We start from the raw sequence: 218,311 nt of genomic DNA on the forward strand, positions 1-218,311 counted from the left end.
CGCGGCAGCGCAAGCTCGGCTTCCTTTTCCTGCATCCACTGCAGGCGCTGCTCGATCGACTCGTTGTTGAAGAACTTCTGGATGCGGCGGCCGATCACGCCGGCGATGGTGGCCGGCGTCAGCTCACCGGTGGACGGCAGGATCCACTCACCGCTCTCGTCGTACTTGCCGACAATGGACGGGCGCTGGCCCCAGCTGGCCGGCCAGTTGAAGAACTGCTCCTTCATCTGGCGCTCGATGAAGGCACGCTTCTCCTCCACCACGATGATGTCTTCCAGGCCCTGCGCGAAGCGCGCGATGCCCTCCGGCTCCAGCGGCCAGGTCATGCCGACCTTGTACACGCGGATGCCGATGTCGGCGCAGGCGGCTTCATCCAGGCCCAGGTACTCCAGCGCCTGCAGCACGTCCAGGTAGCTCTTGCCGGTGGTGACGATGCCCAGCCGCGCGCGCGGCGCGTCCATCACCACCTTGTCGATGCCGTTGGCACGGGCGAACGCTTGTGCAGCCTTCACCGCATAGCGGTGCAGGCGCATCTCCTGGTCCAGCGGCGGGTCCGGCCAGCGGATGTTGAGGCCAGCCGACGGCATCTCGAAATCTTCCGGCAGCACGATGCGGCGCGCCATCGGATCGACCTCCACCGAGGCCGACGATTCCACCGTCTCGGCGATCGTCTTGAAGCCGACCCAGCGCCCGGTATAGCGGCTCATTGCCCAGCCGAGCAGGCCCATGTCGAGGATGTCCTGCACGCCGGCCGGGTTCAGCACCGGCATCATCGCGCTGACGAACTCGTCTTCGCTGCCGTGCGGCAGGGTCGAGCTGCGGCAGGCATGGTCGTCGGCCGCCAGTGCCAGCACGCCACCATAACGCGAGGTGCCGGCTGCATTGGCGTGCTTGAACACGTCGCCGCAACGGTCCACACCCGGGCCCTTGCCGTACCACATGCCGAACACGCCCTGCACGTTGGCACCGGGGAACAGGTTGGTCTGCTGCGTGCCCCACACCATGGTCGCGCCCAGGTCCTCGTTGAGGCCGGGGGTGAACTTCACCTTGGCTGCGTCCAGATGCTTGCGCGCGCGCCACAGTTCCAGGTCGAAACCACCCAGTGGGCTGCCGCGGTAGCCGCTGACGAAACCGGCGCTGTCGATGCCTTCGGCGGCGTCGCGCAGGCGCTGCATCAACGGCAGCCGTACCAGCGCCTGCACGCCACTCAGGTAGATCCGCCCCTCGTTGCGTGTGTACTTGTGGTCGAGCGTGTAATCACGGTCGAGCAGGTCGGCGGAAGAGGGCGAAGTGAGTTGCGCGGTACTGGTCATGGCTGGCCCGGTGAGGATCGGCTGGCACCGGCCGCGTGCAGGCACGCGGCGGGAAAGGCGCGAATTGTAGCAGCGGGGCCGCGAGGCCCCGGCACTCGCGCCAGTGGCGGCGCCGGGGTTAGGATCGGGGGGAGAGAGGGAGGCTGCGCTTGCGGCCTGGGGAGAAGGGATGTCAGTTTCAGGAAAGATCCTGGCCAGCGTGCTGCTGGCTTCGGGAGCGGCCACTGCGTGGGCCGCGCCGGCCCTGCCGGCACCACAGGAGTTCTACTTCGACAGCGACCTGGCCGCCACGCCGATGGTGGCGATACAGGGCGAGGGCGATGAGCTGGTCACCCAGCTGGTCAAGCTGCGTGAACGCGGCCGGCGCGCGGTTGAGGCGACGGTGCAGCTGGCGTCAGTGGCTGGCGCCCAGGGCCGCAGCGAGCTGGCCGAGCAGCTGTATGGCGAAGCCTTGAAGGAGGCATCGGCACAGAGCAGCAGTGGCCGCAGCGTGCGCTGGAACTACGGATGGGATCTGTTGCGCCAGGGCAGGGTGGAGGCGGCACTGGAACAGTGGCTTTCATCGGCCGGCAACGCCCGTACCAAGCCCAGCTGGGTGCCACCGACCTACGCGCTGGCGCTGTGGCGGCTGGGGCAGAAGCAGGAGGCAGTGCAGTGGTACGCCGCTGCGGTGCGTACCGAGCCGTCGCAGTGGAATACCACGGCCAACTATGGGCAGCTGCTGCCGCAGTGGCGTGAGGATGAGCGCGCGACGCTGGCTGAGGTGCAGCAGGCCTGGGCGGCCGCACCACCTGTCTGGCCCTGAGGGAAGGGGTTCGGCCGGGTTGCACCCGGCACCCGCAGAGGCAAGGGCTGAAGCAACAGCAACAGCCGAAGCAACAGCGGGCTTCCTGCGGGATGGCGGGGCACTGTGGGTTTGCGGGGCCGCCGTGAACCCGTCCATGGGGGCTTGGTCGCCGCATCCATGCGGCTCACACCCCGCAAACCCACAGTGCCCCGCCTTCGACAGATTCCGGCAGCTGTTGGTAGGTGCCGACCTTGGTCGACACGGTAGATCCACGCCATGCGTGGACGAATCTGTATCGGAATCGATTTTTCGATATCTGATCGAAGAGCAGCCGAGCGTGGGCTCGGCTCTACAGAAGGCGGCCAACCAACTGGCTTTTGCTTTTGATTCTGCTTTTCTTTTTTCTTTTCCGTGGCGGACGCACTCGGAAATTGTCAGAGGCCGGGCGGGGTGGGTTCACGGCGTCCCCCGCGAATCCATCCCGCCCGGCCAAGCGCGGCTTTTGATGTTCACAGTCAACCAGCCGCCACGAGGGGCTGCGCCGTTCGCTGGAAACTCAGTCGTCCGCGGAAACCGTCCGCCCCGACGCCCACGCCCGCAGTGCTTCCACCTGCTCGGCCATCAGCACCGACAGCGGGCGCGTGGCGCGGATCTCGTTCATCAGCAGCTCGGTGTCCAGCGGCCGGCCCTCGGCATGTGCCGCATACAGGCCGGCCACGATCGCCTGCTCGATCTCGGCGCCGGAAAAACCATTGGCGGCCGCCGCCAGCGCGGGCAGTGCGAAATCATCGGCGTTGAGCTGGCGCCGGCCCAGGTGCAGCCGCAGCAGTTCCACGCGGACCTCCGGCGAGGGCAGGTCGACGAAGAAGATCTCGTCGAAGCGCCCCTTGCGCAGCAGCTCGGCCGGCAGTTCGTGTACCTGGTTGGCGGTGGCGACGATGAACACCGGCGCTTTGCGTTCGGCCATCCAGGTCAGCAGGTAACCGAGCACGCGGCGTGACACGCCGCCGTCCTCGCCTCCGCTGGCCAGGCCCTTTTCGATCTCGTCCATCCACAGCACGCAGGGCGCCAGCTGCTCGGCCGAGGCCAGTGCCTGACGCAGGTTGGCTTCGGTCTCGCCGTGGTACTTGTTGTACAGCGCGCCTACGTCCAGGCGCAGCAGCGGCACGCCGAAGCCGGCGGCGGTTGCCTTGGCCAGCATCGACTTGCCGCAGCCCTGCACGCCCAGCAACAGCATGCCGCGCGGCGGGTCCAGCCCGGCCGGCGCCGAGCCGGCGATGAATGCGACCCGGCGCTGGTTGATCCAGCGCTTGAGCCGGTTCGCTCCGGCCACGTCGCCGAAGCGCGCGCTGTCATGTTCGAAGAACAGGTGGCCGCTGCGGTTGAGCAGCTCGAACTTCAGCCGCGCCAGCTGCGGCAGGTCGTCGTCGCGCAGTGCGCCGTCGGCGTAGATCAGCTGGCGCGCGATGCGCCGGGCATCGACCAGGCTCAGGCCCTGCAGGTTCTTCAGGATCTTTTTGACCGCTTCGCTGTCGACTTCAACCCGACGACCACCATGCTCGCGTGCATAGGCATCGGCCTCCTCGCGCAGCATCTTCAACAGGGCGTTGGCATCGGGCAGGCGCGGGTTGAAGCGCACCGCCAGCGCTTCCAGCTCGGCCGGCAGCTCAACCTTGGCGCCGATCAGCACCAGCACGTGCGGCTCGCTGTGGCGGCGCTGGATCAGGTCGCGCAGGGCGCGCTGGTGGCTGGCATAGCCCAGGTAGGGATGGAAATCGAGCAGCAGGTAGACCCCGCGCTGGTCGGCCTGGCGGATCATCTGCAGGGCCGCGCTGGCATCGGGCGGCCCGACCGCCGGGTCCTCGCTGTCCAGGTCGATGCGGCGCAGGCCCTCGGTGATCGACCAGCGGTGCAGGGCCCGCCAGACGTGCATCAGCGTCTGCCGGAACAGTTCGACGATGCGACCCTCATCCTGGGTCTCGATCACGATCAGGGGGGTATTGGCGCGGATCAGTGCGCTCAGGTCCTGCAGTTCGCTCATGCCGGTTCGATCCTTCGGGGGCGCCACGATAGCAAAGGCGATGGCCGCAGGTTCAGCGCGGTGCTACCTCCCGTCACCACCGCCGGTGTACGCTCGGGGCACGTACCCGGAAGCGAGGCTGGCATGAAGACGATCCTGGTGGCCGGTTCCAAGGGCGGGGTGGGCAAGACCACCGTCGCCACCCACCTGGCCGCGTACGCGGCATTGCAGGGCAAGGCCACGGTGATCGCCGATGCCGACCCGCAGGGCTCCAGCACCCGCTGGGCGCAACGGCGTGCCGGGCTGGAAAGCGCGGTGCTCCCCATCGACGTGTATCGGAAGAAGCAGTGGGCGCAGAAACTGCCCGACGGCACCGAAACCGTCATCATCGATGCCCCGGCCGGGGCGTTGGCCGACGATATCCCCCATTTCCTTGACGCTGCCGACGCGGTGGTGGTGCCGGTGCTGCCCTCGGCGCTGGACATCGAAGCCATCGTCGGCTTCCTCAACAGCCTGGCCCAGAACCCGCGCGTGCACAGCCGCAAGCTGCCGGTGGGGCTGGTGCTGAACCGCACCAAGCCCTGGACCCAGACCTCGCAGCAGGCGCTGCAGATGCTGTCCGAATGGCCGTACCCGGTGGTCGCGCAGCTGCGCGACAGCCAGAGCTACGTGGTCATGACCGGCCTGGGCCGCAGTCTGTTCGATTACCGCTCCGCCCAGGTGCGCGAGCACCAGGCCGACTGGGAACCCCTGTTGTCCTGGTTGAAGCTGTAAGAGTCGTAGGTACCCACCCCTTTATTGGAATCCCGCAATGCGCGAACTGATCCTGCTCCGTCACGCCCATGCCGAACCGGCCGTTTCCGGCCAGGCTGATCTCGACCGGCCGTTGTCGCCGGTGGGGCTCGCCGAAGCCGAAGCCGCCGGCAAGTGGCTGAAGGAGAACAAGCTGCTGCCGGACTGCGTGCTGTGTTCCCCTTCGCGACGGACCCGCGAGACCCTGGAAGCGGTGATGGCGGCCATCGGCTATGTCGAAAAGCGCCTGGAAGACCGTATCTACGAAGCGACCCCGGGCACCCTGGCCGCGCTGGTGGATGAGCGGCGTGACCTGGACAGGGTGCTGATCGTCGGCCACAACCCGGGCCTGGAGCAGCTGGTGGCGCTGATGACCGACGGCACCAGCAGTGACTACCGTGGCATGCCGCCGGGTGGCGTGGCTGTGCTCGGTTTCCCACGCGAGGCCTCGATCGAGCCGGGCGTGGCCAGCCTGAATGCGTTCTGGTGGCCGTGATCCGATGAGCCTGGCGCGGCGCAGCCGCTTCCTGCTGCCCGTGCTGCTGGTATCCGGCCCGGCCTGGGCTGCCGCACCACCGCCCACGACATTGCCACCGGTGGTCGCCGAGGCGCACCGCGTGTTGCGCCTGGATACGCAGCGTTCGCAGATCGGTTTCGAGGTGCGCACCCGCTTCGGGCAGCGCATCGAGGGCGTGTTTCCGCACTTCGAGGGACGCATCGAGATCCTCTCCGACGGCCGCCACCAGGTGCACCTGAAGATGTTCACGCGCTCGGTCGAGATTCCCGGCAAGCCGCGCTACACCGGTTGGATGCGCGGTGAGGAGTTCTTCGATGCCGGCCGCCATCCGGTGGTCGAGTTCGACTCCCTGCCGTACTGGCCGGAGACCGTGGAGGACGGGGGCGACATCAACGGCAGGTTGACCCTGCGTGGGATCAGCCACCCGGAGTCGCTCAAGGTCGAGAAGGCGGACTGCGCCCGACCCGGCTATGATTGCGACGTCGTCAGCCGCGGTACCGTGCAACGAGGCCGGTATGGCATGGAAAGCTGGCAGCTTGCCTTGAGTGACCGAGTGACTTTCGTATTGCGTGCGCGCCTGAGCGAGGCGCCTAAACCGTGAACCACCTGCTGCGTGTACTGGCGCTGGCAACCGTGTTGCTGGGCAGTGGTTGTGCATCGCTGTCGCATGCCGAGCGCGACCGGGCCGAGGCCATCGCCGTGCAGGCGCGCTCGACCCAGGTCGATTGCCAGCGTGCCGACCGTTGTGCGCTGGATTCGCCACTGCGGGCCCTGGCCGGCCGGGCGTTCACCGAATCCACCCCGGAACGGCCGCAGCATTACGCCACCCTGCTGGATGAGGGCGAGGGCGCCCTGGTCGCGCGGCTCAACCTGCTGCGCAGCGCCACCCGCAGCATCGACCTGCAGACCTACATCTTCGACAAGGACGACAGCGCCCGCCTGGTCATCGACGAGCTGCTGGCCGCATCCCGGCGCGGGGTCAAGGTGCGGGTGCTGATCGACCAGCTCTCGGCGATCTCCGACCTGGAGATCCTCGGCGCGCTGTCCGGTGCCCACCAGAATTTCCAGCTGAGGGTCTACAACCCGACCTTCGGCAAGGCGCGCCTGAACTATTTCGACTACGCCGGCAGCGTGCTGTGCTGCTTCCGTCGCTTCAACCAGCGCATGCACAACAAGCTGCTGGTGATCGACGATGCGATCGGCGTGGTCGGTGGCCGCAACTACCAGGACGACTATTACGACTGGGACCGCGAGTACAACTTCCGCGACCGCGATGTGCTGATCGCCGGGCCGGAAGCGCGGGCGATGGCGGCCAACTTCGATGCGTTCTGGCGCGCGCAGCGCAGCGTGCCGGCCGAACGCCTGAACGACGTGGGCCGTACCCTGCTGCGCCAGGGGGTGCCCACATTGCCCCCGGCCACCTTCCGCCGTCCCGAGCGGGTGCAGCGGGTCAGCGCCGAAGCCAATGACATGGACTTCGTCACCCGTTCCTTCGTGGATACCGCGCTGCCGGTGGCCTCGGTGCGCTACGTCGCCGACCTGCCGCGCAAGCACCGCCGGGAGAAGGCCGATGCCCCGCTGGCGGGCCAGCACGTGACCGAGCCGCAGCTGGACGCACTCATTGCCGGTGCGCAGAAGGAAGTGATCCTGCAGACGCCGTACCTGGTGCTGTCCAAGCCGGCGCAGAAGCTGTTCCGTGAGCTGCGCAAGCGCCCGCAGCCGCCGCGCGTGGTGGTGTCCAGCAACAGCCTGGCCGCCACTGACAATCCGATCGTTTATGCGCTGTCGTACAAGTACAAGCGGCGCAACATGCGCGAACTGGGCTTCAACATCTTCGAATACAAGCCGTTCCCGCTGGACGCACCGGTCGACTACCGCAATCTGCTGCCCGACCCGATCGCCGCGCCTGATGGCGTGGATGACAGTGGTCGCAATCCGTTGATCGGTGGCAGCGCGGCGGGCAGCAATGCGGGTGGTGGCCGCGATGGCGGCTCCAGCGGGACCGGCAAGCAGGGTCCGGTGAACCACCGCCACAGCGACGGTGCCTATGACAACGCGCGCGCGCGCCGCCGTGCCGCGGGCAGCGAGGTCGAAACGCGGCTGTTGCGCACCGAGACCCGGCCGTCGTTCCTTGGCAGCAAGGCAGTCAACAAGCCACTGCCGGTCACCCGCAAGGGCGCGCGCATGGGGTTGCACGCCAAGTCGCTGGTGGTCGATCGCCGCATCGGCGTGGTCGGCACCCACAACTTCGATCCGCGCAGCGAGAACTACAACACCGAAGGCGCGGTGATCATCGACGACCCGGCCTTTGCCGAGGAACTCGCCCAGAGCATCCTGCGCGACATCCACCCGCAGAACTCGTGGACGGTGGCGCCGCGGGCGAAGCCGCCAGTGCTGTCGGGGCTGAACTACAGCGTCGGCAAGGCCTCCGAAGCGCTGCCGATCCTCGACTTCTGGCCGTGGCGCTACGCCACCGACTATGAATTCAAGCCCGGCCCGGACTGCCCACGGCCGCTGCCGAGGCAGGACCCGGATTTCCATCGCTGCTACAGCGCCGTCGGTGACTTCCCCGAAGTCAACGTGGGGCCGAAGTGGCTGCTGGTGCGCATGCTGACCGCATTCGGTGCCGGCCTCGTTCCCATTCTTTGAAGGTGCCGCATGACCCAGGTATTCCGCGAAGCCGTTTCCATCGAGCAGCTCAACGCGCTCAGTCGCAACACGGCCATTGAATCGCTGGGCATCATCTTCAGTGCGGTCGGCGACGACTGGCTGCAGGCCACCATGCCGGTGGACGAGCGCACCCGCCAGCCCTACGGCATCCTGCATGGCGGTGCCTCGGTGGTGCTGGCCGAAACCCTGGGCAGCAGCGCCGGCAACCTGTGCGTGGATACCGCAAAGCAGATCTGCGTGGGCCTGGAGATCAATGCCAACCACGTGCGTGCCGTGCGTTCGGGTACGGTCACCGGCACCGCCCGCGCGCTGCACGTGGGCCGCAGCACCCAGCTGTGGGAGATCCGCATCGAGGATGAGCAGGGGCGGCTGGTGTGCATCTCGCGGTTGACCCTGGCAGTGGTGGCCGCCGGTCACGGTTGAGCCCCCGGAGGGCGCGTTGACGGCAGCGGAACCCAGCGTTCCCCGCCGATTGCCCCGGTCAATGGCGGTTATGGCCTAAATCGGCTGGCAGCTGCTGCGGCGCTCCGGTATCGTGCGCGGATGACTTCCCCCACTCCGGCCCCCCGTGGCGGCGTGGCGCGTGTGTGCCGTTACCTGTACCGCGTACCGCTGCTGTTGGTCCACATCACCGTGTTCCTGCCGCTGATCCTGATCGGCATGCTGCCGCCGTGGGGCGAGCTACGCGTGGGCGAGGATACGTTCGGGGCCAAAGTGGTGAACTGGTGGCAGGGCGGGTTGATGTGGATCTTCGGCTTCCGCCTGTCGCAGGTCGGCAGGCCGCTGCCGGGCGCGGTGCTGTTCGTCGCCAACCACGTCAGCTGGGTCGACATCTCCATCCTGCACAGCCAGCGCATGATGGGCTTCGTTGCCAAGCGCGAGATCGCCAGCTGGCCGCTGGTCGGTTGGCTGGCCGCGCGCGGGCAGACCATCTTCCACCAGCGGGGCAACACCGAATCGCTCGGTGGGGTGATGCAGGTGATGGCCGACCGGTTGCGTGCCGGCAAGGCGGTGGGCGTGTTCCCGGAAGGGCGCACCCGTGGCGGCCACGAAGTGGGTCCGTTCCATGCCCGCATCTTCCAGGCCGCGGTTGAAACCGGCGTGCCGGTGCAGCCGGTTGCGCTGGTGTACGGGGCGAAGGGCGACGCACAGACCATCGTCGCGTTTGGTCCAGGCGAGAGTTTCGCCGCCAATTTCCTGCGCCTGCTCGGTGAGCCGGCGCGGCATACCGAAGTGCATTTCCTGGAGCCGATCGGTACCCAGGACCTGGAAGGCCGTCGGCGCATCGCGGAAACCTCGCGCGCGCGCATCGTGGCGGCCATGAGCACGCAGTGAGGATGCGGTGGCCCTGATCCCGCCACCCGTCCTGGACGCCGGTACGCCGACGCTGCATGCGTCCGACTACCAGCCGCCACGCTGGCTGCGCAATCCGCACCTGCAGTCGATGCTCAGCTCCAGCCGCATGCGCCTGCAGCGCGGCCTGCTGCTGCTGGCGGCCACCGGCGCGGTCAGCGAAGAGCTGATCCTGGATGGCGGCGACGGCGTGCGCCTGCAGGGCTGGCACAGCCATGTCGAAGGTCGCGAGCCCAAGGGCATCGCCCTGCTGCTGCACGGCTGGGAGGGCAGTGCCGAATCCAGCTACATGCGCATGGCGGCCGCGCGCATGATCGAACAGGGCTTCGATGTGGTGCGCCTGAACTTCCGCGACCACGGCAACACCCATCATCTGAACCCCGGCATCTTCCACTCCAACCTGATCGACGAAGTGGTACATGCCGCGGGTGACATCGCCCAGCGCTGGCCGCAGCTGCCGCTGGTGGCCGCCGGGTACTCGCTGGGTGGCAACTTCGTGCTGCGCCTGGCCCTGCGTGCGCCGGCGGCCGGCGTGCCGCTGCTGCGCGTGGCCTCGGTGTGCCCGGTGCTGGACCCGGCGCTGACCATGGACAGCATCGAGAACGGCCCGGCAATGTACGACTGGTACTTCCGGCGCAAATGGGCCGGTTCGCTGCGGCGCAAGCGTGACCTGTTCCCCGAGCTGAGCGACTGCGACGACCGCGTGCTGAAGCTGGACATCCGCGCGCTGACCGCATGGCTGGTCGAACGGCACACCAGCTTCGGCTCGCTGCAGGCCTATTTCGACGGCTACTCGATTGCCGGTGACCGCTTGTCCACCCTGCAGGTGCCGGCCGACATCCTGATGGCCCAGGATGACCCGGTGATCCCGTATGTGACCTTCAGCGACTGGCAGCTGCCGCACCAGGCACACCTGGAAACGGCCTGCTGGGGAGGCCACTGCGGCTTCCTCGAAAACTGGCGGGGTGATGGCTTCTCCGAGCGCTGGGTGGCACAGCGCCTGCAGCGGGTGCTGCAGGGCTGAACCGGCACCGGCGTGCGGGCCGCTACAATGCGGGTTTGCACTTGAAGCGGACTGCCATGCAAGACCAGATCATCCAAGCGCTGCGCCAGAACCAGGCCGACCAGGCCGTGCAGCTGGCCCAGGCGTGGACCCGTGATGAACCCGGCCTGGCCGAAGCCCACCGCTGGCTGGCGCTTGCGCTGCAGCAGCAGGGCAACGCCGAGCACGCGATGGACGCCCTGCAGGAGGCGCTGCGCCTGGCCCCGGACGATGCCCAGCTGCACCTGCAGCAGGCCGGCCTGCTGCTGGCCCTGCGCCAGTTCGAAGGTGCTGACGAGGCGTTGGCGCGCACCACCGGCCTCGATCCGAATTCCTTCTCCGCCTACCTGATGCAGGCGCACCTGGCGATCGGCCGCAACGACTTCGACGAAGCGGCGCGCGTGTCGACGCTGGCGTCGCGCGTCGAGCCGGATCACCCGGAGCTGCTGACCATCGACGGCATGGTTGCCCTGCGCCGCGGCGATGCGGATCGCGCGCTGTCGCTGCTGTCGGCCGCCAGCAAGGCGTTGCCGGACGATCCCCGCGTGTTGTATGCACTGGGTTTTGCCTATCTGGGCAAGGACATGCTGGCGTTCGCCGAGCAGTCGTTCCGTCGCGTGCTGGAACTGAACCCGTCGCTTTCCTCGTTGCACGGCCTGGTGGTGCAGCTGGCGCTGCGCCAGGGCAATGTGCCGGCTGCGGCCGAAGCGATGCAGGTGGCCCTGCAGCAGCCGCAGATGGACGTGCCGGCGATGCGTCGCCTGGCCGGCGAGCTGTCGCTGCGCAGCGGCCAGCCGCTGCAGGCGCTGGAGTACCTGCTGCCGCTGCTGGAAACGCAGCCGGATGACCGCCAGATGCTGCAGCTGCTGCTGATGTCATGGCAGCGCCTGGGGCGTGAGGATGAAGCACGTGCTCGACTGGACGCGGTGCTGGAAAACAATGACCAGCTGCACGACGTGTGGCTGGCGCGGCTGGCGATCGAGCAGGTGGGCAGCGAAAGTGCGGTGACCGCTGTCGAGCGCTGGATGGCAGCGATGCCCGAGCATCTGCCGGCACTTGAGGCACGCCTGCGCCTGCACGACATGGCCGGTGAACATGCGCAGGCCGAAGCGATTGCCGAGCGTATCGTCAGCCAGGAGCCGGGTCGTGTCAGTGGCGAAACCCGCCTGGTTGAAGGCCTGCTGCAACGGGATCCGGCCGCTGCCGTGGCTCGCGTGCAGGCACTGATCGACCTGGCGCCGGAAGGCCATCGCGCCGATCTGCGGACGTGGATGGGCGAGATCCAGGACCGTGCCGCGCAGCCGCAGGAAGCGCTGCGTACGTGGATGGCGCTGCAGGCCGACCAGGCGCCGCAGCGCCTGCCGCTGCCGCCGCAGGCCAAGGCCCCGCCGAGCTGGCCGGACAAGGGCGATATCGACGGTGATGCCACCTCCGCGCCGATCTTCCTGTGGGGCGCACCGGGTTCGGGCGTGGAGCGCGTGGCGACCGGCCTGGCCGCCGCCAGCCCGGTGCTGCGCAGTGACCGCTACACCAACACGCCGCCCGATGATGCGTTCCAGAACTACCACACGCTGCAGGATCTGGCCTCGGGCGTGCTGACCCCGGAGCGGCTGGTGGAACGCTGGCGCGAACAGCTGCCGGCACGTGGCCTGCAGAACGACACCGTGATCGACTGGTTGCTGTGGTGGGACAACGCCCTGCTGTGGGCGCTGCGCCCGCAGCTGCCGCAGGGCCGCCTGCTGCTGGTGCTGCGTGACCCGCGCGACATGCTGCTGGACTGGGTGGCCTACGGCGCCGCCGCGCCGCTGGCGATGACCTCGCTGGCCGAAGCCGGTGAGTGGCTGGCGCGTGCGTTGACCCAGGTCGCCACGTTGCATGAGGAAGACCTGTACCCACATGTACTGCTGCGCATCGACCATATCGGCAACGATCCGCAGGCAATGGCTGAACTGCTCGGCCGCCTGTTCGAGCGGCCGATGCCGCCGGCGGCGCAGCTGGGTGCACCGCGCCTGCCGCCTGGCCATTGGCGCAACTACCGCGACGTGATGAGCGCCGCTTTCGCCCTGCTCACCCCGATTGCGGTGCGCCTGGGTTACCCGGAAGAGTGAGGAGCGTCCGATGCAATTGAGCAGTCACAGCCTGACCAACGGTGCACCGATCGACCGCGAGTTCGCCGCCGGCGATGCCGCCGGCTTCGCCCCGGACCGCAATCCGCACCTGGCCTGGAACGGCGCGCCGGAAGGCACGCGTTCGTTCCTGCTGGTGTGCGTGGACCCGGACGTGCCGACCGTGCCTGAAACGGTCGGCCGTACGGACATGACCGTGCCGCGCGATCAGCCGCGCTGCGATTTCGTGCATTGGGTGATGGCTGATATCCCGGCCTCGGTGCAGGAGATCGCAGCAGGCAGCTGCAGCGACGGCTTCGTGGTCAAGGGCAGGACCGCACCGGCTGGCCCGGCGGGCAGCCGCCAGGGCCTGAACGACTTCACCGGCTGGTTCGCCGGCAACCCGGACATGGCCGGCGATTACCTGGGCTATGACGGCCCGTATCCGCCGTTCAACGACGAACGCGTGCACCGCTATTTCTTCCGCGTATTTGCGCTGGACGTGGCCTCGCTCGATCTGCCGGCGCGCTTCACCGCCGCCGATGCCTACCGCGCCATGCATGGCCACGTGCTGGCCGAAGCCGCACTGCATGGCACCTACACGTTGAACCCGGCGCTGGGCTGAGGCTGTATATCGGGTAGTGCCGGCCGCTGGCCGGCATGTCCCATGTCCGCCGGAGGTGCCTGTGGCAGCCGGCCAGCGGCCGGCTCTACCGCCAACGAAGAAGGGCGGCCTTTCGGCCGCCCTTCCATCGTTTTATTTCTTCTCGATGGCCGACTCGACCACCATGTCCAGCACGTACGCCTGCGACGGCGCATCGGCCGGCGGGTTCTTCACGTCGTAGCGCTTCACGCGCACCACGTTGCGCACGCCGTCTTCGTGGGTGTAGCCCTCGATGCTGCCGTAGAAGTTCTCGAACTTGCCCGGCTCGCCCTGCTTCAGGCCCTTGTCGTCGAACTTGACCTCACGCACCTGCAGGCACTGGTAGTCCGGGATCAGCGGGTGCGAGCACTTCTGGGTCTTGGCGGCCACTTCCAGGAACACGGTTTCGCCGGCGCCGCCGTAGCGGGTTTCAGCGGTCGGCTCCGGGTTGAACACCAGCACATCGCCCTTGGCGGTGGTCAGGGTCAGCTTGCCGTCGGCGTCCTGTTCGGCCTTCAGCTCGCCCTGCAGGCGGCTCGACACGGCCTCGTCCAGCGCCATCAGCGCCTTGTCGGTGCAGGCCATCAGGGTCGAGGCCATCGCGCTGACGCTCAGCTTGCCGTCGGCCAGGGTGTAGCCGCCACCCATGTGGTTGCAGGCGTTGCTGACCGACAGGCGGCCATCAGCGAAGTCCAGGGTGACCGGCTTGTCTTCGCGTGCGAACAGCGCGTCGATGCGCTTGCCGTCGGCTGCGGTGGCCTGCTGCAGCAGCCAGTGCTGGCTCTGCAGGCGCTGCGCGTCCAGGTGCGCCAGCGTCTGCTGGTCTGCTGCCTTGGCGGCGGCCGGGGCAACGTCGTCGCCGCCGGTGCCGGCCGGGGCCGGGGTCTGGCTGCAGGCGGCCAGCAGGGCCAGCGGGAGGAGCAGGGTGAGCTTGCGGTTCATGGTGATTCTCCTTGGGGAACCGTGGGGGAAACGGGGTGGGGTCGGCAACGGGGTTACCGCGCCCCGGCGCTGTTCAGCTGCCGGAGGGCAACCACAGCAGCAGCGCGGCGCCCAGCGCGATGCGGTAGAGCGCGAACGCGGTGAACGTGTGCGACTTGATGTAACCCATCAGCCACTTCACTACGACGAAGCCGGTGATGGCCGCGGCAACGAAGGCCACACCCACCTCGGTCCAGTTCTCGCTGGCCAGGTTTCCTTCCTTGGCCAGTTCCAGGAAGGTGTACGCACTGGCGGCGAACATGGTGGGAATGCCGACCAGGAACACGAACTCGGCGGCGGCGGCGCGGCGGCTCAGCCCCAGCAGCATGGCCAGGAAGATGGCCGAGGCCGAACGCGAAGTGCCGGGAAACACACCGGCCACCACCTGTGCCAGGCCAACACCAATGGCCACCGTCCAGGTCACCTGGTCGCGGTCGGGCAGGCGTGCGGTGTAGGCCTCCACCAGCAGCATCCAGATGCCGCCGATGATCAGCGCCCAGGCCACCGGGCTGACCGTTTCCGGCAGCGACCAGCCGGCCTTGCGCACCACCAGGCCGACCACCGCGGTTACCAGGAAGGCGGCACCGAGCTTGAACACGTAGTCGCGGTTCTCACGCTGCCCGAAGCCCGTGGCCAGCTGCAGCAGGCGCTGGCGGAACACCAGCACCACCGCCAGGATCGCGCCGGCCTGGATGATGATGTTGAAGAAGTCCGATCGCGCGCCCAGCCAGTGCTGGGCGATCAGCAGGTGGCCCGTGCTGGAGATCGGCAGGAATTCGGTCAAGCCTTCGAGGATGCCCAGCAGCAGGGCAGAGAGCAGATCGGACATGGACAGGGCGGGTGCGGGCGGCGATAGAAGGTCGAAAGAATAGACGATCCATGCCGCACCAAACGGGTGCGTCTGGTCCTTGGTGCACCCGTTTGGTGCGCGCTGTTCTGCACCGATCCGGGGCGGCCTTTTTGAAATCAATGACTTGCAGGTGACCAAAAGTTGGCACGGTCGTTGCTGTACCTCAGCAGGCATTCATCCCCATCCGAGGTCGTACCGATGTCCGTGGAAAACGTAGAAAAGCTGATCAAGGACAACCAGATCGAGTTCGTCGACCTGCGTTTTGTCGACATGCGCGGTGTCGAGCAGCACGTGACCTTCCCGGTCAGCATCGTCGAGCCGTCGCTGTTTGAAGAAGGCAAGATGTTCGATGGCAGCTCGATCGCCGGCTGGAAGGGCATCGCCGAATCGGACATGGTGCTGCTGCCGGATACCGCCAGCGCCTACGTCGACCCGTTCTACGCCGATCCGACCATCGTGATCAGCTGCGACATCCTCGATCCGGCCACCATGCAGCCGTATGGCCGTTGCCCGCGCGGCATCGCCAAGCGCGCAGAGTCGTACCTGAAGTCCTCGGGCATCGCCGAAACCGCGTTCTTCGGCCCGGAGCCGGAATTCTTCATCTTCGATTCGGTCCGCTTCGCCAATGAAATGGGCCACACCTTCTTCCAGGTCGATTCGGAAGAAGCGGCATGGAACAGCGGCGCCAAGTACGACGGCGCCAACAGCGGTTACCGTCCGGGCGTGAAGGGCGGCTACTTCCCCGTTCCGCCGACCGACACCCTGCACGACCTTCGCGCTGAAATGTGCAAGACCCTGGAACAGGTCGGCATCGAAGTGGAAGTGCAGCACCACGAAGTGGCCACCGCCGGCCAGTGCGAGATCGGCACCAAGTTCAGCACCCTGGTGCAGAAGGCCGACGAACTGCTGCGCATGAAGTACGTCATCAAGAACGTGGCGCACCGCAACGGCAAGACCGTCACCTTCATGCCCAAGCCGATCGTCGGCGACAACGGCAGCGGCATGCACGTGCACCAGTCGCTGTCCAAGGGCGGCACCAACCTGTTCTCCGGTGACGGCTACGGCGGCCTGAGCCAGATGGCGCTATGGTACATCGGCGGCATCTTCAAGCACGCCAAGGCCATCAACGCCTTCGCCAACTCGGGCACCAACAGCTACAAGCGCCTGGTGCCGGGCTACGAAGCACCGGTGATGCTGGCCTACTCGGCCCGCAACCGTTCGGCTTCGTGCCGCATCCCGTGGGTGTCCAACCCGAAGGCACGCCGCATCGAAATGCGCTTCCCGGATCCGATCCAGTCCGGCTACCTGACCTTCACCGCGCTGATGATGGCCGGCCTGGACGGCATCAAGAACCAGATCGACCCGGGCGCACCGAGCGACAAGGACCTGTACGACCTGCCGCCGGAAGAAGAGAAGCTGATTCCGCAGGTCTGCTCCTCGCTGGACCAGGCGCTGGAAGCGCTGGACAAGGACCGCGAGTTCCTGAAGGCCGGCGGCGTGATGAGCGATGACTTCATCGACGGCTACATCGCGCTGAAGATGCAGGAAGTGACCAAGTTCCGCGCGGCCACCCACCCGCTGGAATACCAGCTGTACTACGCCAGCTGATCGGGCGGCTGGGGAGCCGTCGTTGCACGGGGTCGGATCCTTTTCGCACCGCGAAAGGGTTCTGACCCCAACCCAGGGGCAAGAGAGAGACCGGATACGCGACCAGGGCCGCCCTCCCTCCCGCGTCGGTCGTGCAAGGAGAGAGGCACGGCCGTCCCGGCCCAGTACGTGTCCGGTGCAACAGCCACGGCCATCGCCACGATGGCCCGTGGTTGCCTGATGCCATCGCGCGCTGGCGCGCTGGCCCCATCCACCATCGGGACATGCGCATGAAACTGATCTCCGCCATCATCCGACCGTTCAAGCTCGACGAGGTCCGCGAGGCCTTGTCCGATGCCGGCGTGTCGGGCATCACCGTGACCGAAGTGAAAGGCTTCGGTCGCCAGAAGGGCCACACCGAGCTGTATCGCGGTGCCGAGTACGTGGTCGATTTCCTGCCCAAGATCAAGATCGAAACCGTGGTCACCGACGAGCGTGCCGATGCGGTGATCGAAGCGATCCAGTCGTCGGCAGGCACCGGCAAGATCGGTGACGGCAAGATCTTCGTCACCGCCGTCGAACAGGTCATCCGCATCCGCACCGGCGAAATCGGTGCCGACGCGCTGTAACCCCCTTCCGGAGACTCCCCCATGAAGATGCGCCTTCTCACCGGGTGGCAAGCCCGGTTCCATCTGGTGTGCCTGTTGATGCTGCTCAGTGCGCTGGCTGCCGGCGCCTGGCCGGGAACTGCCCATGCGCAGGCCCAGGTGTCGCCGCTGCCCAGCGAAACCGTAGCGGTCGAACCGCTGCAGGATCCGGTCGCCGCGGCGGCCGCACCTGCCGTCGCCGAAGCCGCCGCTGCCTACGACCATGGCGACGTGGCCTGGATGCTGACCTCTACCCTGCTGGTACTGCTGATGGTGGTGCCGGGCCTGGCGTTGTTCTATGGCGGCCTGGTGCGTTCGAAGAACGTGCTGTCGGTGCTCAGCCAGATCCTGGTGGTGTTCTCGCTGGTACTGCTGCTGTGGGTGGCCTATGGCTACAGCGCGGTGTTCAGCGCCGGCAATCCGTTCTTCGGCTCGTTCACCGAATTCGCCTTCCTCAAGGGCTTCACCCCCGACTCGGTCGGCAACACGCCGATCAAGGGCCTGCCGGACTACCTGTTCGTCGCCTTCCAGTCGACCTTCGCCGGCATCACCACCGCGCTGATCGTCGGCGCCTTTGCCGAACGCATCAAGTTCCGCGCGGTGCTGCTGTTCTCGGCGCTGTGGTTCACCCTCAGCTACATCCCGATGGCGCACATCGTGTGGGGTGGCGGTTACCTCGGTGAAATGGGCGCGATCGACTTCGCCGGCGGCACCGTGGTCCACATCAATGCCGGTGTTGCCGGCCTGGTCGCCGCGTGGTTCGTCGGCAAGCGGCTGGGCTACGGGCAGACCGCGCTGAAGCCGCACAACGTGCCGTTCACCTACATCGGCGCGATGCTGCTGTGGGTCGGCTGGTTCGGCTTCAATGCCGGCTCCGCTGCTGCGGCCGATACCGTCGCCTCGCTGGCGTTCCTCAACACCGTGCTGGCCACCGCCGCTGCGGTGCTTGGCTGGACGCTGGTGGAAGCGATCAGCAAGGGCAAGCCGTCGGCACTGGGCGCCGCCTCGGGTGCGGTGGCCGGTCTGGTCGGCATCACCCCGGCCTGCGGCACCGTCGGCCCGCTCGGCGCGATCATCATCGGCTTCGTCGCCGGCGTGGTCTGCGTGTGGGGCGTGACCGGTTTGAAGCGCCTGCTGAAGGTGGACGACACCGCCGACGTGTTCGGTGTGCATGGTGTCGGCGGCATCGTCGGCGCGATTCTCACCGGCGTGTTCAGTGCACAGTCGCTGGGCGGCACCAAGGCCGATCTGGATATCGCGCATCAGGTGTGGGTGCAGGTGGTCAGTGTTGGCCTGACGGTGGTCTGGTCGGCAGTGGTGACCACGCTGATCCTGCTGGTGGTGCGCAGCGTGGTCGGCCTGCGCGTGACCGAGGAAGCCGAGCGCACCGGCCTGGATGTGACTTCGCACGGCGAGTCGGCCTACGAGGCCTGATCGGGTTCACGGTTTCGCGGACGTCCCGCCACTGCTGCGCCGCACGCAGTGGCGGGCGGCCACCACCGGCGGCCCCAGTGCTGCCAGCGTTGGCCGGCACGCTGGCAGACCCGGGACAGATTCCGGGCGCTGCCAGCCAGCGGAAGGCTCTCCGTCGGACATCACACTTTGCCTGGGAAGCCCGGGCCCGCGCGGCGTGCCGGCCCTGTCGCCTGCCCTGCGATTCCCTTAAAGTGCTGCCTCTTCCAGCCGAATATTGGTCGGACTGGCAGCCATCCGCAGGGAAGAAAGCATCGTGGAACAGGGACGTAATGTACGCAGCCGCGCGTTGCAGTGGCGGTTGTCCGTGGCTGTGGCACTGGCCATGACCGGTTTCCAGGCACCGGCCTGGGCGCAGGTGGTGTCACCGGAGCAGGAGTTGCTGCGGCAGCAGGAGCGCGAGCGCGCGCTGCGGGAACAACAGGAATCCACGCCGGATGTCCGGCTGCAGCCGGCCACCGAAGACCTCGGCCATCTGCCGGCTGACGAATCACCCTGCTTCACCATCAACAGCATCGTGCTGCAGGGCGATCTGGCCGAACGCTTCCGTTGGGCACTGGCGGCAGCCGATCCGCGCAGCGACCCCGCAACCGGGCGCTGTCTGGGTACTGCCGGCGTGGACATCGTGATGAAGCGCGTGCAGAACGCGATCATCGAACGCGGTTACGTCACCACGCGCATTCTCGCCGCGCCGCAGGACCTGAAGACCGGCATCCTGACGCTCACGGTCGTGCCGGGACGCGTCAATGCCATCCGTTTCGCCGACGGCGAAGGCCGTACCCCCGCCCTCTGGAACGCGGTGCGGGTGGCACGCGGCGAAGTACTGAACCTGCGTGACATCGAGCAGGCGCTGGAAAACCTGCAGCGCGTGCCGACCGCGACAGTGGACATCCAGATCGCGCCCCCGGCCGACGGCGCGGCGGCCAAGCCGGGCGAGAGCGACCTGGTGATCAGCTGGCAGCAGGCGCGCCTGGTACGGGTCAACCTGACACTGGACGATGCCGGGAGCCAGTCCACCGGCAAGATGCAGGCGGGTACCACAGTGTCGGTGGACAACGCGGCCGGTCTCAGCGATCTGTTCTACATCAACGTGGGCAAATCGGTACTCAACGGCAGTGAGCGTGGCACCGACAGCTGGGCGGTGCATTACAGCGTGCCGCTGGGCGGATGGTTGCTGGGCGCCAACGCCAGCAACTTCGACTATGAGCAGACCGTTGCCGGCGCATTCGAGAACTACGTCTACAGTGGCTCCAGCCGCAACGCCGAGCTGCGCCTGACGCGCATGTTGTTCCGCAACGCGCGCGCCAAAACCAGCATGTACGCGCGCGGCTGGTACCGCGAATCGGACAACTTCATCAACGATACCGAGATCGAAGTGCAGCGCCGCCGCATGGCGGGCTGGGAGCTGGGCCTGGGCCACCGTCACTTCATCGGCAAGGCGACCCTGGATGTGAACCTGGCGTACCGCAAGGGTACCGGCGCCTTCAACGCGCTGCGTGCGCCGGAAGAGGCCTTTGGCGAAGGTACGGCGCATGGCCGCATCTATACCGCGGATGCACAGTTGGTGCTGCCCTTGCAGTGGGGCAAGCAGAGCCTGCGCTACGTCGGCAGCTGGCGCGCGCAGTGGAACCGCTCTCCGCTGGTGCCGCAGGATCGGTTCTCGATTGGTGGCCGCTACACCGTGCGGGGCTTTGATGGCGAAATGTCGCTGACCGGTGAACGTGGCTGGTTGCTGCGCAATGAAGTGGGCGTGCCCCTGGGCAGTGGCGTGGAAGCCTACGTCGCCGTTGATCACGGGCGTGTCGCCGGCCCGTCCACGGCCCGGCTGCTGGGTGACCGGCTTACTGGTACCGCACTCGGACTTCGCGGCGGCACCCGCCATGTCAACTGGGACGCCTTTGTCGGCAGCCCGTTGTCCAGGCCGCGCGGTTTCCAGACCGCCTACACCACGTTTGGAATGAACCTGGGCATCTCGTTCTGACGCCTGCATACAGCTGGCCCGCGCTGTTCCCGGCGCGGCCAGCACGATGCGGTAACGCGCAGACCGCTGCGCGCACAACCCAACAGCACCGAAAGGAATCAGCGCCGTGAACAAAGTCTACCGTCTGGTCTTCAACCGTACGCTCGGGGTCATGCAGGTGGCGTCCGAGCTGGTCAACGCCGCCCGCGGTGGTGCCGACAGTCGAGAGGGCCATGCGGTCGGCACCCTGCGTCCGATCAGTTTCGCGCTGTGGCTGGTGCTGGGATGGGTGGGGCTGGTGCAGCCGTTGTCGGCGCAGCAGGCGCCGGCCGACCCGGGCCGTATTGCCGCCGATCCCGGCGCACCGGCAAACCAGCGCCCGACGGTGATCACCTCGGCCAATGGCACGCCGCAGGTGAATATCACCACGCCCAGCGCTGGCGGCGTGTCGCGCAATTCCTACCAGCAGTTCGATGTCGGCCAGCAGGGCGTCATCCTCAACAACTCGCGCGGCGACGTGCAGACCCAGCTGGGCGGCTGGGTACAGGGCAATCCGTGGCTGGCCACCGGCACCGCCCGCGTCATCCTCAACGAGGTCAACAGCAGCAATCCCAGCCATCTCAATGGCTACGTGGAAGTTGCCGGTACCCGCGCGCAGGTGGTCATCGCCAACCCGGCCGGGATCCAGGTCAATGGCGCGGGCTTCCTCAACGCCAGCCGGGTGACCCTGACCACCGGCACGCCGATCGTCAGCAATGGCGTGCTGGAAGGCTATCGCGTGGAAGGCGGCAGCATCGGCGTCGGTGGCACGGGCCTGGATACCAGCCGCGCCGACTACACCGACATCATCACCCGCTCGCTGCAGGTCAATGCCGGCATCTGGGCCAACCAGCTGCAGGCCAGCCTGGGCAGCAACGTGGTCAGTGCCGACCACAGCAGCGTGCAGCAGCAGAAGCCCACGTCCGCCGCGCCCACCTTCGCGCTGGATGTGGGCGCGCTGGGCGGCATGTATGCCAACCGCATCTGGCTGGTCGGCAACGAACATGGCGTGGGCGTAAGCAATGCCGGCAAGATCGGTGCCCAGGCCGGCGAGCTGGTGGTCACCGCCGACGGCCGGCTGCAGAACACCGGCGCGATGCATGCGCAGCAGGACCTGCGTATCGACGCCAGCGCGGGCATCGCCAATGCCGGCACGCTCAGTGCCGAGCGCGAGCTGCGCGTGCAGACCCCGGCAGATGTCGACAATAGTGGCGGCACGCTCAATGCGCGACGCATCGAAGTGAATGCCGATGCGCTGCGCAACCGCGGCGGCAGCATCGAACAGCTTGGAACGCAAGCGCTGCAGCTGCAGGCCGCCGACCTCAGCAACCTGCAGGGCCGTATCGGCACCGTGTCCAGTGTTTCGCCAGGCACCGGCACCGGCGGCACCGGCACCCCGCCGGGTACGGGTACGCCAGGCACGGGTACGCCAGGTACCGGCACTCCGGGCACGGGTACCCCGGGCACTGGCACTCCCGGCACCGGCGGCGGCACCCTGCCGGTCACACCACTTCCGCCGCTGGCGGCCGGCGTGCTCAACATCGCAGGAACGCTGGGCAACGATGGCGGCCGCATCGAAGCCAGTGGCGACCTGCAGCTCAGCGCCCGCAACAGCCTGGACAACAGCGACGGCACGCTGGGGGTAAGCACCCTGCTGGTGCAGGGACAGGCGCTGCGCAACATGCGCGGCACCTTGCAGGTCCAGGGCGCGGCCAGCGCACAGGTGCAGCAGCTGGACAACAGTGGCGGCCGCATGACCTTCGCCCGTGGCTTCGAGCTGCAGGCGCAATCGGCAATCAATCGTGGCGGCAGCCTCGCCCACGGTGGCAGTGCCGGCACGATCTGGACGATCGGCCAGCTCGACAACAGCGAGGGCAGCATCTCCAGCAATGCCACGCGGCTCGGCCTCGACATCGGCACCCTGGTCAACACCCGGGGCAGCATCAACCACGCCGGCAGCGAGGGCCTGCTGCTGCGTGCGGAGGTACTGGATGGCGTGCAGGGCAGCATTGCCACCGCCGGCGCGGCAGACCTGCTGCTGGGCCGCGCCGACCACCGCGGTGCGCAGCTGATCGCCCGCCAGCTCGGCCTGAGCGCACAGGACTTCGACAACCGCGGCGGCCGCGTGCTGTCCACGGGGCTGCAGGCCAGCACGCTCAACGTCCGCAATCACCTGGACAACAGCGACGGTGGCCTGCTGGCCAGCAATGCCGACCTGCAGATCGATGCAGCGTCCTTCGGCAATGCCGGCGGCACCGTGCAGCAGGCGGGCACCGGCAACCTGCGCGTCACCACCGCCAACCTGCAGGGCCAGGGCGGCACCGTTCTCAGCAACGGCACGCTGCAGCTGCACGGCGACACCCTGAATCTGCGCAATGGCACCACCGCCGCGCAGCGCATCGATGTGCGCGCCGGAGACCTGACCACCGCCGGCGGCACGCTGACCTCGACCGGCGGCGATGCGCTGCAGCTGCAGGTATCGCGCACCCTGGACAACAGCGGCGGCACCGTGGGCGCCAATGGTGCGCTGGACATCAACAGCGGCATCCTCATCAACGACGGCGGCAAGCTGATCGCCGCAGGCACCGGCACCAGCCGCATCCACGCCAGCCAGCGGCTGCAGAACCAGCGCGGCCTGCTGTCCGGCAATGGCGATCTGGATATCAAGACCGATGGCCTGCTGAACGAGAGCGGCAGCATCGACCATGCCGGCACCGGCACGCTGCAGATCGACGCGACCACCGTGCAGGGAGCTGCTGGCAGCATCGCCAGCAATGGCCTGCTGCAGTTGAGCGGGCAGCAGCTGGACCTGCAGAAGGGCACCACCCGCGCCCGCGAGGTGCAGATCACGGCCACCGGCCTGGACACCAGCGGCGGCAGCCTGTTGTCACTGGGCAACAACGCGATGCAGCTGCAGGTGCAGGGCCTGCTGCGCAACGACGGCGGCAGCATCAGCGCCAATGGCGCGCAGCAGATCCAGGCGGGTGCGCTGTCCAACCGCGGCGGTGCGCTCAATTCGGCGGGAACGGCGGCTTCGCAGATCCGGGTCGACGGCACGCTCGACAACAGTGGCGGCAGCATCGCCAGCAATGCCGCCCACCTGCAGCTGAAGAGCGGCGCGCTGGTCAATGCCGGCGGTACGCTCAGCCATGCGGGCAGCGACGGCCTGATCATCGACAGCGGGCGTCTGGACGGAGCAAAGGGGCAGATCGCCACTGCCGGCGCCCTGCAGCTCACTGCGGCCGAGGTCGATCACCAGGGAGCGTCGCTGGCTGCCGCGCAGCTGGACATCACGGCGACCGGGTTCGACAACCGCGGCGGGCGCATCATCGCCACCGGTACCGGCGGCAATACGCTGCGCGTGCAGGGCACGCTGGACAACGGCAATGGCGGCACCCTCGCCAGCAATGGCAACCTGGATATCCACGCGCGTACCTTCGGCAATGCCGGCGGAACCGTGCAGCAGGCCGGGTCCGGCAGCCTGGTCATCACCACGCAGGACCTGACCGGCGCCGGTGGAACCCTGCTCAGCAACGGTTCGCTGGAGCTGCAGGGCGACACCCTCGATCTGCGCAACGGCACCACCACCGCGCAGCGCATCAGCATCGACGGCGACACCGTGATCACCGCCGGTGGCCAGCTGAGTGCGCTTGGCACCCAGGCGCTCCAGCTGCAGGCCCGCAGCCTGCTCGACAATACCGGCGGAACGCTGGGCAGCAATGGGGCCATCGATGTGCACGCAGGCCGCTTCGTCAACGACCATGGCAAGTTGATTGCCGCCGGTGATGCTGCATCCGCAATCCGCGCCGCGCAGCTGGAGAACCGCAGCGGCTCGATCTCCGCCAACGGCAACCTGCGCATCGAGGCGCAAACGCTGTCGGGCCAGGGCGGCAGCATCGGTGCCGCCCGCGCGCTGTCACTGCAGGGCGGGTCATTGGATCTCCGCGGCGGCAGCGTGGCGGCCGAGCAGCTCGATATCGTGGCCGACAGCCTGGACAACAGCGCAGGCGCGCTGCGCGCAACCGGCAGCGGGACGCTGGCACTGCAGGTGAGCGGCCGCTTGGCCAATGACGCGGGCACCATCGCCAGCAACGGTGCGCAGCGCATCGAAGCCGGCGAACTCTCCAACCGTGGTGGCACGCTCAGTTCGGCGGGCAGCGCCACGACCGAGCTGCACGTAGCGGGCCTGTTCGACAACAGCAACGGCGTGCTCGCCAGCAACGGCACCGCGCTGAAGATCGATGCCGGTCACATGGCCAACGTGAAGGGCACGCTCAGCCACGCCGGCACCCAGGGCCTGCTGCTGCGCACCGGGCAACTGGACGGCCAGGGCGGCAGCATCGCCAGCGCAGGCGGCATCACCCTGCAGGCGGGCAGCGTGGACCATCGCGGTGCCACCCTGCAGGCCGAGCGCATCGCGCTGGACGCACAGTCCTTCGACAACCGCGCCGGCAAGGTCATCGCGACCGGTGCCGAGGGCAGCACGATCAACGTGGTCGGCACGCTGGACAACGGCGAGGGCGGCCTGCTGGCCAGCAATGGCGACCTCAGCATCCAGGCGGCGGTGTTCGGCAATGCCGGCGGCACCGTGCAGCACGCCGGTGAAGGCGTGCTGTCGATCGACGCCGGAACGCTCAACGGCACCGGCGGCACGCTGGTCAGCAATGGCAGCCTGTTGCTCAAGGGCACCACCACCGACCTGCGCGCGGGTATCACCTCCGCCAAGCGGATCGAGATAGACACCGGCTCCCTGATCACCGCCGGCGGCACGCTCACCGCCACCGGCAATGACATGCTGCGGCTGAGCGCGCGCGAACGGATCGACAACAGTGGCGGTACCGTGTCCAGCAATGGCGCGCTGGACCTGCGCAGTGCCGCGCTGGTCAACGCGGGCGGCACGCTGCAGTCGGCGGGTACAGCGGCGAGCCAGCTGATCATCGGCCAGGACATCAACAACCGCGGCGGCCGCATCCTGGCCAACGGCGGGCTTGGCATCAGCTCCGGCAGCATCGACAACCAGGGCGGCACGCTGCACAGCGCTGCCCGGCTGGTGGTCAAGGCCGATGGCCTGCTCGACAACAGCAACAAGGGCGTCATCGCCAGCGGCGCGGGCATGCAGGTGGCGGCAACTTCGCTGGACAACCGCAGCGGCAGCATCGAGCAGGCCGGTGACGGCCTGCTGCAGATCGATGCCACCACGCTGCAGGGCCACGCCGGTCGCATCGTCAGCAACGGCGAGCTGCAGCTGAAGGGCGAGACCCTGGATCTCAGCGCAGGCACCACTGCCGCGCAGCAGGTCAGCATCGAGGCCGGCCAGCTGGACAACACGGCCGGTACGCTGAACGCCACCGGCAGCCAGGCGATGTCGCTGCAGGTGCGTGGTGCGCTCGGCAATGACGGCGGCACCATCGCCGCCAACGGCGCACAGCAGATCAACGCCGGTTCGCTGTCGAACGCAGGCGGCACCTTGAGTTCGGCAGGGACCTCCGACAGCCGGATCACGGTCACGGGCTGCTTCAACAACGGCGGTGGCACCCTCGCCAGCAATGCCGGCAACCTGCGCCTGGACGCCGGGCAGCTGGTCAATGCCGCAGGCAGCATCGTCCATGCCGGGAAGGGCATGCTGACCGTGAAGGCCACCCAGCTGGACGGGGCCGGCGGCAGCATCGCCACGGCAGGCGCACTGCAGCTGGATGCGGTGAGCGTGGACCACCGCGGTGCCACGCTCAATGCCGATCACTTCACCGTCAACGCCGACCGCTTCGACAATCAGAACGGCAAGCTGCTGGCGACGGGCACGCAGGCCAGCACCGTGCAGGCCACCACCTCGCTGGACAACGGCGGCAACGGCCTGATCGCCAGCAATGGCGACCTGACCCTGACCAGCGCATTGTTCGGCAATGCCGGCGGTACCGTGCAGCAGGCCGGTACCGGCACGCTGGCGATCAACGCGCACACCTTGAATGGCCAGGGCGGCAAGCTGCTCAGCAATGGCGCCCTGCAGTTGACCGGTGAAACCACCGACCTGCGTGATGGCACGCTGTCCGCTGCCCGCATCGCTGTGGATACCGGCACGCTGCTCAACGCGGGCGGTTCGATCATCGCCTCCGGCACTGATGCGTTGAAGGTGTCTGCGCGCGACCGGCTGGACAACAGCGGTGGCACGCTTGCCGGCAATGGCGCGCTGGATCTGCGCAGCGCGCAACTGCTCAACAACCTGGGTACGATCCAGGCCGCCGGCAGCGGCAGCAGCACCTTGGCGATCACCCATGCGCTGGAGAATCGCGGTGGTCGCATCCTGACCACGGGCGATGCAGGCATCAGCGCGGGCACGCTCGACAATCGCGGCGGCACCGTGCACAGCGATGGCAACAGCGCGCTGACCGTGCGCGTTGACGGCCTGCTCGACAACAGCGACAAGGGCACCCTGTCTGCGGGGGGCGCGTTGCTGGCCGAGGCACAGGCCATCAACAACAGCAGCGGTACCGTGGCGGCAGGGCAGAACCTGCAGCTGACCAGTGCCGATCTGCTGCGCAACGAAGGCGGCCTGGTCCAGGCCGGCAAGCACCTGCAGGTCTCGGCCAGCGGCGTGAACAACAACAGTGGCCGGATCATCGCCAACGACCTGCAGCTGGATACCCGCGGCCAGGCGCTGGACAACCGCAGCGGCATCATTGCCAGCCTTTCCGGAAATGCAGCGCTGCGCAGTGGTGCGCTGGACAACACCGGTGGCCTGCTGCAGTCGGCGGCAGCGCTCAGCATCGACACCTCCGAACAGCGGCTGACCAATGCCGCTTCCAATGGCAACGGCATCGTCAGCAGTGGCACGCTGCAGATCCGCAGTGGCGATCTGGACAATCGAGGCGGCTCGGTGTTCGCCAAGGCCGGCGTCGACGTGCAGGCCGTCAACATCGACAACAGTGGCGGCGGCTCGCTGGTGAGTGCAGCCGACCTGCTGCTGCGCGCGCAGCAGCTGGCCAACAGCGGTGGCAGCGTGACCGCCGGTGGCAATGCCGACATCGGTTTGCAGGGCGCCCTGCTCAACAGTGGCGGGCTGGTGGCGGCGACCGGCCGCCTCGACCTGCAGGCCGGTTACATCGACAACCGCAATACGCTCAGCCAGGCCAATGGCCCTGCGCTGGGCTTGCAGGGCAAGAACCTGCAGGTGACCACCGGCAACCTGGACAACCAGAACGGCCAGGTGATTGCCGACAACCTGCTGCTGCAGGTGAACCAGCGCCTGGACAACAGCGGTGGCCAGGTGTCGGCGGCGCTGACCTCCGATGTCCGCGCCGATACCCTGGTCAACAGCGGCGGCACCCTGGTGGCCGGCAGGCAGCAGACCCTCCGCACCCGCGAAATCATCGGTGATGGCCGGCTGATGTCGCAGGGTGACATGACCCTGGAGCTGGGCCAGAGCCACACCAACCGTGGCGAAATGGTGGCCAACGGCACGCTGAGCCTGTCCATCCAGGGCAATCTGGACAACAGCGGCAAGCTGGCGGGTGCCAACGTCAACATCAATGCCGGCAACATCACCAACGCCTCCACCGGCGAGATCAGCAGCATCGGCCTGACCCGCCTGGCAGCGGGTGGCGCACTCGTCAACTACGGCCTGCTGGACGGCAACGTCACCCACATCACCGCCGCGAGCGTCGACAACATCGGCAGCGGCCGCATCTACGGTGACCGTGTCGCCATCCAGGCGGGCTCGCTCAACAACCTCGCCGCCAACATCGGCGGCGTGGACCGTGCAGGCACCATCGCCGCGCGCCAGCGCCTGGACCTGGGCGTCGGCACGCTGACCAACAGCGGCAAGAGCCTGATCTTCAGTGATGGCGACGCCGCGATCGGCGGCGCCCTGAACGGCCTGGGCGCGGTAGGCAGTGCCCAGAAGGTGGACAACATCGGTTCCACCATCGAGGTCAGCGGCAATCTGGACCTGTCCGCGCTGGCGGTGAACAACATCCGCGAGAACGTGGTCGTGGAGAAGGTCACCACCGTGCATGCACCGGTCCGGCTGGAGCAGCCCGGCTGGTTCAAGAACGCCACCAACAACAACCGTGATTTCCGCGCGACGTCGAACTACCAGCCGTACGAGATCTACTACCTCGATCCGTCGGACATCCTTGAAGACACCCCCTATGTCACCCCGGATGGCCAGCAGATCCGCAAGGCGGTTATCCGGCTGACCAGCAACACCAGTGCCTACGCCTTCGCCCGCGGTGGCGCGTACGGTGCGCGCGCGTCGCGCGAGCGCCTGAACGTGCAGGACGGCACCGTCACGGTCTACTACGTCGGCCGTGCAGACAACCGCAGCAACCCCGATCAGCTCGGCGCTGGTGCGGAAGATCCCTTCCGCGACCTGTCCACCCGCGGTCCCGGTTCGCCGCCGATCGAGTACGTGACCGATACCCTCAGGTACAACAACGCCTACGGTACCTGCACCACCACCTGCGTGCAGATCATCACCTATCCGGACTATGACAATCCGGAATCGATGCTGATCAACATGCAGCGTCATACCCAGGACACCAGCGGCAACGAGAAGACCCGCGTTGCCACCCGCACCACCGTGGAAGATGTGGTGGTTTCGGCAGGCAACAACGCGGTGATCAATGCAGGCGGCAACATGCGGATCAGCACCGATCGGCTGGAGAACCGGTTCGCCAACATCGCCGCGGGTCGCGACCTGGCCATTGTCGGCCTGAACCGTGACCAGTCCGAGGTGATCAACGCAGCCGAGCAGCTGACCCGCACCAGCACGTTCGACAACGTGTCCATCACCTACGGTGGCTCCTCCAGCCGCTGGAAGGCGGCCCCCATCACCGAGAAGACCGGTGCGCTGGGTTCGTCGATAACGGCGGGCGGCAAGCTCACCATTGATGTCGGCAACCTGCGCAACGACAACACCGGTGGCAGCAACCCCAACGCCGGTGGTGGCAAGGGCACGGCACAGCTGGATACCGGCGGCCGCGGTGCGGGTGCGGTCGGTCCGGGCGCGGGCAGCGTGCAGGGGCCTGGCCAGAGCACCGGCCAGGGTGCGGGCAGCGTGGACGCGCAGGGGCCGGGCACGGCCGGCGCGGCGCAGGGCGCCAATGGCGGCCACCAGCAGGCGGTAGCCCAGGCCGACGGTGTCCGCGCGGATGCAGCCGGTGCACAGGGCCCCGGCCAGGCCGGCAATGCCGGCAGCGGTGCCGGCACGGCGCAGGACATCAGTGCGGCACAGGCCGGGCAGGCCAATGCCAATGGCCCGGCGGCGGTCCGCGCCGGGGAGCATGCCGGCAGTGGTGGCAACACCGCCGTGGAGGGCAAGCAGGCTACAACGACAACCGGGACCGACCCGCGCGTGGTGGTGACCACCAGCCCGAATGCCAGTGCACCCACCGCCAGCCTGTTCAACGTGGACGCCAACCGTGGCAATCACATCGTGGAAACCGATCCGCGCTTTGCCAGCTACCGTGATTGGCTCAGCTCGGATTACCTGCTGCAGCGCGCAGGCTTTGATCCCGCGCAGACGCAGAAGCGCCTGGGTGACGGCTTTTATGAGCAGAAGCTGGTACGCGAGCAGATCGGCGAGCTCACCGGCCGCCGCTTCCTTACCGGCCACGGCAGCGACGAAGAGCAGTACCGCGCGTTGCTGGAGGCAGGTGCCACTGTCGCGAGCGAATGGGGCCTGCGACCCGGCGTGGCGCTCACGGCCGAGCAGATGGCACGCCTGACCAGCGACATCGTCTGGCTGGTGGAGAAGGACGTCACCCTGGCTGATGGCTCGGTGGTCCGCGCGCTGGTCCCGCAGGTCTACCTGCGGGTGATGCCGGGCGACCTTGGCAACGACGGCGCACTGCTGGCCGGTGCCGAAGTGGACATCAAGCTGCGCGGCGACCTGGTCAACAGCGGCACGATTGCCGGCCGCCAGCTGGTCAGCATCGATGCCGGCAACATCCGCAACCTGTCCGGTGGCCAGATCAGCGGTGCCCAGGTGGGCCTGTCGGCGCGGCAGGACATCGACATCATCGGCAGTACCGTCAAGGCCACCGATGCCCTCGCATTGAAGGCCGGCGGCAACATCACCGTGGCCTCGACCACTACGGAATGGAAGGACCAGGGCGATCGCCTGTCGCAGCAGAAGACCACGCTCGATCGGGTGGCTGGCCTGTATGTCACCAATCCCGGTGGCGATGGCGTGCTGTCGGTGGTGGCTGGCGGCGACATCGGCCTCAAGGCAGCGGAGATCCGCAATGCCGGCACCCATGGCATCACCCAGCTGGCTGCCGGTGGCAATCTGGACCTGGGCGCGCAGACGCTGGGCCAGAGCAGCGCGCTGAACCACGACAGCCGCAACTACACCAGCAACAGCCAGACCACGCACGCGGTGTCTTCGATTGAAGGCGCTGGCGATGTGCTGCTGGTCGCAGGCAAGGACATCAACCTGGCCGCAACCCGTATCAAGACCGGCGGTGGCATGGCTCTGCAGGCTGGCGGCGACATCAACAGCCAGGTACTGGTGGACAGCAGCAGCAGCGATTTCAATGCCGGTGGCAAGCGCAGTTCACTGCAGATCAGCCAGAGTGATGAGATCGTACGTGGCAGCCAGTTGTCTGCTGGTGACAATGTTGTGCTGAAAGCGACTCGCGATATCAATCTGACCGCGACCCAGGTCGCCAGTTCGGATGGCACGCTGAGCGTGGTGGCCGGTCGCGACGTCAACCTGCTCTCGGCCAGCGAGACGCATGACTTCAGCCTGGACAGCTACGACAAGAAAAAGAAGACCCTGTCGAGTACCACCACCACCCGCCACGCCGAGAGCAGCGACAGCTACGCCATTGGCACCGCTTTGCAGGGCAAGGCGGTCAATGTCAACGCGGGCCATGACCTGACCGCAGTCGGCACGGTGATCGACGCCACCGGCAACGTCACCCTGGGTGCTGGCAACAACGTGCTGATCGCCTCCGCGGAAGACCATCACAGCAGCGAGTCCAGCCAGAGCAAGAAGAAGTCCGGCTTCACCGGTGGCTTCGCCAATGGCACTGCATCGATCGGCTATGGCAGCTCGAAGAACAGCAGCAGCACCGCCGAACAGTCGACCACCCAGGTTGGTTCGGCCATCGCCTCGCGCGAAGGCAACGTGCTGATCAATGCGGGCAACCAGCTGACGATCGCGGCGTCCGACGTGGCCGCCGGCAGGGACCTGACTCTGGTTGGCAGGGACATCAACCTGATTGCCCGCCAGGACACGGTGGATACCCAGGCCAGCCAGTCGAGCAAGTCCAGCGGGTTCTCGGTGGGCGTCACCTACGACCCGGCCAAGGCGTACCGCACCGCACGCGACAACGCTACCGAAGGCATGGCCGACAGCGGCACGATGATGGGCCGGATTACGCGTACCGCCGAAGGCGTGGCGGCCGGCGTGTCGGCGGCCGTGCTACCGGCGATCACGGCCGGCAGCCAGAGGTCCAACAGCAACCAGAGCCACTCCAGCAGTGATGCACGGGTCAGTAACCTCAACGCGGGAGGCAATCTCACATTGATCGCCAATGGCGGCTCGATCACCAGCCAGGGCGCGCAGATGTCGGCCGAGGGTGATGCCGCGCTGCTGGCCACCAAGGACATCGTGTTCGACGTGGCGCACAACACGGAGCGCAGCAGCAGTGACAGCCGTGGCAAGGGCTGGGGTATTTCCACCAACTCGGCCGGCCTGCCATTTGGCACCAACAACTCGCGCAGCGATGGTGCCGGACAGAGCGACACCATCACCGGTACCCAGCTGTCGGTGGGCGGTGGCGTGCGCATGGCCACCACCGAGGGTGATATCCGCCTGACCGCCGCCAACATCGCGGCCGAGAAGGACGTCAACATCCGTGCCGCAGGCGATCTCACGATCCGTAGTGGCCAGGATACGGTCGGCAATGCCAACCGTTCGGATAGCAAGGCGATCGGCACTGTCCAGATTTCCGACACCGAGAAATTCTCCGGTTGGCATCGCGAGCAGCACCGTGACGACAGCGCGCAAGTCTCGCAGGTGGCCAGCACCGTCGGCAGCCTCGGCGGCAGCGTCAACCTTACCGCGGGCGGAAAATACACGCAGACAGCGAGCAATGTGGTCGCGGCCCAGGACGTGAACATCACCGCCGCCCAGATCGAACTGCTGACCGCCGATGAAAGCGGGCACTACTCGCAGAGCGACAAGGACCTGAAGATCGGTGCGTTCGCACGAGTGAAATCGCCGTTGATCGATCTGCTCAACAACGTCGATGCCGCACGCAAATCCGACGGTCGCCTGCAGGCGATGCAGGGCCTGGCGGCTAGCGCAAACGCCTACCAGTCGGCGAGTGCGATCGCAGACATGGCCAAGGGCGCTGGCGGCGGCTCCCTGCTCAGTGCGGAAGCGGGAGTGGGCTTCAAGACCTCAAGCCGCAGCGCTGATGGCAGCAGCCAGGTCTCGCGCGGTTCGACCATCCAGGGCGGCGGCAACGTCAACCTGACCAGCACCCAAGGCGACATCCACGTGGTGCAGGGCAGCCTGAGCGCGGGCAGTACGCTGGCGCTGGACTCGGCGCGCGACATCCTTCTTGAAGCGGGGCAGGCCAACCTGCAGAGCAAGAGCAAAGGCAGCAACGCCGGGGCCGAAGTGGGTGTCGGCGTGTCGGTCGGCGCGCAGACCGGCGTCTATGTCTACGCCGAGGCCAGCGTGGGCAGCAGCAAGTCGAATGCGGAAAGCAGCACCTGGCAGAACACCACGCTGGCCGGTAGCACCATCTCGCTGAAGGCGGAAGGAGATACCACCCTGCGTGGTGCCACCGCCACCGCGGACCGCATCGACGTCAAGACCGGTGGCACGCTGACCATCGAATCGCTGCAGGACATCGCCGAAAGCATGTCCAAGGACAACCAGGTAGGGGGCCGCGTGCAGGTATCTTTCGGCACTGCCTGGAACGTGAACGGCTATGCCAGTGCCGGCAAAGCCAACGGCAGCTACCAGGGCGTCGGTCAGCAGAGTGGCCTGTTTGCCGGTGATGGTGGCTACCACGTGGATGCCGGCCATGTGAATCTGATTGGCGGCGCCATTGCCAGCACCCAGACGGGCAACAGTGAGTTGACTGCACAGACGTTGACTTTCACCGATCTGAAGAACGAGATGGATTACCGCGCAAGTTCGGTTGGCATCAGCGGAGGTTTCGGGTCGACCGGCAAGGTGGCCACCGATGCGGACGGCAATCCGATAGCGGCACCGAATGCCGCAGGCCAGTTGAAGGACATCGGCAACACCATCACCACCGGCGGGTACGGCAAAGCCAACACGACGACCTTCAGCCCGGGCATCCCGATGACCGAGAGCGGCCATGACAGTTCCACCACTTACGCCACCCTGACCGGCGGCAACATCACCATCGGTGGCAAGAAGGTCGATGCGGCCGATCTTGGGATCAACACCGACGCCAGTACCGCACACAAAGCGCTCGATACGCTGCCGGACCTGCAGCAGATGCTGCAGCAGCAGCGCGCGATGGCTCAGGCGACCGGCACCGTGGTGAGTGTAGGGATGCAGATCCGCTCCGATATCAATGCGTCGATCGACGCAGCAACGGACCGCCGGGAAGCCGTCAAGGCCATTCTGAACGACCCGGAACAGCGCGCCGCATTGACGCCGGAACGCGAGGCCCAGCTAATTGCAGTTGGCGTGGCGGCCAGCGGTGAGATTGATCGCCTGCAGAGGGCCGGTGTGCTGGTTGGGGCGATCACCGGGGGTCTCGCGGCTTCGTCGGGCAGTGCGGGAAGCATTGTGGCGGGCACGTTGGCACCTGCGATTTCCTATCAGATCGGTCAGTACTTCAAAGAGAACGCCGACAGGAACATGGCTGATGGAGGAAGCCGCAGTGAAGAGGGAAGCGCCACGCATCTGCTGGCCCACGCCTTGCTCGGTGCTGCGGTGGCGTCAGCCGGCGGAGACAATGCGCTGATAGGTGCGTTGGCGGCCGGGAGTGCCGAAGCGGCAGCCCCTTCCATCGCCAGGTTCATGTTCGGCAAGGACAGCAAGGACCTGACCGCCAGCGAGAAAGAAGCGGTCAGCACCGTTGCCGGAATCGGCGGGGCAATGCTTGGCACGTTCCAGGACGGCATGCTGGGCGCTGCTGCCGGCAACAACGCCGCAAAGAACGCGGTCGAAAACAACTGGGGAGAGGTGGGGCACTACTCCACAACGGCGACGATTCTTTACCTGAGTGGTTTCACGGAAAGCGACGCAAAGGGCATTGCGGCTGCAACGTGGGCGCCTGACACGGATCGACGAAACGCCATCACGCCTTTCAACGTTGCCTGGGCAAAATTCAAGGGCACGCCACAGCAACACAACCATGCCTTGGGTGGCGAAATGGACCCGGAAGCAGTCAGGGCCATCCAGGCGGAACTGGGGGAAAAGGTTGCTGTGATCCTGGCCGATATCAAGAGGAACGAGAACAATCCCGAGGCCAAGAGGGCCATTCTCGACAATGTTGAGACGCAACGGGTGTTGCACCTCTTTGGCGATTCGTTTGCCCACGTTCAACGCGATGGCACGCAGTTCAAGCCGGTCCTGGGGCATGCCAAAGCATCGACACAGGATGAAGGCATCAACGATCCGGACAACCCGTACACGCATCGGGATGCCTATCTGGCCTATAGTCTCGCCCTTTACAAGGCAGCGACGGGAGCGTCCAAGGGCAAGGCGCTGGGCGATGCCAACTACATCGCCGACCTGGCTTCCCGGGTTTCTGCAGTCAATGGGGAGGCGGCGCAGAAGGGTGTGCTGGATGCTGCGGCGTCGTTCTTCATGCCAACCAGGACATCAGGGTTGGTCGATGCTCCGATGTCAGATTGCGGGTGGTACTGCACATACGTGCCTGCAGGGTGGATGGCGAGGCCAGAGCTTGAAAAAATCTATCGAAAGCCAGTCGAGGTTCCGCAGACTCCGGTGATCGACTGGACGAAGTTCTCCCAAGGGCGATGGTGAGCGTGATGATGAGAACATGGGGGAGCCGATTGTTGCGTGTGGTCGCCAAGGCCGGCGACTGGCTGCACCTGCTTCTGTGGGCCGCTTCAATCACCTATCTAATGCTTTCGTTCCTGAGTTGGACGGTGTTCCACGACTACACTTTTATGGGGCTGACCGCCAACAGCTTCTATGTACGCTATCGCGATTTCATCTTCTGGTATTCGTATGCTGCGGTGCCTGTGCTCACCGCTGTGGTGATAGCCCTGATCTGGATCAGGCGCCGGGTGGCCCCAGCGGAGATGCTGATAGCCTTCGTTGGCTGGGGCCTGCTACTTTTCCATCTGTCTCTCGTACGCTCCTAGCGGACGGCGGCTGAAGGCCGCTGCGTTGACCTGCAGGTGTGCCTTCAGGCCCTGATGAAGGCGGGACAGCAGTCCACAGGCTGGACGTGCCTGTAGCCTGGTGCCTGAAGCAGGCGAGTGCGGAATGGCGCACAATCACCGCATGGGCCCATTTCGCATTCCGCTCCTGCTGCTTGCCGCCGTCCTGTTTGCCGGCTGCGCGAGCACCGATGTGCACAACCCGCTCGCCACTTGGGTGCCGTCACCCAACCAGAACGCGCGCACGCCGGTCATCATCGTCATCCACCACACCGAGCAGAAGTCGGTGCAGCAGAGCCTGCATACGCTGCGCACCGCCAACAGCGGTGGACCGGTCAGCGCGCACTACCTGATCGGCGCCGATGGCCATCGCTACCAGCTGGTGGCCGATGAGCGCCGTGCCTGGCATGCCGGTGCCGGACGCTGGGGCACCATCACCGATCTCAACTCGGCCTCGATCGGCATCGAGCTCGACAACGACGGCCGCAGCCCCTTCAGCCCGGTGCAGATCGAGTCATTGATCGTGCTGCTGCGCGATCTCACTGAACGCCTGAACATCCCGCCGCGTCAGGTGATCGGCCATGCCGACCTCGCGCCGACGCGTAAGCAGGATCCGAGCCGCTTCTTCCCCTGGCAGCAGCTGGCCGAGGCCGGTTTCGGCGTCTGGCCGCGCGCGGCCGACGGTGCTGCACCAGAAGGCTTCGACGCGTGGAATGCGCTGGCGCGCTTCGGCTATCCGCTGGACAACCGCGAAGCCACCATCGCCGCCTTCCACCGCCGCTTCCGTGGCCGCGACGACCTGCCGAAGACGCTGGATGCCGAAGACGCCCGTATCCTGCATTCTTTGCTGCTGCAGACCCCGTAGACGCTCGCGTGGGGCTGAAGACCCCACCGAAGCGGGTAGCGCCGGGCCATGCCCGGCGAGCGTGCAGCGCGGCCACCCCGCGTGGTTCCCGCCCCCAGCAGTGCCAGGTCATGCCGGGTAACCCCGGCAATCACCCCGATCCCAGCGCATCGCGCAGTGCCGCCACATGCGCGCGGCCCACGGCCAGCTCGCTGCCATCGCTTAACACCAGCCAGTAACGGCTGCCCGATCCTGCATGCAGCATGCGCACATGCTGCAGATTGACCAGATAGGAACGATGGCAGCGCACGAAGTCGCCAGGCAGTACGCTGCCCAACCCGGCCAGGGACTTGTCGTGCAGCTCGCTACGGCCATCGCGCATGCGCACCTGGCTGTAGTCGCCGTCGGCGCGGATCCAGAGCACGTCAGCAAGTTCTACGGTCGCCGTGCCCTGCGCCCGCCAGACACCCAGATAACGCGCGCGGCCAGGGCGGGAACCGCTGGTGTCGAGCAGGCGTTCCAGTGCCTGGCCAAGGCGCTCACGCGAGAACGGCTTGGGTACGAAGTCGAGCACGCCATGCTCGAATGCCTGCAGCGCGCGGTCGCGATGGGCCGACACCACCACGCACTGGTAGCGGCCAGCTACCGCACGCCGAAGCAGCTCGAAACCATCGTCGCCGCCCAGGTTGAGGTCCAGCAGCAGGCCATCGTAGACGCTGCATTGCAGTCGATCTCCGGCCGACTCCAGATCAGCAACGGCGTCGAAGCGCGCGCGCGTGCCTGCCTGTTCACTGCACAGGCGCAGCAAGCGCTGGCGTACCAGCGGCTCGTCTTCGACGATCAGGATGCGCATGTCAGTTCGATCCGGCTGCGCCAGTGGTCGCCTTCGGCGCCCTGCACGAAGGTCCATCCGCCAGGACAGGCGGCGGCCAGGCTGGCCTCGATATAGCGCGTGCCGGTGCCGCGACCACGGTGTGGGGCGGAACCCCGTGCACTGCGCAGCTCCAGAATCCAGCGCGCGTTGGTGCGTTGCACGCGCAGGTGGAACGGATGCTTTGCGCAGGCCAGCGCACCTGCGTGGGTCAATGCATTCTCCACCTGGGCATGCAGGATGCCGGGTGGCAACGACAGCATCGCGTCTTCGCCATCGACCTCCAGCCGCATGCGCTGGTCCAGTGCCATGCCAACGATATCCAGATGGCTGCGACAGAGCGCCAGTTCGTCCTGCAGGGAAACGCTGCGCCGGTCGCTGCTGTCGCGCAGGCGATCGAACTGGTCGGCCAGTGATTCCACCAGGCGGCTGGCACGCGCTGGTGCCTGTTCGATCAGTTCCTGCAGGCAGGTCAGGGTATTCATCAGCCAATGTGGCTGGATGCCTCGCTGCAGCAGCTGCAGCGAAAGCCGCGCGCGTTCTTCGCTCAGCCAGGCGTTGTGCCGGTCCAATGCCTGCAACTGGGCAGCGTGGCGCAGCAGCAGGAACACCATCAGCACCGCCAGCAGCAGGAAATAGGGCCCATCGAGGAAGGCGCCGCCTGCGACCAGCAGCGCCAGCAGCCCGGCCAACAGCAAGGCCAGGATCGGCCAGCGGTCCTCGGACTCGCAATGCGCGCGTAACAGTGCCCCCGCCGAGGCGAGCAGGCTCGACAGCAGCACTGCCGCTGATCGTGTATCGAAGCCGGGCAGCGCGACAGCGGCGGCAATGATCACGGCCAGATAGCCAAGGTAAACGGCCCGCGGCATGGCTACCGCGAAGCGGCGCGCAAGATAGGCCGGCAGCAACGCCGCTGCCGCCACATGCAGGCACAACAGTGCCACCAGGCGTGGGCCATGCCATGGATAGGGATACCCAAGCAGGGAGCGCCACGCCTCGACCACCGGCAGTGCCAGCCCCACTGCGCCCAGTGCCAGCAGCAGGCGGGCCCCGGGTGCCTGCGTCTGGCCGCGCAGTACGGTGAGGAAGTACAGGCAGGCCGCCGCCAGTGCACCGGTGGCGAAGGCGGCGATCAACCACGGCAGGATGATCTGGCCGTACAGCACGGTCGCGGGTGCGATCAGCACCATCGCATCGGCACCATGCAGATGGAAGTGCTGCCGCTGGCTCGACGCAAGCACGATCAGTTCGTCGCTGCGGTTGCCCGAAGCAGGAGGCAGCACACGCACAAGGTCGATGCGTCCTGGACGCTCTTCTGCAGCGCTGCGGCCGACCACGCCATTGCTGACCCACGGGTTGCCGTTCCAGTACAGCTGGCTGGCGGCACGCAGCGACAGCCGCATCGTGCGGCCATGCACGTCCGCGGTGGTCGGCGCCGGCACCTGCCAGCGCAGCCAGTAGGGGCCGCGCCAAGCTGCCAGCTCGCGCTGGTCCAGTGGCTGCCAGTCCAGATCCTGCGGCGGTCGCGCGGGCACGGCGCCGGCGGCCCCGATATTCGCAAGCGCCATCTGCGCGCCCGGCACCTGCACCAGCCCGGGTGGTGGCGTCGACACGAGCAGCCAGACGGCCACCGCCGCAAGCAGCACAGCAAGAACAGCCAGGGTACGTGGGATCTGCATGGCGGCCATCGTATCGGTTGCGTGGAGCCATTGGACCGCCTTTTGGAGACGTTCGGCAGGCGCGCACGCCCCGTGAGCTGCGGAAGGGCAGACGCTGGTGGCGCACGTCCTTCCATCGGAGCCCGACATGACCCGCAGCGCCCGCACGCTTTCCTGCAGTTCCCATCGTTGCCGCACCACCATCGCCACCGCGCTGGCTGCAATCGGTCTGGCGCTGGCCGTGGCCGCCCCCGCACAGGCCAGCCCGGCCGCACTGGCGTTCGAGCCCTACACGCTGCAGACCAAAGCACATGGCAGCATCCCTGCCGAAATCGCCGTGCTTGCGGTGCCACGCCGGCACAGCGAGCCGGATGGGCCACGGATGCAGTTGAAAGTGGTACGCCTGCGTGCAACCGGCGGTAATGGCCGCAGCGCTCCCGTGGTCTACCTGGCCGGTGGCCCGGGTGGCTCCGGCATCGACACCGCGCGCGGCCCACGCTGGCCGGTGTTCGACCAGGTCCGCCGCGAGGCGGATGTGCTGCTGCTCGACCAGCGTGGCGCCGGCCTGTCCGAACCACCACCGGAATGCCCGCACCAGACCCGATTCGATGATGCGCAGCCACTGCAGCGCGATACGGCGCTGGTCGCGCTGCAGGCAACGGCAGCGAAGTGCGTGGCGTTCTGGCGGCAGGCTGGCGTCGACCTGGGCGCCTACACCACGGCCGAGAGCGCTGCCGATCTCGATGACCTGCGCCGCGCGCTGGGCGTGCCGAAGATCAGCCTGTGGGGCATGAGCTACGGCACGCATCTGGCCCTGGCTGCGGTGCGCCTGCACGGTGAAGGTCTCGAGCGCGTGGTGTTGATGGGCACCGAAGGTCCGGATGACACACTGAAGCTGCCATTGAGCAGCGATGCCGTGCTGCAGGCGCTGGCACAACTGGCGCGCAAGGATGGCTTTGACGATCTCGCAGGATCGGCCACCCGCGTGCTGCAGGCGCTGCGCGAGCAGCCCCGGCAGGGCCGCAGCGGCATGCATGAGAGCCGCCAGGTGACCATCGGCCTGTACGACGCACAGATCGTCATCGCCAACATGCTGGGGCAACGCATCACCCAGCAATGGCTGCCGCTGGTGCTGCGCGAGGCCGAGCGCGGCAACTACGATCCGCTGGCCGACCTGGTGCTGATCGGGCGGGCCCGGTTCGCGCAGTTCCCGGCGATGGGGCTGGCAATGGACATCGCCTCAGGACAGAGCCCGCAGCGCCGGGTGCTGGCCGAAGCACAGGCGCGCGAGAGTCTGTTCGGTGATGGATTGAACTTCCCGTTCCCCGCCATCGGCAACGGCCTGGGCCTGGCCGATCTGGGCGACTCCTTCCGTGGCCCGTTGCGCAGCGAGGTGCCTGTGCTGTTCATCAGCGGCACGCTGGATGGACGCACGCCACCAGCCAACGCCGATGCACTTCGTCCAGGCTTCCGCAACGGCCGCTCGCTGCTGGTACGCAACGCCAGCCATCACCACGAGCTGTGGACCGGCAATCCTGCCATCGCCCGCAGCATCGTCGCGTTCCTGGCCGGTCGCACCGTGAGCGATGCCGTGCTGGACGTGCCGCCGCCGGTGTTCGCCACCAGCAACAGTGACCTGCTGGGTAGCGGCGGACGCTGAAGGGAGAGCGCGGCGCCGGGCACCCGACGGGTCCGGTGCCGTGCTATTTCCTCTACATTGGGGCAATGAAAGACATCATCGCCCCCCTGAGCCGCACGAGCTTGAGCCTTCTTGCGCTGGCCGTGCTCGCTGGCTGCAGCACCACCGGCACCCGTCCCGAAGCACCGCCAGCACCAATCAAGCCTGCCGCCACCTACGCCAAGGTTGAATGGAGTGCGCTGCCGCCGGTTTCCGATACCGATCTGCAGGCCGGCTTCGTCGCCTGGCGCAGCAGCTGCACCCGCCTGAAGAACGACGCGGTCTGGGCCAAGCCGTGCACCACGGCTGCAGCAGTAAACGACAAGGACCCTGCCGCGATCCGCCAGTTTCTGCAGCGCGACCTCGATGTCTACGCGCTGCGTGCCGGGGGGCACCAGGCTGATGGGCTGATCACCGGCTACTACGAGCCGATCTACCCCGGCAGCCTGACCCGCACCGACAAGGCCACCGTGCCGGTGTACGGCACGCCAGATGACCTGATCGTGGTGCAGCTGGACAGCGTCTACCCGGAACTGAAGGGCAAGCGCCTGCGCGGCCGCGTCGATGGCAAGGTGCTCAAGCCCTATGACGATGCAGGCACCATCGCGGCCAACGGCGCCAAGGCCCCGGTGCTGGCCTGGCTGACCGATCCGATGGACCTGCAGCTGCTGCAGATCCAGGGCTCGGGCCGGGTTCGCCTGGCCGATGGCACGCAGGTACGCCTGGCCTATGCCGAACAGAACGGCCATCCCTATCGCGCGATCGGCCGTTGGCTGGTGGACCAGGGCCAGCTGAAGAAAGAAGAAGTCACCATGGACGCGATCCGCGCCTGGGCCAGGGCCAACCCTTCCCGTGTGCCGGAACTGCTGCGAAGCAACCCCAGCTACGTGTTCTTCGTGCGCAGCGCGGACAGCCCGGAAGGCCCGCGCGGTTCGCTGAACGTGCCGCTCACCGCCGGCTACAGCGTGGCGGTGGACCGAACCGTGGTGCCGCTGGGCAGCCTGCTGTGGCTGTCCACCACGCGCCCGGATGGCAGCCCGGTGATACGCCCGGTGGCCGCACAGGACACCGGCGGCGCCATCGCCGGCGAAGTGCGCGCCGATCTGTACTGGGGCAGCGGCGATGCCGCCGGCAAGCTAGCCGGCGACATGAAGCAGCAGGGCAATATCTGGATGCTGTGGCCGAAGGGCGTTGCGTTGCCGGTGCCGGCCGCAGCCAACTGAGCGGTGGCCACAGGCGGCCGCTTCGGCGACCGCCGTGCTGGGCGATAATGGCGCCATTCCGAACTCTCCGGTCGCACCTGCGGCCAGGACCAATGCAATGAAATACGCAAAACCCAACGCAAAGACCAACAGCAAGAAGTACTACAAGCACTGGGCCGAATCGAGCCTGGGCAAGGGCAACGTGCTGATGGAAGCCCGTGGTGAAAAGATCGTGCGCCAGGTGGAGATCTACGGGGCCAAGGTGGTCTGGGCCGATGAAACCGGGCAGAGCGATGACCGCTTCGTGCTGGCGGACCAGCCGGTGTCGTTCATGGATTTTGATGAAGACGACGAAATCAGCGCGCGCGAGTTCGAAATCGCCTGGAAGAAGGCCCGCGAGGCGACCGGCTACCCGGTGTAACGAAGGGCGGGTCCCGCTGGATGGCTGGCAGATTTGAAATGTTATAAAGTTTCATTTTCTGCCTCCTGCCGTCCTCCCCATGAAGACCTCCACGCTGGTGGCCGCCCTCGCGACCGCCCCGTTCGCCCCTGAAGCCTTCGCACAGTCGGCCGATGCCGCGCTCACCCTCGGCAAGGTGCAGGTGCACCAGCATGGCGAAGGCCAGTTGAGCGCACACCAGGTCCTCACCTCGGTGGACGTGCTGGGCGCAGACCAGATCGAAGACAGCAACGTCTCCCACAGCTGGGAGCTGCTGGGGCAGATGCCGGGCATCCAGCTGACCGAAACCCGGCAGGGTGCCGAATCGGGCAAGGTCAGCTTCCGGGCTTTCAACGGCGAGGGCTACCTCAATGCCATCAAGACGCTGATCGATGGCATCCCCAGCAACGTCAACAGCGGCAACCAGCGCTACATCGACATGCTGTTCCCGCTGGAAATCAGCTACATCGAAGTGGTACGTGGTACCAACGACCCGCGCTACGGCCTGCACAACATTGGCGGCAACGTGAACTTCGGTACGCGCCAGGGTGGCAACTACACCGATGCACGGCTGGCCTACGGCAGCTACAACACCCGTGATGCGCAGCTGGCGGTGGGCCGCGAAGCCAATGGCTTCGCGCAGAACTACTTCGTTGGTACCCAGGCCAGCGATGGCTATCGCGACCATGACACCTCCAGGAAGTACTCGCTGGGCGGCAAATGGTTCCTCGGCACGCTGGACGATGGGCTGCGCGTGGGCCTGACCGCGCGCGCCTACCACCACGAAGCCGACGAGCCCGGCTTCATGACCGTCGAGGAAATGCGTACGCATCGACGTGGCAGCGACCTGCGCAACGGCAACGATGGTGATGACCGCGACATGCGCCAGATTGCCGCGCACCTGGATATGAAACTGTCCGAGAGGCTCACCTTCGGCACGCGGCTCTATTACAACCGCTACGAAGACGACCGCCGCGTGACCTTCAGCGACCTGCCCACCGGCAACCTGCCGCGCCAGCGCCGCGTGTGGGATGAGCGGCAGAATGGCCTGCTCAGCACGCTCACCTGGCAGGCCAGCCCCGCGCTTACTGTCGAGGGCGGCCTGAACTACGAGCAGCAGGACAACAGCTACATCCGCGAGCGCTACGCGTACGCCGAACCCACCGACTTCAGCCGTGCCCCGGCACGGGTGCAGAACAACGACCGCCACAGCTTCGACAATTGGGGCGCCTACGTGCAGGCCATCTACCAGCCCGTCGAGGCGTGGAAGATCGTGCCGGCCTACCGTGTGGACCGCTTCAGTGGCCGTACCCACCTGATGAACGGCCTTAGCGCTCGGCTGCAGGATTACGGCAGCATCGGCCAGCCCAAACTGAGCGTCATCCACAGCCTGGGCGAGAACACCCACGTCTACGCAAACTGGGGCCGCACCTTCCAGGTGCTCACTGGATCCACCGCGCCGGCTTACCTCGCCCCGGGCCAGGCGCGGATGCGTCCGTCCACCAACACCGGCATGGAGCTGGGCCTGAAGTTCCAGCCGTTCGCGGGCAGCCAGGCGCGCCTGGCGGTGTGGCAGCAGGACGCGGAAAACGAGGTATCCAACATGCCGGCCACCGGTACGACGGTCACCTTGGGCAAGACCCGTCGACGCGGCGTGGATGCGCAGTTGAGCCTGCAGCTGGGCGACGACTGGACGGTCTGGGCGTCGCACGCCTACCAAGAAGCGAAGATCACCCGCGACGACCGCGATGCCAGCATGTCCCTGCGGGGCCGCGAAGTGGCCGCCACCCCGCGCCACATCAGCAACCTGGGTGTGGACTACCACGCCAACGATGCCTTGCGCCTGGGCCTGCAGGCGCGTGCACAGGGCGATTACTACCTGGAAGAGCGCAACGTGGCCGGCAAGTTCGGTGGTTTCGCCGTGCTCGACCTGAGCGCCGCGTACCAGATCAACCCACGCTGGAGCGTGGACCTGCAGCTGAAGAACGTTACCGGACGCCAGTACGCCTACGCCTGGTACGACAGCTTCTTCTGGGACAGCGCCCGCCCGATGTTCTCGCCGGCCCCGGGCCGTAGCGTGTTCGTCGGCCTCAACATGAAGCTGTGACCCGCCCACGTATCTGGTAGTGGGCGAACTTGCTCGCCCCGCGGCAGGGGTCAGGCCCCTTTCCTGATAGAAAGAGCCGCGACCCCAAACCCCCTTTTTGCACTACATTGGTGCAATGTCCGACCCCGCACCGCCGCCATCCCTCGATGCCCTGGGCACGCCGCTGGCCTGGGCCGGGGCTGATGGCCGCATCATCGGCTGCAACCCGGCCTTCGCGCGTTGGCTGGGTGTCAGCATCCGCCGCCTGCTCGGCCAGCCGCTGGCCGCGCTGGAAGTGCAGGGCGAGGCGCTGGCCCATTTCCTGGCTCGCGATGAACGCGACAGCCTGCGCCTGAACCGGCTGGCACTGGCGGTGCCCGGCGAGGCACCGCGCTTCGCCGAGGGCTGGATGAGCCGCCGCGACGATGGTGGCTGGCTGCTGGAGGCGCATCCGGTGGATGAGTTCCCCGGGCTCGACCCGACCCAGGCCCTGCCCAGCGCGCTCAGCGCGGCGCTGAAGGGACTGGCCCATGAACTGCGCAATCCGTTGGCTGGCTTGAAGGGCGCGGCCCAGCTGCTGGCCCGCCGCGCGGCCCAGCGCGATGCCAGCGAACGTGAGCTGATCGAATTGATCGGGTCCGAGATCGAGCGCCTCAACGGCCTGCTTGACCAGCTGCTGTCGCCGGCCCCGGCCGCGCCGCATGCCGAACTGAACATCCATGCCGCGCTGGAGCGCGTGTTGCGCCTGGCCGAAAACGAGGCCGGCTGGGCGGTACGCCTGCAGCGCGACTACGACCCCAGCATTCCTGAATTCCACGGCGACGCCGACCGCCTCACCCAGGCGGTGTGGAACCTGGTGCGCAACGCGATCCAGGCCGGCGCCGGCAGCATTACCCTGCGCACCCGCGTGGAGCATGGCGTGCGCATCGCCGAGCAGCTGCACACGCTGGCGCTGCGCCTGGAAATCGCCGACGACGGCCGTGGCGTGCCCGAGGAGCTGGCCGAGCACCTGTTCCTGCCCCTGGTCAGTGGCCGCGCCGAAGGCACTGGCCTGGGCCTGGCGCTGGCGCAGCAGGTCGCGCGCGAACACCGCGGTACGCTGACCTACCGCTCGCGCCCGGGCCATACCGTGTTCACCCTGCTGCTGCCGATCGGCAACGGCGCCGCCCCGGCCGAGGAGGCCCCGCGCGATGTCTGAGTCTTTTTCGTCCCCGCAGCGCATCTGGGTGGTCGATGACGATCGGGCCGTGCGTTTCGTGCTGTGCACCGCGCTGCGCGAGGCGGGCTACCAGGTCGTCGATTTCGACAGCGCCGCCCCCGCCCTGCAGGCCCTGAGCGAGGGCCCGCCGCCGGCGCTGCTGTTCACCGATGTGCGCATGCCCGGCGACGATGGCCTGGTGCTGCTGGACAAGCTCAAGGCCGCGCTGCCGCAGCTGCCGGTGGTGGTGATGTCGGCCTACACCGACGTGGCCAGCACGGCCGGTGCGTTCCGCGGTGGCGCGCATGAATTCCTGTCCAAGCCGTTCGATCTGGACGACGCCGTGGCGCTGGCGCAGCGTGTGCTGCCGGCCGTTGCACCGGCACTGGCGGCGCCCACACCTGCGGCGGAAGCGCATGGCGACCAGCCGCCGCAACTGGTGGGTGATACACCGCCGATGCGCGCGCTGTTCCGCGCCATCGGCCGCCTGGCGCAGGCACCACTGGCGGTGCTGATCACCGGCGAGACCGGCACCGGCAAGGAGCTGGTGGCGCATGCCCTGCACCGCGAATCGCCGCGCGCACAGGCGCCCTTCGTCGCGCTCAATACCGCCGCCATCCCGGCCGAGCTGCTGGAGAGCGAACTGTTCGGCCACGAAGCCGGCGCATTCACCGGTGCGCAGCGCCGCCATATCGGTCGCTTCGAGCAGGCCAACGGCGGCACCCTGTTCCTGGATGAGATCGGCGACATGCCGTTGCCGCTGCAGACCCGGCTGCTGCGCGTGCTGGCACAAGGTGAGTTCTTCCGTGTCGGGGGACGCGAGTTGATCCGCGTCGATGTGCGTGTGGTGGCCGCCACCCACCAGGATCTGGAAGGCCTGGTCGCGCAGGGGAAGTTCCGCGCCGATCTGCTGCACCGGCTGGACGTGGTGCGCCTGCAGCTGCCGCCGCTGCGCGAGCGTCGCGAGGACATCGCACAACTGGCCAACACCTTCCTGGCCGCCGCCGCACGCAAGCTGGACACGCCACCGAAGCGCCTCACCGCCGCGGCGCTGCAGGCGCTGCGCGAGCACGACTGGCCGGGCAACGTGCGCGAGCTGGAGAACGTGTGCTGGCGGATGGCGGCGCTGGCCGCTGCCGACACCATCGGTGTAGCCGACGTCGATACCGCGCTCAACCGTACGCGGGGCCGTCGCGGCAGCGTCAGCGGTGCCGATCCAGGCCAGTGGGAAGCGCTGCTGGCCGAATGGGCGCGCCGTCAGCTGGCCGAAGGCGTGGAAGGGCTGCACGCGCAGGTGCGCGAGCGGGTCGACCATGCCCTGCTGGAGGCCGCGCTGCAGATCACCCATGGCCGCCGTGCCGAAGCCGCGGCCCGCCTGGGCCTTGGCCGCAATACCCTTACCCGCAAGCTGGGCGCCGGGCGCCGCCGCGGGGGCCATTGAACGGTTCCTGCACGCGATCCTCGCGCCCGCTTGCCGAACCGTTGATCGTTCATGGACGATGCCGTCCGTAGTGTCACCTGCAAGGAGTCTTCGATGCGTCTGTCCTTTGCCATCCTGCCGTTGTCCGCCGCCGTGCTGCTGTCTGCCTGTGGCAGTGCGCCGAAGAAGCCGCAGCCCACACCGCCGCCGCCGACCGTAGTCAGCACCGCCAAACAGGCCGAGGCCAATCTCTCGCCGGCCTCGGCCAGCATCGTCAGTGGCCGCATCGCGCTGATGGTGGAGCCCGGTGGCATCCACATCACCGGGCTGATCGGTGGCCTGCAGCCGATGCAGCAGGCCGGCTTCCACATCCACGAGCGCGGCGACTGCAGCGCGGTGGATGCCAGCAGTGCCGGCAACCATTTCAACCCCGGTGGCACCGCGCATGGCCGCGCAGGCACCGGCAAGCACCACCTGGGCGACATGGACAATCTGCGTGCCGACACCCAGGGCCGCGCCAACGTCGATATCCACCTCAAGGGCGTTACCCTTGGCGGAGGCGCCGCCACCGATATCGCCGGACGTGCACTGGTCGTGCATGCCAACGCCGACGACTATCGCAGCCAGCCCGCCGGCAATGCCGGCGTCCGCATCGCCTGTGGCGTGATCCGGGTTGTCCGCTGATCACTGCAGGCATCATCCAGGGAGAGATTCCATGCGTTTGATCCACACTTCGCTGTTCGTGGCCATTGCCGCACTGGGCCTGGCGGCCTGCAACCAGCAGCCCGCCGCGCCGCAGACTGAAACCGCGCCGGCCGCTCCGGCCGACGGCGCCACCGCCGAACCGGCCGCCGCACCTGCACCTGCACCGGCTGCCGATGCCTCGGCCACGGCCGAGCTGGCTCCGACCCAGGGCAACGAGACCAAGGGCAGCGTCACCTTCAAGGTGGTCGACGGCAAGGTCCACGTGACCGGCCAGATCAGCGGCCTGAAGCCGGGCAGCGAGCACGGCTTCCACATCCACGAGAAGGGCGACTGCAGCGCCCCGGACGGCATGAGCGCCGGTGGCCACTTCAACCCGGGCAAGCAGGATCACGGCAGCGTGTCCGCCGATCCGCACCACGGCGGCGACATGCCCAACATCAAGGCCGACGACAAGGGCGTGGCCACCATCGACGGCCCGGTGTCGAGCAACGTCAACATCGGCAAGGGTGATGACTTCGACATCATTGGACGTGGCCTGATCGTCCATGCCGATGCGGATGACTACAAGACCCAGCCGACCGGCAATGCCGGCGCGCGCCTGGCCTGTGCGGTGATCCAGAAGGCCCCGTAAGGACGGCCCTGCCGGGAATGGAAAACGCCGGCGAAAGCCGGCGTTTTTCTTGATCGGTAGTGCCGGCCGCTGGCCGGCAATCGCAGATCCGGAGGTTGCCGGCCAGCGGCCGGCACTACCTGCTCTTCGGAGGACCTGAGCCGAGCATGGGCTCGGCTCTACAACACGCGGCGGTCGCTGTTTCCGATCAGCGCGCCAGCAGCTCGCGCGCATCCTGCCCGGCTTCGCAGTGCACGAACAGCACCGGCACGCCGTGCGCTTCCAGCACCGCCGCCATCTGCCGCTGGCGCATCAGGAACTGCTCGTAGATGCCCTTCAGGCGGTCGCAGTCGTTGTTGCCGTGGTCGTAATGCGCACACCAGCCGGCCGGATCGAACAGCGCCATGCGTGCCTCGCCATGGGTGTAGCGCAGCAGCGGCTCGGGTGCGGCGTTGAGCCACTCGTCTTCGCCGGGCGCCATGATCGCGGTCTCGATCAGCGGCCACAGTGCGGCCAGGCCCTGATTGTCGTACTGCATCGACATCATCGCGGCCAGGTCGTTCACGGTGAAGTAGCGCGCGTGCTCGATGCGCGCACCAAAAGTGTTCTGCGCCATCAGCGCGGTGTCGGCATGGGCCATGCCATTGGCCAGCAGCGTGTCTTCCAGCGCTTCGGCCACCGCATTGGTGGTGGCCACGTCGCTGCCGGTCAGCAGGAACGGCACCACGCGCAGGCCACCGCCCACCAGGCTGGCATCGGCCTGGAACGGCAGCGGCACATCACCAGTGGCGTCGGTACCGAAGGCCAGCAGGCGCGGCCCCTGGTTGCGGCCCGGTGCGCGCATCTGCAATTCTTCCAGGCGGCGGTGGATCGGCCAGCCCGGGCGCAGCACTTCGGCCGGGTCGAAATGGGCGGCGGCGAACACCAGGTCCAGCTCGGCCACCTGCGGCACTTGCTTGGCCAGGTCACGGCCGACGCGTTCGGCCAGTTCACCGGCCTGTTCGGCGCTGAGCACCGCCTGGCGGGGGATTTCGCCGCCGGCCAGTTCCAGGGCCAGCACGCCAAGGGCATTCATCGCGGGGTCGGGTTTGCTCATGGTTCCACGGTTGGCCCATCACAGGGCGGCAGCTACACTTGGCTCCATTATGCCTGCTCCGTCGTGCAGGCCATGTTGCAGACACCCTCATCCATGCCAGGTATCTCCATGCCCAACGCTCGTCCCGTCGCCATCCTCGGTGGCGTCCGCATTCCGTTCTGCCGCCAGAACACCGCGTATTCGGATGTCGGCAACCTCGGCATGTCGGTCCGTACGCTGGGCGCGCTGGTCGAACGTTTCGGCCTGCATGGCCAGCAGCTGGGCGAAGTGGCGATGGGTGCGGTGATCAAGCACTCCAGCGACTGGAACCTCGGCCGCGAAGCCACGCTTTCCTCCGGCCTGTCGCCCTTGACCCCCGGCATCACCCTGCAGCGTGCCTGCGGCACCTCGCTGGACAGCATCATCACGGTCGCCAACAAGATCGCGCTGGGCCAGATTGAATCGGGCATCGGCGGCGGCTCGGACACCACCTCCGACGTGCCGATCGTCTACGGCAAGAAGCTGCGCGCGCGCCTGCTGGCCGCCAACCGTGCCAAGAGCACTGGCGACAAGATCCGCGCGCTGACCGCTGGCTTCAAGTTCTCCGAGCTCAAGCCCGAGTTCCCGGGCGTGGCCGAGCCGCGCACCGGCAAGAGCATGGGCGACCACTGCGAGGACATGGCCAAGGAATGGAACATCTCGCGTGACTCGCAGGACGAGTGGGCGGTGTCGTCGCACAAGAAGCTGGCTGCCGCCTATGAGCGCGGTTTCTTCAACGACCTGATCGCACCGTTCCGCGGCGTCGAGCGCGACAACATCCTGCGCGCCGACACCTCGCTGGAAAAGCTGGCGACGTTGAAGCCAGCCTTCGACAAGGTTTCCGGCCGTGGCACGCTGACCGCCGCCAATTCCACTCCGCTCACCGATGGTGCCGCCGCGGTGCTGCTGGCCAGCGAGGAATGGGCCCGCGCCCACGGCCACGAACCGCAGGCCTACCTGCGTGATGCCCACGTGTCGGCGGTGGATTTCGTGCACGGCGAAGGCCTGCTGATGGCACCGACCGTGGCCGTGCCGGAGATGCTCAAGCGCAACGGCCTGACCCTGCAGGACTTCGACATCTACGAGATCCACGAGGCCTTCGCTGCACAGGTGCTGTGCACCCTGCGTGCGTGGGAGAGCGAGGATTACTGCCGCAACCGCCTGGGCCTGGATGCACCGATGGGCCGCATCGACCCGGACAAGATCAACCTGCTGGGCTCGTCGCTGGCCACCGGCCACCCGTTCGCCGCTACCGGCGCACGCGTGATCGCCACGGCCGCCAAGCAGCTGGCCGAACGCGGCGGTGGCCGCGCGCTGGTGTCGATCTGCACCGCCGGCGGCATGGGCGTGGTCGCGATCGTCGAGCGCTGATTGCTGCGACCGCGCGCCAACCAAGGTTGGCGACTACCGGGTTCCACAGATGAAAACGCCGCCCGATGGGCGGCGTTTTCTCTTGCTCCGGTGGGTGCCGACCGTTGGTCGGCACACTTCAGCAGGGATCACGGCAACCGCGGGTTGCCGAATTCGTCGCGCTCTTCGTTGGCGTCATACACCGGCGGCTGCACCGTAACCGGCTGCTCCTCCACCGTGGCACGCAGCGGCGCCTCGGTGCCGCGCACCAGTTCCACGCTGTCTTCGCCACGCTGCAGGCGCAGCGCATTGGCCAGGCACTGCGCGGCCAGCGCGTGGTCGCCACGCTGTGCGAACAGTTCACCCAGTGCTTCCCAGGCCGGGGCACCGGCACCGGCGGCGATCGCCTCGTGCAGGAACGCATCAGCGGCATCCCACTGCTGCTGGCCCAGCGCCACGCGACCCTGCGCCAGGCGCAGCGCGGCCGAGCTGTCATGCACGTTGCGCCAGCGCGCCAGATTGGCCTGGCGGGTGGCCAGGCGCTCGGCCGGCAGGCGGCCGTACAGCGCCACCAGCTCATCGTCCCAGCGCTGGTCCAGGGCGTGTTCCAACGCCAGCAGCGCCGGTTCGTCCCAGCTCAACGCAACCGCACGGCTGGCATACGCTCCGACCACGTCCGGGGTCGGTCGCAGGGCCTTCGGCGTGGCTTCCCACTGCGCGGCCAATGCATTGACGTCGGCCGCTTCCAGCAGCGCTTGTGCGGCCAGGCGTGCTTCCAGTTCGCTGTTCGCGTCGGCCGGCAGCACCTTGCTCTGGCGCAGTGCACCCAGCTGGCCATATGCCTCGTGCGCGCGACCGGCCTGTGCCAGCGCTTCGGTACGCAGCCACAGACCACGCGGCGGCAGCGGCTGGATCGCCGCCACATCCAACGCGTTGATCGCATCCACCGGCAGGTCGCGCGCCAGCAGCTGCTCGGCGCGCAGCAGCGCCTGCAGGGTGGCATCGCTTTCGCCCAGGCGCTGCAGCAGCGCTTCACCGGCAGCACCATCGGCACGCGCCTGCGCACTGCGCACGGCATTGGCCAGCGCCACCGCGCTCACTTCCGGATCCTTCGCCGCGCCATCCAGCAGCTTCTCCGCGCGCTGCCACTGGCCATGCTCATAGGCCTGCAGGCCGTCGATCAGGCGCACCCGGCCCTGCTTGCGGCGGTAGCGGCCCCAGGCACGGAACGGTGCGGCGATCAGGCTCCACAGCAGCCACAGCACCAGCACGGCGACCACGGACAGCAGGGCCACCTTCGGCAGGTTGCTGTGATAGTCGTAGCCGCCATAGCGCAGGGTCACTTCGCCGAAGCGGTTGAGGTCATCGGCGCCGAGCCATTGCGCGGCGACCACGCCGATGGCCACGGCCAGCAACAGCACGACCAGGGATTGCAGGGGTTTCATGCGGGATTACCTCCGGTCGGTCTGGGTGCGCAGTTGCTGCAGGGTGCTGCCAAGAACGGTGTTGCTGGCCTGCAGTGGAAGCTCGCGCAAGGCCTTCAGTTCAGCACGTTGCGCGCGCAGGGCCGGTGAATCCGGCCAACGCCGCTGTGCCCAGTGCTCCACGCGCTGCAGCGCGGTATCGCGTCCGCTGCGGTCGCCACGTTCAATGGCTGCACGCGCCAGGGTCAGTTCCAGCTGCAGCGCATCGTCGGCGTTGTGGCGCTCGGCGGCGGTCAGGGGGCCGTTCTGGCGGCTCGGGGTGATATCCACGAACGGCGCCAGCGTGGCCTGCCACCAGGGCCTGGCGTTAGCGGTGGCGCTGCCCGTCACCTGCGAAGGCAGGCCCTGCAATGCCTTGGCCAATGCATCCAGGCGCTGCAGCGACTGCACGCGCGGGCCAGCACCGAGCGCGTCCAGCGCCTCGCGCTCCTGCACCAGTGCCTGGCGCAGGTTCAGGCCATCACTGTCGGGCAGATCGGCCAGCGCGGTGGCAGCCTGCGCGTACAGACGACGCGCACCTTCCACATCGTCAGAGTAGTTCAGGCGCTGCGCAGCCTGGGTCAGCAGCAGCTCGGCCTCGTCGCGCTGCACTGCCTGCCGGCCCTGGTTGGCGCTGTCGGCCAGCTTGGCCAGGTTTTCTTCCAGCAGCGCACTACGCTGCGAAAGGCCCAGCATCTCGTCGCGCAGCACGCGGTTGGTGGCGGCGGCATCCTGCAGGCGTTGGCTGGTCGCGCGCTGGTCGCGGCGCAGGGCATCCAGTGTGGCTTCCAGGCCCTGCAGCTGCACGGCGGTGGTCTGTGCCTGTGCGTCCTGTGCGTCCTGTTGCTCATGCCAGAAGCGCCAGCCGGCATAGCCACCCACGCCAAGCACGACCACGCCGGCCAGCGGCAGCAGCCAGCGCACCGGTCGGCGGGGCGGGGAAACGGGCGGGGTCTCGTTCATCGGGCTTCCTTGTCGGCAAGTCGCCGGTGGGGTTCCGGCAGGCCGCGTTGTGCACAGCATCACTGTTGCCGACGACAGCGGCAAGCGTGACCCACGTCCCTGTTCAGGTCGCTGCCGGGACGGTGAGCGTGGCGTGTGCAGCGCTCACCAGCTGTGCACCGGCAGGGCCGGCGCTACGGCTGATGCGCTGCAGGCCCAGTGCCTGCGCCTGCTCGCGAAGCCGATCACTGGCGACCACCACGCTGGCATGCGCCTGCAGGCGTTGTTGCAAGGCATGTGGAAGCTGGCGCCAGAAATGCTGCAGCGCTTCGCCACTGCTGACTGCCAGCACCCACGGATACGCTGAATGCGCCAATCGAGCCAGCGTGCGTGGCGACAGGCGCAGCGGGCGACGCTGGTAGACGTCGGCACGTTCGATGCTGGCGCCGGCCGCCTGCAACTGCGCAGCGATCAGGCCGCGCCCGCCGGGGGCCGTCACCAGCCCGATGCGCCGGCCGCGTACGTCCGCCAGCACCGGCAGTGCCAGCAGGCCCTCGCTGTCCATCCGCTGCGGCGCATGTACCTCGTGGACCCCCTGTGCCCGCAGCGCGCGCGCGGTGCCTTCGCCCACGGTCAGCCACGGGCTGCGCTGCGCGTCGGCCAGCGGCAGCAGGGACGCGGCCGCTGCTACAGCGGCCGGGCTGGTGAACACCACCCGATCGCAGTTCAGCGCGCGTTGCAGCTGGCGCACCACTGGCGTGCCATGCAGGCGCTGCAGCCGCCAGGGCGACAGCGCCAGCAGATGCCCGTCCAGCCCAGCAACGGCGCGGCGCAGCGCCGCATGCTGGCCCTGCGGCCGCAGCGAAATGAAGGTCCAGTCCGCGTCGGAACCGGCGGCGCCAGTGGGTATCGTATGGTCGGCCATTGCCTGCATTATGCGGGCCCTTCGTTGTCGTGGTCTCTGCTCCGATGTCCGTTGATGCTCTGACTTCCTCGTTGGCTGCCCTGCAGGACGTGCTGGACTGCATGCCGGCGGTCCGCGCCATGCAGATCCAGCTCGACGGCTATGCCGATGGCGTGCTGCGCATCACCGCACCGCTGGCCGCCAACGTCAACGACAAGGGCAATGCCTTCGGCGGCAGCCTGGCCTCGGTGCTGACCCTGTCCGGCTGGGCGCTGGTCAGCTTGCGCCTGCGCCTGGCCGGCCACGACGCCGAGGTCTACGTGGCCGACAGCAACCTGCGCTACCTGGCGCCGGTCTACGAAGACCTGCACGCCCATGCCGAAGCGGCCGAGGCCACCGGCTGGGACGCCTTCCTGAACACCTTCCGCCAGCGCCGCAAGGCCCGTATCAGCATCGTCGCCACCCAGCCCGGTGCTGATGGCAAGCCCGCCGCCGAGTTCAGCGGCCGCTTCGTGGCCTTCGCCAAAGGGTAGGATGGCAGGCTGACGTTCTGGGGAAACCACCGATGCGCCGCCTCATCCAGTTCCTGATGTTCTCCCTGCTGCTGGTCAGCGCCGTGGCCTCGGCCGATGACCTGACCCGCAAGCAGCGCAAGCTGCTGGAAGAGACCCAGATCGCCTACGGTGCGACCATCCGCTGGGGCAGCATGGACGATGCCATCGGCTATCTGGACCCCAAGCTGCGCAAGGAAAAGCCGCCCACCGAGTTCGAGCTCAACCGCTACGCGCAGCTGCGCGTGTCGTCCTACCGCGAGCGCAGCAGCGCCGCGCTGGAAGGGGGCCTGGTCGAGCGCCGGGTCGAAATCGGGGTGATCAACCAGAACACCCAGGCCGAGCGCACCGTGGTGGTGGTCGAACGCTGGCGCTGGGACGCCGAGGCCAAGCGCTGGTGGCAGACCGCCGGCCTGCCGGACCTGTGGAAGGGGCAGTGACGGGCCGCGTCCGGCTTGTGCGACAATCGGCGCCCGCTTAATCGACCCGTGACCTGAGTGAATTACGAAGAGTTGCTGGCCTTTGCAGGCCGAAACCCGATGCTGTCCGCGGCCCTGGTCGGCCTGACCGTGGCCATCATCGTCACCGAGATCCGCCGCCTGTTCCGGGGCTTCAAGGGCATCAAGCCCGCCGAACTGACCCAGCTGATCAATGCAGGTGGCACGGTGGTGGTCGACCTGTCGGCCAGCGGTGACTTCGAGAAGGGCCACATCGCCGGCAGCCGCAATGCCCAGGCCAGTGCCTTCGGCCCGGACAACAAGCTGGTGGCCAACGCCAAGCAGTCGCCGGTGGTGCTGGTGTGCCGCAGTGGCAACGCCTCGGAAACCGCCGCCAAGGCGCTGAAGAAGGCCGGCTTCGAGAAGGTCTACGTGCTCGACGGCGGCATTCCTGCCTGGCAGCAGGCCGAGCTGCCGCTGGTCAAGGGCCGCAACTGATTGTCGCAGGCGGCGGATCCGGCCTTGTATGGGCCTGGAACCGCCCCCATCGCAGTAGTTCGACCATCGTTTTCATTGCATTCACCTGGAGTTACTGGAAATGTCCGAAGAGACCACCAACGGCGCGGTTGCGCCGGCCGATGCCGCCACCGGCCCCGCTTTCACCGTCGAGAAGATCTACGTCAAGGACGTTTCCTTCGAGTCGCCGAATGCTCCGACCATCTTCAATGACCAGGTGCAGCCGGAACTGCAGCTCAACCTGAACCAGCAGGTGCAGCGCCTGGGCGAGAACGCCTTCGAAGTGGTGCTGGCCGTGACCCTGACCTGCCAGGCCGGTGAGCGCACCGCCTACGTGGCTGAAGTGAAGCAGGCCGGCGTGTTCGGCCTGGTCGGCTTGGACCCGCAGTCGATCGACGTGCTGCTCGGGACCCAGTGCCCGAACATCCTGTTCCCGTACGTGCGCCAGCTGATCAGCGACCTGATCCAGGCCGGTGGCTTCCCGCCGTTCTTCCTGCAGCCGATCAACTTCGAAGGCCTGTACGCAGAAACCCTGCGCCAGCGCCAGGAGCAGGGCGACGCACCGTCGCTGGCTGACTCCGAGCCGGCTGGCAACGCCTGATTCCTGCCGCGACGTCACGGATGAGCACTACCGCTGACAAGATCGCCGTGCTGGGCGCCGGTTCCTGGGGAACCGCGCTGGCCAGCCTGCTCGCACGGCACGGTCACCCGACCGTGCTGTGGGGGCGCGACGCTGCCATGGTCGAGGCCATCGACCAGCGCCACGAGAACCCGCGCTACCTGCCGGGCATCCCGCTGCCGGACAGTCTGCGTGCCACCACCGACCTGGCGTCGGCGGTGGAAGGCGCGGCCTGGATCCTGGTGGTGACCCCTTCGCACGCGTTCGGCGAAACCGTGCGTGCGCTGGCGCCGCTGCGTCCGGCCGGTGCCGGCGTGGCCTGGGCCACCAAGGGCTTCGAACCCGGTTCGGGCCGCTTCCTGCATGAAGTGGCGCGCGAAGTGCTGGGCGAGGACGTGCCGCTGGCCGTCGTCACCGGCCCGTCGTTCGCCAAGGAAGTGACCCAGGGCCTGCCGACTGCGATCACCGTGCATGGCGACGTGCCCGAGTTTGCGCAGACGGTGGCTGAGGCGATGCACGGCCCTGCGTTCCGCGCTTACACCGGCGACGACATGGTCGGTGCCGAGCTGGGTGGCGCGATGAAGAACGTACTGGCCGTGGCCACCGGCGTGGCCGATGGCATGCAGCTGGGCCTCAACGCCCGTGCCGGCCTGATCACGCGCGGCCTCAACGAGATGCTGCGCTTGGCCGCTGCGATCGGCGCCAAGCCGGAAACGCTGATGGGCCTGGCCGGCCTCGGCGATCTGGTGCTGACCTGCACCGGCGACCTGTCGCGCAACCGTCGCCTGGGCCTGGCCCTGGGCCGTGGCCAGACGCTGCAGGATGCCGTGCGCGAAATCGGCCAGGTGGTCGAGTCGGTGCAGACCGCCGACGAAGTGATGCGACAGGCACGCCGTCATGGCATCGACCTGCCGATCTCCGACCGCGTGCGTGCCGTGCTGCACGGCGAGCAGACGCCTGAGGAAGGCCTGCGCGCGCTGCTGGCGCGGGAACAGAAACCGGAATATCCGGACACGCTGTTCAAGTGAATCGAAAAATCCCGGCCACGCGCCGGGTTTTTTTTTCGCGCCGTCCAGGCATGGCGTAGATCTACTCCGGAACCCGCTTCCGGTAGCCGCCAACCTTGGTTGGCGCCCGGTAGCGCCGGGCCATGCCCGGCGGAATCCATCACCGCGCCCGTGGCGGCGCGTTGCCGTTGTCCATGTCCGAGAATATCAACCACGGTCCATCGCCCACGCGCTTCAGCGTCAGCGTGAATTTGCCGGTGTCCCCCATGTTGTTGCCGTAGCGGTAGGCACCAATGATGTAGCCCGTGTTCCCGTCCACCGAGTACGCCAACGCACGCAGCCGCAACGGGCTGCCACCCTGGCCGGAATACGCGGCTTCGATTGCACTGCGCCCACGCACGGGTAGCTGGCTGCTCTGCAGCACAAAGCCATCCTCGGCGAACAGCGCAGCCAGTGCCTTGGCATCACCGCTGCGCCAGGCCTGCTCGTAGTCGCGCAGTACGCGATCCAGTGTCGCGGGCAAGGCCGCATCGGGAAGCGGCTGTGCCGCCTTCGTGCTTTCGGCATCGTGGGCGATTGCCGGAATTGCCAGCAGCAGGGCACTGCAGAAAATCACGGCGAGTCGTGTGCGGCGCATGCGTCCAGGCCCTTGGGATGATAGGAAGTCGACGAACGCATCCTAGCGCGCTGCTGGTTAGAATCACGCAGGCGCCCGCGCGGCGGCATGCACCGCAGATCAGACAAGGACACGGAATGAAGATTCGAATCACAGGGATGGCACTGACGGTCGCACTGCTGGCCGCCTGCGGACAGGCACCAGCGCCGGATGCAGCACCGACCGCACCGGCACCGGCCACCGAAGCACCGGCCGCCACGGCAACGGTGGTCGAGAAGGAACCGTCCATCGAAGACGGCGTGGACCCCTCGGTGTGGGACAACGAAGGCGAACCGGAAGACCCGGGTGCTGGCGGCGAACTCACCTGCGCGGACAATCCGCTGGCGACCCACTTCTTCACCCTGGTCGGCGGCAACACCGTGGACGACTGCGGCCGCAAGGACCCGAAGGTGCTGGCCGCGTTCAACGCCCTGATGAAGAACACGGCGGCGGCCGAATCCGCCGACAAGGACATCCCATCGCTGCGCGAACGCCTGCTGAGCGGGCCCAGCGGGCCCGGCGAGCTGGTGGTGCTGCAGGGCGAGCCATGGTGGTTCTACACCGCCTGCCAGGCCCACGACTGCCCCGGCACCGCATTGGCGATGCTGTACTCGCCCGATCAGTCGAAGATGGTCGGCCGCCTTACCGCGCGCTGCAGAATCTGGTGGCTGGGTGAACCCAGCGACGAGCAGCGCGCGCTGATCGAGCGCGAGCAGCCGGTGGACAAAGCGATGCTGAAGGAAGAAGGCGAGTCCTGCGAGTAATCGGTGGTGACGCCGGATGATGTTCCGGCGGCCGCATCATGCCGGTGAAAGCTGCCTCACCATGTCGGCGATGATCACGTGGACCAGTGTTCTCAGGAAATGCACTTCGCCTTCCAGGGTTGGGCCGATGTCGAAACGGGTCGACCATTGCTGGTTTTCCTGCAGCACCAGCGCGTAAAGCGCCTGGGCTTCGCTCGTGATGCGGTCGATCTGATGGCGCAGCTGCCGGGTGGCAGCCGGCCTTCCCAGGCCCAGCGCTTCACCGGCAGAAACCAGATGCTCGAAACGAAGGTCGTGGAAGCGCGCGACACCGAGAATGGGCCACGACAGTTCCGAGCGTTCTGGCCAACGTGCGCCCTCGTCGGCATACGCGCGGGTCTCGTAACATGCGGTGGACAGCAGGTCGTAGTGGGGGGCCAGTTCGATGCCCCTGCTGTCGACCAGGAAGCTCAGGTTCTTCAGGTGCGCATCGTTGTTGCCGGTGAGTACATTGAAGATCATCCAGTCGAACAGGCGGACGCGCGTCTTGAGCTTGCTTCTGCATTGCTCGACGATGACCTTCAGGGTGTCGATGCTGCCGAGCGTGTACTTGAACTGCCGGTCGAGGTTGAGCAGCTGGCAGGCGTCGATGGCATGACGGCGATGGATGGCATCGGCGGTGATTTCGCGATCAAAGCGCTCGATGATGAAGACCGGCTCCGGTACGTAGCGGCGCTCGATCTTCGGCACCTGCAGCCCCATGCGCTGTGCAAGGCGCATCACGAACCACTCGTTGGCCACGCTGTGGGGATAACTGCTGCTGGTGCTGTCAGGCTTGAGGATGTGGGTCGAGGGCTCGGCGCCCAGAGGTTGGTAGAGTTCTCCCCCTGTCTCGATGATTGCCAGCTTGTGCTGGGCACCTGCCAGTGACATGCGCTTGGCGGCACCCGCCGCAAGCGACGTGCGTGGCAGGCCTTGGATACGCGTGGAGAGTTCCGCATCGGGCAGTGGTTTTCTGCCGCCGGGTGGCAGGCGCTGGCCTGGAGGCAGCAGCGTCAACGAGCCAGCCGATTCCGCGCCATAGGCGGCCAGCAATGCGAACGCGTCCGCGCCATCCACCCTGGCATCGGTTGCCATCAGCGTGCGTTGCTGCTCTTCCGGCAGCAGATTGTCGAAGTACCACTGCACGGGGCGTTGGCTGGAGCCATCGAGGATGGCGGTGTCTTGCAGTGGCAACGCAGGCGCCAGTGGAAACCGATGTGCGCTGCCGAGCCACTCCGGCGCATAGGTGAAGCGCCACAGGTTCGCTGCTTCGGTCAGGCGGCCCACCGGCGCTTCGTCGATGCTGACCTGCAGTTCGCGTGGTGGAAGCGGATAGTGCAGTCCAGACAGGACGGTCGTTGTAATGACGTCCTTGAGATCGATACGGGGGGCGCTCATGGCACCTTCCCGTTGGCACGTTTGGCCAGCAGGGCCATCGCTTCGTCCGGCACGTCGATTTCGACATGCAGCCCCAGCTCGTCAAGCACGGTGAACAACTTGCCCCATTGCACCGTGGTACCGCCGCGTTCGACCTTGGCCAGGAAATTTTCGCTGACCCCGATGCCTTCGGCGGTTGCATCCTGGCGCAGTCCCTGATGCTTGCGGGCGGCTCTCACCAGTGGTCCCAAGGCCTCAGCCTTCTCAAGCCTGATCTTCAATGGGAACTCCCCCAGCAGAGCCTGACGCTCTGGATTCGACCCATCGTCTATACCATATAATCCTCACTGCAGTGAGGATTATTCGCGCAAAACCCAGGATTCCTTAGAATCCTTTCGATCTTAAGGATTTCTTGGCAAAAGAGCTGGATGCAAGAAAATCCTCATTGAAATAAGGATTTATTTGCAAAGGTGTCCAGCCCCCCCAAAATCCTCATGAACTCAAGGATTCTTTGACGTCGTGGGAGCGCGATGCCTCATCCGGTCCATATGGGCAGCGCCACGGGGGTGGGACGTCCGCGATGAGTGGGGTCCAGGTGGGGCCTGCCAGGAGCGTGCCCGGGAACCTCTGCCTGCAGCGCAGGCTCGCAACCTCAACAGGCCTGGCCGCACCCCGGCCACAACCAGCGATGGCCGCAGGCAAAGCGTCTGTTACTTGCTCGCGCGCCGCGCGCCCTTCTCGTCTTCGTCCTTTGCATCGCCCCGGCTGTGCGCGAACTCCGGGAACGTCTTCGCGATCGAATCCTTGTCCGGAAGGATGTAGAACACACCGCCCTTCTCGAACGTGGATTGCACGATCTGCTCGTAGAACGCAGGCGTGACGTTGATGCAGCCGTGCGTAACGCGGTTGTCGTCCGGCGAAGGTGATGCCAGCCGTTGGGCGCGCTTCTCTTTCGGGGTGCCTGGCGGCAGCGGGTGCATCGAAACGGCGGAATCGTAGTCCACCCACAGCACGCGACCGGCATCGTCGGAGGGGCCATAGCCACCAATGAAACGGCCCGCCGGGGTAGTGCGGTCATGGCCTGGAATCGCACTCAGCGCGAGCTTGGCAACGCCGGGTGCGGAGTGATCGCCGATGGCCGAACCGAACAGCGCCGGTGCGGCACCGCGCAGCTTGCCGTCGCCGCTGAAGACCAGCACCTGCGCCGCGGCCTTGTCCATGATCGCGAACGGATAGCCCTGGTTGTCCTTGCTGGCGACCACCCAGCCGGCCAGTTCGATCACCGTCTCGGAGACGCTCTGGTCAGCGGGAAGTTCATCGACTGTGGCCACCGGGGGTGCAGGTGCGTCCTTGTCCCTGGCGTTGGCTACGCCGCTGCACGCAACGGCCAGTGCCATGGCCAATGCGGCATGGAGGGCGCGGCGTGCAGGGGAGGAGGAGGTACGAATGGGACGGCTCCTTGCAATGAAATCTTGGTGGAAGGATGCCAGTGGCCGGCGAAGGCCACTGGTTCCCAATACAGAGGTGGATCAATTCAAACGGTGAGGGAGCGATCAGCCGCGCGGCTTGCGGCCGGCAGGTGCCCTTTCAAGCTGCTGCACGCGACCTTCGATCTGGTCCAGACGCTGGTTGGCCTGCTGCGCCGACTGGTTGGCGGACTCGGCACTCTGGGCGGCGCCCTGCACCTTTACATCGAGCTGGTCGAGACGCGAGTTGATCGTTGCAAACTCGTTCTTGTAAGAGGCGCAAGCGCCAAGGCTCACGGTGGCGATGAGCGCCACGCTGAGTGCACGGGCCATCTTCATGTGTTGCGGGTTGAGCTTCATTCCACTCCCTCCTTCGTCTGGGGAAGCTGGAATATAGCGGCGTTTGTTCCCGGCGCTACCAAGCGCTTTCAGCTGGAATTTGAGTACGTGGATGGGCTGTGAAGGCCTGTAAATCAACGAACCTTAACAAGCGGGATCAAGCGAGCTGATCTGCACCGGCGTATCGCCTTGTGCCTGTTCAATATCACCCATTCACCTGCATGAAGCCTGCATCACAGCATGTGCGTCTGCGTGCTTTCGCCTGCTCCGCACGCAGGTTGCCATCCACTTGCTTCCAGCAGCGCTGCAGCGTTTCCAGGCTGGACAGCCAGCAGTTCGGCGATGGCGTTGGGCGTGTCGGGCGCGCGCGCAACATAGGCATGGGCGATGCGGTAGCCGATCCAGTAGCCCAGATCTCCGCGGCGCGTATCGTCGCCGGGGCCGTTGTACAGCCACCTCGAAAGATCGGTACCCATGCTGTCCTGCAGGAACGCGCGCTCCAGCGCACACTCGCGACCCTGCGCCCAATGCTGCAGATGCGCGTTGGCCGGTTGCCCGGAGATCCGTTCGGCCACGTATTCGGCGCCGCCTTCCAGCAGCGTCTGATAGAGCAGGGTGGGCTGCTCGACATCAACGCGCGCGCCGGGCTGTTGCACGTGCACGTACTCATGGGCGATCAGGTGCACGAAGCGGTCGCTTGCATCGGCCTGCATCCAGTCAGCGTTGCACAGCGCTTCCAGTCCAATGACCACACCTGCTTCGGTGGTAACGCCACCACTGTTGCCGCGGCCCACCAGTACGGTGACCGGGGGAAAGCGCGCAGATGGCAACAAGGCGCCGAGCTGATCGACGGCAGCGGCGACGCGCGTGCGGATCGATGGCAATGCGGTCGCGCAGGCTCTCGCTTTCGCAAACAATGCCGGCTTGTCCTGGATGGCCCTGGCCAGCCGCTCCATCGAGCCGATACGGCTGTCGGTGAAGCTGCGCAGGGCATCCGTACCCGCATCCAGATAGCCGTGCTGCAGATCATCGGCGCTTGGGCGCCCATGGTTGGCGTCCAGCACCTTGAAGAAGCGCGTGACATCGTCTGTCTGTACGACGATGTGCCCGGCAGGACCGACATGCTCAGCCGCCTGTGCCTGCAGCAGCGCGATCGGTGAGGCGATCAGGATCAGTGCCCGCATCAAGCATCGAGCGTGATGCGCGTAAGAAGCCGACAGCAATGCCATGCGGAGTTCCCTGAACGCCAGCCTTATTTATACACCAGTCAGTTCAATATTCAGGGTTGATTAGACCCCCTAACGGATAATTCACACCTGTCGACCGCCTCCTCTCTCTCCCCCTCCCGGGAGGCGGTCGACGAAACCAAAATAATTAAAGGTGTGTCCCGATGAACAAGAATTCGCTGCTTGCCCTGGGTCTTCTGGCTGCTCTGCCGTTCGCTGCATCGGCAACCGATGGCCTGTCGTACAACTACGTTGAAGGCGGCTACGTGAACACCGATGCCAAGGGCGGCGACGCCGATGGCTGGAAGGTGAAGGGTTCCGTTGCGGTGCACCCGAACTTCCACGTCTTTGGCGACTACAGCGCCCAGGAGACCGACAAGTTCAAGAATGACGTCGACCAGTGGCGCCTGGGTGTCGGCTACAACTACGGCATCGCACCGAACACCGACCTGGTGGCTCGCGTTGCCTACCAGAAGTACGACGAGAAGCGCGGCCTGGACTTCAACGGCTACTCCACCGAAGTGGGCGTGCGCACCGCGTTCAACCCGTACGTGGAAGGCTACGTGATGGCCGGCTACGAAGATTTCAGCAAGAAGCACGGCTACAACCCGGACGGCGAGTTCTACGGCCGCGTCGGCGCCACCGCCAAGTTCAACCAGAACTGGGGCCTGAGTGGCGAAGTGAAGCTGGCCAAGGCCGGCGACCGCGAGTGGTTCGTGGGCCCGCGCTTCACCTGGTAACAAACGCCTGTCGTTAGTGCGTGTTGTGCTGGCGTGTGACTCTCTCTCTCTCCCACACGCCAACCGAAGCCCGGCCTCGCGCCGGGCTTCACTTTTATGGGCCCTGTGGCGCCACAATGCGGCATGGGCGACCCTTCCTCCCTCGAAGGTACTGGCACGGCCTACCAGGAGCATCTGGCGCCTGCGCCGCTGCGTGGCCACTTCGGCCAGCTGTGGCAGAGCCAGCTTCCTGCCGGTGCCGATCGGCACATCACCGTATTGCCCGATGGCTGCGTGGACATTCTCTGGCGCGACGGCGCGCTGTTCGTGGTCGGCCCAGATCGTGTGGCCGCACACCCGGCGCTTGCACCCGGTGCGCAGGTGCTGGGGGCACGCTTCCGACCTGGCCAGGCATTGGCCGCGCTTGGCCTGCCCTTGGCCGAGATCATCGGCCAGGCGGTGCCACTGGCCGATCTGAAGGGCGCGTGGGCGAAGAAGGCTGCAGCCTCCATCGGCGATACCGCGCCAGCGCAGCGCCTGCAGCGGATGGCGTCCTGCCTGCAGCGGCATATGGGCGCTGCCGCACTCGACACCCCGGCGCAGCGTGCACATGTCCTGTTCCAGGCGCTCGCCGCGGGTCACGCCACGCTGGATACGCTGGCGGCGCACTTGAGTCTGAGCCCGCGCAGCCTGCGGCGTTTCAGCCAGTCGCAGTTCGGCTACGGCGCCAAGACGCTGGAGCGGATCCTGCGCCTGCAACGCTTTCTTCGCCATAGCCGCGCGCTGCCGCAGCACTCGTTGGCGATGCTGGCCGCTGATGCCGGCTATGCCGACCAGGCCCACCTCAGCCGCGAGGCGCGCGAGCTTGCCAGCATGACCGCACGGCAGCTGCGCCTGGAATGGGGCCGATGATGGCCGTTTTCTTCAAGACCGCCGTGCCGCGCTGACCGAAGCTGGGGCTCCCACCCAGGAGTCACGCCATGAGCCACGCCGCCCCCCCCGATGCCGAACGCCGCATCGACAACATCGAATTCAACGTCGCCGACATCGCCCGCAGCAAACGCTTCTACGGCGAGGTGTTCGGCTGGAATTTCACGGACTACGGCCCGGCCTACACCGAGTTCGACGACGGCCGCCTGAAAGGCGGCTTGGTGTCCGACACACCGGTACGTACGCAGGGCGGCCCACTGGTGATTCTCTACTGCGCGGACCTTGCCGACGCCCAGCAGCGCGTGATCGCCGCCGGTGGCGAGGTGGTGCAGGCGGTGTTCGCCTTCCCCGGTGGCCGTCGCTTCCACTTCCGCGATCTGGATGGCTACGAGCTGGCGGTCTGGAGTGATGTGGATTGAGGTCTTCGTGCCTTCGCCAGTGGACGGAACGAGAACCGCTCCGTCCCCGGTCAGGCGGTTCCGCTATGATCGCCCGCACATCGCTACATGCGATGCGCCCGCCTCAAGCCAGCAGGAACCGCCGTGAACTCCCAGCCCGCACCGATCACCGCCCTCAACCACACGCTCGAAAACGAGCCGCAGCAGATCACCGCGCCGCTCACCCATTCGGCGGCGTTCCTGGTGCTGAAGGTGAAGGATGACGAGGCGTCGATCGCCAAGGCACGCGAGGTGCTGGCCAGCACCGATGACCTGATCAAGAACACCGCCATCCGCGAGATCGAGCGCACCTTCACCTGCAACGTGGCCATTGGTCACCGCGTGTGGCAGCCGCTGGTGGGCGCCACGCCGCCGCGTGAGCTGCAGCCGTTCCGCGAGATCAAAGGCGCTACCCACACGGCAGTGTCCACACCCGGAGACCTGCTGTATCACATCCGCGCACGCACCATGGATCTGATCGTGGCGTTCGAGCGCAACCTGTTGATGGCGTTCGGTGATGCGGTGGAAACGGTCGATGACGTGGCCGGTTTCCGCTACTTCGATGGCCGCGACCTGCTCGACTTCGTCGATGGCACCGCCAACCCGGAAGGGCTGTCGCTTCCGGAAGCCACCATCGTGGGCGATGAAGACCCGGCGCATGCCGGTGGCAGCTATGTGGTGGTGCAGAAGTACCTGCACAACCTCGATGCCTGGCGCGCGCAGAAGACCGAGGCGCAGGAAGCGATCATCGGCCGCACCAAGCACGACAACATCGAACTGGACGATGCGCCGGCCGATGCGCAGAAATCGCACAAGACCCTGTGCACCATCGAAGACGCCGACGGCGAGCATGAGATCCTGCGCGACAACATGCCGTTCGCCAACCCGGGCCGTGGCGAGTACGGCACCTACTTCATCGGCTACACGCGCCGCCTGTGGGTGATCGAGAAGATGCTCGAGCGCATGTTCATCGGCAATCCCGCGCCGCTGCACGACCGCATCCTCGACTTCTCCACCGCCACCACCGGCGTGACCTTCTTCGCGCCCTCGCGCAAGGTGCTGGCCGACCTGGGCGACTGATCGCGCCGGGCAGTGCCGCCCGCCATCTGCCTGTCATCTACCGCGCCGACCATCAGACGTTGGATGGAAGTGCAGGAGGCTGGCGATGACCATGGCAGGAAACAGGACCGGCGTACGCCGCTGGTGGCGGCCGTTGGCCGCACTGTTCGGTGCGCTCGCACTTGGAAGTGCCAGCGTTTCCGCGCAGGAGGCTCCCGCACACTGGATGGCCTATGCCGCCGCCGTGGGCGGCCAGTTGCAGCAGCGGCTGCAGCAGGAGCAGGACCCACAGGCGCAGCGCGTACTGGAATGGCTGCAGGCACATCCGGACGCACCGACGCCGCTGCCGGTGAGCGTGTGGATCGCGGCGGATGGCCGCATCTCGAAACTCGAATTCGATAGCCTGGGTGACGCCCAGGTCGACGCCGACCTGCGCGCGACCCTGCAGGCCGCGCCCTTGCAGGCAGCCCCACCGGCCGACATGCGTCAGCCGCTGCGGCTGGGCCTGCTGCTTACCCAGTAGATTCACGCCATGCGTGGATGCGCCTGGTAGATGTCGACCCTGGTCGGCAGGCGTGCGCCAACCAAGGTTGGCGACTACCGGTAGGCCCCGGCCACGCATGGCGTGGCTCTACTGGGTTGCCACCTGCGGTTCACGCGCGGCCGCGCTCCATGCGCGCAGCCCGAACACGGCCAGGCCGAGGAAGAACACGTACAGCGCGGCGGTCACGTGCAGCGACTTGAACAGGTACGCGCCCACGTAGACCACGTCCACCGCGATCCATATCCACCAGCAGGCCACGTGGCGGCGTGCCTGCCACCACTGGCCGACCAGGCTCAGCGCGGTCAGCATCGCGTCCAGCCACGGCAGCGCGGCATCGGTGAAGGTGTGCATGGCCGCACCCAGCGCCACGCCGCCGCAGAGGCCGATGGCCAGGTCGCGCAGCAGCTTGCCGCGCGCCAGTGGCACGATGCGGACGCTGCCCTCGTCGGCGGCGTGCTGCCGCCAGTTGAGCCAGCCATAGACCAGGAAACCACCGAAGGCGACCTGCAGCAGGGTATCCGAGTACAGCTTGGCCTCGGCGAACACCAGCCCGTACAGCGCCACCGACAGCAGGCCCACCGGCCACGCTACCAGCCGGCGCCGGGCCATCAGCCAGACGCCGAGGATGCTGCACAGCGCGGCGGTCCACTCGAGCATCACGCCGCTCACAGCGCGAACGTCACCGACAGGCGGGCCTGTCGCGGTGCGCCGGGGAACAGGTAGTAGTCACCGCCACTGCTGCCGGTATCGCGCCAGTAGAAGCGGTTGAACACGTTGTCCACCGACAGGTTCCAGGTCACCGCACGCTCGTGCAGGCGATGCTGGAAGCGCAGACCGGCATCGAACACCGAGTAGTCCGGTGCGCGTACACCACCGTCGGCGCGTGCCACGTTGGCACCGGCATAGCGCCAGCCGCCGGTCACATCCAGGCCCTGCACGAACGGGAGCGCATAGGCCACGTGCACGCTGGCGCGCACCTTTGGCACATTCACCAACTGATGGCCTTCATAGGCCGGGGTGCCGGTGTCGCGCGCGCGCGCCTGCAGCACGCTGGCGCTGGCCACGATCTGCAGCGCGCCTGTCAGCTGCCCGTTGGCAGTCAGCTCCAGGCCGGTGTGGGTCTGCGTGCCTTCCTCGACGAAGGTGTAGCCGACGTCGCTGCTGTCCGGCTTGGCGTACTGGTACGGCTGCGAGATGCGGAACACGGCTGCGCCCAGCGTCAGCGCCTCGACCGGCACGTACTTCACGCCCACTTCCAGCTGGCGCGACTGCACCGATGGCAGGAAGGTGTCGGCATTGCTGGTCCAGAACGGCGCTTCCTGGCCCAGCGAGATGCCGCGCACATAGCTGGCATAGGCATTGAGCTGATCGGTGGCCTTCCACACCACGGCGGTCTGCGGCAGGAAACGCGACAGGCGGCTGTGCCGCTGCGGGGTACCACGCTTGTCGTAGGCACGCTCGTCCAGGCGCACGAAGCGGCCGCCGGCCAGCCACTGCCAGTCATCACCGAAGCTCATCCGGTCCAGCGCGAAGAACGCGGTCTGGCGGCTGTCCAGGCGTCGTGCGGAGGGGCCGGGCATCTTCGGCGACGGTTCGAACACCGGCACCTGCGCATCGTGGATGTTGCTGGTGCCGACGTACTCGTTGACGCTCGGGCGCTTGTCCACGGTGCGGCGGAAGTAATCGGCACCGAGGGTCAGCTGGTGGCCGACGCTGCCGGTCTCGAAGCGGCCACGCAGCTCGGCACGGGCCTGCTGGTTGCGGCGGGTGTCGTCCGGGCTGCGGTAGTCGTAGACGTCGTAGTCGCCATTGGGCGCGAAGTAGTTGCCCGGCACGCTGCCATCGGCGCACTGCGTGGCGTAGTAGCAGCCATAGGCGAAGGCGACGTTGTCATCGATCACCGAGCGGCTGTGGCCGACCGAGACGCGCGACTGCCAGGCATCGTTGAAGTCGTAGGTGTGCAACGCGGTGATGTTGGTGCTGGCGATATCCACCGGGCGCTGCCAGGGCTGGTAGCCGAGCAGGAATTCGCGATCCACGCCGTGCGGCAGCTCGCGCGCGCCCAGCAGCTGGTAGCCCGACACCGAGCGCTGCGAACTGGTCTGGTAGTTGGCATCCACTTCCAGCTTGCCGCGTTCGCCGATCAGCCAGTCGGCGGCCAGTGAATAGAAGTTGCGACGGCCATCGGCGTGCTCGACATAGGAATTGCTGGCATCCCATGCGGCATTCAGGCGCAGGCCGAAACGCGGGGTGATCCAGTGGCCGACATCGACGGCGGCGTAGCGCGAGCCTTCCGAATCGGTGCCGAGGGTGACCGTGCGCACTTCGGCCGGTCGCTTGCCGATGTAGTTGATGATGCCGCCGGGTGCCATCACGCCTGCAGCCAGGCCAGCTTCACCCTTGAGGATCTCAACCGACTGCACGTTCTCCAGCGCCAGGCGCTGTTCGCCGGCGATGGACAGGCCGTTGAAGCGGTAGCCGGTGGCGGCGTCCAGCGCGAAGCCACGGATGGCGATGTTCTGGTAGTAGCCGACCGGCGCGTACGCATCGCCCAGCGAGGCATCGTTGCTGGCCAGCTCGGACAGCGAACGCACCTGGCGGCGGTCGAGGTAGTCGCGCTCAAGCACGTTCACCGACGCCGGCGTCTCCTTCCAGGAACCACCACCGAAGGCGTTCACGCGCGAGGCATCGGCCTTCGGCTTGCCGGCCTGCACGCGCACTACCGCCAGTTCGGTCGGCGAGCGTTCGGCACCAGTGGCAGCCGCATCGGGAGATGCATCGGCCTCGCTGGCATGCAGCGGCAGCGCGGCGCAGAGGGCGAGGGAGAGCAGGGTGGGGCGCAGGCAGCGGTTCATTCGGTTCGTCTTCGGACAACAAGGGAGACGAAGCGACGGCGCGCAGGTGCACCGGCCCATGACGGGGGTGTGGCTGCGGCTCAAAGCTCCCTACGCCGGTGCAAACCGGATCAGGTTCCAAGGGACTCTCTCAGCCTGGCAGATCCAGGCACCCCCGCTTCAGGTGACCATTTCACTACAAATGGTACGGATTTGCGAGTGGGTGCTCTTCAGGCTGCGGGGGCAGATCCCTGTCCGCAGGAAAGGGATCTGACCCCGACGGTGACCCGGACGGTGCGCCAACCGGGTCACGCGACTGCGCGCAACGCCTGCAGCAGTGCCTGTCCCGGCGCGCTGTGGAACCACGCCGGGTGCCCCAGCATGAACGGCTGCCAGGCCACATCCGCGTTTGCGGTGGAGCCGGTGATGCCTTCGAAATACTCCACTTCGGATAGTGCGAAGTCGAAATGCACCATCGGCAGCAGGTCGGCCAGCAGCTGCACGCGTGCCGCCGACAGCGGCAGCACCTTGCGGTAGCCGTCGATCAGGGCCAGCGCGATATCGATGCGCACCGCCTCCATGCCGCGCTCCAGTTCCAGCCACGCCACTGCGTTGCGCTCGATCGCGGTGGCGAGGTCGAACAGGGCGCTGGTGGGCGAGGCCAGGCCGAAATCCAGCACGGTGCTGACCTGTCCATCGCGCCACAGCAGGTTGGAGACATGCCAGTCGTTGTGCGCCCATAGTCGCGGTTCGTCGCGCAGGCGCTCGGCCAGGCCGGCATGCCACGGCAGCACGTCGCGCTGCAGCTGCGCTTCCCAGGGAATGCGCGCGAGATAGCGGGCCAGCCCGGGGCGCTCGTGCAGCCCCGCCTTGATGGCCGCGATCGGATCGTCGGCGCGGATGAGATCGTCGCGCGCGACCAGCACATGGGTACTGCGCTGCGCTGCGTGGTAGCTGGCCGCAGCGCGGTGCAGCTGTGCGAGTGCACGCCCGGCTTCGCGGGCCTGCGCGACATCGGTCAGCAGCGACCACGACACGGCATCGCGGTACAGATCTTCGCCGACGCCAACCGCATGCAGCTCGAAGGTCCATTCGCCATGCTCGACGGCGCTGTGGCCATCAGCGGCCGGCAGCACCTGCACCACCGGCACGCCGGCCGCGGCGAGATGGGCGATGAAGCGGTGTTCTTCTTCCAGGCAGGCCGCACTGCGCACACTGTGGTGGTGGCGCTTGATGAACACCGGTCCGCGCGTGCCATTGACGATGGCAGCGGCCGACAGTGGCCGAGGACTGTGCCAGTGCGGGTGGCTGTCCGCATCCAGCTGCGGAAAGCGCTGGCGCAGCCACGCGAGGTCTGCGGCGCTGATCGGCGGCCAGTCGGCAGCAACCTCGTCGTTGTTGAGGCCCTGCACCCGGTGGGAAGAAGAAGTCATGCCGCAGCCCCAGTGGGGAAAGTCACATCCAAGGCTGCGCATTCAACGCCATGGCCGCCCGCAACGCAAACGGGCGGGTCATGGACCCGCCCGTCGTGGCATCGTCATCGGCGGTACCGCCGCGCCGGGTTACCAGCCGCGATGGCGACCGCGGTCGTGGTAATAGCGATTGTCGTAGTTGCGCTCGCGCTGCCAGCGACGGTCGTCGCCACGGTCGTAGTAGCCGCTGCGGTAGTAGCCGCGATCGTAACGGCGATCGTAGCGGTCGTCGTAACGGCGATTGTCGTAGTAACGACGGTCGCGGCGGTCGGAGGTGGTCAGGTTGCCGATCGCGCCGCCGGCCACGGCACCGCCGACAGTGGCAGCGGGATCACCGTTGGAGAGCAGGTTGCCGGCCACGCCACCGACCACGGCGCCGACCAGGGTGCGCTTGTCCTTCCTCGACATCGCGCTGGCATCGCTGACCACGGCGACACCGGCCACCAGTGCCAGGGCCATCGCCAGACCACGGAAGCTGAGTGCGGAAGTACTGAGCATGTTCGGTTCTCCTGTGAGGTGCATGCCACGCTGGGCAGGGAGGGCGCGGGGCGCCCCGGCTGCCGTGGAGACCACGCTGGCGTTCCAACATTGCCGGAACATTGCCTGGTCCACCGTGCGGCTTGCGCATTCATCTAGCGGCAGGCGGCATGAAGCAAGGCTGAAAGCGGCCCCGGCCGCTCAGCTGGCAGATAAGAAAAGGGCCACGCATGGCGTGGCCCTTTCCCGGTCTGCAAGGCGCCGCGGGCCTAGACGCCCATCGCCTTCTGCGCCTGCCGGGCCTGCTCCTGCTGCGTCTCCTGCTGCTGATGCAGCACGTTCGGCGCGCCCTGCACGGCACCGCTGCTGAGCGCCAGGCTCTGCTCGCTGGCGGCACGGGTCTCCACCGCCACGCGGCTGGCGGCGGGGTCGCCGATGGTGCCCTGCACGGCGAACAGGCGCTCACCGTTCGGGCTGGGCACCACCGAGTCGATGCGCTGCAGGCCGGCGGCATGCGCCTCCTTGGTCAAAGCCGCAGCAGCGCTTTCCAGCGTGTGGCGGTCCTTGAAGGTCCCGGCCGGCAGCAGTTCCAGACCCTTGCTGGCCTGGATGAACAACGGATTGCGCGGGTGCCGCTCGTCGTTCAGCAACGGCCGTTCGCGTGCGTCCTTGATTGCCTCCAGGGTCTTCGCTCCGACAATGCCGTCGACCACCAGGCCGTTGTCCTTCTGCAGCTGGCGCACTGCCGCGTCGGTGTTGCGGCCGAAGCGGCCATCTTCGACCAGCGGCTTGCCGTCGGCGCCGACGTAGCCCAGGTGGCCCAGCTGCTCCTGCACCTTGCGCACGCCCTCGCTGTGCGCGCCCTGCTTGTACAGTTCGGCGTGCGGCGTGGCAGCGGCCTTGTGCTCGGCCGCAGGCTTGCCCTGGGTCTGCTCGTGCGACGGGGTGCGGTTTTCCAGCAGGTCGCGGGCCTTGGACAGCGGATCGGAGGCGTACAGCTTCCAGTTCGGGTGGTCCTTCACCTGCTTGAGGTAGTCCTCGACCGGCATGGTGTGCACGCCCTTGCTGCCGGTGGACTGGCTGATCAGCAGCTTGTCGGTGTTGGGGTCGCGCACCACCATCACGATGTGGTCGATGCCGTTCCAGTGCTCATGGCGGGTCCTGGCCGTATCCAGGCCGATGATCATGCCTTCCTTCAGCGCATCGGGCTTCAGGATCGCGTCGCGGTCCAGCAGCACGCCGGACTGGTCGAACGCCTTGCGCACGATCCCACCGGAACCGAGGTTGCCCAGGTCGATGCGATCAGCCTTGCTGAACACCGCGTGCCCGGCCTTCTGGTTGATCTCGTCCATGGTCCGGTTCTGCAGCGTGCCGACCCAGCCGGAACAGTCGATGTAACCCTGCTCCACGTTCTTGCCGGTCTTGCCCGGTACGTACAGCGCGTGGCCCGGGATGTTGATGGCGTACTTGACGTCGTCGTACTTCACGCCGGCCTCGTAGGCGGCCTGCAGTTCAATGCCTGGCTTCGGTGTGGCAGCTGCCGTTGCGGTTGCCGCCAGCGTGGCTGCACCCGCCGCCACGGCTGCGCTGGCCTGTGCAGGCGCTGCCGGGGTCTGGGTCTGGCCCTGGCCCTGCGCCACCGCCTGCGGTTCGATGTTCTTTTCCGGAATGCTGATCGCCGCGTACTTGTGGATGTAGTAGCTGGAGAATGTCCGCGCCAGGTCGCCATCGTTCATGCCGCGCATCTCGGCCAGGGTGTGGCCGGTCAGCGCCTTGGCATCCGAGCCGATCTGGTTCAGTACGTTGCGGCGCATGTTGATTTCTTCGCCATCGCCGTTGCGCACCACGCCGAAGGTGCCGGTGGCGATCGCAGTCTGCACCGAGCCATAGCCGGCGCTGCCCTGCTGGTGGGCCAGGTACAGGTCCAGGCCGGTGGGCGTGTTGCCCCCGGACAGGTACGGATTGCCGGTGCGCTCGTTGCGGCGCGCCATCGACTCCAGGTTGTCCTGGTACATCTGCGCGGCTGCTTCGGTGTTGCGGGTCGGATCGAACTCGTGGCCGGTCAGGTGGTACTGGCGCGCGGAACCGGGCACGAACTGGAACAGGCCCTTGGCACCGGACGAGGTGTTGTGCGCGCGCTCGTTGAAGCTGCCGCCGGTCTCGATGTGCGCGAAGCGCATGAAGTCATCCACGGGGATGCCCTTCTGCCTGGCGACCTGCTCGACGATGTCCAGGACTTCCTTTCTGCTGTAGTCATGCTGTGCCATGACGTTTTCCTCGGGGTTGATGGAGCGGCGGATGCCGCGAATCGCCAACCGGACTCATCCGTGAGTCAAGAACATGTCGGTCAACAGGTAACCCGCGTGTGCGGGTGGGAATCAGCGCGCGAGGTACTGCTGCGTCGCGCTGTCGAAGCGGTAGTGCACGGCGTCGCCGGCACCCAGCGCACGGGTCTTGCCCGGACCTTCGATGGTGGTGCCCTTGAAGCTCACGGTCAGCTGCGGCAGGTCGTTGCCGTCGGCAATGAAGGCCAGCTCACCATCGCTGTCGGTGCACGGCATCACGTTGCCGTCGTCGCAGGCGGCGCTGTTGTCTTCGCCGGTGCGCACCGAACCCACATAGCGCCAGACCTTGCTGTCCACGTCGTCTTCGCTGCGCTTCGGGTTGAACAGCAGCAGGGCGTAGCCGCTGCCGCTGATGCCGCGGTCGAAGCTGCTGGTCGGCACTGCCAGCAGCAGGCGGCCATCGGCCGTGCGATGTTCGAGCGGCTTGCGCCGGGTATCGATGTCGTCGGCCTTGTCGTAGGCGCCGAGCGCGCCGATGGTCCATTCCTGGCCACGGAACTTCCACGGCTTCTTCGCATCGCCGCCGGCCAGCACGAAGGTGGCCTCGGCGAGGTTGGCGCGGTCATCCGGGCCGGCCGGCTGCTGCTCGCCGGGCTTGCCGTAGTGCTCGCGGGTATCCCAGGAGAACCCGGTGTAGTAGGTGGTGCCGTCGAGCGTGAACTGATGGCCGAACCAGAAGGTCGCCACGCTGCCGTTCTGGACCTCATAGGAGGTCGCGCCATCGCCGTCCTGCTGGTAGGTGAAATACATCACGGTCGGCGCGTCGGGCGGGGTGACGGCGGTATCGGGGGAAGTGTTCTGCATCGGGGCAACATCCTGTCGGGGCGCATTGGCAGCCTGCGCGTGCGCGCCGGGCTGGGAGGACGAGGGAGCCGGGTCGGCGGCGCTGCAGGCGGCAGCGGAAAGAGAGACGAGCAGGCACGCCGCGAATGCGCGCAGGGGCGGCAACGGCAGGGTCCAACGTAGTTTTGGGGGGTGATGCATGCGCCTCTCCATGGTCAGCGTTGCCGGGCCAGACGGCCGGCAGGAAACCGCACCCCATCCACCGGGGGACAGGAGCGAGGACATGAGCCGGTCGATTCCTTCGACCTCGCATTGAGAACTCATGCCAGACCATCTTGGCACAGATCGGCGGCCGGTCAAAGAGGGCGGTGGCAGATGCCCTTCTTGTGTGATCTGGCTCTCAGATCTTGCCGTCGCGCAGGTAATCGAACAGCTCGGCGTCGCCCTTCAGGCCCAGTTTGAGCATGGCGTCACCCTTCTGCCGGCTGATGGTGCTGACGCTCTTGTGCAGCTGCAGCGAGATCTCCTTCACCGTCATGCCGGTGCCCAGCAGCCGCAGCACCTCCACCTCGCGCGGCGACAGTGGCTTGCCGTCGCCCTCGCGCATGCGCCAGCTGCCGGCGGCCTCGACCCGCTCGCGCAGGCTGCGGCTGATATAGGGCTGGCCGCGATAGACCGCCTGGATGGCCTGCGGCAGTTCGTCCATCGACGAGCTCTTGTCGACCAGGCCGAGCACGCCGCTGTCGAGCACCATGCGCAGGATCGCCAGGTTGTTGGAGACGCTGAGCATGAGTACCGGCAGGTCGGGATGGCGGCGGCGGATCATGCCGATCATGGCGAAGCCGTCGGCCTGGGGACTGCCCGGCATCGAGTAGTCGGTGACCAGCAGGTCGCAGGGTTGGCTGCCGAGCAGGGTCATCAGCGCCTGCGCGCTGTCGGCTTCGCCGACCACGCGGCCCACCCCGCTCGATTCGATGACGGCACGAGTACCGATACGGACCACCGGGTGGTCGTCTGCGATGATGATGCGCAAGCTCATGCTCTAGTATGGCCACCGGGCACGCCGGACCGCGACCATCGCGGTTCCTGGCAGGATTCTAGGAGATCGACGCCGATGCGTAGCTGGGCTGTTCGCGGGCTGGTCCTGCTGCTGGCCGTGCTGGTGCTGCCTGCCGCACCGGTACAGGCCGTGCCAGGACTGCTGCCGCTCACTCCCCTGCAGCGCGAGTACCTGGCCGCGCATCCAAGCATCGTCGTGGGCCAGTATGACAGCGGCTGGCCGCCGTTCGAGTCCCTCCGTGATGGCCAGCAGGTCGGCCTGGGGCCGGATTATCTGTCGCTTCTCGCCCGTCAGCTGGGCGTGAAGGTCGAGGCACGGCGCTATCCAGACTGGACATCCGTGCTGGATGCGGCATGTCGTGGCGAGATCGATGTAGTGATGAATGTCGGTCTCAGTGCCGACCGCACCCGCTGCATGGTCTACACCGCCGCCTATGGCGAGGCACCGCTGGCCCTGGTGGGACGCCCGGATGACCTGCGTGCCTCCGACATCCCCGACCTGGATGGGCTGCGGGTGGTGATCGAGCAGGACTTCCTGACCGGCCCGCAGGTGCGGGCGCGCTTTCCCCGGGCACGACAGCTTGTCGCAAACAGCTCGCTTACGGCGCTGCAGATGGTCAGAGACGACAAAGCTGACGTTTACATCGGCAATGCCTATGTCGCCACCGAGCTGATCGCCAGCCAGCGCCTGCAGGGCGTGGTGCTGCTGCGCCCCAGTGACCTGCCGCCCGAGCAACTGCACTTCGGCATACCCAACAGCAAGCAGCCACTGGCCGAAGCACTGGATCTGGCTCTGGCTGCGACCAGCCAGGCGCAGCGTGATGCGCTGGTGCAACGCTGGCTGCCGTTGCCACAGTGGTCGGCATCGGCACGGCTGGCGCTGAGTCAGGCCGAGAAGCGGGTGCTGGAGCAGCCGCTGAAGATCGGCTTCGCGCCGAACGCGGCGCCGTTGTCGTTCGCCGACAAGGAAGGCAAGCCCAGTGGCCTGGCCAGCGAGTATCTGCGACGGCTGCTGCAGGCCGGTGCCAATCTTCAGCCGGAGAACAGCCACGACTGGTATGAGGTGCGCGAGAAGGCGCGCCGCGGCGAGCTGCAGGCGGTGATGGGCATTCCTGCCGATTCGCGCTATCTGGGGCCGGACTGGGTGTTCAGCCAGCCCTTCATCAGCGTGCCGAACGTGATCGTCAGCCGCGTCGACAGCCCGGCGCTGCTGGGCCTGTCGGACCTGCAGGGCAAGCGCGTGCTGCTGTCCGATCCCGAGCGCATACGCGGCTACGTGCTGCAGCAGGCCCCCAGCGCACGGATCATCGCCGCGCGCAGTGCCGAGCAGGCGCTGCAGCGTCTTGCCGCTGGTGAAGCCGATGCCTACGTGGGCAACCTGGCACTGGTCGATCACCTGCTGCGCAGCAGCTTCCCGGGGCGCCTGCAGGTGGCCGCCCCGGCCGGCTTCAACGACCAGCTGGTGCTGGCCGTGGAACGCCGCCATGCGGCCCTGGCCACCACCTTCGACCGCCTGCTGCTGCAGATGACGCCGCGCAAGCGTGAAGCGTTGCGTGGCGACTGGCTGGCGGTGGAGTACCGCAATGGCATCGACTGGAGGCACGCGCTGCGCTGGGGCCTGCCACTACTGCTGGTATTGCTGACTGCCCTGCTGGTGCACGGCATCGGGTACTGGCGCCTGCGTCGCGAGGTGGCCGGGCGGCGTCATCTTGAGCAGCGCCTGGCCGAGGTCACCGACAACCTTCCCGCCGTGGTCTACCAGGCACGGCGCGATGCCGATGGCACTCTCGGTTTTCCGTTCATTGCCGGCGACCTGCAGGCGCTGTTCGGCATCACCCGGCAGCAGGCCGAGCAGGACGCGAAACTGCTGCTGGAACGCATCGAGGAGGAGGATCGCGAACGCATCCTGCAGGCGGTCGAGCAGGCCGCACGCCAGTTCGCGCCGCTGATCCTCGAGTTCCGACTGCGTGCCGATGCGGGCGGTGCGCGCTGGGTGCGCAGCCAGGCCCAACCCTATGCGGCAGAGGCAGGGGCGGTGACCTGGAGTGGCTACTGGGTGGACGTCAGCGAGGCACGTGCGCAGGCCGAGGCCCTGACCGCGGCCAAAGCCGAGGCCGAGCAGGCGGCGGAAGCGAAGTCACGCTTCCTGGCCACGATGAGCCATGAGATCCGTACACCGATGAGTGGCGTGCTGGGCATGCTGGAAGTACTGGCGCATTCGCCGCTGGATGCCGAGCAGCAGCGCATCCTCGGCGTGATCGAGGATTCGGCGCAGATGCTGCGGCAGATCCTGGATGACATTCTTGATTACTCGCGGTTGGAGGCCGGTGCGCTGCGCCTGGAGCCGGTACCGCAACCGCTGCGGCCGCTGCTGGAAAGCGTATGCCGGTTGTTGTCGGCGCAGGCCAGTGCACGCGGGCTGGCGTTGCTGGTGGAGATCGATCCACAGCTGGCACCGGCACACGAAGTGGATGGCGTGCGCCTGCGCCAGATCGTGTTCAACCTGCTCAGCAACGCCATCAAGTTCACGGCGCGCGGCGAAGTGCGGCTGCAGCTGGAGGTGCTGGGGCCTACCGCCGAGGATGGCAGCCAGCCGCTGTGCCTGAGCGTGACCGACACCGGCATGGGCATCGCACCGGAGCAGCTGCAGCATCTGTTCGCGCCGTTCACCCAGGCCGGTGCCTACATCCAGCGCGACCATGGTGGCACCGGCCTTGGCCTGAGCATCAGCCAGCGCCTGGTGCAGATGATGGACGGCGAACTGGCCCTGCACAGCACGCTGGGCGAAGGCACCCGCGCCGAAGTGCGGTTGTCGCTGGTGGAGGCCGGCAGCGGTGATGTTGAAGCGCTGGTGGCCGAGCAGGAACAGGCCTCGCTGCTGCCCCCGGCGCTGCGCCAGGCGCGGGTGCTGGTGATCGAGGACCACCCGACCAACCAGGCGATGATGGCCTGGCGCCTGCAGCAGCTGGGCGTGCCGCACGTGATGGTCGGTGATGGCCAGCAGGGGCTGGATCGGCTGTTGTCGGAAAGCTTCGACCTGGTGATCACCGATTGCCGGATGCCGGTGCTCGATGGCTTCGGCTTCACCCGGCTGCTGCGCGAGCGCGAGGGCCGCAATGGCCAGCCGCGCCTGACCGTGCTGGCGCTGACCGCCAGCGTGCTGGACGACGATGCGCGCCGTTGCCGCGAGGCCGGCATGGACGAGGTACTGGCCAAGCCGCTGTCACTGGCCACGTTGCGCGCGGCGCTGCTGCGTTGGTTGCCGCAGGCACAGGGCCAGTCGTTCGAGGCGCCGTTGCCGGAGGCGGTGGCTGGCGCAGGCGATGCGCTGCCGGATCTGTCCACGTTGCAGCAGCGCTTCGGCTCAAGCGCGGTGGCAATCCAGCTGCGCGACAGCCTGCTGCAGGCCAGCGAAGGCGATCTTGCCGCCGTGCAGCGCGCGCTGCAGGCCGGAGATCGAGAGGCGGCCGCGCTGCACCTGCACCGGCAGGCCGGTGGCCTGGGTGCAATAGGCGCGACGGTGCTGGCCGGGCAGGCCAATGCGCTGGTGGAGCGCCTGCAGGATGCGGCCGAGACCGATCCGGCGCCGGTGTTCGCAAGCGTGGCCGAATTCGTGGCGCGGCTGCAGCAGGAACTGCAGCGCCTTGCTCACTGAGGCGACTGCTGCTGCAGGTAGGCGATCACCAGCGCACGGCGTTCGGCACTGGGGAAGGCGTTGTACATGCGCGTACCCGGCACCACGTGGGTGGGCGACTGCAGGAAGGCATCCAGGGTCTGCGCGCTCCAGGTGATGTCGGCGCGGCGCATGCCGTCGGAGTAGCCGTAATCGGGCAGGCTGCCGGCACGGCGACCGATCACTCCATGCAGGTTCGGCCCGAAGCGATGGATGCCGCCGGGTTGTACGGTGTGGCAGCCCGCACACAGTTCAAACGCGCGCTGCATGGCCTGCTGGCGCGCCTGTTCGGGCGTGGCGGGTGCTGACGGCGGGTGCTGACGGCGGGCGCTGACAGGCCGTGGCCGCAAGGGCCACGACGACGGCGATGAGCAGGCAGGCAGCGCGCATGGGCGGGCAGGATAGCGATGCAACGGGGCAGGTGGGCTGCGACACGCAGTCGCAGCCCGTGGCGATCACATGCCTGAGTAGTTCGGGCCGCCGCCCCCCTGCGGGGTCACCCAGACGATGTTCTGGGTGGGGTCCTTGATGTCGCAGGTCTTGCAGTGCACGCAGTTCTGCGCGTTGATCTGCAGGCGCGCGTCGTTGCCCTCGCCGACGAACTCATACACGCCTGCCGGGCAGTAACGCGCTTCCGGGCCGGCGTACTCGGCCAGGTTCACCTTCACCGGGATGCTCGCATCCTTCAGTGTCAGGTGGCTGGGCTGGTCTTCGGCATGGTTGGTGCTGCTCAGGAACACCGAGCTGAGGCGATCGAAGGTCAGCACGCCATCCGGCTTCGGGTAGGCGATGCGGGTGTGCCTGGATGCCGGCTCCAGGCAGGCGTGGTCCGGGATGCTGTGGCGCAGGGTCCACGGCGGGTTGCGCACGCCCAACTTCGGCAGCAGCCACTGCTCGATGCCGGTCATCAGCGTGGCCACGGTCTGGCCCTTCTTGAACCACTGCTTGAAGTTCTTCGACAGCTTCAGCTCGTCATGCAGCCAGCTGGCTTCGAAGGCCTGTGGGTAGGCGCTCAGTTCGTCGTGCTGGCGATCGGCGGCCAGCGCGTCGAAGGCGGCATCGGCGCACAGCATGCCGGTCTTGATCGCGGCGTGGCTGCCCTTGATGCGGCTGACGTTGAGGAAGCCTGCCTCGCAGCCGACCAGCGCGCCACCCGGGAACACCGTCTTCGGCAGCGACATCAGGCCGCCGGCGGTGATCGCGCGCGCGCCGTAGCCGATGCGGGTGCCGCCTTCCAGATGCTTGCGGATGGACGGGTGGGTCTTGAAGCGCTGGAACTCTTCGAACGGGCTCAGCCACGGGTTCTTGTAGTCCAGGCCGACCACGTAGCCGATGGCGACCTTGCCGCCGTCGGCGTGGTACAGGAAGGCACCGCCGTAGGTGTCGCTGTCCAGTGGCCAGCCGGCGGCGTGCACGACCAGGCCCGGCTCATGCTTGGCTGGGTCGATCTGCCACAGCTCCTTGATGCCGATGCCGTAGGCCTGCGGGTCCTTGCCGTCATCCAGCTTGAAACGGCTGATCAGCTGGCGGCCGAGATGACCGCGCGCGCCTTCGGCGAACACGGTGTACTTCGCTTGCAGGGCCATGCCGCGTTCGAAGGCGGGGCCGCGCGTGCCGTCCTTCTCGATGCCCATGTCGCCGGTGGCCACGCCGATGACTGCGCCGTCGTCGCCGTACAGTACCTCGGCGGCAGCGAAGCCGGGGAAGATCGCTACTTCCAGCGCCTCGGCCTGCTGCGCCAGCCAGCGGGTCACTTCACCCAGGCTGATGATGTAGTTGCCTTCGTTGTGGAAGCACTCCGGCAGCAGCGCATTGGGCGTGCTGCGTGCGCCGGTTTCGCTGAGGAACAGGAATTCGTCGCGGGTGACCTTCTGCTTCAGGGGTGCGCCGCGCTCGGCCCAGTCCGGGAACAGTTCGGTCAGCGCGCGCGGGTCCATCACCGCGCCGGACAGCACGTGAGCACCCGGCTCGGAGCCCTTTTCCAGTACGCACACCGACAGCTCGCGACCGGCTTCGATCGCGCGCTGGCGCAGGCGGATCGCGGTGGCCAGGCCGGCGGGGCCGGCGCCGACGATCACCACGTCGAACTCCATTACTTCACGCGGGGGCAGGGCGTTGGCTTCAGCGCTCATCGATTGCATGACTCGTGGGTAGTGCCGGCATCGGGGCCACCGGCGGTTGCCTGGGAATCGCGCGTGCAGCCACGAGCGAAACGGTTGTTTGAATGTGTCAGGGTACCGGGCCGCGCGTGATCGAGCTAGATCGCCGATGTTCACGCCATGATTGTTGCAGTGCAGCGTAATGCGCGTGTCCGGGTAGGTGCCAACCTTGGTTGGCACAGTGTTTCACCGCCCGGACCCGCTTCCGTGTGGACCAAGGTCCACACCTGCCAGACGTGATGCTTGCGGATGACCGACAATGTCCGGGTCCCGACTGCGTGTGAGTGCCATGGCTTTGGATCCGTACGACCTGTTCGATGTCCGTTCCCTGCTCAGCGAGGAAGAGCGCGCGGTGCAGGAGAGCGTGGCCCGCTTCACCGACGAGCGCGTGCTGCCGATCATCGGCGATGCCTTCGACCAGGCGCGCTTCCCGTCGGAACTGGTGCCTGAGATCGCCTCCTTGGGTCTGCTCGGTGCGACCCTGCCCGGCGAATACGGCGGTGGCGACCTCGGCGCGGTCAGTTACGGCCTGATCTGCCAGGAGCTGGAACGCGGCGACTCAGGCCTGCGTAGTTTCGTGTCGGTGCAGAGCTCACTGTGCATGTACCCGATCTACGCCTACGGCAGTGAAGAACAGCGCCGGCAGTGGCTGCCGGCGATGGCGCGCGGTGAGCTGATCGGCTGCTTCGGCCTGACCGAGGCGCATGGCGGTTCCGATCCGGCCAGCATGAAGACCCGCGCGGTGCGCGATGGCGACGACTGGCGCATCAACGGCAGCAAGATGTGGATCACCAGCGGCCCGGTGGCCGACCTGGCCATCGTCTGGGCGCAGACCGAGGACGGCATCCAGGGCTTCGTGCTGGAAAAGGGCATGCCGGGGTTCACCACGCAGGAGATCAAGCACAAGATGAGCCTGCGTGCGTCGCTGACCGGTGCGCTGTTCTTCGACGACGTGCGCGTGCCCGACAGCCATCGCCTGCCCAACGTGAAGGGCCTGAAGGGACCGCTGGGTTGCCTGACCCAGGCGCGTTTCGGCATCAGCTGGGGGCCGATCGGTTCGGCCATTGCCTGCCTGGACGAAGCGCTGGGCTATGCCAAGGAGCGCGTGTTGTTCGGCCGCCCGCTGGCCGCCACGCAGAGCGCACAGATCAAGCTGGCCGAGATGGCACGCCGCATCACCATGGCGCAGCTGCTGGCGTTGCAGCTCGGACGCCTGAAGGAAGCCGGCCAGCTGCAGCCACAGCAGGTGAGCCTGGCCAAGTGGAACAACTGCCGCATGGCGATCGACATCGCCCGCGAATGTCGCGATCTGCTGGGCGGCGCCGGCATCACCACCGAGCATGTAGCGATCCGGCATGCGCTGAACCTGGAATCGGTGATCACCTATGAAGGCACCGAGACCGTGCACCAGCTGGTGATCGGCCGCGAGCTGACCGGCATCAACGCGTTCTGACAGCTATCCACGCATGGCGGTAGTCGCCAACCCTGGTTGGCGCTCCCGTGCCGACCAAGGTCGGCATCTGCCAGGCGATCATCGACGCGTGGCGTGGATCCACGGGCACAGGGTGCGTAGATCCACCTGTGGTCAGGCGGATCGAGCCATCCCCGGCACCGAGGTGTGCACGGCGTTTTCGATGATCGCGGCCAGCTGCTGCACGGCGGTGCCGGGGCGTGCCTGGTTCCAGCACAGCAACAGATTGATCGCCGGCAATGTCGGCAGGTCATGGCGGATCCGCAGGTGGTCCGGCATTCCGGCAGCGGTGCGTACCGTGACCCCAAGCCCGGCAGCCACCGCTGCCCAGATCGCCGCCAGGCTGCTGCTCGAGAAGCTTTCCCGCCATTCCAGACCGGCATGGTCGAGGGCGTCGCAGGCGCGTTGGCGCATCAGGCACGGGGCTTCAAGCGTGGCCAGGCACACCGGCCCGCCAGCGGGGGCCGGGTCGGCGCTGCCGATCCAGTGCAGCGGCAGGCGGCACAGATGCTGGGAATAGGGCCAGTCATGGTCATCGCCCCAGACCAGTGCCAGATCCAGCGTGTCGCGGGCCAATGCCTCCATCAAGGTCGCCGTGCGACAGACCCTCGCATCGATGCGCAGCTGCGGGTGCGCCTGTGCGAAGCGCGACAGGATGCCGGGCAGCAGCGATGCTCCGAAATCCTCGGCGAGTCCGACCCGGATGGCGCCCTGCAACGGAGCGCCGCGTACGGCCTGGATGGCTTCGTCGTTCAATTCCAGCAGTCGACGCGCATAGCTGAGCAGGGCTTCGCCCTGCGCGGTGGGCGTCAGGCCGCGGCCGGTTTTCTCCAGCAGTGGCGTGCCGATCTGCGCCTGCAATCGCTTGAGCTGGGCGCTGATGGCCGACGTGGAGAGATGCAACTGCTGTGCGGCCAGAGCGAAGCTGCCCAGCTCCACGCCGGTCACGAAGCTGCGCAGGACTTCCAGATCCAGATGTAATCGCGACATGCCGGGAATGTCCACATATATGGGATCGACACTCAATAATATTCCAATTTATTGGAATGATAGCGGCTGCTAGGGTGGCCCTTCCTCCTCTTCGGCCGGCCCCATGCAAGACACACCCACTACGCTCCGGTCCCTGTCCGGCGTGGTTCCCAAGCTGGTCGATCTGACCGAACAGGTGCTGTTTGCCGACGTCTGGCAACGACCGGGCCTGTCCCCGCGCGAACGCAGCCTGGTGACCGTCGCTGCACTGGTGGCGCTGTACCGCCCCGAACAGCTGCCGGGGCATCTGCAGCGTGCCGTTGGCAATGGACTCGACCGCGACGCTCTGGCCGAGGTCATCACCCATCTCGCGTTCTATGTGGGCTGGCCGGCGGCATTCTCGGCCGCGACCGTGCTCGCCGCGCTCGACCCTTCCCCCTGAGGAGCACCTCAATGCCGTACGCACGCATCAGCCTGCACAAGGGCCGTTCCCGTGATTGGCTGGCCGCGTTCTCGCGCAGCCTGCAGCAGTCCCTGGAAGAGGCATTCGATGTTCCGCCGCACGATTGCTTCCAGGTGTTCCATCAATGCGATCCAGGCGAACTGGTGTTCGACCCTGATTACGCGGGCGGACCGCGCAGCGAGGGATTCGTGCTGATCCACCTCACCGCCGGGCGCGTCCGCAGTGCGGCGCGCAAGCAGTCGTTCTACGCACGGCTGGTGCAGCGATTGGCAGCCAGTCCCGGCATACGCCCGGAGGACGTGATGATCGTCATCGGAACCACCAGCGAGGAGGACTGGTCGTTCTCGCAGGGGCGCGCGCAGCTGCTGGAGGCGGTGGACTGAGCGGCTTCGACGCTGCGCGCGAAGAACATCCGCGCGGGGCGTGGATCTACTGGCCGCCGGCAAACCCATGCTGCCGCCAGGCCTCGTACATCACCACTGCAACGGTGTTGGAAAGATTGAGGCTGCGGTTGTCCGGCCGCATCGGCAGGCGCAGGCGGTGGCCATCCGGCAATGCATCGAGCACGTCCTGCGGCAGGCCGCGGCTTTCCGGGCCGAACAGGAACGCATCTCCGTCGTCGAAGGCCACGCTGTCATAGCGGACGCTGGCCCGGGTACTGAGTGCGAACAATCGTTTGGGTGCGATACGCGCCAGCGCCGTGTCCAGGTCAGGATGCACCTGCAGGCGTGAGTACTCGTGGTAGTCCAGGCCGGCGCGCTTGAGCTGCTTGTCTTCCAGTGCGAAGCCGAGTGGCTCGACCAGGTGCAGCTGCGCGCCGGTGTTGGCGCAGAGCCGGATCACATTGCCCGTGTTGGGCGGGATTTCCGGTTGGAACAGGATCACATGGAACTGGGGCGCGGCATTCATCGGCGCAGTGTACCTGCGACGACCGCCGCCTTTACGGCGCACGCCCTGCACGGGGCAGGGCGGCACCGGTTACGGGCGCAGCAGGACCTGGGCGGTTTCGGTGGCCAGGGCCTGCAGGTCGGCGGCGCTCGGGCGAACCTGCATTGCCGGCAGGTTGGTGATGACCTGGTTGGCGACGCTGGTGGCAGCAGCAGCCAGGGTGGCGGCATAGCGCTGGGCTTCCTGCTCGGCGACCAGGGCGACACGCTGCTCCAGGCTCGGGCGAACTTCCACCGAGGCCAGGGTGGTGATCGGCATCGCGGCAGCAACCGGGGCGGCGACGTAGCCGTTGCGCTCGGCCAGCTGGTCGCTGCTCGGGCGAACTTCCACCGTGGCCAGGGTCGGGATGCCGCTGGCCTGTTCCCAGGCCTGCTGGGCCAGCTGGTCGGCGGCCGGGCGAACCTGCACGGTGGACAGGGTCTTGATGGATTCGGAGGCCTGCACCGACGAAACAACCGCGGTGCCGGCGATCAGGGCGATGGCGATGGCAATGGTCTTGGCGTTCATGACGGGGCCTGTTTGGTGTTGGTGAGCAGTGGTGTGGTAGTAAGGTAGTACACCGATTCTGGGCTTGCAAGGAAAATTTTCGCTTTCCTTCTTTTGTTCAGTCTTCAGTCAGCTTTCGTCTGAAGCCCTTCCTGGCGCAGGGAATACCAAGCAATCCCCGTGCCAACTTTTAATCATTGATTTGAAAGGGTTTTTGCCGGTCAGAAAGTGTCCGCTGGGCGGACACCTGTCCATTCGACGCGCTGCGGACACTGTCCGGACGATGGCTGCCGGTGCATGTGACCGCCCAGAACACGGCCGTGAGGGGCCGCGGATGGCGCACAGGGGCAAACACCCCCAGTGACTGGCGACCGATTCCTGCCGCTGCGTGCGCAGGCTAGGATCGGGGTTCACCTATGTGACCAAGGATCTGGATATGTCTCTCGCCCTTCGCCCGCGCGCTGCACTGCTGGCCGTCGCCCTCAGCACCGCCCTGGGTACGCTTGCGCCCACCTCCGCGCTTGCCGCCAAGCCGGCGGCACCGGCCAAGGTCGATATCCCGTTTGAGCAGTTCACCCTGCCCAATGGCCTGCGCGTGATCGTGCATACCGATCGCAAGGCGCCGATCGTCGCGGTCAACGTCTGGTACCACGTCGGCAGCAAGGACGAGCCGGCCGGCCGCACCGGCTTCGCGCACCTGTTCGAACATTTGATGTTCCAGAGCAGCGAAAACCACGACGGCGAGTACTTCGAGCCCTTCAAGCAGGTGGGTGCCACCGGCCAGAACGGCACCACCAACACCGACCGCACCAACTACTTCGAGAACGTGCCGACCACCGCGCTGGACATGGCGCTGTGGATGGAGTCGGACCGCATGGGCCACCTGGTCGGTGCGATCGACCAGGCCGCGCTGGACGAGCAGCGTGGCGTGGTGCAGAACGAGAAGCGCCAGGGCGAGAACCAGCCCTATGGCCAGGCCTGGGATCAGCTCAACAAGGCGCTGTACCCGGTCGGCCATCCGTACCACCACGGTGTGATCGGTTCGATGAACGATCTCAACGCCGCTTCGCTGGACGACGTGAAGACCTGGTTCCGCACCTGGTACGGCCCGAACAACGCGGTACTGGTGCTGGCCGGTGACATCGACCTGGCCACCGCCAAGGAAAAGGCCGCCAGGTACTTCGGCAGCATCCCGGCCGGCCCGAGCATGGCGCAGCCGGCGGTGAACGTGGCCAAGCGCAGCGCCGATACCCGCGAGACGATGACCGACAAGGTGCCGCAGGCGCGCATCTACCGTGCCTGGAACGTGCCGCAGGTCGGCACCACCGACATCGATCAGCTGCAGCTGTTCGCCGAAGTGCTGGGCGGTGCCAAGTCCTCGCGCCTGAGCCAGCGCCTGCAGCACCAGGACAAGCTGGTGGACAGCATCGGCTCGGGCCTGTCGGCCTCGCAGCTGGGCTCCAACTTCGTGATCGTGGCGACCGTGAAGCAGGGCCAGGACCCGGCCAAGGTCGAGAAGATCATCGACGAGGAACTGGATCGCCTGATCAAGCAGGGCCCGACCGCGGCCGAGCTGGAGCGCGCCAAGACCGGTGCCCGCGCCGGCTTCATCCGTGGCATCGAGCGCATTGGTGGCTTCGGCGGCAAGGCCGATGCGCTGGCCGAGTGCGCGGTGTTCACCGGCGACCCGGGCTGCTTCCGTACCTCGCTGGCCAACATCGACAAGGCCAGTGCCGCCGACCTCAGCCGCCTGGGCGCACAGTGGCTGGACAAGGGCAGCCACACCCTGGTGATCGCACCGGGTGAGCGCGTGGCGCTGAAGGAAGATCCCAGCCAGGCACCGAAGCCGTTCAACGTACCGGCGGTGGACCCGAAGTACAGCACCCTGCCCGAACAGGTGGACCGCAAGGCCGGTGTGCCGCAGACCCGCGAATTCCCGCAGCTGAAGTTCCCGGCGTTGCAGCGCGCCACGCTGAAGAATGGCACCCAGGTGATCCTGGCCGAACGCCATGAGATTCCGGTGGTGCAGTTCAGCTACCAGTTCCCGGGCGGCTTCAGCGCCGACCAGGGCCGCAAGCCGGGTACCGCCAACTTCACCATGAGCCTGATGACCGAAGGTGCCGGCAAGCTCGGCTCGCTGGCCTTCGCCGATGCTGCCGATGCGCTGGGCGCCAGCCTGGATGCCTCGGCCGGCCTGGACTCGATGAGCGTGGACCTGTCGGCACTGAAGGAAAACCTGGCACCGTCGCTGGCGCTGTACCGCGACCTGCTGCGTGAGCCGCGCTTCGAGCAGGGCGAGATCGACCGGGTCAAGGCGACCTGGATCGCCGGCATCCAGCAGGAGAAGGTCAACCCGGGTGCGGTGGCGATGCGCGTGCTGCCGCCGCTGCTGTACGGCAAGGGCCACCCGTATGCCATTCCGTTTACCGGCAGCGGTGACGAGGCGGCGATCAATGGCCTGACCCGCGAAGACCTGGTCGACTTCCACCAGGATTGGCTGCGCCCGCAGAACGGCACCCTGATCGTGGTCGGTGACACCACCCTGGCCGAGATCGTGCCGCTGCTGGACAAGCAGCTGGCCGACTGGAAGGCGACCGGCGAAGCGCCGCAGGTGAAGGCGGCCACGGATGTGGCGCTGCCGAAGGGCCCGCGCGTGTTCCTGATCGACCAGCCGGGTGCAGTGCAGGCCAATCTGTTCGCCGGCCAAGTGGTGCCGCCGTCCAGCGCCGCCAGCTCGACCCGCTTCGATATCGCCAACGGCGTGATCGGTGGCGACTTCACCTCGCGCCTGAACATGAACCTGCGCGAGGACAAGCACTGGTCATACGGTGCGCGCAGCAGTGCGAGCAACTCGGTGGGCCAGCGGCCGTGGATGGCCAGCGCACCGGTGCAGATCGACAAGACCGGCCCGGCGCTGGCGGAAATGCGCAAGGAAATCGCCGCGTTCGCCGATGGCAGCAAGCCGGCCACCGCCGGCGAGGTCAACCGCATCCGCAACATCCAGACCCTGAGCCTGCCTGGTGCCTACGAGACCGCCAGCGCGGTGGCCGCAAGCATCGGCTCGATCGTGCAGTTCAAGCGTCCGGATGACTACGTGCTGCGTCGCAAGGCCGAGATCGAGGCAATGACTCCGGCGCAGGTGCAGCAGGCCGCCGCCGAGATCAAGCCGCAGGCACTGACCTGGGTGGTGGTGGGTGACCTCAAGCAGACTGAAGCGGCGGTGCGTGCGCTGAATCTGGGTGAGGTGACGGTGATCGACGCCGAAGGCAACCCGGTCAAGAAATAAGGGATGCGCCTGCCCGCCTCGGCGGGCAGGCCTCCGGTGATAGCGCCGGGCCATGCCCGGCGGTTTTTTTGGCGGCCAGCAATGCCGCGCTGCGCGCTCGCCGGGCATGGCCCGGCGCTACCGGGGGATCTGACCCCACCCCCGGGCTACCCCCGATTCAGACGGTTCAGGCAGAATCCCCCCATACCCTTCCAGGATCTGCCCATGCGCGTTCTGCTGCTTTCCTCCCTGCTGCTCACCGTTACCGCCTGTACCTGGGTGCCGATCGAACCGGCGGGCAAGACGACCCGCGTGCTGCCGGCAGGCCCGGTTCCGGCCGGTTGCATCGCCAAGGGCGAGGTGGTGGTCACGGTGAAGAGCAAGGTCGGTTTCTACAACCGCAACCCGCTGCGCGTGCAGGAAGAGCTGGAAACCCTGGCCCGCAACGAGGCTCCGAGCGCCGGTGCCAATGCCGTGCAGGCCGCTGCCGCACCGGCCGATGGCAGCCAGCGCTTTGCCGCATTCCAGTGCCCGCCGCGCTGAATGCTTCACCATACGGCCAAGCCTGAATTCGTAAAGATGCGGTGAAGGCCCCGGGAGTTATAGAATAGCGCCCCCTTTTGCCTGAGCCTTGGCGCTAACCTCGATGCTCTTCAAGAATGTCTCGATCGCCGGCCTGGCACACGTTGATGCGCCGCATACGCTGACGACCAAGGAAATCAACGAGCGGCTGCAGCCGACGCTCGATCGCCTTGGTATCCGCACCGACGTGCTCGGCGATATCGCCGGCATCCATGCCCGCCGCCTGTGGGACAACGGCGTGCTGGCCTCCGACGCCGCCACCATGGCCGGCCGCAAGGCGCTGGAAGACGCAGGCATCAATGCGACGCAGGTCGGCCTGCTGGTCAACACCTCGGTCAGCCGCGACTACCTGGAGCCGTCCACCGCGTCGATCGTCTCCGGCAACCTCGGCGTCAGCGACGAGTGCATGACCTTCGACGTCGCCAATGCCTGCCTGGCCTTCATCAACGGCATGGATATCGCGGCGCGCATGATCGAGCGCGGCGATATCGACTACGCGCTGGTGGTGGACGGCGAGACCGCCAACCTGGTGTACGAGAAGACCCTGGAGCGGATGACCGCGCCGGACGTCACCGCCGACGACTTCCGCAACGAACTGGCGGCGCTGACCACCGGTTCGGGTGCCGCTGCCATGGTCATGGCGCGCTCGGAGCTGGTGCCGGACGCCCCGCGCTACAAGGGCGGCGTGACCCGCTCGGCCACCGAGTGGAACCAGCTGTGCCTGGGCAACCTGGACCGCATGGTCACCGACACCCGCCTGCTGCTGATCGAAGGCATCAAGCTGGCGCAGAAGACCTTCACTGCCGCCAAGATCGCACTCGGCTGGGCCGTGGAAGAGCTGGACCAGTTCGTGATCCACCAGGTCAGCCAGCCGCACACCGCTGCGTTCATCAAGAACTTCGGCATCGACCCGAAGAAGGTCATGACCATCTTCGGCGAGCACGGCAACATCGGCCCGGCCTCGGTGCCGATCGTGCTGAGCAAGCTCAAGCAGCTGGGCAAGCTGAAGAAGGGCGATCGCATCGCGCTTCTGGGCATCGGCTCGGGCCTGAACTGCTCGATGGCTGAAGTGGTCTGGTAAAAAAGTCACCGCTGACCTGCTGCGCGATTGCCTCGCCAATCGCTCGCGACGGACAGCGATGATCTTCCAAGTGTCCAAGGGCCGGTTCTACCGGCCCTTTCTACAGGTGCGATCCGATGTCCCAGCTTCCCGGTTACCCCGCCCACCCGCAGCGCTTCGAGGTCCGCCCCGGCCTGTCGATGAACTATCTCGACGAAGGCCCGCGCGACGGCGAGGTGGTGGTGATGGTGCACGGCAACCCGTCGTGGAGCTATTACTGGCGCACGCTGGTGGCCGGCCTGTCGGACACGTACCGCTGCATCGTGCCGGACCACATCGGCATGGGCCTGTCGGACAAGCCCGATGACAGCCGCTACGAGTACACGCTGCAGTCGCGCGTGGACGATCTCGACGCGCTGCTGAAGCACCTGGGCATCACCGGTCCGGTGACCCTGGCCGTGCATGACTGGGGCGGCATGATCGGTTTCGGCTGGGCGCTGTCGCACCACGACCAGGTGAAGCGCCTGGTGGTGCTCAACACCGCTGCGTTCCCGATGCCGGCGGCGAAGAAGATGCCGTGGCAGATCGCGCTGGGCCGCCACTGGAAGATCGGCGAGTGGATCATCCGCACATTCAACGCCTTCTCGTCCGGTGCCTCGTGGCTGGGCGTGGAGCGGAAGATGCCGGCCGACGTGCGCCGCGCGTACGTGTCGCCGTACAACAGCTACGCCAACCGCATCAGCACCATCCGCTTCATGCAGGACATTCCGCTGTCGCCGGCCGACAAGGCCTGGTCGCTGCTGGAGCGTGCCGGCAAGGCGCTGCCGTCGTTCGCCGACCGCCCGGCCTTCCTCGGCTGGGGCCTGCGCGACTTCGTGTTCGACCATCACTTCCTGAAGGGCTTCCAGGCCGCGCTGCCGCAGGCCCAGGTGCATGCCTTCGAGGACGCCGGGCATTACGTGCTGGAAGACAGGCACGAAGTGCTAGTGCCGGAAATCCGCGCGTTCCTGGACAAGAACCCGATCTGAGAGGTGTGCCGACCAACGGTCGGCACCCACCGGAAGAGGAAATGGGTAGGTGCCGACCGTTGGTCGGCACACCCGAAGGGTTCATGAGGTTGCCGGCCAGCGGCCGGCACTATCACTACGCCGCGATCGGCGCCTGCGGTGACGGGCTGTTGCCGTTGTCGTCCGGGTGGTCGTCGTCGTTGCCCGCTTCGTCGCGCCAGCGCCAGTCGGCCAGGGTCAACGGATCCAGGCCATAGGCGATGCGCGCCTTGTCGCACTGCGGGCTGGCCTTGCCGTACTCCCACGATGCATCCACTTCGCGGCACACGCTGGGCCGGTTGGGGTGGATGGTGCAGCGTGAATACACGCCGATCTGCGCATCCAGCGCCACGCAGCGCACCGGCTTGGAGTGGGTGCCGCGCATGCACAGGCGATGCGGATCGAGCACCTCGGTGAGCTGGTGGGGGACGCCGCCGGGCGTGACCTCGTCCGATTCCATCCAGTGGAAGGCCACGCGGTATTGAGTGCAGCAGGCGCCGCAGGTCATGCAGGGATGTTGCATGGGCAAGCCGCCTCGGGCGGCAGTCGGAATCAGGAACGAGGGTGCGGATTTTCCACGAAGTGGGCCGCCGCGCAAGAAATTCCGTAAGCGGCGACAATGAACGGATGAACCGACCCTGCAATATTGCGGCCCGTTTGCCTGAACTGGCGCGTGAACGGCCCGACCAGATCGCCATCCGCTGCCCGGGCCGCCGTGGTGCCGGCAACGGCATGGCCGCCTACGACGTGACCCTGGATTACCGCCAGCTGGACGCCCGCAGCGACGCCATGGCGGCTGGCCTGGCCGGCTACGGGATCGGCCGCGGGGTGCGCACGGTGGTGATGGTGCGGCCGTCGCCGGAGTTCTTCCTGTTGATGTTTGCCCTGTTCAAACTGGGCGCGGTGCCGGTGCTGGTCGACCCGGGCATCGACAAGCGCGCGCTGAAGCAGTGCCTGGACGAGGCGCAGCCGGAAGCCTTCATCGGCATTCCGCTGGCCCATGTGGCGCGGCTGGTGCTGCGCTGGGCACCGTCGGCAACCCGTCTGGTCACCGTCGGTCGGCGCCTGGGCTGGGGCGGAACCACTCTGGCCGCGCTGGAACGCGCTGGCGCCAACGGGGGGCCGATGCTGGCCGCTACCGATGGCGAGGACATGGCCGCGATCCTGTTCACCAGCGGCTCGACCGGCGTGCCCAAGGGCGTGGTTTACCGCCACCGCCACTTTGTCGGCCAGATCCAGCTGCTGGGCAGCGCCTTCGGCATGGAAGCGGGCGGCGTGGACCTGCCGACCTTCCCGCCGTTCGCGCTGTTCGACCCGGCGCTGGGCCTGACCTCGGTGATTCCGGACATGGACCCGACCCGGCCGGCGCAGGCCGACCCTGCGCGGCTGCATGACGCGATCCAGCGCTTCGGGGTGACCCAGCTGTTCGGCTCGCCGGCGCTGATGCGGGTGTTGGCCCGCCACGGCCGGCCCCTGCCAACGGTGACCCGGGTGACCTCGGCCGGTGCGCCGGTGCCGCCGGATGTGGTCGCTACCATCCGCAGCCTGCTGCCCGCCGATGCGCAGTTCTGGACCCCGTATGGCGCCACCGAATGCTTGCCGGTGGCGGTGGTGGAGGGCCGCGAGCTGGAGCGCACCCGTGCTGCTACCGAGGCCGGCGCCGGTACCTGCGTGGGCAGCGTGGTCGAGCCGAACGAGGTGCGCATCATCGCCATCGATGACGCACCGCTGCCGGACTGGTCGCAGGCGCGTGTGCTGTTCACCGGCGAGGTGGGCGAGATCACCGTGGCCGGACCGACCGCCACCGACAGCTACTTCAACCGCCCGCAGGCCACCGCGGCGGCGAAGATCAGCGAGACCTTGGCTGATGGCAGCGTGCGCGTCGTGCATCGCATGGGCGACGTCGGCTACTTCGATGCGCAGGGTCGCCTGTGGTTCTGCGGGCGCAAGACCCATCGGGTGGAAACCGCGCATGGGCCGCTGTACACCGAGCAGGTCGAGCCGGTGTTCAATACCGTGCCCGGGGTTGCGCGCACGGCGCTGGTCGGTGTTGGTCCGGCCGGTGCGCAGGTGCCGGTGCTGTGCGTGGAGCTGCAACGTGGTCAGTCAGACAGCCCGGCGCTGCAGGAAGCGCTGCGTGCGCACGCAGCAGCCCGCGCGCCAGAAGCCGGCCTGCAGCACTTCCTGGTGCATCCGGCGTTCCCCGTTGATATCCGTCACAACGCCAAGATCGGCCGCGAGAAGCTCGCCGTCTGGGCCAGCGCCGAACTGGAGAAGCGCGCATGAAGATCCTGGTCACCGGTGGTGGTGGTTTCCTTGGCCAGGCGCTGTGCCGCGGTCTGGTCGAACGTGGTCACCAGGTGCTGGCGTTCAACCGCAGCCACTACCCGGAACTGCAGGCCATGGGCGTGGGCCAGATCCGCGGCGATCTGGCCGATGCGCAGGCGGTGCTGCATGCAGTGGCCGGCGTCGATGCGGTATTCCACAACGGTGCGAAGGCCGGCGCCTGGGGCAGCTATGACAGCTACCACCAGGCCAACGTAGTCGGCACCGACAACGTCATCGCGGCCTGCCGTGCACATGACATCAGCCGCTTGGTCTACACCTCCACGCCCAGCGTGACCCACCGCGCCACCCATCCGGTGGAAGGCCTTGGTGCCGACGACGTGCCATACGGCGAGGACTTCCAGGCGCCGTATGCGGCGACCAAGGCGATCGCCGAACAGCGCGTGCTGGCCGCCAACGATGCAACGCTGGCCACGGTGGCGCTGCGCCCGCGCCTGATCTGGGGCCCGGGCGACCAGCAGCTGGTGCCCCGCCTGGCCGAACGCGCACGGCAGGGCCGCCTGCGCCTGGTCGGCGATGGCAACAACAAGGTGGATACCACTTACATCGACAACGCCGCGCTCGCGCACTTCCTCGCTTTCGAGGCATTGGCGCCGGGTGCCGCGTGTGCGGGCAAGGCCTACTTCATTTCCAACGGCGAACCGCTGCCGATGCGCGAGCTGGTCAACAAGCTGCTGGCCGCTGTGGGTGCTCCGACGGTGGACAAGGCGATCAGCTTCAAGACCGCTTATCGCATTGGTGCGGTCTGCGAACGGCTGTGGCCGCTGTTGCGCCTGCGCGGCGAGCCGCCGTTGACCCGCTTCCTGGCCGAGCAGCTGTGCACGCCGCACTGGTACAGCATGGAGCCGGCACGCCGGGACTTCGGTTACGTGCCGCAGGTCAGCATTGAAGAAGGGCTGCGCAGGCTGAAGGCTTCATCTGCCGCATAGATCGCCGTCACTGGCTGCACACCGCCAGATCGGGAGTATGGACCCACGCCATCCAACGGCCCGGACATCTGCGAGGAGCGCCATGCTGCATTACGCCGTCATCTTTTTCGTCATCGCCATCATCGCCGCCGTGCTCGGCTTCTCCGGCATCGCCGGTGCTGCCAGCAACATTGCCTGGATCCTGTTCGTTGTGTTCCTGGTACTGGCAGTGATTTCGATGTTCCGCAAGCGCGGCTAGAAGACCGCAGGGTAGTGCCGGCCGCTGGCCGGCACTGCTCTTTCCGGTGGGTGCCGACCGTTGGTCGGCACGCCATCGTCTGGTAGGTGCCCACCTTGGTCGGCACGCCATTTGTAGAGTCGAGCCCTGCTCGACTGCTCTTCATGAGTCGAACATGGCTCGACTCTACAGAGACACAGAGCGCCCCTACACGGCGCTGTGCAATCCGCGATCGGCTTCATGGCGCTCCAGCGCCAGTTCGATCAGGCGCGTGATCAGCGTGGTGTAGTCCACACCGCTGGCGCCCCACAGCTTCGGGTACATGCTGATGCGGGTGAAGCCCGGCAGGGTGTTGACCTCGTTGATGACGATGTCGCCGCCTGCGGTGAGGAACACATCCACACGCGCCATGCCCGCACACTCCAGCGCCTGGTAGGCCTGCAGCGCGATCTGCTGGATACGCGCCTGGGTTGCGGCATCGATATCCGCTGGCACCACCACCTCGGCGCCATCCTCGTTGATGTACTTGGTGTCGTAGGCGTAGAACTCGTCGTGCACCACCACCTCGCCGCACAGGCTGGCCTGCGGCTGTTCGTTGCCCAGCACCGCGCACTCGATCTCACGGCCGACCACCGCCGATTCGACCAGCACCTTGTGGTCGTAGCGCAGCGCCAATGCAAGTGCCTCGGCGAAGCCCGCCGCATCCTTGACCTTGCTCACGCCCACCGACGAACCCTGGTTGGCCGGCTTCACGAACAACGGCAGGCCGAGCTGCGCAATCACCGCATCGACATCGACCGCCGCCGCCTGATGGCGACGGATGCACAGCCATGGCGCTACCTGCAGCCCGGCGTCGCGCAGCAGGCGCTTGGTCACGTCCTTGTCCATCGCCACCGCCGAGCCCAGCACCGGCGAACCGACGAAGGGCAGGTTGGCCATGCGCAGCAGGCCCTGCAGTGCACCGTCCTCGCCCAGCGGTCCGTGCACGATCGGCAGCACCACATCGATCTGTCCCAGCGCGCTGGCCGCATCGGACGGCTGCAGCTGTGCCTGCTCAGCACCCGGGCGTACCGCCAGCGACGTGCCGGACCGATGCAGCGCGATGCGCGACGGATCATCGGCATTGATCAGGAAGGTATCCGGCTGGCTCAGATGCCACTGGCCCTGCTTGTCGATGCCGACCAGCACCGGCTCGAAGCGCTCGCGATCAAGCGCATCGAGGATGTTCTTCGCCGACTGCAGTGAAACTTCGTGCTCGGAAGACTTGCCACCGAAGATGATGCCGACCCGGGTCCGTGCCATGGTGTTGCGATGTCCTGTGCGTTGCGTGGCCGTACAGCATGAACCTTCCATTGCCGCACAGGTGAGGCACAGATGAACCGCCTGGCAGCCGGCTCGAGTAGCGGCCAACCTTGGTTGGCACCCCCGGAAATCCAGCGCCGACCAAGGTCGACATCTACCAACGCGAGATGCCATCAGCATTGGGGTCAGAGCCCGTTGCGCAGCAACGGGATCCGACCCCGGATAGTCCGACAGATCGCAGGAACCTGTCGAAGGCGGGGTGGGTCCGGTTGCGGGAGTGTCCGCGGCATGGGCCCGAGGCATGCCTCGGGCGGGTTGGGCAGGACGCCCAACCCCGGTCTTGCCGTGTGCGCAGGACAGCGCACATGAGCAAGCCGCGGCCAAGCCCCCAGGGACGGGTTTACGGCGTCCCCCGTAACCGGACCCACCCCGCCATCCCACGGAATGCACGCTGTTGCTTCGGCTGTTGCTGTTGCTGTTGCCGTTGCCTCTGCGGGTGCCGGGCGGCAGCCCGGCCCAAGCCCCCCACCCACGCAGGTAGAATGCGCACATGGCTCTCTCCCTGCTCAAGTCCCTCAAGCCGGTCGCTGGCCGCGCCCTGCAGATCGCCCTGAACCGCGCGCTGGCGCTGGATCCGGATACCCGCCATGCACTGGCCAGCCTCGACGGCCGGCACATCGACCTGACCCTGGAAGCGCCCTCGCTGGCGATGCGCATCAGCGTCGATGGCGACCAGCTGCGGGTTGGCCCGGTGGACGCACAGGAAGCCGACCTGGCCGTGCGCAGCAGCCTGGCCGGCGTGCTGGCGCAGCTGCCGCTGCTGGCCAACGCACGGCGCGGCGACAACAACGGCAAGGGTCGCGTGCGCGTGGCCGGTGATGCCGAACTGGCGCGTCGCCTGCAGCAGCTGGCCAAGGGCTTCGACCCGGACTGGCAGCAGCCCTTCGTCAGCGTGTTCGGCGAGGTGCTGGGCGTGCAGGTGGCCAACACCCTGCGCGGTGCCCTTCAGCACGCGCGCCAGGGCGCGATCGACCTGGCCCACAGCGCCGCCGAATTCATCACCGAGGAATCGCGCGACGTGGTGCCGCGCGCCGAGCTCGATGCCTTCCACGATGACGTGGACGTGTTGCGCGATGACGTCGAGCGACTGGGTGCACGCGTACAGCGCCTGCGGGGTGCCGCATGAAGGCCGTGCTGCGCGCCAGCCGCATCGGCCGGGTGATCCTGCGTTACCGCCTTGACGACCTGTTGCAGGGCACCCCCGCCGAGCGCTGGCTGCGCCTGGCCAAGCCGTTCGTGCCGCGCGCCTCGGCCGACATCGCCGCACAGTCGCGCGGTGCGCGCCTGCGCCTGGCGCTGCAGGATCTGGGCCCGATCTTCGTCAAGTTCGGCCAGATCCTGTCCACCCGCCGCGACCTGGTGCCGCCGGATGTGGCCAATGAACTGACCCTGCTGCAGGACCGGGTCAAGCCGTTCGATGGCGAGACCGCGCGCCGCATCGTCGAGGAAGCGCTGGGCCTGCCGGTCAGCGAAGCCTTCGCCAGCTTCGACACCGAACCGCTGGCCTCGGCGTCGATCGCACAGGTGCACGCGGCCACGCTGGCCGATGGCCGCCAGGTGGTGGTCAAGGTGCTGCGCCCGGGCATCGAGAAGCAGATCGACGCCGATATCGCGTTGCTCAATTCGCTGGCTGCCCTGGTCGAGCGCACCCATCCGCGCGCCGACAAGATTCGCCCGCGCGAAGTGGTGGCCGAGGTCGAGAACACCCTGGCCGCCGAACTGGACCTGCAGCGCGAAGGCGCCAATGCCAGCGTGTTGCGCCGCTTCTGGGAAAACAGCGACGACCTATACGTGCCGGAAGTGATCTGGAGCCACACCGCCGAGCGCGCCCTGACCCTGGAACGTGTATGGGGCATCCCGTCCGATGACATCGCCGCGCTGGACGAGGCCGGCATCGACCGCAAGGCGCTGGCCGCCAAGGGCGTGCGGGTGTTCTACACCCAGGTGTTCCGCGACAACTTCTTCCATGCCGATGCGCACGCCGGCAACATCTGGGTCGACACCGATCCGGCGCGCCGCGCCAACCCGCGCTTCATCGCGCTGGACTTCGGCATCATGGGCCAGCTTTCGCAGGAAGATCAGTACTACCTGGCCGAGAATTTCATGGCCATCTTCAACCGCGATTACCGCCGCATCGCCGAACTGCACGTGCAGGCGCGCTGGATGCCCGACAACGTGCGCATCGACGATCTCGAGGCCGCCGTGCGTTCGGTGTGCGAGCCGTACTTCACCCGGCCGCTGTCGCAGATCTCGCTGGCCGAAGTGCTGATGAAGCTGTTCCGCGTGGCCCAGCGTTACCAGCTGACCCTGCAGCCGCAGCTGATCCTGCTGCAGAAGACCCTGCTGAACATCGAAGGTGTCGGCCGCCAGCTTGACCCGCAGATCGACATCTGGGCGGTGGCCAAGCCGGTGCTGGCGAAGATCCTGCGCGAACGCTACAGCCCGCGCAGGGTGGTACGCGAGATCGGCAAGCGGCTGCCGGAAATCATGACCCATGCGCCGGACATGCCGCGCCTGGTACATGCCTGGCTGACCCAGCAGGTGGAAGGCCGGCATGAGCTGGCGATGCGTTCGCGCGACCTGGCCGCACTGGATGCCAGCGTGCAGCGCCTGCAGAAGCATGCGGTCGGCGCGATCACCGGTGTCGGCCTGCTGGCCATCGCCGCACTGATGTATGTGCTGCAGCCGCCAGGCTGGTACTGGGGCGACGTGCCGGCGTGGAGCTGGCTGTCCGGTGCGGTCGGCGTAGTGGCGCTGCTGCGTGCTTGGTGGAAGTAGGCCCCATGCTGCAGGCACTCAAGGACGAACTGGTCCGCTTCGGCGCGGACAACGACGCACGCGAAAGCGAGCGCGGCCGGCGCATGCTCAACATCACGCCCGACACCGGCGAATTCCTGTCGGTGCTGGTACGTTTCGGCACTGCGCGCCGGGTACTGGAAATCGGCACCTCCAATGGCTATTCCACGCTGTGGCTGGCCGAAGCGGCAGCCGCCATCGACGGCCACGTGACCACGCTGGAGTACGCCGAGGACAAGGTGGCGATGGCGCGTGACACCTTCGCGCGCAGTGGCCTGGCCGATCGCATCACGCTGGTCCATGGCGATGCCGGGCTCTGGCTGGCGCAGGCTGCCGATGCCTGCATCGACCTGCTGTTCCTCGATTCGGACCGCGGGCAGTACGCCGGCTGGTGGCCGCAGCTGCGCCGCGTGCTGCGTCCCGGTGGCCTGCTGGTGGTGGACAACGCCACTTCGCATGCAGGACAGATGGAGCCGCTGCGTGCGCTGCTGGACGCTGACGAAGACTTCAGCACCAGCCTGGTGCCGGTGGGCAATGGCGAGTTGCTGGCCGTGCGCAACGCCTGACTGCCGCGTTGGCCGCGCCTGATCCGGTAGTGCCGGCCGCTGGCCGGCAACCGCAGCAATCCGACTGCCCGGAGGCCGCCGCCCAGCGGCCGGCTCTACCCCATTCAATGCCCAGCCCCGATAATCCCGCAGTGAGCACCGAACCCGATACCCTCGCCGCGGTCGAGACCGACACCGCGCCCCTGCAGCTGCTGCACCTGGACGAGCGCCTGGCCGTGGTCAACAAGCCTGCCGGGCTGATGGTCCACGACAGCAAGCTGGCCCGCGGCGAAGACGATTTCCTGGCCGACCGCCTTCGCGAGCAGCTGGGTCGCCCGATCTTCCTCGTGCATCGCCTGGACCGGGCCACCAGTGGCTGCCTGCTGCTGGCTTTCGACCGTGACACCGCCAGCCTGCTGGGCAAGGCGCTGATGGGCGGCGAAGTGCTGAAGGACTACCTGACGGTCTGCCGTGGCTGGCCGGCCGAGTTGTCCTGGCGGGTCGACCACGACCTGGACGGTGGCCCGGGCAAGCCGGTGAAGAAGCCGGCAGTGACCGACTTCCAGCGCCTGGCCACCGGCGAGCTGTCAGTGCCGATTGGTGAGTTCACCAGTTCGCGCTATGCGTTGCTGCGCTGCCAGCCGCAGACTGGGCGTTTCCGGCAGATCCGCCGGCACCTCAAGCACCTGTCGCACCATATGATCGGCGACACCAGCCACGGTGATGGCCGGCACAACCGCATCTTCCGCATGCAGGGCGTACACCGCATGCTGCTGCACGCCGAGCGCCTGCGCTTCCCGCACCCGGACGGTGGCACGGTGGACGTGCGTGCGCCGCTGGACGGTGGGTTCCAGAAGGCGCTGGACCTGTTCGGTTGGCAGGTGGACTGAAGGTGGCGCCGGACCATGTCCGGCGGCTTCTGCGATGCAACGACCGCGCTTTGCGCTCGCCGGGCATGGCCCGGCGCTACCGCCTCATTTCTTTTCCGGCTCGTTGACGATCGCTTCCAGGTCCTTCTGCAGGTCCGCGAACAGCGGCTGCATGCGGGCCTGGATCGCCACCATCACGTTCTGCATCAGCGCCGGGGTCTTGTCCAGCAGGCTCTGGCCGGCGGCGCTCTCGTAGAACTCGGCCATCGCCAGCACGTCTTCCTTGCTGAACGTCTTCTTGTACAGGTCCACGTACATCGGGCGCAGCTGCTGCCACGACAGGGCCTGGCGCAGGGTCTGGCTGGTCCGCGCCTGGATCCGCTTCAGCTGCTCCTGCTGCTGGGCGTTGAGCTGGCGCTGCGCGGCCACCTGCTGGAACTGCTGCTGCTGCATCGCCTCGATCTGCGGCAGCATGGTGTCGATCATGCTCTGCGCGCGCGAGGCTGACAGCAGGCGGTTGATGTCGCCATCGGTCGGCGGGGCGGCCAGCGCGGGGGTGCTGGCCACGGCCAGTGCCAGCAGCAGCGCCAGGCGGCGCAGCAGGGACGGCAGGGCGGGTGCGGTGCGGGTCATGCGGGGCTTCCTGCAGTACATGGGACGGCCAGCATACCGGCAGCCAAGGCGAAGGCGGCGTGTTCGGTACCTGATCGGCGGCATACGGTGCGCAATGACGTACTCCATCGCGTGGCTGCCGCTACAATGCGCGGATGGGCAGTGGACCGGTCACCATCAGCGCGCAGCTTGAAATCCCCGACGGCGAGATCGTCGAGCGGTTCGTGCGTGCCAGTGGTGCCGGTGGCCAGAACGTCAACAAGGTCTCCACCGCGGTGGAACTGCGTTTCGATGTGGCCGGCTCGCCCTCGTTGCCCGAACCGTTGCGCGAACGCCTGCTGGCGCGGCGCGACCGGCGCATGACCGGCGAAGGCGTGCTGGTCATCGACGCGCAACGATTCCGTACCCAGGATCGCAATCGCGAGGATGCGCGCGATCGGCTGGCGGCCTTCATCCAGGCCGGGCTGCACGTGCCCAAGCCACGCAAGGCCACCAAGCCGACCCTCGGGTCGAAACTGCGTCGTCTGGACGCCAAACGCGGGCGCGCGCAGGTCAAGCGCGGGCGCTCATCACGTGACTGGGAGTGATTGCTTGAACAACCCGACGCCGTTGCTGCCGGCCATTCCGCCGAACATGCCGCAGGTCAAACCCAACCGCTTCCTGCGCTGGCTGGCGCGCTGCACGCTGCGCATGGGCGGCTGGAAAGTGACCGGCACCCTGCCGGACATCCCGAAGCTGGTCTTCATCATCGCCCCGCATTCGTCCAACTGGGACGGCCTGTGGGGCATGGCGGCCAAGATCGCGCTGGGCATGAAAGTGAAGGTGCTGGGCAAGGCCTCGCTGTTCTGGTGGCCACTGGGCCCCCTGCTGCACAAGCTGGGCGTGATCCCGCTGGACCGCAGTTCGCCGCAGGGCACGGTGGGTCAGGCCGTGGACCTGCTGCGCAACAACGAGAAGATGTGGTTCGCCATCACCCCGGAAGGCACGCGCAAGGCGGTGAAGGACTGGAAGGCCGGTTTCCTGAAGATCGCGCGGATGGCTGACGTGCCGGTTCTGGCCGCGTATTTCCATTATCCGGAAAAGATCATCGGCATCGGCCCGGTGTTCCATCCCAGCGGTGACGACGCGGCCGACATGGCGGCGATCCGCGAGTTCTACCGGCCCTGGATCGGCAAGACCCGCGGCACGGTCTGAGCCGGCCGCGCGCCGCTGCCTAGACGCCACGTCCGGCACATGCCGGGCGTGCGCGACAGGAGTAGGGTGGACGGCTGGTGTCCCATACCGTCTGCCCAAGGAGCGTTTTACATGTCGCGTACCGTAGTCCTGGCCGCCGCCATCAGCCTGGCGCTGGCGGCCTGTTCCGGCAAGGAGTCCACCCCCGTGTCCGATGCCCAGAAAGCCCCTGCCCAGCAGCCGGCCGAAGCCTCCACCAACCCGCTGCTGAGCGCCAGCACGCTGCCGTTCCAGGCGCCGCAGTTCGACAAGATCAAGGACAGCGACTACCTGCCGGCCTTCGAAGAAGGCATGCGCCAGCACCTGGCCGATGTCCGCAAGATCGCTGACAACCCTGAGCCGGCCACCTTCGACAACACGCTGGTGGCGATGGAGCGCAGCGGCGAGACCCTGAACCGCGTGTCGCGCATCTTCTTCGGCCTGGTCCAGGCCGACGGCACCGAAGCGCGCCAGAAGATCCAGGAAGACATCGCACCGAAGCTGGCCGCGCACCAGGACGAGATCAACCTCGACCCGAAGCTGTTCGCGCGCGTGAAGTCGCTGTACGACCAGCGTGACACGCTGGAGCTGGACCCGGTGCAGAAGCGCCTGGTCGAGCATTACTACGACGGCCTGGTGCGCGCCGGCGCGCAGCTGTCCGACGCCGACAAGGCGAGCCTGCGCAAGCTCAACGTGGAAGAGACCACCCTCTCCACCCAGTTCCACACCCGCCTGGTGGCCGCTACCGCCGCTGCCGCCGTGGTCGTCGACGATAAGGCCAAGCTGGCCGGCCTGGACGACAATGCGATCAACAACGCTGCGTCTGCCGCCAAGGATCGCAAGCTGGATGGCAAGTTCCTGCTGCCGCTGCAGAACACCACCCAGCAGCCGGTGCTCGGTTCGCTGACCGACCGTGACCAGCGCGCCGCTGTGCTGAAGGCTTCGGAAACCCGCGCCGAGCGTGGCGATGCCAACGACACCCGGCAGACCGTGCAGCGCCTGGCCCAGCTGCGTGCGCAGAAGGCCAAGCTGCTCGGCTTCGACACCTTCGCCGACTACCAGCTGGGCGACCAGATGGCCAAGACCCCGGCCGCTGCGCTCAAGCTGCTGACCGACACCGTGCCGGCCGCCACTGTCAAGGCGCGTGCCGAAGCCGGCGAGATCCAGAAGGTGATCGACGCGCAGAAGGGTGGTTTCCAGGTCGCCGCTTCGGACTGGGACTTCTACGCCGAGCAGGTGCGCAAGGCCAAGTACGATCTGGACGAGTCGCAGATCAAGCCGTACTTCGAACTGGACAACGTGCTGCAGAACGGCGTCTTCTACGCCGCTACCCAGCTGTACGGCATCACCTTCAAGCCGCGTACCGACATTCCGACCTACAACCCGGACATGAAGGTGTACGAAGTGTTCGACAAGGATGGCACCTCGCTGGCCCTGTTCTACACCGACTACTTCAAGCGTGACACCAAGTCCGGCGGCGCGTGGATGGATGTGTTCGTCGAACAGGACGGTCTGACCGGTGCCAAGCCGGTGGTCTACAACGTCTGCAACTTCACCAAGCCGGCCGACGGCCAGCCTGCGCTGATCAGCTTCGACGACGTCACCACGATGTTCCATGAGTTCGGCCATGCGCTGCACGGCATGTTCTCGAACGTGAAGTACCCGTCGATCGCCGGTACCGCCACCTCACGCGATTTCGTCGAGTTCCCCTCGCAGTTCAACGAGCACTGGGCGCTGGATCCGAAGGTGTTCGCCAACTACGCCAAGCACTACAAGACCGGCGAGGCGATGCCGCAGGAACTGGTCGACAAGATCCTCAAGGCACGCAGCTTCAACCAGGGCTACGCGACCACCGAGTACCTGTCGGCCGCACTGCTCGACCTGGCTTGGCACACGCAGAAGGCTGACGCCCCGCTGCAGGATGTTGGCGCTTTTGAGGCCAGCGCGCTGAAGAAGTTCAAGGTCGACCTGCCGCAGGTGCCGCCGCGTTACCGCACCACCTACTTCGACCACATCTGGGGTGGCGGCTACTCGGCCGGTTACTACGCCTACTTCTGGGCCGAGGTGCTGGACCATGACGCCTACCAGTGGTTCACCGAACACGGTGGCCTGACCGCGGCCAACGGCCAGGAGTTCCGCGACAAGATCCTCTCGCGCGGCAACAGCGTGGAACTGTCGACCCTGTACCGCGATTTCCGCGGCAAGGACCCGTCGGTGGAGCCACTGCTGAAGTTCCGCGGGCTGAAATAACAAAACGAAAACGGCGGGGCAAACCCCGCCGTTTTTCTTTCTGTAGCGTCGAGCCATGCTCGACGTTCTTCTATAGAGCCGAGCCCACGCTCGGCTGATGTTTCCTGGAAAGGCAGCCGAGCATGGGCTCGGCTCCACAAAAAACAGCGTTACGTCCCCACATGCACCCGGTTCGCCTGCTCGGCCAGCCCCAGGTGGTCCAGCGCGATATCCAGCGCCAGCACATAGCTCTGCGCGCCATACCCGGCGGCGATGCCCAGGCGCTGGCCGACACCCGCCGGCAGGCACGGCTCGGCCACCGCGCCGTCGTCATGCACTTCCACGTAGGCGTTGTGCAGGTACGGCAGCAGCCGCTGCAGGCGCAGGCTGTTGGCACACGCACCCGGATCCAGCAGCGTCACTTCGCCGCGACTGTGGTCGGCCACGCGCAGCGCGTCCAGCAGCTCCTGTTCCGAACCGCAGGCACGGATCGCGACGCTGGTACCGGCGTCGATCGCGCGATGCACCAGTGACTTGAGTACCGGTGCCGGCAACGGCATTGCCGTGCGGATCAGCGCACCGGCCGCTTCCGGGCCACGGATGATGAAGATCGACATGGCTCAGCCCTCCTGTGCCAGGCGGCGGCTGACAATGGCCAGCGACAACGGGTAACCGGCCTGCTGGCTGCGCTGGTCGACCACCACGGCGGCGGGGCCGTGCTGCAGGCGCAGGCGCGCCTCCAGGCCGGGTTCGGTGGGGGCCTGCAGCTCGATGTACTGCGCCGGCAGCCGTTCCAGCGCCGCCTGCAGCGCGCCACCTTCGGCCTGCCATTGCGCCTCGTCGGCGGCGCCGACATCCAGCAGTACCCAGTCGGCCGAGCGCGCCTGCGGCTGGCACAGGCACTGGCGCACTTCGGACAGGCTGGCGCAGTCGCTGCACAGCACGCGATGGCCGCTCAGTTGCGCCGGCAGCTGCGGACGCGGCGCCGACGAAGATGCGTGGCGGATCACCAGGAGGGTCATACAACACCTTGCGGAATGCGCCCTGTGGCGCGGTGGGCACACGATGCGCGTGGTGGCCGTAAAGGTGCGATGCCCGCTGCCGGGGCGCAGCGTAAAACCTGCGTAACCCGTGCATCGGTAGCGCCGGGCCATGCCCGGTGGCGTGTTGGAACGGCCACGCTGCGCGCTCGCCGGGCGTGGCCCGGCGCTACCGGGAACCTCCTGCGCCCGGATGTGGTCTGATAGCGCTACCACTTGCTCGGAGCCTGTCATGGATGCTGTTGCCCGCCCCCCGTTTTCCGAACGCGCGCTGGTCTGGCTGAAGAAGGAGGCGCTGCCGTTGCTGGTGATGCTTGGCCTGCTCGCCGCCGCCCGCGATACCCTCGCCAACCACTACGTGGTGCCCAGCGGCTCGATGCAGCCGACCCTGCAGCCCGGCGACCGGGTGGTGGTGGACATGCGCGCCTATGGCCTGCGCCTGCCGTTTACCGGCAAGGAACTGATGGCGACCGGCACCCCGCAGCGCGGCGAAGTGGCGGTATTCGACTCGCCGGCCGACGGCACCCGCCTGATCAAGCGCGTGGCTGCAGTGGCCGGTGATCATGTGCAGCTGCGCGAAGGCCATCTGAGCATCAACGGCCAGCCGCTGCAGATCGCCGACCTGCAGGACGTGGAAGCCTTCGGCGACCGCCATGCCAGCCTCGACCTGGACATGGGCGGCGGCCCGGACATCGCTGACCTGGTGGTGCCGGACGGCAAGGTACTGGTGCTGGGTGACCACCGTGGCAACAGCTTCGACGGCCGCTTCTTCGGTTTCGTCGACGCCGACAAGGTCTATGGCCGTGCGGTGGCGGTGTACTACCGCCGTGGCGATGGCTTCGAATGGCAGCGCCTGTAAGCTGAATTGATACTTTTGGTGTATCAATCCTGACCTATCAGGTTATGGATCGACTGGATGGACGGGCCTAGTCTGAGGCCCGTTCCCTCCCACGCCCGGCCGCCCCACCGGCCCATCGATCCCATGACTGGCGAAACCGTGGTGGCCGTCGAAGGCCGCCCCTCCACCGTCGATTCCATCGCCGAGACCCGCATCCAGCAGGGCACACCGGCCTTCCGCCGCACCGCGCTCGCGTTGTTCCTGGCCGGTTTCTCCACCTTCGGCCTGCTCTACACGGTGCAGCCGCTGCTGCCGGAGTTCAGCCGTCATTTCGGCGTGTCCGCCGCCGGCAGCGCGATGTCGCTGTCGTTGACCACCGGCACGCTGGCAGTGGCGATGCTGCTGGCCGGCCTGCTCTCCGATGCGGTCGGCCGCCGCCCGATGATGATCGTCGCGCTGCTGGCCTCGGCCACGCTGTCGCTGTGCACGGCACTGGTGGATGACTGGACCACGCTGCTGGTACTGCGCACCCTGCTCGGCCTGGCGTTGAGCGGCGTGCCGGCAGTGGCGATGACCTACCTGGTCGAGGAAATGGACAGCCGCGCGCTGGGCCTGGCGATGGGCCTGTACATCGGCGGCAATGCCATTGGTGGCATGAGCGGGCGCCTGCTGGCCGGCATCATCGCCGACCACTGGGGCTGGCGCTGGGGCATCGGCGTCGTCTCGATCATCGCCATCGCCAGTACCGTCCTGCTCTGGCTGCAGCTGCCACCGTCGCGGCATTTCCATGCACGTCGCGGCGGCCTGCACCAATTGCCATCACGCTGGCGCACGCTGTTCGCCGACCCGGGCCTGCCGTGGCTGTTCGCCACCTCGTTCGTGCTGATGGGCGTGTTCGTCACCCTCTACAACTACCTGGGCTACCACCTGCTGGCGCCGCCGTACCACCTCAGCCAGACCGTGGTCGGGCTGATCTTCAGCGTGTATCTCGTGGGTACCTTCAGTTCGGCGTGGATGGGCCAGCAGGCCACGCGCTACGGTCGCGGCCGCATCCTGTCGATCTCGTTCGCGTTGATCGGCGCCGGCATCGTGCTGCTGGCGATGCCGTGGCTGAGCACGATGGCACTCGGTATCGCACTGGTGACCTTCGGCTTCTTCGGCGGCCACTCGGTGGCCAGCAGCTGGGTCGGCAGCCGCGCAGGTGCAATGCGCGCGGAAGCCTCGGCGCTGTATCTGTTTGCCTACTATCTGGGTTCCAGCGTGCTCGGTGCTGTCGGCGGCCTGGCCTATGCAGCGTGGGACTGGCTGGGCGTGTGCGTGTTCGCTGCCGTGTTGACCCTGATCGGCGGAGGCATTGTGTGGGCGCTGCAGCAGCGCGCCCAGCAGCCGCTGACGGCGTGATCCTGCTCTGGTAGATGCCGACCTTGGTCGGCGCTGTGGCCGTGGGCCAACCAAGGTTGGCCACTACCGGGTGGGTTGCACCCTCACCCCTCCGCGAACGCCTCACGCAGCAGCCCGGCGAAGTTGCGGATCAGCGGTGTCACCCCTTCGCGTTGCCATGCCAGCTGCACTTCCGAATGCGCACCGGCATCGGCCAGTGCCACGAAGCGCGCGCCTTCCACGCGGATGTGGTCGCACGACGACGGCAGGATCGCTGCGCCCAGGCCTGCGGCGGCCAGACTGATCAGCGTCGACGCCTCACCGGCCTCCTGCACGATGCGCGGGGTGAAGCCCGCCGCCGCGCACAACGCGATCATGTGGTCGTGGATGCCCGCACCGGCACTGCGGCGGAATGCCACGAACGGCTCCTGGGCGAAGTCGCGCAGCGACAGCGTGCCCTGTTTCGACAGCCTGCGCAGAGCAGGGTGATCGGCATGCACGATCAACGCCAGCGGATCGACGAACAGGCTGTGCGCCACCAGTTCCGGCGGCAACGCACGCTTGCGGATGATGCCCACGTCCAGGCTGCCATCGAGCAGCGCATCGATCTGCTGCAGCGTGTTCATCTCGCTCAGCTGCAGCCGCACCTGCGGATAACGCTGGCGGTACTGCAGGATTGAACGCGGAATCTGCGGTGACAGCGGCGTGGCGCGGGTCAGCCCGATACGCAGCTCACCCTGCTCGCCGCGCTGAGCACGCTGCACCTCGTCCACCGCAGCCTCGACCTGCTGCACGATGGCGCGTGCACGTTCCTGCAGTAGTTCACCGGCAGGCGTCAGCTGCACACGACGATGGCTGCGCACGAACAGGCGCGCACCGATCAGATCTTCCAGCTGGCGGATCTGCTGGCTGAGCGGCGGCTGCGACATGCCCAACCGCTCCGCCGCCTGGCCGAAGTGCAGCGTATCGGCGACGGCAAGGAAGTAACGCAGATGGCGGAGTTCGATGGACATGGGGCCAGTTTATTCATCGCCAGCCAGAAATGGGGTCAGAGCCCGTTGCGCAGCAACGGGATCCGACCCCGACAGATTGCGGGGATCTGTCAGAGGCGGGGCGGTGTGGGTGGGCAGGACCGTTGGCGCCATGGATGGCGCCATCGAGCTCCCATGGACGGGTTTACAGCGTGTCCTGCCCACCCACACCGCCCCGCCATCTACGGAATGCCCGCTTTTGACGTTGCCGTTGCCGTTGATTCGGCAGGTGCAGGGCGCAGCCCTGCCGAACACCCCTCATCGTTCCGAATGCCCGCTCTGGTCGTAATCGCGCGGACTGAACAACTCCGGCTGGATCAGCTCGATGAACGCCCGCGCCTGCGCCGACAACGCCTTGCCACGCCGCACGATCACCCCGTAGCTGCGCTCGGGGAACCAGCGCTTCATCGACCGCGCCGCCAACCGCTCGCGGTCAGCCTCGTTCAGGCACAGCGCCGGCACGATGGAAATGCCCATGCCCATCGCCACGTACTGCTTGATCACCTCCCAGCCGCCCACCTCCAGCGCCACGGTGTAGGCGATGCGGTGGCGCTGGAACACCTGGTCGACCAGCCGGTAGGTGATCTGCCGCTTCGGCGGCAGCACCAGCGGATAGCGTGCGATGTCGGCCAGCTCCAGCTCGCCGCCACTGGCCAGCGGATGGTCGTGCGGGGCGATCAGTACCTGCTCGAAGCGGTAGGCGGGGGCATAGCTGAGGTCGGCAGGCACATCAGTCATCGAACCGATCGCCAGGTCAGCGGCGTCCTCGCGCAGCAGGTCGGTGCCGTCGGCGCTGATTGCGTTGTGCAGGGTCAGCCGCACATCCGGATGGTGCAGGCGGAAGCGTTCGACGATCTTCGGCAGCAGGTACAGGATGGTCGAGCTGTTGGCGGCGATGTTCAGCTCGCCCGCGTCCAGGCCGCGCACCTTGTCGCGGAAGCGCGCCTCCAGCCCGTCCAGGCTCTCTACCAGTGGCTGCGCCATTTCGTACAGCAGCTGGCCCTCGCGGCTGGGCACCAGGCGCCGCCCGCTGCGCTCGAACAACGGCACCCCCAGCTCCCGTTCCAGCGCCTGAAGCTGCAGGCTGATCGCAGGCTGGCTGACGAAAAGTGCCTCAGCGGCCCGTGAGACAGAGCCCAGGCGCACGGTCTGGCAGAACGCACGCAGCGGCTTCAGCCGGTCGGATTTGTAGGAAAAACGGGGACTTGGCGGGGGGCGTGTGGTCATCGTGTCATAAGTATTAGCACAATTTATGTAGAACATTGCAAAAACTGTTTTGCCAAATACTCGGCCCCGACGGCACCGTGGAGACGTTCCCCCACCGCTGGAGTCGCCTCATGTCCGCCGTCGCTTCCGCTGTTCCCACCCCCGCCGCCAAGGCCACTCCCGGTATCGCCCTGGCGACCCGCGTGGCCGGCCAGGACACCCTGCTGCCGGCGCCGCTGCTGGCCCTGCTGGTGTCGCTGCACCGCGCGGTGGAACCGGGCCGGCAGGCACGGCTGCAGGCGCGCCGCGTGCGCCAGGCGTTCTTCGACCAGGGCGGCCTGCCGGACTTCCGCGAAGACACCACCGCGATCCGCAGCGGCGACTGGCGTGTTGCCCCGCTGCCGGCCGCGCTGCAGGACCGCCGCGTCGAGATCACCGGCCCGACCGACCCGAAGATGGTCATCAACGCGCTGAACTCCGGCGCCAAGGTGTTCATGGCCGACTTCGAGGATTCGACCTCGCCGACCTGGCGCAACCTGCTGGCCGGGCAGCAGTCGCTGGCCGCCGCGGTGCGTGGCGATCTCGAGTACACCGCACCGGCATCCAACGGGAAGGCCGGCAAGCACTACACCTTGCGCCCGTTCGACGAACAGGCGGTGCTGATCGTACGCCCGCGCGGCTGGCACCTGGACGAGAAGCACGTGCGCATCGATGGCCAGTTCATCGCTGGTGGCCTGTTCGACGCGGCGGTGTTCGCCTTCCACAACGCCCGCACCCTGCAGGCCAAGGATCGCGGCCCGTACTTCTACCTGCCCAAGCTGCAGAGCATGGAAGAGGCGGCGCTGTGGGAGACCGCGCTGTCGCACATCGAAGGCATGCTCGGCCTGCCGCACGGCCAGATCAAGGTGACCGTGCTGATCGAAACGCTGCCGGCGGTGTTCGAGATGGACGAGATCCTGCACGCGCTGCGTGACCGCATCGTCGGCCTGAACTGCGGGCGCTGGGACTACATTTTTTCGTACCTGAAGACCTTCCGCCGCCATGCCGACCGCGTGCTGCCCGAACGCGGCCAGGTGACCATGACCCAGCCGTTCCTGAAGGCGTATTCGGAGCTGTTGATCCAGACCTGCCATCGCCGCGGTGCGCATGCGATGGGCGGCATGGCTGCGCAGATTCCCATCAACAACGATGCCGCTGCCAACGAGCAGGCGATGGCCCGCGTGCGTGCTGACAAGCTGCGCGAGGTCACTGCCGGCCACGACGGTACCTGGGTGGCGCACCCGGCGCTGATTCCGGTGGCGATGGCGATCTTCGACGAACACATGCCCGGTGCAAACCAGCACAGCGTGCTGCGCCAGGATGTGCGCGTCGGCCGCGACGAACTGATCGCGCGGCCGCCGGGCACCATCACCCGTGCCGGCTTTGAGGGCAACGTGGAAGTCTGTGTGCGCTACCTGGCGGCGTGGCTGGATGGCAACGGCTGCGTGCCGATCCATCACCTGATGGAGGACGCGGCCACCGCCGAGATCAGCCGCAGCCAGCTGTGGCAGTGGCTGCATACGCCGGGCCAGCAGCTGGACGATGGCACTGCGATCGATCTGGCGCTGCTGGATTCCACCCTGTCGCAGCTGCCGGCACGGCTGGGCGATACCGCCGCGCTGCCCGGTGGCACACACATCGGCGAGGCCATCGCGCTGCTCGGCGAACTGAGCCGCAGCGACGAACTGACCGATTTCCTGACCCTGCCGGCCTACGCGCGCATCGACTGACCGACCGCCCGCAATTCTGCCGTTTCCCTCCCCGCTGCACGCACGAACCGAACTGGAGAAAGACATGAGCAAGCTGCCCACTGCCGAACAGATCCAGCACGACTGGGACACCAACCCGCGTTGGGAAGGCATCCAGCGCAACTACAGCGCTGCCGACGTGGTGCGCCTGCGCGGCACCGTCCACATCGAGCACTCGCTGGCCCGCCTGGGTGCAGAGAAGCTGTGGGCATCGCTGCACGAGCGCGAGTTCGTCAACGCGCTGGGTGCACTGACCGGCAACCAGGCCATGCAGCAGGTCAAGGCCGGGCTGAAGGCGATCTACCTGTCCGGCTGGCAGGTGGCGGCCGACGCCAACCTGGCCGGGCAGATGTACCCGGACCAGTCGCTGTACCCGGCCGATTCGGTGCCGGCGGTGGTCAAGCGCATCAACAACACCCTGCTGCGCGCCGACCAGCTGCACCACGCCGAAGGCAAGGACGACATCGATTTCCTGCAGCCGATCGTGGCCGATGCCGAAGCCGGCTTCGGCGGCGTGCTCAACGCGTTCGAGCTGATGAAGGCAATGATCGAGGCCGGTGCCGCTGGCGTGCACTTCGAAGACCAGCTGGCGTCGGTGAAGAAGTGCGGCCACATGGGCGGCAAGGTGCTGGTGCCGACCCGCGAGGCGATCGAGAAGCTCAACGCCGCGCGCCTGGCCGCCGACGTGCTGGGCGTGCCGACCCTGCTGGTGGCGCGTACCGATGCCGAAGCCGCGGATCTGCTGACCAGCGACATCGATGGCAACGACAAGCCGTTCGCCACCGGTGAGCGCACCGTGGAAGGCTTCTACAAGACCCGCAATGGCCTGGACCAGGCGATCAGCCGCGGCCTGGCCTATGCGCCCTATGCCGACCTGGTGTGGTGCGAGACCGGCAAGCCGGACCTGGAATTCGCACGCAAGTTCGCCGAGGCGATCCATGCGAAGTTCCCCGGCAAGCTGCTGGCCTATAACTGCTCGCCCAGCTTCAACTGGAAGAAGAACCTGGACGACGCCACCATCGCCAAGTTCCAGAAGGAGCTGGGCAGCTACGGCTACAAGTTCCAGTTCATCACCCTGGCCGGCTTCCATGCGCTGAACTACGGCATGTTCAATCTGGCCCACGGCTATGCACGTCGACAGATGAGCGCGTTCGTGGAACTGCAGGAAGCCGAGTTTGAAGCGGCCGAGCGCGGCTTCACTGCGGTCAAGCATCAGCGTGAGGTTGGCACCGGCTACTTCGATGCGGTGACCCAGGCGATCCAGCAGGGCCAGTCGTCGACCACCGCATTGACCGGTTCGACCGAGGAAGAGCAGTTCCACGGCGGGCGCAGCGAACGCGCGGCGTGATGCGGTAGTGCCGGCCGCTGGCCGGCAACCACGCGATCCTTCGGGCACCACAGGGAAGCCGGCCAGCGGCCGGCTCTACCGAAGCCTCGAAATCCGATCAGGGTGGCCAGGGAAGGGCCAGACAACGCCGGCCGGTCGGGGGACCTGCCGGCGTTGTTGTATCGATCAAACGGTCGCCAATCCTGCCAGCGTCAATCAGGCGCACCCTGGGGCCGGAGAACTTGGCCGAATCCCTGTGAAGATGCCCAGCAGATTGATCCAGCAGGGCTTTTGTGCGGACACTCATGACCAGAACGGGCCATGCTGAATCTTCACATCGGATCGGTTCGCCGGAAGACTCAAAATGAGATAGGGCGCACACTTTAAAGCGGTGCTATGCTCCGCGGCTCACCAGGGGACGCTGGCGGCAGGTGCAGGGAATGACCGGCAGGGGTGCGGCCGAGAACAGTGATGTGACGTCAGGTATCGCCCGGGTGGCGATGGCCGAGATCGTGCATGCACTGTTGTCCGATGCCGAGGTTGCATTGTTCGCCAGATTCGCCCGCGCATGCAAGCTTCATGCCGGACAGTGGCTGTTCCAGCGTGGCCATCGCGGCGAGCGGATGTACGTGATCCTCGAAGGCCGGATCGAACTCGACTTCGGCGAGGACCTGGTGATCAAGACCCTTGGCCAGCATGAGTTCTTCGGAGAGCTCGGCCTGCTGGTCGGCGACCACCCGCGCAGCGCCAGTGCCCGCGCGCTGGTCGACTGTGAAGTGCTGGAGCTGGGGCCTACTGATTTCCATCGCCTGGTCGAATCCGATCCGGGCCTGGTCGCCTACTTCCTGCGCCGCACGATCATGCGCGTGCTGACCAACGAGCAGGCCCTGATCAGCCAGCTGCGCCGGCGCAACCACGATCTGGAAACCGCGCTGGACAACCTGTACATCACCACCCATCAGCTGACCCACACCCGTGAGCTGGTGCGTACCGATGAACTGACCGGGCTGCACAACCGCCGTGGCCTGACCCTGTACCTGCAGGAATGCCGAGCCGAGGCCGAGGGATTGCCGCAGGCGCTGCTGCTGATCGACTGTGACCGCTTCAAGCAGATCAACGACCGCCACGGCCACCAGGCCGGTGACCGCGTACTGCAGAGCATGGGCAACATCCTGCGTTCGATGGCCGGTGAGCAGGATCTGGCCTGCCGCCTGGGTGGCGACGAGTTCTGCCTGATCCTGCGCCGAGGCAACCACGAGATCGTGCAGCACGCCGCCGAGTTCATTCTCAGTGCGGTACACGGCCTGCTCGAGCGCAGCAATGGCACTCCGCATGTCAGCCTGGTCAGCATCGGCGCCAGCCTGCTGCCGACGGAATCGGGCTGGAGCGAGTGGTACGCCAACGCCGACCGCGCGCTGTACCAGGCCAAGCGCGATGGTGGCAACTGCCTGCGCTGGGCGGATGCAGCGGACATACCTTGATCGGGAGAGACCGGCGATGAATGGCGACAACGGAACGTCGACGCCGCACAACCAGCAACTGCGTGCGCTGCTGTTCACCGATCTGTGTGATTCGCTGCTGCTGGTCGAACGCATCGGCGATGTGGCTGCCGCCGAGCTGTTCCAGGAACACGACCGCTTGGTGCTGGCGCTGCAGCAGCGCTGGCACGGCCAGCTGATCGACCGCTCCGACGGATTGTTCATGCTGTTCGAGCGCCCGATTGATGCGCTCGGATTCGCCCTGGATTACCAGCGTGGCCTGCAGCCGCTGGGGCAGGCGCGTGATCTCCGACTGCAGGCGCGGGCCGGGTTGCACGTGGGTGAGGTCATCCTGTGGAACAACAGCTCGGAATCGATCGCGCTTGGAGCCAAGGCTGTGGAGGTGGAGGGCCTGGCCAAGCCGATGGCAGCGCGCCTGATGCAGTTGGCTCCCCCCGGACAACTGCTGATGTCGGCGGCTGCTGAATCGGTGGTGCGCCGTGCAGCGACGGAGCTGGGTGAACTGGGCGGTCGCCTGCAGTGGAGGTCATTCGGTCGCTGGCGCTTTCGCGGTGTGGCGCAACCGATGGAAGTGCTGGGCGTGGCGGTGGCGGGGAAGGGCATGCTTTCCCGGCCGCGTGCCAGCGACAAGGCACGCCCTGATGTTCCGGTCTGGCGGCGTCCGCTGGCGATGGCCGCGCAGGCGGCCCTGATTGTCTCTGTCGGGCTGGGCCTGTGGCTGCTGGCCCGGCCACAGCCGGCGATTGCCTTCGCCGAACGCGACTGGGTGGTGATGGCCGATGCGCGCAACCTGACCGATAACCCGGTCCTGGACGACGCCCTGAACCAGGCGTTGCGCATCGGGCTTGAGCAGTCGCGTTACGTAAACGTGATCAGCGACGTGAAGGCGCGCGACACCATGGCGCGCATGTTGATGCCAGAAAACACCGAGATCGATCGTACCGCCGCTGTCCAGATCGCAATGCGCGATGGCGCGCGCGCGGTACTGGATCCCTCGATCCGTGAGGTACACGGCCAGCTGCGTGTGGCCGTCGATGTCGTCAATCCTGCCACTGGCGAGACCGTCTACTCGGTTTACTCCGATGGCAAAGGCCTGCCTTCCGCGCTGACCTCCAGTGACCAAGTGGTGGTGCAATTGCGATCGCGGTTGGGCGAAGCGATGGCGCAGATCGGCAAGACATCGGCACCGTTGCCGCAGGTGGCAACAGCCAACCTCGACGCACTGCATGCCTACGCACGCGGACAGCTTGCCTATGGCCGCGGACAGACCGAGTCGTCATTGAAATTTTTCCAGATCGCAACGCGCATCGATCCCGACTTCGCCATGGCCTATGTCGGGCAGATGCGATCGATGTTCAGCCAGGGCCAGCTGGAGGACGCGCGCGGTTTGCTGACCAAGGTCAGGACGCTGCGTCATCGGCTGAGCACGCGTGAGGGCCTGTATCTGGATGCATGGCAGGTGGAGCTGGAGTCCGGTTCTGAATCCGCCGCTGGCGAGGCCTGGAAGGTACTGGCCGATCTGTATCCGGATCATCACGGGGCCAGCGTCAACCATGGTCTGGCCGAGTTCGTGCTGGGCCACTACGAAAAGGCGGAGCAGGCCGTTGCCCATGCCAACGTGGAGCAGAACCCGTTGCGCAGCGTGACGCTGGAGCTGCTCGGGCGCATCCAGTTGGCACGGGGAAAGGTCGATGAGGCGGTAGCAACGCTGCATCGTGCCATGCAGCTCGCCGAAGGTCGCCCGAACCGGCAGCTGGTTGCGGCGCTGGCCGTGTCCGGGCGAAATGCAGAGGCCAGTGCAGTGCTGGCGCGGTTGCCGGAGAACGGGCCGGGACGGTGGCTGGAAGGGACTTCACTGGCCATTGATGAGGGGCGATTCGAGGAGGCGTTGGCAGCCTCGGTCGCGTCCGCAGGCCGGTGCAATGGCGGTCCCTTCGCATGTGATCTGCTGGGCACGGTCAATTTGGCTGTTCACGCCGCGGCGGCTCGATGCGTAGCGCCACGCGACTTCGCAACGCAGGCCAGCGCGCTGCTGCGGAATGCGGCACGCCCCGACAACGGTGAACGCGGACAGTATCTGTATTTCGCTGCGGCCAGCTTGTATGCGGCACAGCGCTTGGGCCTGCAATCCTCGATCGGCCGGCAGGTGGCCGAGCTTGACGTATTGGCGGCCGACGCCGTCGACCCACGTGCGCGCCAGTTGGCGGCGGTGGTCAAGGCCAATGCGTTGCATCTGTCCGGTGACAGCGCGCAGGCAATCAAGATGCTGCAGGCGATGGTTGATGGCAGCGAGCTGTTCCAGGTCCACAGCGTGCTGGCAGCGGCCTACGCCGCACAGGGCGCGATACAGGAGCAGCAGTCGCAGCTGGACTGGATGCGTCGGCACCGCGGGCGCGCCTATACCGAATTCGCAGGCTCGTCCGTGTTGCAGGCATTGAATGTAGGCGACAGCCAGCGTGGGCCATCACGCCCGGGATGCGCCCTCTCACCGGACGCATCCTGAGCGATCGGCACCAAGGTCAGGGCGTCGGTGCCTGCGAACCGTCGATGAAGCAATGCGGATGGCTGAACACCGCGCGCTCGGTCAGCTGCTGCACCAGATTGTCGCGTGCAGCGGCCAGATCTTCATTGGAGGCCAGGTCGGCGGACAGCATGCAGCCCTGCGCGGCGGCACCCGCCTCGACACTGATCTGCTGCAGGGCTGTTGCCGGGTCCTGCTTGAATGCTGTGCGGAAGTCTGCGTCGGTGGTGAGCAGATCAAGCAGCGTGGTGGCGTCAGCGAGGGACAGTGGGGATTTGCGGTTGGTCATGAGCGTGGGATCCAAGGAGACAGGGAAGGTCGAACAAGTGGCGCGTGCCTTTGACCGTAGTCATAGCGGCGCGGATCGATGGGTCTTGAACGCGGTACTGGGCCATACTTACCCAGCTCCACCGGCAGCACATTGCCGGAATCCCATTTGCCACAGGAACGTCGATGACCTCTTCGCGGTACCGCCGATGCCACGCGCTGGCTGTTGTTCCCGATGAACAACCATCGTTCTCCCTGAACAGCCTGCTGGCTGGTGGAACCGGTGTGGAGTTCGTGCAGCAGTTGCAGGTGCGTGCTGCCCATCTCGATCAGCCTGTGACGCTCGATGCCGACGCTTGTGCGTTGCTGTTGCAGACCAGCGCGGAGCGCTGGCAGGTCTTGCCGGATGACCTGCAGAACCGCGCCCGAGTCGCATCGCTGCTGGAGGCGGGGTTGCTCATCGCCGAGGAGGGCGCGCCCGAGGCGGCGCGACAGGCCGACCAGCGTGTTCGCGACGGGCACTGGTGGGCCTTGTCAGCCATCCATCATCGCCATTCCCGCTGGGCGGGCGTAGACAGTGCCGGCGATATGGAGAAGCACCGGATGGTGACCGCACAGGACCTGGTGCAGCAGCTCGGCAAGCCACCGACCGAAGCCCCGGAGCGGCAGCCGGGTGCCATCGCTCTGCCGGTCGCGGCACCCGATGCCGTGGCGCAGCTGTTGGCTGCACGTACCACCTGCCGCAACTACGCCGAGGACAAGCCTCTATCGCTGGAGATGCTGGCCGGCATGATGCAGCACGTGCTGATGGCGCAGGCACAGGTGGAAACCGAACCCGGCGTGCGCTTCCTGAAGAAGAACGTACCGTCCGCGGGTAGCCTGCATCCGCTGGAAGCGTACGTGATTGCGCGCAAGGTCGATGGCCTGCAGCCTGGGTTGTATCACTACCATGCCGTGGCTCACGAGCTGGCACGGCAACAGGCGCAGCCCGCCCAGCTGGACGATTTCTGCCTGCGCCTGTTGTCGGGCCAGCACTGGTTCGCTTCGGCCCACGCCATGGTGGTGCTGGTCTGCCGTTTCGGTCGCAACTTCTGGAAGTACCGCAACCACGCCAAGGCCTATCGCGCCGTGAGCCTGGATGTCGGCCATGTGTCGCAGGCACTGTATACAGCGGCCACGGCCAATGGCTTGGGCGGCTTCGTCACCGCGGCGATCAATGAGACGGAGATCGAGTCGCTGCTGGGGTTCGACCCGATGGTCGACGGCGCAATGGCGGTGTGCGGATTCGGTTGGCGTGCGCAGAGCATGACCACGGCGGAGCTGGACCCTGCGGGGCATGTCTGGAAGCGCGAGGCCCGCGATTGAACAAGCCCGGCAGGGCGCTGGAGTACCCAGCGCCCCTTGTCGGGTGCATTACTGGATGATGCGGTGGACGTGACCGGCTTCGAAGGTGAAGACCACGGTCATGGCTGCGCGGTGGCTGGAGAGATAGTTCACCAGGGCATCGCGGGCCTGGCTCAGCTCTTCCTTGCTGGCCAGCTTGCCGGTGCTCAGGCAAGGCGGCACCTGCGCCATTGAGTCGAATGCCAGGCCGATCTGTCGGCAGGCCGGCAGCGGATTCCTGCTGAACTGCGCACGGAACACGTCGTCGCTGCACAGGCGATCGAGCAGGGCAATGGCGGTTTGCGGCTCAAAGCGCGGCGACTCGGTGGTGGTGTGTTCGCTGGAGAACGGGGCACGAGTGAACGGCAGCATCGGATTTACCTCTGAAGTGGATTGAGGGGCGTTCAAGCGGCCTGCGGTACGGCGGAGTGGTGCACGCTTCCCTGCAGATGCCCGGATTCGAACATGAAGGGGACATTGAATGCGGCGCGCTGGGCCAGGAGCGCGGCGATCTGCTGGCGCACCTGTTGGAACTCTTCCTTGCTGGCCAGGACGTTGTGGATGGCGCAGGGGCTTGTGCCGGACTGTGCCTGCAGCCCATGCCGCGCCATCGCAGCGCCGGCATCGGCTGTGAACTCTGCGCGGAAGGCGTCGTCAGAACACAGCAGGTCGAGCAGCCGACCGGCATTGACAGTGGTCATCGGGGACTTTGCGGACATCGGAAACACTCCATGTGGGTCAATGTCCGCCGATTAAACCACGTGTGACTACCGCGAGCGTGCCGCAGCGCAGCGTCAAGCAAGGCGCGCCGAGCCGGTACAGGCCAGTGGTCCTGCTGGGCATGGCACCGTGGTTCCAGAAACGTTGGAAGAGCGCACCGGAGAGGCCAGCTTGACGTTCCTGCGACACAGTTTCAGGGCGGTGTCCAGGTCGGAGGCGTCGTCGGCGACCTGGCCCATCGAGCACGAATTTGGCCTAGATCCGCGTTCCGAGGGCGTCCTCGCCGTATGCGGTTTTGGCTGGCGCGCCCCGACCATAACCACGACCGAACTGGACCCGGCAGGTGTGATCTGGAATCCCGAGGACCGCGCGGTCTGAACCCGCGCGGCCCCCGCCACATCACGCCGCTTCGAAGTCCACCAGCACCGCACCGTCACCCACCTGGTCGCCGGCCTTGGCGCGGTAACCCTTCACCGTGCCGTCTGCCGGTGCCTGCAGGGTGTGCTCCATCTTCATCGCTTCCAGCACCACCAGCGGCGTGCCGCGCTTGACCTCGGTACCGGCCGCGACCAGTGTCGCGACGATCTTGCCCGGCATCGGTGCCAGCAGGCTGCCAGCGTCGGCCACGGCAGTGTCCGATTCGCCCACCGGATCATGCAGGGTGAAGCGGTGCTGGCCATCGGCGCCGAACAGGTACAGCTGGTCGCCCTCGCGCAGCAGCTGCAACGACCAGCGACGCTCGCCCAGCTGTACCGTCAGGCCCTGCGCATTGGCCGTACCGATTACCTGCACCGGCGCTGCGTCATCGCTTTGCACACGCCAGCCATCGGCCTGCACCCACACCTTCAGCGTGTGCGTGCGTTCGCCCTGCTGCAACGGCAGCGCGCGCGGTGTGGAGGCACCAAGGCGCCAGCCATCCTGCGCCTGCCACGGCGAATGCGGGTCGCGCGCGTCGATGCCGGCGTCTGCGGTGCTGGCAACAGCAGCCACCGCCGCCAGCTGCCACAGTGCGTCGTCGCTGTCGCCTGCCGCGCTCAATGCCGCCTGTTCGCGCTCGATCAGCGCAGTATCCAGCTTCGCGTGCGCAAACGAATCGGTGTTCACCAGCCGGCGCAGGAAGCCGGCATTGGTGGTCACGCCCACCACCTGGCAGTCGGCCAGGGCCTGGCTCATGCGGCGCAGCGCAGCGTCGCGGTCCACGTCCCAGACGATCAGCTTGGCAATCATGGGATCGTAGTACGGGCTGATGCTGTCGCCTTCCTCCACGCCGGTATCCACGCGCACATTCGCCGATGGCATCGGCAGGCGCAGGCGGCGCAGGGTGCCGGTGGAGGGCAGGAAGCCACGGTCGGCGTCCTCGGCGTACAGCCGCGCCTCGATCGCATGGCCATGGATGGCCAGCTGTTCCTGGCGAAGCGGCAGCGGCTGGCCCGAGGCCACGCGCAGCTGCCACTCGACCAGATCGGTGCCGGTGATGTATTCGGTGACCGGGTGCTCGACCTGCAGGCGGGTGTTCATTTCCATGAAATAGAAATCGCCGTCCGGGCCGGCAATGAACTCCACCGTGCCCGCGCCGACGTACCCCACCGCGCGCGCGGCATCGACCGCGGCCTTGCCCATCGCGGCGCGACGTTCGGCGCTCATGCCCGGCGCCGGTGCTTCTTCCAGCACCTTCTGGTGGCGGCGCTGCACCGAGCAGTCGCGCTCGAACAGGTAGACCGCCTCACCGTGGCTGTCGCCGAACACCTGGATCTCGATATGGCGCGGGCGCTCCACGTACTTTTCCACCAGCACGTGGTCGTTGCCGAACGCCGAGGCGGCCTCGCGCTGGCAGCTGGCCAGTGCATCGACGAAGTCCTCGCTGCGCTCGACCTTGCGCATGCCCTTGCCACCGCCACCGGCGCTGGCCTTGATCAGCACCGGGTAGCCGATGCCGTCGGCCTGCGCGCGCAGGAAGTCCGGTGCCTGCTGGTCACCGTGGTAGCCCGGGGTCAGCGGTACACCGGCCTTGGCCATCAGTGCCTTGGCCGCGCTCTTGTCACCCATCGCACGGATCGCACTGGCCGGCGGGCCGATGAAGGTGATGCCGGCGGCGGCGCAGGCATCGGCGAAGTCGGCGTTCTCAGACAGGAAGCCGTAGCCGGGATGGATCGCCTGCGCACCGCTGCGGCGCGCGGCGTCCAGCAGCACGTCGCCGCGCAGGTAGCTTTCGCGCGCGGCGGCCGGGCCGATGTGGATGGCTTCATCGGCCAGGCGCACATGGCGCGCGTTGCGGTCGGCATCGGAATACACCGCCACGGTAGCGATGCCCAGACGTCGGCAGGTAGCGATGACGCGGCAGGCGATTTCGCCGCGGTTGGCGATCAGGACTTTGGTGAACATGGCAACGTGCTTCATAGGAGCTTGCTCGGTCATGGCACGGGTTACATGCGGAACACGCCGAAGCGCGTCTGCTGCGGGGCGGCGTTGAGGCTGGCCGACAGCGCCAGGGCGAGCACGCGGCGGGTGTCGACCGGATCGATCACACCGTCGTCCCACAGGCGCGCGCTGGCGTAGTACGGATGACCCTGCTGCTCGAACTGGTCGCGGATCGGCGCCTTGAACGCATCTTCTTCCGCCGCCGGCCACTGGCCGCCCTTGGCTTCGATGCCATCGCGCTTGACGGTTGCCAGCACACTGGCGGCCTGCTCGCCGCCCATCACGCCGATGCGCGCGTTCGGCCACATCCACAGGAAGTTGGGCGAGTACGCGCGGCCGCACATGCCGTAGTTGCCGGCACCGAACGAGCCACCGATCACCACGGTGAACTTGGGCACTTTGGCACAGGCCACGGCCATCACCAGCTTGGCCCCGTCCTTGGCAATGCCACCCTGTTCGTACTTGCGGCCGACCATGAAACCGGTGATGTTCTGCAGGAACACCAGCGGGATGTTGCGTTGGGTGCACAGTTCGATGAAGTGCGCACCCTTCAGTGCCGACTCCGAGAACAGGATGCCGTTGTTGGCGATGATGCCGATCGGGTAACCGTTCAGATGCGCAAAGCCGGTGACCAGCGTGGCGCCGTAGCGTGGCTTGAACTCATCGAAGCGCGAGCCATCGACCAGGCGCGCGATGACCTCGCGCACGTCGTAGGGCTTGCGCGTGTCGGCCGGGATCACCCCGTACAGATCGTGTGCCGGCAACAGTGGTTCCTCGTTGGCCTGCACCGCCATCGCCGGCTCCGGCTTGCGCCAGTTCAACTGCGCGATGATCGCGCGCACCCGTGCCAGCGCCTGCAGGTCGTTGTCGGCCATGTGGTCGGCCACGCCGGAAATGCGCGTGTGCACGTCGGCACCGCCCAGTTCTTCGGCCGTCACCACTTCACCTGTAGCCGCCTTCACCAGCGGCGGGCCGCCGAGGAAGATGGTGCCCTGCTCGCGCACGATCACCGTCTCGTCGCTCATCGCCGGTACGTAGGCACCGCCGGCGGTGCAGCTGCCCATCACGCAGGCGATCTGCGGGATGCCCCGCGCGGACAGATTGGCCTGGTTGTAGAAGATGCGGCCGAAATGATCGCGGTCCGGGAACACCTCATCCTGCAGCGGCAGGAAGGCGCCACCGGAATCGACCAGGTAGATGCACGGCAGATGGTTCTGCTCGGCGATCTCCTGCGCGCGCAGGTGCTTCTTCACCGTCATCGGGTAGTAGGTACCGCCCTTGACCGTGGCATCGTTGGCCACGATCACGCATTCCACGCCGCTCACGCGGCCGATGCCAGCCACCACGCCGGCGGCCGGCACGGCGTCTTCATACATGCCGTGCGCGGCCAGCGGCGCGATCTCCAGGAAGGCGCTGCCCGGATCGAGCAGGGCGTCGATGCGATCACGCACCAGCAGCTTGCCGCGTGCGGTGTGCTTGGCGCGTGCGGCTTCGCTGCCACCCAGCGCGGTGCGGGCGAGGGTGGCGTGCAGGTCATCAACCACGGCCTGCATGGCCGCGCGGTTGCTTTCAAACGTTTCGCTGCCCGGTTGCAGCTGGCTGTTCAGGACGGTCATCGCGGTGGCCTTACAGGGTGCGCTGGAACAGTTCGCGGCCGATCAGCATGCGGCGGATCTCCGAAGTGCCGGCGCCGATTTCATACAGCTTGGCGTCGCGCCACAAGCGGCCGGTCGGATATTCGTTGATGTAGCCGTTGCCGCCCAGGATCTGGATCGCCTGGCCGGTCAGCCAGGTGGCCTTCTCGGCGGCGTACAGAATGGCACCGGCGGCATCCTGGCGGGTGGTGCGGCCCTGGTCGCAGGCACGCGCCACGGCGTACACATAGGCGCGGCAGGCACCCAGCCCCACGTACATGTCGGCGATCTTGGCCTGGATCAGCTGGAAGCTGCCGATCGCTTCACCGAACTGGTGGCGCTCGTGCACGTAGGGCATGACCACGTCCATGGCCGCGGCCATCAGGCCCAGCGGGCCACCGGACAGCACCACGCGCTCGTAGTCCAGGCCGGACATCAGCACGCGCACGCCGCCACCGACCTGGCCCAGCACATTCTCTTCCGGTACTTCGCAATCCTGGAACACCAGCTCGCAGGTGGGCGAGGAACGCATGCCCAGCTTGTCCAGCTTCTGCGCGGTGGAGAAGCCCTTCATGCCCTTCTCGACCAGGAACGCGGTGATGCCCTTGGCGCCGGCGGCCATGTCGGTCTTGGCGTAGACCACCAGCACGTCGGCGTCCGGGCCGTTGGTGATCCACATCTTGTTGCCGTTGAGCACGTAGCGGTCACCGCGCTTGTCCGCGCGCAGCTTCATCGACACCACGTCCGAACCGGCACCCGGTTCGCTCATCGCCAGCGCGCCGACGAGGGCGCCGCTGCACAGGCCGGGCAGGAAGCGCTGCTTCTGTTCTTCGTTGCCGTTCTTGCGCAGCTGGTTCACGCACAGATTGGAGTGCGCACCGTAGGACAGGCCGATGCCGCCGGAGGCGCGCGAGATCTCTTCCATCGCCACCACGTGGGCCAGGTAACCCATGCCGGTGCCGCCGTATTCTTCTTCCACGGTGAGCCCGAGCAGGCCCTGTTCGCCCAGCTTCGGCCACAGTGCCAGCGGGAACTGATTGGTGGCGTCGGCTTCGGCGGCCAGCGGTGCGACCTCGGCGGCGGCAAAATGGGCCACGCTCTGGCGCAGCAGGTCGATGTCTTCGCCAAGGTCGAAGTTCAGGGATGGCACGTGCATTGTGGTGGCTCCACGACGGGATTGCAGGGAATGGACGCACCCGGCGGGGAGCGGGCGGCGGTTTCAGGGACCGCCACCCGCACGGGCGATTGGGCCCCAGCGTAGCGGGGTTCGGGAAAGAAGTGAATACAAATTCAACAATTGAATCTAGAATCAAAACATGGCCTACAAACGCTCCGCACTGATGGAAGAACGCCTGGCCGGGGTCCGCGAACGGATCCTGCTGGCGACCCGTGAACGGGTCGCCGCCGGCGGATGGCGCAACGCCCCGGTGACCGCTGTGGCAACCCAGGCGGGGGTGTCCACCGGCCTGATCTACCGGCACTTCCCGTCCAAGGCCGAGCTGTTCGTGGAGGTGCTCAACGCCGCGGTGGCCCACGAGGTGGCGATCATGGAGCGCATCGCCAGCGGCCCGGAGGTGGCCAGCGAGCGCCTGCGGCTGGCGATCACCGCCTTCGTCCGCCGTGCCCTGGCCGGACCGGGGCTGGCGCACGCCTTCATCGTTGAACCGGTCGATCCGGAGGTGGAAGCCGAGCGCATGCGCGGTCGCCGCGCCTTCGGCGACGTCTTCCTGCGGCTGGTGGAGGAGGGCGTGGCGGCCGGTGAGCTGCCGGCGCAGGACGCGCACGTGGCCGCCGCCTGCCTGGTCGGCGCCTTCACCGAAGCGATGGTCGGCCCCACCGCGCCCAGCCGGGAAGCACACCGCGACGAAGACGCGCTGGTGGACGCGATCTGCAGCTTCTGCCTGCGCGCGATCGGCGCTCGGTAATTCGGTAGAGCCGGCCGCTGGCCGGCTTCTGCACGATCTATCCGGCGGGATGGCGAAGCCGGCCAGCGGCCGGCACTACCGGGTCCGCATGCTGCGCCGCACCAGCAGTGACGCCTGTTGTCGCACGCAAAGCGCGTTCTATACTCGGTCCATCACGCAGTCGCTCAGCCGTGGTCCAACGACTATCAGCCAGGGGTAACGAAGAGTGCGGAATTACGATCTGGAGTTCCTGAAACGCTTCTCAATGGTGATCGCGCTGCTGGCGACCATCACCCTCGGCCTCATCCTCCTTGCCGCCTACATCCACACCCGGATTCCACCCGAGGTGTCGCCCACCGCGGTCAAACGCACCGAACAGCGCATCTCGCCCACCGGCGCGGTCTATGCCGGCAGCACCGGCGCCGCCGCGCAGGCTGCGGCAGCCGCAGCGGCACTGGCCAAGGCTGCGTCGCAGGTGGCGTACGGCGGCACCAAGGACGGCAAGGTGATCTTCGACAACCTGTGCACCGCCTGCCACACCACCGGCGTGGGCATGGCGCCGACGCTGGACCACTCGCACTGGGACAAGCGCATCGCACAGGGCAAGGACACCCTCTACAAGCACGCCATCGAGGGTTACACCGGCCCCGATGGCGGAATCATGCCGCCCAAGGGCGGCAACCCGGCGCTGACCGAGGAGCAGATCCACGCCACCGTGGACTGGATGCTGGGCAACCTGAAATAACCGGTAGTGCCGGCCGCTGGCCGGCAACCACGCATTGCACGAAGGTCATGAGGTTGCCGGCCAGCGGCCGGCACTACCAGGCTTTGCCCACCAAGGCCTGATCGCCCATATACCCCCGCTGCGCAGGCGGGGTTTCGCATTTCAGGGTTAGTCTGTGCGCCTCTTCCATGGAGTCGCCCGTCGATGCGTCGCCGTTCCCTCGTTCTTGCCCTGTCCCTGCTGCTGCCGGCCGGCGCCTTCGCCCAGGCCCAGCCGCAGGTCGCACCGGTCGCGTCACCCGCCGCCGCGCGCAACAGCGCCACCGTGGTGCTGACCGCCGCGCCGGCCGACTGGCGTGCACTGGATGGCCAGCACGTGCGCATCGCTGCGCCACTGATCCTGGCCGGCACCGATGGCCTTGAGCGCTTTGGGCAGCTCACCGTGGCCTTCGATGGCCGCCTCTGGCAGCCGACCGAAGTGGCCGCGCCGGGTACTGCCGGCTACGAGCAGGCGATGGCCGACAACCAGCGCCGTCGCCTGGTGCTGGACGATGGCAGCGATGCCCGTGATCCGGCCAGCGTGGCCTACCTGCCGGCCAACCCGGTACTGCGCACCGGCATGCAGCTGCGCAATGTGGAAGGCGTGGTGAACGTGGATGCACAGGGTCGGCCGCGCCTGCAGGTCGAAGGCGTGCTGAAGCTGCCGGAGCTAAAGCGTCCGGCGGTGCCGACGGTACCGGGCAGCCTGCATGTGGCCGCCTTCAACCTGGAGAATTTCTTCAATGGCGACGGCCAGGGCGGTGGCTTCCCGACCCTGCGCGGTGCGCGCACGCCGGATGAGCACAAGGCGCAGGTGGCCAAGCTGGTGACCACGGTCAACGCGCTGGGCGCCGATGTCGCTGCACTGATGGAGCTGGAGAACGACGGCTACGGCCCGCAGTCGGCCATCGCCGAACTGGTCGATGCGCTCAACCGCGATCGTGGCGGGCAGGGTGACTGGCGCTTCGTCGACGCCGGCAGCGGCCCCGGTGAAAACCCGATCCGGGTCGGCATCATCTACCGCAGCACGCGCCTGCAGCCGGTCGGCAAGCCGGCCACGCTGACCGGAGGCCCGTTCGTCGAGCACAGCCGCGTGCCGTTGGCGCAGGCCTTCCAGGGCAAGCAGGGCGCACCGTTCGTGGTGGTCGCCAACCACTTCAAGTCGAAGGGCTGCCGCGATGCGAGCGGCGCCGACGCCGACCGCAACGACAACCAGGGCTGCTGGAACGCCACCCGCGTGACCTCAGCGCAGCAGCTGCACGCCTGGCTGCAGACCGACCCGACCGGTACCGGTGCCAAGGACGCGGTGCTGCTGGGTGACTTCAATGCCTACGCGATGGAAGACCCGATCCGCACCCTGCATGACCTCGGCTGGCAGGACGCATTCAAGGTCGCCAAGGTCGAGCATCCCTACAGCTACGTCTACAACGGCTATACCGGCCGCCTCGACCACGCCCTGCTGAATCCGGGCATGGCCAAGCGCCTGCGCGGTGCCGCCGAGTGGCACAGCAATGCCGACGAACAGGACGCCAGCGGCTACCAGGGCCGCAACGTGCAGGGCCCGTGGCGCAGTTCCGACCACGATCCGCTGCTGCTGGGTTTCGACAAATAACGCACCGCCGGGGTCGGATCCCATTCCCATGGAATGGGCTCTGACCCCGCGTGCGGCCCGCGCGTTCGTAGCCCGACATGCATTGGGGTCCGGTGCATTGGGGTCAGAGCCCATTCCGTGGGAATGGGATCCGACCCCGGGAATCGCTCACCCCCAGGCGATCAACCCGATCGCCAGCACCGCCAGCGCCAGGCCGGCGCGGTTCCACTTCGTGGTCGCTTCGCCGAAGGCGAACACACCCACCAGCGCGCCCAGTACCACCACGCCGATGTTCATCCCGGCGAACACGGTGGCCGGGCTGTCCGGCATCGACTGATGCGCATGTACATAGAAGAGAATGTTGCCGCCGTTGAGCAGGCCCAGCAGCGCGCCGGCGCCGAGGTTGCGCCAGGCCAGTCGGCTGCGGCCACTGGCGTGCCGCCACAGCTGCAGTGCCAGCATCAGCACGAAGGCCACGCTGAAGCTGGCCAGCACCGCCGCCATCGACGGCGTGCCGGACAGCGCCACCTGCTTGAGCAGCACGTCCACCACCGCGAACCCGGCCCATACGCCCAGCAGCCAGCCCCAGCCACCCGGTGAGGGCGCCACCGCCGGTCCGCGCGGGCGCAGGCTGATCGCCACCATCGCCAGCAGGCCCAGGGCGAGACCCGCCAGCTTCCATGGCGTCGCGGTCTGGCCGAAGAACAGGAACGCAGCAGCCAATGACAACAGCAGCGACAGCCGCTGCGCCACGTCACTGCGGACGATGCCGGCCACCGCCACCGCGCGGCCCAGCACCAGGAAAATCGACGGCAGTACCACCGCCAGCGCCAGCAGCGACAGCCACGGGGCATGCGGCGCGCGCAACGCATCCAGCGGCGGCTGCAGCACCACGGCGGTGAGCGTTGCCGCCACCAGATAGTTCCAGGTGACCATCTGCGAAACATCCAGCTGGCGGCGGCTGGCCAGCTTCAACAACACCGAAACCAGCACGCTGCAGATCACGGCCAAAGACAGGTAGAGCATGGGGCGGGCACAGGGCAGGGGCAGGGGACGCTATCATGGTGCCATGCACAAGCCTTCGTTCCCCGTCGCCCCCGGCGAAACCGCCTGCCTCGAACTGGACGGCCCGGCCGGCCCGCTGGAAGTGGTCGTCGACCTGCCCAAGGCCGATGTGCCGGTGCAGCCGATCGTGGCCATCGTCTGCCATCCGCTGTCCACCGAAGGCGGCACCCTGCACAACAAGGTGGTCACCATGACCGCCACCACCCTGCGCGAGCTGGGCATCGCCACGGTGCGCTTCAACTTCCGCAGCGTCGGCGGTTCGGCCGGTGAGTTCGATCACGGCGTGGGCGAGCAGGACGACCTGAAGGCGGTCGCCGCCTGGGTGCGCAGCCAGCGCCCGGACGACCGCCTGTGGCTGGCCGGCTTCAGCTTCGGCTCATTCGTGTCGCTGAAGGCCGCTGCCGCGCTGCAGCCGGAAGCGCTGGTCTCGATCGCGCCGCCGGCGGGCCGTTGGGACTTCGACGGCATCGCACCGCCGGCGCGCTGGCTGGTGATCCAGGGCGAGCAGGACGAGATCGTCGATCCGCAAGCCGTCTACCAGTGGCTGGACACGCTGGACTTCCCGCATGAGCTGGTGCGCATGCCCGAGACCAGCCACTTCTTCCACCGCAAGCTGATCGATCTGCGCGGCGCGTTGACCCACGGCGTCAAGCACTGGCTGGGCGCGGCGGCATGAGTGCAACCGAGTTGACCCCGTCGCAGCGGTACGCGGAAGGGGTTGCCCGTGGCGATTGGCAGAACGACCCGGCCCAGCACGCGGCGCTGGCCGAACTGGACCGCATCCACCTGGGCCTGCTGGACAGTGCCGAGGACGGTTGGCTGGACCGCCTGTCCTCGTTCTGGAAGAAGCCCGAGCCGGTCAAGGGCCTGTACTTCTGGGGCGGCGTCGGCCGCGGCAAGACGTTCCTGGTCGACCTGTTCTACGACGGTCTGTCGATCAAGCAGAAGTACCGCACCCACTTCCATCGCTTCATGCGCAGCGTCCATGAGCGCCTGCGCGAGCATCAGGGCCAGAGCGACCCGCTGGCGAAGATCGCCCAGGAATGGCGCAGCAACCTGCGCGTGCTGGTGCTGGACGAATTCTTCGTCACCGACATCGGCGACGCCATGTTGCTGGCGCGGCTGCTGGAGCGGATGTTCGCCGAGGGCGTGACCCTGGTCACTACTTCCAATACGGCGGTGGAAAACCTGTACCTCAACGGCCTGCAGCGTGAGAGTTTCATGCCGGCCATCGGCCTGCTGCAGCGCTTCTGCGTCGAGCTGTACGCCGAGGGCACCGAGGACTACCGCATGCGCGCGCTGACCCGCTCGCCGGTGTACCGCGCACCGTTGGCCGCTGACAGCGACGAATGGCTGGCGACGCGCTGGAACGAACTGAGTGGCGGCCAACCTGCCAAGACCGGCAACATCGAGATCGAGGGCCGCAAGATCCCGGTCCGTGGCCGTGGCAAGAGCATTGCCTGGTTCGATTTCGCTGCGTTGTGCGAGGGCCCGCGTGGCCCGTCGGACTACATCGAGATCGCGCACGAGTTCAACACCGTGCTGCTGGGCGGCATCCCTGCGTTCGACCGCCTGAACGAAGATGCCGCGCGCCGCTTCGTCAACCTGATCGACGAACTGTACGACCGCCACGTCAACCTGGTCTGTACCGCCAGCACCTCGCCGGTCGAGTTGTATACCGGCACTCGCCTGCAGGGTGCGTTCGAGCGCACCGCCTCGCGCCTGATCGAGATGCAGAGCGCCGAGTACCTGGGTACCCCGCACCGGGCGTGAGGGCGCCACCCAGGTAAATGCGTTGCCGGCCAGGGTTCCGGTAGTGCCGGCCGCTGGCCGGCATCCGCCGCGCAGTTATCGGGAGGGTGCCACGGCGTTGTCACGCGGCCGTTCATCCAGCCCGGCCGACACATGCAGGCCCGAGCCATCGCCGTGCTCCACCCGCACGCTCTCGCCGCGCTCCAGCAGCCGTAGCGGCTGGCCCTGGTAGCGCACCTCCAGCGCATCGTGGGCCTCTGCCAGTGACTGCACCAGCGGGCATAGCGCCATGGCCTTGGCCTCCAGCTGCTGGCTGCGCGCTTCCATGCGGCGGTCGACTTCGGCATCGAGGCGGTCGGCACGGCGCTCCATGGCGCCGGCGCGGCCGGTGAACACCTGCCACAACACGCTGCGGGTCATCGACCCGGCCATCGTCTCGGCCATCTGGTCGATGTGCGCGTCGAAGCCGTCGCCGAAGGCTTCCTGTTCCCAGTAGCCGCGGCCCAGGCTGGCGTCGATCCAGTCCTGCATCTCGCCGCGCATGGCACGCATCTGGCGGTTGCGGGACTTGCCGGTGATGGCCTCGAAGGCGGCGTCCAGTGCGTCGAAGGTGACCCCGGAGACTTCGTGGGCCAGCGCCGTGGCCGCCGGCATCAGCTGGCGGGCGCCGGTCTCCATCTGCCGCAGGCGGGCGGCGTCGGCGGTGCTGACCGTCACCATCCTGCCGTCCAGGCTCAGCTCGCCGTCGTGGAACACCACTTCATGCGGTGCCTGTGGGCCGTGCCGCAGCCAGATGCCGCCGCTGTCCACCAGCACGTCGTAGTCGGTATGGATGCCGCACTGGTCTGAACGCAGTTCCGGTCCTTCGGCGGCCAGTGCCGGGGCAATGAACAGGGCGGGCAGCAGGGCCAGGGCGGGCAGTGACAGGCGCATCGGAACATCCTTCTCCGGAACCGAAGGTCCCCAGCATCCGCTGTCTGGGCGAGGCCGTCACCGGCCGGAAGTCACCCGTCCACCGGATTCCCACCGGCTGCCCACCACCTATCCACAGGGTTGTCCCTAGCCAGTTTCATCACTGTCATGTGAAGCTGTCATCGTTCCGCTGGTGGGGCGCTGATTGCTACCGCCGTGACGTTTTTCGGGCTTGACTGCGCAGCCCGTTCCAGCAGGTTCAAAGCGTCCAAACCGGGCGCCGACGGCCCGATCCTTGCGGCGCAAGGGATTGCCGAATTTCACTACATTTGGCGTTGACGGACCCCCTGACCCCCACTATCTTGTGGCCAACGGCGTTGGGAACCCCAAGCCGCCGGGTCCATGGAATGGATCGCCGGACCCTCCGGTGATGCGCCCTCCACGCCCGAAGCGGCACCGGTCAGCACTACCAGCAGCAGCCACAGGCGCAGGTCTCAATTCCTGCGACGCCGGTCTGCAATGCTGGGGTGTCATGTCCCGGGCCGCGTCATCCGATGCACCGAGCCACCATCCATCACGCCAAGAGGACTCACGCCGTGACCACCGAATCCAGCGCCACCATCGAGAAGGAAAGCGAATTCCTGTTGACGTCGCCGCCGACGGCCAACGCGATGAGTGTGACCAAGCGCAATGGCACGACCGAGCTGGTGGATCTGAACAAGATCGTGCGCGCGGTGCAGCGTTCCTCCGAAGGCCTGCACGCCGTCGATCCGATGCGCGTGGCAACCCGCACCATTTCCGGCCTGTACAACGGCGCCACCACCCGCGAGCTGGACGAACTGTCCATCCGCACCGCCGCCCTGCTGATCGGTGAAGAGCCCGAGTACGGCCGCCTGGCCGCACGCCTGCTGGCCAACTACATCGCCAAGGAAGTCTCGGGCCAGGAAATCTACGCCTTCTCGCAGTCGGTTGGTCGTGGCCACGAAGTGGGCCTGATCAACGACCGCCTGCTGAACTTCGTGCAGACCAACGCACGCAAGCTCAACGATGCGATCGACATGTCGCTGGACCTGAACTTCGATTACTTCGGCCTGCGCACCCTGTACGACCGCTACCTGCTGCGCCATCCGCACACCCGCAAGGTGATCGAGACCCCGCAGCAGTTCTTCCTGCGTATCGCCAGCGCGCTGAGCGAGGACGTGCCGGAGGCCCTGGCGCTGTACAAGCGCATGGGCAACCTGGACTACCTGCCGTCCAGCCCGACCCTGTTCAACTCCGGCACCACCCACGAGCAGCTGTCCTCGTGCTTCCTGCTGGATTCGCCGCAGGATTCGCTGGAGTCGATCTACTCCAAGTACGGCGATATCGCCCAGCTGTCGAAGTTCTCCGGCGGCATCGGCGTCAGCTACACCCGCGTGCGTTCGCGCGGTTCGCTGATCAAGTCCACCAACGGCCATTCCAACGGCATCGTGCCGTGGCTGAAGACCATGGATTCGTCGGTGGCTGCAGTGAACCAGGGCGGCAAGCGCAAGGGCGCGGCCTGCGTGTACCTGGAAACCTGGCACGCCGACGTCGAGGACTTCCTTGAACTGCGTGACAACACCGGCGACGAATCGCGCCGTGCGCACAACCTGAACCTGGCCAACTGGATCCCGGACCTGTTCATGAAGCGCGTCGAGGCCGACCAGGAATGGTCGCTGTTCGATCCGCGCGTGGTGCCGGAGTTCACCGACCTGTTCGGTGAAGCCTTCGAAGCCGCCTACCTGCAGGCCGAGGCACAGGGCAAGGCCAACCGCACCATCTCCGCGCGCAAGCTGTACTCGCGGATGATGCGCACCCTGGCCGAGACCGGCAACGGCTGGATGACCTTCAAGGACAAGTGCAACCGCGCCAGCAACCAGACCCTGCGCGCCGGCAACGTGATCCACCTGTCCAACCTGTGCACCGAAATCCTGGAAGTCACCTCGGCCGAAGAGACCGCGGTGTGCAACCTGGGTTCGATCAACCTGGGCAACCACTTCGACGGCAACGGCGAGTTCGATTTCGACAAGCTGGCCGACACCGTGCGTCTGGCCGTGCGCCAGCTCGACCGCGTGATCGACCTGAACTTCTACCCGATCGAATCGGCGCGCCGTGGCAATCTGCGCTGGCGCCCGGTCGGCCTGGGCTGCATGGGCCTGCAGGACGTGTTCTTCCGCAAGCGCCTGCCGTTCGACGGCGCCGAAGCCCGCGCGCTGTCGAAGAAGATCGCTGAGACCATCTACTTCCACGCGCTGGAAACCTCGGTCGAACTGGCCCAGGAACGCGGCAAGCACCCGTCCTTCGCCGACACCCGTGCGGCCAGCGGCGAGCTGCAGTTCGATGCCTGGAACGTGGTGCCCGAAGACGCCGAGCGTTGGGATAGCCTGCGCGAGCGCATCAAGGAACATGGCCTGCGCAACTCGCTGATGATCGCCATCGCACCGACCGCGACCATCGCCTCGATTGCCGGCTGCTACGAGTGCGTTGAGCCGCAGGTGTCCAACCTGTTCAAGCGCGAAACCCTGTCCGGTGACTTCCTGCAGGTCAACCGCTACCTGGTGAACGAGCTGAAGAAGCTGGGCCACTGGACCCCGGAAATGCGCGACGCGATCAAGCTGGCCGAAGGCTCGATCCAGGGCATCACGCAGATTCCGGAAACGCTGCGCCACGTCTACCGCACCGCGTGGGAACTGCCGATGCGTTCGCTGATCGACATGGCCGCCGACCGTGGCGCCTTCATCGACCAGTCCGCCTCGCTCAACCTGTTCATGGAAAGCCCGAACATCGGCGCGATGTCCTCCATGTACATGTACGCCTGGAAGCAGGGCATCAAGACCACCTACTACCTGCGTTCGCGTCCGGCCACCAAGATCGCCAAGACCACGGTCAGCCACGCCGCAGGCGCGGCCCCGGAGAAGGTGTTCAGCCCGGAAGAGGCCATCGCCTGCTCGCTGGAAAACCCGGAAGCCTGCGAGGCCTGCCAGTAATACACCGCGCCGTGGATCAACGCGCGGTGGGTGCCGACCGTTGGTCGGCACTGCTGCTCCACTACGGAAACATCAAGGTAGCGCCGGGCCACGCCCGGCGTTTTGACCCGAGAAGACAAGGAAACACCCATGGCCGACAAGCCCAAGCAGATGCTGCTCGATCCCGGTTTTGAACTGACCCTGCGCCCTATGCGCTACCCGCAGTTCTATGACATGTACCGGAATGCGATCAAGAACACCTGGACGGTGGAAGAGATCAACTTCCAGATCGACATCAGCGACCTGCACAGCAAGATGTCGCCGGGCGAGCGTCACCTGATCCACCGCCTGGTTGCGTTCTTCGCCACCGGCGATTCGATCGTGTCCAACAACCTGGTGCTGAACCTGTACCAGCACTTGAACGCACCCGAAGCGCGCATGTACCTGTCGCGCCAGCTGTACGAAGAAGCGCTGCACGTGCAGTTCTACCTGACCCTGCTCGACAACTACCTGCCGGATCCGGACGAGCGCGTCAAAGCCTTCGCCGCGGTGGAGAACATCGACTCGATCAAGAAGAAGGCCGATTTCTGCTTCAAGTGGATCGACTCGATCCAGAACCTGAAGCGCATCGAGACCCGCGAAGAGCGTCGCCAGTTCCTGCTCAACCAGATCTGCTTCGCCGCATGCATCGAAGGCCTGTTCTTCTTCGCCGCGTTCGCCTACGTGTACTACTTCCGTTCGCGCGGCCTGCTCAACGGCCTGGCCTCGGGCACCAACTGGGTGTTCCGCGACGAAAGTGCGCACATGGACTTCGCCTTCGAGTGCGTGGACGTGATCCGCGAGGAAGAGCCGGACCTGTTCGACGACAAGATGAAGCAGGATGTCTATGACATGCTGGCCGAAGCGATCGAGTGCGAAGTGCAGTTCGCCGAGGACGTGCTGTCCGGTGGCGTGGCGGGCATCTCCACCCGTGACATGCGCCAGTACCTGCAGCACTGCGCCGACAACCATTTCCATCGCCTGGGCATGGAGCGCAAGTACAACGTGCGCAACCCGCTGAGCTTCATGGAACTGCAGGACGTGCAGGAACTGACCAACTTCTTCGAACGCCGCGCCTCGGCCTACCAGGTGGGCGTGCAGGGCGAAGTCGCCTTCGACATGAACTTCTGATCGAACCAGTCAGGCCTGTCGCAACGAGAAACCCCGGCCAACGCCGGGGTTTTTTGTTGGTAGCGCCGGGCCATGCCCGGCGGAAACCGTCCGGCACGACGGACAACGTCGGCCGCGCTGCGCGCTCGCCGGGCATGGCCCGGCGCTGCCGTATGTCTTACCGCCGCCCTTCCACCGCCATCCGCACCGCCAGCCCGGCCAGCACCGTGCCCATCAGCCAGCGTTGCACCACCTGCCAGGTCGGGCGCGCGGCGAGGAAGCCGGCGATGCTGCCCGCGGTCAGCGCGATGATGCCGTTCACGGTCACACTCACCGCGATCTGGGTGGAGCCCAGCACCACCGATTGCAGCAGCACGCTGCCTTCGCTGTCCGGGTGCAGGAACTGCGGCAGCAGCGACAGGTACATCACCGCCACTTTCGGGTTCAACAGATTGGTCAGGAAGCCCATCGTGAACAGCTTGCGCTGGCTGTCCTGCGGAAGCTCGCGTACCGCGAACGGCGAGCGGCCGCCGGGCTTGAGCGCCTGCCAGGCCAGGTACAGCAGGTACAGCGCGCCACCAATGCGCAGCGCGTCGTAGGCGAACGGTACGGTCATCAGCAGGGCGGTGATGCCCAGCGCCGCGCACAGCATGTAGAACACGAAGCCCAGCGCCACCCCGCCCAGTGAGATCAGGCCTGCCACCGGCCCCTGGCAGATCGAACGCGAGATCACGTAGATCATGTTCGGCCCGGGCGTGAGCACCATGGCCAGCGAAACCAGCGCAAAGGCCAGCAGGTCGGAAGTGGCGGGCATGGGCAGTCCTGGCAGTGGGCGTGGCGCAGTGTAACGCCTGCCACAGGCGCGGCCTGCGCAGGCACCGCTGCCGGGTGACCGTTGCACGTGCATTTCGATGGCCATCACGCCGGTCGCTTAGAATCCGCAGCACCCCACACTGAAGCACCCCCATGACCCCGATCCACGAGACCGTGCCGCCCACCGAAGTGCGCATGGCCGAAATCGTCTTCCCCAACCACACCAACCACCTTGGCACCCTGTTCGGTGGCCAGGCGCTGGCGTGGATGGACAAGGCCGCCTTCCTGGCCGCCGCACGCTATTCGCGCCGCACCGTGGTGACCGCGCGCAGCGACCAGGTCGACTTCAAGCTGCCGATCCGGATCGGCCAGATGGTGGAAACCATTGGCCGCATCGTCGAAGTCGGCCGCAGCTCGATGAAGGTGGAGGTGGAACTGGTCGCCGAAGACCTGCACAGCGGCGAGCGCAAGCTGTGCACCCGCGGCCACTTCGTGATGATCGCGCTGGACGAGGAAGGCCACCCGATCGCGGTGCCGCCGCTGCCGACAGCCTGATCCGCCGGCTGAACCTGCGCTTGCGGGGGCGGCGCCGCGCCCCCATCTGGCAGCCATGACCCCGCCACTGACCGACTTCATCGACCGCGCCCAGCGCCTGTTCGTACTGACCGGCGCCGGCTGCAGCACCGCCTCGGGCATTCCCGATTACCGCGATGCCGACGGCCAGTGGAAACGCACGCCGCCGGTGACTTACCAGGCCTTCATGGGCGAGGCGGCCACCCGCCAGCGCTACTGGGCGCGCAGCCTGCTGGGTTGGCCGCGCTTCGGCCTGGCCCAGCCCAACGGCACCCACCAGGCCCTGGCGGCCCTGGAAAGCCGCGGCACGCTACAGGTGCTGCTGACCCAGAATGTGGACGGCCTGCACCAGCGTGCCGGCAGCCACAACGTGATCGACCTGCACGGCCGTCTGGATCTGGTGCGCTGCATGGGCTGCGAGCGTCGCAGTGATCGTGAGGACTTCCAGCAGCGCCTGTTGGACGCCAATCCCGGCTGGGACGCGCTGGAGGCCGGCATCGCGCCCGATGGTGATGCCGATCTGGAGACCGATTTCTCTGCGTTCGTGGTGCCCGAGTGCCCGCACTGCGGCAGCGTGCTGAAGCCGGACGTGGTGTTCTTCGGCGAGAACGTGCCGCGTGAACGCGTGGCGGCGGTGCACGATCACCTGCAGCAGGCTGACGCCGTACTCGTAGTGGGTTCGTCGCTGATGGTCTATTCCGGTTTCCGCTTCGTGCAGGCCGCAGCCAAGGCGGGGCTGCCGGTAGCCGCGCTGAACCGTGGCCGCACCCGCGCCGACGACCTGCTGTTGTTCAAGGACGAGCGGGATTGCGCGGAAGCACTGGCTGGGTTCGTCCTCGGGTAGCGCCGGGCCATGCCCGGCGGAAACGGGGTGCCGCGCTGCGCGCCGGCGCTACCCACATCGCGCCCCCACGAAACAGCGATCCATCCAGACGGTTGATTCGCAGGCCGTGCGGCGGTGCAATACGCCCCCCCATCCGCTTCTCCCCCGCCTCGCCGTGACCCAGCTGTTTTCGCCGATCTCGTTCGGCCCCCTGACCCTGTCCAACCGCATCGTCATCGCGCCGATGTGCCAGTACTCCGCCGAAGACGGTCGCGCCAGCGATTGGCACGCCATGCACCTGGGCAACCTGGCGCAGTCCGGTGCCGGCCTGCTGATCCTGGAAGCCACCGCGGTCGAACCGCGCGGCCGCATCAGCTGGGCCGACCTGGGCCTGTGGGACGACGGCACCGAGGCCGCGCTGGCACAGGTGCTGACCAGCGTGCGCCGCTGGTCGCCGATGCCGCTGGGCATCCAGCTGGGCCATGCCGGCCGCAAGGCCTCGGTGAGGCGTCCGTGGGACGGTGGTGGTCAGTTGCCGGCCGACGATGCGCGTGGCTGGGCCACCGTGGCGCCGTCGCCGCTGCCGTTCCATGCCGCCGATCCGGCACCGCAGGAACTGGACGAGGCCGGCATCGCCGAGGTCATCGCCGCCTTCGCCGCCAGTGCGGTTCGCGCCGAGCGCCTGGGCTTCGAGCTGATCGAGCTGCATGCCGCGCACGGTTATCTGCTGCACCAGTTCCTGTCGCCGCTGAGCAACCGCCGCGCCGATGGCTACGGTGGCTCGCTGCCGAACCGCCTGCGCCTGCTGGTGGAGGTGTTTGATGCCGTGCGTGCGGCGGTGTCCGACAAGGTCGCGGTGGGCGTGCGTATTTCCGCCAGCGACTGGGTCGATGGTGGATGGGACCTGGTGCAGAGCGAAGCGCTGGCACAGGTGATGGACGCGCGCGGCTGCAACTTCCTGCATGTCTCCAGCGGCGGCCTGGACGAGCGCCAGAAGATCACCGTCGGCCCGGGTTACCAGGTGCCGTTCGCGGCGGCGATCAAGGCCAAGGTGCGCATGCCGGTTATCGCGGTGGGCATGATCACCGAACCGGAGCAGGCCGAGTCGATCCTGCGCCATCGCCACGCCGATGCGGTAGCGCTGGCGCGCGGCATCCTCTACGACCCGCGCTGGCCGTGGCATGCCGCCGCCGCGCTGCGTGACAGTGTGGACGCGGCGCTGCAGTACCTGCGCTGCGAGCCGCGTGATGCGCGCGGCGTGTTCAAGACGCGCTGAGGCTCACACCCGCCAGGCCGGCGCCATGCCGGCCTGCAGGTGCTCGAACAGCGCGCGGATCTTGGCGGTGAAGTCGCGGCGGTCGCTGACGCAGAAATAGACCTCCATCGGCGCCGGGCGCCATTCGCTGTCGGCACCGAACACCGCCTGCAGGCGGCCATCGCGCAGGTAGGGCTCGGCCACGAATGCAGCCAACCGCGTGATGCCGGCACCGGCCACCGCCAGCGTCGCCAGCGCATCGATGTCATCGCAGACCATGCTCGGTGGCAGTGCCGCGTCCACGCGCTGGCCATCCTTCAGCAGTCCCCAGCGCAGCGGCCGGCCGTCGGTGGGAAAGCGGTGCAGCAGCCCGCGATGGCCGCTCAGCTCGGAGGGTTGCTGCGGGGTGCCGTGTGCCTTCAGGTAGGCCGGCGAGGCGCAGAACACGAACGGCACGCGCGCCAGCTGCCGTGCGACGACCCCGTCCTCCAGCTGTGCACCGATGCGGATGCTGGCATCCACCGCTTCCGGGCCGTGCTGCACGGCGCGATCGGTCAGCCGCAGCTCCAGCTGCAGTTGCGGGTAGCGCTGCTGCAGCGAAGGCAGCAACGGCGCAAGCACGTGGCGACCGAACGCGCTGCTGCTGGCGATGCGCAGCGGTCCTGCCGGTTCGATGTCACCGGAGGTGATCATCGCCTGCGCGCGCGCCAGGTCGGCTTCGATGTGGCGCACTTGCGCCAGGTACAACGCGCCGGCCTCGCTGAGGGCCAGCTGGCGCGTACTTCGGTTCAGCAACCGTACGCCCAGATGCGCCTCCAGCCGGTTGATGTTCTGGCCGACTGCGGTGGCGCTGATGCCAAGGATGCGGGCCGCAGCGGCAATGCTGCCGGTCTCTGCGGTGCGGGTGAAGCTGCGGATCAATTGCAACAGGTTCATGACCGACCAGCTTGCCATGGAGAAACCCAAGTATCGCTTGGGACTGAACCAAGCAGGTCGGTTGCATCGGTGACCATCGATCCGCCGGGCCGGGCGCTGCCCTACACTCGGGCGATGCGCCCCGATTCCATCCTGACCCTGTCCTGCCCCGACCGTACCGGTATCGTCTACCGCGTGTCCGGCCTGCTGTTCGACCACGGCTGCAACATCCTCGACGCCCAGCAGTTCGGCGACGAGGAAAGCGGCCGCTTCTTCCTGCGCGTGCATTTCGACCGCGATGCTGGTCTGCCGCTGGAGACCGTGCATGCGGCCATGGCTACGCTCGCCGCCGGCTTCGGCATGGACTGGCAGCTGCACGATGGCCGCCGCCGCGCGCGCCTGCTGGTGCTGGTCAGCAAGCAAGGACACTGCCTCAATGACCTGCTGTTCCGCGCCCACAGCGGCCAGCTGAAGGTCGACATCGCGGCGGTGGCGTCCAACCACGCCGATTTCGCAGCGCTGGCCGCGTCCTACCAGGTGCCGTTCCACCCCCTGCCGGTGACCGCCGATACGCGTGCGGTGCAGGAACAGCAGATCATCGACCTGGTCGAACGCGAACGCATCGACCTGGTGGTACTGGCGCGCTACATGCAGATCCTGTCACCCACGTTGTGCCGCGCCCTGGCCGGCCGTGCGATCAACATCCACCACAGCTTCCTGCCCAGCTTCAAGGGCGCGCAGCCGTATCATCAGGCGCACGCACGCGGGGTCAAGATCATCGGTGCCACCGCGCACTACGTCACCGAGGATCTGGACGAAGGTCCGATCATCGAACAGGACGTGGCCCGCGTGGACCACGCGATGGTTCCGCGCGAACTGGTGCGGCTGGGCAGCGATACCGAATCGCTGGTGCTGGCACGCGCCGTGCGCCGCCATGTGGAACACCGCATCCTGCTCAACGGGCACCGTACGGTCGTGTTCCGGTAGTGCCGGCCGCTGGCCGGCAACAGCAGAGATCCCGGGGTTGCCGGCCAGCGGCCGGCACTACCGTTTCGGGTCGGATTACCGGTAGCGCCGGGCCGTGCCCGGCGGTTGTGGGTCAGGCGATCGCGATCCCCGCCTTGCCAAGCGCCTCGCGCACCATCGCGTCGTTGGCGTCGGTTACCGGCTTGGTCAGCTCCCACAGGAATCTCACCCGGAAGCCGGACTTCACCGCGTCCTGCGCGCTCCACAGCACGCAGTAGTCGCGGGCCAGGCCGCACACGTGCACCTCGCGGATGCCACGCTCGTGCAGCCAACCGGCCAGGCCGGTGGCGGGGCGGGTACCGTCGGGCCCGTGGTTCTCGCGGAAGGCACTGTATGAATCCACTTGCTGGCGGGTGCCCTTGCGCAGGATCAAGTCGGCCACGGTCCAGTCCACGCCGGGATGCAGGGCGGCACCGGCGCTGCCCTGCACGCAGTGGTCCGGCCACAGGGTCTGCGGCTGCGCGTGCAGCAGGATGGTCTCGAAGGGCCGTCGGCCGGGGTGCTGGCTGGCGAACGAGGCATGGTCGGCCGGGTGCCAGTCCTGGGTCGCCACCACGGTGCGGTAGCGGCGCTGCGCCAGCAGTTCGGCAATCGGTGCTACCAACGCATCGCCCTGGTCGCAGGCCAGTGTGCCACCGGGCATGAAGTCCGGCTGCAGGTCGATCACCAGCAGGGCGACATCGGCGGGCAGGGCGGTCATGGCAGATCCGGTACAACGAAAGGGGCGACCAGCGTGGCCGCCCCATGCGCACACGTCAATCGCCCTGCGGCGTCTCAGCGTCCTGCCCGTAGTACAGCAGGCCGATCTTGATCCGTTCGCGGCCGTTCTCGCGGCGGTGGCGGTTGGCATCGCGCAGCGAGTACACGCAGCCGCAGTATTCCTGCTGATAGAACTGCTCGCGCTTGCTGATCTCGACCATGCGGCTGGCGCCGCCGCCCTTGCGCCAGTTGTAGTCCCAGTACTGCAGGCCTTCATAGCGGGATGCGGCGCGGATGCCACAGTCGTTGATCTGCGCCATGTTCTTCCAGCGCGAAATGCCCAGCGACGAACTGATGGTGTCGTAGCCATGCTCGTGCGCATACAAGGCGGTGCGCTCGAAACGCATGTCGAAGCACATCGTGCAGCGGATACCACGCTCGGGCTCGTTCTCCATGCCGCGTGCACGGCTGAACCAGTTGTCCGTGTCGTAATCGCAGTCGATGAAGGGAATGTTGTGCTGTTCGGCGAAGCGGATATTCTCCTGCTTGCGCAGCTCGTACTCCTTCACCGGGTGGATGTTGGGGTTGTAGAAGAAGATCGCGTAGTCGATCCCGGAGGCGGTGATCGCCTCCATCACTTCGCCGGAGCAGGGTGCGCAGCACGAGTGCAGCAGCAGGCGCTGGCCGTTTTCGGGCAGGGACAGGGTGGGGCGTTGGAGCTCGGTCATCGTCAGGTACCGCATGGACCGCCGGCAACGGCGGTGGCCCATGCATCAGCGCGTGGGTGAACAGGTCTGGCCGGAAACCGTGAACAGGACGCACGCGGCCGCACCGCCTGCAGGCGCAGGACAACGACGGCCCCGGCAACCTCCCCGCGGAGATTCCAGGTCGAGTCAGGGGACGGTCGTGTCCCCCGGCCGGGGCCGGTATTCGGGCTGATGGACACGGGCCGCAGCCCACCTACTACCCGCCGCTTCCCAGGCGTGAGCCCAGTGCTGTTGGCAGGATTCGTTTCCATTCACCGCTGCGGGGCAGCTCCGGAATGGGCGCGCGAGGCGCCTTCACCGGATTCCCGTTTAAATTCCTGCCGCCATCAACGCCACGGCAGGGATACCTTCGGCGTGCCAACGGTGGACGCGTCGAGGGCAATGGTCAAGGGCCAATGAAAGTGCAGGGCTGTGGCTGGTTTCTCAGGCTGTGAGAGCGCCTCTTGCGATACTGGGCACCGACAGACGGGAGGTGGCTCGTGGCGGCGAAGTACTGCGATCTGGTCATGAAAGGCGGCATCACCAGCGGCATCGTGTACCCCAATGCGGTACTGGCGCTGGCCCGCGAATATCGCTTCAAGAGCATCGGCGGCACCTCGGCCGGCGCCATCGCCGCGGCGGTGGCAGCGGCAGCGGCATGCGGTGATCGCCGCCAGCAGGCGGGTGAGCACCTGTCCGGCGACGCAGGCTACAGCGGGCTGTCGGCGGTGTCGGCGCAGCTGTCGCGGCGTGGCTTCATCTACAGCCTGTTCCAGCCGGCGCGAGGCGCTCGTGCAGCGTATCGGCTGCTGGTGGTGCTGACCGGCAATGCCCGCCTGCCGCACAAGTTGCTGTGCCTGGCCGTTGCGGTGTTCGAGATTGCACCGCTGGAAGTGCTGGTATCGCTGGCGCTGCTGCTCGGCCTGGGCTGGTGGGGCGGCGGTTGGAGCGGCGTGGCCGCCACGCTGCTGCCGTCGCTGCTGTGCGCCTATGGTGCCGGCGTGGCCGGTGCCGCGCTGCGCGTGGCCCGGGTGGCGCGGCGCAACCTGTTGGGCCTGTGCAGCGGCCTGGGCCGCGACGCGCGCAGACCGGCATTGACCGAATGGTTGCACGAGTGCCTGCAGCAGCTGTCCGGCAAGCCGCTGGATGCACCGCTCACGTTCGCCGACCTGCACGATGCGCCGCGCTATGCCGGCGAGCCGGACAGCCCGCATGCGATCAGCCTGCAGATGATCACCACCTGTGTGTCGCACAACGAGCCACGCACCTTGCCGCTCGGCGGCGCGCAGTTCTGGTTCCTGCGCGAGGAGTTCGAGCAGCTGTTCCCGGCCGGCGTGGTGCAATGGCTGGTGACGCAGGCCGGCCCACCGCTGGAGGTGGACGGGCGGCAGTACTACCACCTGCCGCAGGGCCCGAAGCTGCCAGTGCTGGTGGCCACGCGCATGAGCCTGAGCTTCCCGTTGCTGATCAGCGCGGTGCCGTTGCATGAGCCCTCGCGCCGCGAACGCCGCTGCGAACCGACCGCGCCTGCGGCCGACCAGGAACACAATGTGGCCGACAGCATGGAAGGGCTGACCAGTGCCGGGCAGACCTGTGGCCCGGTGATCACCGCATTTCGCATCTGCTGGTTCTCCGATGGTGGCATCAGCAGCAACTTCCCGATCCACCTGTTCGATGCCGCGTTGCCGCGCTGGCCGACCTTCGCCATCAATCTGGTCTACCCGCAGCACGCCGAAGACGTGAGCCACGGTAGCAGTGGCCGCCAGGCGCTGGAACACGCGGTGTTCCTGCCCACCGAGAACCGCCACGGCTGGCAGCGTACCTACCAGTCGATCGCCACACCGCTGGCCGCTGCGGAGCTGGGCCGTTTCCTGTTCGCGGTGGTGGCGACCATGCAGAACTGGCGCGACCTGCTGCAGGCGCGTGCACCGGGCTACCGCGACCGCATCGTGCACGTCAGCCTGCAGGGCGACGAGGGCGGCATGAACCTGGACATGCCGCAGGACGTGCTGACCCGCATCGCCGACAAGGGCAGCCTGGCCGGTGCGCGCTTCTGTTCGTTCTCGTTCGAGAACCACTACTGGATCCGATGGCGCAACCTGGCCTCCGCCTACCAGCGCTACACGCTGGAAGTGGCGCGTACCGATGACCCGGCACAGCAGGTGCTGGCTTATCGCGCGGCATACGCGATGGTTGCCAGTGGCCAGCCGACGCCGCCGTCGTACAAGCTGGGCTCGGAAGACAAGCGGTTGGCCTCGCAGCAGTTGTGGGGGCTGATGGTCGAGCAGGGACGCAGCTGGGACGACCTGGGCCCGGACCTCACCGACGGTGCACCGCGTCCGCTGCCGCAGATGAAGGTGACGCCGATCTATTGATCGCTGTCCGGTAGCGCCGGGCCATGCCCGGCGGCTTTTTCCATCGCTGCGCTCGCTGGGCATGGCCCGGCGCTACCGTCTATCGCCACGGCGCCACCACCGCATCACCCTGCAACGGCGCATACAACGGCAGCGCCAGTTCCTGCTTCACCCAGCCCGGATTGAGCGCACGCAGTCCTGCCAGATACTCGCGCGCCAGCGCGGTATCGCCCTGTCGCATCGCCAATCGTGCGGCGCGCGCCCAGGTGCGGTCCCAGCCGTGTGCCAGCGACAACGACGTTGCCAGCGCCGCGCGCGCACCTGCCACATCACCCTTCTCCCAACGCTCCTCGGCGTGGATGATCGCTTCGTTCGACAGGCGCATGTCGTACAGCTCGCGCAGCCTCGCCACCGCACGCGGGTCGGCGTCCACGCGCAGGTCGGTGTCCTGCCAGTCGCCACCGGGCGTACGCACCAGCAGCGCCGCCGACCACTGCCCGCTGCGTTGACCACCCGCTGCCTGACCGGCTTCCAGCGCCGCAAGCAGGCGTGCGGCCAGCGGCCCACGTGAGGCGGCGAAGACGCGTTGCATCGCCGCCAGCACCTCGGGCCCGGCCAGGCCATTGCCTTGCAAACTCAGCATGCCCTCGCCCTGCGCACCGGCCCAATCCGCCTGCTGCGCAGTAGCGCCGGTGTACTGCGCATTGCCGCCGCGTGCGCTGACCAGTCCCACTTGGCGCTCGGCAAGCGTGGTGCCATCGAAGTTGCCGTCTTCATCCAACAGCTGCTTCAGCACCTGCGAAGGCGTGCGGCCTTTGGCCAACAGCTCAAGGCCTTTGGAGCCATAGGTCGGGTTGGTCTCGAACTGGCTGGCGACCGCGCCCACCTTCGCCTGTGCCCACGGCACACCCACGCCGCCGACCGCCAGGTTGTGCGTAGCCACCGCCACACCGCAGTCGCCGGCCTCATTGCAGGCCGCAATGGAAAAGGTCGCCCACGCCGGCGCAGCAAAGGCAGCGAGCAGCAGGGCCAGACAAGAGCGCAGTAATGACATGGGGTGTCTCCAGGGCGGGCATTGCAATGGGATGCAGCCTACGCACGAAAGGTTTAGTAGATCCACGCCATGCGTGGATCTACCGTGTCGACCAAGGTCGACACCCACCAAGAGCAGCGTGCCGACCAACGGTCAGCACCCACCAACGGTCAGCACCCACCAACGGTCAGCACCCACCAACAGTCAGCACCCACCAACAGCAGCAGGAAACTGTCGAAGGCGGGGTGGTGTCGGATTGCGGGGTGTCCGCGGCATGGATGCCGCGGCCAAGCCCCCAGGGACGGGTTCACGGCGTCCCCGCAATCCGACATCACCCCGCCATCCCACGGAATGCCAGCTTTTGCCGTTGCTGTTGCCGTTGCTTCGGCCTCTGCAGGTGCAGGGCGCAGCCCTGCCGAACCACCCCTACCTCCCCGGCAACTGCGCGAACGCGCGCTGCATGCAGTCCTCGCGCGGGCACACCCGGCACCCCGGTCCGATCGACACCGAATTACCCGGGCTCTGCACATCCAGCCCCAGTGAATACACCAGCCGCTCGGCGTGCTGCAGATCGCAGCCCAGCGCCACCGCGAACGTCTTGCGCGGCTGGCCATGGCCCACCGGCCCGCTGCTGACCTGCCGCGCCAGCCAGAAATGGCGGCGGCCATCGGGCATGCGCGCGGTCTGCGTCAGGATGCGCCCCGGCTGGTTGAACGCCTCGTAGACGATCCACAGCGGGCACGAGCCACCCACCTGCGAGAAGTGGAAATCGGTGGCGGAGTGGCGCTTGGATACGTTGCCGGCGCGGTCCACCCGGATGAAGAAAAACGGCAGGCCGGGTGCGCTGCGCCGTGCCAGCGTGCTCAGCCGGTGGCAGACCGCTTCGAAGCCGACGCCGAACTGATGCGCCAGCAGTTCGATGTCGTAGCTGCTGGCTTCGGCCGCACGCAGGAAGCGCATGTACGGCATCACCAGCGCGCCGGCGAAATAGTTGGAAAGACCGATCCGTGCCTGCGCGATGCGCGCGTCATCGGTGAAGCCGGCACGCGCCACCACCGCATCGATCTGCGGCAGGTAGCCGTGCAGTGCCAGCTCGGCGGCCATCTGGAATGCCTGCTGGCCAGGCTCCAGATAATCGGGCAGCCACAGCCGCCGCGCACCGGCGTCGTACTGGCGCTTTTCGCGCCCGGCCTGCAGTGCGGCCACCTCCACCAGCACGCCATGGCGGTCGGCCAGCAGCTGGCGCAGCCGTGGTGCCACATGCCCCGGTGACAGCCCCCACTCGGCGAACAGCTGCTCGGCCAACTCATCCAGCTCGGGGATGTGGTTGTGCATGCGGTTGAAGAACTCGCGTACCTGGTCGCCAGCGGGCAAGGTGCTGCCGGCGCCGGGCTCACCCAGCTGGAACTCCAGTGCGGCGGCATGCTCGCGCAGCGCCAGGTGGCGGCGGTGCAGGTCCAGCAGCGCGCGGCTGACCTGCGGCAGGTTGCCGGCCAGCGCGCGCAGCTCCGTGGCGCTGACCTCGGCCAGGCCCAGGTCGCGCAGGGTCTCGCCCAGCGCTTCCTGCAGCGCGGCGGGCTCATCGTCGTCGAACAGGGCGGAAACATCGCCCAACACCTCGCCCAGCTTCTTCTGCACGGCCGGCGTGAGTGGACGCTTGTTGCGCTCGATCTGGTTCAGGTAGCTGGCCGACAGCCCCAGCGCCTGCGCCAGGGCCGCCTGGCTGTAGCCGCGCTGTTCGCGCAGCCGCAGCAGGCGAAGGCCGAGTTGCCGCTGGGTGGCTGAATAATTCACAGAATTAACATGAATCGTCTGGCGTGTTGGCCAGATTAAGCGGATTCAGCCCGGAAATCGAGGTGGCTGCTGTGAATAATGCCAAGCATCTTTCGCACCCCGTGGGATTGTCGTCATGACTGTTGCAGCGCCCCGTATCCGCATGCTGATCGATGGCCAGTTCGTTGAATCGGCTACTTCCCACTGGCAGGACGTGATCAATCCGGCCACCCAGGACGTGCTGGCCAAGGTGCCGTTCGCCACCACCGGCGAAGTGGACGCCGCCGTCGCCGCCGCCAAGGAAGCCTTCAAGACCTGGCGCAAGACCCCGATCGGCACCCGCGCGCGCATCTTCCTGAAGTACCAGCAGCTGATCCGCGAGAACATGAGCGAGCTGGCGCACATCCTCACCGCCGAGCAGGGCAAGACCCTGCCCGACGCCGAAGGCGATGTGTTCCGCGGCCTGGAAGTGGTCGAGCACGCTGCCGCCATCGGCAACCTGCAGCTGGGCGAGCTGGCCAACAACGTGGCCACCGGCGTCGATACCTACTCGATCATGCAGCCGCTGGGCGTGTGCGCCGGCATCACCCCGTTCAACTTCCCGGCGATGATCCCGTTGTGGATGTTCCCGATGGCCATTGCCACCGGCAACACCTTCATCCTCAAGCCGTCCGAGCAGGACCCGATGGTCACCATGCGCCTGGTCGAGCTTGCTCTGGAAGCAGGCATCCCGAAGGGCGTGCTGAACGTCGTCCACGGCGGCGAGGAAGTGGTCAACGCGATCTGCGACCACCCGGACATCAAGGCCGTGTCGTTCGTCGGTTCCACCCGCGTCGGCACCCACGTCTACAACCGCGCCTCGCTGGCCGGCAAGCGCGTGCAGTGCATGATGGGTGCCAAGAACCACGCCGTGGTGCTGCCGGACGCCAACAAGGAACAGACCCTCAACGCGATGGTCGGTGCCGCCTTCGGTGCCGCGGGCCAGCGCTGCATGGCCGCCTCCACGCTGGTGCTGGTCGGTGAAGCACGCAACTGGGTGCAGGACCTGGTCACCAAGGCCAAGACCCTGAAGGTCAGCGGCGGCACCGTCGCCGGCACCGACGTCGGTCCGGTCATTTCCTGCAGCGCCCGCGAGCGCGTGGAAGGCCTGATCGCCTCGGGTGTGGAGCAGGGCGCCAAGCTGGTGCTCGATGGCCGCAAGCCGCAGGTCGATGGTTTCGAGAAGGGCAACTTCGTTGGCCCGACCATCTTTGCCGGTGTCACCACCGACATGCGCATCTACCAGGAAGAAATCTTCGGGCCGGTGCTGGTCATCCTCGAAGCAGAGACGCTGGAAGAGGCCATCGCGATGGTCAACAGCAACCCGAACGGCAACGGCACCGCACTGTTCACCCAGTCCGGCGCCGCCGCGCGCAAGTTCCAGGAAGACATCGACGTCGGCCAGGTCGGCATCAACGTGCCGATTCCGGTGCCGGTGCCGCTGTTCTCGTTCACCGGTTCGCGCGCGTCCAAGCTGGGCGACCTGGGCCCGTACGGCAAGCAGGTGGTGCTGTTCTACACCCAGACCAAGACGGTCACCGCGCGCTGGTTCGATGACGAGACGCTCAGCCATGGCGTCAACACCACGATCAGCCTGAAGTAACGGCAGGAGCAGCCATGAGCCACTCGATGACGACGGAACTGGAAGAAGCGCAGCAGGCGTACCGCGAGGCGGCGCGCGACTTCGCACAGGCCGAACTGGCGCCGCACGCCGCGCGATGGGATGCGGAGGGCATCTTTCCGCGCGAGGCGATCGCCAAGGCCGGTGAACTGGGCTTCTGCGGTCTGTACATGGACCCGGAAGTGGGCGGCAGCGGCCTGAGCCGACTGGACGCCGCCGTCGTCATCGAGGAGCTCGCCAACGTCGATCCGTCGACCGCGGCGTACATCAGCATCCACAACATGGCGTCGTGGATGGTGTCCAAGTGGGGCCAGCCGGCGCTGCGCGACGCGTGGGGAACCGATCTGTCCTCGGGCAGCAAGCTGGCCTCGTACTGCCTGACCGAACCGGGTGCAGGTTCCGATGCGGCCTCGTTGAAGACCACCGCCGTGCGCGACGGTGACTTCTATGTGCTGAACGGCTCCAAGGCCTTCATTTCCGGCGCCGGTGCCACCGAACTGCTGGTGGTGATGGCGCGTACCGGTGGTGCCGGTGCCGGTGGTGTCAGCGCGATCGCGGTGCCGGCCGACCTGCCGGGCATCAGCTTCGGCCGCAAGGAAGAGAAGATGGGCTGGAACAGCCAGCCCACCCGCGGCATCACCTTCGAGAACGTCCGCGTGCCGGTCAGCCACCTTCTGGGAGAGGAAGGCGGCGGCTTCAAGCTGGCGATGAAGGGGCTCGATGGCGGCCGCATCAACATCGCCGCCTGCTCGCTGGGCGCTGCGCAGGGGGCGCTGGATGCCGCACGCCGCTACATGGGCGAGCGCCGTCAGTTTGGCAAGACCCTGTCCGAATTCCAGGCGCTGCAGTTCAAGCTGGCCGACATGGCCATCGAACTGGTGGCCGCACGGCAGATGGTGCACACCGCCGCGCGCAAGCTCGATGCCGGCGCCAGCGATGCCAACGTGTGGTGCGCGATGGCCAAGCGCTTCGCCACCGATGCTGGCTTCAACATCTGCAACGAAGCACTGCAGATCCACGGTGGCTACGGCTACATCCGCGAATACCCGATCGAACGCCTGCTGCGCGATTCGCGCGTGCACCAGATCCTGGAAGGCACCAACGAGATCATGCGGGTGATCGTTGCCCGTCACCTGCTCAACACCGAAGAGGAACTGCGATGAAGGATTGGCGTACCCAGGAACACGTGGGCCTGAAGGTCGAGGCCGATGGCCACACCGCGGTCATCACCCTGCACAACCCGCCGGCGCATACCTGGACCGTGCACAGCCTGTCAGCGCTGCGCGACCTGGTGGGCGCGCTCAACGCAGACCGCGACATCTACGCGCTGATGATCACTGGCGACGGCGAGAAGTTCTTCTCCGCCGGTGCCGACCTCAACCAGTTCGCCTCGGGCGACAAGGCCGCCGCACGCGAAGCCGCACGCCGTTTCGGCGAAGCCTTCGAAGCGCTGTCCGCCTTCCGTGGCGTGTCGATCGCTGCGATCAACGGCTACGCCATGGGCGGTGGCCTGGAATGCGCGCTGGCCTGCGACCTGCGCATCATCGAAGAGCACGCCCAGGTGGCGCTGCCGGAGGCCACCGTTGGCCTGCTACCGTGCGCCGGTGGCACCCAGAACCTGCCGCGCCTGGTGGGCGAGGGCTGGGCCAAGCGCATGATCCTGCTGGGCGAGCGCATCAACGCCGAGACCGCACTGCGGATTGGCCTGGCCGAAGAAAAGGTCGGCAAGGGCGAAGCCAAGGCACTGGCGCTGGAATGGGCGGCCAAGGCCGGCAAGCAGAGCCCGACCAGCATCGCCGCCTGCAAGACCCTGGTGCAGTCCACCCGCACCGGCACCCACGCCTCGGCGCTGGTGGCCGAGCGCGAAGCCTTCGTCGACCTGTTCGACACCGCCGACCAGGTCGAGGGTGTGAGCGCCTTCCTGGAAAAGCGCGCCGCGCAGTGGAAGAACGCATGAGCACCGACACTGCTGCCGATGACGCACCGGTGCTGTTCGAAGAGCGCGCAGCCGGCAACGGCACGCGCATCGGCATCGCCACGCTCAACGCGCCGCGTACGCTCAACGGCTTCTCGCTGCCGATGGCGCACCTGCTGCTGAAGCAGTTGAATGCCTGGGCCGACGACGATGGCATCGCCATGGTGGTGCTGCAGGGCGCCGGTGAAAAGGCGTTCTGCGCCGGCGGAGACCTGCACAGCCTGTACCAGAGCATGGCCGCCTTCCGCGAGGCCGGCCGCAGCGACATCCGCGAGAACGACTACGCCGCCGAGTTCTTCGACGTTGAATACCGCGTCGATTACCTCATCCACACCTACGCCAAGCCGATCCTGTGCTGGGGCCACGGCATCGTGATGGGCGGCGGCATCGGCCTGATGTCCGGCGCCAGCCACCGCGTGGTCAGCGAGCGCTCCAAGCTGGCCTTCCCGGAAATCACCGTCGGCCTTTTCCCCGATGTGGGTGGCAGCTGGCTGCTGCCGCGCGTACCGGGCAAGGGCGGCCTGTTCCTGGCCCTGACCGGCGCGCTGCTGAACCCGGGCGACGCCATCTACGCCGGCCTGGCCGACGTGCATGTAGCCGAAGAACGCCGCAGCGCGGTGTTCGATGCGCTGCTGCAGGTCGCGTGGTCCAGCAACGCCGCACACAACCACGAACGCCTCAGCCATCTGCTGCAGTCGCATGCCAGCGACGCCGCCACCGGCCCGTTGCTGGCCAATGCGGCGCGGGTCGATGCGCTGTGCGAAGGCGATGACCTTGAAGCGATCGTTGCGCGCATTGCCGGCCTGCAGACCGACGACGCCTGGCTGCAGGCGGCACAGAAGACCCTCGCCGCCGGCGCACCCGGTTCGGCACGGCTGTCGTACGAACTGCAGCGCCGCAGTGCCGGCCAGGACCTGGCCGCGATCTACCGCCTGGAGTACATCGTCGCCCTGCATTGCGCCGCCCACGGTGATTTCGCCGAAGGCATCCGCGCGCTGCTGATCGACAAGGATCGCAATCCGCAGTGGAACCCGGCCACCCTGGCCGAGGCCACCGGCGCGTGGGCCGACACCTTCTTCGCTTCCCCCTGGGCCGATGCCGCGCATCCGCTGGCCGACCTGGGCACTCCCCTTGTTGAAAGGAGCCTTGCATGAGCCGCATTGCATTCATCGGGTTGGGCAACATGGGTGGCCCGATGGCCGCCAATCTGGTCAAGAACGGCCATACCGTGCGCGTGTTCGATCTGGTCCCGGCCGCGGTGCAGGCCGCCGTCGATGCCGGCGCCAGCGCGGCCGCATCGGCGCGCGAAACCCTGGCCGATGCCGAGGTGGTGATCTCGATGCTGCCGGCCAGCCGCCACGTCGAAGGCGTGTACCTGGGCGATGACGGCATTCTTGCCGCGATTCCGGCCGGCGCACTGGTCATCGACTGCAGCACGATCGCACCGGCCAGCGCCCGCAAGGTCTCTGAAGCCGCTGCCGCACGTGGCCTGCAGATGATCGACGCACCGGTGTCCGGCGGTACCGCCGGTGCCCAGGCCGGCACCCTGACCTTCATCGTCGGTGGTGAGGAGGACGCGCTGGAACGCGCGCGCCCGGTGCTGCAGGCGATGGGCAAGAACATCTTCCACGTGGGCGCCAGTGGTGCCGGCCAGGTCGCCAAGCTGTGCAACAACATGGCGCTGGGCGTGATCATGGCCGTCACCGGCGAGGCCATCGCCCTTGGCGTGGCGCATGGGCTGGACCCGAAGGTGCTGTCGCAGATGATGGCGGTCAGCACCGGCCGCAGCTGGGCCACCGAAGTGTGCAACCCGTGGCCGGGCGTGCTGGAAAATGCGCCGGCCTCGCGCGGCTACAGCGGCGGCTTCGGCAGTGATCTGATGCTCAAGGACATGGGTCTGGCGGTGGAAGCGGCGATGAGTGTCGGCGCCTCGATCCCGCTGGGCGAAGTGGCGCGCAACCTGTATTCAATGAACCATCAGGCCGGCCGCGGCAAGCTGGATTTCTCCAGCGTCGTGCAGCTCATTACGAGCGAGAAGTAAGCGAATGCGTCCCCGGCCACGTGCCGGGGCCCACCCGGGGTGGGATGGGCGGATGCATGGTTTCGACCGGCATCCGCCCATTTTTTTGGGGTCGGATCCCTTTCGCAACGCGAAAGGGCTCTGACCCCGGCCGCATCAGGCAACGATCAGCGTCACGTCGATGTTGCCGCGCGTGGCATTCGAGTACGGGCACACGATGTGCGCCTTCTGCACCAGGTCTTCCACCTGCTCGCGCGGCACGCCCGGCACGTTGATGGTCAGCTCGGCTTCGATGCCGAAACCGGTCGGGATCTGGCCGATGCCGACCTTGCCGGTGACGGTGGTCTCTGCCGGCAGCGCGACCTTGGCCTGGCCGGCGACGAACTTCAGCGCGCCCAGGAAGCAGGCCGAGTAGCCGGCGGCGAACAGCTGTTCCGGGTTGGTGCCCGGGCCGCCGGCGCCGCCCAGCTCGCGCGGGGTCGACAGCTGGATGTCCAGCACGTTGTCGGAAGAGACGGAACGGCCTTCACGGCCGCCGGTGGAGGTGGCCTGGGCGGTGTACAGAACCTTTTCGATGGACATCGGGATGCTCCTGGTCGGTGGGTGGGTGTTGCGTTGGAGCCTACTTTGCCCGGTTTTCGCGTACGTTGGGTTGCAATGCGTACGAAAAACTTGATCGATCGTCCTGCTGGCCTAGATCGTCCACTCGCGGTCGGTGGTGAACATGATGGTCAGCCAGCGATCCGGCGAGGCCTCGCCCAGCGCATCGCCGATCTCGTCGCGCAGCTGGTCCCATTCCACCAGAGGCCGCGGCGGGTCGTTTTCCGGCACCACGAAGAACAGCTCGATCTGCTCGCCACGCCCCACCTGGGCCACGTAGCTGCGGTGCTCGACGAAGCCGTGCTTGGCCACGATCCCGCGTGCCGCTGCATCCACATGGGCCTGCAGTTCCGGCGGGGTGACCAGCAGGATGCCGGCCAGCGCCCGGCGCACGGTGCCGAGCGGGGCGATCATCACCAGCACGCAGACGAAGGCGAGGATGGCCGGGTCGATATAGGGCCCCACCCAGGCCCACGAGGTGCCCTGCACCAGCACGCCGCCGAGGAAGGCGACCATGTAGCAGGCGGACATGCTGGCGGCGACCACCCAGTTCTTGGCATCCAGCGCGATGAATTCCGAACCGATGCGGCGGTTGGCGCGCAGCACGAACCAGCCCAGCGCGCTCTCGGCCACCAGTGACAGGCCGGCGAAGATGATCGCCGGGCCCAGCGCGATGTGGCGACCACCGGACATCAACGCATCCACCGCATTGACCAGCGCATACAGCGCCGCGCCGATCATCAGCGTGCCGCTCACCCCCAGTACGATGGGTTCCAGGTGCCAGAAGCCCATGGTGAAGCGCTGGTTGAGCCGCGACTGCAGCGCATCGGTCTGCGTGGACAGCGCGATCAGCCGCGCGACCAACAGCGACAGCCAGGTCATCACCACGTCGATCAGACCATAGATGCCGTCGAAGATGATCAGTGAGGAATTGGCCAGCAGGCCGAACACCACGGCCGCAGCGGCCAGCAGCAGTGCGCCGGCGATCGACAGGCGCAGAACGCCCTGTTCGGTGGCGGGGTCGAAGAAGTGCGTGTGGTCGGCGGCCATGCTGTGATTGTAGAGCGGAGCCATGCTCCGCTGCGTTTCGCTGCCTTCGCCGGCCAACCGCTCTACCCCCGTAGGGCCGCTTCCCGTAGACTGCGCGCCTCCCACGTACCGACGTCCGCCTGCAGTGATCACGCCACCCTGACCCTTGCCGCACATCGGCAGCCGGCCTTCCCGGCTCAGGAACCCGTGTCTTTCCACTGCAGCGCCATGCGGCCACGCCCGCCTGCGCGCGGAGCTTTCCCATGCAAACGTCCTACCCCCTGCGCCAGCAATGGCTTGGCAACATCCGTGGCGACCTGCTGTCCGGCATCGTCGTCGCCCTGGCCCTGATTCCCGAGGCCATCGCGTTCTCGCTCATCGCCGGCGTCGACCCCAAGGTCGGCCTGTACGCCGCGTTCTCGATTGCCGTCATCACCGCCATCGCTGGCGGCCGCCCCGGCATGATCTCCGCAGCCACCGGTGCGATGGCGCTGGTGATGGTCGACCTGGTCAAGGACCACGGCCTGCAGTACCTGTTCGCCGCCAGCATCCTGGCCGGCCTGCTGCAGGTGCTGGCCGGTGTGTTCAAGCTCGGCTCGTTGATGCGCTTCGTCTCGCGCTCGGTCATCACCGGTTTCGTCAACGCGCTGGCGATCCTGATCTTCCTGGCACAGATGCCCGAGCTGATCGGTCGCGGCCCTACGGTCTACGTGCTGTGCGCCGCCGCGCTGGCGATCATCTACCTGCTGCCGCGCATTACCCGCGCGGTGCCGTCGCCACTGGTGGCCATTGTGGTGCTGACCGCCGTGGTGATCGGCTTCGGCGTAGACGTACGCAGCGTCGGCGACATGGGCCAGCTGCCCGACAGCCTGCCGCATTTCCTGCTGCCCGATGTGCCGCTCACCTGGGAGACGCTGCGCATTCTGCTGCCGGTGTCGGCCACACTGGCCGTGGTCGGCCTGCTTGAATCGATGATGACCTTGCAGATCGTCGAGGACATCACCGAAACGCCCAGCGAGCGCAACCGCGAATGCGTCGGCCAGGGCGTGGCGAATACGGTCACCGGCTTCCTCGGCGGCATGGCCGGCTGCGCGATGATCGGCCAGTCGGTGATCAACGTGACCTCCGGTGGCCGCGGCCGCCTGTCCTGCCTGGTGGCCGGCGTGTTCCTGCTGATACTGGTGGTGTACGGCAGCGAACTGGTGCGGCAGATCCCGATGGCGGCGCTGGTGGCGGTGATGATCATGGTCAGCATTGGCACCTTCAGCTGGCGCTCGCTGCGCGACCTGCGCACGCATCCGCGCAGTTCGTCAGCAGTGATGCTGCTGACCGTGGTGGTCACCGTAGCCACCCACGACCTGGCCAAGGGCGTGCTCAGCGGTGTGCTGCTATCGGCCCTGTTCTTCGCGCGAAAGGTTGGTCGCATGCTGGATGTGCAGCGCGACGATGCCGGTGATACGCAGGTCTACCGCGTGCGCGGGCAGGTGTTCTTTGCCTCGGCAGGGCAGCTGGGTGCGGCGTTCGATTACCAGCACGTGGCGCCGAAGGTGCTGATTGATCTGCGCGATGCGCACCTGTGGGACCTGACTGCCGTGGCCGCGCTGGAGCGGGCGCAGGAAAAGCTGGCCGCGCATGGTGCGGAGGTGACGGTGGTGGGGCTCAATGCGGCCAGCCAGACGTTGATCGAACAGGTGGGTGGTGCGCGCGGGCGGCATTGATCGCGTACGGCATGCTGGTAGCGCCGGGCCATGCCCGGCGAGCGCGGCATGGTGGGACAAATTGCAACTCTTCTCATTGCTAAAGCCTCGAGAGCCAAGCAGGTTGAAGGCGCGCGATTCTGCGTTCTTCAGGGGAAGATGCATCGATGAAGTCGAAGCCCTCGCTGTCATTCAAGTGCCTGCTGGCCTTTGCGTTGGCGCTCGGTTCGACGACGTGGCCTGGATTGGCAGCGTTGGATCGCCTCTCTGCCGCTGTGGAACGAACCATGCTGTATCGCGTGGGGAGTGCTGAGGCGATCGCAGTTGCCCAATGGCTGGATTCACGCGAAAACGCCCATCGAAGAACTCTGGCGCTAGGGATACTGACCGTTCGACATCGTTGCGATCGGCGGAAGGATCCATATCTGTCGGCGAACGCCCACCCCCTCGTGCTTCCCCACAGTGGTGCGCCCGGCGAGAAGATCGCCATCACCAACGATCTTCCCGGACGCGGGAGCGAGACATGGACGTTCGCATGGGCCGGAGATGGTCAGGACGCACACTGGCAGCAGACCGACTATGGATGGCACCTGCGGAGCACCTAGGCAGTGCTCTGGGCAGAACAGACGCCAGCCCTCAAAAATACTGCGAGCCGCTGTCGCCGCCGCCCAGCCCGCCCTGGCCGCCCTGGCCGCCAGCCGGAGCCGGGCCCAACCGGCGCTCGCCGCGCGGCTGACCGGGCGCATTCAGCCGCCCGGTGTAAACTATTGATCTCACTGGCAATGCCAGTCTCCACGATCAACACCCCGATGACGTCCGCCACCGCCCGTTACGCCGATTCCCTGCGCCTGTCCGTTGCCCCGATGATGGACTGGACGGACCGCCACTGCCGCGTGTTCCATCGCGTGCTGGCGCCGGGTGCGCGCCTGTACACGGAGATGGTGCACGCCAACGCGGTCATCCACGGCGACCGCGAGCGCCTGCTCGGCTTCGACCGCAGCGAGCAGCCGCTGGCGCTGCAGTTGGGTGGCAGTGATCCGGCCCTGCTGGCGCAGGCCGCACGTATCGCTGCCGAGTGGGGCTATGACGAGGTCAACCTCAACTGCGGCTGCCCGTCTGATCGTGTGCAGGCCGGCCGCTTCGGCGCCTGCCTGATGCGCGAGCCGGCGCTGGTGGCCGAGTGCGTGGCGGCCATGGTCAATGCGGTTGATATCCCGGTGACGGTGAAGTGCCGGCTGGGCGTGGACGAGGACAACGACTACGACGTGTTCGCCGCCTTCGTCGACCGCCAGGTCGCCGCCGGTGCGGCGATGGTGGTGGTGCACGCGCGCAACGCGTGGCTGAAGGGCCTGTCGCCGAAGGAGAACCGCGAGGTTCCCCCGCTCAAATACGACTGGGCCTACCGCTTGAAGCAGGAGCGCCCGGCACTGCCGGTGGTGCTCAATGGCGGCCTGGCCAGCCTCGAGGCGGTGCAGGCGCAGGCCGTGCACGTCGATGGCGTGATGCTGGGCCGCGCGGCCTACCACGATCCCTATCTGCTGCATCAGCTGGAGGCGTTGCATACCGGCGCCCCGCTGCAGGCCCGTGGCGACCTGCTGCGCGCGCTGCGGCCCTATGTGGAAGCGCGGCTGGGCGAAGGCCTGGCGCTGAAGCACATCACCCGCCACGTGCTTGGCCTGTTCCACGGCCAGGCCGGCGGCCGCGCATTCCGCCAGGTGCTGAGCGAGGGCGCACACCGCCCGGGCGCCGATTGGCGCCTGATCGAGCAGGCGCTGGCGGTCACCGAACGTGCATCTGATCGCGCCGTAGCGTGACCGCAGTCACATTCCTGACTTGACAAGGGGCGGCGATTCGTCCCGAATGTTCACTTAGCTGAACGACTTGGAGTTGAAGCCGGAAAAGTTCAGACCGGATTCACCGCTGTAAACCAAGAATTTGCAAAAGATTTGTAAAACGCTGGGTTTCGAACCCGGCGCCGGATTTACGACTTTTGAACGAATCGCCGTGCTCGGCTAGGATCGCACTGATGTCTTCCGCTCCCTTCCATCGCCGCATTGCCCTGGCCACCTGCGTGGTGCTGGCGGCTGCGCCGCTGTCTTCGGCGCTGGCGCAACAGCCGCCGCGCGGCGACCAGGGGCGGGCGGAGATGATGGAGCGGGGTGAGCGCGGTGGCCGTGGCGACGAGCGTTCGCTGTCCGATGCCGTGCGCCGCGTGCAGCGCACCACCGGCGGCCACATCCTCGGCGCCGAGCGCGTGCCGTTCGATGGTCGTGATATCAACCGGGTGAAGTACATGGACGATCGGGGCCGGGTCCGCTACATGGACGACCCTGCGCCGTCGCGTTCACAGCCGCGCACGCCGCGGTCGGATATGTCATCACTACGCGGCGATAACCCCTGAACAGGGATAGTCGTCGCTATCAACCCGTACCCCACAGGCCTCCGGGCCACACCCAGGACACTAGGGAGAGTTCATGCGTATCCTTCTGGTCGAAGACGAAGCCCCGCTGCGTGAGACCCTGGCAGCCCGGCTCAAGCGCGAAGGCTTTGCCGTCGATGCTGCGCAGGACGGCGAGGAAGGCCTCTACATGGGGCGCGAAGTCCCGTTCGATGTCGGCATCATCGACCTCGGCCTGCCCAAGATGTCGGGCATGGAGCTGATCAAGGCCCTGCGGGACGAAGGCAAGAAGTTCCCGGTGCTGATCCTGACCGCGCGTTCGAGCTGGCAGGACAAGGTCGAGGGCCTGAAGCAGGGTGCCGACGATTACCTGGTCAAGCCGTTCCACGTCGAAGAGCTGCTGGCCCGCGTCAATGCGCTGCTGCGCCGCGCCGCTGGCTGGAGCAAGCCGACGCTGGAATGCGGCCCGGTTGCGCTGGATCTCGCCGCCCAGACCGTCAGTGTGGCCGGCAGCAATGTCGACCTCACCAGCTACGAGTACAAGGTGCTGGAGTACCTGATGATGCATGCCGGTGAACTGGTCTCCAAGGCCGACCTCACCGAGCACATCTACCAGCAGGACTTCGACCGCGACTCGAACGTGCTGGAGGTCTTCATCGGCCGCCTGCGCAAGAAGCTGGACCCGGATGGCGAGCTGAAGCCGATCGAGACCGTGCGCGGACGCGGCTACCGTTTCGCGATTCCGCGCAACGAGGGCTGAGCCGGCTCACCCTGGCGATACCATGATGTCCGGCCGTCTGTGGTTCTTCCGACGCTGGCGGCCGCGCTCACTGCAGGCGCGCCAGATGCTCGCCGCGTCCGTGGGCCTGGTCGCGTTCCTGGCACTGGCCGGTTACGCGCTCGATGCCGCCTTCGCCGATACGGCGAAGGCGAACCTGCGTGAGCGCCTGAAGAACTACGCCACCGCCTACGCGGCCGGCATCGACTTCACCCGCGACCGCTCGTTGTACATCCGCGAGCAGCCGCCGGATTCACGTTTCGACGTACCCGGCAGTGGCCTGTACCTGCAGGTGGTGATGCCGCACGGCAAGGGCAATTCGATGTCCGCCGAAGGCCCGATGCTGCCCACCGTCGGCGGCGGCCTGCTGGCGCCGCGCCAGGAAGTGTTCGAAGGCCCGTTGCCGATGATCCAGATCGACGGCAGCCAGGGCTCGGTGTACCGCTATGGCCTGGGCCTGGTGTGGGACGCCGACGCCGATCCCGCCACCGAGTTCCCGTACACCATCTACGTGATGGAAGACTCACGCGCGCTGGGTGCGCAGCTGCGTGTGTTCCGTGGCCGGGTGTGGTTCTACCTGGGCGGCATCGGCCTGATCCTGCTGTTGCTGCAGACCGTCATCCTGCAGTGGAGCCTGCGCCCGCTGCGCCGCGTGATCACCGAGCTGACCAAGGTGCAGCGTGGCGAGACCGCGCGCATGAGCGAGCGCCACCCGCGCGAGCTGGAACCGCTGACCGACAGCATCAACGCCTTCATTGAAAGCGAGCGCGAGAATCTCGAGCGCCAACGCAACACCCTGGCCGACCTCGCGCACAGCCTGAAGACACCGATCGCGGTGCTGCGCACGCAGATGGACAGCGGCGCGGGCGACGGCGCGCTGCGCGAGGAACTGGACGTGCAGCTGCAGCGCATGAACAACCTTGTCTCCTACCAGCTGGCACGTGCGGCGTCGTCGGGTCACAAGCTGTTCTCCGCGCCGCTGCCGATTGAATCCAACGCCGAGGAAATCGTGCGTGGCCTGGAGAAGGTCTACGCCTCGAAGGGCGTGCTGTGCGAATTCGATATCGACCCGGCCGCGCGCTTCCACGGCGAACCGGGTGACCTGCAGGAACTGCTGGGCAACCTGCTGGAGAATGCCTTCAAGTGGGCCAACCGCCGCGTGCTGCTGACCGCGCAGCCGCTGCCGGCACCGAACGCACGCCGTGCCGGCCTGCTGCTGGCGGTGGACGACGATGGCCCGGGCATCGCCCCGGACGACATCGGCAAGGTGCTGCAGCGTGGCGTACGTGGCGACGAGCGCGTGCAGGGCCACGGCATCGGCCTGTCGATCGTGCAGGACCTGATCAAGGACTACCGCGGCGAGCTGACCGTGGGCCGTTCCAGTGAACTCGGCGGCGCCCGCTTCGAAGTGCAGCTGCCGCCGGGGCCGTAAGCCTCTTGCAACCTGATCCGCCGGGCATGGCCCGGCGCTACCGGTCGACGTGCACCCAAGGTAGCGCCGGGCCATGCCCGGCGAACGAATGAATCAATCCACCATCTTCGGCGGCTCGCCATAGAACCGCCGCAGCTGCGCGGCCACCTCCGGCAACGCCTGCTGCAGCAGATCCGGGGCCGAGAAGTGGTACTCGCTGGCCACCGCGAAGAACTCTTCCGGCGCCTCGGCCGCATACGGATCAATCAACGTTTCCTCGCCGGCATCCACCTGCACGCAGAAGGCGTCGTACGCGCGCTGGAAGGTGGCTGCCCACTCGCGCTGCCATTCGCGCGGTAGTGGCGGCGTGCCGTCCATCGCACCATCCAGCGCATCCAGCTTGTGCACCATCTCGTGCACCGCCACGCAGTAGCCCTCGTGCGGCGCCGCCAGGTCGGCCTGCACATCGGCCCAGGACAGGATCAACGGACCGCTGTCCCACGACTCGCCAATCAGTTCGTCATCCCACTCATGCAGTACGCCCGCCGCATCCATGTGGCTGCGGTGTACGCGGAATGCATCGGGGTAGACGATCAGCTGCGACCAGCCTTCCAGGCCCACTTCGCCGAATTCCAGCAACGGCAGGCAGCACAGCGCCGCCAGCAGCACGCCATCGCCGGCCTGCAGCTGCAGCTCGCCGATCGGCGTGATGGTCTTCTCATGCAGGAAGCGCGTGGCCAGCACGCGCAGGCGTGCGCGGCGTTCGTCGTCCAGTCCGTGCAGCCAGGCCGCGCGGCGGCAGGCGTCATCCCAAAGTGCATTGTCGATCGGCCGCGGCGCAGGCCGCAGCCACTGCAGCAACGACTTGATCAGCGGAACATTCCCGGCAGGTAGCTGTGCCACTTCGGTGCGCGGATGCGCTGCAGCACGTCGTCGTCGCTGCCACCGCCACCGGTGCTGGTGGCGCTGCTGGCGGCCGGGCGTACCGGTGCCGGCTTGGTGGTGGCTGCCGAGGTGGTTGCGGTCGGTGCGCGCTGCGAGGCGGCATCACCGTTGGAAGACACGCAGGCGCCGCGGCTGTCGTCCAGCGCTGCTGTCGCAGACGCCGCGAAGGGCATCATCAGCAGGATCAGGCAATGGGCATAACGGCGCATTGACGACATCCACGTTAAGGGAGGGTGAGTTCCCGATTCTAGCCCGAACCCGGCGCCCAGTTGGAAGCCCCTGCGGAACCCAGCGTGGCGGGCGTCGCTGGCGGCTTTCCCGCATAATTCCTTCCTGACTTCGTGGAAGCTGCCGTGGACGATCGCCAATTGCTGGCCAAACTCGCTGCCGGTCGCCTGTCCGGCGACGCCCTGGCCCGTGAGCTGGGCCAGACCCGGGCGGCTATTTGGAAGCGTATTCAAGGGCTTAGGGCCGCCGGTGTGGATGTCGAGGGCCGCGCTGGCGAAGGCTATGGCCTGACCCGCCCGGTCGACCTGCTGGACCCGGATGCGATCCGTGCCGGTCTGCCGGCCGGGGTTCTGCCGCTGCTGCACGACCTGCAGGTAGCCTGGACGGTGGACTCGACCAACGCCGAATTGCTGCGTTGCAGCGCGCCCCAGCGCGGGGTCAGCGTCCTGCTGGCCGAACGCCAGACCGGTGGCCGTGGCCGTCGTGGGCGTGCCTGGGCCTCGCCGCTGGCCGCGCATATCTACCTGTCGGTGCTGCGCCTGTACTCCGGTGGCCTCGGCCGCCTCGCCGGGCTGAGCCTGGTGGCGGGCATCGCCGTGGCCGAAGCGCTGCACGATCTGGGCTACACCCAGGCCCAGCTGAAGTGGCCAAATGACCTGATCGTCGATGGCCGTCGCAAGCTGGTTGGCCTGCTGGCCGAGGGCGGTGGCGAATACGCCGGCCCGGCACGCGCGGTGATCGGCATCGGCATCAACACACACATGCCGCCGTCGTTCGCCGAACAGATCACCCAGCCGTGGGTGGACCTGGACACGCTGGCCGGCAAGCCGGTGGACCGCAACGTGGTCGTTGCTGCCGTGCTGACGCGCCTGCTGCCGGCGCTGGAAGAATTCGATCGCGAAGGCCTCGCTCCGTTCCTGCCGCGCTACGCCGCATTCGACATGCTGGCTGGCCGCGAAGTGCGCGTGGAACTGGACGGGCAGTGGCAGCACGGCACCGCACTTGGCTTGGCTGACGACGGCGCACTGCGCGTGCGCATCGATGGCCAGGAACGCCTGCTGCACGCCGGCGAAGTCAGCGTGAGGGCGGCATGAGCGATTGGTTGTTCGACCTGGGCAACTCGCGCTTCAAGTTCGCGCCGTTGCAGGGTGACCGCGCCGGCGACGTGCAGGCCTGGGCGCACGGCGCCGAAGGCATGGCCGGACAGCCGCCGCACAGCCTGCCCAGCGGCACCACCGCGTTCGTGGCCAGCGTGGCCGCACCCTCGCTGACCAGCGCCATGCTGGACCAGCTGCAGCGCCGCTTCGAGCACGTGCATGTCGTGCGCACCAGCGCCGAATGCGCGGGCGTGCGCATTGCCTATGCCAAGCCGGAAAAATTCGGCGTCGACCGCTTCCTGGCCCTGCTGGCTGCGGCCAAGGCGCAGCGCCCGGTGCTGGTGGTCGGCGTGGGCACCGCACTGACGATTGATCTGCTCGACGCCAATGGCCAGCATCACGGCGGGCGCATTTCCGCATCGCCCACCACCATGCGCGAAGCGCTGCACGCCCGTGCCGTGCAGCTGCCCGCTACCGGTGGTGACTACAGCGAGTTCGCCAACGACACTGCCGACGCGCTGGCCTCCGGCTGCGACGGCGCGGCCGTGGCGCTGATCGAACGCAGTGCACAGCAGGCGCACGCGCTGCTGGGCGTGGCACCGTCGCTGCTGGTGCACGGTGGTGGCGCACCGGCGCTGATGCCGTTGCTGCCCGGCGCCGATTACCACCCGTCGCTGGTGCTGGATGGCCTCGCCCGCTGGGCGGTGCACCAGCCCGCAGGCTAGTATCCGCGCATGCTGACCCGTGCCCTGATCGTCGTACTGGCCATCCTCAATCTTGGCGTCGCCTGCTGGTGGCTGCTGCGCGATGCACCGCAACCGCCCGCGCCGCCGCCGCAACCGGCTGGCGTGGCCGAGTTGCGCTGGGTGCCGGGAGGTGTGGATGCGACTGCCGCTGCCGAAGCCAGTGCTGCCGCCCCGACCGCGCCGTTGATGGAGCGCGAACCGGCGGCGAAGACGGCTGTGGCTGCCACGCCTGCACCAGCTACGCCGGCTCAGCCGGAGGTCGCCAAGCCGCAGGTGGCTGAGGCTACGCCGGTTGCTGCCGCTGCCAAGCCGGGAACACCGCCTGCACCGGCCCCAGCGCCGGAAAAACCCGTAACCCCGCCCGTGGCTGCCGAGCCGCCGCGCTGCATCGCGCTGGGCCCGTTCGCCGACCGCGCCGCCGCGACCAGTGCGCAAGGCAAGGCCAGTACTGTGCTCAGCCAAGTGCGCCTGCGCGAACAGCCTGCTGCCAGCGGCAGCGCACGTTTCCGGGTGATGCTGCCGGCCGCCGCCAATCGCGAAGAAGCCCAGGCCACGGTGAAGCGCATCGTCGCCGCCGGCCTGAGCGACTACTACATCATCAGCCAGGGCGAGGACATCAACGCCGTGGCGCTGGGCCAGTACCGCAACCGCGAAGGCGCCGAGCGCCGCATGGCAGCGGTGCAGGCCGCGGGCTTCCAGCCGCGCCTGGTCGCCAGCGGCGACGCCGGCCAGTGGTGGCTGGAAGGGCAGCTGGCGGCGGGCACGCAGCCGGCTCAGGCCCAGCAGCGCAGCGGGGCGGCACAGAGCCGGTCGCTGGAATGCACGCGGTTGCGCTAGAATCCCCGGACCGCGGCGCTGCCGCCGGTGATCCACCCATGCCGCTTTAGCTCAGTTGGTAGAGCAACTGTCTTGTAAACAGTAGGTCATCCGTTCGATTCGGATAAGCGGCACCATCAAGCAACTGTAGTTGTGCCCGCACAGCCGCGGCACGGACGTTGGTCGAGCACTGCTCCCTGTCGCGTCTCCTTCCTTCTTTCGCTGCTGATCTTCTATCCGGGGCGTGATCCATCGCCGTGCATTTCCCCGAGCGCGTTCCGCAGGGTTGAGAATGTGTAGCCTGTAGGCTACAGTCATCCATGAAGATCCAGCGTACCCGTCAGTTCGCGACATGGATTGACGCTCTCAAGGACGTAACCGGGCGCGCTCGCATCCTGGCCCGCATCGGTCGGCTCAGCGAAGGCCATCTGGGCGATCACCGCTATCTGGCCGATGGCGTTTCCGAACTGCGCATCGATGTGGGACCGGGTTACCGCGTGTACTACACCCAGCGCGGCAGGCAGTGGGTGATTCTGCTGGCTGGCGGCGACAAGGGTTCACAACAACGCGATATCGAGAAGGCCAGGGAGATTGCGCGTGCCCTGTAGGCGTCGAACGGGCTGCAGGTGAAACGACTCAATACCGAAGTACTGGAGCTGTCCCATCATGGTCATCAAGAAGAAAGTTGAACTCAAAGCATTTGACGTGGCCGAGCACCTTCGCACACCGGAGGAGATGGCGGCCTATCTCGATGCCTGCATCGAAGAAAGCGATGGCGATTCTGCGTTCATTGCCAAGGCGCTCGGCGACATCGCGCGCGCTCAAGGGATGAGCAAGGTCGCACGAGCGGCGGGCCTCTCGCGTGAGAGTCTGTATCGCGCACTGTCGGGCGAGCGCAGCCCTGATTTTGCGACCATCCTCAAAGTGACCCGCGCCTTGGGTGTTCGCCTGCATGCCAGCGCAGCATAAGCACATGCGCCGATCTTGATGCGTCGGCACAACGCCGGTCGCAAAGGCGGTGGAACGAACATGAAAAACCGCCTTTCGGCGGTTTTTCGTCCCGAGCAGGTGAGTCAATTCAATGACGCAGCAAAGGAGGAGTCGTTGGGCCATTCTGGTTCGAAGCAGCTCGTGTGTCACGCGGCGCATCGATGCATTGCTTGTCAACCGTTGCCAGCTCAAGACGTCAGGCGCGAACAGGCTCAATCAAACCGGATGATGCGGATCAACCCCTTGGTCGACGATCCGTCTCCGAAGGCGGCCAACGTGCCACAGGGGAATACCTCTTTCGCACCGTCATGGTTGACGAATGAGATCGCGCACTGTGCCCGCGTGCCAGGCGTGATCCGGGTGATGGCACGGTCATTCAGCACGAAGCTCTACCACATGAGTTCGGGGCTTATCGAAAGCGCCATGGGGCGCGCGGTGGAGTCGATCATCTCTGCAACAGCGCCGCCGCGCGAATCTACTTCGTCCAGCTGCAGCTCAACGAGAACAGGTTTCAGGTTTGGATAGGGTGTGCTCATCCCAGGAGCGGGTCTGCCTGATTCGATAGCCGGGGTAGTGACGCGCTGAACCTGTACGTTGGGGATCCCACTGTTCTGTATTGCGGCCAAGCGGTATTGATGAAGGGCGACATCGCAATCTTCCATGAAGGACGGTCGGGTCCGCGCGGCATCATGCCATGTGATCGCCCTGCTGCACCGCCGCGAGTGGTGTCACACCGCTCTGGCTAGACTGTGCTTCTTTTTCCCCACCGCAGGAGGCACCCATGGCCCATCCCATTTCCGTATCCCTGATTGGCGTTCCCACCGATGTGGGTGCGGGCCATCGTGGTGCCCGGCTGGGGCCGGAAGCACTGCGCGTGGCGGGCCTGCCGGAGGCGCTGGAGGCGCGCGGCGTGGACGTGCGCGACCTGGGCAACCTGGATGGCCCGCGCAACCCGTGGACCGCGCCGGTGGAAGGCTACCGCCATCTGGATGAAGTGGTGGCGTGGAACCATGCGCTGATGGAAGCCAGCTACGCCGAACTGCAGGCCGGCCGCATGCCGATCATGCTCGGTGGCGACCATTGCCTGGGCATCGGTTCGATCACTGCGGTGGCGCGCTGGTGCCGCGAACAGGGCAAGACCCTGCGCGTGCTGTGGCTGGATGCCCATTCGGATTTCAACACCAGCGACGTGACCCCGTCGGGCAACATCCACGGCATGCCGGTGGCCTGCCTGTGCGGCCTCGGCCCGGATGCGTTGACCCGCCTCGGTGGCACCGTGCCGGCGATCACCCCGGCGCAGATGCACCAGATCGGCATCCGCTCGGTGGACCCGGAAGAGAAGCGCCTGATCAAGACCCACAAGGTGGATGTCTATGACATGCGCTACATCGACGAGAACGGCATGAAGCGCACCGTGGAAGCCGCCTTGGCCGGCATCGACGAGAACACCCATCTGCATGTCAGCTTCGATGTCGACTTCCTCGACCCGAGCATCGCACCGGGCGTGGGCACCACCGTGCCGGGCGGGGTGAACTACCGTGAGGCGCAGCTGGTGATGGAAATGATCGCCGACACCGGGCGCATGGGTTCGCTGGACATCGTCGAGCTCAACCCCTTGTTGGACAAGCAGAATGCCACTGCCGAACTGGCCGTGGACCTGGTCGAAAGCCTGTTCGGCAAGTCCACGCTGATGCGCGATTGACGGCGCCGCCTGAACGAATCTGTGATCCGTTCACACGCGCTCCACGCCACTGCCGCCAGATTGCACTTCACGCGGCGGTGGTGGGTGTTGGCCTTCTCCCGCCGAGCGAAACAATCCCATCCGCGAATGAAGCGGTGTAGCGGCAAACCCAAGGAGAAGCCCATGAAGCGCGTAGTTGCCCTGATGCTGTTGTCGATGTTCTCGGTGGCCCTGCTGGCCGGTTGCAACACCATTGCCGGTGCCGGCAAGGACGTGCAGAAGGCTGGTGAGAAGGTTGAGGACACCGCCAAGGGCCGGTAAGACCGGCACGCAGCGAAAAGAAAAAAGGCCGGGGACATCCCCGGCCTTTTTTTGTGCGCGCTATTCGCTGCGTGCTGTCGAAGCGGAGTGAACCATTCAAGCAGGTGAGCATGTATTTCATTGCAGGTTGACCGGTCTTCAACGGCCACTGCGCGAAGCTGGAGCCACGGTAAGAACGCCGTTGCAACCAAGGATTCCCAGCAATGAACAAAGACATCATTTCCGGCAAGTGGTCGCAGCTGAAGGGCAAGGCCCAGGCCAAGTGGGGCGATCTGACCAACGACGATTTCGATGTGGCCGAGGGCAATGCCGAGTATCTGGCCGGTCGCCTGCAGGAACGTTATGGCTGGGCCAAGGACCGCGCTGAGAAGGAAGTCCGTGAGTTCCAGGACAGCGTGAGCAAGGACTACCCGGACTACAAGTAAGCGCTTCGGTTTCCCCCATAACACGACGCCCGCACCGTGAGGTTGCGGGCGTTGTGTTGTCTGCAGGGGGCGATCAACGCGCCGGCGGGTCCGGCACGTAGCGGTTGGGGAACGCCTGCGGTTCGCGCGGTAGGCGGGAGGGGGAGTCCACCAGGATGCCGCGTGCGCGCAGGTTGCGGGCGCTGTCGTAGCGCAGCTGCAGGACCTGCGCCGGGCTGCGGCTGGCGCGTTCGAAGTCGGTATCGCGCACCGAAGACTGCTCGCGTGCACCGTGGCCGGTGCCCAGCGCTGGCGACTGCGACTTGCTGGCGTAGCCCTCGATGCGGCTGTTGCTGGCGCTGGCATCGGCCGCTGCTTCGGCCGCCGGGGCCGGTGCTGGCAGGCCACGGCGCAGGATCGGCTGCGGGTACCAGCGTCGCGCTTCCTCGAACACCGCCACGCCCACCACGCCGATATTGTCTGGGCGGCCGGTGCGGCTGGCATAGCTGCCGCTGGGGCTGCTGAACACGAACTGCGCCACTTCGTCCTGGCTCTTGCGCCAGCCGGTGATGTCGGCGCGCTGGCCGGGGTTGAGCACGTAGCCGGTCTGCGAGGGATCGGCATCCTCGCCGGAGATGGCATTGACGCCGTCCACCGACAGCACCACCAGCACCCGGCGCGGGCTGTCGTTGTACAGGCGCACGGCGTAGCGGTGGCCGCGTTCGCCGGCCACCCAGCGCTGGCCGTCGGCCGGGTAGGCGCGCAGTTCAGTACCGCGGTCGCGGTCGACCAGGGCCATGCGCACGGGGCCGCCCTCGTACACCGGCGGCGGCATCGGAGCCGGACGGAAGCCGGCCAGGGGCAGGATCAGCAGCAGGGGCAGCAGGCGTTTCATCGGGCGTCTCCAGCGGGGTTGCGTGAATGAACGCGCCGCAGGCCCTGACGGGGTTGGTGGCGTGCAAGGTAAACTGGCCCCGTTCATCGAAGGTTACCCCACGCAGTCATGACGACCCGAGTCCTTACCGGCATCACCCCCTCCGGCACGCCCCACCTGGGCAACTACGTTGGCGCCATCCGTCCGGCCATCGCGGCCAGCCGCGCGCCGGGGATCGAGAGCTTCTTCTTCCTGGCCGATCTGCACAGCCTGATCAAGTCGCAGGACCCGCAGCGCACCCAGCGCGCGACCCTGGAGATCGCGGCCAGCTGGCTGGCCTGCGGCCTGGACCCGGAACACGTGTGGTTCTACCGCCAGAGCGACATCCGCGAGACCACCGAGCTGATGTGGTTCCTGACCGCGATTGCCAGCAAGGGCATCCTCAACCGCGCGCATGCCTACAAGGCGGCGGTGGACAAGAACCGCGAGGAAGGCGTGGACGAGGACGCAGGCGTCAGCGCCGGCCTGTTCATGTACCCGGTGCTGATGGCGGCCGACATCCTGATCTTCAAGGCCAACCAGGTACCGGTGGGCCGTGACCAGATCCAGCACATCGAGATGGCGCGTGACTTCGCCCAGCGCTTCAACCACGTGTACGGCAAGGAGTACTTCCCGCTGCCGGACGTGGTGATCGACGAGCAGGTGGCGACGTTGGCCGGCCTCGACGGCCGCAAGATGAGCAAGAGCTACCACAACACCATTCCGCTGTTCGTGCCGCGCGAAGAGCTGAAGAAGCTGGTGTTCTCGATCCTGACCGACTCGCGCGCACCGGGCGAGCCGAAGGACACCGAGGGCTCGGCGCTGTTCCAGATGTACCAGGCGTTCGCCACCCCGGAACAGACCGCGGAATTCGCCAAGGCGTTCGCTGCCGGCATCAGCTGGGGCGATGCCAAGCAGCAGCTTTTCGAGCGCATCGACAGCGAGCTGTCGCCGCTGCGCGAGCGCTACAACGCGCTGATGGCCGAGCCGGAGAAGATTGAAGCGCTGCTCAAGCGCCGTGGCCAGCAGCTGCGCGAGCAGCTGGCGGCCCCGCTGCTGGACGAGCTGCGCCATGCGGTGGGTCTGCGTGACCTGTCCAGCGCGGGCGACATCGCCAGCGAGGACGCCGGCGTGGCCCGCGTGGCACCGCCGCTGTTCAAGCAGTACCGCGAAAAGGATGGCCGCTTCTACTTCAAGCTGACCGCCGGTGACGGCACGCTGCTGATCCAGAGCGAAGGTTTCGATTCGCCGCGCGATGCCGGCCAGCTGATCGCCGTATTGAAGCAGGCTGAGCAGGGCGACCAGCTGCAGAGCGATCTGTTCAAGCTGGACGCCGAGGTCGATGCCGTGCTGGCCGCCCTGGCCATGCTGCGCGAAGCGTAAGGGGTAGTGCCGGCCGCTGGCCGGCAACTGCACGTTCCCCAGGTTCCCGGAAATGCCGGCCAGCGGCCGGCACTACCCGTGAACGAAGGTCATGGCATGATGTCCGCGCGCCGCCGGCGCGATGACATGGAGTCTGCGATGGCCTGGTTGTCGCTGCTGCTGTTCCTGCCCTGGTTTCTGTTGCTGGGCAGCCTGTACTGGCTGTTCCCGCGCCAGCCGCGTACCGCGCGACGGCGCCTGTTCGATGGTGCTGCCCTGGCATTGGCATTGCTGCTGAGCATCCTGGCGATGCTCTGGGGCCACCACATCGGCCTGGTGCAGCCCGGCGCCGGCCCGATCTGGCCGCAGGTGCTGGCGGTGCTGTATGCCTACGGCGCGTTCCTGGCGGTGCTGGTGTTGGCCCTGTTGCTGCGGCCGCGGTTCGCATTGCGCTGCGACTGATCGGTAGCGCCGGCCGCTGGCCGGCAACTGTATTCACCTGGCTGCCCCGAGGTTGCCGGCCAGCGGCCGGCACTACCGACCAAAGCCGCATCGAACCTGGGCTGCCTGCGCGCCTACCATGGGTGTCTGTTCCCGATCCTGCCAGGTGCGTGCCAATGACCGCCGACCCCAGCATCCACACCATCGATACCGGTTTCCAGCGCCCGGATTTCGACGCGGCGTATCTGATCGTTGAAAACGGCCGCGCCGCGTTCGTCGACTGCGGCACCGGCCTGTCGGTACCGGCGATGTTGCAGGCGCTGGCGGACGCCGGTCTGGGTGTGGAAGCGGTGGACTGGCTGCTGCTCACCCACGTGCATCTGGATCATGCAGGCGGTGCAGGCCTGCTGATGCAGCAGCTGCCGAACGCGAAGGCGGTGCTGCATCCGCGCGGCGCGCCGCACATGATCGATCCGACCCGGCTGATTGCCGGCGCCACCGCGGTGTACGGCGCCGAAGAGATCGCGCGCAGCTATGGTCGCATCGAGGCGATTCCGGAGCACCGTGTGGTGGTGGCCGAAGACGGCCGCCGCATCGATCTGGCCGGCCGCGAGCTGGTGCTGCTGCATACGCCGGGCCATGCACTGCACCACTACTGCGTGTGGGATGCGCGCAGCCGCAGCTGGTTCACCGGCGATACGTTCGGTATCTCCTACCGCGAGCTGGATAGTGCGCAGGGTGCTTTCATCTTCCCCACCTCATCGCCGGTGCAGTTCGATCCGGAGGCGATGAAGGCCTCGATCCGGCGCATGCTGGGCTACGGCCCGCAAGCGATGTACCTGACCCACTACGGTCGTGTGGAACCGGTGGAGAAACTGGCCGACGACCTGTTCGAGCAGATCGATGCGATGGCCGCCATCGGCCGCCAGTGCGATGGCCGACCGGATCGCCACCGCTGCCTGCTGGCCGCACTGCAGGCGCTGTACCTGGAACGTGCACAGCTGCATGGCTGCGCGCTGGACGATGCCGCGGTGACCGCTGTTCTGGCGATGGACATCGAACTCAACGCCCAAGGCCTGGCCTGCTGGCTGGATCGCATCAGCAGGTAGATCCACGCCATGCGTGGATGACGTTGGCCCAGGCTGCGCCGCGATGTCACGACCACGTTACACTCTGGTGACTTCCAAGCTAGCCGTGGTACTGCCGTGAATCCGATGCGCGTGTTGCTGCTGTCGTCCTGCCTGTTCGTGGGTGGCCTGGCCCATGCGGCCAACGACCTGCCGGGCGGCGGCATCGATCCGCAGGCACTGTCGCGCCATGTGCGCGTGCTGGCGTCGGATGAGTTCGAGGGCCGCGCGCCGGCCACCGAGGGTGAAGAGCGCACGGTGCAGTACCTGATCGAGCAGTTCCGCAGCTATGGCCTGCAGCCGGGCGGCGTGGACGGCAGCTGGGTACAGCCGGTGCCGCTGGTGCGCGCACAGCTGGATGGCGCGGCCAAGGCCAGCCTGTCGCTGAAGCAGGGCAAGCGCGCGCTGGCCAACGGCGTGGACGTGACCCTGCAGAGCCTGCAGCCGCGCAAGCGCGTGCAGATCAAGGACGCCCCGCTGGTGTTCGTCGGCTACGGCATCGACGCGCCGGAACGCCAGTGGAACGACTACAAGGATGTGGACCTGCACGGCAAGATCGCCGTGGTGCTGATCAACGATGCCGATTTCGAAGCCGACGCGCCGGGTGCATTTGATGGCAAGGCGGTGACCTACTACGGCCGCTGGACCTACAAGTTCGAGGAAGCCGCGCGCCGCGGTGCCGAAGGCGTGCTGATCGTGCACGAGACCGTACCGGCTGCGTATGGCTGGGCCACGGTGAAGAGCTCGGGCACCTCGCCGCTGTTCGACATCGAACGCGGCCAGGCGGAAGCGATGGCCCAGCACACGCCGCTGCGCGGCTGGATGCAGCGTGAGCTGGCCGAGGCGATCTTCGCCGACGCCGGCCTCGACTTCGATGCCGAGAAGCGCAAGGCGATGCGTGCCGACTTCCGTCCGGTGGCGCTGGACAACGCGAAGCTGAGCGTTGATTTCGCGCTCAAGCGCGAGCAGGTGGTGACCCGCAACGTGGTGGCCAAGCTGCCCGGTGGTGAGCATGCCGACGAGGCTGTGATCTTCTCGGCGCACTGGGATGCCTTTGGTATCGGCCAGGCCGACGCCAAGGGCGACCGCATCCGCCGCGGCGCGATCGACAACGCCACCGGCGTGGCCACGGTGCTGGAACTGGGTCGCGTGTTCGCCGCCGGCCCGCAGCCGCAGCGCACGTTGTACTTCGTGGCACTGACCGCTGAAGAAAAGGGCCTGCTGGGCGCCAGCTACTACGCCGCACACCCGCTGGCGCCGCTGGACAAGACCGCCGCAGTGCTGAACATCGAGATGTTCAGCCCGGATGGTGCGACCCGTGACATCGCTTCGTGGGGCAAGGGCCGGGTCTCGCTGGAAGGTGACCTGGAACGCGTGGCCAAGGCCCGCGGCCGCAGCTACAGCCCGGACCCGAATCTGGAAGCCGGCTTCTTCTACCGTGCCGACCATTTCGCCTTCGCCCGCCTGGGCGTGCCGGCGATCACCATCGGCCCGGGCCTGGACAAGCTGGACGGTGGCGTTGAAGCCGGTCGCGCGCTGCGCGAGAAGTACTTCGCCGACTGCTACCACCAGGCCTGCGATGCGTGGACGCCGAGCTGGGACCCGGCCGGCCATGCCGCCGACACCTTGCTGGTCTACGACCTGGGCGCCGAGCTGGCCAACAGTCGCCGTTGGCCGACGTGGGAAAAGGAATCGGAATTCCGCGGCGCGCGCGACAAGAGCGAAGCGGCCCGCCGTTGAGGTAGTGCCGGCCGCTGGCCGGCAACCTCATGAACCTTCGGAAAGAATGTGGAGTTGCCGGCCAGCGGCCGGCACTACCGAAAGAGGTGGCGTTGCCGGCCAGCGGCCGGCACTACCGAAAGAGGTGGCGTTGCCGGCCAGCGGCCGGCACGCCCGGGTATTCGTCAGCGCCGGCGCAGCAGCTTCCACGCACCCCAGCCACTGGCGACGAGTGCTGCCAGATAGCACGCCACCATCGTGCGCAGTCCAACCGGCGACCCTGGAGAGATGCCGCGATGCAGGCGCATCTGCAGCGAGCTGTGGCCGCTGCCCAGGTCCACCGCCAGCTGCAGCGCCAGCGCGGCGCAGAACACCAGCAGGGCGATCCCGAAACCGATGCGCGGCCACGCGGCCTGCGCGTTGGGGCGGCGCAGCAGCCAGGCCAGTGCCGTGGCTGCGGCCAGCGTCGCCGCGATCCACATCAATGGCGTGGCGGGAGACGCAGCGGCCACCGGCATTGCACCGGTGGCCGCGATCATGACGACGCGCTTACTTGCGGGTGCCGTCGAGCCAGTTCGGGCCCTTGTTGGTGAGGAAGAACACATAGACCACCAACGATACCGCGATCGTCGCGGTGACGTAGATGGCGAACCAGTCCACGTGGCCGGTCTTCAGCGCGCCCTGGTACAGCAGCGGGGCGGTGCCGCCGAACAGCGAGTTGGCCAGTGCATAGCCCAGGCCCACGCCCAGTGCACGCACGTGGGTGGGGAACAGTTCGGCCTTCACCACCGCGTTGATCGAGGTGTAGCCGGTGAGGATGACGAAGCCCAGCGCGAGGGTCAGGAATGCCAGGGTGGCGTCATGCTGGTGCGGCAGCTGGGTGATCAGGTACCAGCTGTACAGCACGCCGCCGACGCCGAAGAACACCAGCAGGGTCTTGCGGCCGATGATGTCCGACAGCCAGCCACCGACCGGCTGCAGCACCATCAGGAAGGCCAGCACGCCCAGGTTGATCAGGGTGCCGGTCATCGGATCATTGGCGGCGAAGGCACTCTGGATCATCTTCGGGCCGTTCACCGAGTAGGTGTAGAAGGCCACGGTGCCACCGGCGGTGATCAGGAAGCACAGCAGCAGCGGCCGCCACTGGTGCACGAACAGCTCGTACATCGAGCCGGACTTCTGTGCCTTGCCCTCGCGTGCGGCCTCGATGGACGACTCCGACAGCGACTCGTCCATGCCACGACGCAGCCAGAACACCACCACTGCCGCGATGCCACCGATGCCGAAGGCGATGCGCCAGCCCCACTCGGAGATTTCCGGCTTGCCCCAGAAGGTCAGCATCAGTAGTAGCGTCAGCTGGGCCAGCACATGGCCACCGACCAGGGTGACGTAGTGGAAGGACGACAGGAAGCCGCGACGGCCGGGGATGGCGGCCTCGGACATGTAGGTGGCACTGGCACCGTACTCGCCGCCGGTGGCGAAGCCCTGCAGCAGCCGTGCGAACAGCAGGATCACCGCTGCCCAGATACCGATGCTGGCGGCGGTGGGGGTGATGGCGATGAGGAACGAGCAGGCCGCCATCAGCGTGACCGACACGGTCAGGGCCTGGCGACGGCCATGGCGGTCGGCGAAGCGGCCGAAGAACCAGGCGCCGATCGGGCGCATCAGGAAGGTTGCCGCGAAGATCGCCCACACGTACATCGTGGAGTTCTTGTCATCCGGCGAGAAGAACTGCGATTCGAAGTACACGGCGAATACCGAGTACACGTAGACGTCGTACCACTCCACCAGGTTGCCGGCGGAGCCTTTGAGGGTATTGGAGATGGAACGCCGCAGCGCGGCGCCGTCGGTGCTGGGGACAGCGGAATGGGACGTGGTGCTCATCCGGGTGGGAATCCTCGATGCGGCGCTTCCGTGCGGGAAAGATCGGTGCCAGCCGCGCGCGGGGCGCTTGCGGCCAGCCTCCTAGGTAATGCATCCCACGTCAACGCCGGGTGCCGAACGAGCGGGCGGGGAATGGGACCGGACAGGGTGACAGCGGGCGCCAGACGGGCCTATAGCTAAATCGTCGTACGCCGTTTCGCGTCCGGCACCGGGGAAGATCGCCCATCCGAGTTGCAGTGTGTTGAAAACCGGGGTTATTTCAGCCGGCCGAACGTCCTAGAATCCGCGTTCCCCCGGCCCCTCTGGTGCGTCATGTCGGCTCCCCCTGTTCCGTCTGCGGCTGCCCCCCGGGGTGGCCTTGTCGCGTTGGCGCTGCTGCTGGTCTACGTGGTCTGGGGGTCGACCTACCTGGGCATCGCCAAGGCCCTGCACGGCGGCGCGCTGCCGCTGACGATGGTCTCCGGCAGCCGCTTCATCATTGCCGGTGGCCTGATGTTCCTGGCCCTGCGCCTGTTCTGGAAGATGCCGAACCCGACCCTGCGGCAGTGGCGCAACCTGGTCATCATGGGCGTGACCATGCTGGTGCTGGGCAACGGCATGGTGGTGCTGGCCGAGCGCGAGGTGTCCTCGGGCTTGGCGGCCACCGCGGTGGCTTCGGTGCCGCTGTGGATGGCACTGTTCTCGGCGCTGCGCGGCCAGCATGCCAGCAAGGGCGAATGGCTGGGTATCGCCGTCGGCTTCGTCGGCGTGGTCTGGCTCAATGCCGGCAGCAGCCTGACCGCCTCGCCGACCGGGCTGGTGCTGCTGCTGATCGCGCCGATCGGCTGGGCCTTCGGTTCGGTGTGGGCACGCGGGCTGGATCTGCCGGGCCCGTTCATGACCGCCGCCGGTCAGATGCTCTGCGGCGGCGTGCTGCTGGTGCTGATCGGCCTGGCCGTTGGCGAGCGGCCGACCACGCTGCCCGATACCGGCGGTCTGCTGGCGATGGCCTACCTGTGCGTGTTCGGGTCCATCGTGGCGTTCACCGCCTATGTGTGGCTGCTGCAGAACGTACGCCCGGCGCTGGCCGGCAGCTATGCATACGTCAATCCCGTGATCGCGGTGCTGCTGGGCGCCGCATTGAATGGTGAACGCTTTGGATGGCGGGACTTCCTCGCCATGGCGGTGATTCTTCTGGGTGTGGTGGTGTTGACGATGGCGAGGACGCGAAAGAAATGAGCATGGACGAGAAAGAACAACGCCGCGGCCTGCTGGTCACCGCCTCCACCTTCGTGATCTGGGGGCTGGTGCCGGTGTACTGGCACCTGCTCAACGAGGTGCCCTCGTTCCAGATCATCGCCCACCGCATCATCTGGAGCACGGTGATGGTGCTGGGCTGGCTGCTGCTCAGTTCGAAGCTGGGCTGGTGGCAGAAGATCGCCGCGCAGCCGCGCGCGCTGTCGATCCTGCTGGTTTCGAGCCTGACCATCGCCTTCAACTGGGGCCTTTACATCTGGGCCATCAACGCCGGCCACGTCATCGAGACCAGCCTGGGCTACTTCATCAATCCGCTGGTGAACGTGCTGCTGGGCGTGCTGGTGCTGAAGGAGCGCCTGCGCCGGCTGCAGTGGGTGGCGGTGGCGATGGCGGCCATCGGCGTGGCCTGGCTGACCATCGATGCCGGGACGCCGCCGTGGATCGCGCTGGGCCTGGCCTGCTCGTTCGGCCTGTATGGCCTGCTGCGCAAACTGGTCTCGGTCGATCCGGTGGCCGGCTTGGGCGTGGAAAGCCTGTACCTGTTCCTGCCGGCGCTGGCGTTTGCGATCTGGGCCGAGAACGGCCACGGCGGGGCGTTCTTCCATGGCTGGGGCTGGCGCAACGACCTGCTGCTGATCTTTGGTGGTGCGATCACCGCAGTACCGCTGATCGGCTTCGCCTACGGCGTCAAGCGCATTCCGCTGTCGCTGGTCGGCATCCTGCAGTACATCGCGCCGAGCCTGCAGCTGCTGCTGGGCGTGTTCTTCTTCCACGAAGCGTTCGACACCGCCAAGGCGATCGGCTTTGCCGCGATCTGGGCTGGCCTGATCCTGTTTGTCGGCGACAACATCCGCACGATGCGCGCCAAGCGGTAGCGCCGGGCCATGCCCGGCGAAGTTGCGGGGTCGGATCCCTCCGCAACGTGGAGGGCTCCGACCCGCAGGCTTCGGATGGAATGGGGTCAGAGCCCTTCGCGGGCGAAGGGATCCGACCCCCGCTTCTCCGACCCCGCTTCCCACAAAAAAGAACGGCGCCCCGAGGGGCGCCGTTCTGCTTCCATCCACGGCCAGGAGAGAGTTGGCCGTGGCGGGAACGCGGTTGCAGGCTTAGAAGCGCTGCTGGTACTTCATGTACATGAAACGACCGATATCGAAGCCACCGTAGTAGGTGAAGCTGCTGTTCGGCTGGCTGTACATGATCGGACCCTGGTGGTCGAAGACGTTGTTCACGCCCAGCGACACGGTGCCGTCCCACGGCAGGCTGTAACGCACCTGCAGGTCGTGGAAGGTGTTGGAGCCCACCTTGCGGCTCGGCTGCGCATCGGTGTACGGCGAGACGAAGCCGGCCATGTTGCAGTCCGGGCCACCGCCCAGGTCATACGAGCAGGCTTCCTTCATGCCCGAGTAGTAGCGGGCGGTCCAGCCAATGCCCAGGTCGCCGTACTGCCAATCCAGGTTGAAGGTCGAACGCACGCGGAAGTTGCCCTGCCAGCCGGTCTTCTGCTCCACCGGCGTGGTGGCGGCGCTGTCGTTGCGCTGCTCCAGGTAGTCGGTGTAGGTGGTGTTCCAGGTGGCGGCAAAGCGGCCGAACGAGGTTTCCGGCAGGCGGTAGCGCAGGCTGAAATCGTAGCCAGCGGTTTCGCGGTAGCCCGCATTGACCAGCGAGCGGTCCAGCGCCGTCACCTGGCCCAGCGTCTTGGCGCTGGTGGAACGGGTGAAGCGGCCGCAGGCCGAATCCACGCCCTGCACGTAGCACTGGTTGAGGATGTCGGTGGCCGACTCACCCACGATCGCGTTGTCGATGCGGATCTTCCACCAGTCCAGGCTGACGTCCAGGCCCGGCACGAACTCGGGGCTGTACACCAGGCCCACGGTCCAGGTCTTGGCGGTTTCCGGCTTCAGGTTCGCATTGGAACCGGAGTCGAAATCGGCGATGCCCTGCTGGCCCGGACGGTTGGCGACGTTGCCTTCCGACGCGGTCTGCTGGCGGAAGTTCGCCGGCACCTTCAGCGCCTGGCAGCGTGCGGCCACGGTCGCGCTGCTGGCAGCGATGCCGAACGAGGTATCGCACGGATCGGTGAACGAATCACGGCTCTTCGCGCCACCGCTGTACAGGTCGTCCACGGTCGGCGCACGGAAGCCGGTGCCATAGGTAGCGCGCACCAGCAGGCTGTCGATCGGCTTCCACTTCAGGCCGAACTTGCTGTTGGTGGTCGAACCGAAGGTGTTGTAGTCGGTGTAGCGGCCGGCCAGGTCCAGCGACAGCTCACGCGCGAACGGCATGTCGGCCAGCAGCGGTACCTGCAGTTCCAGGTAGACCTCGTTGAGCGAGTAGTCGCCACGGGTCGGCTGGCCGGTGGTGCCGGCGATCTGGCCCTTCTGCACCATCAGGTCCGGGGTGTAGCTGGCTTCTTCGCTGCGGTGCTCGAAGCCCATCGCGGCCATCACGTCGCCGGCCGGCAGGGAGAACACCGAACCGGAGATGTTGGCGCTGGCCACCTTGGTGGTGCTCTTCATCTTGTCGACGAAGCGGGTGAACAGGTAGTCCTGCACGTCCTGGTTGCTCAGCGAGCCCGGGCCCGCATAGCCCATCGGCGCGGCCGGGTTCCACGGCACGCAGCCGGCGATCACTGCACCCGGGCTGCCGCAGCGTGCCACGGTGCCATCCATGAAGGACGGGCCCACCGCCAGGTCGACATGCGGCTGGTACATGCTGCCGGTACCGATGCGCTCGCCTTCATTGCGGTTGTACATGTAGCTGACGTTCCAGTCCCAGTACCGCGAACCGGTTTCGAAGCTGCCTTCCAGGCCGATGCTGGCGCGCTTGGTGTCCAGGTTGTTCTCGGTCGCACGCGGCATTTCTTCGGTGCGGTGCGAGAACAGCACGTCCTGGCCCCAGTGGTTGAACGCGCTGTCCTTGGACAGGGCAGCACGGGAACCGTTGCGGGCCTGTGCGGTGGATACCGAGTAGGGGTAGCCGGCCAGGTGCTTGGTCGACTCGCGCTTGCTGTACAGCGCGTCGGCCACGATGCGCAGGTCATCGGTGATCGAGAAGCCACCGTTGGCGAACACCGAAGTGCGCTCCATGCCGCTCAGCAGGCTCATGTTGGTCTTGGTGTTGGCACCATCGGCCGGATCGGGCGTGTGGAAATTGCCCTTCTGGCTCGGGTCGCCGCCCGGGCCCACGGTCAGCGACTTGCCGTCGACGGTGACGCTGCCCCACTGCGTGGTCTGGTTCAGTGCCTTGACGTCGTCGGGATGGCGCGGGCCCCCCGGGTAACGGCTGAACTCACGCTCGCTGCCGAGAATCTCGTCTTCCTTGGTGCGCTCGGCGCCGACGCTGAACCAGCCGCGGTCGAAGGTCTTGCCGAAGGTGGCGCTGTAGGAGCGCTTCTGGCCGTCGCCTTCACCGTACTGGCCGACGTAGACGCTGGCTTCGCCACCGTCGAAGTTCTTGCGGGTGATGATGTTGACCACACCGGCGATGGCGTCCGAGCCATACAGCGCGGATGCGCCGTCGGTCAGCACTTCCACGCGCTCGACAATCGCCGAGGGAATCGAAGCCAGGTCGGAGTAGCCACCGGCGCTGACGCCCATGCGGCGGCCGTCGATCAGCACCAGGCTGCGTTCAGGCCCGAGGTTGCGCAGGCTGACGTACGTGCCGCCGAAGTCGCGCGAAGAACTCAGCGACGACGAGCGGCTCAGGCTCGGTGCGCCGGCGGCGGTGACGTCCTGCAGGATGTCGGCGACGTTGATGTAACCCTTCTTCTCGATCTCGGCGCGGCTGAGCGCGACGACCGGCTGTGCGGTCTCGACACTGGCCTGGCGGATGCGCGAGCCGGTGATTTCGATGCGGTCGAGGTTGGTCGGGGTGTCGCCGGCGCTCTGTGCGAAGGCGGGGGTGGTGCAGCTGGCGGCCAGCGCGATGACGATCGCGTTGCGCAGCGGATTGGTTTTCAGGGACATCCGTGAAATCTCGTGTTTCAGAAAAAACATGCGCCCGTTCTGTGGGCGCGTGGGGTGCTGCAAACCAACGTGGGGCCGCGATTCTAGAATGTTTCCATTCGTAACTGTTTGTCCCTGCGCGCTGGGAAGTGCGCGAAAATGAATCGCAACCAACAATCCACAGATGCACTGTGCGCAGCGTCACGTGCGTTGCGTTTGCGACGGGCAGAGGCATCGGTAGCGGCGGTATCTACGCAATCTGTAGCGACGACCACCCAGATCGGGGTCAGATCCCTTCGCGTAGCGAAGGGATCTGACCCCACCAAAGAAAAAGGGACGGAGCCTTCGCTCCGTCCCCCTGCGTGATGCGCAGTCTGTCGCTGCGTGATGCTCAGGTTTCGCGCAACGCCGTGGTGATGGGCAACCGTGCCGCGCGCAGCGCCGGGAACAGGCCGCCGACGAGGCCGATGCCCAGTGCCCATTTCAGGCCGGTCCACAGCAGTTCCGGCGACACATGGAACTTGAACACCACCGCGCTGAAGTTGCTGCCGATGGTGGACACGCTGTAACCATTGAACAGCAGCCACGCCACCGCACACCCCAGCAGGCCACCCAGCAGGGCCAGCAGCATTGTTTCCAGCATCACTGCAGTCACCACCGGCAGGCCGCGGAAGCCGATCGCCCGCATCGTGGCGATCTCGCGCGCACGCGTGGCCACCGCTGCGTACATGGTGTTGAGCGCACCGAACACCGCACCCACCGCCATGATGGTGCCGATCACCTTGCCGAGGATGTCGATCAGCTTGGTCAGGCCACCGCCCTGCTTGCTGTAGTAGACGCGGGTGGTTTCCACGTCCAGTTTCAGGCGCGGGTCGGCAGCGACGGCGGCCTTGAACTGCTCGAAGCCGGGCTTGCCATCGGTGCGCACGCTGATCGACTGCCACGCACTGCGCTGGTAGGTGGTGGCCAGCGTATCGGCGTCGGTCCACAGTTCCGAGTCATGCGCATCGCCGGTGGCGAACACACCGACCACGGTCCAGGTCTGGTTGCCCAGCGTCAGCGTCTTGCCCACATCCAGATCGCGGAACTGGCCCTTGGCGCCCTGGCCGACCACGATCTCGCGCAGGCCGGTGGCGAACGTGCGGCCTTCGACAATCTTGACCTTGTCATGCACCGCCCACGCCTGCGGGCCGACGCCGCGGAACTGCGCGTTGACGTCGGTGCCATCGGACTTCGACACCAGGTTGACCACCTGCGACAACTCCGGTGACAGCAGCGGCCGGCCTTCGGCATCGCGGCTGATGCCGGGCAGGGTGGACAGCGTCGGCACCTGTTCGCGGGTGATCACCGAGTTGGTCTCGGCCTGCGAGCCGCCGCGCAGCACGATGGCGGTGGTGTCGTCGCCGGTGTTGTTGAGCGTAGCCTGGAAGCCTTCGCCCATCGCCAGCATCGCCACCAGCACGCCGACCACGCCGGCGATGCCGACCACGATCACCGAGGACGCGCCCCAACGCTGCGGCAGACTGGCCACGCCGATGCGGGTAGCCGCCAATGCCAGTCGCCCACCGCGGGTCAGCAGCAGCCACAATGCCACCAGCACGGCGACCGCCAACACGCCGATCCACGGCAGGCCGATCCACAGCACCAGGCCGATCACCAGCAACAGCGCGGTCAGCGCATTGCCCAGCCACTTCTTGAGTTTGCTCTTGAACATGTCGGTGTCCTCCTCAGCGGCCGGCCAGTGCGTCGACGATCTTCAGGCGCTTGGCACGCAGCGCCGGCAGCAGGCCGACGATGATGCCGATCACCACGATCAGGCCCAGCCCCATCAGCCAGGTCGGGGTCGGCACGTGCGGCGGCAGCATGCCCATGCTCTTTGGCCCGATCGCCGGCAGGATCAGTGCAGCCAGGCCCATGCCGATCAGGCCACCGAGGCCGATCAGCAGCACCGACTCCACCATTACCAGCATCAGCACGGTGCTGTCCTTGAAGCCCAGCGTCTTCAGCGTGGCCAGTTCGGGCACGCGCTCGCGCACCGCCTGCGCCATGGTGTTGCCGGTCAACAGCAGCAGGGTGAAGAACACCGCACCCATGATCGAGGTGACGATCATGCCGATGTCGGCGAACTGCTTGACGAAGGCCTGCTGGAACGCCGATTCGGTCTGGGTCTTGGTTTCGTGGTCGGAGTTGGCCGAGATCGCGTCGATCGCCTGCGCCACCCGCGAAGAGTGGTCCGGGTTGTCCAGCGTCACCGTGTACCAGCTCACCTGGTTCTTGATGTAGTCGTTGGATTCATCGAAGTACTTCCAGTTCATCATCAACTGGCGTTCTTCGTTGGATGCCTGCGCCGGATCCCTGGAACGGTAGATGCCCTTCAGCTCCAGCGGCCAGTCGTTGCTGCCACCGCGCGGGAAGATCGTCGCCTGCAGCGGAATGGTGTCGCCGATCTTCCAGCCGAACTGCTTGGCCAGCGTTTCGCCGACGATGGCGCCGGTGCGGGTCTGCTTCCAGTCTTCCAGCTGCGCCGGATCGATCTGCAGCTCGCGGTAGACATCGAAGTAGTTGGGTGACACCGAGAAGTTGGGGAAGAAGTTCTTCGGATCCTGGTAGATGCCGCCGAACCACATGCCGTAGGCCACGTCGCGCACACCGGCCACCTGTCGGATCTGCGTTTCCAGGCGGATCGGCAGCGACTGGGTGATCGACAGCCGCGACGCCACCACCAGCCGGTTGGCGCCTTCCACGCTGCCGCCGGAGGTGAATGCCACGCGTACCGAATCGAGCATGCCGAACAGCAGGAACGCGGCCACCACCGACAGCAATGTCAGCAGGGTGCGGGTGCGGCTGCGGAACAGCTGCGCCCAGACCAACGAGAAGTATTTCATCGCTGTGGCCTCCGTCAGTGGGCCAGCGGCGCGTCGGCCAGCTCGCCCTTGTCCAGGTGCACCGTGTGCGTGGCGTACTCGGCGGCCTTCGGGTCATGGGTGACCATGATGATGGTCTTGCCGTGCTCGCGGTTGAGCTGCTGCAGCAGGCCGAGGATCTCCTCGGCAGACTGGCGGTCGAGGTCGCCGGTGGGTTCGTCGCAGATCAGGAAAGTCGGGTCGGAGACGATTGCCCGCGCGATCGCCACGCGCTGCTGCTGGCCGCCGGACAGTTCATTCGGGCGATGGCTGCGGCGGTCGGCCAGGCCGACCAGGGTCAGTGCGATCTCCGCATTGCGGCGGCGCTGCGCGGCATTGAGGTGGGTCAGCAACAGCGGCAGCTCCACATTCTTCTGCGCGGTCAGCATCGGCATCAGGTTGTAGAACTGGAACACGAAGCCGACATGGTGGCTGCGCCAGGTCGACAGCTGGCCGCCGCTCATCTGGTCGATACGCTCGCCTTCGATGCTGATCTCGCCGCCGCTGGGGTTGTCCAGGCCGCCGATCAGGTTGAGCAGGGTGGTCTTGCCCGAGCCGGACGGGCCCATCAGCGCGACGAAGTCGCCGCTGGCGATGTCCAGGTCGATGCCGTGCAGCACCTGCACCTTTTCGGGGCCACGCTGGTAGGTCTTGGTGATGTTGCGCAATGAAACCAGGGTCGACATGGGTGGTTCTCCACGGAAGGCGGGAAACGGGGAAGCGCACCTGCGGTGGCCGCAGGCGTGCGTCGAGCGGTGTTGCCGGCGGCGCCCGCAGGCGCCAGGCCGTTACTGCGCTTGTTTCTGTTGCACCTTGGCGCCGTCGTGCAGGGTGTCCGGCGGGTTGACCACCACCGATTCACCCGCGCTCACGCCCTTGAGGATCTGGCGATCCTTGCCCATCGCCTGGCCAGCCTCGACCGTGCGCTGCTGCACGCGGTTCTCGTCACCCAGCACGAAGGCCACCGATGCGCCCTCGCGCTGGACCACGGCGCCACCTGGCACGCGCACGCCTTGCGGCTTGGCGGCCGCCTGCGGCTGTGCCTGTTCCAGGAAGCTGACCCGCACGCCCATCTCCGGCACGATGCGCGGGTCCTTCACCTTCAGCGCCACGCGTACCTTCACCGTGGCCTTGCCGCGGTCGGCGGTGGGGATGATGGCGATCACCTCACCCGGAATCTTCCATTCCGGGTAGGCGTTGAGCGTGGCTTCCACCGGCATCTTCGGCTGCACGCGGCCGATGAAAGCTTCGCCGACCTCGACTTCGATCTCCAGCGATTCCATGTCGACGATGGTGCCGATGCCGGTACGGGTGAAGCCACCACCGGCCGACAGCGGCGAGACGATTTCGCCGGGCTGCGCAGCCTTGGCGGTGACCACGCCGGAGAACGGCGCGCGCACGATGTTGTTGTCCACGCCCAGGTCGGCGATGGCCAGCTGGTCGTTGGCCACCTTGACGTTGCGCTGTGCGGTGTCCAGCTGTGCACGCAGGCTGTCGCGCTGGGCCACCGCCTGGTCGTACTGCGAGCGCGACACCAGCTGCCGGCCGACCAGTGCCTGCAGGCGGCTGGCCTCGGCGGCGGCCTGCTTCTGCTGTGCTTCCAGCCCGGCCACCTGGCTGCGTGCGGCCTGTAGCTGCGAGGCATACAGGCTGCGCTGCGCGTCGGCATCGATCGGGTCCAGCGTGGCCATGATCTGGCCCTGCTCCACGCGCATGCCTTCCTCGATCATCACCTCGCGAACCTTGCCGGTGATCTTGGCCGAGACGGTGGCCATGCGCCGCGCAACGACATAGCCGCTGGCGTCGAGCACCGAACTGCTGGCGTTGCCCTGCTGGATGGCCACTGCCGGCGCGGTTTCCACGTCCACCGCCGGGGTACGCCCGAACAGGGCGAAGGCAGCAGCGGCCAGCAGCAACACGATCACGATGATCGCGATCCACAGCCAGCGGCGGCCACCACCACTGCCACTCCCTCCTGAGGCGGGCGGCGGGGACTTGCGGTCGATACGGAGTTCCTTCAACAGCTCGGCAGAAGCGTTCATTCGTTCCATCACAGGCGTTCGGGCGGGTGTGACCGGAAGGGCGGACGGCGGCGGTTCCGGCGGTGGAGCGTGCGGCACAGCATGAAGGCAGGCACAGCGATGACGGCAGTGACAGCTGTCACCCGATGACACTGACGGCGGCAACTGCGAAATGTGACCACGGCGGCACAGGATGGCAACGTCCCCGCTACCGGTACCGCCCATGGATCCGATCGCCCCGTCGCTGGCCCGCCTGCAGCAGGTGCAGGTGCGTTACCGCGACCATACCGCCCTGCATGGCATCGACCTGCAGGTCCGCGCTGGCCAGGTGCTGGCGCTGCTGGGCCGCAACGGTGCCGGCAAGAGTACCGCGATCAGCGTGTTGTTGGGCCTGCGCCGCGCCGATGGCGGGCAGGTCGAACTGCTCGGCGGCGACCCGCAGCAGCGGACCAGCCGTCTCGGCCTGGGCGTGATGCTGCAGAGCACCAGCCTGCCGCCGATGCTGCAGGTGGACGAACTGGTGGCGCAGGCAAGCGCCTGCTACCCCGACCCGATGCCGCTGCAGGAGGTACTGCAGCGCGCCGGCCTGCAGGCGCTCGCGCGCCGCCGCTACGGCCAGCTGTCCGGTGGCCAGCAGCGCGCCGTGCAGTTCGCCATCGCGCTGTGTGGGCGGCCACGCGTACTGTTCCTGGACGAGCCCACCACCGGTCTGGACATCCAGGCACGGCAGGTGATGTGGCAGGCGATCCGGCAGCTGGTGGCCGAAGGCTGTGGCGTGCTGCTGACCACCCATTACCTGGAGGAAGCCGAAGCGCTGGCGCAGCAGGTGGTGGTGCTGGAGCAGGGCCGGGTACTGGCCGACGCGCCGCTGAGCGAGCTGCGCCTGGCCGATCGGCCGCGCCGCATCCGCTGCCGCAGCGGGTTGCCCATTGCGGACGTGCAGCAGTGGCCGGGCGTGCAGGAGGTGCAGCGCGACGGCGAGCACCTGCAGCTGCTGGCGAGCCCGGCCGAGCCTGTGGTGGCGCGCCTGCTGGCCGCCGATGCGCAGCTGCGCGAACTGGAAGTACAGGGCGCGGCGCTGGCCGACGCCTTCCTCGACATGACCCGGGAGGCCGCATGAACACCCTTGTCCGTACCACCGGATTGCCGCTGCCTGCATGGCGACAGGCACTACGTCCGTACCGCGCCGAGCTGATGGCCGAACTGCGCCGCGCCTGGCGCACGCCGGCGTTCGCGGTGCCCTCGCTGCTGTTCCCGGTGCTGTTCTATCTGCTGTTCGGTGTGCTGCTGGGGCGTGGTCACGCGCCGCTGTATCTGTTGGCCACCTACTGCGTGTTTGGCGCGATGGCCCCGGCCCTGTTCGGCTTCGGCGTGCAGTTGGCGCTGGACCGCGAAGGCGGCCTGCTGACCCTCAAGCGCGCGCTGCCGATGCCGGCGGCGGCACCGCTGCTGGCACGGCTGGCGATGGCGGTGATGTTCGCGCTGCTGGTGGCGTTACTGCTGATCGGCGTTGCGCGCGTGTTCGGTGGTGTGCAGCTGCAGGCGTTGCAGATGGTGCAGCTGCTGGCGGTGGCGGGCCTGGCGGCGCTGCCGCTGGGGGCGATCGGCCTGCTGATCGGCAGCCATGTCAGTGCCAGCGCGGCGCCGGCGATGGTCAATCTGGTTTATCTGCCGCTGGCCCTGCTGTCCGGCCTGTGGCTGCCGCTGTCGGCGCTGCCGAAGTTTTTCTCGACGATGGCCCCACTGTGGCCGACCTGGCATCTGGCGCAGCTGGCGCTGCCGGTGGTCGGGCTGCCGTCGGTGGGCAGCCTCGCCGGCCACCTGCTGGTGCTGCTGGCGGTGACCGTGGTCGCGTTGCTGCTGGCGCGCCGTCGCCTGCGCCGGATCGGCTGAACTGGCATGATCGGCAGCGATCGTCCCCGCCTGGATTCTCCTGTGTCGTCGAGCTGGCTTGCGTCCCTGCTGCGCCCCGCACCGGATTCGGCGGTGGCCGAGCTGCTGCGGCGTGGCAAATCGCCCTGGAGCGGTGCGATCCACCTGCTGTGGTCGGTCTGGATCTTCCTCACCCCGGTGCTGGGGAACGGCTTCACCCTGCGCTGGCTGTTGCTGACTCTGGTCAGCTATCCGCTGTTCCTGCTGTTCTACGCCAAGGTGATGCTGGCGCCACGGCACCATGCATGGCGCTACGCGCTGGGCATGATCGTGATGGCCCTGGTACTGCTTCCGTGGTACCCCTCGGGACTGAGCTATTTCGTGTTCGGCTGCGTGATGATCCGCATGAGCAGCCGCGGCGGCTGGTGGGTATACCTGCTGCAGCTCACCGGGCTGAACCTTCTGTTCTGCAGCACCGCGCTGTACTTCGGTTATCCGTGGCAGGCCATGGTGTGGATGCCGGCAGTGTCGTTCATCGTCGGCCTGGTGGTGAACGTGGAGGCCTTGAGCCAGCAGCGCGACGTGGCCCTGCAGCTGTCCCAGGACGAGGTGCGACGGCTTGCGACCACCGCCGAGCGCGAGCGTATCGGCCGCGACCTGCACGATCTGCTGGGGCACACGCTGTCGCTGATCACGCTGAAACTGGAGCTGGCGCGCAAGCTGTACGATCGCGATGACGAGCGTGCACGGCAGGAAATCGGTGAAGCCGAGGCCATCGCCCGCGAAGCACTGGCACAGGTGCGCAGTGCGGTGACCGGCATCCGCGCCAGTGATCTGGCGGGCGAACTGGCGTCGGCGCGTCTGCTGCTGGAATGCCAGCAGGTGCACCTGCAGTACACGGCGCCGCCAGCGATGCCGGTGGAGGTGGAACGCGGGCTGGCGCTGGTGTTGCGCGAGGCCGCCACCAACATCGTGCGCCATGCGCAGGCGACCCGGGTGCAGGTGGATTTCATGCTTGAGGACCGACAGTTGGCGATGCAGATACGCGATGACGGCCGTGGCGGCGTGCAGGCCGAGGGCAATGGATTGAGTGGCATGCGCGAACGGGCGGCGGCGCTTGGGGGACAGCTGACCCTGCAGTCGCCGCGCGGCGAAGGCACGCTGCTGACCGTGCGCGTGCCCCTGATGGCCGCCACCACGCCGTTGTCGCCGGCATCGTTGGCACAGGGGGGCGCGGCATGATCCGCATCCTGCTGGCCGAAGACCAGGCGATGGTGCGCGGCGCACTGTCGGCGCTGCTGGGCCTGGAACCGGACATCGAAGTGCTGGGCAGTGCGGCCGACGGCGAGGCCGCCTGGCGCATGCTGCAGCAGCTGCAGCCGGACATCCTGGTCACCGACATCGAGATGCCGGGCCTGAGCGGGCTGGAGCTGGCGCAACGCATCGCCCGCCACGAACTGCCGATCAAGGTGGTGATCGTGACCACCTTCGCCCGCGCCGGTTTCCTGCGCCGCGCGCTGGAAGCTGGCGTGCTGGGCTACCTGCTGAAGGACGCACCGGCCGAGAACCTGGCCGATGCACTGCGCAAGGTGAAGCAGGGCATCCGCGCGATCGACCCGCAGTTGGCGCTGGACGCCTGGTCACAGGCCGACCCGCTGACCGACCGCGAACGCCGCGTGCTGCGGCTGGCGGGCGAGGGCCGTACCGCCAGCGAGATCGCAGAGCAGCTGGGGCTGTCGCACGGCACGGTGCGCAATTACCTGTCCGAGTGCATCGGCAAGCTGGGCGTGGCCAATCGGATCGAGGCGTACCGGCTGGCGCGGCAGAAGGGGTGGTTGTAGGGGCGTGCGCCAACGCATCGGTAGCGCCGGGCCATGCCCGGCGGATCATTTCCGCGACCGCGGGGGGGTGTCACTTTCTTTGCTCGTGCACCACGCTGCAGGAGCAGCGTGGAACGGCATAGCCGGCCCGCAGGGTGGCGCACATGGATGTGCGCCATCAAGAAAGTAACCAAAGAAACACGCCGCCAGAGCGCGAGCCGTCGCTGCGCGCCGGTTCCCTGCGCTTCTCGGTGAATCAGGGGACGGCGCCGAACTCGCTGCGCTCAGACATCGGCGCCTCTACGCCCCTGATTCCCCTGCGATGCTCGGCTCGCTAAAAGGCGGGCCCAACGTCAAAGGCAAAAGCTGCACCCAGTAAATCCACGCGGAGCGTGGATGCTCTTGTTGTTGATCTTGACCTTCAAGTCCGCCTTGAGCGAGCCGAGCACCGCAGGTCCGGCGAGGGCGAAGAGGCGCGGGTGTCTGAGCGCAGCGAGTTCCCGCGACGTCCCTCGACGGACCGAGGAGCGCAGGGCACCGGCGTGCAAAGCACGCCGGCTCGCGGCCGGCGGAGCGTTTCTTTGGTTACTTTCTTTGTGCGCAAAGAAAGTGACACCCCTCCGCGGTCGCGGAAAGGATCCGCCAGGAACACCCGGCGAACCCGATCAATCCTTCCCGCGCGCCATCGCCTGGAACACGCCATCCCGCCGCACCCACAGGTGGAACAGCGCCGCACCCACATGCATCAGCACCGTGGCGAACAACACATAGGCCAGCAGGCTGTGCGCATTACGCAACGCGGCATACAGCGCCGGGGTATGCGGCACGATCGGCGGCAGGTGCAGGCCGCCCCACAGCACGATCGGGTAACCACCGGCCGACAGCATCGCCCAGCCGATCAGCGGCATCGCCAGCATCAGTGCATACAGCATCCAGTGCGAGGCCTTGGCCGCCATCACCTGCCATACGGGAAGATCCGCCGGCAGCGGCGGCGGGCGATGGCGCAGCCGGTTGTACAGGCGCAGCAGCACCAGTACGCCGATGGCGATGCCCAACGGGCGGTGCAGGTCGATCAGCATAGGCCGCAGGTGCAGCGAGGCGACCATGGTCACGCCGATGAACAGCATGGCGATGATCATCAGTGCCATGGACCAGTGCAGCACCCGTGCCAGCAGGTTGAAGTGGCCGTTACCGGTGCTCATCGTGCGGCCTCCTTCGGTTGCTCCACGTTGCCGCTGGCGCGCTCGCGTTCGCGTCGGTTGAAGGATTGCGAGTACACGGCCGAGCGGGCGGCCAGGATCGGATCGTCACTGCCACGCACGCCACTGGGCAGGATCAGCGGATCGAAGTTGATCTGGCCGCAGGCGCCCTGTTCCTGCGACTGCAGGCGGTCCAGGCTGAGCACGCCGGCCACCACCTGTTCACGCGATTCGGGCCACGGCACTGAAGGATCATCGATGGCATCGCCGGGTTCGGCGGTGGTGACGACCAGGTTCCAGCGCACCGGGCCACTGGCCAGGCGCTGCTGCAGTTCCTGGCTGAGGAAATCGACACTGGCCTTCTTGCGCGTGTCCGCGTCCATCTCCACCACCGGCGCCTGCGGCTGCCAGCGCCAGCGCACCGCGCGCTTCTGGCCCTGCACATTGGTGAACCAGAAGCTGTTGACGCTGTTGAAGGTGGTGTCGGCCCAGCTGCTGGTCCACGGCGCTGTCTTGGCCCATTGCTGGAACGCCTGCGCACTCGGGTACTTCGCCAGCACCGCGGCCATCTTCTGCGGGTCGGGCTTGCCGGTGGCCGGGTCGGGAATGGAGGCGCGCGTCTGCTCGTAGAACGCCTCGGCGTTGGGGACAGCGAAGAACGGGAAGCTGTTCATCGCCATCCGCCATTCCTGGCCGTCGTCGCTGACCATCTGCACAGCGAGGCTGCGCACGCGCGCGGTGTTGTCGGCGCCGTAGGGGTCGCCACCGCCGATCGACAGGCGGCCCATCACGGGCACCTTCTGCTGTGAAAACACCCGTGCACTGGACAGCGTCGGCGCCTGCGAACTGGGTTCGAACCAGCCGCTCACGCAGATGCCCTTGCTGTGCGCACGGCGGAAGCCGGGATGGGCAGGGCCGGTGGCTTCGATGGTGTCGGTGAAGCGCTGCGCGGTCAGGCGGCCGCCAATCCAGCCGGCCAACCAGGCGAAGGCCAGCGCCACCGCACCCAGAATGAGTGCGATCAGTGCGATCCAGAGCAGGGGGGAATGCTTGCGCGGTGCGCCCGGCGTCTGGCCAGCGCGGGTGTAGCGGAAGAGCGACATGGTCGGAGTCCTGCCTTCACGGAGCGTGTGGGTGGTCGACCCACACATCCTCGCAGAACCCTTCCAGGCCCGGTATTCAATTTTTCGTCAAGTTTTCCGGGGACGGCGTGCCGACCAAGGTCGGCACCCACCCGATCAGCTGTAACGCGCTTTCAGCATCGCCCACGCCGAACGCAGCGCCAGTGCTTCACCACCGGCCGGACGGCCCGGGCGTTCGCCGTCGTTCCAGGCATACACGTCCAGATGCGCCCAGCGCTGGCCGTCTTCCAGGAAGCGTTCCAGGTACAGCGCGGCGGTGACCGAGCCGGCCATGCGCGAACCGGCGTTGGCCAGGTCGGCGATGCCGCTGCTCAGGTAGCGCAGGTACGGGCGCCACAACGGCATGCGCCAGACCGGGTCGCGGGTCGCGTCACCGGCCTGCAGCCATTGCTGGGCGACCGCGTCGTCATTGCTGAACAGTGCCGGCAGGTCGGGACCGAGCGCGATGCGCGCAGCGCCGGTAAGGGTGGCGAAATCCAGCACCAGGTCCGGCTTCTGTTCGCTGGCGAAGGTCAACGCGTCGCACAGGATCACGCGGCCTTCGGCGTCGGTGTTGTCGATCTCCACGCTCAGGCCCTTGCGGGTGGCGATCACTTCGCCCGGGCGGAACGCATCCGGGCCGATCGCATTCTCCACCGCCGGCACCAGCAGTGTCAGGCGCACCGGAAGCCCGCGAGCCATGACCAGGCCGGCCAGGGCCAGTGCGTGTGCAGCACCGCCCATGTCCTTCTTCATGTTGCGCATGCCGTCGGCCGGCTTGATGTCCAGGCCGCCGGTATCGAAGCACACGCCCTTGCCGACCAGCACCAGTGCAGGATCGGTTTCCTTGCCCCAGCGCAGCACCACCATGCGCGGTGCGCGGTGCGAGGCGCGGCCGACGGCATGGATGGCCGGGAAGTTCTGCTTCAGCAGTTCATCGCCGGTGATCGCCTCGACCTGCGCGCCATGTGCCTGAGCCAGGGCGCGCGCTGCGTCTTCCAGCTGCTGCGGGCCCATGTCCTCGGTCGGGGTGTTGACCCAGTCACGCACGCGCAGGCTGGCGGCGATCAGATCGGCCACTTCACCGGACGGTGCAGCCACCAGTTGCGCCGGAGCGCGGTTGCGCTTGCGGTAGCGGTCGAAGCGATAGCTGCCCAGGCCCCAGCCCAGCTGCAGCAGCGCCTGCTCTTCGGCCGGCAGCTCAGTTGCCAGCTGCCACACGCTGCCTTCCGGCAGGGCATGCGGGGCATGCGCATAGCTGTAGGCGTCGGCGCGATCACCAACACCGATCACCGCACCGGCCAGGCCGTCGGCGCCCGGCAGCAGGGCCACGCTGTGTGCGCCGGCATTGAAGCCCTGCGATGCCAGCCAGGCCTGGGTGGCGGCCGGCTGGCCGTCCTTCCAGGCCGCGAACTGCTCGCGGCCCAGCACATGCAGCGGCAGTGCTGCGGCGGTGTCGGCAGTGAAACCAGTGATCTCGCTCATGCGTCAGGTACTCCGGGGTGCGGCGGCATCGAGGTTGTCATCCAACCAGTCGGCCAGGCCGGTGAGGGTGTCGAACTGCAGGTCCGGCTGCAATTGCGGATGGGTCCAGGTCGCGGCTTCGCGGTTGATCCAGCAGCCGCGCAGGCCGGCGGCGATCGCCCCGGCCACGTCCATCTCGGCGTGGTCGCCGACATGCAGCACCTGTGCCGGCGCCACACCCAGGCGGGTGCAGGCGGCGTGGAAGATGCTTGCCTCGGGCTTGGCCGCGCCGTGTTCGCGCGCACCCAGCTGGAAGGCGAAATGATGGGCCAGGCCGATCCGCTCCAGATCGGCATTGCCGTTGCTCAGCGCTGCCACCGGGACCCGCGCGGCAATCCGCGCCAGCGCATCGATCGCGTCGGGATAGCACTCGACCTGGTTGCGCGCGGCGTAGAACGCCTCGTAGGCCGGTTCGAGCAATTCCAGGCTGGCGCCGCTGTTCTGCAGGGCCTCCTGCAGCGTCAGCCGGCGCAGCGCGCTCAGGTCATGGTGAAGGTGTGGATTGTCTCGGAACGAGCGCTCGCGCAGTTCGCGCATCGCCGCCAGCGGATACATCGCGGCAGTGGCAGGGCTGTGTTCACGCATCCACTCGTGCAGGACCAGGTCGATGCGGGCGCCGATCGGGGCGAACGGCCAGAGCGTGTCGTCGAGGTCGAGGGTGATGGCAAGGACGGGGAATTTCACCCCGCCATTCTACCCCTGCCCGCGCGGGCTTTCATTCCAGCAGGCGCGCCCATCCCTGCATGCCGTCCAGCCGTGCCAGCACCAGCTTGATGCAGACCAGCAGCGGTACTGCCAGCAGCAGGCCGATCATGCCCCAGGCCCAGCCGAACAGCATCAGCGCCAGGATCAGTACCAGCGGCGACAGCTTCATGCGCCGCCCCAGCACGATCGGGGTCACCATCTGTCCTTCCAGGGTGTGCAGGCCCAGGTAGGCGGCTGCGGGCAACAGGGCCTGCAGCGGGTCGCGGAACTCGACGAAGCCCATCAACAGCATCAGCGCCACGCCGATCAACGGGCCCACGTAAGGTGCGAAATTCAGCAGCGCGGCCACCGTGCCCCACAGCAGGGCTTCCTGCAGGCTGATGCCCAGCAGCATCAGTACCCCGGCGAACACCAGTCCGACCAGGGTGTTGATCACGCTGATGGTCAGCACGTAGCGCGACACCTCGCGCTCGATCGACCGCAGGATGTCGCTGGTGAAGCGTTGCTGCTGGCGGTTCGGGAACAACGCGATCGCCGCGCGCTGCAGGCTCTGCCCGTAGATCATGAAGAACAGGGTCAGCAGCACCACCGCCAGCACCGAAGCGGCCAGCCGTGGCGCGCGGGTCAGCATGCGGTAGGGGTCGTCCAGCTGGGTGCGGATCACCTGCACCTTGCGGTTGCTGTCACCGCCGGCGACGCGGGCGAAGTTCTCCGCGGCCTGGTTGGCCTGCTGCACCGGCTTGGTCAGGTCCTGCACCTGCCGGGCCACCTTGCGCAGCTGCTGTGGTGCTTCCTGCGCCCATTCCATCGCCGGGCCGATCAGCTGCACGGCCAGCGAACCGGTCACGCCCAGGCCGGCACCGAGGATCAGCAACGCGCCCAGTGCACGTGGGATCCACAGCTTCTGCAGCAGGCGCAGGATCGGGTTGCCGACCAGTGCGAAGAACATCGCCAGCAACACCGGCAGGATGATGTCCTGTGCGGCCCACAGCGTGTAGCCCACCGCCAGCGCGGCCAGCACCACCAGCGACATCGGCCCGCGCGGGCGCGATGGTGGCGGCAGTGGCGCCTCGGGCGCTTCCGGGCCAGCCGGTGATGGGGACAGGAGGGACTCGCTCATCGACGCATCAACCGGAATGGGGAGCGCATTATCCGCCGGCCGCGATCGGCGCGGCGGATTCCATGGATCAACGTTCGGACAGTTCGGTGGCCGCTTCGGCCGGACGGGGTCCGCGCGGGTCTGGTTCCGGTACTGGCTCCGGCACGGAGCGTGGTGCCGGTGCCGGACGTGCCTCGGCAGCGGAGGCCGCCGCCTGTGCATGTTCGCTGGCATCGTCGGCTTCTTCAGCCGCATCGTCGGCGGTGGCCGCGGCCTGCGCTGCCATCGCGGTAGCGAATGCTGCCTGCGCGCTGGCGAACAGGTTCGACACCGACCCCACCATCTGCAGCCAGCGTGCGCCGTTGACCCTGCCTGGCACTTCCAGCTTGCCGGCGATGAAGCCACCGGCCAGGCCGACCACGATGATGCGCAGCGGCGACCAGCCCTGGCGCCAGACCTGACTGAGCGTGCCCCAGTGGTCCTGGGTCTCACCCATGCGCACGGTCACCACCTGTTCGCAGCGCTTTACCCGCCGCTGCAGCGCGCCGAACTTCATGGCTTGCCCTCCGGCAGCTGCACCCCGGCATCAGGGTCATCCTCGCTGGGCTCATCGAACAGGCCCAGGCGCGACAGCTGGCGCCGGGTGGCGTGCATGCCGGTGTGGTGGAAGAAGTAGGACACCCGCCAGATCGCATAGCCGGTAACGGCCAAGCTCAGCAGCGAGGTGATCAACAGGGCCTGCAGCCAGCTCAGGCCCCAGCTCTGCAGCAGGGCGATCAGCGTGGCGGCCATCAGCAGCCAGGCCGAGGCTCCAAACACGATCGCCACGCCGGCCCAGGCCAGCGCGCGACCGAATGCACTACGCGCCAGCGCGAAGTCGGCCGAAGCCAGCCGGCGCAGGGAGCGTACCGTGTGCTTGGCAGAATCGGCGGCGGCACGACCGGCCGCGCCGACCTGGCGGATGCTCTCATCCAGCGGCGGGGTCGCCGCCGGATCAGGCGCTTGCGCGTTCTCTTCGCTCACGCTGCGGCTTACTTGTCGCTGCTGCCGCGGGCCAGCTTGGCAATGATCCAGCCAGCTGCGAAGGCGACGCCGAACGAAGCCAGCGGACGTTCGCGGATCAGTTCAGCGGCGCTGTCGATCAGGTCCTTGCCCTTGTCCATCAGTGCGTCGACCTGTTCCTTGGCCGCAGCTCCACCGAATTCGGCGGCGGCCAGGCCGGACAGCGCGCTGTCGGACAACTCCGCCTTGACGTTGGCCTTGCCGATGCGCAGTTCGTCGGTTGCTGCACCGGTTGCGCCCTTGATCGCACCGCCGGCAGCGCTGGCGGCCTGCTTCAGGTGGGAACCGGCTTCACCCAGGTGGTCCTTCAGGTTCTCGGTATTGGTGGGGCTCATCGAATCACTCCTGTTGCGATGGGGGAACGGGGGACGGCGGTGCCGACCTGGACTGACAGCAATAGCATTGCCCGGGTATAGGGGGTGTTACGGCTGGGCGATCAGCGCATCACGAGCTGGCCCTGCTGCTGGCCATTGTTACGCAGCACGCGCAGCACCAGGGTGGGTGGGCGCTGCTGGAAATTGGCGCGCCAGCTGGCCAGGTCAGCGAATTCACCTACTGTTGCATCAGTGATGATGTCGCCCTGCTGCAGTCCGTTGCTGGCGGCGCGGCTGCCGCGCTTGACCTCGCTGACCAGGACGCCGCCAGCGCCGGACTGGCGCAGCGATTCGGGCAGATCGACGAAGGTGGCACCGCCCAGGCGCGGGTCCAGGCTGTCGCCGGTGACCGCGCGTGCCTGTTCCTTCAATATCGCCTTGATCTGCAGCGGCTTGCCTTCGCGACGCACGTCCAGCGTCAGCGGGCTGCCCACTGTGGCCAGGCCTTCCACGTTGTGCAGCGCTTCGGCGCTGTCCACGCGCTGGCCGTTGGCCGACACCACGACGTCGCCCGGTTTCAGGCCCGCAGCGGCCGCAGCCGATCCGGCCAGCACGCGGGTGACCAGTGCGCCGCGGGTTTCGCCCAGGCCCAGGCCCTGCGCGATCTGTGCGGTCAGGTTCTGGCTCTCCACGCCCAGCGTGCCGCGCACCACCACGCCGTGCTTGACAAGCTGGTCGACCACGCTGCGCGCCAGGTTGGAGGGGATCGCCAGGCCCAGGCCGATGTTGCCGGCCATGCTGCCCTGCGGGTTGAAACTGGCGGTGTTGATGCCAACCAGCTGGCCCTGCAGGTCGACCAGTGCGCCACCGGAATTGCCCGGGTTGATCGACGCATCGGTCTGGATGAAGTTCTGGTAGCCCAGCCCACGGATACCGCTGCGGCCCACCGCCGAGACGATGCCGGAGGTGACCGTCTGGCTGAAACCGAACGGGTTGCCGATGGCCACCACGAAGTCGCCCACGCGCAGCTGGTCGCTGTTGCCGAGCTTGATGTCGGTCAGGTTCTGCGCCGGGATGCGGATCAGCGCGATGTCGGTATCGCGGTCCGAGCCGAGGAACTCGGCCTTGACCGTGCGCCCGTCGGCCAGTGTCACCTGCACGTCATCAGCGTTGTCGATGACATGGTGGTTGGTCAGTACCAGGCCTTCCTTGGCATCGATGATCACGCCCGAGCCGAGCGATTCGTTGATGCGCTCCTGCGGGATGTCCGGGAACAGGCGGCGGAAGAACGGGTCGTTGAAGAAGGGGTTGCGCACCCGCACCACCTGCTTGGTGTTGACGCTGACCACTGCCGGCATCGCCTTCTCCAGCATCGGCGCCAGTGACGGCACCGCCTGCCCGGCTACCGAAGCTGGCAACGCGGCGGCGGTGGGCAGCACCGCCGGCAGCGGCGCGGCATCGGCACGGTTGTCCAGGTGCGCATTGAGGCCGGTGGCAACAAAGCCACCGAAGGCGGCGGCGATTGCGAGCGTGAGCAGGGTGGGAAGCGGTCGCATGGGAGTCGGTTCGCTGGCGTGGGTGGGGGCGGTTCGGCCCTACGGTAAAACAAGCTGAATGAGTGTGTCGCGATCTGGATAAATGCGCCATGAAAACGGGGCGCCGGAAAGCGGGGTCACTGTCGCCCGCTTCGGGCTGGTGGCGTCATCCGCGGAGGTGCTGCGTACACGTTCGTTCTCCGTCGGATGCGCTGCGGATACAGGCCGATACTTGCGCAGTTCCGCGCAACCGGGTGCCGCGATGCGCCATGACGCACACCTTCGCCTGCATTCGAGCAGGCACGTGCAGCGAACGTCCGCCGCAGCCTCGCCAGCGCGGCGCAGTCCTGAAAAGAAGGGGTTTCCTGCACACATGCATCGCCGCCAAGGGTGGTGGGCTACACCATCGGCGTCGCAGCAGATGCGATTGCTGGCGCATGCCCCGTTCCACGATCGTCAATGTCGGTATAGCATCGCCCCGTTTTGATACTTAAGGCCCCCAGGAGGGCAACATGAGCAACGGTAATGGTGTGTCGGTCGTGACCGACGCCGTCGAGAACGTCAAAGAAACCGCCACCAACGTCGGCGAGACCATCGCCCACGCCGCCGAAGACGCCGTGAAGTCGGTCAAGAAGACCGTCAAGCGCGCCACCAAGGCTGCCGGTACCCGCGTTGCCAAGGCCAAGAAGGCTGTGGCCAAGGTCGAGAAGACCGTTGCCAAGAAGGCCGAGAAGGCTGCCAAGTCGGTCGGCAAGACCGTTGCCAACGCCAAGAAGAAGCTGGAAGCCGCCAAGAAGAACGCCAAGGCCGAAGCCGCTGCCCTGAAGAAGGAAGTGGCCAAGAAGAAGGCGGCTGCAGGCAAGGCTGTGACCAAGAAGGCCGCCGCTGCCAAGAAGACCACCAAGGCTGCTGGCAAGAAGGTCGCCACCGTGAAGAAGGCTGCCACCAAGAAGGCCGCCGTCGCGAAGAAGACCGTTGCCAAGAAGGCCGCAGCCGCCAAGAAGGTTGTCGGCAAGAAGGTCGCTACCGCCAAGAAGGCTGTGGCCAAGAAGACCGTCGCCGCCAAGAAGGTCGCCGGCAAGAAGGTCGTGGCTGCCAAGAAGGTTGTCGGCAAGAAGGCTGCTGTCGCCAAGAAGGTCGCCACCAAGAAGACTGCTGCTGCCAAGAAGGTCGTCGGCAAGAAGGCCGCTGTCGCCAAGAAGGTCGTCGGCAAGAAGACCGCCGTTGCCAAGAAGGCCGTCGGCAAGAAGGCTGCCGTCGCCAAGAAGGCGGTTGGCAAGAAGGTTGCCGCCACCCGCAAGACTGTTGCCAAGAAGGCTGCGCCGCTGAAGAAGGTCGCTGCCAAGAAGGCTCCGGCGAAGAAGGCTCCGGCCAAGAAGGCCGTGCGCAAGGTCGCCAAGCGCAAGTAATCGCGCGGGTACCGAAGGCCCTGCCACCCACCGGGTGGTGGGGCCTTTCGCGTTTCTGGGACACGGTATGGGGCAAGATGCAGGTTCTTCCCGCCGGAGCCCCGGGCATGCGCGGTATCGACTTCAGTTCCTGGCAGGGCGTGCTGTCCACGTTGGCCGGCCTGGTCCTGATCACCCTGCTGGGCGTGGGCATCCGCCTGCTGGTGATGCAGACCCTGCAGCAGCGCCGCGAGCGCGAGAACCGGCAGATCAATGAGCGGCTGCGCACGCTGATGGCGGCCTACAAGACCCTGGGCGGGTCGTTCACTGGCGAACTGGGTGTGGATCCCAGCCATCGCCGCGACCTGCGCCAACGCCAAGATGCCGAAGGCATCGCCGAACCCCGCTCGGATCGCGCGCGCCGCATCCGCGACGCCGTTGAAGCGGCGCTGTCGGACATCCTGTTGCTGGGCACCGACGAACAGGTACGGCTGGCCGCGCGTGCGGCCAACGAACTGGCGCAGGGACGACCGGTGCACACCCACGATCTGGTGGTTTCACTGCGCGATTTCGTGCGCGAAGCGCTGGACCTGGCGCCGATCCCGGCCGATCTGCAGATTCCACCGCAGGGCCCGACCCGCCCGGGCGGTGCCAGTGGCAAGGGCCGCGCCGAGGGTGACGCCAAGGGGGGCCGCACTGGAGGCGGCGGTGGTGGCGGGGGCGGGATGGGCGCCGGCATGGGGGGCGTGGGTCTTGGCGCCGGCGCCGCACTGGGCGCCGGCCATGCCTCTGCCAGCGATGAAGTGGACGCGCGCTGAGCACGCGCTCCGGATTCAGCGCGTAAGTTCGTAGATCGGTACGAAGCCGCCGTAGATCATCCGCGCACCGTCGAACGGCATCGGGTTCTTCGCCGGATCCATCCGCGGGTCCTCCATCATCTTCTTCATGCCGGCGTCGCGGGTCGGCTTGTCCGGCCATTCGATCCACGAGAAGACCACCGTTTCGTCCGCTGTGGCTTTCACCGCGCCGAAGAAGTCGGTGGTCTTGCCGTGCGGTACATCATCGCCCCAGCACTCGACCACGCGCAGCGCGCCGAACTCGACGAAGATCGGGTTGCCCGCACGTGCATGGGCGAGGAACTTCTCCTTGTTGGCGGTGGGCACCGCCAGTACGAAACCATCGATGTAGCTCATTGCCTGCCTCCGGATGGACCGCGCCGCATGCACGGCCTTCAAGTACCCGACGAACCAGGGCGGCGCAGATCGACATCCTGCCTGCGCATGCCCGTTGCAGAGGATGAATGCACGCGTGCCGCGCGCGTATGCCAGACCCAGCCTGAATCAAGCCAAAAAATTCAGCAATGCGAAGACCGCTGTTTTCAGGGAGCGTTGTGGCGAATAACGGAGAATTTACATTCCCGATGCGATGGCGCCCTCGCGCTGCTGCACACCATAAGAAAGTAAAGGTGTACCCCCATGAAGAATTCGCTGATTGCTCTGGCCCTGGCCGCTGCCCTGCCGTTCACCGCCTCGGCTGCTGAGAACCTGTCCTACAACTACGCCGAAGCTGACTACGCCAAGACCGACATCGATGCGTTCAAGGCCGACGGCTGGGGCGTGAAGGGTTCGTACGGCTTCCTGCCGAACTTCCACGCCTTCGGTGATTACAGCCGCCAGGAAATCGACAACACCAACATCAAGCTGGACCAGTGGAAGATCGGTGCCGGCTACAACGTTGAAATCGCTCCGACCACCGACTTCGTTGCCCGCGTTGCCTACCAGAAGCGCGACCAGAAGCACGGCCTGGACTTCAACGGCTACAGCGCCGAAGCCGGCATCCGCACCGCCTTCGGTGCCCATGCCGAGGTCTACGGCATGGTCGGTTACGAAGATTTCTCGAAGAAGCACGGCATCAATCCGGAAGGCCAGTGGTACGGCCGCCTGGGTGGTCAGGTCAAGCTGAACCAGAACTGGGGCCTGAACGGCGAGCTGAAGATGAACCGCGACGGCGACAAGGAATACACCGTCGGCCCGCGCTTCAGCTGGTAATTGCTTCCTCGGCGCGCCTGCGCGCCGAAGATGCCTCGACAGGCCCGGCCCATGCCGGGCCTGTTGCGTTTCCGGCCGGGCAAACGCTACCTGACCGTGTCGCGGCGGAAGGGCAGCATTGCAACGAATTGGATTCCGCAGGCGTCGGCTGCGCCCTAGGGTGAGTGGCCTGTTCTGCAGGAATGCAACCATGCCCACGTTTCCGTCGCCCCGCGATTCTCCCTACCGCCTGTTGCTGCTGGATCCGCACCCGCTGTTGCGGCATGGCGTGCAGGAAGTCCTGGCCCGGCAGGCGGGCCTGCAGGTCGATGGAAGCTACGGCCGCAGCGGTGATCTGCTGCAGCGCCTGCAGCAGCAGGCGGCCGCGATCGATCTGCTGCTGGTCGACGCCTTGCCGATGGGTGACAGCGGGGAAGGTCTGGAACTGCTGCGGCACCTATCACGCCATTGGCCGGCAGTGCCGATCCTGGTGTTGTCCGCGCACTGCAACGCGGGTGTCGTGTCCTTGGCCCTGCAGGCCGGTGCGCGCGGATTCCTGTCCAAGGCCTGCGCGCCGCAGATGCTGCTGCGGGCAGTGAGCGTGGTTGCCCGTGGCGGGCGCTTCGTGCCGCCGGAACTGCGTGCACAGTGGAACCAGTCCCGCCGGCAACGCCAGCAGCCCGTGCGTCCACCACGGTTGAGTACGCGCGAGCGCACCGTCCTGCAATGGGTGCTGCGCGGCTGCAGCACCGGCGAGATGGCACACCGCAGTGGGCGTACAGCCAGCACCATCAGCACGCAGAAGCGAGCGGCTTACCGCAAGCTGGGCATCCGCAACGATGGCGAGCTGTTCCGCTTCCGCCATCTGATCGACGCTGATCGAGGCGGCGTTACTCGCCCTGGTACTGCTTCTCTTCCACCAGCGCTGAACCGGCCACGCGGTTGATCTCGTTCTTCACCTGCACGCGCTCGCCATTGGTGCCATAGACACCACGCGCCAACTGGATGAAGGCATCGTCGAACACTTGGGCCGCTTCCTTGTCGCGCAGCTGGTCCTGGATGTCCCACATGCGCTCGTTGATCGCCTTCAGCTGCTGCTTCAGCACGGCCAGCGCCGGCTGAGCCTGCAGCTGCAGCTGCAGCAACGGCAGCAGGCCGTCCAGCTCGGTGCGCACGTTGCTCAGCTTGGCGGCATCGTCGATGCGCTCGGCCTTGATCTCGAGAATGGTGATCTTGTCGATCAGCTCGCCGATCGATACCGGAGTCAGGATGGCGTCCACGCGGTTGGTTCCTGGAAACAGGGCGCCATGATACCGCGCTGCTGGCATGTGGCCCCGGTCCGCGGGATTTACGCCGAATTTGCGCCACGGGCCCGGCAGCACCCTCGATCCGTTACGGCCACCGCCTCGACACTGCGTTCCCGGCGGCGTGACCGCCTTCGACGAGGAACACAGTGCAGTGAACAGCAAGGGGATGATGGCGGCGATGGTGGCCGCGCTGGCAGGAATGCTGGGTATCGGCAGCGCGCAGGCGCAGGTGCAGGTCAGTGGCAGTGCGGCATTGACCAGCGACTACGTGTGGCGCGGCAGCTCGCAGAGCGACGGCGACCCGGCGGTGCAGGCGGGCGCGAAAGTGGCGCTCGCATCCGGTTGGTACGCCAGCGCGTGGGGCTCCAACGTATCGTTCAAGCCGGACAACGGCGCGCGCAGCGAGTTCGACCTGGTAGCCGGTTGGAGTGGTGCACTGGCACCGGACTGGACGCTGGATGCCAACCTGACCCGCTACGTGTACCCGGGCACCGGCCGCGCGCTGGACTGGACCGAACTCAATACCACGTTGAACTGGAAGCAGCGCGCCTGGCTGCAGGTCGCGCATTCCAGTGACGCGCTGGCCGGAGGTCATCGCGGCACCTATGCGCAGTTCGGCGTGCGTGTGCCGCTGCACGAGCGCGTCCGCCTGGAGGCGGCGGTGGGCCAGTATTGGTTGGCCACCGCACAGGGGCCGGACTACCTGCATGGCCAGCTCAGTGCCATTGCCACGCTGACCCCGGCATGGGAACTGCGCGCCACCGTGCACGACACCGACAACGCGGCCAAGCGCCTGTTCCCGGGCAATGCCGGGGGGCGTTGGGAGCTGGCGCTGCAGGGCAGCTTCTAGTTGGCAGCCGTGGCCTGGCGCGCACGCAGCGCGCCGGGCAACCACAGCAGCAGGGCCAGCGCGGCAACAGCGGCGCCGGCCACGCAGACGCCGGTCCAGCCGAAGCGCTGGTAGACCTGCGCCGACAGCAGTGAACCCAGCGAGCCGCCGATGAAGTAGCCGGTCATGTAGCCGGCATTGAGGCGGTTGCGCGCCGCCGGTTGCAGCGCGTAGATCAGGTTCTGGTTGCTGACGTGCAGCAGCTGCGCGGCCAGGTCCAGTACCACCACGCCGACCAGCAGTGCCAGCAGCGAGTGCGCCGACAGTCCCAGTGGCAGCCACGACAGCAGCAACAGCACCAGAGCGATGGCAGTGGCACGGCCGGTCTGGCCACGGTCGGACATGCGCCCGGCCAGGCCCGCGGCCAGCGTACCGGCGGCACCGACCAGTCCGAACAGGCCGATGGTGGCGTCGCTGTAGGCGTACGGTGGCTGTGCGAGCAGGAACGCCAGTGGCGTCCAGAAGATCGCGAACATGGCGAAGCTGCACGCACCCAGCAGCGTGCGATGGCGCAGCACCGGCTCCTGCACGAACAGGGAACCGATCGAGCGCAGCAGGGCGAAGTAGCCGAGGCCGGCGCTGTGGTGGAAGCGTGGCAGGCCACGTTGCAGCGCCAGTGCGGTCAGCACCAGGGTGCCGGCGGCGATGGCATAGACCAGGCGCCAGTCGCCAAGGCTCGACAGCAGCCCGGCCACGGTGCGCGCCAGCAGGATGCCCAGCAGCAGCCCGCTCATCAGCGTGCCGACCACGCGGCCACGATGCTCGGGTGCGGCCAGCGTCGCCGCGAACGGCACCAGCACCTGCGCCACCACCGAGAACAGGCCGGTGATCGCGGTGCCTACCAGCAGCCAGGCCAGCGACGGTGCACAGGCACTGATCACCAGGCCGGTGGCCGACAGCAGGCTCATCACCACGATCAGCCGGCGGCGCTCGAACAGGTCACCCAGCGGCACCAGCAGGATCAGCCCGGCGGCATAGCTCAGCTGCGCCACGGTAACCACCATGCCGACCTGGCCGAACGGCACGCCGAAGGCATCGGCGATGGTGTGCAGCAGCGGCTGCGCATAGTAGTTGCTGGCCACGGCCACGCCAGTGGCGACCGACATCAGCAGCACCTGCCAGCGGTGCAGAGGGGGGAGGGACGGGCTCACGCGGTGTTCCAGAATGCGGGGTGCACAGTGTCCGCCCGCCGCAGTCATGATGGAAATGAATCATCATCATCCCTGTCATCTGGAAATGAGATGGTTGCGTGAATCTCAAGCAGCTTGAATTCGCCGTCGCCCTGGCCGAGGAGGGCAACTTCACCCGTGCCGCCGAGCGCTGCCATGTGGTGCAGTCGGCGCTCAGCCATCAGATTGCCAATCTGGAACAGGAGCTGGGCACGCCCCTGTTCGAACGCCTGCCGCGCCAGGTACGTGCTACCGCCGCCGGCGAAGTGCTGCTGGTTCACGCGCGGCAGGTGCTGGCCAGCCTGCGCCACCTGCGTGCCGACGTCGCCGCAGTCAGCGGCGACGTGCGCGGGTTGCTGGCCATCGGGCAGATCTCTTCGCTGACCGGCATCGACGTCGTGGCGATGCTGGCGGCCTTCCAGCAGGTGCACCCGCAGGTGGAGTTCCAGTTGCGGGTGGACAAGAGCGAGGACCTGATCGCGCAGGTGCAGTCACGTGCGCTGGACGTGGCGCTGGTCGGATTGGCGCCGTCGGCGGGGCTGGACGGGGTCTGCCACCAGATGCTGCAGGAAGAAGACCTGGTGGCGGTGCTGGCGCCATCGCACCGCTTGGCCCGGCGCAAGCGGCTGCCATTGACCGAACTGCAGGACGAGGCGCTGGTCGACTTCCCGCGCGGCACCGGTGCACGCCGCCAGACCGACGATGCCTTCGCCGCCGCTGGCCTGCCGCATACGGTGCGCTTCGAGGTCAATCTGATGGAACTGATCGAGCGCTTCGTCCGCCATGGGCTGGCGGTTGGCATCGTGCCAGCGTTGATCGCCGACGGGTTCCAGGGGGTGGTACAGATTCCGCTGCAGCCGACCCCGGCCCGCCGCGTGCACCTGGTCTGGCAGCGGTTGCCGACGCCGGCGGCACGGGCGTTCGTCGCGGCCGTGCTCAGCCGCGCAGGCGCAGGCTCAGGCCTTTGAGGAAGTTGCGCAGCATCTGGTCCAGGCAGCGCCGGTAGTTGGTGTGGCCGGGCTGGCGGAACAGCGCACCGATTTCCGACTTGGAGACGTTGAAACCGGCGCTGGCGAAGATTTCCATCAGGTCCACGTCACGCAGCTGGAAGGCCACGCGCAGCTTCTTCAGCACCAGGTTGTTGTCGATGCGGGTTTCCACCGCGCGTTGCGGCTGGCTCTCGTCGCGACCGCGCAGGTGCACGATCAGGCCATCGAGGAAGTGCGCCAGCGCGCTGTCGTTCATCGCCTCGAAGCCGGCTTCGTCATCGCGGCGCAGCCAGGCCTTCACCTGCTCGGTATCCACCGCGAAGGCCGGATCGGCCAGCTGGCACAAGGTCACCACGTGGTGGTCACCCAGGTCCAGGGAGTAGCGCACGCTGCGCAGGACATCGTTGTTGATCATGGCCCAATTGTACCGGTCACCCCGGCAGGTGGGGTCAGATCCCTTTGCTGGAGGCAAAGGGATCTGATCCGGGTTCTGCTCCAGGTTCTGGCCGATCCGGCAACACGGGCGCTGTCCGACGGTGCCAGAATGGGTGTCTGGTTTTCCCCCTGGAGTTGCCTGATGACCCGCACTGTCCTGATTACCGGCGCCACCTCCGGCTTCGGCGCCGCTGCCGTCCACCGCTTCGCCCAAGCGGGCTGGAAGGTGATCGCCACCGGCCGCCGCGGCGAACGCCTGCAGCCGCTGGTCGAACGCTATGGCAAGGACGTGGTGCATGCCGCGGTCTTCGACATCCGCGACCCGGTGGCGATGGAAGCGGCGCTGCTGGCGCTGCCGCCGGCGTTCGGTGAGATCGACCTGCTGGTCAACAACGCTGGCCTGGCACAGGGCACCGCGCCGGCACAGAGCGCAAAGCTGTCCGACTGGACCACGATGATCGACACCAACATCACCGCACTGGTGACCCTGACCCACCGCCTGCTGCCGCAACTGGTCGAGCGCAAGGGCGCGATCATCAACATTTCCTCGGTGGCCGGCGTCTACCCCTACCCGGGCGGCAACGCCTACGGTGGCACCAAGGCCTTCGTCAGCCAGTTCTCGCTGGGCCTGCGCTCGGATCTGCACGGTACCGGCGTGCGCGTGACCACGATCGAGCCGGGTATGGCCGAAACCGAGTTCACCGTGGTGCGAACCCATGGCGACCAGGCTGCGTCGGACAAGCTCTATACCGGCGCCAACCCGATGACCGCCGAAGACATCGCCGAACAGATCTTCTGGGTGGCCACGCTGCCGCCGCACCTCAACATCAACCGCCTGGAGCTGATGCCGGTCAGCCAGTCGTTCGCAGGTTTCCAGGTCGCCCGCGAAGGCTGATGATCATTTGTAGCGTCGAGCCATGCTCGACTGCTTTCAACAGAAGCCGAGCATAGGCTCGACTCTACACAGACAAAAAAAAGCCGGGCAATGCCCGGCTTTTTCATTCACATCGGCAGGCTTACTGCGCCTTGATCGCCATCGCCTGCAGGCCGGTACCATCCAGCTTCTGCTTGGCTTCGGACAGCTCGCCGGCACTGCCATACGGCCCCATGCGCACGCGGTACACGGTCTTGCCGTTGATCTGTGCCGACTCCACGCGTGCCGCCAACCCCATCATCGCCAGCTTGGCCTTGGTCGCCTCGGCATCGCCGGAGGCACCGAAAGCGCCTGCCTGCAGGATGTAGCGGGCGTTGTCGGCAGCAGCGGGTGCGGCAGTGGCCGCCGTGCTGGTCGCAGCCGGTGCAGCTTCCGCACGCGGAGCCGCGGTGGCCGCAGCCGTGTTGTTCGAGGCCGCAGTGGTGTTGGCCGCCGGCGTTGCCGCCGCCGGACGCTCACTCAGCGGCGCCGGCAACGGACGGCTGGTGGCGGTGACCGGTGCAGTGCTGGCCACGCTGGCGGTTGCCGTCGGTGCCGGTGCAGTGGCCGTGGCCGGCGGAACCGGCTTGCCTTCCAAAGCGGCCTGCGCGCGCTGCGCTTCGGCCTTGGCCCGGCGCTGGTCTTCAGCACGCGCGCTGGCAGCCAGCTCGGCGTCGGACATCTCGACTTCCTTGCCCGGCAGCAGGGTGTAGAAGTCGTACTGGGTAGCGGCCGGCTTTTCCGCTTCGGCCGGCTTCGGCGTGGCCGGCTGTGCGGCCGGCTGGGTGCCGACATCGCTGTCTGCATCAGCGACCGGGGCTGGCTGTGCGTTCGGGTTCGGCTGCGGACCGGCGCGCAGGAAGCCATCGCCTTCGCCCTTGAACAGGTTCGGCGCCGCCAGGAACACCACGGCCGCAATCGCCACGCCAGCGACCAGCCACACCCATCCGGGTGTGCCCTGGCTGCTGCTGTTGCGTCGTGCCTGGTTTTTGCCGCGTCGTGCTGCCATGTGTACTGCGTCTCCTGATGCTTACATTTTTTCCGGGGCGCTGACGCCCAGGAGTTCGAGGCCGTTGGCCAGCACCTGGCGCGCGGCGCAGGCCAGGGTCAGCTTGGCGTTGCGGTCGGCGCTGTCATCCACCAGCACCGGCGTCCCGTGATACCACGTGTGGAACGCGTGCGCCAATTCACGCAGGTACTGCGCCACCAGGTGCGGTTCCAGCGCCACGCCGGCCGCTTCCACCACTTCCGGGTACCGCGAGATCTCGTTCATCAGCAGCAGCGAGGCGTCGTCGGACAGGCGGCCGAGGTTGGCCAGGCCGTTGCCCTGTTCGTACACCAGGCCCTTCTCCTGTGCCTGGCGCAGCAGGCTGCAGACACGCGCATGCGCGTACTGCACGTAGAACACCGGGTTGTCGTTGCTCTGCTGGCGGGCCAGGTCGATGTCGAAGGTCAGCTGCGAATCCGGCTTGCGCGCGATCAGGAACCAGCGGGTGGCATCGCGGCCGGCTTCTTCGATCAGGTCGCGCAGGGTGAAGTAGCTGCCGGCACGCTTGGACAGCTTCACTTCCTCGCCGCCGCGCATGACGGTGACCATCTGGTGCAGCACGTATTCCGGCCAGCCCTGCGGGATGCCCACTTCCATCGCCTGCAGGCCGGCGCGCACGCGTGCCAGTGAACCGTGGTGGTCGGCGCCGAGCTCGGTGATCGCGCGCTCGTAGCCGCGCTGCCACTTGGACAGGTGGTAGGCCACGTCCGGCACGAAGTAGGTGAAGGTGCCGTCGGACTTGCGCATCACGCGGTCCTTGTCGTCACCGAAGTCGGTGCTGCGCAGCCACAGCGCGCCGCCTTCCTCGTAGGTGTGGCCCGAGGCCTGCAGCTTGGCGACCGCTTCGGCGACCTTGCCATCGGCGTACAGCGAGCTTTCCAGGAAGTAGATGTCGAAGTCGACGCCGAATGCAGCCAGGTCCAGGTTCTGCTCGTTGCGCAGGTAGGCCACGGCGAAGCGACGGATCGCCTGCATGTCCTCTGCGTCCTTGGCACCGACCACCAGGGTGCCTTCCAGATCGACACTGGCACCGGCCATGTAGGCGCGGGCGACGTCGGCGATGTACTCACCGCGGTAGCCGCCTTCCGGCCAGCCGTCCTGGTCCGGGGCAATGCCCTTCACGCGGGCCTGCACCGACAGCGACAGGTTCTCGATCTGCACGCCGGCGTCGTTGTAGTAGAACTCGCGCTTGGCGTTCCAGCCGTTGGCGTCGAGCACGCGCGCCACGCAGTCGCCGATCGCCGCGGCGCGGCCGTGGCCGACATGCAGCGGGCCGGTCGGGTTGGCCGACACGTACTCCACGCCCACCGTACGGCCATTGCCGGACAGGTTGCGGCCGTAGTCGTGACCTTCCTTGATGACCGACGCGGCTTCACGCTGGTACGCGGCCGGAGCCAGGTAGAAATTGATGAAGCCGGGACCAGCGATCTCGACCTTGCTGACGTCCTCGCTGCGCGGCAGCGCCTCGACCAGCGCCTGTGCCAGTGCGCGCGGATTGCTGCGCGCGGCCTTGGCCAGCAGCATCGCGGCGTTGGTGGCGAAGTCGCCATGGTCGCGGGTCTTCGGGCGCTCGACCACGAAGTCCGGCGGCAGGGAGTCGGCGGGCAGGGTGCCATTGGCGCGCAAGGCTTCGATGCCTTGGCTGATCAGGGCGCGGAGGAGATTTTTCACGAGGCCTGCTGTGAGAATGAGCGGCGGAATCGCCCATTTTAGCGCAGATACCAGCGGCCACGCTGACCGGAACCTGCCTGTGGGGGCGACCGATGGCGCCCGGAGGGCGGGCGCTCAGCCGAACAGCCGGGGCTGGGGCGGCGACAGCAGGCCTCGTTCAGCAAACGAAACGGGGCGGCCCTCACCGACCACGAAGTGGTCCAGCAGGCGCACGTCCACCATCGCCAGTGCCTGCTGCAGTTCGTCGGTGATGCGGGTATCGGCGCTGGAGGGTTCCGGGTCGCCGGAAGGGTGGTTGTGGCTGAGGATCACCGCCGCCGCGTTGTGCAGCAGGGCCCGCCGCACCACCTCGCGGGGGTAGACCGGCGCGGCGTTGATGGTGCCGTGGAACAACTCCTCGCAGGCGATCAGCCGGTGGCGGTTGTCCAGGAACAGGGCCATGAAGATCTCCCGGGCCTGGCCGCGCAGGCGGTGCTGCAGGTAGCGGCCGACCGCGGCCGGATTGTTGCCGACCGCCTCGCCATGTTCCAGCTCGGCAGCCAGGTAGCGGTGGGCCAGTTCCAGCCCGGCAGCCAGCGTACAGCTGCGCGCCGGGCCGAGCCCGGGCAGGCGGGCCAGTTCACGCGCGGGGCGGTCCAGCAGCACCCGCAACGGGCCGTGCGCCTGCAGCAGGTCGCGCGCGGTCTGCACGGCATCGCGGCCGCCGAAACCGGAGCCCAGGAACAGCGCCAGCAGTTCGGCATCGGAAAGCGCCGTGGGCCCGCGTGCCATCAGCTTTTCGCGGGGACGTTCCTGTTCGGGCCAGTCGTGGATGGGCATGGCCCCAAGCTTGGACGTTTGGCCCCACCACCGAAATCAGGAAACCGGGATGAGAGGGGTCAGTCGATGCCTACCGGGCAGATTTTCAACAAATTTCAATGTATCCACTGATCGCCTTTTCTAGACTTCAATGGTGTGCTTAGGAGACCTGATGAAGCGACTTTCCCTGATCCTGATCCTTTCAACGTCGATACTGCCTGGTCCGGCCGGGGCAGGGGGCGCTGCCGCCACCTACGAGGAACTGTCCTCGTTGGCCAACAGCGGAGCTGCGGTCGTGGCGGCAAGCTTCGATGGCGCTGTACTGGCGGGGACTGGCCGTCGCGGATGCTGCTTCTCGCAGGCATTCCGATGGTCCAGCCAGGATGGTGTCCGCTGGCTGTCACGGCAGCACGAAGCAGAAGACAGTTCGGCTCGGGCAATCAGCAGGGACGGTCAGATCATCCTGGTGGAGACCCGAATCTCGACCGCGATGCAGGTTCTCCGCTGGTTGCCTGATGGCGAACGGGTTGCGGTTACCCCGGTCAGCCAATCCCACCGAGGCTTGGCGATGAACGCTGATGGGACAGTCGTCGGGGGGGCGGAGTACCTCTACCACTCACCGGATAGCGAGCAGCCGTACCTGTGGAGCGAGGCAGAAGGCTATCGCATTCTTCCGGCACCAGGAGGAGCCGACGGTACGCGTCCCACCCATTTCGACCCGGATCCGGCTGTTGTCCATGGCATTTTCTTTGTCGACGGGCCTGAACCAGGCGATCCCGCGAGGCCCATGCGGATCCGGTGGCGAAACGATGAAATCGATCCCGCCTCGCTTGCACCCATGCCGGATGACACCCTCCAGATCGGTCAGATCGCCATGGAGCAGTCGCTTCAGGTCGCAGGGATCGATCGCTACGAGCCAATGTCGATCGTGTGGATGGATCTGCAGGGCGGAATCCTGCTGGGAAGCGAGCCATTTTCCAACCAGGCACTGATCTGGACGCGCAGCAACGGCGTGTGTCGTCTGGAAGACTGGCTGCGGGCACTTCCTGTGGAGCTCCCCGAAGAGACCCGTTGGGAAGGCTCTCTGGTCAGCCCGGACGGACGCGTGCTGGTTGGCGTTGGGCACCGCAAGGAAGGCGAGGAGCAGGTTCCCTGGCGGGTATCGTCGGAGGTGCCTTTGGCAGACATTGTCCTTTCTGCTCCTGGTTGCGCCGCTTCAGCCAGCTGAGCCCCGATGCCTCAATCGCGCCGGGTCTGCAGATAGTCGAACAGTTCCTGGTTGTTCTGCAGGCCCAGCTTGCGCTTGGCTTCGGCCTTCTGCCGGCTGATGGTCTTCGGACTGCGCCCGCAGCGCTCGGCGACAGCGTTCACGCTGAGCCCGGCCGCCAGCAGATCCAGCACCTCCTGCTCGCGTGCCGACAGCGGTGCCGGTTCGCGCGGGAACAGCAGGTCGCGGGCCTGCAGGTGGTGGCGCAGCTGCTGGGAAACGAACACCTGGCCGGCCAGTGCCGCGCTCAAGGCCTGCGGCAGTTCGGTGAAATCGGCGCACTTGTCGACCAGGCCGCTGATGCCTTCGCGCAGCAGGCCGTCAAGCAGCCCGGGATGGCGCGCACCGGTCAACACCACCACCGGCAGCCCCGGATGACGTGCGCGCAGCGCGTCGATCAGTTCCGGGCCGTCCGGGCCGTCCCCCGGCATCGACAGATCGGTCAGCACCGCATCGCAGTCATGGTGCTCCAGCAGCTGCAGCAGCTCCGCGCCGTCACTGGCGCTGCCGACGATCTCCATCAGGTGGGTCTGCAGCACGATGCGGATGCCGTGCAGGACCACTGGATGGTCGTCGGCAATGATGATACGCGGGTGCACGCGGCTCCTCAGGGATCGGACGGACGCTGCACACAGCGGCCAACGCCTGATTCTGCAAAAGGGCGGGGCCGCAAAGGTATAGGAAAGGTCCGAAACAGATGCCCGGCAATCCCTGGAGTCAAGCGGAGCGTGCTCCATCTGCTGATAGCCGCCCGCTATGTGTGCCGTGTACCGGGACATTACCGACCATCGGGTAAGCTACCGCCCTCGTTTGCACAGGAATTCCAGGTGGCTGACTCCCCCAATGCTTCTCCCGCGCCGGCCCGCGCGCTGGAAGGTCAGAAACTGCTGTTGTGCGTCGGAGGCGGGATCGCGGCCTACAAGGCTTTGGAGCTGGTGCGGCGCCTGCGCGACGCTGGCGCCCAGGTGCAGGTGGCGATGACCGCCGGTGCCCAGCAGTTCGTCACTCCGCTCAGTTTCCAGGCCCTGTCCGGGCAGCCAACCCGCACCACGCTGTGGGACAGTGCCGCCGAACAAGCCATGGGCCACATCGAGCTGGCCCGCTGGGCCGACCGCATCGTGGTCGCCCCCGGCACCGCCGATCTGTTGGCGCGGCTGGCCCAGGGCCATGCCGATGACCTGGTCAGCACCCTGTGCCTGGCCAGCACCGCACCGCTGACGATCTGCCCGGCGATGAACCATCGCATGTGGCTGCATCCGGCCACCCAGGCCAATATCGCCCTGCTGCGCCAGCGTGGCGCGCAGGTGATCGGCCCGGTTGACGGTCCCCTGGCCGAAGGCGAATCCGGTCCTGGCCGTCTGGCCGAACCGGGTGACATCGTCGCCGCGCTGGCCGCCAACGGCAGTGCCGAGGCACCGGCTGCCGCGCCGGAAGCCCGCGCGCTGCAGGGCCTGCGCCTGCTGATCAGCGCCGGCCCCACCTATGAAGACATTGACCCGGTGCGTTACGTCGGCAACCGCAGCAGCGGCAAGATGGGCTTTGCCCTGGCCGCTGCGGCGGCCGCACTCGGCGCCCAGGTGGTACTGGTCAGTGGCCCGGTGCAGCTGCCGACGCCGCAGGGCGTGCAGCGCATCGACGTGCGCTCGGCCGCGCAGATGCGCGATGCCGTGCTGAAGTCGCTGCCGGCCGACATCTATATCGGTGCGGCGGCCGTTTCCGACTACACGCCGCGCCAGGTCGCGCCGCAGAAGCTGAAGAAGACCGCCGACAGCCAGTCACTGGTGATCGAGCTGGTGCGCACGCCGGACATCCTTGCCGAGGTGGCCGCACAGACGCAGTCGCTGAAGCTGGTGGTCGGCTTTGCCGCCGAGACCCACGACGTGGAGAAATATGCACGGGGCAAGCTGGTCGACAAGCGCCTGGACCTGGTGATCGCCAATCAGGTCGGCATCAGCGGCGGCGGTTTCGAGAGCGACAACAATGCCGCCACTGCCTTCTGGCAGGACGGTGAACAGGTATTCCCGGCCACCTCCAAGCGCGAGCTGGCCGAACAACTGCTGGCGCTGATCGCGCGGAGACTTCAGGCATGACCCAGGCATCCACTTCCCAACCGCTGCAGGTCAAGCTGCTCGATCCGCGCTTCGGCGACAGCTGGCCGCTGCCGGCCTACGCCACCGAAGCCAGCGCCGGCATGGACCTGCGCGCGGCGCTGGATACCGCGCTGACCCTGCAGCCGGGCGACACCGCGCTGGTGCCCAGCGGCCTGGCCATCCACATCGCCGATCCGCACCTGTGCGCGGTGATCCTGCCGCGTTCGGGGCTGGGCCACCGCCATGGCATCGTGCTGGGCAACGGTACCGGCCTGATCGACGCCGATTACCAGGGCCCGCTGCTGATCAGCGTCTGGAACCGTGGCCGTGAGGCCTTCACCATCGAGCCGGGCGATCGAATCGCGCAGCTGGTGGTCGTGCCGATTGCCCGCGTCAACCTGCAGGTGGTGGATACTTTCACCGACAGCGTGCGGGGAACGGGTGGATTCGGCCATACCGGGGTGCGTTGACGGGGGACATCGATGAGCGGCATCGGGGAAGGACAGCGGGGACGGTCGTTGGGTCGCAGTGCACCACTACTGGGGGTGCTGCTGATCCTGCTGGCCGGCTGGTTCGGATGGAGCGCGGTGCAGCAATGGCGCCAGGAGGCCAACGGCCAGGCGCTGGAAGAAGCACGTGACCAGGCCGTGCAGGGCCTGCAGGACGCGGCCGCCGGCCAGCTGAAGCAGCTGCAGCAGCAGCTGAAGAACGAGCGCGTGCAGCAGGCGCTGCAGGCCGGCGATGCCGCTGCAGCGGCACTGGCCGTGCGCGAGAGCTGGACCGGCGTGGAACAGGCGGAAGTGCTGAGCGCCGATCTGGCCAGCGCCTACGCCGACCCGGCCACCTTCGGCTATGCCCGGCTGGCGCTGCTGGAAGCGGCATTGGCTGAAACCAAGCCCAGCCTGCGCGTGGTCCGCGATGGCGGTGGCAACCGCCTGGGTCTGGCCGCGCCGGTACAGCTGGGCAGCCTTGGGCCGGCGGTGCTCTATGTGCGCCAGCCGTTGCTGCGGCTGACCGCGCCGTTGGACCAGGTCAGTGCGCCGGCCACGGGTTTCCTCGGCCTGCGCCAGGGTATGCATGATCTGGTCACCCAGGGCGATGCCAGCCTGGCCGAGAGCGCCGAGGCACTGGCACGGCCGATCCCGGGCACGCCGTTGCGCCTGGTGGCCGCGGTCCCCAATGTCGAATCCGGGCCGTTGGGCCTGGGCGCGCTGGCCAGCGCCATCGTCGCGCTGCTGCTGGCGTTCATCGCGGTGCTGCTGGTGATCGGCCGTGGCCGCCTGCCAAAGACCCTGCCGCTGCCACGTCGCGCCGCTGCGGCGGATGCCGACCATGGCCCCACCCTGAGTGAAAGCCTGCAGCAGGCTCCGCCAGCGGTGGCCGCCGTGACCAGCAGTGGCGATGCCACGCCACCGTCGCCACCGCCGGTGCCGGCCGAGGCGTTGGCCGCCGGCATCTTCCGCGCCTATGACATCCGTGGCGTGGTCGGCAGCGAACTGACGCCGAAGACTGCGGCGCTGATCGGCCAGGCCATCGGCACCGTGGCCCTGGAACAGGGCCTGCGCGAGGTGGTGATCGGCCGCGATGGCCGCCTGTCCGGTCAGGAGCTGGCCGCCGGCCTGGCCGAAGGCCTGCGCCGTGCCGGCTGTGCAGTCATCGACATCGGCCTGGCGCCGACCCCGCTGGTGTATTACGCCGCCTTCCATCTGCGCACGGGGACCTGCGTGGCTGTGACCGGCAGCCACAATCCGCCGGAGTACAACGGGTTCAAGGTGGTCATCGGCGGTGAAACGCTGTCCGGTGATGCGATCACCGATCTTTACCAGCGCATTGTCGAGGGCCGCCTGGTACAGGCCGCCGAACCGGGCGACTACCAGCAGCGGGACGTTGCGGCCGACTACATCCAGCGCATCGCCGATGACGTGCAGCTGGACCGCCCGCTGAAAGTGGTGGCCGATGCCGGCAACGGCGTCGCCGGCGCGCTCGCACCCCAGCTGCTGGAAGCGATCGGCGCTGAGGTCATTCCGCTGTACTGCGATGTCGACGGCACCTTCCCCAACCATCATCCCGACCCGAGCGAACCGGCCAACCTGGAAGACCTGGTGCAGACGGTGAAGCGCTTCGGTGCCGATCTCGGCGTGGCCTTCGATGGCGACGGCGACCGTCTGGGCGTGGTGACCGCCGAAGGCAAAATCATCTACGCCGATCGCCTGCTGATGCTGTTCGCCGCCGATGTGCTGATGCGCAATCCGGGCGCAATGGTGATCTACGACGTGAAGTGCACCGGCAAGCTGTCCGACCACGTGCTGCGCAACGGTGGCAGTCCGCTGATGTGGAAGACCGGGCATTCGCTGATGAAGGCGAAGATGCGCGAGACCGATGCCGAACTGGCCGGCGAGATGAGTGGCCACTTCTTCTTCAAGGAGCGCTGGTTCGGTTTCGATGACGGCCTGTATGCGGCCGCGCGCCTGCTGGAGATTCTGGCCCAGCGCGAGGAAACGCCGGATGAGGTGTTGGCCGAGCTGCCGGAGATGGTGGCCACGCCGGAACTGAAGGTGCCGGTGGCCGAAGGCACGCCGCATGCGCTGGTGGCGATGCTGGTGGCGGCGGCGCAGTCGCCCGACAACCCGTATGTGGGCGGTCGGCTGTCGACCATCGATGGCCTGCGCGTGGACTTCCCCGATGGCTGGGGCCTGGTGCGCGCCTCCAACACCACGCCGGTGCTGGTGCTGCGTTTCGAAGGCAACGACGAGGCGGCACTGGAACGCATCCAGGCGCTGTTCCGCAGCCAGCTGCAACCGGTGCTGGGCGACACCCCGCTGGGGTTCTGAAGTGGGGCCGGGCTGCGCCCGGCACCCGCCGAAGCAACAGCAACATCAACATCAACATCAAAAGCGGGCTATCCGTGGGATGGCGGGGTGAGTCCGGTTGCGGGGGACGCCGTAAACCCGTCCATGAAGTGACCCCCGGGAATTGGACACCAGATCCAACCCCGAGGGATACATGAACAGATACGACGCGCGTTTCAAACTGCAGGTCGCCAAAGAGGC

The 218,311-nt window shown here is 67.0% G+C and carries 192 protein-coding genes, 1 tRNA gene, 2 pseudogenes and 2 riboswitches (1 of these 197 running past the window's edge); of the genes and pseudogenes, 117 read left to right on the forward strand and 78 right to left on the reverse strand.

The genetic code is table 11. The features are described 5' to 3' along the window. Nucleotides 1-1,313, reverse strand: the 5' end (the start) of a protein-coding gene (locus AC0Z6F_RS10945) for an indolepyruvate ferredoxin oxidoreductase family protein (protein ID WP_197585121.1). Its footprint begins 2,374 nt before the window's first position; the window shows 1,313 of its 3,687 coding nt (coding positions 1-1,313); the start codon lies at nt 1,311-1,313; the stop codon falls past the left edge of the window. Between the two features lie 169 nt (nt 1,314-1,482). Here AC0Z6F_RS10945 and AC0Z6F_RS10950 point away from each other — a divergent pair, with 169 nt between their 5' ends. Further along, nucleotides 1,483-2,118: a tetratricopeptide repeat protein gene (locus AC0Z6F_RS10950; RefSeq protein ID WP_012509674.1), complete on the forward strand. Its 636-nt coding sequence runs from the start codon at nt 1,483-1,485 to the stop codon at nt 2,116-2,118. A 538-nt stretch (nt 2,119-2,656) separates the two neighbouring features. Here the strand turns inward: AC0Z6F_RS10950 and AC0Z6F_RS10955 are convergent. Further along, nucleotides 2,657-4,141 carry an AAA family ATPase gene (locus AC0Z6F_RS10955; RefSeq protein ID WP_012509675.1) on the reverse strand — a complete coding sequence of 495 codons (1,485 nt, stop codon included), beginning with the start codon at nt 4,139-4,141 and terminating at the stop codon, nt 2,657-2,659. Nucleotides 4,142-4,264: 123 nt separating this feature from the next. On the opposite strand from AC0Z6F_RS10955, the gene AC0Z6F_RS10960 reads away from it, so the two are divergent. From AC0Z6F_RS10960 to AC0Z6F_RS11000, 9 genes are all read left to right on the forward strand, one after another. After that, nucleotides 4,265-4,894, forward strand: coding sequence for a ParA family protein (locus AC0Z6F_RS10960; protein ID WP_012509676.1), 630 nt, complete (start codon nt 4,265-4,267; stop codon nt 4,892-4,894). A 37-nt stretch (nt 4,895-4,931) separates the two neighbouring features. Next, nucleotides 4,932-5,408 carry a SixA phosphatase family protein gene (locus AC0Z6F_RS10965; protein WP_004134282.1) on the forward strand — a complete coding sequence of 159 codons (477 nt, stop codon included), beginning with the start codon at nt 4,932-4,934 and terminating at the stop codon, nt 5,406-5,408. A gap of 4 nt (nt 5,409-5,412) precedes the next feature. After that, a complete protein-coding gene (locus AC0Z6F_RS10970; RefSeq protein ID WP_004134285.1) occupies nt 5,413-6,030 on the forward strand; it encodes a YceI family protein in 618 nt (205 codons plus the stop codon). Next, nucleotides 6,027-8,078: a phospholipase D family protein gene (locus AC0Z6F_RS10975; RefSeq protein WP_004134289.1), complete on the forward strand. Its 2,052-nt coding sequence runs from the start codon at nt 6,027-6,029 to the stop codon at nt 8,076-8,078. Before AC0Z6F_RS10970 ends, AC0Z6F_RS10975 begins: the two co-directional genes overlap by 4 nt. A 9-nt stretch (nt 8,079-8,087) precedes the next feature. Then, entirely contained in the window at nt 8,088-8,522 is a 435-nt protein-coding gene (locus AC0Z6F_RS10980; protein ID WP_004134292.1) for a hotdog fold thioesterase, read from the forward strand. Between the two features lie 120 nt (nt 8,523-8,642). Continuing rightward, nucleotides 8,643-9,434 (forward strand): lysophospholipid acyltransferase family protein, encoded by a 792-nt coding sequence (locus AC0Z6F_RS10985; RefSeq protein ID WP_004134294.1) that lies wholly within the window; start codon nt 8,643-8,645, stop codon nt 9,432-9,434. A gap of 52 nt (nt 9,435-9,486) precedes the next feature. Beyond that, the gene (locus AC0Z6F_RS10990; RefSeq protein WP_485617246.1) at nt 9,487-10,476 is read left to right on the forward strand and encodes a YheT family hydrolase; all 990 of its coding nucleotides are present in this window, start codon (nt 9,487-9,489) and stop codon (nt 10,474-10,476) included. Between the two features lie 56 nt (nt 10,477-10,532). Beyond that, entirely contained in the window at nt 10,533-12,602 is a 2,070-nt protein-coding gene (locus AC0Z6F_RS10995; RefSeq protein WP_012509679.1) for a tetratricopeptide repeat protein, read from the forward strand. Between the two features lie 10 nt (nt 12,603-12,612). Continuing rightward, nucleotides 12,613-13,224: a YbhB/YbcL family Raf kinase inhibitor-like protein gene (locus tag AC0Z6F_RS11000; RefSeq protein WP_012509680.1), complete on the forward strand. Its 612-nt coding sequence runs from the start codon at nt 12,613-12,615 to the stop codon at nt 13,222-13,224. Between the two features lie 132 nt (nt 13,225-13,356). Here the strand turns inward: AC0Z6F_RS11000 and AC0Z6F_RS11005 are convergent, their stop codons facing one another. Next, a complete protein-coding gene (locus AC0Z6F_RS11005) occupies nt 13,357-14,184 on the reverse strand; it encodes an META and DUF4377 domain-containing protein (protein WP_004134318.1) in 828 nt (275 codons plus the stop codon). Between the two features lie 73 nt (nt 14,185-14,257). Then, a complete protein-coding gene (locus AC0Z6F_RS11010) occupies nt 14,258-15,052 on the reverse strand; it encodes an undecaprenyl-diphosphate phosphatase (RefSeq protein WP_032968051.1) in 795 nt (264 codons plus the stop codon). Between the two features lie 219 nt (nt 15,053-15,271). Between AC0Z6F_RS11010 and glnA the strand changes: the two genes are divergently transcribed. The 7 genes from glnA to AC0Z6F_RS11045 all read left to right on the forward strand — a co-directional run bounded on the left by glnA (nt 15,272) and on the right by AC0Z6F_RS11045 (nt 36,995). Continuing rightward, nucleotides 15,272-16,681: a type I glutamate--ammonia ligase gene (gene glnA / locus AC0Z6F_RS11015; RefSeq protein WP_004134320.1), complete on the forward strand. Its 1,410-nt coding sequence runs from the start codon at nt 15,272-15,274 to the stop codon at nt 16,679-16,681. Between the two features lie 269 nt (nt 16,682-16,950). Then, nucleotides 16,951-17,289, forward strand: a complete 339-nt coding sequence (locus AC0Z6F_RS11020; protein ID WP_004134334.1) for a P-II family nitrogen regulator — start codon at nt 16,951-16,953, stop codon at nt 17,287-17,289. 21 nt (nt 17,290-17,310) lie between these two features. Then, the gene (locus AC0Z6F_RS11025) at nt 17,311-18,741 is read left to right on the forward strand and encodes an ammonium transporter (protein WP_153674905.1); all 1,431 of its coding nucleotides are present in this window, start codon (nt 17,311-17,313) and stop codon (nt 18,739-18,741) included. A gap of 295 nt (nt 18,742-19,036) precedes the next feature. Beyond that, nucleotides 19,037-20,761 (forward strand): ShlB/FhaC/HecB family hemolysin secretion/activation protein, encoded by a 1,725-nt coding sequence (locus tag AC0Z6F_RS11030; protein WP_004134386.1) that lies wholly within the window; start codon nt 19,037-19,039, stop codon nt 20,759-20,761. A gap of 106 nt (nt 20,762-20,867) precedes the next feature. Next, nucleotides 20,868-35,768, forward strand: a complete 14,901-nt coding sequence (locus AC0Z6F_RS11035) for a hemagglutinin repeat-containing protein (RefSeq protein WP_485617211.1) — start codon at nt 20,868-20,870, stop codon at nt 35,766-35,768. A 38-nt stretch (nt 35,769-35,806) separates the two neighbouring features. Continuing rightward, a complete protein-coding gene (locus AC0Z6F_RS11040) occupies nt 35,807-36,112 on the forward strand; it encodes a hypothetical protein (RefSeq protein WP_229298236.1) in 306 nt (101 codons plus the stop codon). 142 nt (nt 36,113-36,254) lie between these two features. After that, on the forward strand, nt 36,255-36,995 hold the full coding sequence (locus AC0Z6F_RS11045) for an N-acetylmuramoyl-L-alanine amidase (RefSeq protein WP_238378296.1): 741 nt from the start codon (nt 36,255-36,257) through the stop codon (nt 36,993-36,995). A 130-nt stretch (nt 36,996-37,125) separates the two neighbouring features. On the opposite strand, the gene AC0Z6F_RS11050 is transcribed toward AC0Z6F_RS11045, so the two are convergent. Together AC0Z6F_RS11050 and AC0Z6F_RS11055 are read right to left on the reverse strand one after the other, a co-directional pair. Then, on the reverse strand, nt 37,126-37,827 hold the full coding sequence (locus AC0Z6F_RS11050) for a LytR/AlgR family response regulator transcription factor (RefSeq protein ID WP_012509685.1): 702 nt from the start codon (nt 37,825-37,827) through the stop codon (nt 37,126-37,128). Next, complete coding sequence (locus AC0Z6F_RS11055) at nt 37,815-39,524, reverse strand: histidine kinase (RefSeq protein WP_100470172.1); 1,710 nt, start codon at nt 39,522-39,524, stop codon at nt 37,815-37,817. Before AC0Z6F_RS11055 ends, AC0Z6F_RS11050 begins: the two co-directional genes overlap by 13 nt. A gap of 127 nt (nt 39,525-39,651) precedes the next feature. On the opposite strand from AC0Z6F_RS11055, the gene AC0Z6F_RS11060 reads away from it, so the two are divergent. From AC0Z6F_RS11060 to AC0Z6F_RS11095, 8 genes are all read left to right on the forward strand, one after another. Next, nucleotides 39,652-41,163 (forward strand): alpha/beta hydrolase, encoded by a 1,512-nt coding sequence (locus AC0Z6F_RS11060; RefSeq protein WP_485617212.1) that lies wholly within the window; start codon nt 39,652-39,654, stop codon nt 41,161-41,163. A gap of 65 nt (nt 41,164-41,228) precedes the next feature. Continuing rightward, nucleotides 41,229-42,404: a murein transglycosylase A gene (gene mltA, locus AC0Z6F_RS11065; protein WP_485617213.1), complete on the forward strand. Its 1,176-nt coding sequence runs from the start codon at nt 41,229-41,231 to the stop codon at nt 42,402-42,404. 97 nt (nt 42,405-42,501) lie between these two features. Further along, a complete protein-coding gene (locus AC0Z6F_RS11070) occupies nt 42,502-42,804 on the forward strand; it encodes a hypothetical protein (protein WP_485617214.1) in 303 nt (100 codons plus the stop codon). Between the two features lie 79 nt (nt 42,805-42,883). Then, the gene (locus AC0Z6F_RS11075) at nt 42,884-44,929 is read left to right on the forward strand and encodes a TonB-dependent receptor (protein WP_485617215.1); all 2,046 of its coding nucleotides are present in this window, start codon (nt 42,884-42,886) and stop codon (nt 44,927-44,929) included. Nucleotides 44,930-45,044: 115 nt separating this feature from the next. After that, on the forward strand, nt 45,045-46,106 hold the full coding sequence (locus AC0Z6F_RS11080; RefSeq protein WP_485617216.1) for a two-component system sensor histidine kinase NtrB: 1,062 nt from the start codon (nt 45,045-45,047) through the stop codon (nt 46,104-46,106). Continuing rightward, the gene (gene ntrC / locus AC0Z6F_RS11085) at nt 46,099-47,547 is read left to right on the forward strand and encodes a nitrogen regulation protein NR(I) (protein ID WP_485617217.1); all 1,449 of its coding nucleotides are present in this window, start codon (nt 46,099-46,101) and stop codon (nt 47,545-47,547) included. The genes AC0Z6F_RS11080 and ntrC overlap by 8 nt, the downstream gene beginning before the upstream one ends. Nucleotides 47,548-47,640: 93 nt before the next feature. Then, entirely contained in the window at nt 47,641-48,210 is a 570-nt protein-coding gene (locus tag AC0Z6F_RS11090; protein ID WP_100435583.1) for a superoxide dismutase family protein, read from the forward strand. 31 nt (nt 48,211-48,241) lie between these two features. Next, on the forward strand, nt 48,242-48,862 hold the full coding sequence (locus AC0Z6F_RS11095) for a superoxide dismutase family protein (protein WP_485617218.1): 621 nt from the start codon (nt 48,242-48,244) through the stop codon (nt 48,860-48,862). A 187-nt stretch (nt 48,863-49,049) separates the two neighbouring features. Here AC0Z6F_RS11095 and AC0Z6F_RS11100 read toward each other — a convergent pair whose 3' ends face one another. After that, nucleotides 49,050-49,937, reverse strand: coding sequence for a hypothetical protein (locus AC0Z6F_RS11100; protein ID WP_012509694.1), 888 nt, complete (start codon nt 49,935-49,937; stop codon nt 49,050-49,052). A 93-nt stretch (nt 49,938-50,030) separates the two neighbouring features. On the opposite strand from AC0Z6F_RS11100, the gene AC0Z6F_RS11105 reads away from it, so the two are divergent. Continuing rightward, entirely contained in the window at nt 50,031-51,326 is a 1,296-nt protein-coding gene (locus AC0Z6F_RS11105; protein ID WP_152027154.1) for an acetyl-CoA C-acetyltransferase, read from the forward strand. Between the two features lie 128 nt (nt 51,327-51,454). Here AC0Z6F_RS11105 and AC0Z6F_RS11110 read toward each other — a convergent pair whose 3' ends face one another. From AC0Z6F_RS11110 to AC0Z6F_RS11120, 3 genes are all read right to left on the reverse strand, one after another. Then, on the reverse strand, nt 51,455-52,750 hold the full coding sequence (locus tag AC0Z6F_RS11110) for a heme biosynthesis protein HemY (RefSeq protein WP_012509696.1): 1,296 nt from the start codon (nt 52,748-52,750) through the stop codon (nt 51,455-51,457). A 6-nt stretch (nt 52,751-52,756) separates the two neighbouring features. After that, nucleotides 52,757-53,731 (reverse strand): uroporphyrinogen-III C-methyltransferase, encoded by a 975-nt coding sequence (locus AC0Z6F_RS11115; RefSeq protein WP_012509697.1) that lies wholly within the window; start codon nt 53,729-53,731, stop codon nt 52,757-52,759. A 103-nt stretch (nt 53,732-53,834) separates the two neighbouring features. Then, a complete protein-coding gene (locus AC0Z6F_RS11120) occupies nt 53,835-54,644 on the reverse strand; it encodes a uroporphyrinogen-III synthase (protein WP_012509698.1) in 810 nt (269 codons plus the stop codon). Nucleotides 54,645-54,679: 35 nt separating this feature from the next. Here AC0Z6F_RS11120 and AC0Z6F_RS11125 point away from each other — a divergent pair, with 35 nt between their 5' ends. The 5 genes from AC0Z6F_RS11125 (at nt 54,680) to AC0Z6F_RS11145 (ending at nt 57,765) form a co-directional block, all read left to right on the forward strand. Next, nucleotides 54,680-55,147, forward strand: coding sequence for a YiiD C-terminal domain-containing protein (locus tag AC0Z6F_RS11125; RefSeq protein WP_004134669.1), 468 nt, complete (start codon nt 54,680-54,682; stop codon nt 55,145-55,147). 32 nt (nt 55,148-55,179) lie between these two features. Continuing rightward, on the forward strand, nt 55,180-55,605 hold the full coding sequence (locus AC0Z6F_RS11130; protein ID WP_004134670.1) for a hypothetical protein: 426 nt from the start codon (nt 55,180-55,182) through the stop codon (nt 55,603-55,605). A 57-nt stretch (nt 55,606-55,662) separates the two neighbouring features. Next, nucleotides 55,663-56,100 carry a rhodanese-like domain-containing protein gene (locus AC0Z6F_RS11135; RefSeq protein ID WP_004134671.1) on the forward strand — a complete coding sequence of 146 codons (438 nt, stop codon included), beginning with the start codon at nt 55,663-55,665 and terminating at the stop codon, nt 56,098-56,100. 100 nt (nt 56,101-56,200) lie between these two features. Beyond that, nucleotides 56,201-56,719 carry a protein-export chaperone SecB gene (gene secB / locus AC0Z6F_RS11140; protein ID WP_004134674.1) on the forward strand — a complete coding sequence of 173 codons (519 nt, stop codon included), beginning with the start codon at nt 56,201-56,203 and terminating at the stop codon, nt 56,717-56,719. Nucleotides 56,720-56,739: 20 nt separating this feature from the next. Beyond that, nucleotides 56,740-57,765, forward strand: coding sequence for an NAD(P)H-dependent glycerol-3-phosphate dehydrogenase (locus AC0Z6F_RS11145; protein ID WP_004134677.1), 1,026 nt, complete (start codon nt 56,740-56,742; stop codon nt 57,763-57,765). 139 nt (nt 57,766-57,904) lie between these two features. Here AC0Z6F_RS11145 and AC0Z6F_RS11150 read toward each other — a convergent pair whose 3' ends face one another. Continuing rightward, nucleotides 57,905-58,381: a YybH family protein gene (locus AC0Z6F_RS11150; protein WP_012509699.1), complete on the reverse strand. Its 477-nt coding sequence runs from the start codon at nt 58,379-58,381 to the stop codon at nt 57,905-57,907. A gap of 116 nt (nt 58,382-58,497) precedes the next feature. Between AC0Z6F_RS11150 and AC0Z6F_RS11155 the strand changes: the two genes are divergently transcribed. Beyond that, a complete protein-coding gene (locus AC0Z6F_RS11155; protein WP_100435580.1) occupies nt 58,498-59,163 on the forward strand; it encodes an Ivy family c-type lysozyme inhibitor in 666 nt (221 codons plus the stop codon). A gap of 36 nt (nt 59,164-59,199) precedes the next feature. On the opposite strand, the gene AC0Z6F_RS11160 is transcribed toward AC0Z6F_RS11155, so the two are convergent. From AC0Z6F_RS11160 to AC0Z6F_RS11180, 5 genes are all read right to left on the reverse strand, one after another. Beyond that, nucleotides 59,200-60,582: a HipA domain-containing protein gene (locus AC0Z6F_RS11160; RefSeq protein WP_448122438.1), complete on the reverse strand. Its 1,383-nt coding sequence runs from the start codon at nt 60,580-60,582 to the stop codon at nt 59,200-59,202. Further along, entirely contained in the window at nt 60,579-60,842 is a 264-nt protein-coding gene (locus AC0Z6F_RS11165; protein WP_049398603.1) for a helix-turn-helix domain-containing protein, read from the reverse strand. The genes AC0Z6F_RS11160 and AC0Z6F_RS11165 overlap by 4 nt, the downstream gene beginning before the upstream one ends. Before the next feature lie 429 nt (nt 60,843-61,271). Next, the gene (locus AC0Z6F_RS11170; protein WP_485617219.1) at nt 61,272-61,958 is read right to left on the reverse strand and encodes a L,D-transpeptidase family protein; all 687 of its coding nucleotides are present in this window, start codon (nt 61,956-61,958) and stop codon (nt 61,272-61,274) included. Between the two features lie 156 nt (nt 61,959-62,114). Then, nucleotides 62,115-62,387 (reverse strand): hypothetical protein, encoded by a 273-nt coding sequence (locus AC0Z6F_RS11175; RefSeq protein ID WP_004134736.1) that lies wholly within the window; start codon nt 62,385-62,387, stop codon nt 62,115-62,117. 212 nt (nt 62,388-62,599) lie between these two features. Beyond that, on the reverse strand, nt 62,600-63,550 hold the full coding sequence (locus AC0Z6F_RS11180; RefSeq protein WP_032968089.1) for a DUF2268 domain-containing putative Zn-dependent protease: 951 nt from the start codon (nt 63,548-63,550) through the stop codon (nt 62,600-62,602). Nucleotides 63,551-63,756: 206 nt separating this feature from the next. Here AC0Z6F_RS11180 and AC0Z6F_RS11185 point away from each other — a divergent pair, with 206 nt between their 5' ends. The 5 genes from AC0Z6F_RS11185 (at nt 63,757) to AC0Z6F_RS11205 (ending at nt 67,260) form a co-directional block, all read left to right on the forward strand. Next, complete coding sequence (locus AC0Z6F_RS11185; RefSeq protein WP_004134798.1) at nt 63,757-64,332, forward strand: OmpO family porin; 576 nt, start codon at nt 63,757-63,759, stop codon at nt 64,330-64,332. Nucleotides 64,333-64,455: 123 nt separating this feature from the next. Continuing rightward, a complete protein-coding gene (locus tag AC0Z6F_RS11190; RefSeq protein WP_065724090.1) occupies nt 64,456-65,223 on the forward strand; it encodes a helix-turn-helix transcriptional regulator in 768 nt (255 codons plus the stop codon). A gap of 68 nt (nt 65,224-65,291) precedes the next feature. After that, a complete protein-coding gene (locus tag AC0Z6F_RS11195) occupies nt 65,292-65,660 on the forward strand; it encodes a VOC family protein (RefSeq protein WP_004134804.1) in 369 nt (122 codons plus the stop codon). Between the two features lie 123 nt (nt 65,661-65,783). Beyond that, the gene (locus tag AC0Z6F_RS11200; RefSeq protein WP_485617220.1) at nt 65,784-66,758 is read left to right on the forward strand and encodes a Dyp-type peroxidase; all 975 of its coding nucleotides are present in this window, start codon (nt 65,784-65,786) and stop codon (nt 66,756-66,758) included. Between the two features lie 85 nt (nt 66,759-66,843). Further along, nucleotides 66,844-67,260 carry a hypothetical protein gene (locus AC0Z6F_RS11205; protein ID WP_100470142.1) on the forward strand — a complete coding sequence of 139 codons (417 nt, stop codon included), beginning with the start codon at nt 66,844-66,846 and terminating at the stop codon, nt 67,258-67,260. 108 nt (nt 67,261-67,368) lie between these two features. On the opposite strand, the gene pnuC is transcribed toward AC0Z6F_RS11205, so the two are convergent. The 7 genes from pnuC to AC0Z6F_RS11240 all read right to left on the reverse strand — a co-directional run bounded on the left by pnuC (nt 67,369) and on the right by AC0Z6F_RS11240 (nt 76,231). Further along, entirely contained in the window at nt 67,369-67,938 is a 570-nt protein-coding gene (gene pnuC, locus AC0Z6F_RS11210; protein ID WP_100470171.1) for a nicotinamide riboside transporter PnuC, read from the reverse strand. An 8-nt stretch (nt 67,939-67,946) separates the two neighbouring features. Then, nucleotides 67,947-70,136, reverse strand: a complete 2,190-nt coding sequence (locus AC0Z6F_RS11215; protein WP_485617221.1) for a TonB-dependent receptor — start codon at nt 70,134-70,136, stop codon at nt 67,947-67,949. Nucleotides 70,137-70,206: 70 nt separating this feature from the next. Beyond that, a riboswitch (TPP riboswitch) is annotated at nt 70,207-70,302 on the reverse strand. A gap of 121 nt (nt 70,303-70,423) precedes the next feature. Next, on the reverse strand, nt 70,424-71,548 hold the full coding sequence (locus AC0Z6F_RS11220) for a phosphotransferase enzyme family protein (protein WP_100470140.1): 1,125 nt from the start codon (nt 71,546-71,548) through the stop codon (nt 70,424-70,426). Nucleotides 71,549-71,677: 129 nt separating this feature from the next. Continuing rightward, complete coding sequence (locus tag AC0Z6F_RS11225; RefSeq protein ID WP_100435567.1) at nt 71,678-72,085, reverse strand: glycine zipper 2TM domain-containing protein; 408 nt, start codon at nt 72,083-72,085, stop codon at nt 71,678-71,680. 248 nt (nt 72,086-72,333) lie between these two features. Beyond that, nucleotides 72,334-74,331: an XVIPCD domain-containing protein gene (locus AC0Z6F_RS11230; protein WP_485617222.1), complete on the reverse strand. Its 1,998-nt coding sequence runs from the start codon at nt 74,329-74,331 to the stop codon at nt 72,334-72,336. Between the two features lie 111 nt (nt 74,332-74,442). Then, complete coding sequence (locus tag AC0Z6F_RS11235) at nt 74,443-75,213, reverse strand: hypothetical protein (RefSeq protein WP_032968111.1); 771 nt, start codon at nt 75,211-75,213, stop codon at nt 74,443-74,445. Between the two features lie 379 nt (nt 75,214-75,592). Continuing rightward, entirely contained in the window at nt 75,593-76,231 is a 639-nt protein-coding gene (locus AC0Z6F_RS11240) for a response regulator (RefSeq protein WP_004135047.1), read from the reverse strand. Between the two features lie 75 nt (nt 76,232-76,306). Here AC0Z6F_RS11240 and AC0Z6F_RS11245 point away from each other — a divergent pair, with 75 nt between their 5' ends. Further along, entirely contained in the window at nt 76,307-79,906 is a 3,600-nt protein-coding gene (locus AC0Z6F_RS11245; RefSeq protein ID WP_485617223.1) for an ATP-binding protein, read from the forward strand. On the opposite strand, the pseudogene AC0Z6F_RS11250 reads toward AC0Z6F_RS11245, so the two are convergent. Together AC0Z6F_RS11250 and AC0Z6F_RS11255 are read right to left on the reverse strand one after the other, a co-directional pair. Then, a pseudogene (locus AC0Z6F_RS11250) lies at nt 79,900-80,314 on the reverse strand (c-type cytochrome). The gene AC0Z6F_RS11245 and the pseudogene AC0Z6F_RS11250 sit on opposite strands and share 7 nt — an antisense overlap. A gap of 65 nt (nt 80,315-80,379) precedes the next feature. After that, on the reverse strand, nt 80,380-82,056 hold the full coding sequence (locus tag AC0Z6F_RS11255) for an electron transfer flavoprotein-ubiquinone oxidoreductase (protein ID WP_012509716.1): 1,677 nt from the start codon (nt 82,054-82,056) through the stop codon (nt 80,380-80,382). Nucleotides 82,057-82,372: 316 nt separating this feature from the next. On the opposite strand from AC0Z6F_RS11255, the gene AC0Z6F_RS11260 reads away from it, so the two are divergent. After that, on the forward strand, nt 82,373-83,536 hold the full coding sequence (locus AC0Z6F_RS11260; RefSeq protein ID WP_041864455.1) for an acyl-CoA dehydrogenase family protein: 1,164 nt from the start codon (nt 82,373-82,375) through the stop codon (nt 83,534-83,536). A 132-nt stretch (nt 83,537-83,668) separates the two neighbouring features. Here AC0Z6F_RS11260 and AC0Z6F_RS11265 read toward each other — a convergent pair whose 3' ends face one another. Beyond that, the gene (locus AC0Z6F_RS11265; RefSeq protein ID WP_004135208.1) at nt 83,669-84,544 is read right to left on the reverse strand and encodes a LysR substrate-binding domain-containing protein; all 876 of its coding nucleotides are present in this window, start codon (nt 84,542-84,544) and stop codon (nt 83,669-83,671) included. Between the two features lie 103 nt (nt 84,545-84,647). On the opposite strand from AC0Z6F_RS11265, the gene AC0Z6F_RS11270 reads away from it, so the two are divergent. Both AC0Z6F_RS11270 and AC0Z6F_RS11275 read left to right on the forward strand, forming a co-directional pair. Beyond that, nucleotides 84,648-84,965 carry a carboxymuconolactone decarboxylase family protein gene (locus tag AC0Z6F_RS11270; RefSeq protein ID WP_004135210.1) on the forward strand — a complete coding sequence of 106 codons (318 nt, stop codon included), beginning with the start codon at nt 84,648-84,650 and terminating at the stop codon, nt 84,963-84,965. A gap of 11 nt (nt 84,966-84,976) precedes the next feature. After that, nucleotides 84,977-85,369, forward strand: a complete 393-nt coding sequence (locus AC0Z6F_RS11275) for a tautomerase family protein (protein WP_012509718.1) — start codon at nt 84,977-84,979, stop codon at nt 85,367-85,369. 46 nt (nt 85,370-85,415) lie between these two features. Here the strand turns inward: AC0Z6F_RS11275 and AC0Z6F_RS11280 are convergent, their stop codons facing one another. Beyond that, nucleotides 85,416-85,895, reverse strand: coding sequence for a tRNA (cytidine(34)-2'-O)-methyltransferase (locus tag AC0Z6F_RS11280; RefSeq protein ID WP_012509719.1), 480 nt, complete (start codon nt 85,893-85,895; stop codon nt 85,416-85,418). A gap of 69 nt (nt 85,896-85,964) precedes the next feature. Next, complete coding sequence (locus AC0Z6F_RS11285; RefSeq protein ID WP_004135276.1) at nt 85,965-86,441, reverse strand: XAC0231 family protein; 477 nt, start codon at nt 86,439-86,441, stop codon at nt 85,965-85,967. A 415-nt stretch (nt 86,442-86,856) separates the two neighbouring features. Between AC0Z6F_RS11285 and AC0Z6F_RS11290 the strand changes: the two genes are divergently transcribed. The 4 genes from AC0Z6F_RS11290 (at nt 86,857) to AC0Z6F_RS11305 (ending at nt 92,355) form a co-directional block, all read left to right on the forward strand. Beyond that, on the forward strand, nt 86,857-89,706 hold the full coding sequence (locus AC0Z6F_RS11290) for a M16 family metallopeptidase (protein ID WP_100435563.1): 2,850 nt from the start codon (nt 86,857-86,859) through the stop codon (nt 89,704-89,706). A 204-nt stretch (nt 89,707-89,910) separates the two neighbouring features. Beyond that, nucleotides 89,911-90,228, forward strand: coding sequence for a DUF4156 domain-containing protein (locus AC0Z6F_RS11295; RefSeq protein WP_012509722.1), 318 nt, complete (start codon nt 89,911-89,913; stop codon nt 90,226-90,228). Nucleotides 90,229-90,331: 103 nt separating this feature from the next. Continuing rightward, on the forward strand, nt 90,332-91,348 hold the full coding sequence (locus AC0Z6F_RS11300; RefSeq protein ID WP_004135358.1) for a 3-oxoacyl-ACP synthase III: 1,017 nt from the start codon (nt 90,332-90,334) through the stop codon (nt 91,346-91,348). A gap of 116 nt (nt 91,349-91,464) precedes the next feature. Next, nucleotides 91,465-92,355 (forward strand): alpha/beta fold hydrolase, encoded by an 891-nt coding sequence (locus AC0Z6F_RS11305; RefSeq protein ID WP_012509723.1) that lies wholly within the window; start codon nt 91,465-91,467, stop codon nt 92,353-92,355. A gap of 115 nt (nt 92,356-92,470) precedes the next feature. Here the strand turns inward: AC0Z6F_RS11305 and AC0Z6F_RS11310 are convergent, their stop codons facing one another. Next, nucleotides 92,471-92,896, reverse strand: a complete 426-nt coding sequence (locus tag AC0Z6F_RS11310; protein WP_004135417.1) for a YkgJ family cysteine cluster protein — start codon at nt 92,894-92,896, stop codon at nt 92,471-92,473. A 104-nt stretch (nt 92,897-93,000) separates the two neighbouring features. Here AC0Z6F_RS11310 and oleC point away from each other — a divergent pair, with 104 nt between their 5' ends. The 3 genes from oleC to AC0Z6F_RS11325 all read left to right on the forward strand — a co-directional run bounded on the left by oleC (nt 93,001) and on the right by AC0Z6F_RS11325 (nt 95,886). After that, nucleotides 93,001-94,659, forward strand: coding sequence for an olefin beta-lactone synthetase (oleC, locus tag AC0Z6F_RS11315; protein ID WP_485617224.1), 1,659 nt, complete (start codon nt 93,001-93,003; stop codon nt 94,657-94,659). Beyond that, entirely contained in the window at nt 94,656-95,648 is a 993-nt protein-coding gene (gene oleD, locus AC0Z6F_RS11320; RefSeq protein WP_485617225.1) for a 2-alkyl-3-oxoalkanoate reductase, read from the forward strand. Before oleC ends, oleD begins: the two co-directional genes overlap by 4 nt. A gap of 82 nt (nt 95,649-95,730) precedes the next feature. After that, nucleotides 95,731-95,886: a DUF1328 domain-containing protein gene (locus AC0Z6F_RS11325; protein ID WP_004153593.1), complete on the forward strand. Its 156-nt coding sequence runs from the start codon at nt 95,731-95,733 to the stop codon at nt 95,884-95,886. A gap of 186 nt (nt 95,887-96,072) precedes the next feature. On the opposite strand, the gene ddlA is transcribed toward AC0Z6F_RS11325, so the two are convergent. After that, nucleotides 96,073-97,167, reverse strand: a complete 1,095-nt coding sequence (gene ddlA / locus AC0Z6F_RS11330) for a D-alanine--D-alanine ligase (RefSeq protein WP_180889807.1) — start codon at nt 97,165-97,167, stop codon at nt 96,073-96,075. Nucleotides 97,168-97,717: 550 nt separating this feature from the next. Between ddlA and AC0Z6F_RS11335 the strand changes: the two genes are divergently transcribed. The 4 genes from AC0Z6F_RS11335 (at nt 97,718) to AC0Z6F_RS11350 (ending at nt 101,458) form a co-directional block, all read left to right on the forward strand. Beyond that, complete coding sequence (locus tag AC0Z6F_RS11335; protein WP_012509727.1) at nt 97,718-98,353, forward strand: ubiquinone biosynthesis accessory factor UbiJ; 636 nt, start codon at nt 97,718-97,720, stop codon at nt 98,351-98,353. Continuing rightward, on the forward strand, nt 98,350-100,005 hold the full coding sequence (gene ubiB / locus AC0Z6F_RS11340) for a ubiquinone biosynthesis regulatory protein kinase UbiB (RefSeq protein WP_004135578.1): 1,656 nt from the start codon (nt 98,350-98,352) through the stop codon (nt 100,003-100,005). Before AC0Z6F_RS11335 ends, ubiB begins: the two co-directional genes overlap by 4 nt. A gap of 5 nt (nt 100,006-100,010) precedes the next feature. After that, the gene (locus AC0Z6F_RS11345; RefSeq protein WP_012509729.1) at nt 100,011-100,589 is read left to right on the forward strand and encodes an O-methyltransferase; all 579 of its coding nucleotides are present in this window, start codon (nt 100,011-100,013) and stop codon (nt 100,587-100,589) included. Nucleotides 100,590-100,696: 107 nt separating this feature from the next. Beyond that, on the forward strand, nt 100,697-101,458 hold the full coding sequence (locus AC0Z6F_RS11350; protein ID WP_012509730.1) for a pseudouridine synthase: 762 nt from the start codon (nt 100,697-100,699) through the stop codon (nt 101,456-101,458). An 84-nt stretch (nt 101,459-101,542) separates the two neighbouring features. Here the strand turns inward: AC0Z6F_RS11350 and AC0Z6F_RS11355 are convergent, their stop codons facing one another. Continuing rightward, entirely contained in the window at nt 101,543-102,070 is a 528-nt protein-coding gene (locus AC0Z6F_RS11355) for a DUF2059 domain-containing protein (RefSeq protein WP_004135613.1), read from the reverse strand. 134 nt (nt 102,071-102,204) lie between these two features. Between AC0Z6F_RS11355 and arfB the strand changes: the two genes are divergently transcribed. From arfB to dcp, 3 genes are all read left to right on the forward strand, one after another. Further along, nucleotides 102,205-102,636, forward strand: a complete 432-nt coding sequence (arfB, locus tag AC0Z6F_RS11360) for an alternative ribosome rescue aminoacyl-tRNA hydrolase ArfB (protein ID WP_004135621.1) — start codon at nt 102,205-102,207, stop codon at nt 102,634-102,636. Between the two features lie 4 nt (nt 102,637-102,640). Next, entirely contained in the window at nt 102,641-103,243 is a 603-nt protein-coding gene (locus AC0Z6F_RS11365; protein ID WP_012509731.1) for a lysophospholipid acyltransferase family protein, read from the forward strand. Nucleotides 103,244-103,354: 111 nt separating this feature from the next. Then, nucleotides 103,355-105,511 (forward strand): peptidyl-dipeptidase Dcp, encoded by a 2,157-nt coding sequence (gene dcp / locus AC0Z6F_RS11370; protein WP_012509732.1) that lies wholly within the window; start codon nt 103,355-103,357, stop codon nt 105,509-105,511. A gap of 149 nt (nt 105,512-105,660) precedes the next feature. Here dcp and AC0Z6F_RS11375 read toward each other — a convergent pair whose 3' ends face one another. Then, nucleotides 105,661-106,107, reverse strand: coding sequence for a 3-dehydroquinate dehydratase (locus AC0Z6F_RS11375; RefSeq protein WP_004153636.1), 447 nt, complete (start codon nt 106,105-106,107; stop codon nt 105,661-105,663). A 3-nt stretch (nt 106,108-106,110) separates the two neighbouring features. Next, a complete protein-coding gene (locus AC0Z6F_RS11380) occupies nt 106,111-106,512 on the reverse strand; it encodes a hypothetical protein (RefSeq protein WP_012509733.1) in 402 nt (133 codons plus the stop codon). A 250-nt stretch (nt 106,513-106,762) separates the two neighbouring features. Here AC0Z6F_RS11380 and lepB point away from each other — a divergent pair, with 250 nt between their 5' ends. Both lepB and AC0Z6F_RS11390 read left to right on the forward strand, forming a co-directional pair. Then, complete coding sequence (lepB, locus tag AC0Z6F_RS11385; protein ID WP_004135671.1) at nt 106,763-107,389, forward strand: signal peptidase I; 627 nt, start codon at nt 106,763-106,765, stop codon at nt 107,387-107,389. Nucleotides 107,390-107,512: 123 nt separating this feature from the next. Continuing rightward, nucleotides 107,513-108,769: an MFS transporter gene (locus AC0Z6F_RS11390; protein WP_485617226.1), complete on the forward strand. Its 1,257-nt coding sequence runs from the start codon at nt 107,513-107,515 to the stop codon at nt 108,767-108,769. Nucleotides 108,770-108,852: 83 nt separating this feature from the next. On the opposite strand, the gene AC0Z6F_RS11395 is transcribed toward AC0Z6F_RS11390, so the two are convergent. After that, nucleotides 108,853-109,761: a LysR family transcriptional regulator gene (locus AC0Z6F_RS11395; RefSeq protein WP_485617227.1), complete on the reverse strand. Its 909-nt coding sequence runs from the start codon at nt 109,759-109,761 to the stop codon at nt 108,853-108,855. A 276-nt stretch (nt 109,762-110,037) separates the two neighbouring features. Beyond that, entirely contained in the window at nt 110,038-111,006 is a 969-nt protein-coding gene (locus AC0Z6F_RS11400) for a LysR family transcriptional regulator (protein ID WP_100470131.1), read from the reverse strand. Nucleotides 111,007-111,116: 110 nt separating this feature from the next. Between AC0Z6F_RS11400 and aceB the strand changes: the two genes are divergently transcribed. The 4 genes from aceB to AC0Z6F_RS11420 all read left to right on the forward strand — a co-directional run bounded on the left by aceB (nt 111,117) and on the right by AC0Z6F_RS11420 (nt 118,101). Beyond that, nucleotides 111,117-112,754 (forward strand): malate synthase A, encoded by a 1,638-nt coding sequence (gene aceB, locus AC0Z6F_RS11405; protein WP_485617228.1) that lies wholly within the window; start codon nt 111,117-111,119, stop codon nt 112,752-112,754. Nucleotides 112,755-112,818: 64 nt separating this feature from the next. Further along, a complete protein-coding gene (aceA, locus tag AC0Z6F_RS11410; RefSeq protein ID WP_004135729.1) occupies nt 112,819-114,120 on the forward strand; it encodes an isocitrate lyase in 1,302 nt (433 codons plus the stop codon). 419 nt (nt 114,121-114,539) lie between these two features. Further along, on the forward strand, nt 114,540-115,580 hold the full coding sequence (locus tag AC0Z6F_RS11415; RefSeq protein ID WP_012509739.1) for a GGDEF domain-containing protein: 1,041 nt from the start codon (nt 114,540-114,542) through the stop codon (nt 115,578-115,580). 16 nt (nt 115,581-115,596) lie between these two features. After that, nucleotides 115,597-118,101, forward strand: a complete 2,505-nt coding sequence (locus AC0Z6F_RS11420) for a putative peptide modification system cyclase (protein WP_012509740.1) — start codon at nt 115,597-115,599, stop codon at nt 118,099-118,101. A gap of 16 nt (nt 118,102-118,117) precedes the next feature. On the opposite strand, the gene AC0Z6F_RS11425 is transcribed toward AC0Z6F_RS11420, so the two are convergent. Continuing rightward, nucleotides 118,118-118,408 (reverse strand): NHLP-related RiPP peptide, encoded by a 291-nt coding sequence (locus AC0Z6F_RS11425; RefSeq protein ID WP_012509741.1) that lies wholly within the window; start codon nt 118,406-118,408, stop codon nt 118,118-118,120. 164 nt (nt 118,409-118,572) lie between these two features. Here AC0Z6F_RS11425 and AC0Z6F_RS11430 point away from each other — a divergent pair, with 164 nt between their 5' ends. Further along, complete coding sequence (locus AC0Z6F_RS11430) at nt 118,573-119,751, forward strand: putative peptide maturation dehydrogenase (RefSeq protein WP_012509742.1); 1,179 nt, start codon at nt 118,573-118,575, stop codon at nt 119,749-119,751. 48 nt (nt 119,752-119,799) lie between these two features. Here AC0Z6F_RS11430 and AC0Z6F_RS11435 read toward each other — a convergent pair whose 3' ends face one another. Further along, nucleotides 119,800-120,141 carry an NHLP-related RiPP peptide gene (locus tag AC0Z6F_RS11435; protein ID WP_012509743.1) on the reverse strand — a complete coding sequence of 114 codons (342 nt, stop codon included), beginning with the start codon at nt 120,139-120,141 and terminating at the stop codon, nt 119,800-119,802. Between the two features lie 32 nt (nt 120,142-120,173). Further along, entirely contained in the window at nt 120,174-120,488 is a 315-nt protein-coding gene (locus AC0Z6F_RS11440) for an NHLP-related RiPP peptide (RefSeq protein WP_080355175.1), read from the reverse strand. Nucleotides 120,489-120,726: 238 nt separating this feature from the next. Here AC0Z6F_RS11440 and AC0Z6F_RS11445 point away from each other — a divergent pair. Beyond that, nucleotides 120,727-120,867: pseudogene (locus AC0Z6F_RS11445) on the forward strand (putative peptide maturation dehydrogenase); the annotation flags it as partial. A 21-nt stretch (nt 120,868-120,888) separates the two neighbouring features. Here the strand turns inward: AC0Z6F_RS11445 and AC0Z6F_RS11450 are convergent. Genes AC0Z6F_RS11450 through AC0Z6F_RS11460 form a run of 3 tightly spaced genes read right to left on the reverse strand, consistent with a single transcriptional unit; the run spans nt 120,889 to nt 125,697 of the window. Next, the gene (locus AC0Z6F_RS11450) at nt 120,889-122,904 is read right to left on the reverse strand and encodes an acetyl/propionyl/methylcrotonyl-CoA carboxylase subunit alpha (RefSeq protein ID WP_485617229.1); all 2,016 of its coding nucleotides are present in this window, start codon (nt 122,902-122,904) and stop codon (nt 120,889-120,891) included. Between the two features lie 8 nt (nt 122,905-122,912). Beyond that, nucleotides 122,913-124,523, reverse strand: a complete 1,611-nt coding sequence (locus AC0Z6F_RS11455; RefSeq protein ID WP_485617230.1) for a carboxyl transferase domain-containing protein — start codon at nt 124,521-124,523, stop codon at nt 122,913-122,915. A 10-nt stretch (nt 124,524-124,533) separates the two neighbouring features. Continuing rightward, entirely contained in the window at nt 124,534-125,697 is a 1,164-nt protein-coding gene (locus AC0Z6F_RS11460) for an isovaleryl-CoA dehydrogenase (RefSeq protein WP_012509747.1), read from the reverse strand. 160 nt (nt 125,698-125,857) lie between these two features. Here AC0Z6F_RS11460 and AC0Z6F_RS11465 point away from each other — a divergent pair, with 160 nt between their 5' ends. From AC0Z6F_RS11465 to AC0Z6F_RS11475, 3 genes are all read left to right on the forward strand, one after another. Further along, complete coding sequence (locus tag AC0Z6F_RS11465; RefSeq protein WP_012509748.1) at nt 125,858-126,466, forward strand: TetR/AcrR family transcriptional regulator; 609 nt, start codon at nt 125,858-125,860, stop codon at nt 126,464-126,466. A gap of 205 nt (nt 126,467-126,671) precedes the next feature. Next, complete coding sequence (locus AC0Z6F_RS11470) at nt 126,672-127,190, forward strand: c-type cytochrome (RefSeq protein ID WP_012509749.1); 519 nt, start codon at nt 126,672-126,674, stop codon at nt 127,188-127,190. A 183-nt stretch (nt 127,191-127,373) separates the two neighbouring features. Next, nucleotides 127,374-128,819, forward strand: a complete 1,446-nt coding sequence (locus tag AC0Z6F_RS11475; RefSeq protein ID WP_012509750.1) for an ExeM/NucH family extracellular endonuclease — start codon at nt 127,374-127,376, stop codon at nt 128,817-128,819. Between the two features lie 147 nt (nt 128,820-128,966). Here the strand turns inward: AC0Z6F_RS11475 and AC0Z6F_RS11480 are convergent, their stop codons facing one another. Next, on the reverse strand, nt 128,967-129,824 hold the full coding sequence (locus tag AC0Z6F_RS11480) for an EamA family transporter (protein WP_004136071.1): 858 nt from the start codon (nt 129,822-129,824) through the stop codon (nt 128,967-128,969). Between the two features lie 43 nt (nt 129,825-129,867). Between AC0Z6F_RS11480 and AC0Z6F_RS11485 the strand changes: the two genes are divergently transcribed. After that, entirely contained in the window at nt 129,868-130,539 is a 672-nt protein-coding gene (locus tag AC0Z6F_RS11485) for an alpha/beta hydrolase (protein ID WP_065724123.1), read from the forward strand. Beyond that, entirely contained in the window at nt 130,536-131,636 is a 1,101-nt protein-coding gene (zapE, locus tag AC0Z6F_RS11490) for a cell division protein ZapE (protein ID WP_004136100.1), read from the forward strand. The genes AC0Z6F_RS11485 and zapE overlap by 4 nt, the downstream gene beginning before the upstream one ends. Nucleotides 131,637-131,711: 75 nt before the next feature. Here zapE and AC0Z6F_RS11495 read toward each other — a convergent pair whose 3' ends face one another. Continuing rightward, entirely contained in the window at nt 131,712-132,548 is an 837-nt protein-coding gene (locus AC0Z6F_RS11495) for a DUF2884 family protein (protein WP_004136102.1), read from the reverse strand. A gap of 575 nt (nt 132,549-133,123) precedes the next feature. On the opposite strand from AC0Z6F_RS11495, the gene AC0Z6F_RS11500 reads away from it, so the two are divergent. Both AC0Z6F_RS11500 and AC0Z6F_RS11505 read left to right on the forward strand, forming a co-directional pair. Continuing rightward, nucleotides 133,124-135,535, forward strand: coding sequence for a ribonucleoside-diphosphate reductase subunit alpha (locus tag AC0Z6F_RS11500; RefSeq protein WP_004136104.1), 2,412 nt, complete (start codon nt 133,124-133,126; stop codon nt 135,533-135,535). Nucleotides 135,536-135,664: 129 nt separating this feature from the next. Beyond that, nucleotides 135,665-136,684, forward strand: a complete 1,020-nt coding sequence (locus tag AC0Z6F_RS11505; protein ID WP_012509755.1) for a ribonucleotide-diphosphate reductase subunit beta — start codon at nt 135,665-135,667, stop codon at nt 136,682-136,684. A gap of 157 nt (nt 136,685-136,841) precedes the next feature. Here AC0Z6F_RS11505 and AC0Z6F_RS11510 read toward each other — a convergent pair whose 3' ends face one another. Further along, nucleotides 136,842-137,477 (reverse strand): LysE family translocator, encoded by a 636-nt coding sequence (locus tag AC0Z6F_RS11510; protein WP_065724126.1) that lies wholly within the window; start codon nt 137,475-137,477, stop codon nt 136,842-136,844. 152 nt (nt 137,478-137,629) lie between these two features. Between AC0Z6F_RS11510 and AC0Z6F_RS11515 the strand changes: the two genes are divergently transcribed. The 3 genes from AC0Z6F_RS11515 (at nt 137,630) to AC0Z6F_RS11525 (ending at nt 140,148) form a co-directional block, all read left to right on the forward strand. Continuing rightward, on the forward strand, nt 137,630-138,031 hold the full coding sequence (locus AC0Z6F_RS11515; protein WP_004136204.1) for an acyl-CoA thioesterase: 402 nt from the start codon (nt 137,630-137,632) through the stop codon (nt 138,029-138,031). A gap of 55 nt (nt 138,032-138,086) precedes the next feature. After that, on the forward strand, nt 138,087-138,893 hold the full coding sequence (locus AC0Z6F_RS11520) for an NAD-dependent protein deacetylase (protein WP_012509757.1): 807 nt from the start codon (nt 138,087-138,089) through the stop codon (nt 138,891-138,893). Nucleotides 138,894-139,047: 154 nt separating this feature from the next. Beyond that, the gene (locus AC0Z6F_RS11525; protein ID WP_485617231.1) at nt 139,048-140,148 is read left to right on the forward strand and encodes an NADH:flavin oxidoreductase/NADH oxidase; all 1,101 of its coding nucleotides are present in this window, start codon (nt 139,048-139,050) and stop codon (nt 140,146-140,148) included. Nucleotides 140,149-140,151: 3 nt separating this feature from the next. On the opposite strand, the gene AC0Z6F_RS11530 is transcribed toward AC0Z6F_RS11525, so the two are convergent. Then, a complete protein-coding gene (locus AC0Z6F_RS11530) occupies nt 140,152-141,063 on the reverse strand; it encodes a LysR family transcriptional regulator (RefSeq protein WP_485617232.1) in 912 nt (303 codons plus the stop codon). A 114-nt stretch (nt 141,064-141,177) separates the two neighbouring features. On the opposite strand from AC0Z6F_RS11530, the gene purU reads away from it, so the two are divergent. Further along, nucleotides 141,178-142,029 carry a formyltetrahydrofolate deformylase gene (gene purU / locus AC0Z6F_RS11535; protein WP_485617233.1) on the forward strand — a complete coding sequence of 284 codons (852 nt, stop codon included), beginning with the start codon at nt 141,178-141,180 and terminating at the stop codon, nt 142,027-142,029. 112 nt (nt 142,030-142,141) lie between these two features. Here purU and pncA read toward each other — a convergent pair whose 3' ends face one another. Then, a complete protein-coding gene (pncA, locus tag AC0Z6F_RS11540) occupies nt 142,142-142,768 on the reverse strand; it encodes a bifunctional nicotinamidase/pyrazinamidase (protein WP_100470115.1) in 627 nt (208 codons plus the stop codon). A 55-nt stretch (nt 142,769-142,823) separates the two neighbouring features. Then, on the reverse strand, nt 142,824-143,510 hold the full coding sequence (locus tag AC0Z6F_RS11545; protein ID WP_012509762.1) for an epoxyqueuosine reductase QueH: 687 nt from the start codon (nt 143,508-143,510) through the stop codon (nt 142,824-142,826). 161 nt (nt 143,511-143,671) lie between these two features. Next, nucleotides 143,672-143,886: riboswitch (cobalamin riboswitch) on the reverse strand. A gap of 127 nt (nt 143,887-144,013) precedes the next feature. Here AC0Z6F_RS11545 and AC0Z6F_RS11550 point away from each other — a divergent pair. Beyond that, the gene (locus AC0Z6F_RS11550) at nt 144,014-145,888 is read left to right on the forward strand and encodes a patatin-like phospholipase family protein (protein ID WP_485619079.1); all 1,875 of its coding nucleotides are present in this window, start codon (nt 144,014-144,016) and stop codon (nt 145,886-145,888) included. A 79-nt stretch (nt 145,889-145,967) separates the two neighbouring features. Here the strand turns inward: AC0Z6F_RS11550 and AC0Z6F_RS11555 are convergent, their stop codons facing one another. Both AC0Z6F_RS11555 and AC0Z6F_RS11560 read right to left on the reverse strand, forming a co-directional pair. Beyond that, nucleotides 145,968-146,921: a DUF1028 domain-containing protein gene (locus tag AC0Z6F_RS11555; protein ID WP_100435543.1), complete on the reverse strand. Its 954-nt coding sequence runs from the start codon at nt 146,919-146,921 to the stop codon at nt 145,968-145,970. Nucleotides 146,922-147,326: 405 nt separating this feature from the next. After that, nucleotides 147,327-148,694 carry a helix-turn-helix domain-containing protein gene (locus AC0Z6F_RS11560; RefSeq protein WP_012509765.1) on the reverse strand — a complete coding sequence of 456 codons (1,368 nt, stop codon included), beginning with the start codon at nt 148,692-148,694 and terminating at the stop codon, nt 147,327-147,329. 115 nt (nt 148,695-148,809) lie between these two features. On the opposite strand from AC0Z6F_RS11560, the gene AC0Z6F_RS11565 reads away from it, so the two are divergent. From AC0Z6F_RS11565 to mmsB, 5 genes are read left to right on the forward strand one after another with little or no spacing between them, the layout of a single operon-like run. Next, nucleotides 148,810-150,315 carry a CoA-acylating methylmalonate-semialdehyde dehydrogenase gene (locus AC0Z6F_RS11565; protein ID WP_004136619.1) on the forward strand — a complete coding sequence of 502 codons (1,506 nt, stop codon included), beginning with the start codon at nt 148,810-148,812 and terminating at the stop codon, nt 150,313-150,315. A 14-nt stretch (nt 150,316-150,329) separates the two neighbouring features. Then, nucleotides 150,330-151,496: an acyl-CoA dehydrogenase family protein gene (locus AC0Z6F_RS11570; protein ID WP_004136621.1), complete on the forward strand. Its 1,167-nt coding sequence runs from the start codon at nt 150,330-150,332 to the stop codon at nt 151,494-151,496. Continuing rightward, entirely contained in the window at nt 151,493-152,290 is a 798-nt protein-coding gene (locus tag AC0Z6F_RS11575; protein WP_485617235.1) for an enoyl-CoA hydratase, read from the forward strand. Before AC0Z6F_RS11570 ends, AC0Z6F_RS11575 begins: the two co-directional genes overlap by 4 nt. Continuing rightward, nucleotides 152,287-153,462: an enoyl-CoA hydratase/isomerase family protein gene (locus AC0Z6F_RS11580; RefSeq protein ID WP_485617236.1), complete on the forward strand. Its 1,176-nt coding sequence runs from the start codon at nt 152,287-152,289 to the stop codon at nt 153,460-153,462. Before AC0Z6F_RS11575 ends, AC0Z6F_RS11580 begins: the two co-directional genes overlap by 4 nt. Then, on the forward strand, nt 153,459-154,349 hold the full coding sequence (gene mmsB, locus AC0Z6F_RS11585; RefSeq protein WP_004136647.1) for a 3-hydroxyisobutyrate dehydrogenase: 891 nt from the start codon (nt 153,459-153,461) through the stop codon (nt 154,347-154,349). Before AC0Z6F_RS11580 ends, mmsB begins: the two co-directional genes overlap by 4 nt. 135 nt (nt 154,350-154,484) lie before the next feature. On the opposite strand, the gene AC0Z6F_RS11590 is transcribed toward mmsB, so the two are convergent. Together AC0Z6F_RS11590 and AC0Z6F_RS11595 are read right to left on the reverse strand one after the other, a co-directional pair. Next, on the reverse strand, nt 154,485-154,910 hold the full coding sequence (locus AC0Z6F_RS11590) for an organic hydroperoxide resistance protein (protein ID WP_004136651.1): 426 nt from the start codon (nt 154,908-154,910) through the stop codon (nt 154,485-154,487). A gap of 111 nt (nt 154,911-155,021) precedes the next feature. Further along, nucleotides 155,022-156,002 (reverse strand): cation diffusion facilitator family transporter, encoded by a 981-nt coding sequence (locus AC0Z6F_RS11595; RefSeq protein ID WP_485617237.1) that lies wholly within the window; start codon nt 156,000-156,002, stop codon nt 155,022-155,024. A gap of 218 nt (nt 156,003-156,220) precedes the next feature. On the opposite strand from AC0Z6F_RS11595, the gene AC0Z6F_RS11600 reads away from it, so the two are divergent. From AC0Z6F_RS11600 to AC0Z6F_RS11625, 6 genes are all read left to right on the forward strand, one after another. Beyond that, nucleotides 156,221-157,675, forward strand: a complete 1,455-nt coding sequence (locus AC0Z6F_RS11600; RefSeq protein ID WP_012509771.1) for a SulP family inorganic anion transporter — start codon at nt 156,221-156,223, stop codon at nt 157,673-157,675. A gap of 146 nt (nt 157,676-157,821) precedes the next feature. Beyond that, nucleotides 157,822-158,259: a hypothetical protein gene (locus AC0Z6F_RS11605; RefSeq protein WP_157628454.1), complete on the forward strand. Its 438-nt coding sequence runs from the start codon at nt 157,822-157,824 to the stop codon at nt 158,257-158,259. A gap of 177 nt (nt 158,260-158,436) precedes the next feature. Next, on the forward strand, nt 158,437-159,468 hold the full coding sequence (gene dusA, locus AC0Z6F_RS11610; protein WP_012509772.1) for a tRNA dihydrouridine(20/20a) synthase DusA: 1,032 nt from the start codon (nt 158,437-158,439) through the stop codon (nt 159,466-159,468). 212 nt (nt 159,469-159,680) lie between these two features. Then, complete coding sequence (locus AC0Z6F_RS11615; RefSeq protein ID WP_005407693.1) at nt 159,681-160,055, forward strand: hypothetical protein; 375 nt, start codon at nt 159,681-159,683, stop codon at nt 160,053-160,055. 73 nt (nt 160,056-160,128) lie between these two features. Then, nucleotides 160,129-160,812: a response regulator transcription factor gene (locus tag AC0Z6F_RS11620; RefSeq protein ID WP_004136763.1), complete on the forward strand. Its 684-nt coding sequence runs from the start codon at nt 160,129-160,131 to the stop codon at nt 160,810-160,812. 25 nt (nt 160,813-160,837) lie between these two features. Further along, nucleotides 160,838-162,262 carry an ATP-binding protein gene (locus AC0Z6F_RS11625; protein WP_041864616.1) on the forward strand — a complete coding sequence of 475 codons (1,425 nt, stop codon included), beginning with the start codon at nt 160,838-160,840 and terminating at the stop codon, nt 162,260-162,262. A 93-nt stretch (nt 162,263-162,355) separates the two neighbouring features. On the opposite strand, the gene AC0Z6F_RS11630 is transcribed toward AC0Z6F_RS11625, so the two are convergent. Next, the gene (locus AC0Z6F_RS11630; protein ID WP_012509774.1) at nt 162,356-163,144 is read right to left on the reverse strand and encodes a M90 family metallopeptidase; all 789 of its coding nucleotides are present in this window, start codon (nt 163,142-163,144) and stop codon (nt 162,356-162,358) included. After that, entirely contained in the window at nt 163,111-163,395 is a 285-nt protein-coding gene (locus AC0Z6F_RS11635) for a hypothetical protein (RefSeq protein WP_012509775.1), read from the reverse strand. Before AC0Z6F_RS11635 ends, AC0Z6F_RS11630 begins: the two co-directional genes overlap by 34 nt. A gap of 144 nt (nt 163,396-163,539) precedes the next feature. On the opposite strand from AC0Z6F_RS11635, the gene birA reads away from it, so the two are divergent. The 10 genes from birA to AC0Z6F_RS11685 all read left to right on the forward strand — a co-directional run bounded on the left by birA (nt 163,540) and on the right by AC0Z6F_RS11685 (nt 169,490). Further along, nucleotides 163,540-164,508 (forward strand): bifunctional biotin--[acetyl-CoA-carboxylase] ligase/biotin operon repressor BirA, encoded by a 969-nt coding sequence (gene birA / locus AC0Z6F_RS11640; RefSeq protein ID WP_012509776.1) that lies wholly within the window; start codon nt 163,540-163,542, stop codon nt 164,506-164,508. Next, nucleotides 164,505-165,236 (forward strand): type III pantothenate kinase, encoded by a 732-nt coding sequence (locus tag AC0Z6F_RS11645; protein WP_012509777.1) that lies wholly within the window; start codon nt 164,505-164,507, stop codon nt 165,234-165,236. The genes birA and AC0Z6F_RS11645 overlap by 4 nt, the downstream gene beginning before the upstream one ends. Before the next feature lie 9 nt (nt 165,237-165,245). After that, nucleotides 165,246-166,094 carry an SPOR domain-containing protein gene (locus AC0Z6F_RS11650; RefSeq protein ID WP_012509778.1) on the forward strand — a complete coding sequence of 283 codons (849 nt, stop codon included), beginning with the start codon at nt 165,246-165,248 and terminating at the stop codon, nt 166,092-166,094. Nucleotides 166,095-166,134: 40 nt separating this feature from the next. Then, nucleotides 166,135-166,210: transfer RNA gene (locus tag AC0Z6F_RS11655), tRNA-Thr, on the forward strand. Between the two features lie 183 nt (nt 166,211-166,393). Continuing rightward, the gene (locus AC0Z6F_RS11660) at nt 166,394-166,681 is read left to right on the forward strand and encodes a type II toxin-antitoxin system RelE/ParE family toxin (RefSeq protein WP_012509779.1); all 288 of its coding nucleotides are present in this window, start codon (nt 166,394-166,396) and stop codon (nt 166,679-166,681) included. 58 nt (nt 166,682-166,739) lie between these two features. After that, on the forward strand, nt 166,740-167,042 hold the full coding sequence (locus AC0Z6F_RS11665) for an addiction module antidote protein (protein WP_012509780.1): 303 nt from the start codon (nt 166,740-166,742) through the stop codon (nt 167,040-167,042). 60 nt (nt 167,043-167,102) lie between these two features. Next, complete coding sequence (locus AC0Z6F_RS11670; RefSeq protein ID WP_157628455.1) at nt 167,103-167,588, forward strand: hypothetical protein; 486 nt, start codon at nt 167,103-167,105, stop codon at nt 167,586-167,588. A 256-nt stretch (nt 167,589-167,844) separates the two neighbouring features. Next, nucleotides 167,845-168,765, forward strand: a complete 921-nt coding sequence (rocF, locus tag AC0Z6F_RS11675; RefSeq protein WP_004137058.1) for an arginase — start codon at nt 167,845-167,847, stop codon at nt 168,763-168,765. Nucleotides 168,766-168,927: 162 nt separating this feature from the next. Further along, complete coding sequence (locus AC0Z6F_RS11680; RefSeq protein WP_008266021.1) at nt 168,928-169,065, forward strand: entericidin A/B family lipoprotein; 138 nt, start codon at nt 168,928-168,930, stop codon at nt 169,063-169,065. Nucleotides 169,066-169,268: 203 nt separating this feature from the next. Beyond that, entirely contained in the window at nt 169,269-169,490 is a 222-nt protein-coding gene (locus AC0Z6F_RS11685) for a CsbD family protein (RefSeq protein WP_004137109.1), read from the forward strand. 73 nt (nt 169,491-169,563) lie between these two features. Here the strand turns inward: AC0Z6F_RS11685 and AC0Z6F_RS11690 are convergent, their stop codons facing one another. Next, nucleotides 169,564-170,364 (reverse strand): hypothetical protein, encoded by an 801-nt coding sequence (locus AC0Z6F_RS11690; RefSeq protein ID WP_012509781.1) that lies wholly within the window; start codon nt 170,362-170,364, stop codon nt 169,564-169,566. A 108-nt stretch (nt 170,365-170,472) separates the two neighbouring features. Between AC0Z6F_RS11690 and AC0Z6F_RS11695 the strand changes: the two genes are divergently transcribed. The 4 genes from AC0Z6F_RS11695 to AC0Z6F_RS11710 all read left to right on the forward strand — a co-directional run bounded on the left by AC0Z6F_RS11695 (nt 170,473) and on the right by AC0Z6F_RS11710 (nt 175,052). Then, nucleotides 170,473-171,765 carry a tryptophan--tRNA ligase gene (locus AC0Z6F_RS11695; RefSeq protein WP_004137142.1) on the forward strand — a complete coding sequence of 431 codons (1,293 nt, stop codon included), beginning with the start codon at nt 170,473-170,475 and terminating at the stop codon, nt 171,763-171,765. Nucleotides 171,766-171,903: 138 nt separating this feature from the next. Then, on the forward strand, nt 171,904-172,206 hold the full coding sequence (locus tag AC0Z6F_RS11700; RefSeq protein ID WP_012509782.1) for a hypothetical protein: 303 nt from the start codon (nt 171,904-171,906) through the stop codon (nt 172,204-172,206). A gap of 155 nt (nt 172,207-172,361) precedes the next feature. Continuing rightward, the gene (locus AC0Z6F_RS11705) at nt 172,362-173,294 is read left to right on the forward strand and encodes an MBL fold metallo-hydrolase (RefSeq protein ID WP_004137180.1); all 933 of its coding nucleotides are present in this window, start codon (nt 172,362-172,364) and stop codon (nt 173,292-173,294) included. A gap of 105 nt (nt 173,295-173,399) precedes the next feature. Next, on the forward strand, nt 173,400-175,052 hold the full coding sequence (locus tag AC0Z6F_RS11710; protein ID WP_485617247.1) for a M28 family metallopeptidase: 1,653 nt from the start codon (nt 173,400-173,402) through the stop codon (nt 175,050-175,052). A gap of 164 nt (nt 175,053-175,216) precedes the next feature. On the opposite strand, the gene AC0Z6F_RS11715 is transcribed toward AC0Z6F_RS11710, so the two are convergent. Both AC0Z6F_RS11715 and AC0Z6F_RS11720 read right to left on the reverse strand, forming a co-directional pair. Continuing rightward, complete coding sequence (locus AC0Z6F_RS11715) at nt 175,217-175,570, reverse strand: hypothetical protein (RefSeq protein ID WP_012509784.1); 354 nt, start codon at nt 175,568-175,570, stop codon at nt 175,217-175,219. Nucleotides 175,571-175,580: 10 nt separating this feature from the next. Next, a complete protein-coding gene (locus AC0Z6F_RS11720; protein WP_004137399.1) occupies nt 175,581-176,915 on the reverse strand; it encodes an MFS transporter in 1,335 nt (444 codons plus the stop codon). Nucleotides 176,916-177,227: 312 nt separating this feature from the next. Between AC0Z6F_RS11720 and yedA the strand changes: the two genes are divergently transcribed. Together yedA and rarD are read left to right on the forward strand one after the other, a co-directional pair. After that, nucleotides 177,228-178,133 (forward strand): drug/metabolite exporter YedA, encoded by a 906-nt coding sequence (gene yedA, locus AC0Z6F_RS11725; protein ID WP_012509785.1) that lies wholly within the window; start codon nt 177,228-177,230, stop codon nt 178,131-178,133. After that, nucleotides 178,130-179,026 (forward strand): EamA family transporter RarD, encoded by an 897-nt coding sequence (gene rarD, locus AC0Z6F_RS11730; RefSeq protein WP_012509786.1) that lies wholly within the window; start codon nt 178,130-178,132, stop codon nt 179,024-179,026. Before yedA ends, rarD begins: the two co-directional genes overlap by 4 nt. A gap of 231 nt (nt 179,027-179,257) precedes the next feature. On the opposite strand, the gene AC0Z6F_RS11735 is transcribed toward rarD, so the two are convergent. The 5 genes from AC0Z6F_RS11735 to AC0Z6F_RS11755 all read right to left on the reverse strand — a co-directional run bounded on the left by AC0Z6F_RS11735 (nt 179,258) and on the right by AC0Z6F_RS11755 (nt 187,040). Beyond that, entirely contained in the window at nt 179,258-182,116 is a 2,859-nt protein-coding gene (locus tag AC0Z6F_RS11735) for a TonB-dependent receptor plug domain-containing protein (RefSeq protein WP_012509787.1), read from the reverse strand. Nucleotides 182,117-182,486: 370 nt separating this feature from the next. Continuing rightward, nucleotides 182,487-183,809 (reverse strand): ABC transporter permease, encoded by a 1,323-nt coding sequence (locus AC0Z6F_RS11740; protein WP_004137563.1) that lies wholly within the window; start codon nt 183,807-183,809, stop codon nt 182,487-182,489. 13 nt (nt 183,810-183,822) lie between these two features. Beyond that, entirely contained in the window at nt 183,823-184,980 is a 1,158-nt protein-coding gene (locus tag AC0Z6F_RS11745; protein WP_004137566.1) for an ABC transporter permease, read from the reverse strand. A 14-nt stretch (nt 184,981-184,994) separates the two neighbouring features. Then, entirely contained in the window at nt 184,995-185,684 is a 690-nt protein-coding gene (locus AC0Z6F_RS11750) for an ABC transporter ATP-binding protein (protein ID WP_004137569.1), read from the reverse strand. Nucleotides 185,685-185,786: 102 nt separating this feature from the next. Continuing rightward, the gene (locus AC0Z6F_RS11755; RefSeq protein ID WP_485617238.1) at nt 185,787-187,040 is read right to left on the reverse strand and encodes an efflux RND transporter periplasmic adaptor subunit; all 1,254 of its coding nucleotides are present in this window, start codon (nt 187,038-187,040) and stop codon (nt 185,787-185,789) included. 202 nt (nt 187,041-187,242) lie between these two features. On the opposite strand from AC0Z6F_RS11755, the gene AC0Z6F_RS11760 reads away from it, so the two are divergent. Genes AC0Z6F_RS11760 through AC0Z6F_RS11775 form a run of 4 tightly spaced genes read left to right on the forward strand, consistent with a single transcriptional unit; the run spans nt 187,243 to nt 190,732 of the window. Continuing rightward, nucleotides 187,243-188,139: an ABC transporter ATP-binding protein gene (locus AC0Z6F_RS11760; protein WP_485617239.1), complete on the forward strand. Its 897-nt coding sequence runs from the start codon at nt 187,243-187,245 to the stop codon at nt 188,137-188,139. Then, nucleotides 188,136-188,912, forward strand: coding sequence for an ABC transporter permease (locus tag AC0Z6F_RS11765; RefSeq protein ID WP_485617240.1), 777 nt, complete (start codon nt 188,136-188,138; stop codon nt 188,910-188,912). Before AC0Z6F_RS11760 ends, AC0Z6F_RS11765 begins: the two co-directional genes overlap by 4 nt. A gap of 6 nt (nt 188,913-188,918) precedes the next feature. Next, complete coding sequence (locus AC0Z6F_RS11770) at nt 188,919-190,133, forward strand: sensor histidine kinase (RefSeq protein ID WP_485617241.1); 1,215 nt, start codon at nt 188,919-188,921, stop codon at nt 190,131-190,133. After that, a complete protein-coding gene (locus AC0Z6F_RS11775; RefSeq protein WP_005407733.1) occupies nt 190,130-190,732 on the forward strand; it encodes a response regulator transcription factor in 603 nt (200 codons plus the stop codon). Before AC0Z6F_RS11770 ends, AC0Z6F_RS11775 begins: the two co-directional genes overlap by 4 nt. A 644-nt stretch (nt 190,733-191,376) precedes the next feature. Here the strand turns inward: AC0Z6F_RS11775 and AC0Z6F_RS11780 are convergent. The 9 genes from AC0Z6F_RS11780 to AC0Z6F_RS11820 all read right to left on the reverse strand — a co-directional run bounded on the left by AC0Z6F_RS11780 (nt 191,377) and on the right by AC0Z6F_RS11820 (nt 199,291). Further along, nucleotides 191,377-191,913 carry a cytochrome b gene (locus tag AC0Z6F_RS11780; protein WP_012509795.1) on the reverse strand — a complete coding sequence of 179 codons (537 nt, stop codon included), beginning with the start codon at nt 191,911-191,913 and terminating at the stop codon, nt 191,377-191,379. Further along, on the reverse strand, nt 191,910-193,013 hold the full coding sequence (locus AC0Z6F_RS11785; RefSeq protein WP_100470075.1) for a catalase family peroxidase: 1,104 nt from the start codon (nt 193,011-193,013) through the stop codon (nt 191,910-191,912). Before AC0Z6F_RS11785 ends, AC0Z6F_RS11780 begins: the two co-directional genes overlap by 4 nt. A gap of 135 nt (nt 193,014-193,148) precedes the next feature. After that, on the reverse strand, nt 193,149-194,516 hold the full coding sequence (locus tag AC0Z6F_RS11790) for a leucyl aminopeptidase family protein (protein ID WP_004137823.1): 1,368 nt from the start codon (nt 194,514-194,516) through the stop codon (nt 193,149-193,151). Between the two features lie 3 nt (nt 194,517-194,519). Further along, nucleotides 194,520-195,239 carry an HAD family hydrolase gene (locus tag AC0Z6F_RS11795; RefSeq protein ID WP_004137824.1) on the reverse strand — a complete coding sequence of 240 codons (720 nt, stop codon included), beginning with the start codon at nt 195,237-195,239 and terminating at the stop codon, nt 194,520-194,522. A 31-nt stretch (nt 195,240-195,270) separates the two neighbouring features. Next, the gene (locus AC0Z6F_RS11800; RefSeq protein ID WP_012509798.1) at nt 195,271-196,380 is read right to left on the reverse strand and encodes an AI-2E family transporter; all 1,110 of its coding nucleotides are present in this window, start codon (nt 196,378-196,380) and stop codon (nt 195,271-195,273) included. 67 nt (nt 196,381-196,447) lie between these two features. Further along, nucleotides 196,448-196,915, reverse strand: a complete 468-nt coding sequence (locus AC0Z6F_RS11805) for a hypothetical protein (RefSeq protein ID WP_012509799.1) — start codon at nt 196,913-196,915, stop codon at nt 196,448-196,450. Further along, nucleotides 196,912-197,382, reverse strand: a complete 471-nt coding sequence (locus tag AC0Z6F_RS11810; RefSeq protein WP_004137827.1) for a phage holin family protein — start codon at nt 197,380-197,382, stop codon at nt 196,912-196,914. The genes AC0Z6F_RS11805 and AC0Z6F_RS11810 overlap by 4 nt, the downstream gene beginning before the upstream one ends. 8 nt (nt 197,383-197,390) lie before the next feature. Beyond that, nucleotides 197,391-197,756 (reverse strand): hypothetical protein, encoded by a 366-nt coding sequence (locus tag AC0Z6F_RS11815; protein WP_004137828.1) that lies wholly within the window; start codon nt 197,754-197,756, stop codon nt 197,391-197,393. 101 nt (nt 197,757-197,857) lie between these two features. Next, the gene (locus AC0Z6F_RS11820; protein WP_012509800.1) at nt 197,858-199,291 is read right to left on the reverse strand and encodes a Do family serine endopeptidase; all 1,434 of its coding nucleotides are present in this window, start codon (nt 199,289-199,291) and stop codon (nt 197,858-197,860) included. A 491-nt stretch (nt 199,292-199,782) separates the two neighbouring features. Between AC0Z6F_RS11820 and AC0Z6F_RS11825 the strand changes: the two genes are divergently transcribed. Together AC0Z6F_RS11825 and AC0Z6F_RS11830 are read left to right on the forward strand one after the other, a co-directional pair. Beyond that, complete coding sequence (locus AC0Z6F_RS11825) at nt 199,783-200,679, forward strand: histone (protein WP_485617242.1); 897 nt, start codon at nt 199,783-199,785, stop codon at nt 200,677-200,679. A 107-nt stretch (nt 200,680-200,786) separates the two neighbouring features. After that, nucleotides 200,787-201,476 carry a hypothetical protein gene (locus AC0Z6F_RS11830; protein ID WP_012509802.1) on the forward strand — a complete coding sequence of 230 codons (690 nt, stop codon included), beginning with the start codon at nt 200,787-200,789 and terminating at the stop codon, nt 201,474-201,476. 15 nt (nt 201,477-201,491) lie between these two features. Here AC0Z6F_RS11830 and AC0Z6F_RS11835 read toward each other — a convergent pair whose 3' ends face one another. Then, nucleotides 201,492-201,851: a DUF1428 domain-containing protein gene (locus AC0Z6F_RS11835; RefSeq protein WP_004137873.1), complete on the reverse strand. Its 360-nt coding sequence runs from the start codon at nt 201,849-201,851 to the stop codon at nt 201,492-201,494. Between the two features lie 282 nt (nt 201,852-202,133). Here AC0Z6F_RS11835 and AC0Z6F_RS11840 point away from each other — a divergent pair, with 282 nt between their 5' ends. Further along, a complete protein-coding gene (locus tag AC0Z6F_RS11840) occupies nt 202,134-202,706 on the forward strand; it encodes an OmpO family porin (RefSeq protein ID WP_012509803.1) in 573 nt (190 codons plus the stop codon). A 190-nt stretch (nt 202,707-202,896) separates the two neighbouring features. After that, on the forward strand, nt 202,897-203,631 hold the full coding sequence (locus AC0Z6F_RS11845) for a response regulator transcription factor (RefSeq protein ID WP_004137916.1): 735 nt from the start codon (nt 202,897-202,899) through the stop codon (nt 203,629-203,631). Here the strand turns inward: AC0Z6F_RS11845 and AC0Z6F_RS11850 are convergent. After that, a complete protein-coding gene (locus AC0Z6F_RS11850) occupies nt 203,576-203,965 on the reverse strand; it encodes a DUF6165 family protein (RefSeq protein WP_032130333.1) in 390 nt (129 codons plus the stop codon). The genes AC0Z6F_RS11845 and AC0Z6F_RS11850 overlap by 56 nt on opposite strands. Before the next feature lie 178 nt (nt 203,966-204,143). On the opposite strand from AC0Z6F_RS11850, the gene AC0Z6F_RS11855 reads away from it, so the two are divergent. After that, nucleotides 204,144-204,842 (forward strand): TorF family putative porin, encoded by a 699-nt coding sequence (locus AC0Z6F_RS11855; RefSeq protein WP_032968294.1) that lies wholly within the window; start codon nt 204,144-204,146, stop codon nt 204,840-204,842. Here the strand turns inward: AC0Z6F_RS11855 and AC0Z6F_RS11860 are convergent. Continuing rightward, complete coding sequence (locus AC0Z6F_RS11860) at nt 204,839-205,987, reverse strand: MFS transporter (protein ID WP_343122567.1); 1,149 nt, start codon at nt 205,985-205,987, stop codon at nt 204,839-204,841. The two genes, AC0Z6F_RS11855 and AC0Z6F_RS11860, sit on opposite strands and share 4 nt — an antisense overlap. 143 nt (nt 205,988-206,130) lie before the next feature. Here AC0Z6F_RS11860 and AC0Z6F_RS11865 point away from each other — a divergent pair, with 143 nt between their 5' ends. After that, nucleotides 206,131-207,018 carry a LysR family transcriptional regulator gene (locus AC0Z6F_RS11865; protein WP_154354589.1) on the forward strand — a complete coding sequence of 296 codons (888 nt, stop codon included), beginning with the start codon at nt 206,131-206,133 and terminating at the stop codon, nt 207,016-207,018. Here AC0Z6F_RS11865 and AC0Z6F_RS11870 read toward each other — a convergent pair. Beyond that, complete coding sequence (locus AC0Z6F_RS11870) at nt 206,987-207,454, reverse strand: YehS family protein (protein WP_012509808.1); 468 nt, start codon at nt 207,452-207,454, stop codon at nt 206,987-206,989. The two genes, AC0Z6F_RS11865 and AC0Z6F_RS11870, sit on opposite strands and share 32 nt — an antisense overlap. Before the next feature lie 162 nt (nt 207,455-207,616). Between AC0Z6F_RS11870 and AC0Z6F_RS11875 the strand changes: the two genes are divergently transcribed. After that, entirely contained in the window at nt 207,617-208,369 is a 753-nt protein-coding gene (locus tag AC0Z6F_RS11875; protein WP_012509809.1) for an SDR family NAD(P)-dependent oxidoreductase, read from the forward strand. Between the two features lie 121 nt (nt 208,370-208,490). Here AC0Z6F_RS11875 and AC0Z6F_RS11880 read toward each other — a convergent pair whose 3' ends face one another. From AC0Z6F_RS11880 to radC, 3 genes are all read right to left on the reverse strand, one after another. After that, nucleotides 208,491-209,396: an SPOR domain-containing protein gene (locus AC0Z6F_RS11880; protein ID WP_065724202.1), complete on the reverse strand. Its 906-nt coding sequence runs from the start codon at nt 209,394-209,396 to the stop codon at nt 208,491-208,493. Nucleotides 209,397-209,417: 21 nt separating this feature from the next. Further along, on the reverse strand, nt 209,418-211,106 hold the full coding sequence (argS, locus tag AC0Z6F_RS11885; RefSeq protein ID WP_006387703.1) for an arginine--tRNA ligase: 1,689 nt from the start codon (nt 211,104-211,106) through the stop codon (nt 209,418-209,420). Between the two features lie 114 nt (nt 211,107-211,220). Further along, entirely contained in the window at nt 211,221-211,925 is a 705-nt protein-coding gene (radC, locus tag AC0Z6F_RS11890; RefSeq protein WP_012509812.1) for a RadC family protein, read from the reverse strand. A gap of 151 nt (nt 211,926-212,076) precedes the next feature. On the opposite strand from radC, the gene AC0Z6F_RS11895 reads away from it, so the two are divergent. Then, the gene (locus AC0Z6F_RS11895; RefSeq protein WP_006387707.1) at nt 212,077-213,132 is read left to right on the forward strand and encodes a hypothetical protein; all 1,056 of its coding nucleotides are present in this window, start codon (nt 212,077-212,079) and stop codon (nt 213,130-213,132) included. 11 nt (nt 213,133-213,143) lie between these two features. Here the strand turns inward: AC0Z6F_RS11895 and AC0Z6F_RS11900 are convergent, their stop codons facing one another. Next, nucleotides 213,144-213,770 carry a response regulator gene (locus tag AC0Z6F_RS11900; protein WP_065724206.1) on the reverse strand — a complete coding sequence of 209 codons (627 nt, stop codon included), beginning with the start codon at nt 213,768-213,770 and terminating at the stop codon, nt 213,144-213,146. Nucleotides 213,771-213,998: 228 nt separating this feature from the next. Here AC0Z6F_RS11900 and coaBC point away from each other — a divergent pair, with 228 nt between their 5' ends. From coaBC to AC0Z6F_RS11915, 3 genes are read left to right on the forward strand one after another with little or no spacing between them, the layout of a single operon-like run. Then, entirely contained in the window at nt 213,999-215,261 is a 1,263-nt protein-coding gene (gene coaBC / locus AC0Z6F_RS11905) for a bifunctional phosphopantothenoylcysteine decarboxylase/phosphopantothenate--cysteine ligase CoaBC (RefSeq protein WP_485617243.1), read from the forward strand. Then, complete coding sequence (gene dut, locus AC0Z6F_RS11910) at nt 215,258-215,731, forward strand: dUTP diphosphatase (RefSeq protein WP_065724207.1); 474 nt, start codon at nt 215,258-215,260, stop codon at nt 215,729-215,731. The genes coaBC and dut overlap by 4 nt, the downstream gene beginning before the upstream one ends. A gap of 12 nt (nt 215,732-215,743) precedes the next feature. Then, nucleotides 215,744-218,092, forward strand: coding sequence for a phosphomannomutase/phosphoglucomutase (locus AC0Z6F_RS11915; protein WP_485617244.1), 2,349 nt, complete (start codon nt 215,744-215,746; stop codon nt 218,090-218,092). Nucleotides 218,093-218,311: the final 219 nt, after the last annotated feature.

This window comes from Stenotrophomonas sp. 1L-E-5-B-C3, from assembly GCF_057292075.1.

Bases quoted from the DNA above. Each gene is read 5' to 3' on its own strand.
- AC0Z6F_RS10950 (WP_012509674.1), top strand. From the start codon at position 1,483: ATGTCAGTTTCAGGAAAGATCCTGGCCAGCGTGCTGCTGGCTTCGGGA.
- AC0Z6F_RS10955 (WP_012509675.1), bottom strand. From the start codon at position 4,141: ATGAGCGAACTGCAGGACCTGAGCGCACTGATCCGCGCCAATACCCCC.
- AC0Z6F_RS10960 (WP_012509676.1), top strand. From the start codon at position 4,265: ATGAAGACGATCCTGGTGGCCGGTTCCAAGGGCGGGGTGGGCAAGACC.
- AC0Z6F_RS10965 (WP_004134282.1), top strand. From the start codon at position 4,932: ATGCGCGAACTGATCCTGCTCCGTCACGCCCATGCCGAACCGGCCGTT.
- AC0Z6F_RS10970 (WP_004134285.1), top strand. From the start codon at position 5,413: ATGAGCCTGGCGCGGCGCAGCCGCTTCCTGCTGCCCGTGCTGCTGGTA.
- AC0Z6F_RS10980 (WP_004134292.1), top strand. From the start codon at position 8,088: ATGACCCAGGTATTCCGCGAAGCCGTTTCCATCGAGCAGCTCAACGCG.
- AC0Z6F_RS10985 (WP_004134294.1), top strand. From the start codon at position 8,643: ATGACTTCCCCCACTCCGGCCCCCCGTGGCGGCGTGGCGCGTGTGTGC.
- AC0Z6F_RS10995 (WP_012509679.1), top strand. From the start codon at position 10,533: ATGCAAGACCAGATCATCCAAGCGCTGCGCCAGAACCAGGCCGACCAG.
- AC0Z6F_RS11000 (WP_012509680.1), top strand. From the start codon at position 12,613: ATGCAATTGAGCAGTCACAGCCTGACCAACGGTGCACCGATCGACCGC.
- AC0Z6F_RS11005 (WP_004134318.1), bottom strand. From the start codon at position 14,184: ATGAACCGCAAGCTCACCCTGCTCCTCCCGCTGGCCCTGCTGGCCGCC.
- AC0Z6F_RS11010 (WP_032968051.1), bottom strand. From the start codon at position 15,052: ATGTCCGATCTGCTCTCTGCCCTGCTGCTGGGCATCCTCGAAGGCTTG.
- glnA (WP_004134320.1), top strand. From the start codon at position 15,272: ATGTCCGTGGAAAACGTAGAAAAGCTGATCAAGGACAACCAGATCGAG.
- AC0Z6F_RS11020 (WP_004134334.1), top strand. From the start codon at position 16,951: ATGAAACTGATCTCCGCCATCATCCGACCGTTCAAGCTCGACGAGGTC.
- AC0Z6F_RS11025 (WP_153674905.1), top strand. From the start codon at position 17,311: ATGAAGATGCGCCTTCTCACCGGGTGGCAAGCCCGGTTCCATCTGGTG.
- AC0Z6F_RS11045 (WP_238378296.1), top strand. From the start codon at position 36,255: ATGGGCCCATTTCGCATTCCGCTCCTGCTGCTTGCCGCCGTCCTGTTT.
- AC0Z6F_RS11050 (WP_012509685.1), bottom strand. From the start codon at position 37,827: ATGCGCATCCTGATCGTCGAAGACGAGCCGCTGGTACGCCAGCGCTTG.
- AC0Z6F_RS11055 (WP_100470172.1), bottom strand. From the start codon at position 39,524: ATGCAGATCCCACGTACCCTGGCTGTTCTTGCTGTGCTGCTTGCGGCG.
- AC0Z6F_RS11060 (WP_485617212.1), top strand. From the start codon at position 39,652: ATGACCCGCAGCGCCCGCACGCTTTCCTGCAGTTCCCATCGTTGCCGC.
- mltA (WP_485617213.1), top strand. From the start codon at position 41,229: ATGAAAGACATCATCGCCCCCCTGAGCCGCACGAGCTTGAGCCTTCTT.
- AC0Z6F_RS11070 (WP_485617214.1), top strand. From the start codon at position 42,502: ATGAAATACGCAAAACCCAACGCAAAGACCAACAGCAAGAAGTACTAC.
- AC0Z6F_RS11075 (WP_485617215.1), top strand. From the start codon at position 42,884: ATGAAGACCTCCACGCTGGTGGCCGCCCTCGCGACCGCCCCGTTCGCC.
- AC0Z6F_RS11080 (WP_485617216.1), top strand. From the start codon at position 45,045: ATGTCCGACCCCGCACCGCCGCCATCCCTCGATGCCCTGGGCACGCCG.
- ntrC (WP_485617217.1), top strand. From the start codon at position 46,099: ATGTCTGAGTCTTTTTCGTCCCCGCAGCGCATCTGGGTGGTCGATGAC.
- AC0Z6F_RS11090 (WP_100435583.1), top strand. From the start codon at position 47,641: ATGCGTCTGTCCTTTGCCATCCTGCCGTTGTCCGCCGCCGTGCTGCTG.
- AC0Z6F_RS11095 (WP_485617218.1), top strand. From the start codon at position 48,242: ATGCGTTTGATCCACACTTCGCTGTTCGTGGCCATTGCCGCACTGGGC.
- AC0Z6F_RS11100 (WP_012509694.1), bottom strand. From the start codon at position 49,937: ATGAGCAAACCCGACCCCGCGATGAATGCCCTTGGCGTGCTGGCCCTG.
- AC0Z6F_RS11105 (WP_152027154.1), top strand. From the start codon at position 50,031: ATGCCAGGTATCTCCATGCCCAACGCTCGTCCCGTCGCCATCCTCGGT.
- AC0Z6F_RS11110 (WP_012509696.1), bottom strand. From the start codon at position 52,750: ATGAAACCCCTGCAATCCCTGGTCGTGCTGTTGCTGGCCGTGGCCATC.
- AC0Z6F_RS11115 (WP_012509697.1), bottom strand. From the start codon at position 53,731: ATGAACGAGACCCCGCCCGTTTCCCCGCCCCGCCGACCGGTGCGCTGG.
- AC0Z6F_RS11120 (WP_012509698.1), bottom strand. From the start codon at position 54,644: ATGCAGGCAATGGCCGACCATACGATACCCACTGGCGCCGCCGGTTCC.
- AC0Z6F_RS11125 (WP_004134669.1), top strand. From the start codon at position 54,680: ATGTCCGTTGATGCTCTGACTTCCTCGTTGGCTGCCCTGCAGGACGTG.
- AC0Z6F_RS11130 (WP_004134670.1), top strand. From the start codon at position 55,180: ATGCGCCGCCTCATCCAGTTCCTGATGTTCTCCCTGCTGCTGGTCAGC.
- secB (WP_004134674.1), top strand. From the start codon at position 56,201: ATGTCCGAAGAGACCACCAACGGCGCGGTTGCGCCGGCCGATGCCGCC.
- AC0Z6F_RS11145 (WP_004134677.1), top strand. From the start codon at position 56,740: ATGAGCACTACCGCTGACAAGATCGCCGTGCTGGGCGCCGGTTCCTGG.
- AC0Z6F_RS11150 (WP_012509699.1), bottom strand. From the start codon at position 58,381: ATGCGCCGCACACGACTCGCCGTGATTTTCTGCAGTGCCCTGCTGCTG.
- AC0Z6F_RS11155 (WP_100435580.1), top strand. From the start codon at position 58,498: ATGAAGATTCGAATCACAGGGATGGCACTGACGGTCGCACTGCTGGCC.
- AC0Z6F_RS11160 (WP_448122438.1), bottom strand. From the start codon at position 60,582: ATGAGCGCCCCCCGTATCGATCTCAAGGACGTCATTACAACGACCGTC.
- AC0Z6F_RS11170 (WP_485617219.1), bottom strand. From the start codon at position 61,958: ATGGCACTGGCCGTTGCGTGCAGCGGCGTAGCCAACGCCAGGGACAAG.
- AC0Z6F_RS11175 (WP_004134736.1), bottom strand. From the start codon at position 62,387: ATGAAGCTCAACCCGCAACACATGAAGATGGCCCGTGCACTCAGCGTG.
- AC0Z6F_RS11180 (WP_032968089.1), bottom strand. From the start codon at position 63,550: ATGCGGGCACTGATCCTGATCGCCTCACCGATCGCGCTGCTGCAGGCA.
- AC0Z6F_RS11185 (WP_004134798.1), top strand. From the start codon at position 63,757: ATGAACAAGAATTCGCTGCTTGCCCTGGGTCTTCTGGCTGCTCTGCCG.
- AC0Z6F_RS11190 (WP_065724090.1), top strand. From the start codon at position 64,456: ATGGGCGACCCTTCCTCCCTCGAAGGTACTGGCACGGCCTACCAGGAG.
- AC0Z6F_RS11195 (WP_004134804.1), top strand. From the start codon at position 65,292: ATGAGCCACGCCGCCCCCCCCGATGCCGAACGCCGCATCGACAACATC.
- AC0Z6F_RS11205 (WP_100470142.1), top strand. From the start codon at position 66,844: ATGACCATGGCAGGAAACAGGACCGGCGTACGCCGCTGGTGGCGGCCG.
- pnuC (WP_100470171.1), bottom strand. From the start codon at position 67,938: ATGCTCGAGTGGACCGCCGCGCTGTGCAGCATCCTCGGCGTCTGGCTG.
- AC0Z6F_RS11215 (WP_485617221.1), bottom strand. From the start codon at position 70,136: ATGAACCGCTGCCTGCGCCCCACCCTGCTCTCCCTCGCCCTCTGCGCC.
- AC0Z6F_RS11220 (WP_100470140.1), bottom strand. From the start codon at position 71,548: ATGACTTCTTCTTCCCACCGGGTGCAGGGCCTCAACAACGACGAGGTT.
- AC0Z6F_RS11225 (WP_100435567.1), bottom strand. From the start codon at position 72,085: ATGCTCAGTACTTCCGCACTCAGCTTCCGTGGTCTGGCGATGGCCCTG.
- AC0Z6F_RS11230 (WP_485617222.1), bottom strand. From the start codon at position 74,331: ATGGCACAGCATGACTACAGCAGAAAGGAAGTCCTGGACATCGTCGAG.
- AC0Z6F_RS11235 (WP_032968111.1), bottom strand. From the start codon at position 75,213: ATGCAGAACACTTCCCCCGATACCGCCGTCACCCCGCCCGACGCGCCG.
- AC0Z6F_RS11240 (WP_004135047.1), bottom strand. From the start codon at position 76,231: ATGAGCTTGCGCATCATCATCGCAGACGACCACCCGGTGGTCCGTATC.
- AC0Z6F_RS11245 (WP_485617223.1), top strand. From the start codon at position 76,307: ATGCGTAGCTGGGCTGTTCGCGGGCTGGTCCTGCTGCTGGCCGTGCTG.
- AC0Z6F_RS11255 (WP_012509716.1), bottom strand. From the start codon at position 82,056: ATGAGCGCTGAAGCCAACGCCCTGCCCCCGCGTGAAGTAATGGAGTTC.
- AC0Z6F_RS11260 (WP_041864455.1), top strand. From the start codon at position 82,373: ATGGCTTTGGATCCGTACGACCTGTTCGATGTCCGTTCCCTGCTCAGC.
- AC0Z6F_RS11265 (WP_004135208.1), bottom strand. From the start codon at position 84,544: ATGTCGCGATTACATCTGGATCTGGAAGTCCTGCGCAGCTTCGTGACC.
- AC0Z6F_RS11270 (WP_004135210.1), top strand. From the start codon at position 84,648: ATGCAAGACACACCCACTACGCTCCGGTCCCTGTCCGGCGTGGTTCCC.
- AC0Z6F_RS11275 (WP_012509718.1), top strand. From the start codon at position 84,977: ATGCCGTACGCACGCATCAGCCTGCACAAGGGCCGTTCCCGTGATTGG.
- AC0Z6F_RS11280 (WP_012509719.1), bottom strand. From the start codon at position 85,895: ATGAATGCCGCGCCCCAGTTCCATGTGATCCTGTTCCAACCGGAAATC.
- AC0Z6F_RS11285 (WP_004135276.1), bottom strand. From the start codon at position 86,441: ATGAACGCCAAGACCATTGCCATCGCCATCGCCCTGATCGCCGGCACC.
- AC0Z6F_RS11290 (WP_100435563.1), top strand. From the start codon at position 86,857: ATGTCTCTCGCCCTTCGCCCGCGCGCTGCACTGCTGGCCGTCGCCCTC.
- AC0Z6F_RS11295 (WP_012509722.1), top strand. From the start codon at position 89,911: ATGCGCGTTCTGCTGCTTTCCTCCCTGCTGCTCACCGTTACCGCCTGT.
- AC0Z6F_RS11300 (WP_004135358.1), top strand. From the start codon at position 90,332: ATGCTCTTCAAGAATGTCTCGATCGCCGGCCTGGCACACGTTGATGCG.
- AC0Z6F_RS11305 (WP_012509723.1), top strand. From the start codon at position 91,465: ATGTCCCAGCTTCCCGGTTACCCCGCCCACCCGCAGCGCTTCGAGGTC.
- AC0Z6F_RS11310 (WP_004135417.1), bottom strand. From the start codon at position 92,896: ATGCAACATCCCTGCATGACCTGCGGCGCCTGCTGCACTCAATACCGC.
- oleC (WP_485617224.1), top strand. From the start codon at position 93,001: ATGAACCGACCCTGCAATATTGCGGCCCGTTTGCCTGAACTGGCGCGT.
- oleD (WP_485617225.1), top strand. From the start codon at position 94,656: ATGAAGATCCTGGTCACCGGTGGTGGTGGTTTCCTTGGCCAGGCGCTG.
- AC0Z6F_RS11325 (WP_004153593.1), top strand. From the start codon at position 95,731: ATGCTGCATTACGCCGTCATCTTTTTCGTCATCGCCATCATCGCCGCC.
- ddlA (WP_180889807.1), bottom strand. From the start codon at position 97,167: ATGGCACGGACCCGGGTCGGCATCATCTTCGGTGGCAAGTCTTCCGAG.
- AC0Z6F_RS11335 (WP_012509727.1), top strand. From the start codon at position 97,718: ATGGCTCTCTCCCTGCTCAAGTCCCTCAAGCCGGTCGCTGGCCGCGCC.
- ubiB (WP_004135578.1), top strand. From the start codon at position 98,350: ATGAAGGCCGTGCTGCGCGCCAGCCGCATCGGCCGGGTGATCCTGCGT.
- AC0Z6F_RS11345 (WP_012509729.1), top strand. From the start codon at position 100,011: ATGCTGCAGGCACTCAAGGACGAACTGGTCCGCTTCGGCGCGGACAAC.
- AC0Z6F_RS11350 (WP_012509730.1), top strand. From the start codon at position 100,697: ATGCCCAGCCCCGATAATCCCGCAGTGAGCACCGAACCCGATACCCTC.
- AC0Z6F_RS11355 (WP_004135613.1), bottom strand. From the start codon at position 102,070: ATGACCCGCACCGCACCCGCCCTGCCGTCCCTGCTGCGCCGCCTGGCG.
- arfB (WP_004135621.1), top strand. From the start codon at position 102,205: ATGGGCAGTGGACCGGTCACCATCAGCGCGCAGCTTGAAATCCCCGAC.
- dcp (WP_012509732.1), top strand. From the start codon at position 103,355: ATGTCGCGTACCGTAGTCCTGGCCGCCGCCATCAGCCTGGCGCTGGCG.
- AC0Z6F_RS11375 (WP_004153636.1), bottom strand. From the start codon at position 106,107: ATGTCGATCTTCATCATCCGTGGCCCGGAAGCGGCCGGTGCGCTGATC.
- AC0Z6F_RS11380 (WP_012509733.1), bottom strand. From the start codon at position 106,512: ATGACCCTCCTGGTGATCCGCCACGCATCTTCGTCGGCGCCGCGTCCG.
- lepB (WP_004135671.1), top strand. From the start codon at position 106,763: ATGGATGCTGTTGCCCGCCCCCCGTTTTCCGAACGCGCGCTGGTCTGG.
- AC0Z6F_RS11390 (WP_485617226.1), top strand. From the start codon at position 107,513: ATGACTGGCGAAACCGTGGTGGCCGTCGAAGGCCGCCCCTCCACCGTC.
- AC0Z6F_RS11395 (WP_485617227.1), bottom strand. From the start codon at position 109,761: ATGTCCATCGAACTCCGCCATCTGCGTTACTTCCTTGCCGTCGCCGAT.
- AC0Z6F_RS11400 (WP_100470131.1), bottom strand. From the start codon at position 111,006: ATGACCACACGCCCCCCGCCAAGTCCCCGTTTTTCCTACAAATCCGAC.
- aceB (WP_485617228.1), top strand. From the start codon at position 111,117: ATGTCCGCCGTCGCTTCCGCTGTTCCCACCCCCGCCGCCAAGGCCACT.
- aceA (WP_004135729.1), top strand. From the start codon at position 112,819: ATGAGCAAGCTGCCCACTGCCGAACAGATCCAGCACGACTGGGACACC.
- AC0Z6F_RS11415 (WP_012509739.1), top strand. From the start codon at position 114,540: ATGACCGGCAGGGGTGCGGCCGAGAACAGTGATGTGACGTCAGGTATC.
- AC0Z6F_RS11420 (WP_012509740.1), top strand. From the start codon at position 115,597: ATGAATGGCGACAACGGAACGTCGACGCCGCACAACCAGCAACTGCGT.
- AC0Z6F_RS11425 (WP_012509741.1), bottom strand. From the start codon at position 118,408: ATGACCAACCGCAAATCCCCACTGTCCCTCGCTGACGCCACCACGCTG.
- AC0Z6F_RS11430 (WP_012509742.1), top strand. From the start codon at position 118,573: ATGACCTCTTCGCGGTACCGCCGATGCCACGCGCTGGCTGTTGTTCCC.
- AC0Z6F_RS11435 (WP_012509743.1), bottom strand. From the start codon at position 120,141: ATGCTGCCGTTCACTCGTGCCCCGTTCTCCAGCGAACACACCACCACC.
- AC0Z6F_RS11440 (WP_080355175.1), bottom strand. From the start codon at position 120,488: ATGTCCGCAAAGTCCCCGATGACCACTGTCAATGCCGGTCGGCTGCTC.
- AC0Z6F_RS11450 (WP_485617229.1), bottom strand. From the start codon at position 122,904: ATGACCGAGCAAGCTCCTATGAAGCACGTTGCCATGTTCACCAAAGTC.
- AC0Z6F_RS11455 (WP_485617230.1), bottom strand. From the start codon at position 124,523: ATGACCGTCCTGAACAGCCAGCTGCAACCGGGCAGCGAAACGTTTGAA.
- AC0Z6F_RS11460 (WP_012509747.1), bottom strand. From the start codon at position 125,697: ATGCACGTGCCATCCCTGAACTTCGACCTTGGCGAAGACATCGACCTG.
- AC0Z6F_RS11465 (WP_012509748.1), top strand. From the start codon at position 125,858: ATGGCCTACAAACGCTCCGCACTGATGGAAGAACGCCTGGCCGGGGTC.
- AC0Z6F_RS11475 (WP_012509750.1), top strand. From the start codon at position 127,374: ATGCGTCGCCGTTCCCTCGTTCTTGCCCTGTCCCTGCTGCTGCCGGCC.
- AC0Z6F_RS11480 (WP_004136071.1), bottom strand. From the start codon at position 129,824: ATGCTCTACCTGTCTTTGGCCGTGATCTGCAGCGTGCTGGTTTCGGTG.
- AC0Z6F_RS11485 (WP_065724123.1), top strand. From the start codon at position 129,868: ATGCACAAGCCTTCGTTCCCCGTCGCCCCCGGCGAAACCGCCTGCCTC.
- zapE (WP_004136100.1), top strand. From the start codon at position 130,536: ATGAGTGCAACCGAGTTGACCCCGTCGCAGCGGTACGCGGAAGGGGTT.
- AC0Z6F_RS11495 (WP_004136102.1), bottom strand. From the start codon at position 132,548: ATGCGCCTGTCACTGCCCGCCCTGGCCCTGCTGCCCGCCCTGTTCATT.
- AC0Z6F_RS11505 (WP_012509755.1), top strand. From the start codon at position 135,665: ATGGCCGACAAGCCCAAGCAGATGCTGCTCGATCCCGGTTTTGAACTG.
- AC0Z6F_RS11510 (WP_065724126.1), bottom strand. From the start codon at position 137,477: ATGCCCGCCACTTCCGACCTGCTGGCCTTTGCGCTGGTTTCGCTGGCC.
- AC0Z6F_RS11515 (WP_004136204.1), top strand. From the start codon at position 137,630: ATGACCCCGATCCACGAGACCGTGCCGCCCACCGAAGTGCGCATGGCC.
- AC0Z6F_RS11520 (WP_012509757.1), top strand. From the start codon at position 138,087: ATGACCCCGCCACTGACCGACTTCATCGACCGCGCCCAGCGCCTGTTC.
- AC0Z6F_RS11530 (WP_485617232.1), bottom strand. From the start codon at position 141,063: ATGAACCTGTTGCAATTGATCCGCAGCTTCACCCGCACCGCAGAGACC.
- purU (WP_485617233.1), top strand. From the start codon at position 141,178: ATGCGCCCCGATTCCATCCTGACCCTGTCCTGCCCCGACCGTACCGGT.
- pncA (WP_100470115.1), bottom strand. From the start codon at position 142,768: ATGACCGCCCTGCCCGCCGATGTCGCCCTGCTGGTGATCGACCTGCAG.
- AC0Z6F_RS11545 (WP_012509762.1), bottom strand. From the start codon at position 143,510: ATGCGGTACCTGACGATGACCGAGCTCCAACGCCCCACCCTGTCCCTG.
- AC0Z6F_RS11555 (WP_100435543.1), bottom strand. From the start codon at position 146,921: ATGTCATTACTGCGCTCTTGTCTGGCCCTGCTGCTCGCTGCCTTTGCT.
- AC0Z6F_RS11565 (WP_004136619.1), top strand. From the start codon at position 148,810: ATGACTGTTGCAGCGCCCCGTATCCGCATGCTGATCGATGGCCAGTTC.
- AC0Z6F_RS11570 (WP_004136621.1), top strand. From the start codon at position 150,330: ATGAGCCACTCGATGACGACGGAACTGGAAGAAGCGCAGCAGGCGTAC.
- AC0Z6F_RS11575 (WP_485617235.1), top strand. From the start codon at position 151,493: ATGAAGGATTGGCGTACCCAGGAACACGTGGGCCTGAAGGTCGAGGCC.
- AC0Z6F_RS11580 (WP_485617236.1), top strand. From the start codon at position 152,287: ATGAGCACCGACACTGCTGCCGATGACGCACCGGTGCTGTTCGAAGAG.
- mmsB (WP_004136647.1), top strand. From the start codon at position 153,459: ATGAGCCGCATTGCATTCATCGGGTTGGGCAACATGGGTGGCCCGATG.
- AC0Z6F_RS11590 (WP_004136651.1), bottom strand. From the start codon at position 154,910: ATGTCCATCGAAAAGGTTCTGTACACCGCCCAGGCCACCTCCACCGGC.
- AC0Z6F_RS11595 (WP_485617237.1), bottom strand. From the start codon at position 156,002: ATGGCTCCGCTCTACAATCACAGCATGGCCGCCGACCACACGCACTTC.
- AC0Z6F_RS11600 (WP_012509771.1), top strand. From the start codon at position 156,221: ATGCAAACGTCCTACCCCCTGCGCCAGCAATGGCTTGGCAACATCCGT.
- AC0Z6F_RS11605 (WP_157628454.1), top strand. From the start codon at position 157,822: ATGAAGTCGAAGCCCTCGCTGTCATTCAAGTGCCTGCTGGCCTTTGCG.
- dusA (WP_012509772.1), top strand. From the start codon at position 158,437: ATGCCAGTCTCCACGATCAACACCCCGATGACGTCCGCCACCGCCCGT.
- AC0Z6F_RS11615 (WP_005407693.1), top strand. From the start codon at position 159,681: ATGTCTTCCGCTCCCTTCCATCGCCGCATTGCCCTGGCCACCTGCGTG.
- AC0Z6F_RS11620 (WP_004136763.1), top strand. From the start codon at position 160,129: ATGCGTATCCTTCTGGTCGAAGACGAAGCCCCGCTGCGTGAGACCCTG.
- AC0Z6F_RS11625 (WP_041864616.1), top strand. From the start codon at position 160,838: ATGTCCGGCCGTCTGTGGTTCTTCCGACGCTGGCGGCCGCGCTCACTG.
- AC0Z6F_RS11635 (WP_012509775.1), bottom strand. From the start codon at position 163,395: ATGCGCCGTTATGCCCATTGCCTGATCCTGCTGATGATGCCCTTCGCG.
- AC0Z6F_RS11645 (WP_012509777.1), top strand. From the start codon at position 164,505: ATGAGCGATTGGTTGTTCGACCTGGGCAACTCGCGCTTCAAGTTCGCG.
- AC0Z6F_RS11650 (WP_012509778.1), top strand. From the start codon at position 165,246: ATGCTGACCCGTGCCCTGATCGTCGTACTGGCCATCCTCAATCTTGGC.
- AC0Z6F_RS11660 (WP_012509779.1), top strand. From the start codon at position 166,394: ATGAAGATCCAGCGTACCCGTCAGTTCGCGACATGGATTGACGCTCTC.
- AC0Z6F_RS11665 (WP_012509780.1), top strand. From the start codon at position 166,740: ATGGTCATCAAGAAGAAAGTTGAACTCAAAGCATTTGACGTGGCCGAG.
- AC0Z6F_RS11670 (WP_157628455.1), top strand. From the start codon at position 167,103: ATGAAAAACCGCCTTTCGGCGGTTTTTCGTCCCGAGCAGGTGAGTCAA.
- rocF (WP_004137058.1), top strand. From the start codon at position 167,845: ATGGCCCATCCCATTTCCGTATCCCTGATTGGCGTTCCCACCGATGTG.
- AC0Z6F_RS11680 (WP_008266021.1), top strand. From the start codon at position 168,928: ATGAAGCGCGTAGTTGCCCTGATGCTGTTGTCGATGTTCTCGGTGGCC.
- AC0Z6F_RS11685 (WP_004137109.1), top strand. From the start codon at position 169,269: ATGAACAAAGACATCATTTCCGGCAAGTGGTCGCAGCTGAAGGGCAAG.
- AC0Z6F_RS11690 (WP_012509781.1), bottom strand. From the start codon at position 170,364: ATGAAACGCCTGCTGCCCCTGCTGCTGATCCTGCCCCTGGCCGGCTTC.
- AC0Z6F_RS11695 (WP_004137142.1), top strand. From the start codon at position 170,473: ATGACGACCCGAGTCCTTACCGGCATCACCCCCTCCGGCACGCCCCAC.
- AC0Z6F_RS11700 (WP_012509782.1), top strand. From the start codon at position 171,904: ATGGCCTGGTTGTCGCTGCTGCTGTTCCTGCCCTGGTTTCTGTTGCTG.
- AC0Z6F_RS11705 (WP_004137180.1), top strand. From the start codon at position 172,362: ATGACCGCCGACCCCAGCATCCACACCATCGATACCGGTTTCCAGCGC.
- AC0Z6F_RS11710 (WP_485617247.1), top strand. From the start codon at position 173,400: ATGCGCGTGTTGCTGCTGTCGTCCTGCCTGTTCGTGGGTGGCCTGGCC.
- AC0Z6F_RS11715 (WP_012509784.1), bottom strand. From the start codon at position 175,570: ATGATCGCGGCCACCGGTGCAATGCCGGTGGCCGCTGCGTCTCCCGCC.
- AC0Z6F_RS11720 (WP_004137399.1), bottom strand. From the start codon at position 176,915: ATGAGCACCACGTCCCATTCCGCTGTCCCCAGCACCGACGGCGCCGCG.
- yedA (WP_012509785.1), top strand. From the start codon at position 177,228: ATGTCGGCTCCCCCTGTTCCGTCTGCGGCTGCCCCCCGGGGTGGCCTT.
- rarD (WP_012509786.1), top strand. From the start codon at position 178,130: ATGAGCATGGACGAGAAAGAACAACGCCGCGGCCTGCTGGTCACCGCC.
- AC0Z6F_RS11735 (WP_012509787.1), bottom strand. From the start codon at position 182,116: ATGTCCCTGAAAACCAATCCGCTGCGCAACGCGATCGTCATCGCGCTG.
- AC0Z6F_RS11740 (WP_004137563.1), bottom strand. From the start codon at position 183,809: ATGTTCAAGAGCAAACTCAAGAAGTGGCTGGGCAATGCGCTGACCGCG.
- AC0Z6F_RS11745 (WP_004137566.1), bottom strand. From the start codon at position 184,980: ATGAAATACTTCTCGTTGGTCTGGGCGCAGCTGTTCCGCAGCCGCACC.
- AC0Z6F_RS11750 (WP_004137569.1), bottom strand. From the start codon at position 185,684: ATGTCGACCCTGGTTTCATTGCGCAACATCACCAAGACCTACCAGCGT.
- AC0Z6F_RS11755 (WP_485617238.1), bottom strand. From the start codon at position 187,040: ATGAACGCTTCTGCCGAGCTGTTGAAGGAACTCCGTATCGACCGCAAG.
- AC0Z6F_RS11760 (WP_485617239.1), top strand. From the start codon at position 187,243: ATGGATCCGATCGCCCCGTCGCTGGCCCGCCTGCAGCAGGTGCAGGTG.
- AC0Z6F_RS11765 (WP_485617240.1), top strand. From the start codon at position 188,136: ATGAACACCCTTGTCCGTACCACCGGATTGCCGCTGCCTGCATGGCGA.
- AC0Z6F_RS11770 (WP_485617241.1), top strand. From the start codon at position 188,919: ATGATCGGCAGCGATCGTCCCCGCCTGGATTCTCCTGTGTCGTCGAGC.
- AC0Z6F_RS11775 (WP_005407733.1), top strand. From the start codon at position 190,130: ATGATCCGCATCCTGCTGGCCGAAGACCAGGCGATGGTGCGCGGCGCA.
- AC0Z6F_RS11780 (WP_012509795.1), bottom strand. From the start codon at position 191,913: ATGAGCACCGGTAACGGCCACTTCAACCTGCTGGCACGGGTGCTGCAC.
- AC0Z6F_RS11785 (WP_100470075.1), bottom strand. From the start codon at position 193,013: ATGTCGCTCTTCCGCTACACCCGCGCTGGCCAGACGCCGGGCGCACCG.
- AC0Z6F_RS11790 (WP_004137823.1), bottom strand. From the start codon at position 194,516: ATGAGCGAGATCACTGGTTTCACTGCCGACACCGCCGCAGCACTGCCG.
- AC0Z6F_RS11800 (WP_012509798.1), bottom strand. From the start codon at position 196,380: ATGAGCGAGTCCCTCCTGTCCCCATCACCGGCTGGCCCGGAAGCGCCC.
- AC0Z6F_RS11805 (WP_012509799.1), bottom strand. From the start codon at position 196,915: ATGAAGTTCGGCGCGCTGCAGCGGCGGGTAAAGCGCTGCGAACAGGTG.
- AC0Z6F_RS11815 (WP_004137828.1), bottom strand. From the start codon at position 197,756: ATGAGCCCCACCAATACCGAGAACCTGAAGGACCACCTGGGTGAAGCC.
- AC0Z6F_RS11820 (WP_012509800.1), bottom strand. From the start codon at position 199,291: ATGCGACCGCTTCCCACCCTGCTCACGCTCGCAATCGCCGCCGCCTTC.
- AC0Z6F_RS11825 (WP_485617242.1), top strand. From the start codon at position 199,783: ATGAGCAACGGTAATGGTGTGTCGGTCGTGACCGACGCCGTCGAGAAC.
- AC0Z6F_RS11830 (WP_012509802.1), top strand. From the start codon at position 200,787: ATGCGCGGTATCGACTTCAGTTCCTGGCAGGGCGTGCTGTCCACGTTG.
- AC0Z6F_RS11835 (WP_004137873.1), bottom strand. From the start codon at position 201,851: ATGAGCTACATCGATGGTTTCGTACTGGCGGTGCCCACCGCCAACAAG.
- AC0Z6F_RS11840 (WP_012509803.1), top strand. From the start codon at position 202,134: ATGAAGAATTCGCTGATTGCTCTGGCCCTGGCCGCTGCCCTGCCGTTC.
- AC0Z6F_RS11845 (WP_004137916.1), top strand. From the start codon at position 202,897: ATGCCCACGTTTCCGTCGCCCCGCGATTCTCCCTACCGCCTGTTGCTG.
- AC0Z6F_RS11860 (WP_343122567.1), bottom strand. From the start codon at position 205,987: ATGTCGGTCGCCACTGGCGTGGCCGTGGCCAGCAACTACTATGCGCAG.
- AC0Z6F_RS11870 (WP_012509808.1), bottom strand. From the start codon at position 207,454: ATGATCAACAACGATGTCCTGCGCAGCGTGCGCTACTCCCTGGACCTG.
- AC0Z6F_RS11875 (WP_012509809.1), top strand. From the start codon at position 207,617: ATGACCCGCACTGTCCTGATTACCGGCGCCACCTCCGGCTTCGGCGCC.
- AC0Z6F_RS11880 (WP_065724202.1), bottom strand. From the start codon at position 209,396: ATGGCAGCACGACGCGGCAAAAACCAGGCACGACGCAACAGCAGCAGC.
- radC (WP_012509812.1), bottom strand. From the start codon at position 211,925: ATGCCCATCCACGACTGGCCCGAACAGGAACGTCCCCGCGAAAAGCTG.
- AC0Z6F_RS11895 (WP_006387707.1), top strand. From the start codon at position 212,077: ATGAAGCGACTTTCCCTGATCCTGATCCTTTCAACGTCGATACTGCCT.
- dut (WP_065724207.1), top strand. From the start codon at position 215,258: ATGACCCAGGCATCCACTTCCCAACCGCTGCAGGTCAAGCTGCTCGAT.
- AC0Z6F_RS11915 (WP_485617244.1), top strand. From the start codon at position 215,744: ATGAGCGGCATCGGGGAAGGACAGCGGGGACGGTCGTTGGGTCGCAGT.